At 51.5% G+C, this 230,686-nt stretch carries 199 protein-coding genes, 4 tRNA genes and 6 pseudogenes (2 of these 209 only partly in view); 128 read left to right on the top strand and 81 right to left on the bottom strand.

Annotation, left to right across the window (positions count from 1 at the left end; genetic code table 11):
* The 3 genes in view from dinF to QEN31_RS21635 are tightly spaced (at most 21 nt apart) and all read left to right on the top strand, a layout consistent with a single transcriptional unit that may run on beyond the window.
* Nucleotides 1–631 carry the 3' end of an MATE family efflux transporter DinF gene (gene dinF / locus QEN31_RS21645; RefSeq protein WP_001128103.1) on the top strand. The gene continues 695 nt to the left of window position 1, outside the view, so only the last 631 of its 1,326 coding nucleotides appear in the window; the start codon falls outside the window, past its left edge; it ends in the stop codon at nucleotides 629–631.
* The gene (locus QEN31_RS21640; RefSeq protein ID WP_001575282.1) at nucleotides 628–741 is read left to right on the top strand and encodes a hypothetical protein; all 114 of its coding nucleotides are present in this window, start codon (nucleotides 628–630) and stop codon (nucleotides 739–741) included. Before dinF ends, QEN31_RS21640 begins: the two co-directional genes overlap by 4 nt.
* 21 nt (nucleotides 742–762) lie before the next feature.
* Complete coding sequence (locus QEN31_RS21635) at nucleotides 763–972, top strand: CsbD family protein (protein WP_001030592.1); 210 nt, start codon at nucleotides 763–765, stop codon at nucleotides 970–972.
* A gap of 99 nt (nucleotides 973–1,071) precedes the next feature.
* Here the strand turns inward: QEN31_RS21635 and zur are convergent.
* Nucleotides 1,072–1,587: pseudogene (gene zur, locus QEN31_RS21630) on the bottom strand (zinc uptake transcriptional repressor Zur).
* A 246-nt stretch (nucleotides 1,588–1,833) separates the two neighbouring features.
* On the opposite strand from zur, the gene QEN31_RS21625 reads away from it, so the two are divergent.
* The 3 genes from QEN31_RS21625 (at nucleotide 1,834) to pspG (ending at nucleotide 4,640) form a co-directional block, all read left to right on the top strand.
* Nucleotides 1,834–3,144, top strand: a complete 1,311-nt coding sequence (locus QEN31_RS21625) for a conjugal transfer protein TraF (RefSeq protein ID WP_064239909.1) — start codon at nucleotides 1,834–1,836, stop codon at nucleotides 3,142–3,144.
* Nucleotides 3,145–3,231: 87 nt separating this feature from the next.
* On the top strand, nucleotides 3,232–4,230 hold the full coding sequence (gene dusA / locus QEN31_RS21620) for a tRNA dihydrouridine(20/20a) synthase DusA (RefSeq protein ID WP_001661742.1): 999 nt from the start codon (nucleotides 3,232–3,234) through the stop codon (nucleotides 4,228–4,230).
* 167 nt (nucleotides 4,231–4,397) lie between these two features.
* Complete coding sequence (gene pspG / locus QEN31_RS21615) at nucleotides 4,398–4,640, top strand: envelope stress response protein PspG (protein WP_000891414.1); 243 nt, start codon at nucleotides 4,398–4,400, stop codon at nucleotides 4,638–4,640.
* A gap of 174 nt (nucleotides 4,641–4,814) precedes the next feature.
* Here the strand turns inward: pspG and QEN31_RS21610 are convergent, their stop codons facing one another.
* The gene (locus tag QEN31_RS21610) at nucleotides 4,815–5,798 is read right to left on the bottom strand and encodes a quinone oxidoreductase (RefSeq protein ID WP_000235555.1); all 984 of its coding nucleotides are present in this window, start codon (nucleotides 5,796–5,798) and stop codon (nucleotides 4,815–4,817) included.
* Nucleotides 5,799–5,862: 64 nt separating this feature from the next.
* Between QEN31_RS21610 and dnaB the strand changes: the two genes are divergently transcribed.
* From dnaB to QEN31_RS21580, 6 genes are all read left to right on the top strand, one after another.
* On the top strand, nucleotides 5,863–7,278 hold the full coding sequence (gene dnaB, locus QEN31_RS21605; RefSeq protein WP_000918353.1) for a replicative DNA helicase: 1,416 nt from the start codon (nucleotides 5,863–5,865) through the stop codon (nucleotides 7,276–7,278).
* 31 nt (nucleotides 7,279–7,309) lie between these two features.
* Complete coding sequence (gene alr / locus QEN31_RS21600) at nucleotides 7,310–8,389, top strand: alanine racemase (RefSeq protein ID WP_023261560.1); 1,080 nt, start codon at nucleotides 7,310–7,312, stop codon at nucleotides 8,387–8,389.
* 185 nt (nucleotides 8,390–8,574) lie between these two features.
* Nucleotides 8,575–9,768, top strand: a complete 1,194-nt coding sequence (tyrB, locus tag QEN31_RS21595; protein ID WP_000486908.1) for an aromatic amino acid transaminase — start codon at nucleotides 8,575–8,577, stop codon at nucleotides 9,766–9,768.
* A gap of 186 nt (nucleotides 9,769–9,954) precedes the next feature.
* The gene (gene aphA, locus QEN31_RS21590) at nucleotides 9,955–10,668 is read left to right on the top strand and encodes an acid phosphatase AphA (protein ID WP_000724435.1); all 714 of its coding nucleotides are present in this window, start codon (nucleotides 9,955–9,957) and stop codon (nucleotides 10,666–10,668) included.
* Nucleotides 10,669–10,796: 128 nt separating this feature from the next.
* The gene (locus tag QEN31_RS21585) at nucleotides 10,797–11,213 is read left to right on the top strand and encodes a secondary thiamine-phosphate synthase enzyme YjbQ (protein WP_000270392.1); all 417 of its coding nucleotides are present in this window, start codon (nucleotides 10,797–10,799) and stop codon (nucleotides 11,211–11,213) included.
* A 2-nt stretch (nucleotides 11,214–11,215) separates the two neighbouring features.
* Nucleotides 11,216–11,572 carry an MmcQ/YjbR family DNA-binding protein gene (locus QEN31_RS21580; protein ID WP_000155665.1) on the top strand — a complete coding sequence of 119 codons (357 nt, stop codon included), beginning with the start codon at nucleotides 11,216–11,218 and terminating at the stop codon, nucleotides 11,570–11,572.
* Here the strand turns inward: QEN31_RS21580 and QEN31_RS21575 are convergent, their stop codons facing one another.
* The 3 genes from QEN31_RS21575 to uvrA form a co-directional block, all read right to left on the bottom strand.
* Nucleotides 11,573–11,911, bottom strand: coding sequence for a hypothetical protein (locus QEN31_RS21575; protein WP_000146590.1), 339 nt, complete (start codon nucleotides 11,909–11,911; stop codon nucleotides 11,573–11,575).
* Complete coding sequence (locus tag QEN31_RS21570; protein WP_000432212.1) at nucleotides 11,898–12,353, bottom strand: hypothetical protein; 456 nt, start codon at nucleotides 12,351–12,353, stop codon at nucleotides 11,898–11,900. Before QEN31_RS21570 ends, QEN31_RS21575 begins: the two co-directional genes overlap by 14 nt.
* A 131-nt stretch (nucleotides 12,354–12,484) precedes the next feature.
* Entirely contained in the window at nucleotides 12,485–15,310 is a 2,826-nt protein-coding gene (gene uvrA / locus QEN31_RS21565) for an excinuclease ABC subunit UvrA (protein WP_000357724.1), read from the bottom strand.
* 247 nt (nucleotides 15,311–15,557) lie between these two features.
* On the opposite strand from uvrA, the gene ssb1 reads away from it, so the two are divergent.
* The 7 genes from ssb1 (at nucleotide 15,558) to siiF (ending at nucleotide 40,531) form a co-directional block, all read left to right on the top strand.
* Nucleotides 15,558–16,088, top strand: coding sequence for a single-stranded DNA-binding protein SSB1 (ssb1, locus tag QEN31_RS21560; RefSeq protein WP_000168322.1), 531 nt, complete (start codon nucleotides 15,558–15,560; stop codon nucleotides 16,086–16,088).
* A gap of 1,040 nt (nucleotides 16,089–17,128) precedes the next feature.
* Nucleotides 17,129–17,761, top strand: a complete 633-nt coding sequence (gene siiA / locus QEN31_RS21555) for an SPI-4 type I secretion system auxiliary protein SiiA (RefSeq protein ID WP_000389229.1) — start codon at nucleotides 17,129–17,131, stop codon at nucleotides 17,759–17,761.
* On the top strand, nucleotides 17,758–19,146 hold the full coding sequence (locus QEN31_RS21550) for a MotA/TolQ/ExbB proton channel family protein (protein WP_001661760.1): 1,389 nt from the start codon (nucleotides 17,758–17,760) through the stop codon (nucleotides 19,144–19,146). Before siiA ends, QEN31_RS21550 begins: the two co-directional genes overlap by 4 nt.
* Nucleotides 19,136–20,455 (top strand): SPI-4 type I secretion system protein SiiC, encoded by a 1,320-nt coding sequence (siiC, locus tag QEN31_RS21545; protein ID WP_001670706.1) that lies wholly within the window; start codon nucleotides 19,136–19,138, stop codon nucleotides 20,453–20,455. The genes QEN31_RS21550 and siiC overlap by 11 nt, the downstream gene beginning before the upstream one ends.
* Entirely contained in the window at nucleotides 20,452–21,729 is a 1,278-nt protein-coding gene (siiD, locus tag QEN31_RS21540) for an SPI-4 type I secretion system protein SiiD (protein WP_001081935.1), read from the top strand. The genes siiC and siiD overlap by 4 nt, the downstream gene beginning before the upstream one ends.
* A 16-nt stretch (nucleotides 21,730–21,745) precedes the next feature.
* On the top strand, nucleotides 21,746–38,425 hold the full coding sequence (gene siiE, locus QEN31_RS21535; protein ID WP_099949732.1) for a non-fimbrial adhesin SiiE: 16,680 nt from the start codon (nucleotides 21,746–21,748) through the stop codon (nucleotides 38,423–38,425).
* 39 nt (nucleotides 38,426–38,464) lie between these two features.
* Nucleotides 38,465–40,531, top strand: coding sequence for an SPI-4 type I secretion system protein SiiF (gene siiF / locus QEN31_RS21530; RefSeq protein ID WP_000358566.1), 2,067 nt, complete (start codon nucleotides 38,465–38,467; stop codon nucleotides 40,529–40,531).
* 277 nt (nucleotides 40,532–40,808) lie between these two features.
* Here siiF and QEN31_RS21525 read toward each other — a convergent pair whose 3' ends face one another.
* The gene (locus QEN31_RS21525) at nucleotides 40,809–41,090 is read right to left on the bottom strand and encodes a YjcB family protein (RefSeq protein ID WP_000719058.1); all 282 of its coding nucleotides are present in this window, start codon (nucleotides 41,088–41,090) and stop codon (nucleotides 40,809–40,811) included.
* A gap of 562 nt (nucleotides 41,091–41,652) precedes the next feature.
* On the opposite strand from QEN31_RS21525, the gene QEN31_RS21520 reads away from it, so the two are divergent.
* Nucleotides 41,653–43,254 (top strand): EAL domain-containing protein, encoded by a 1,602-nt coding sequence (locus tag QEN31_RS21520; RefSeq protein WP_000083640.1) that lies wholly within the window; start codon nucleotides 41,653–41,655, stop codon nucleotides 43,252–43,254.
* Here the strand turns inward: QEN31_RS21520 and soxS are convergent.
* A complete protein-coding gene (gene soxS, locus QEN31_RS21515; RefSeq protein ID WP_000019483.1) occupies nucleotides 43,242–43,565 on the bottom strand; it encodes a superoxide response transcriptional regulator SoxS in 324 nt (107 codons plus the stop codon). The two genes, QEN31_RS21520 and soxS, sit on opposite strands and share 13 nt — an antisense overlap.
* 86 nt (nucleotides 43,566–43,651) lie before the next feature.
* Between soxS and soxR the strand changes: the two genes are divergently transcribed.
* The 4 genes from soxR to QEN31_RS21495 all read left to right on the top strand — a co-directional run bounded on the left by soxR (nucleotide 43,652) and on the right by QEN31_RS21495 (nucleotide 48,563).
* Nucleotides 43,652–44,110, top strand: coding sequence for a redox-sensitive transcriptional activator SoxR (gene soxR, locus QEN31_RS21510; RefSeq protein WP_000412686.1), 459 nt, complete (start codon nucleotides 43,652–43,654; stop codon nucleotides 44,108–44,110).
* 292 nt (nucleotides 44,111–44,402) lie between these two features.
* Nucleotides 44,403–45,071, top strand: coding sequence for a glutathione S-transferase family protein (locus QEN31_RS21505; RefSeq protein ID WP_000958575.1), 669 nt, complete (start codon nucleotides 44,403–44,405; stop codon nucleotides 45,069–45,071).
* Nucleotides 45,072–45,417: 346 nt separating this feature from the next.
* The gene (gene ghxP / locus QEN31_RS21500; protein WP_000106907.1) at nucleotides 45,418–46,767 is read left to right on the top strand and encodes a guanine/hypoxanthine transporter GhxP; all 1,350 of its coding nucleotides are present in this window, start codon (nucleotides 45,418–45,420) and stop codon (nucleotides 46,765–46,767) included.
* Nucleotides 46,768–46,916: 149 nt separating this feature from the next.
* The gene (locus QEN31_RS21495) at nucleotides 46,917–48,563 is read left to right on the top strand and encodes a Na+/H+ antiporter (RefSeq protein ID WP_001536604.1); all 1,647 of its coding nucleotides are present in this window, start codon (nucleotides 46,917–46,919) and stop codon (nucleotides 48,561–48,563) included.
* Nucleotides 48,564–48,657: 94 nt separating this feature from the next.
* On the opposite strand, the gene QEN31_RS21490 is transcribed toward QEN31_RS21495, so the two are convergent.
* Nucleotides 48,658–49,545 carry a LysR family transcriptional regulator gene (locus QEN31_RS21490; protein WP_000354963.1) on the bottom strand — a complete coding sequence of 296 codons (888 nt, stop codon included), beginning with the start codon at nucleotides 49,543–49,545 and terminating at the stop codon, nucleotides 48,658–48,660.
* 103 nt (nucleotides 49,546–49,648) lie between these two features.
* Between QEN31_RS21490 and QEN31_RS21485 the strand changes: the two genes are divergently transcribed.
* Complete coding sequence (locus QEN31_RS21485) at nucleotides 49,649–50,059, top strand: CidA/LrgA family protein (protein WP_000257347.1); 411 nt, start codon at nucleotides 49,649–49,651, stop codon at nucleotides 50,057–50,059.
* Complete coding sequence (locus tag QEN31_RS21480; protein WP_001067096.1) at nucleotides 50,052–50,741, top strand: LrgB family protein; 690 nt, start codon at nucleotides 50,052–50,054, stop codon at nucleotides 50,739–50,741. Before QEN31_RS21485 ends, QEN31_RS21480 begins: the two co-directional genes overlap by 8 nt.
* Before the next feature lie 38 nt (nucleotides 50,742–50,779).
* Here the strand turns inward: QEN31_RS21480 and actP are convergent, their stop codons facing one another.
* The 3 genes from actP to acs form a co-directional block, all read right to left on the bottom strand.
* Entirely contained in the window at nucleotides 50,780–52,429 is a 1,650-nt protein-coding gene (actP, locus tag QEN31_RS21475) for a cation/acetate symporter ActP (RefSeq protein WP_000832536.1), read from the bottom strand.
* Entirely contained in the window at nucleotides 52,426–52,740 is a 315-nt protein-coding gene (locus QEN31_RS21470; RefSeq protein WP_000999621.1) for a DUF485 domain-containing protein, read from the bottom strand. Before QEN31_RS21470 ends, actP begins: the two co-directional genes overlap by 4 nt.
* A 245-nt stretch (nucleotides 52,741–52,985) precedes the next feature.
* Nucleotides 52,986–54,944: an acetate--CoA ligase gene (acs, locus tag QEN31_RS21465; RefSeq protein WP_000083882.1), complete on the bottom strand. Its 1,959-nt coding sequence runs from the start codon at nucleotides 54,942–54,944 to the stop codon at nucleotides 52,986–52,988.
* 431 nt (nucleotides 54,945–55,375) lie between these two features.
* Between acs and nrfA the strand changes: the two genes are divergently transcribed.
* The 7 genes from nrfA (at nucleotide 55,376) to gltP (ending at nucleotide 63,598) form a co-directional block, all read left to right on the top strand.
* On the top strand, nucleotides 55,376–56,812 hold the full coding sequence (gene nrfA / locus QEN31_RS21460) for an ammonia-forming nitrite reductase cytochrome c552 subunit (protein ID WP_000101771.1): 1,437 nt from the start codon (nucleotides 55,376–55,378) through the stop codon (nucleotides 56,810–56,812).
* A 111-nt stretch (nucleotides 56,813–56,923) separates the two neighbouring features.
* Nucleotides 56,924–57,490: a cytochrome c nitrite reductase pentaheme subunit gene (gene nrfB, locus QEN31_RS21455; RefSeq protein ID WP_000115065.1), complete on the top strand. Its 567-nt coding sequence runs from the start codon at nucleotides 56,924–56,926 to the stop codon at nucleotides 57,488–57,490.
* Nucleotides 57,487–58,158, top strand: coding sequence for a cytochrome c nitrite reductase Fe-S protein (nrfC, locus tag QEN31_RS21450; protein WP_001278030.1), 672 nt, complete (start codon nucleotides 57,487–57,489; stop codon nucleotides 58,156–58,158). The genes nrfB and nrfC overlap by 4 nt, the downstream gene beginning before the upstream one ends.
* Nucleotides 58,155–59,111, top strand: coding sequence for a cytochrome c nitrite reductase subunit NrfD (gene nrfD, locus QEN31_RS21445; protein ID WP_000199637.1), 957 nt, complete (start codon nucleotides 58,155–58,157; stop codon nucleotides 59,109–59,111). The genes nrfC and nrfD overlap by 4 nt, the downstream gene beginning before the upstream one ends.
* Nucleotides 59,104–61,326, top strand: a complete 2,223-nt coding sequence (gene nrfEF / locus QEN31_RS21440) for a heme lyase NrfEFG subunit NrfEF (RefSeq protein WP_000551709.1) — start codon at nucleotides 59,104–59,106, stop codon at nucleotides 61,324–61,326. The genes nrfD and nrfEF overlap by 8 nt, the downstream gene beginning before the upstream one ends.
* The gene (gene nrfG / locus QEN31_RS21435; RefSeq protein WP_000083243.1) at nucleotides 61,323–61,943 is read left to right on the top strand and encodes a heme lyase NrfEFG subunit NrfG; all 621 of its coding nucleotides are present in this window, start codon (nucleotides 61,323–61,325) and stop codon (nucleotides 61,941–61,943) included. The genes nrfEF and nrfG overlap by 4 nt, the downstream gene beginning before the upstream one ends.
* 344 nt (nucleotides 61,944–62,287) lie before the next feature.
* Nucleotides 62,288–63,598, top strand: coding sequence for a glutamate/aspartate:proton symporter GltP (gltP, locus tag QEN31_RS21430; RefSeq protein ID WP_000793278.1), 1,311 nt, complete (start codon nucleotides 62,288–62,290; stop codon nucleotides 63,596–63,598).
* A 157-nt stretch (nucleotides 63,599–63,755) separates the two neighbouring features.
* Here the strand turns inward: gltP and yjcO are convergent, their stop codons facing one another.
* The 6 genes from yjcO to QEN31_RS21400 all read right to left on the bottom strand — a co-directional run bounded on the left by yjcO (nucleotide 63,756) and on the right by QEN31_RS21400 (nucleotide 69,785).
* Nucleotides 63,756–64,445, bottom strand: coding sequence for a Sel1 family TPR-like repeat protein YjcO (gene yjcO, locus QEN31_RS21425; protein WP_000771451.1), 690 nt, complete (start codon nucleotides 64,443–64,445; stop codon nucleotides 63,756–63,758).
* 176 nt (nucleotides 64,446–64,621) lie between these two features.
* Complete coding sequence (locus QEN31_RS21420) at nucleotides 64,622–66,769, bottom strand: formate dehydrogenase H subunit alpha, selenocysteine-containing (RefSeq protein ID WP_011233236.1); 2,148 nt, start codon at nucleotides 66,767–66,769, stop codon at nucleotides 64,622–64,624.
* 365 nt (nucleotides 66,770–67,134) lie between these two features.
* Nucleotides 67,135–68,043 (bottom strand): lipid A hydroxylase LpxO, encoded by a 909-nt coding sequence (lpxO, locus tag QEN31_RS21415; RefSeq protein ID WP_000457029.1) that lies wholly within the window; start codon nucleotides 68,041–68,043, stop codon nucleotides 67,135–67,137.
* A gap of 257 nt (nucleotides 68,044–68,300) precedes the next feature.
* Nucleotides 68,301–68,735: an aminoalkylphosphonate N-acetyltransferase gene (gene phnO / locus QEN31_RS21410; RefSeq protein WP_001673662.1), complete on the bottom strand. Its 435-nt coding sequence runs from the start codon at nucleotides 68,733–68,735 to the stop codon at nucleotides 68,301–68,303.
* A gap of 151 nt (nucleotides 68,736–68,886) precedes the next feature.
* A complete protein-coding gene (gene yjdN, locus QEN31_RS21405) occupies nucleotides 68,887–69,330 on the bottom strand; it encodes a VOC family metalloprotein YjdN (RefSeq protein WP_001131303.1) in 444 nt (147 codons plus the stop codon).
* 119 nt (nucleotides 69,331–69,449) lie between these two features.
* Nucleotides 69,450–69,785, bottom strand: coding sequence for a zinc ribbon domain-containing protein YjdM (locus QEN31_RS21400; protein WP_000056482.1), 336 nt, complete (start codon nucleotides 69,783–69,785; stop codon nucleotides 69,450–69,452).
* Nucleotides 69,786–70,252: 467 nt separating this feature from the next.
* On the opposite strand from QEN31_RS21400, the gene proP reads away from it, so the two are divergent.
* Together proP and pmrR are read left to right on the top strand one after the other, a co-directional pair.
* Nucleotides 70,253–71,755 (top strand): glycine betaine/L-proline transporter ProP, encoded by a 1,503-nt coding sequence (gene proP, locus QEN31_RS21395; protein WP_000919710.1) that lies wholly within the window; start codon nucleotides 70,253–70,255, stop codon nucleotides 71,753–71,755.
* A gap of 69 nt (nucleotides 71,756–71,824) precedes the next feature.
* Nucleotides 71,825–71,914, top strand: a complete 90-nt coding sequence (gene pmrR, locus QEN31_RS21390) for an LpxT activity modulator PmrR (RefSeq protein WP_000844399.1) — start codon at nucleotides 71,825–71,827, stop codon at nucleotides 71,912–71,914.
* A gap of 7 nt (nucleotides 71,915–71,921) precedes the next feature.
* On the opposite strand, the gene pmrB is transcribed toward pmrR, so the two are convergent.
* The 7 genes from pmrB to melR all read right to left on the bottom strand — a co-directional run bounded on the left by pmrB (nucleotide 71,922) and on the right by melR (nucleotide 81,412).
* A complete protein-coding gene (gene pmrB / locus QEN31_RS21385) occupies nucleotides 71,922–72,992 on the bottom strand; it encodes a two-component system sensor histidine kinase PmrB (RefSeq protein ID WP_001212189.1) in 1,071 nt (356 codons plus the stop codon).
* Nucleotides 72,993–73,001: 9 nt separating this feature from the next.
* A complete protein-coding gene (gene pmrA / locus QEN31_RS21380) occupies nucleotides 73,002–73,670 on the bottom strand; it encodes a two-component system response regulator PmrA (protein ID WP_000697899.1) in 669 nt (222 codons plus the stop codon).
* Nucleotides 73,667–75,310, bottom strand: a complete 1,644-nt coding sequence (gene eptA, locus QEN31_RS21375) for a phosphoethanolamine transferase EptA (RefSeq protein ID WP_000919290.1) — start codon at nucleotides 75,308–75,310, stop codon at nucleotides 73,667–73,669. The genes pmrA and eptA overlap by 4 nt, the downstream gene beginning before the upstream one ends.
* Before the next feature lie 133 nt (nucleotides 75,311–75,443).
* Nucleotides 75,444–76,781 carry an arginine/agmatine antiporter gene (gene adiC, locus QEN31_RS21370; protein ID WP_000093130.1) on the bottom strand — a complete coding sequence of 446 codons (1,338 nt, stop codon included), beginning with the start codon at nucleotides 76,779–76,781 and terminating at the stop codon, nucleotides 75,444–75,446.
* A 139-nt stretch (nucleotides 76,782–76,920) separates the two neighbouring features.
* Nucleotides 76,921–77,682 carry an AraC family transcriptional regulator gene (locus QEN31_RS21365; protein WP_001217075.1) on the bottom strand — a complete coding sequence of 254 codons (762 nt, stop codon included), beginning with the start codon at nucleotides 77,680–77,682 and terminating at the stop codon, nucleotides 76,921–76,923.
* A gap of 297 nt (nucleotides 77,683–77,979) precedes the next feature.
* Nucleotides 77,980–80,247, bottom strand: a complete 2,268-nt coding sequence (gene adiA, locus QEN31_RS21360; protein WP_089082062.1) for an arginine decarboxylase — start codon at nucleotides 80,245–80,247, stop codon at nucleotides 77,980–77,982.
* Between the two features lie 232 nt (nucleotides 80,248–80,479).
* Nucleotides 80,480–81,412: a transcriptional regulator MelR gene (gene melR / locus QEN31_RS21355; RefSeq protein ID WP_000106992.1), complete on the bottom strand. Its 933-nt coding sequence runs from the start codon at nucleotides 81,410–81,412 to the stop codon at nucleotides 80,480–80,482.
* 268 nt (nucleotides 81,413–81,680) lie between these two features.
* Here melR and QEN31_RS21350 point away from each other — a divergent pair, with 268 nt between their 5' ends.
* Together QEN31_RS21350 and melB are read left to right on the top strand one after the other, a co-directional pair.
* On the top strand, nucleotides 81,681–83,036 hold the full coding sequence (locus QEN31_RS21350; protein WP_001533320.1) for an alpha-glucosidase/alpha-galactosidase: 1,356 nt from the start codon (nucleotides 81,681–81,683) through the stop codon (nucleotides 83,034–83,036).
* Nucleotides 83,037–83,119: 83 nt separating this feature from the next.
* Entirely contained in the window at nucleotides 83,120–84,550 is a 1,431-nt protein-coding gene (melB, locus tag QEN31_RS21345) for a melibiose:sodium transporter MelB (RefSeq protein ID WP_023227453.1), read from the top strand.
* Nucleotides 84,551–84,647: 97 nt separating this feature from the next.
* Here melB and fumA read toward each other — a convergent pair whose 3' ends face one another.
* The 5 genes from fumA to QEN31_RS21320 all read right to left on the bottom strand — a co-directional run bounded on the left by fumA (nucleotide 84,648) and on the right by QEN31_RS21320 (nucleotide 90,807).
* Nucleotides 84,648–86,294, bottom strand: a complete 1,647-nt coding sequence (gene fumA, locus QEN31_RS21340; protein ID WP_064239867.1) for a class I fumarate hydratase FumA — start codon at nucleotides 86,292–86,294, stop codon at nucleotides 84,648–84,650.
* Nucleotides 86,295–86,389: 95 nt separating this feature from the next.
* On the bottom strand, nucleotides 86,390–87,730 hold the full coding sequence (gene dcuB, locus QEN31_RS21335) for an anaerobic C4-dicarboxylate transporter DcuB (RefSeq protein WP_000899149.1): 1,341 nt from the start codon (nucleotides 87,728–87,730) through the stop codon (nucleotides 86,390–86,392).
* Between the two features lie 146 nt (nucleotides 87,731–87,876).
* The gene (locus QEN31_RS21330; protein WP_024137308.1) at nucleotides 87,877–88,143 is read right to left on the bottom strand and encodes a hypothetical protein; all 267 of its coding nucleotides are present in this window, start codon (nucleotides 88,141–88,143) and stop codon (nucleotides 87,877–87,879) included.
* Between the two features lie 316 nt (nucleotides 88,144–88,459).
* The gene (dcuR, locus tag QEN31_RS21325) at nucleotides 88,460–89,179 is read right to left on the bottom strand and encodes a two-component system response regulator DcuR (protein ID WP_000611307.1); all 720 of its coding nucleotides are present in this window, start codon (nucleotides 89,177–89,179) and stop codon (nucleotides 88,460–88,462) included.
* Nucleotides 89,176–90,807, bottom strand: a complete 1,632-nt coding sequence (locus QEN31_RS21320) for a sensor histidine kinase (RefSeq protein WP_048591426.1) — start codon at nucleotides 90,805–90,807, stop codon at nucleotides 89,176–89,178. The genes dcuR and QEN31_RS21320 overlap by 4 nt, the downstream gene beginning before the upstream one ends.
* 374 nt (nucleotides 90,808–91,181) lie before the next feature.
* Between QEN31_RS21320 and QEN31_RS21315 the strand changes: the two genes are divergently transcribed.
* The 4 genes from QEN31_RS21315 to QEN31_RS21300 all read left to right on the top strand — a co-directional run bounded on the left by QEN31_RS21315 (nucleotide 91,182) and on the right by QEN31_RS21300 (nucleotide 95,685).
* Complete coding sequence (locus QEN31_RS21315; RefSeq protein ID WP_064239868.1) at nucleotides 91,182–93,611, top strand: DMSO/selenate family reductase complex A subunit; 2,430 nt, start codon at nucleotides 91,182–91,184, stop codon at nucleotides 93,609–93,611.
* 13 nt (nucleotides 93,612–93,624) lie between these two features.
* The gene (locus QEN31_RS21310; protein WP_000816143.1) at nucleotides 93,625–94,251 is read left to right on the top strand and encodes a DMSO/selenate family reductase complex B subunit; all 627 of its coding nucleotides are present in this window, start codon (nucleotides 93,625–93,627) and stop codon (nucleotides 94,249–94,251) included.
* Nucleotides 94,244–95,017: a dimethyl sulfoxide reductase anchor subunit family protein gene (locus QEN31_RS21305; RefSeq protein ID WP_017441232.1), complete on the top strand. Its 774-nt coding sequence runs from the start codon at nucleotides 94,244–94,246 to the stop codon at nucleotides 95,015–95,017. The genes QEN31_RS21310 and QEN31_RS21305 overlap by 8 nt, the downstream gene beginning before the upstream one ends.
* Before the next feature lie 74 nt (nucleotides 95,018–95,091).
* Complete coding sequence (locus QEN31_RS21300; protein ID WP_001533293.1) at nucleotides 95,092–95,685, top strand: TorD/DmsD family molecular chaperone; 594 nt, start codon at nucleotides 95,092–95,094, stop codon at nucleotides 95,683–95,685.
* An 83-nt stretch (nucleotides 95,686–95,768) separates the two neighbouring features.
* Here QEN31_RS21300 and QEN31_RS21295 read toward each other — a convergent pair whose 3' ends face one another.
* Nucleotides 95,769–97,169 carry a CBM96 family carbohydrate-binding protein gene (locus tag QEN31_RS21295; protein ID WP_000773784.1) on the bottom strand — a complete coding sequence of 467 codons (1,401 nt, stop codon included), beginning with the start codon at nucleotides 97,167–97,169 and terminating at the stop codon, nucleotides 95,769–95,771.
* A gap of 303 nt (nucleotides 97,170–97,472) precedes the next feature.
* Between QEN31_RS21295 and QEN31_RS21290 the strand changes: the two genes are divergently transcribed.
* Entirely contained in the window at nucleotides 97,473–98,378 is a 906-nt protein-coding gene (locus tag QEN31_RS21290; protein ID WP_001268200.1) for an SdiA-regulated domain-containing protein, read from the top strand.
* Nucleotides 98,379–98,672: 294 nt separating this feature from the next.
* Here the strand turns inward: QEN31_RS21290 and QEN31_RS21285 are convergent.
* Nucleotides 98,673–98,924: pseudogene (locus QEN31_RS21285) on the bottom strand (hypothetical protein).
* Nucleotides 98,922–99,021: pseudogene (locus tag QEN31_RS21280) on the bottom strand (hypothetical protein); the annotation flags it as partial. The pseudogenes QEN31_RS21280 and QEN31_RS21285, both read right to left, overlap by 3 nt.
* A 19-nt stretch (nucleotides 99,022–99,040) precedes the next feature.
* On the opposite strand from QEN31_RS21280, the gene QEN31_RS21275 reads away from it, so the two are divergent.
* The gene (locus tag QEN31_RS21275; RefSeq protein WP_001527266.1) at nucleotides 99,041–99,223 is read left to right on the top strand and encodes an ATP-binding cassette domain-containing protein; all 183 of its coding nucleotides are present in this window, start codon (nucleotides 99,041–99,043) and stop codon (nucleotides 99,221–99,223) included.
* On the opposite strand, the gene rtsB is transcribed toward QEN31_RS21275, so the two are convergent.
* From rtsB to QEN31_RS21260, 3 genes are all read right to left on the bottom strand, one after another.
* Nucleotides 99,216–99,503 carry a transcriptional regulator RtsB gene (rtsB, locus tag QEN31_RS21270; RefSeq protein ID WP_001269916.1) on the bottom strand — a complete coding sequence of 96 codons (288 nt, stop codon included), beginning with the start codon at nucleotides 99,501–99,503 and terminating at the stop codon, nucleotides 99,216–99,218. The two genes, QEN31_RS21275 and rtsB, sit on opposite strands and share 8 nt — an antisense overlap.
* On the bottom strand, nucleotides 99,500–100,375 hold the full coding sequence (locus tag QEN31_RS21265) for an AraC family transcriptional regulator (RefSeq protein WP_000921674.1): 876 nt from the start codon (nucleotides 100,373–100,375) through the stop codon (nucleotides 99,500–99,502). Before QEN31_RS21265 ends, rtsB begins: the two co-directional genes overlap by 4 nt.
* A gap of 264 nt (nucleotides 100,376–100,639) precedes the next feature.
* On the bottom strand, nucleotides 100,640–100,861 hold the full coding sequence (locus tag QEN31_RS21260) for a hypothetical protein (RefSeq protein ID WP_001576552.1): 222 nt from the start codon (nucleotides 100,859–100,861) through the stop codon (nucleotides 100,640–100,642).
* A 116-nt stretch (nucleotides 100,862–100,977) separates the two neighbouring features.
* Between QEN31_RS21260 and QEN31_RS21255 the strand changes: the two are divergent.
* Both QEN31_RS21255 and QEN31_RS21250 read left to right on the top strand, forming a co-directional pair.
* Nucleotides 100,978–101,858: pseudogene (locus QEN31_RS21255) on the top strand (IS3 family transposase).
* Nucleotides 101,859–102,195: 337 nt separating this feature from the next.
* Nucleotides 102,196–103,197: a DUF1202 family protein gene (locus QEN31_RS21250; protein WP_080111597.1), complete on the top strand. Its 1,002-nt coding sequence runs from the start codon at nucleotides 102,196–102,198 to the stop codon at nucleotides 103,195–103,197.
* Between the two features lie 88 nt (nucleotides 103,198–103,285).
* Here the strand turns inward: QEN31_RS21250 and QEN31_RS21245 are convergent.
* Nucleotides 103,286–104,331: pseudogene (locus tag QEN31_RS21245) on the bottom strand (IS256 family transposase).
* Between the two features lie 142 nt (nucleotides 104,332–104,473).
* Nucleotides 104,474–105,226, bottom strand: coding sequence for a non-specific acid phosphatase (locus QEN31_RS21240; protein ID WP_000842430.1), 753 nt, complete (start codon nucleotides 105,224–105,226; stop codon nucleotides 104,474–104,476).
* A gap of 553 nt (nucleotides 105,227–105,779) precedes the next feature.
* On the opposite strand from QEN31_RS21240, the pseudogene QEN31_RS25490 reads away from it, so the two are divergent.
* Nucleotides 105,780–105,857: pseudogene (locus tag QEN31_RS25490) on the top strand (helix-turn-helix domain-containing protein); the annotation flags it as partial.
* Between the two features lie 79 nt (nucleotides 105,858–105,936).
* Here the strand turns inward: QEN31_RS25490 and QEN31_RS21230 are convergent.
* The 6 genes from QEN31_RS21230 to aspA form a co-directional block, all read right to left on the bottom strand.
* Nucleotides 105,937–106,012: transfer RNA gene (locus QEN31_RS21230), tRNA-Phe, on the bottom strand.
* A gap of 115 nt (nucleotides 106,013–106,127) precedes the next feature.
* Nucleotides 106,128–106,703, bottom strand: coding sequence for a transcriptional regulator (locus QEN31_RS21225; RefSeq protein ID WP_064239815.1), 576 nt, complete (start codon nucleotides 106,701–106,703; stop codon nucleotides 106,128–106,130).
* Between the two features lie 36 nt (nucleotides 106,704–106,739).
* Nucleotides 106,740–108,443 (bottom strand): protein-disulfide reductase DsbD, encoded by a 1,704-nt coding sequence (locus QEN31_RS21220; protein WP_064239816.1) that lies wholly within the window; start codon nucleotides 108,441–108,443, stop codon nucleotides 106,740–106,742.
* Nucleotides 108,419–108,766 (bottom strand): divalent cation tolerance protein CutA, encoded by a 348-nt coding sequence (gene cutA / locus QEN31_RS21215; protein ID WP_000887832.1) that lies wholly within the window; start codon nucleotides 108,764–108,766, stop codon nucleotides 108,419–108,421. Before cutA ends, QEN31_RS21220 begins: the two co-directional genes overlap by 25 nt.
* Before the next feature lie 120 nt (nucleotides 108,767–108,886).
* Nucleotides 108,887–110,188, bottom strand: coding sequence for an anaerobic C4-dicarboxylate transporter DcuA (gene dcuA / locus QEN31_RS21210; RefSeq protein WP_000637595.1), 1,302 nt, complete (start codon nucleotides 110,186–110,188; stop codon nucleotides 108,887–108,889).
* A gap of 114 nt (nucleotides 110,189–110,302) precedes the next feature.
* Complete coding sequence (gene aspA / locus QEN31_RS21205; RefSeq protein ID WP_000069440.1) at nucleotides 110,303–111,739, bottom strand: aspartate ammonia-lyase; 1,437 nt, start codon at nucleotides 111,737–111,739, stop codon at nucleotides 110,303–110,305.
* 340 nt (nucleotides 111,740–112,079) lie between these two features.
* Here aspA and QEN31_RS21200 point away from each other — a divergent pair, with 340 nt between their 5' ends.
* Nucleotides 112,080–112,556 (top strand): FxsA family protein, encoded by a 477-nt coding sequence (locus tag QEN31_RS21200; protein ID WP_001267291.1) that lies wholly within the window; start codon nucleotides 112,080–112,082, stop codon nucleotides 112,554–112,556.
* A 58-nt stretch (nucleotides 112,557–112,614) separates the two neighbouring features.
* On the opposite strand, the gene yjeH is transcribed toward QEN31_RS21200, so the two are convergent.
* Nucleotides 112,615–113,856, bottom strand: a complete 1,242-nt coding sequence (gene yjeH, locus QEN31_RS21195) for an L-methionine/branched-chain amino acid transporter (RefSeq protein WP_001670701.1) — start codon at nucleotides 113,854–113,856, stop codon at nucleotides 112,615–112,617.
* Nucleotides 113,857–114,131: 275 nt separating this feature from the next.
* Between yjeH and QEN31_RS21190 the strand changes: the two genes are divergently transcribed.
* The 3 genes from QEN31_RS21190 to QEN31_RS21180 all read left to right on the top strand — a co-directional run bounded on the left by QEN31_RS21190 (nucleotide 114,132) and on the right by QEN31_RS21180 (nucleotide 116,703).
* A complete protein-coding gene (locus QEN31_RS21190) occupies nucleotides 114,132–114,425 on the top strand; it encodes a co-chaperone GroES (protein ID WP_000027827.1) in 294 nt (97 codons plus the stop codon).
* A gap of 43 nt (nucleotides 114,426–114,468) precedes the next feature.
* Nucleotides 114,469–116,115: a chaperonin GroEL gene (gene groL, locus QEN31_RS21185; RefSeq protein WP_000729126.1), complete on the top strand. Its 1,647-nt coding sequence runs from the start codon at nucleotides 114,469–114,471 to the stop codon at nucleotides 116,113–116,115.
* 234 nt (nucleotides 116,116–116,349) lie between these two features.
* Nucleotides 116,350–116,703 (top strand): DUF4156 domain-containing protein, encoded by a 354-nt coding sequence (locus QEN31_RS21180; protein ID WP_064239817.1) that lies wholly within the window; start codon nucleotides 116,350–116,352, stop codon nucleotides 116,701–116,703.
* 47 nt (nucleotides 116,704–116,750) lie between these two features.
* Here the strand turns inward: QEN31_RS21180 and QEN31_RS21175 are convergent, their stop codons facing one another.
* Nucleotides 116,751–117,608, bottom strand: coding sequence for a YjeJ family protein (locus QEN31_RS21175; RefSeq protein WP_001229227.1), 858 nt, complete (start codon nucleotides 117,606–117,608; stop codon nucleotides 116,751–116,753).
* Nucleotides 117,609–117,889: 281 nt separating this feature from the next.
* A complete protein-coding gene (gene epmB, locus QEN31_RS21170; protein ID WP_000940482.1) occupies nucleotides 117,890–118,918 on the bottom strand; it encodes an EF-P beta-lysylation protein EpmB in 1,029 nt (342 codons plus the stop codon).
* 40 nt (nucleotides 118,919–118,958) lie between these two features.
* On the opposite strand from epmB, the gene efp reads away from it, so the two are divergent.
* The 3 genes from efp to ecnB all read left to right on the top strand — a co-directional run bounded on the left by efp (nucleotide 118,959) and on the right by ecnB (nucleotide 119,974).
* Entirely contained in the window at nucleotides 118,959–119,525 is a 567-nt protein-coding gene (gene efp / locus QEN31_RS21165; protein ID WP_000257282.1) for an elongation factor P, read from the top strand.
* A 60-nt stretch (nucleotides 119,526–119,585) separates the two neighbouring features.
* The gene (locus tag QEN31_RS21160) at nucleotides 119,586–119,720 is read left to right on the top strand and encodes an entericidin A/B family lipoprotein (RefSeq protein ID WP_001595192.1); all 135 of its coding nucleotides are present in this window, start codon (nucleotides 119,586–119,588) and stop codon (nucleotides 119,718–119,720) included.
* Nucleotides 119,721–119,827: 107 nt separating this feature from the next.
* Complete coding sequence (gene ecnB, locus QEN31_RS21155; RefSeq protein WP_000239598.1) at nucleotides 119,828–119,974, top strand: lipoprotein toxin entericidin B; 147 nt, start codon at nucleotides 119,828–119,830, stop codon at nucleotides 119,972–119,974.
* A gap of 30 nt (nucleotides 119,975–120,004) precedes the next feature.
* Here the strand turns inward: ecnB and QEN31_RS21150 are convergent, their stop codons facing one another.
* A complete protein-coding gene (locus tag QEN31_RS21150; RefSeq protein ID WP_000912959.1) occupies nucleotides 120,005–120,592 on the bottom strand; it encodes a helix-turn-helix transcriptional regulator in 588 nt (195 codons plus the stop codon).
* Between the two features lie 256 nt (nucleotides 120,593–120,848).
* Here QEN31_RS21150 and sugE point away from each other — a divergent pair, with 256 nt between their 5' ends.
* On the top strand, nucleotides 120,849–121,166 hold the full coding sequence (sugE, locus tag QEN31_RS21145; protein WP_000118469.1) for a quaternary ammonium compound efflux SMR transporter SugE: 318 nt from the start codon (nucleotides 120,849–120,851) through the stop codon (nucleotides 121,164–121,166).
* 16 nt (nucleotides 121,167–121,182) lie between these two features.
* On the opposite strand, the gene QEN31_RS21140 is transcribed toward sugE, so the two are convergent.
* From QEN31_RS21140 to frdA, 5 genes are all read right to left on the bottom strand, one after another.
* Complete coding sequence (locus tag QEN31_RS21140) at nucleotides 121,183–121,716, bottom strand: lipocalin family protein (protein ID WP_001238396.1); 534 nt, start codon at nucleotides 121,714–121,716, stop codon at nucleotides 121,183–121,185.
* A 111-nt stretch (nucleotides 121,717–121,827) separates the two neighbouring features.
* Nucleotides 121,828–122,187 (bottom strand): fumarate reductase subunit FrdD, encoded by a 360-nt coding sequence (gene frdD, locus QEN31_RS21135; RefSeq protein ID WP_000609650.1) that lies wholly within the window; start codon nucleotides 122,185–122,187, stop codon nucleotides 121,828–121,830.
* A gap of 10 nt (nucleotides 122,188–122,197) precedes the next feature.
* Nucleotides 122,198–122,593 (bottom strand): fumarate reductase subunit FrdC, encoded by a 396-nt coding sequence (gene frdC, locus QEN31_RS21130; protein WP_000208749.1) that lies wholly within the window; start codon nucleotides 122,591–122,593, stop codon nucleotides 122,198–122,200.
* 10 nt (nucleotides 122,594–122,603) lie between these two features.
* The gene (frdB, locus tag QEN31_RS21125) at nucleotides 122,604–123,338 is read right to left on the bottom strand and encodes a fumarate reductase iron-sulfur protein (protein WP_000829509.1); all 735 of its coding nucleotides are present in this window, start codon (nucleotides 123,336–123,338) and stop codon (nucleotides 122,604–122,606) included.
* Complete coding sequence (gene frdA, locus QEN31_RS21120) at nucleotides 123,331–125,121, bottom strand: fumarate reductase (quinol) flavoprotein subunit (RefSeq protein ID WP_001192954.1); 1,791 nt, start codon at nucleotides 125,119–125,121, stop codon at nucleotides 123,331–123,333. The genes frdB and frdA overlap by 8 nt, the downstream gene beginning before the upstream one ends.
* Before the next feature lie 322 nt (nucleotides 125,122–125,443).
* Between frdA and epmA the strand changes: the two genes are divergently transcribed.
* The 3 genes from epmA (at nucleotide 125,444) to QEN31_RS21105 (ending at nucleotide 128,534) form a co-directional block, all read left to right on the top strand.
* Nucleotides 125,444–126,421 carry an elongation factor P--(R)-beta-lysine ligase gene (gene epmA, locus QEN31_RS21115; protein WP_000004794.1) on the top strand — a complete coding sequence of 326 codons (978 nt, stop codon included), beginning with the start codon at nucleotides 125,444–125,446 and terminating at the stop codon, nucleotides 126,419–126,421.
* Between the two features lie 225 nt (nucleotides 126,422–126,646).
* Nucleotides 126,647–128,149, top strand: a complete 1,503-nt coding sequence (yjeM, locus tag QEN31_RS21110; protein WP_000149871.1) for a glutamate/gamma-aminobutyrate family transporter YjeM — start codon at nucleotides 126,647–126,649, stop codon at nucleotides 128,147–128,149.
* Nucleotides 128,150–128,213: 64 nt separating this feature from the next.
* Nucleotides 128,214–128,534 (top strand): hypothetical protein, encoded by a 321-nt coding sequence (locus tag QEN31_RS21105; protein WP_001737341.1) that lies wholly within the window; start codon nucleotides 128,214–128,216, stop codon nucleotides 128,532–128,534.
* Between the two features lie 136 nt (nucleotides 128,535–128,670).
* On the opposite strand, the gene mscM is transcribed toward QEN31_RS21105, so the two are convergent.
* From mscM to rsgA, 3 genes are all read right to left on the bottom strand, one after another.
* The gene (gene mscM, locus QEN31_RS21100) at nucleotides 128,671–131,997 is read right to left on the bottom strand and encodes a miniconductance mechanosensitive channel MscM (RefSeq protein ID WP_001236763.1); all 3,327 of its coding nucleotides are present in this window, start codon (nucleotides 131,995–131,997) and stop codon (nucleotides 128,671–128,673) included.
* A gap of 18 nt (nucleotides 131,998–132,015) precedes the next feature.
* Nucleotides 132,016–132,984, bottom strand: coding sequence for an archaetidylserine decarboxylase (gene asd, locus QEN31_RS21095; RefSeq protein ID WP_000934949.1), 969 nt, complete (start codon nucleotides 132,982–132,984; stop codon nucleotides 132,016–132,018).
* A gap of 91 nt (nucleotides 132,985–133,075) precedes the next feature.
* The gene (gene rsgA / locus QEN31_RS21090; protein ID WP_000041945.1) at nucleotides 133,076–134,128 is read right to left on the bottom strand and encodes a small ribosomal subunit biogenesis GTPase RsgA; all 1,053 of its coding nucleotides are present in this window, start codon (nucleotides 134,126–134,128) and stop codon (nucleotides 133,076–133,078) included.
* A gap of 106 nt (nucleotides 134,129–134,234) precedes the next feature.
* On the opposite strand from rsgA, the gene orn reads away from it, so the two are divergent.
* On the top strand, nucleotides 134,235–134,780 hold the full coding sequence (orn, locus tag QEN31_RS21085) for an oligoribonuclease (protein WP_001271546.1): 546 nt from the start codon (nucleotides 134,235–134,237) through the stop codon (nucleotides 134,778–134,780).
* A gap of 61 nt (nucleotides 134,781–134,841) precedes the next feature.
* On the opposite strand, the gene QEN31_RS21080 is transcribed toward orn, so the two are convergent.
* Nucleotides 134,842–135,582, bottom strand: coding sequence for an arginine ABC transporter substrate-binding protein (locus QEN31_RS21080; RefSeq protein ID WP_000727897.1), 741 nt, complete (start codon nucleotides 135,580–135,582; stop codon nucleotides 134,842–134,844).
* A 275-nt stretch (nucleotides 135,583–135,857) separates the two neighbouring features.
* Here QEN31_RS21080 and QEN31_RS21075 point away from each other — a divergent pair.
* The 3 genes from QEN31_RS21075 (at nucleotide 135,858) to QEN31_RS21065 (ending at nucleotide 136,397) form a co-directional block, all read left to right on the top strand.
* Nucleotides 135,858–135,933: transfer RNA gene (locus QEN31_RS21075), tRNA-Gly, on the top strand.
* Nucleotides 135,934–136,089: 156 nt separating this feature from the next.
* Nucleotides 136,090–136,165, top strand: a tRNA-Gly gene (locus QEN31_RS21070).
* Nucleotides 136,166–136,321: 156 nt separating this feature from the next.
* Nucleotides 136,322–136,397, top strand: a tRNA-Gly gene (locus QEN31_RS21065).
* Nucleotides 136,398–136,666: 269 nt separating this feature from the next.
* On the opposite strand, the gene queG is transcribed toward QEN31_RS21065, so the two are convergent.
* Nucleotides 136,667–137,806 (bottom strand): tRNA epoxyqueuosine(34) reductase QueG, encoded by a 1,140-nt coding sequence (gene queG / locus QEN31_RS21060; protein ID WP_023137590.1) that lies wholly within the window; start codon nucleotides 137,804–137,806, stop codon nucleotides 136,667–136,669.
* Between queG and nnr the strand changes: the two genes are divergently transcribed.
* From nnr to QEN31_RS20950, 22 genes are all read left to right on the top strand, one after another.
* Nucleotides 137,805–139,352, top strand: a complete 1,548-nt coding sequence (nnr, locus tag QEN31_RS21055) for a bifunctional ADP-dependent NAD(P)H-hydrate dehydratase/NAD(P)H-hydrate epimerase (RefSeq protein ID WP_000968675.1) — start codon at nucleotides 137,805–137,807, stop codon at nucleotides 139,350–139,352. The two genes, queG and nnr, sit on opposite strands and share 2 nt — an antisense overlap.
* The gene (gene tsaE, locus QEN31_RS21050) at nucleotides 139,324–139,785 is read left to right on the top strand and encodes a tRNA (adenosine(37)-N6)-threonylcarbamoyltransferase complex ATPase subunit type 1 TsaE (RefSeq protein ID WP_000981983.1); all 462 of its coding nucleotides are present in this window, start codon (nucleotides 139,324–139,326) and stop codon (nucleotides 139,783–139,785) included. The genes nnr and tsaE overlap by 29 nt, the downstream gene beginning before the upstream one ends.
* A 16-nt stretch (nucleotides 139,786–139,801) precedes the next feature.
* The gene (amiB, locus tag QEN31_RS21045) at nucleotides 139,802–141,121 is read left to right on the top strand and encodes an N-acetylmuramoyl-L-alanine amidase AmiB (protein WP_000640362.1); all 1,320 of its coding nucleotides are present in this window, start codon (nucleotides 139,802–139,804) and stop codon (nucleotides 141,119–141,121) included.
* 9 nt (nucleotides 141,122–141,130) lie between these two features.
* Nucleotides 141,131–142,987 carry a DNA mismatch repair endonuclease MutL gene (gene mutL, locus QEN31_RS21040; RefSeq protein ID WP_001122537.1) on the top strand — a complete coding sequence of 619 codons (1,857 nt, stop codon included), beginning with the start codon at nucleotides 141,131–141,133 and terminating at the stop codon, nucleotides 142,985–142,987.
* Complete coding sequence (gene miaA / locus QEN31_RS21035) at nucleotides 142,980–143,930, top strand: tRNA (adenosine(37)-N6)-dimethylallyltransferase MiaA (protein ID WP_001000734.1); 951 nt, start codon at nucleotides 142,980–142,982, stop codon at nucleotides 143,928–143,930. Before mutL ends, miaA begins: the two co-directional genes overlap by 8 nt.
* A gap of 82 nt (nucleotides 143,931–144,012) precedes the next feature.
* Nucleotides 144,013–144,321: an RNA chaperone Hfq gene (hfq, locus tag QEN31_RS21030; protein WP_001051875.1), complete on the top strand. Its 309-nt coding sequence runs from the start codon at nucleotides 144,013–144,015 to the stop codon at nucleotides 144,319–144,321.
* 71 nt (nucleotides 144,322–144,392) lie between these two features.
* On the top strand, nucleotides 144,393–145,673 hold the full coding sequence (gene hflX, locus QEN31_RS21025) for a ribosome rescue GTPase HflX (protein ID WP_000460338.1): 1,281 nt from the start codon (nucleotides 144,393–144,395) through the stop codon (nucleotides 145,671–145,673).
* Nucleotides 145,674–145,887: 214 nt separating this feature from the next.
* Nucleotides 145,888–147,147, top strand: coding sequence for an FtsH protease activity modulator HflK (hflK, locus tag QEN31_RS21020; RefSeq protein ID WP_000312505.1), 1,260 nt, complete (start codon nucleotides 145,888–145,890; stop codon nucleotides 147,145–147,147).
* 2 nt (nucleotides 147,148–147,149) lie between these two features.
* Complete coding sequence (hflC, locus tag QEN31_RS21015) at nucleotides 147,150–148,154, top strand: protease modulator HflC (protein WP_001232417.1); 1,005 nt, start codon at nucleotides 147,150–147,152, stop codon at nucleotides 148,152–148,154.
* 78 nt (nucleotides 148,155–148,232) lie between these two features.
* Nucleotides 148,233–148,430: a DUF2065 domain-containing protein gene (locus QEN31_RS21010; RefSeq protein ID WP_001089290.1), complete on the top strand. Its 198-nt coding sequence runs from the start codon at nucleotides 148,233–148,235 to the stop codon at nucleotides 148,428–148,430.
* Nucleotides 148,431–148,532: 102 nt separating this feature from the next.
* Complete coding sequence (purA, locus tag QEN31_RS21005) at nucleotides 148,533–149,831, top strand: adenylosuccinate synthase (RefSeq protein WP_000527972.1); 1,299 nt, start codon at nucleotides 148,533–148,535, stop codon at nucleotides 149,829–149,831.
* Nucleotides 149,832–150,037: 206 nt separating this feature from the next.
* On the top strand, nucleotides 150,038–150,463 hold the full coding sequence (gene nsrR, locus QEN31_RS21000; protein WP_001177632.1) for a nitric oxide-sensing transcriptional repressor NsrR: 426 nt from the start codon (nucleotides 150,038–150,040) through the stop codon (nucleotides 150,461–150,463).
* Nucleotides 150,464–150,500: 37 nt separating this feature from the next.
* Nucleotides 150,501–152,939, top strand: coding sequence for a ribonuclease R (rnr, locus tag QEN31_RS20995; protein WP_000076357.1), 2,439 nt, complete (start codon nucleotides 150,501–150,503; stop codon nucleotides 152,937–152,939).
* A gap of 90 nt (nucleotides 152,940–153,029) precedes the next feature.
* Entirely contained in the window at nucleotides 153,030–153,761 is a 732-nt protein-coding gene (gene rlmB / locus QEN31_RS20990) for a 23S rRNA (guanosine(2251)-2'-O)-methyltransferase RlmB (RefSeq protein WP_001293274.1), read from the top strand.
* Between the two features lie 131 nt (nucleotides 153,762–153,892).
* On the top strand, nucleotides 153,893–154,297 hold the full coding sequence (locus QEN31_RS20985) for a YjfI family protein (RefSeq protein WP_000312604.1): 405 nt from the start codon (nucleotides 153,893–153,895) through the stop codon (nucleotides 154,295–154,297).
* Between the two features lie 14 nt (nucleotides 154,298–154,311).
* Nucleotides 154,312–155,010 (top strand): PspA/IM30 family protein, encoded by a 699-nt coding sequence (locus QEN31_RS20980; RefSeq protein WP_000511982.1) that lies wholly within the window; start codon nucleotides 154,312–154,314, stop codon nucleotides 155,008–155,010.
* Nucleotides 155,010–156,080, top strand: coding sequence for a potassium channel family protein (locus QEN31_RS20975; RefSeq protein WP_000899675.1), 1,071 nt, complete (start codon nucleotides 155,010–155,012; stop codon nucleotides 156,078–156,080). Before QEN31_RS20980 ends, QEN31_RS20975 begins: the two co-directional genes overlap by 1 nt.
* Nucleotides 156,053–156,736: a YjfK family protein gene (locus QEN31_RS20970; protein WP_000090290.1), complete on the top strand. Its 684-nt coding sequence runs from the start codon at nucleotides 156,053–156,055 to the stop codon at nucleotides 156,734–156,736. Before QEN31_RS20975 ends, QEN31_RS20970 begins: the two co-directional genes overlap by 28 nt.
* A 17-nt stretch (nucleotides 156,737–156,753) precedes the next feature.
* Complete coding sequence (locus tag QEN31_RS20965; RefSeq protein ID WP_000547737.1) at nucleotides 156,754–157,152, top strand: DUF350 domain-containing protein; 399 nt, start codon at nucleotides 156,754–156,756, stop codon at nucleotides 157,150–157,152.
* A gap of 9 nt (nucleotides 157,153–157,161) precedes the next feature.
* Nucleotides 157,162–157,800, top strand: coding sequence for a DUF1190 domain-containing protein (locus tag QEN31_RS20960; protein ID WP_001085592.1), 639 nt, complete (start codon nucleotides 157,162–157,164; stop codon nucleotides 157,798–157,800).
* A 2-nt stretch (nucleotides 157,801–157,802) separates the two neighbouring features.
* Nucleotides 157,803–158,966: a glutathionylspermidine synthase family protein gene (locus tag QEN31_RS20955; protein WP_000943932.1), complete on the top strand. Its 1,164-nt coding sequence runs from the start codon at nucleotides 157,803–157,805 to the stop codon at nucleotides 158,964–158,966.
* A gap of 84 nt (nucleotides 158,967–159,050) precedes the next feature.
* The gene (locus QEN31_RS20950; protein ID WP_000118960.1) at nucleotides 159,051–160,673 is read left to right on the top strand and encodes an isovaleryl-CoA dehydrogenase; all 1,623 of its coding nucleotides are present in this window, start codon (nucleotides 159,051–159,053) and stop codon (nucleotides 160,671–160,673) included.
* Nucleotides 160,674–160,717: 44 nt separating this feature from the next.
* Here the strand turns inward: QEN31_RS20950 and yjfN are convergent, their stop codons facing one another.
* Both yjfN and bsmA read right to left on the bottom strand, forming a co-directional pair.
* Nucleotides 160,718–160,993 (bottom strand): DUF1471 family protease activator YjfN, encoded by a 276-nt coding sequence (gene yjfN / locus QEN31_RS20945; protein ID WP_001518964.1) that lies wholly within the window; start codon nucleotides 160,991–160,993, stop codon nucleotides 160,718–160,720.
* 130 nt (nucleotides 160,994–161,123) lie between these two features.
* Nucleotides 161,124–161,453 carry a biofilm peroxide resistance protein BsmA gene (bsmA, locus tag QEN31_RS20940; RefSeq protein WP_000586836.1) on the bottom strand — a complete coding sequence of 110 codons (330 nt, stop codon included), beginning with the start codon at nucleotides 161,451–161,453 and terminating at the stop codon, nucleotides 161,124–161,126.
* Nucleotides 161,454–161,636: 183 nt separating this feature from the next.
* Here bsmA and yjfP point away from each other — a divergent pair, with 183 nt between their 5' ends.
* Nucleotides 161,637–162,386 carry an esterase gene (gene yjfP, locus QEN31_RS20935; protein ID WP_000560303.1) on the top strand — a complete coding sequence of 250 codons (750 nt, stop codon included), beginning with the start codon at nucleotides 161,637–161,639 and terminating at the stop codon, nucleotides 162,384–162,386.
* Here the strand turns inward: yjfP and ulaR are convergent.
* Both ulaR and ulaG read right to left on the bottom strand, forming a co-directional pair.
* The gene (ulaR, locus tag QEN31_RS20930; protein WP_000133618.1) at nucleotides 162,383–163,138 is read right to left on the bottom strand and encodes an HTH-type transcriptional regulator UlaR; all 756 of its coding nucleotides are present in this window, start codon (nucleotides 163,136–163,138) and stop codon (nucleotides 162,383–162,385) included. The genes yjfP and ulaR overlap by 4 nt on opposite strands.
* Before the next feature lie 104 nt (nucleotides 163,139–163,242).
* Nucleotides 163,243–164,307 (bottom strand): L-ascorbate 6-phosphate lactonase, encoded by a 1,065-nt coding sequence (gene ulaG, locus QEN31_RS20925; RefSeq protein ID WP_000049161.1) that lies wholly within the window; start codon nucleotides 164,305–164,307, stop codon nucleotides 163,243–163,245.
* Between the two features lie 362 nt (nucleotides 164,308–164,669).
* Here ulaG and ulaA point away from each other — a divergent pair, with 362 nt between their 5' ends.
* From ulaA to QEN31_RS20895, 6 genes are read left to right on the top strand one after another with little or no spacing between them, the layout of a single operon-like run.
* Complete coding sequence (gene ulaA, locus QEN31_RS20920) at nucleotides 164,670–166,067, top strand: PTS ascorbate transporter subunit IIC (protein ID WP_000404873.1); 1,398 nt, start codon at nucleotides 164,670–164,672, stop codon at nucleotides 166,065–166,067.
* Between the two features lie 15 nt (nucleotides 166,068–166,082).
* Nucleotides 166,083–166,388, top strand: a complete 306-nt coding sequence (gene ulaB / locus QEN31_RS20915; RefSeq protein WP_000218358.1) for a PTS ascorbate transporter subunit IIB — start codon at nucleotides 166,083–166,085, stop codon at nucleotides 166,386–166,388.
* A 9-nt stretch (nucleotides 166,389–166,397) separates the two neighbouring features.
* Entirely contained in the window at nucleotides 166,398–166,862 is a 465-nt protein-coding gene (gene ulaC, locus QEN31_RS20910; protein ID WP_000776531.1) for a PTS ascorbate transporter subunit IIA, read from the top strand.
* 13 nt (nucleotides 166,863–166,875) lie between these two features.
* Nucleotides 166,876–167,526 (top strand): 3-keto-L-gulonate-6-phosphate decarboxylase UlaD, encoded by a 651-nt coding sequence (gene ulaD / locus QEN31_RS20905; RefSeq protein ID WP_000056761.1) that lies wholly within the window; start codon nucleotides 166,876–166,878, stop codon nucleotides 167,524–167,526.
* A gap of 9 nt (nucleotides 167,527–167,535) precedes the next feature.
* Nucleotides 167,536–168,390 carry an L-ribulose-5-phosphate 3-epimerase UlaE gene (ulaE, locus tag QEN31_RS20900; RefSeq protein WP_000949525.1) on the top strand — a complete coding sequence of 285 codons (855 nt, stop codon included), beginning with the start codon at nucleotides 167,536–167,538 and terminating at the stop codon, nucleotides 168,388–168,390.
* Complete coding sequence (locus tag QEN31_RS20895) at nucleotides 168,390–169,076, top strand: L-ribulose-5-phosphate 4-epimerase (RefSeq protein WP_001170771.1); 687 nt, start codon at nucleotides 168,390–168,392, stop codon at nucleotides 169,074–169,076. The genes ulaE and QEN31_RS20895 overlap by 1 nt, the downstream gene beginning before the upstream one ends.
* A gap of 128 nt (nucleotides 169,077–169,204) precedes the next feature.
* Here the strand turns inward: QEN31_RS20895 and yjfY are convergent, their stop codons facing one another.
* Nucleotides 169,205–169,480 carry a DUF1471 family protein YjfY gene (gene yjfY, locus QEN31_RS20890; protein WP_001521305.1) on the bottom strand — a complete coding sequence of 92 codons (276 nt, stop codon included), beginning with the start codon at nucleotides 169,478–169,480 and terminating at the stop codon, nucleotides 169,205–169,207.
* A 193-nt stretch (nucleotides 169,481–169,673) separates the two neighbouring features.
* On the opposite strand from yjfY, the gene QEN31_RS20885 reads away from it, so the two are divergent.
* The 6 genes from QEN31_RS20885 (at nucleotide 169,674) to QEN31_RS20860 (ending at nucleotide 172,464) form a co-directional block, all read left to right on the top strand.
* On the top strand, nucleotides 169,674–169,880 hold the full coding sequence (locus QEN31_RS20885; protein WP_001541376.1) for a hypothetical protein: 207 nt from the start codon (nucleotides 169,674–169,676) through the stop codon (nucleotides 169,878–169,880).
* Nucleotides 169,881–169,950: 70 nt separating this feature from the next.
* Nucleotides 169,951–170,346: a 30S ribosomal protein S6 gene (gene rpsF, locus QEN31_RS20880; protein WP_001216673.1), complete on the top strand. Its 396-nt coding sequence runs from the start codon at nucleotides 169,951–169,953 to the stop codon at nucleotides 170,344–170,346.
* Between the two features lie 6 nt (nucleotides 170,347–170,352).
* Nucleotides 170,353–170,667, top strand: a complete 315-nt coding sequence (gene priB, locus QEN31_RS20875; protein WP_001519453.1) for a primosomal replication protein N — start codon at nucleotides 170,353–170,355, stop codon at nucleotides 170,665–170,667.
* A gap of 4 nt (nucleotides 170,668–170,671) precedes the next feature.
* Nucleotides 170,672–170,899, top strand: coding sequence for a 30S ribosomal protein S18 (gene rpsR / locus QEN31_RS20870; protein WP_000135199.1), 228 nt, complete (start codon nucleotides 170,672–170,674; stop codon nucleotides 170,897–170,899).
* A gap of 41 nt (nucleotides 170,900–170,940) precedes the next feature.
* Nucleotides 170,941–171,390, top strand: a complete 450-nt coding sequence (rplI, locus tag QEN31_RS20865; protein WP_001196059.1) for a 50S ribosomal protein L9 — start codon at nucleotides 170,941–170,943, stop codon at nucleotides 171,388–171,390.
* Nucleotides 171,391–171,537: 147 nt separating this feature from the next.
* Nucleotides 171,538–172,464, top strand: a complete 927-nt coding sequence (locus QEN31_RS20860; RefSeq protein ID WP_099949730.1) for a DMT family transporter — start codon at nucleotides 171,538–171,540, stop codon at nucleotides 172,462–172,464.
* Between the two features lie 49 nt (nucleotides 172,465–172,513).
* Here QEN31_RS20860 and QEN31_RS20855 read toward each other — a convergent pair whose 3' ends face one another.
* Nucleotides 172,514–173,149: an OapA family protein gene (locus QEN31_RS20855; RefSeq protein ID WP_001119448.1), complete on the bottom strand. Its 636-nt coding sequence runs from the start codon at nucleotides 173,147–173,149 to the stop codon at nucleotides 172,514–172,516.
* A 219-nt stretch (nucleotides 173,150–173,368) separates the two neighbouring features.
* On the opposite strand from QEN31_RS20855, the gene fklB reads away from it, so the two are divergent.
* Nucleotides 173,369–173,989, top strand: a complete 621-nt coding sequence (gene fklB, locus QEN31_RS20850) for an FKBP-type peptidyl-prolyl cis-trans isomerase (protein ID WP_000235161.1) — start codon at nucleotides 173,369–173,371, stop codon at nucleotides 173,987–173,989.
* A 295-nt stretch (nucleotides 173,990–174,284) separates the two neighbouring features.
* On the top strand, nucleotides 174,285–175,694 hold the full coding sequence (cycA, locus tag QEN31_RS20845; RefSeq protein WP_000228322.1) for a D-serine/D-alanine/glycine transporter: 1,410 nt from the start codon (nucleotides 174,285–174,287) through the stop codon (nucleotides 175,692–175,694).
* Between the two features lie 111 nt (nucleotides 175,695–175,805).
* Here the strand turns inward: cycA and ytfE are convergent, their stop codons facing one another.
* The 3 genes from ytfE to QEN31_RS20830 form a co-directional block, all read right to left on the bottom strand.
* Nucleotides 175,806–176,468: an iron-sulfur cluster repair protein YtfE gene (gene ytfE, locus QEN31_RS20840; protein WP_000331468.1), complete on the bottom strand. Its 663-nt coding sequence runs from the start codon at nucleotides 176,466–176,468 to the stop codon at nucleotides 175,806–175,808.
* Between the two features lie 102 nt (nucleotides 176,469–176,570).
* A complete protein-coding gene (locus QEN31_RS20835) occupies nucleotides 176,571–177,536 on the bottom strand; it encodes a DMT family transporter (RefSeq protein WP_000623290.1) in 966 nt (321 codons plus the stop codon).
* A gap of 80 nt (nucleotides 177,537–177,616) precedes the next feature.
* Entirely contained in the window at nucleotides 177,617–178,465 is an 849-nt protein-coding gene (locus QEN31_RS20830) for an SDR family oxidoreductase (protein ID WP_000560616.1), read from the bottom strand.
* Between the two features lie 87 nt (nucleotides 178,466–178,552).
* On the opposite strand from QEN31_RS20830, the gene QEN31_RS20825 reads away from it, so the two are divergent.
* Nucleotides 178,553–178,939 carry a winged helix-turn-helix transcriptional regulator gene (locus QEN31_RS20825; RefSeq protein WP_001201297.1) on the top strand — a complete coding sequence of 129 codons (387 nt, stop codon included), beginning with the start codon at nucleotides 178,553–178,555 and terminating at the stop codon, nucleotides 178,937–178,939.
* Nucleotides 178,940–178,996: 57 nt separating this feature from the next.
* Here the strand turns inward: QEN31_RS20825 and QEN31_RS20820 are convergent, their stop codons facing one another.
* The gene (locus QEN31_RS20820; protein ID WP_000589395.1) at nucleotides 178,997–180,940 is read right to left on the bottom strand and encodes a bifunctional 2',3'-cyclic-nucleotide 2'-phosphodiesterase/3'-nucleotidase; all 1,944 of its coding nucleotides are present in this window, start codon (nucleotides 180,938–180,940) and stop codon (nucleotides 178,997–178,999) included.
* A 267-nt stretch (nucleotides 180,941–181,207) separates the two neighbouring features.
* Here QEN31_RS20820 and cysQ point away from each other — a divergent pair, with 267 nt between their 5' ends.
* On the top strand, nucleotides 181,208–181,948 hold the full coding sequence (gene cysQ / locus QEN31_RS20815; protein WP_000893398.1) for a 3'(2'),5'-bisphosphate nucleotidase CysQ: 741 nt from the start codon (nucleotides 181,208–181,210) through the stop codon (nucleotides 181,946–181,948).
* Here the strand turns inward: cysQ and QEN31_RS20810 are convergent.
* Nucleotides 181,938–182,495: a YtfJ family protein gene (locus tag QEN31_RS20810; RefSeq protein WP_000175305.1), complete on the bottom strand. Its 558-nt coding sequence runs from the start codon at nucleotides 182,493–182,495 to the stop codon at nucleotides 181,938–181,940. The two genes, cysQ and QEN31_RS20810, sit on opposite strands and share 11 nt — an antisense overlap.
* A gap of 326 nt (nucleotides 182,496–182,821) precedes the next feature.
* Here QEN31_RS20810 and QEN31_RS20805 point away from each other — a divergent pair, with 326 nt between their 5' ends.
* Entirely contained in the window at nucleotides 182,822–183,028 is a 207-nt protein-coding gene (locus tag QEN31_RS20805; RefSeq protein WP_000689229.1) for a DUF1107 domain-containing protein, read from the top strand.
* Between the two features lie 84 nt (nucleotides 183,029–183,112).
* Here the strand turns inward: QEN31_RS20805 and QEN31_RS20800 are convergent, their stop codons facing one another.
* Entirely contained in the window at nucleotides 183,113–184,456 is a 1,344-nt protein-coding gene (locus QEN31_RS20800) for a hemolysin family protein (RefSeq protein WP_000934974.1), read from the bottom strand.
* 182 nt (nucleotides 184,457–184,638) lie between these two features.
* Entirely contained in the window at nucleotides 184,639–185,277 is a 639-nt protein-coding gene (gene msrA, locus QEN31_RS20795) for a peptide-methionine (S)-S-oxide reductase MsrA (RefSeq protein ID WP_000051472.1), read from the bottom strand.
* A gap of 212 nt (nucleotides 185,278–185,489) precedes the next feature.
* Here msrA and tamA point away from each other — a divergent pair, with 212 nt between their 5' ends.
* Genes tamA through QEN31_RS20780 form a run of 3 tightly spaced genes read left to right on the top strand, consistent with a single transcriptional unit; the run spans nucleotide 185,490 to nucleotide 191,346 of the window.
* Complete coding sequence (gene tamA / locus QEN31_RS20790) at nucleotides 185,490–187,223, top strand: autotransporter assembly complex protein TamA (RefSeq protein WP_001120231.1); 1,734 nt, start codon at nucleotides 185,490–185,492, stop codon at nucleotides 187,221–187,223.
* Nucleotides 187,220–190,999, top strand: a complete 3,780-nt coding sequence (tamB, locus tag QEN31_RS20785; RefSeq protein WP_000060815.1) for an autotransporter assembly complex protein TamB — start codon at nucleotides 187,220–187,222, stop codon at nucleotides 190,997–190,999. Before tamA ends, tamB begins: the two co-directional genes overlap by 4 nt.
* Nucleotides 191,000–191,001: 2 nt before the next feature.
* Nucleotides 191,002–191,346, top strand: a complete 345-nt coding sequence (locus QEN31_RS20780; protein WP_001219167.1) for a gamma-glutamylcyclotransferase family protein — start codon at nucleotides 191,002–191,004, stop codon at nucleotides 191,344–191,346.
* Between the two features lie 53 nt (nucleotides 191,347–191,399).
* On the opposite strand, the gene QEN31_RS20775 is transcribed toward QEN31_RS20780, so the two are convergent.
* The 4 genes from QEN31_RS20775 to fbp all read right to left on the bottom strand — a co-directional run bounded on the left by QEN31_RS20775 (nucleotide 191,400) and on the right by fbp (nucleotide 195,933).
* Nucleotides 191,400–192,608: an MFS transporter gene (locus QEN31_RS20775; RefSeq protein ID WP_000203131.1), complete on the bottom strand. Its 1,209-nt coding sequence runs from the start codon at nucleotides 192,606–192,608 to the stop codon at nucleotides 191,400–191,402.
* On the bottom strand, nucleotides 192,605–193,768 hold the full coding sequence (locus tag QEN31_RS20770; RefSeq protein WP_099949729.1) for a metallo-dependent hydrolase: 1,164 nt from the start codon (nucleotides 193,766–193,768) through the stop codon (nucleotides 192,605–192,607). The genes QEN31_RS20775 and QEN31_RS20770 overlap by 4 nt, the downstream gene beginning before the upstream one ends.
* Nucleotides 193,769–194,177: 409 nt before the next feature.
* Nucleotides 194,178–194,708 (bottom strand): inorganic diphosphatase, encoded by a 531-nt coding sequence (gene ppa, locus QEN31_RS20765; protein WP_000055079.1) that lies wholly within the window; start codon nucleotides 194,706–194,708, stop codon nucleotides 194,178–194,180.
* 226 nt (nucleotides 194,709–194,934) lie between these two features.
* Nucleotides 194,935–195,933, bottom strand: a complete 999-nt coding sequence (gene fbp, locus QEN31_RS20760; protein WP_000853764.1) for a class 1 fructose-bisphosphatase — start codon at nucleotides 195,931–195,933, stop codon at nucleotides 194,935–194,937.
* A 174-nt stretch (nucleotides 195,934–196,107) separates the two neighbouring features.
* Between fbp and mpl the strand changes: the two genes are divergently transcribed.
* Together mpl and iolR are read left to right on the top strand one after the other, a co-directional pair.
* Entirely contained in the window at nucleotides 196,108–197,487 is a 1,380-nt protein-coding gene (gene mpl, locus QEN31_RS20755) for a UDP-N-acetylmuramate:L-alanyl-gamma-D-glutamyl-meso-diaminopimelate ligase (protein ID WP_001219833.1), read from the top strand.
* A gap of 490 nt (nucleotides 197,488–197,977) precedes the next feature.
* Nucleotides 197,978–198,811, top strand: coding sequence for a myo-inositol utilization transcriptional regulator IolR (gene iolR, locus QEN31_RS20750; RefSeq protein ID WP_000033840.1), 834 nt, complete (start codon nucleotides 197,978–197,980; stop codon nucleotides 198,809–198,811).
* Nucleotides 198,812–198,861: 50 nt separating this feature from the next.
* Here iolR and iolT1 read toward each other — a convergent pair whose 3' ends face one another.
* Entirely contained in the window at nucleotides 198,862–200,295 is a 1,434-nt protein-coding gene (gene iolT1, locus QEN31_RS20745) for a myo-inositol import MFS transporter IolT1 (RefSeq protein WP_000107709.1), read from the bottom strand.
* 458 nt (nucleotides 200,296–200,753) lie between these two features.
* On the opposite strand from iolT1, the gene iolT2 reads away from it, so the two are divergent.
* Nucleotides 200,754–202,190: a myo-inositol import MFS transporter IolT2 gene (gene iolT2 / locus QEN31_RS20740; RefSeq protein WP_000083110.1), complete on the top strand. Its 1,437-nt coding sequence runs from the start codon at nucleotides 200,754–200,756 to the stop codon at nucleotides 202,188–202,190.
* 352 nt (nucleotides 202,191–202,542) lie between these two features.
* Here iolT2 and iolB read toward each other — a convergent pair whose 3' ends face one another.
* Genes iolB through QEN31_RS20725 form a run of 3 tightly spaced genes read right to left on the bottom strand, consistent with a single transcriptional unit; the run spans nucleotide 202,543 to nucleotide 205,200 of the window.
* Complete coding sequence (gene iolB / locus QEN31_RS20735; RefSeq protein WP_000002010.1) at nucleotides 202,543–203,352, bottom strand: 5-deoxy-glucuronate isomerase; 810 nt, start codon at nucleotides 203,350–203,352, stop codon at nucleotides 202,543–202,545.
* Between the two features lie 24 nt (nucleotides 203,353–203,376).
* Nucleotides 203,377–204,882, bottom strand: coding sequence for a malonate-semialdehyde dehydrogenase IolA (iolA, locus tag QEN31_RS20730; protein WP_000450729.1), 1,506 nt, complete (start codon nucleotides 204,880–204,882; stop codon nucleotides 203,377–203,379).
* Between the two features lie 15 nt (nucleotides 204,883–204,897).
* Complete coding sequence (locus QEN31_RS20725) at nucleotides 204,898–205,200, bottom strand: hypothetical protein (protein WP_014343939.1); 303 nt, start codon at nucleotides 205,198–205,200, stop codon at nucleotides 204,898–204,900.
* A gap of 122 nt (nucleotides 205,201–205,322) precedes the next feature.
* Here QEN31_RS20725 and reiD point away from each other — a divergent pair, with 122 nt between their 5' ends.
* The 5 genes from reiD to iolI1 all read left to right on the top strand — a co-directional run bounded on the left by reiD (nucleotide 205,323) and on the right by iolI1 (nucleotide 210,630).
* Complete coding sequence (reiD, locus tag QEN31_RS20720; protein ID WP_000332219.1) at nucleotides 205,323–206,147, top strand: myo-inositol utilization transcriptional regulator ReiD; 825 nt, start codon at nucleotides 205,323–205,325, stop codon at nucleotides 206,145–206,147.
* Between the two features lie 259 nt (nucleotides 206,148–206,406).
* Nucleotides 206,407–207,327, top strand: coding sequence for a myo-inosose-2 dehydratase (iolE, locus tag QEN31_RS20715; RefSeq protein ID WP_012601329.1), 921 nt, complete (start codon nucleotides 206,407–206,409; stop codon nucleotides 207,325–207,327).
* An 18-nt stretch (nucleotides 207,328–207,345) separates the two neighbouring features.
* Nucleotides 207,346–208,356, top strand: a complete 1,011-nt coding sequence (gene iolG1 / locus QEN31_RS20710; protein ID WP_000172704.1) for an inositol 2-dehydrogenase IolG1 — start codon at nucleotides 207,346–207,348, stop codon at nucleotides 208,354–208,356.
* Nucleotides 208,357–208,452: 96 nt separating this feature from the next.
* A complete protein-coding gene (gene srfJ, locus QEN31_RS20705) occupies nucleotides 208,453–209,796 on the top strand; it encodes a lysosomal glucosyl ceramidase-like type III secretion effector SrfJ (RefSeq protein WP_000678386.1) in 1,344 nt (447 codons plus the stop codon).
* Complete coding sequence (gene iolI1, locus QEN31_RS20700; RefSeq protein ID WP_000976924.1) at nucleotides 209,797–210,630, top strand: 2-keto-myo-inositol isomerase IolI1; 834 nt, start codon at nucleotides 209,797–209,799, stop codon at nucleotides 210,628–210,630.
* Here the strand turns inward: iolI1 and QEN31_RS20695 are convergent.
* Both QEN31_RS20695 and QEN31_RS20690 read right to left on the bottom strand, forming a co-directional pair.
* Nucleotides 210,627–211,793 carry an MFS transporter gene (locus QEN31_RS20695; protein WP_001111174.1) on the bottom strand — a complete coding sequence of 389 codons (1,167 nt, stop codon included), beginning with the start codon at nucleotides 211,791–211,793 and terminating at the stop codon, nucleotides 210,627–210,629. The genes iolI1 and QEN31_RS20695 overlap by 4 nt on opposite strands.
* Nucleotides 211,794–211,853: 60 nt before the next feature.
* A complete protein-coding gene (locus QEN31_RS20690; RefSeq protein WP_014343940.1) occupies nucleotides 211,854–213,791 on the bottom strand; it encodes a bifunctional 5-dehydro-2-deoxygluconokinase/5-dehydro-2-deoxyphosphogluconate aldolase in 1,938 nt (645 codons plus the stop codon).
* 416 nt (nucleotides 213,792–214,207) lie between these two features.
* On the opposite strand from QEN31_RS20690, the gene iolD reads away from it, so the two are divergent.
* The 5 genes from iolD (at nucleotide 214,208) to iolH (ending at nucleotide 220,563) form a co-directional block, all read left to right on the top strand.
* Nucleotides 214,208–216,148, top strand: a complete 1,941-nt coding sequence (gene iolD, locus QEN31_RS20685) for a 3D-(3,5/4)-trihydroxycyclohexane-1,2-dione acylhydrolase (decyclizing) (RefSeq protein WP_000849477.1) — start codon at nucleotides 214,208–214,210, stop codon at nucleotides 216,146–216,148.
* Nucleotides 216,149–216,328: 180 nt separating this feature from the next.
* Nucleotides 216,329–217,351 carry a D-chiro-inositol-2-dehydrogenase IolG2 gene (gene iolG2, locus QEN31_RS20680; protein ID WP_000736098.1) on the top strand — a complete coding sequence of 341 codons (1,023 nt, stop codon included), beginning with the start codon at nucleotides 216,329–216,331 and terminating at the stop codon, nucleotides 217,349–217,351.
* A gap of 72 nt (nucleotides 217,352–217,423) precedes the next feature.
* Nucleotides 217,424–218,650, top strand: coding sequence for an MFS transporter (locus QEN31_RS20675; protein ID WP_000661783.1), 1,227 nt, complete (start codon nucleotides 217,424–217,426; stop codon nucleotides 218,648–218,650).
* 160 nt (nucleotides 218,651–218,810) lie between these two features.
* The gene (iolI2, locus tag QEN31_RS20670; protein WP_001019386.1) at nucleotides 218,811–219,626 is read left to right on the top strand and encodes a 2-keto-myo-inositol isomerase IolI2; all 816 of its coding nucleotides are present in this window, start codon (nucleotides 218,811–218,813) and stop codon (nucleotides 219,624–219,626) included.
* Nucleotides 219,627–219,678: 52 nt separating this feature from the next.
* Nucleotides 219,679–220,563: a sugar phosphate isomerase/epimerase IolH gene (iolH, locus tag QEN31_RS20665; RefSeq protein ID WP_000683955.1), complete on the top strand. Its 885-nt coding sequence runs from the start codon at nucleotides 219,679–219,681 to the stop codon at nucleotides 220,561–220,563.
* Nucleotides 220,564–220,618: 55 nt separating this feature from the next.
* On the opposite strand, the gene yjgA is transcribed toward iolH, so the two are convergent.
* Nucleotides 220,619–221,170 carry a ribosome biogenesis factor YjgA gene (gene yjgA / locus QEN31_RS20660; RefSeq protein WP_000166287.1) on the bottom strand — a complete coding sequence of 184 codons (552 nt, stop codon included), beginning with the start codon at nucleotides 221,168–221,170 and terminating at the stop codon, nucleotides 220,619–220,621.
* 95 nt (nucleotides 221,171–221,265) lie between these two features.
* Here yjgA and pmbA point away from each other — a divergent pair, with 95 nt between their 5' ends.
* The 11 genes from pmbA to QEN31_RS20605 all read left to right on the top strand — a co-directional run.
* The gene (pmbA, locus tag QEN31_RS20655) at nucleotides 221,266–222,618 is read left to right on the top strand and encodes a metalloprotease PmbA (RefSeq protein ID WP_000852994.1); all 1,353 of its coding nucleotides are present in this window, start codon (nucleotides 221,266–221,268) and stop codon (nucleotides 222,616–222,618) included.
* Between the two features lie 98 nt (nucleotides 222,619–222,716).
* Nucleotides 222,717–223,103 carry a cytochrome b562 gene (gene cybC, locus QEN31_RS20650; RefSeq protein WP_001232231.1) on the top strand — a complete coding sequence of 129 codons (387 nt, stop codon included), beginning with the start codon at nucleotides 222,717–222,719 and terminating at the stop codon, nucleotides 223,101–223,103.
* 277 nt (nucleotides 223,104–223,380) lie between these two features.
* Entirely contained in the window at nucleotides 223,381–223,719 is a 339-nt protein-coding gene (locus tag QEN31_RS20645; RefSeq protein WP_001255103.1) for a glycine dehydrogenase, read from the top strand.
* Between the two features lie 10 nt (nucleotides 223,720–223,729).
* Nucleotides 223,730–224,092 carry an SFCGS family glycine-rich protein gene (locus QEN31_RS20640; RefSeq protein ID WP_000435389.1) on the top strand — a complete coding sequence of 121 codons (363 nt, stop codon included), beginning with the start codon at nucleotides 223,730–223,732 and terminating at the stop codon, nucleotides 224,090–224,092.
* Complete coding sequence (locus tag QEN31_RS20635) at nucleotides 224,092–224,394, top strand: DUF4312 family protein (protein WP_000975187.1); 303 nt, start codon at nucleotides 224,092–224,094, stop codon at nucleotides 224,392–224,394. The genes QEN31_RS20640 and QEN31_RS20635 overlap by 1 nt, the downstream gene beginning before the upstream one ends.
* A 22-nt stretch (nucleotides 224,395–224,416) precedes the next feature.
* A complete protein-coding gene (locus QEN31_RS20630) occupies nucleotides 224,417–225,193 on the top strand; it encodes a DUF4311 domain-containing protein (protein ID WP_000478578.1) in 777 nt (258 codons plus the stop codon).
* An 11-nt stretch (nucleotides 225,194–225,204) separates the two neighbouring features.
* Nucleotides 225,205–225,849, top strand: a complete 645-nt coding sequence (locus QEN31_RS20625) for a DUF4310 family protein (RefSeq protein ID WP_000392128.1) — start codon at nucleotides 225,205–225,207, stop codon at nucleotides 225,847–225,849.
* Nucleotides 225,850–225,907: 58 nt separating this feature from the next.
* Nucleotides 225,908–227,041, top strand: coding sequence for an amidohydrolase/deacetylase family metallohydrolase (locus tag QEN31_RS20620; RefSeq protein ID WP_000459930.1), 1,134 nt, complete (start codon nucleotides 225,908–225,910; stop codon nucleotides 227,039–227,041).
* A complete protein-coding gene (locus QEN31_RS20615; protein ID WP_001139182.1) occupies nucleotides 227,025–228,143 on the top strand; it encodes a DgaE family pyridoxal phosphate-dependent ammonia lyase in 1,119 nt (372 codons plus the stop codon). The genes QEN31_RS20620 and QEN31_RS20615 overlap by 17 nt, the downstream gene beginning before the upstream one ends.
* Nucleotides 228,140–228,880, top strand: a complete 741-nt coding sequence (gene dagF / locus QEN31_RS20610; RefSeq protein ID WP_000779263.1) for a 2-dehydro-3-deoxy-phosphogluconate aldolase — start codon at nucleotides 228,140–228,142, stop codon at nucleotides 228,878–228,880. The genes QEN31_RS20615 and dagF overlap by 4 nt, the downstream gene beginning before the upstream one ends.
* A gap of 16 nt (nucleotides 228,881–228,896) precedes the next feature.
* Nucleotides 228,897–230,686: the 5' portion of a BglG family transcription antiterminator gene (locus QEN31_RS20605; protein WP_001212137.1), read on the top strand. 124 nt of this gene lie beyond the right edge of the window; only the first 1,790 of its 1,914 coding nucleotides appear in the window; the start codon lies at nucleotides 228,897–228,899; its stop codon lies beyond the right edge, outside the window.

Genomic DNA, 230,686 nt, shown 5'->3' with positions numbered 1-230,686 from the left:
CCGCCTTTTGGCGCTCAATCGCGATATCATGCTGCGCTCATTGCTCCTTCAGCTTTGTTTTGGCGCAATCACGGTGTCAGGCGCGCGGCTGGGCAGCGATATTATCGCGGTAAATGCAGTCCTGATGACCTTACTCACCTTTACGGCCTATGCGCTGGACGGTTTTGCTTATGCGGTGGAGGCGCACTCCGGTCAGGCTTACGGCGCGCGTGACGGTAGCAAGCTACTGGACGTCTGGCGAGCGGCGTGTCGTCAGTCAGGAATTGTGGCCTTGTTGTTTTCCACAGTCTATGCCCTGGCAGGCGAACATATTGTCGCGTTACTGACCTCATTGCCGCAAATACAGCTACTGGCGGATCGGTATCTTATCTGGCAGGTGGTATTACCGCTGGTGGGCGTATGGTGCTATCTGCTCGATGGTATGTTTATTGGCGCGACGCGCGCTGCCGAAATGCGCAATAGCATGGCAGTCGCCGCGGGAGGATTCGCGCTGACGCTCTTCGCCCTGCCGGTATTAGGAAATCATGGTTTATGGCTGGCATTAACCGTGTTCCTGGCGCTTCGCGGTCTGTCGTTGAGCCTTATCTGGCGTCGTCACTGGCGCGAGGGTACATGGTTTGCCAGATCGTGACGGTTAAAAATTCTGAATATAAAACCGAAGGCCGAATTCCTGCCTACAATTATTATCACGTCCAGCAGAAATTGCAGTGCATTTGGGCGAATAACACCTGCTATTCCTAACCGAATGATGAGGACAAGATGATGAATAAAGACGAAGCCGGCGGTAACTGGAAACAGTTTAAAGGTAAAATGAAAGAACAATGGGGCAAACTGACCGATGACGATATGACCGTTATCGAAGGTAAACGCGACCAACTGGTAGGTAAAATCCAGGAGCGTTACGGTTACCAGAAAGATCAGGCGGAAAAAGAGGTTGTTGACTGGGAAACCCGTAACAACTATCGCTGGTAATATGTTTTCCCCTACCAGGAGTACATGGATGTGCTTCCCACTGTTTGCCTGTGAATGCGGGCGTGCCCCTCTCTCATTGCCGCCCGTTTTCCGTTCAGGCTAACGCGGTTTTTTCTTCACCAGCACCGAGTGATCGTGACCACAGTCGCCCGGATGGCGACACGCTTCCACTTCTACGCACGCAGGGCACAGACCGTGCGCCTCAATAACGTTATGTCGTAGCGCAAAGCCCATTTTAGCCGCCAGCGTATGCATGATGTCTTCCACGCCCTCGGCACACTCTTCCTTCACCACGCCGCAACGATCGCAGATAAACATGGCCGAGCTGTGCGTCGGCTGGTCGAACAGGTGGCAAACCACATAACTATTGGTGGATTCCACTTTATGGACAAAACCCTGTTCGAGCAAAAAATCCAGCGCGCGGTAGATGGTGGGCGGTTTGGCCTATGGTTCCGTTTCGCGCAGCAAATCGAGCAAATCGTATGCGCTGATGGCACCCTGTTGCAGACTCATCAGGCGCAGCACTTCGAGGCGCTGAGGCGTCAGGCGCACGTTGCGCTGCGCGCAGAGTTTTTCAGCTTGCGCCAGTAACTCTTGCGTTGTGGTCTTTTCCATGTAGCACCTCGAATGGCATGAAAGTCTAATCCGTTACTTTACCACGAGCTGCTTAAAACTCTGAAATTACCCCGCGACAATATATCGCCTGCTAAGCTTTTCCGCGCCAGTATTCTCATCTATACATAATGAGGGTCGATATTATAACAACAGGATTTAACATCACTATTTCACAGCAATAGTTCGCCTCTGTCCGGTAAAGCGTGGCGGAGGGATTACTTCACCTGATAATAAGATGGGCTAACTGTGAACAAAAACGTCAAACTTTCACTGATTGCTATCGCGGTCTCGCTTTTTATGGCAAAGCAGGCGAGCGCCGCCAATACCTGGACGGAAGCGCGTAATGACGCAATGGGCGGGACGGGCGTCGCGTCCGCGAATTATGGCAGCGGAGTACTATTAAATCCGGCGTTACTGGCAAAAGCCAAACCGGAAGACAATATCACTGTTGTCCTTCCTGCGGTCGGCGTCCAGATTACGGATAAAGACAATCTCCAGGATGAAATTGACGATATCAGCGATAAAGTGGATTACTACGATGAGGTCGTCGATAACCTTACGCTGGGGCAAATTCTGCTCAATCCGCGAGGCGTGCTGAATCAATTTCAGGGCGCCGCGCGCGACCTGGCCGATGAGCTGGAATATCTCAACGGAAAAACCGCCCGCGCCAATGCCGGCGCCGGGTTGGCGGTAAGTATTCCAGGGCAAACGCTTTCCGTGGCGTTTATCGCCAAAGGTTATGCGCATGGGCGCGTGAGTTCGTCCATTGATCAGAACGATATTCAGTATCTGCGCGATATCCAGCATGATGAACGTGTCGCGCTTCGTGAAGCAGGACGCGCTGCTTTGCTGGGGTCTGACGAAATTACAAAGCATTTAAACTCTACCGCGTCGGGGCGGGTAGCGATTGTATCTGACTACGGTATTGCGCTGGCGAAGCAGTTTGTGGTGGGCGAGGTGCCTGTTTCCATTGGTGTTACGCCAAAACTGCAAAAAACCTGGCTCTATAACTACACCACCTCAATTTATAACTACGACAGTAGCGACTGGAATAGCAGCCGTTATCGCAATGATGATACGGGTTTTAACATTGATGCGGGGCTTGCTGCCGATATCGGTGAAAACTGGACGCTGGGGCTGAGCGGGCAAAATCTGGTATCTCGCGATATCGATACGAAAGATATTTACATCACTAATGGTATGACGGGAGAAACCACCAACTACAAAGATACATACCAAATCCGCCCCCTGGTTACCGCGGGCATCGCATGGCATAACGATTTGCTGATCGTCAGTGCCGATGGCGATCTGACGGAAACGAAAGGCTTTAAGAGCGAAGACAATTCACAGTACGTGGGTGTCGGCGCTGAAGTTCGACCGTTGTCATGGCTGGCGGTGCGCGCAGGGTATCGTGCGGATGTGAAAAATAACGATAGCAATGTGGTTACCGGCGGTCTTGGCTTTGCGCCCTTTAACCGTGTGCATCTCGACTTAATGGGACTGTACGGCGAAGATGAAACCTGGGGGGCAGGCGCGCAGCTTACAATGACATTCTGAGGTGCTTTCACCGGAGGCGCTACGCCTCCGGTTTAGCGTTATGCTATAGTAACGCCCCTTTTTTAACCGGATGCTTATTTATTCGCCATGCAGCCTGAAACCCAGTCCTCCGCTTTTCCTGCTTATCGCTTCTCCATCGCGCCTATGCTCGACTGGACGGACAGACATTGCCGCTATTTCCTGCGTTTGCTGTCTCGCCAGACGCTGCTCTACACCGAAATGGTGACCACGGGCGCAATTATTCACGGTAAGGGTGACTATCTGGCTTACAGCGAAGAAGAGCATCCGGTCGCTCTACAGCTTGGTGGAAGCGATCCGGCTCAGCTTGCGCATTGTGCAAAGCTGGCGGAAGCGCGTGGCTACGATGAAATTAACCTCAACGTGGGGTGCCCTTCCGATCGCGTGCAAAATGGTATGTTTGGCGCCTGTTTGATGGGCAATGCGCAACTGGTCGCCGATTGTGTTAAAGCCATGCGTGATGTCGTCTCGATTCCGGTGACGGTAAAAACCCGCATTGGTATTGACGATCAGGACAGTTATGCGTTCCTGTGTGATTTCATTAATACGGTTTCCGGTCAGGGCGAATGCGAGATGTTTATTATCCATGCGCGCAAAGCCTGGCTTTCTGGCTTAAGCCCGAAAGAAAATCGTGAGATCCCGCCGCTGGATTACCCGCGCGTCTATCAGCTAAAGCGGGATTTTCCGCACCTGACCATGTCCATTAACGGCGGCATCAAATCGCTGGAAGAGGCGAAGGAGCACCTGCGCCATATGGATGGCGTCATGGTTGGCCGCGAAGCTTATCAGAATCCGGGTATACTGGCCGCGGTGGATCGGGAGATCTTTGGCGCCGATACCACCGATGCCGACCCGGTTGTGGTGGTTCGCGCGATGTATCCCTATATTGAGCGTGAATTGAGCCAGGGAGCGTATCTGGGGCATATCACTCGCCATATGCTGGGGTTGTTCCAGGGCATCCCCGGCGCGCGGCAGTGGCGTCGCTATCTGAGCGAAAACGCCCATAAAGCTGGCGCGGATGTTGCTGTACTGGAGCAGGCGCTAAAACTGGTGGCAGACAAGCGTTAAAAGTTCGCCAAAAATTAGTCAATCTCACCACGCACTGTGCAGTCTTGCAGGGCGTTTTCTTTATATATCAAAAACATAAATATTGGCATGATTTTTGTAATAGCTTACCTGACCAAACCCGGTAAGCGCCGTGCCGCCGGGCAATGCCATTTTTATGGGGAGCGACTATGCTGGAACTACTTTTTGTGCTTGGCTTTTTTCTGATGTTAATGGTGACGGGCGTCTCCTTGCTGGGCATTCTGGCCGCGCTGGTTGTAGCGACTGCCGTCATGTTCCTGGGCGGAATGTTCGCCCTGATGATCAAGCTGTTACCGTGGCTACTGCTGGCGGTGGCTGTGGTGTGGGTGATCAAAGCAGTAAAAACGCCAAAAATCCCTCAGTATCAGCGCAATAACCGTCGGTTTTACTAAGGTATTGAGCGGTTCGTCACAACCTGGAACTTTGCCCTCACAGGCAAATAGGAATCGATTATTAAATCTGTCATGATTGCGCAGGTAACGAATTCATCGCGCTGTACCCTACATACAGCCGAACAAAAAAAGAAAGGGCTTCCCGGGTGGAAGCCCAATTTCTTTGCAGAGCTATTACGGAATCAGCAGGCTTGAGCCCTGTGTGGCCCGGCTTTCCAGCACCTCATGTGCGCGACGGGCATCTTTTAACGCATAGCGTTGATTTTCAGCCACATCAACTTTAATCACGCCGCTGGCGATCAATGAGAACAATTCATTGCTGGCTTCGGTCAGTTCTTCACGTGTCGTAATATACCCCTGTAGTGAAGGTCGCGTGGCATACAGGGAACCTTTCTGATTCAGAATACCTAAATTCACGCCAGTGACGGGGCCGGACGCATTGCCGAAACTGACCATCAGTCCCCGACGTTGCAGGCAGTCCAGTGAGGCTTCCCAGGTATCTTTCCCCACGGAGTCATAGACCACGCGGACTTTTTTGCCGCCGGTGATCTCTTTTACCCGTTCGACAATGCTCTCCTCACGGTAATTAATTACCTGCCAGGCACCGGCGTCCAGCGCCCGCTGCGCTTTTTGCGCGCTACCGACGGTACCGATAAGCTTCGCGCCCAGCGCTTTTGCCCATTGGCAGGCGATCAGACCGACGCCGCCCGCAGCGGCATGAAACAGGAAGGGTTCGTCGGGTTTCACTTCATAGGTTTTGCGCAACAGGTAAAAAACGGTCAACCCCTTGAGAAAAGAGGCTGCCGCCTGTTCGAAGGAAATGGCGTCAGGTAAAATCGCGGCTTTATCTGCGGGGACGTTATGGACGGAACTGTAAGCGCCGAGCGTTGACTGCGCGTAGACGACGCGATCGCCCACGCGAATGTGCTCCACGCCGTTGCCGACTTTACTGACCACACCCGCAGCTTCGGTTCCCAGGCCCGCAGGCAACGACGGGGGCGGATAGAGTCCGCTACGGATATAGGTGTCGATGAAGTTGATACCAATGGCTTTGTTCTCAACCTGGATTTCGTGTTCCGCCGGTTCCGTTGGCGTAAACTCCACGGTCTGAAGCACTTCCGGACCACCATGCTTGTGAAATTCAATACGCGTTGCCATGCTTCCTCCAAAAGAAATGTGGTAATCTTTCGACCCAATCACTATCTCGGTAACTCCATTCACTATGGCAGGAAATAAACCCTTCAACAAACCACAGACTGATGCCCGCGACCGCGATCCGCAGGTTGCCGGGATAAAAGTGCCGCCGCACTCGATTGAAGCGGAACAGTCGGTGTTGGGCGGTTTAATGCTGGATAACGAGCGCTGGGACGATGTGGCCGAGCGCGTGGTGGCGGAAGATTTCTATACCCGCCCGCATCGCCATATCTTTACGGAGATGGGGCGCTTGCAGGAAAGCGGCAGTCCTATCGACCTGATTACGCTCGCGGAATCGCTGGAGCGGCAGGGCCAACTGGACAGCGTCGGCGGTTTCGCCTATCTGGCGGAGCTGTCTAAAAACACGCCAAGCGCGGCGAATATCAGTGCTTATGCGGACATTGTGCGCGAACGCGCCGTGGTCCGCGATATGATCGCGGTGGCGCATGAAATTGCGGACGCCGGTTACGATCCACAGGGGCGCAATAGCGACGAACTGCTGGATCTGGCGGAGTCGCGCGTCTTCCAGATCGCGGAAAACCGGGCCAACAAAGACGAAGGTCCGAAAAGCATCGACCAGATTCTCGACGCCACCGTGGCGCGTATTGAGCAGCTGTTCCAGCAACCGCACGATGGCGTTACAGGCGTGGATACCGGCTATCAGGACCTCAATAAAAAGACGGCAGGGTTACAGCGTTCGGATTTGATTATCGTCGCGGCGCGCCCCTCCATGGGTAAAACCACTTTTGCGATGAACCTCTGCGAAAATGCGGCGATGTTGCAGGATAAACCGGTACTGATCTTTAGTCTGGAGATGCCCGGCGAACAGATCATGATGCGTATGCTGGCCTCGCTGTCCCGCGTCGATCAGACACGTATTCGTACCGGTCAACTCGATGATGAAGACTGGGCGCGAATCTCCGGCACGATGGGCATTCTGCTGGAGAAACGCAATATGTATATTGACGACTCCTCAGGTCTTACGCCGACAGAAGTCCGTTCGCGCGCGCGGCGTATTTTCCGCGAACATGGCGGGTTAAGTCTGATTATGATCGACTACCTGCAATTGATGCGCGTGCCGTCGCTTTCTGATAACCGTACTCTGGAAATCGCCGAAATTTCTCGCTCGTTGAAAGCGCTGGCGAAGGAACTTCAGGTGCCGGTCGTGGCGCTATCGCAGCTTAACCGCTCCCTGGAACAACGCGCGGATAAACGTCCGGTGAACTCCGACCTGCGTGAATCCGGCTCTATTGAACAGGATGCCGACTTAATTATGTTTATCTACCGTGATGAGGTTTATCACGAGAACAGCGACTTAAAAGGCATTGCTGAAATTATTATTGGTAAGCAACGTAACGGTCCTATCGGTACGGTTCGTCTGACGTTCAATGGTCAGTGGTCGCGCTTCGATAACTATGCGGGACCGCAATACGATGATGAGTAACTCTCCGTCATTCTTTTAACAAGGAATTCAAATGCAAGCGGCAACAGTCGTCATTAACCGCCGCGCTCTGCGACACAACCTGCAACGTCTGCGTGAACTGGCGCCTGCCAGTAAGCTGGTTGCGGTGGTGAAAGCGAACGCTTATGGACACGGTCTTCTGGAGACCGCGCGAACGCTCCCTGATGCTGACGCTTTTGGCGTGGCGCGTCTTGAAGAGGCTCTACGTCTGCGAGCGGGCGGGATCACGCAGCCTATCCTGCTGCTGGAGGGTTTTTTCGACGCCGCCGATCTGCCGACCATTTCCGCGCAATGTCTGCATACCGCCGTACATAATCAAGAGCAGCTTGCCGCCCTGGAGGCGGTGGAGCTGGCGGAGCCGGTAACGGTCTGGATGAAACTGGATACCGGTATGCATCGTCTCGGCGTGCGTCCCGAAGAGGCGGAGGCGTTCTACCAGCGTCTGACGCACTGTAAAAATGTACGCCAGCCGGTGAATATCGTCAGCCATTTTGCCCGTGCGGATGAGCCGGAATGCGGCGCTACCGAACATCAGCTCGACATTTTTAATGCCTTCTGTCAGGGTAAAACCGGGCAGCGCTCTATTGCCGCGTCTGGCGGTATTCTGCTGTGGCCGCAGTCTCACTTTGACTGGGCGCGTCCGGGCATCATTTTGTATGGCGTATCGCCGCTGGAGCACAAACCCTGGGGGCCGGATTTTGGTTTTCAGCCGGTGATGTCCTTAACCTCCAGTTTGATCGCGGTGCGTGACCACAAAGCGGGCGAACCGGTGGGCTACGGCGGGACATGGGTAAGTGAGCGCGACACGCGCCTGGGCGTGGTGGCGATGGGGTATGGCGATGGCTACCCACGAGCGGCGCCTTCCGGTACGCCAGTACTGGTCAATGGTCGTGAAGTCCCGATTGTCGGGCGGGTGGCGATGGATATGATTTGCGTGGATTTGGGGCCAAACGCGCAGGATAACGCGGGCGATCCGGTGGTTTTATGGGGTGAAGGTCTGCCGGTTGAACGTATCGCTGAAATAACAAAAGTAAGTGCTTACGAACTTATCACGCGCCTGACCTCAAGGGTGGCGATGAAGTATATTGATTAAATACGCGGCGGGCCGGGTGGCGCTTGCGCTTATCCGGCTTGTATCGCGCATTGGCTGTAGGCCGGATAAGACGTTCACGCCGCTATCCGGTAATATGCGCATCCACCACAACATCCTCTCGATCTTCTCGTCCTTCCGGTTTATTGTGTTATTTCCTGCCCTCTGTAAACCTGGAGAACCATCGCGTGTTTCAAAAAGTTGACGCCTATGCCGGCGATCCGATTCTTTCACTGATGGAGCGTTTTAAAGACGACTCCCGTCACGACAAAGTAAATCTGAGCATTGGCCTGTATTACAACGAAGACGGGATTATCCCACAGCTTAAAACGGTGGCCGAAGCCGAAGCCCGGCTTAACGCGCAGCCGCATGGCGCTTCGCTGTACCTGCCGATGGAGGGACTCAATACTTATCGCCATACTATCGCGCCTTTGCTCTTTGGCGCCGATCACCCGGTTCTTCAGCAACAGCGCGTGGCTACTATCCAGACATTAGGCGGTTCCGGCGCGCTGAAAGTGGGCGCGGATTTCCTGAAGCGTTATTTCCCCGACGCAGGCGTATGGGTGAGCGACCCTACCTGGGAAAACCATATTGCGATATTTGCCGGGGCAGGATTCGAAGTGAGTACTTACCCCTGGTATGACGACGCGACTAACGGCATCCGTTTTAACGATCTGCTGGCCACGCTGAATACGTTACCTGCGCGCAGTATCGTGCTGCTGCACCCCTGTTGTCACAACCCGACCGGGGCGGATTTAACGCCTTCGCAATGGGATGCGGTGATTGAGATAGTGAAAGCGCGCGATCTGATTCCGTTCCTTGATATTGCCTATCAGGGGTTTGGCGCAGGCATGGACGAGGATGCTTACGCTATTCGCGCCATTGCCAGCGCTGGGTTACCTGCGTTAGTCAGTAATTCTTTTTCGAAGATTTTCTCGCTGTACGGCGAGCGCGTCGGCGGCCTGTCGGTGGTGTGTGAAGATGCTGAAATTGCCGCGCGGGTTCTGGGACAGCTAAAAGCGACGGTGCGCCGAATTTACTCCAGTCCGCCGTGTTTCGGCGCTCAGGTGGTCGCTACGGTCCTGGGCGATGAGGCGTTAAAAGCGGGCTGGCTGGCGGAAGTCGACGCGATGCGTAACCGCATTATATCGATGCGCCAGACGCTGGTGAAGGAGCTGAAGGCGGAGATGCCTGACCGCAACTTTGATTACTTGTTACAGCAGCGCGGTATGTTCAGCTATACCGGGTTAAGCGCGGAGCAGGTCGAGCGGTTGCGCGATGAGTTTGGCGTTTACCTGATTGCCAGTGGCCGCATGTGTGTCGCCGGGCTTAATGCTTCAAATGTACACCGCGTGGCGAAGGCATTTGCCGCTGTCATGTAATATTCAGGCCGGACGGCGATAACAGTGCCCTCCGGCCTGACAATAGCTGTTGTGATCATCCTCTTTTTTCGTAACAAAACCGCAGATAATCCTTCCTTTTGACCGTTACTGGCGTTATGGTCAGATAGTTTTTTGAGCAAAGACTCATCTTAATAATTATAATATTTTGAATTTTAAGGGAAAAGCATGAAAAAAATAACCCTGGCGCTGAGCGCCGTCTGTTTATTGTTTACGCTAAACCATTCCGCGAATGCGTTAGTATCTTCCCCTTCGACACTCAATCCGGGCACTAATGTTGCAAAACTCGCGGAACAAGCGCCTGTCCATTGGGTCTCTGTCGCCCAGATTGAAAACAGCCTCACCGGACGCCCGCCGATGGCGGTCGGCTTTGATATTGACGACACCGTGTTATTTTCCAGCCCCGGATTCTGGCGCGGAAAGAAAACCTACTCCCCGGACAGCGACGATTATCTGAAAAATCCGGCCTTTTGGGAAAAAATGAACAACGGCTGGGATGAGTTCAGTATTCCAAAAGAAGTGGCCCGACAGCTCATTGATATGCATGTTCGTCGTGGCGACAGTATTTACTTTGTCACTGGTCGTAGTCAGACGAAAACGGAAACCGTGTCGAAAACGCTGGCGGATAACTTCCATATTCCGGCGGCGAATATGAATCCGGTGATTTTCGCCGGCGATAAACCGGAACAAAATACGAAAGTACAATGGCTGCAGGAGAAGAACATGCGTATCTTCTACGGCGATTCGGATAACGATATTACCGCGGCTCGTGATTGTGGTATCCGCGGTATTCGCATCCTGCGCGCGGCTAACTCCACCTACAAACCGCTGCCGCAGGCAGGAGCGTTTGGCGAGGAAGTCATTGTCAACTCGGAGTACTAAAAATCAGGAGAGCGTCAGGCTCTCCTTTTTTGCATGATTTTTGCACAAACTTGCCCCGCTGGCTTTTACCTTTTCCAGACTTGCTGCACACTATTCAGGAGACGTTTGTTTTTAGGAAGGAGCAGCCTATGTGGTATCAGCGCACCATTACACTGAGCGAGAAGCCGCGCGGGTTTCATCTGATAACAGATGAAATTATCGATAAATTGTCTGGCTTACCGCCTGTCGAAACGGGTTTGCTGCATCTGTTGTTGCTACATACCTCGGCCTCGCTGACGCTAAACGAAAACTGCGATCCCACCGTGCGCGCTGATATGGAGCGCCATTTCCTGAAAACCGTTCCCGATAATGCGGCGTATGAACATGATTACGAAGGGGCGGATGACATGCCTTCGCATATTAAGTCGTCAGTATTGGGCGTCTCGTTGCTGCTGCCTGTACGCCAGGGGCGTTTACAGTTAGGAACATGGCAAGGTATCTGGTTGGGAGAGCACCGTATTCACGGCGGTCCACGTAAAATCATCGCGACACTACAAGGGGAATGATAATGACCATTTCGGAATTACTGCAATACTGCATGGCAAAACCTGGCGCAGAGCAGAGCGTCCACAGCGACTGGAAAGCGACGCAAATTAAAGTGGAAGATGTACTTTTCGCGATGGTAAAAGAAGTTGAAGGACGCCCGGCAGCCTCTCTCAAAACCAGCCCGGAACTGGCAGAGTTGTTACGCCAGCAGCACAGCGATGTACGACCGAGTCGGCACCTTAATAAAGCGCACTGGAGCACGGTCTATCTGGACGGATCGCTGCCGGATTCACAACTCTATTATCTGGTCGATGCCTCTTATCAACAGGCGGTAAATGCGCTGCCGGAAGATAAACGCAAGCAGTTGCCGCAGTCCTGATTATAGCGCGCCGACCAACAACGCCAGGGCGATATCAATGAGGCGGATGACCGTAGACCGGATACGGCTGCCGAGGGCGATTTGCGCATTATTGGCGCGTAGCCTGGCGAGGTCCCGCTGTCCTTCCAGCAGAATAATCATATCGTCGTCGTCCAGCCAGCCGCGAGCATGTTCCTGAAGCGCGCGGGCGATAAACGCGGCGGACTCGCGGATACCGTCGTCGCTGTCTTCTCTTGCCTGCTTATACGTCTGGATAAACTCGGCAATCGCCGAAGAGACTACAGGGTGTTCGGCTCGGGCGGTGGTCATCAGGTTATGTATTTCGTTAATAGACGCCATTTTCTTCTCCCTGAGTGCAGCGGGCGCCCCAATGCAGACACTCACCCTGTATGGCTAATTTCCAGACCTGATTATTTTGCTGTTGGTATCTCTCAGCCTGGATGTAAGTGAGTGGTTGCTTACGTTGCATAACCCGCGCATAAAGACGCAAATAGTGATTTTTCAGCAGCGCCAGATTTTCGAGTCGGTGTTTATCCCCACCCTGACAGGCGACCCGCTCAGCCTGAAAAAATGTCTGACGGATATCGCGGTCATCCTTGAGCAGTGTCTCTTTTTGCCACGGTATTCGCGCCGCGTCCTGCAGGAAGCGGGTTGAGCGCGCTTGTAATAGCGTCAGTTGTTGAAAAGCCACGGCGCTAAAGCGGTCAGGCAGCGTACAGGCGGATAAAAACAGGCACAGCAGTAGTGTGATTGCGTAGGGCAACTTCATGGTGTTTTCCATAACAGACCGTTTGCGCTATCACATGTCAGAGCGAGGCGGCACGCAAATCACAAATGCTCAACACGGATACAATGAGGTGGGATGAGGAAAAATGATGCCGCTTCCCGGCGAATCGGAAAGCGGCGTGAAGGTTATTTGAGCATAGGTTTAAGGAAGCGGGCAGTATGCGACGCCTCGCACTCCGCCACGGTTTCCGGCGTACCGGCGACGAGAATTTCGCCGCCGCCGCTGCCGCCTTCCGGGCCGAGGTCGACAATCCAGTCCGCCGTTTTAATGACGTCCAGGTTGTGTTCGATCACCACGATGGTGTTGCCCTGATCGCGTAACTGATGCAGAACGTCAAGCAACTGCTGAATATCGGCAAAGTGCAGGCCGGTGGTCGGCTCGTCGAGAATATACAGCGTCTGCCCGGTGCCGCGCTTCGACAGTTCGCGCGCCAGCTTCACGCGCTGGGCCTCGCCGCCGGAAAGCGTTGTCGCCGACTGACCAAGACGGATATAGGTCAGCCCCACGTCCATCAGCGTCTGCAGCTTACGCGCCAGCGCCGGAACCGCATCAAAGAACTCACGCGCTTCTTCAATGGTCATATCCAGTACTTCGTGGATGGTCTTGCCTTTGTACTTAATCTCCAGCGTTTCCCGGTTATAGCGCTTGCCTTTGCACTGGTCGCACGGCACGTAAATATCCGGCAGAAAGTGCATTTCGACTTTAATGACGCCATCGCCCTGGCACGCTTCGCAGCGACCGCCGCGCACGTTGAAGCTGAATCGCCCTGGCGTGTAGCCGCGCGAGCGAGACTCCGGCACGCCAGCAAAAAGCTCGCGAACCGGGGTAAAGACGCCCGTATAGGTCGCCGGGTTGGAACGCGGGGTGCGCCCGATTGGGCTCTGGTCGATATCGATCACTTTATCGAAATGTTCCAGCCCCTGAATATCCCGATACGGCGCCGGTTCGGCGATAGTCGCCCCGTTTAACTGACGCTGGGCGATGGGGAACAGCGTGTCGTTAATCAGCGTCGATTTACCGGAACCCGAGACGCCGGTGATACAGGTAAACAGCCCTACCGGTAGCGTAAGGGTCACATCTTTCAGGTTGTTGCCGCGCGCTCCGGTGAGTTTGAGCACTTTTTCTGGATTTGCCGGCACGCGTTGTTTCGGCACTTCAATTTTGCGTTTACCGCTCATGTACTGGCCGGTCAGCGATTCCGGTACCGCCATAATGGCTTCCAGCGGGCCTTCCGCCACCACCTCGCCGCCGTGAACGCCCGCGCCGGGGCCAATATCGATCACATGGTCGGCGGCGCGAATGGCGTCTTCATCGTGTTCCACCACAATCACGGTATTGCCAAGATTGCGCAGATGAATCAGCGTACCCAGTAGCCGTTCGTTATCGCGCTGGTGCAGACCGATGGACGGCTCATCCAGCACATACATCACGCCGACTAACCCGGCGCCTATCTGGCTCGCCAGACGAATACGCTGGGCTTCGCCGCCGGAAAGCGTCTCTGCCGAGCGGGAGAGCGTGAGATAGTTCAGGCCGACGTTCACCAGAAACTTGAGGCGATCGCCGATCTCTTTTAGCACTTTTTCGGCGATTTTCGCTCGTTGCCCGGAAAGCTTGAGATTAGTGAAAAAATCCATCGCATGGCCAATGCTCATATCGGAAATAGCAGGCAGCGGCGTATTTTCCACAAATACATGGCGCGCTTCGCGATTCAGTCGCGTTCCTTCACAGCTGGCGCAGGGGCGATTACTGATGAACTTCGCCAGCTCTTCGCGCACCGCGCTGGATTCCGTCTCTTTATAACGGCGCTCCATATTATGCAGCACGCCTTCGAACGGATGGCGGCGCACGGAAGTATCGCCGCGATCGTTCATATATTTAAATTCAATGTTCTCTTTGCCGGAACCGTACAGCACGACTTTATGTACGTTGGCGCTGAGGCTTGCCCACGGCGCATCCACGTCGAACTTATAGTGTTCCGCCAGCGACTTGAGCATTTGAAAGTAATAAAAATTGCGACGATCCCAACCACGAATCGCGCCGCCTGCCAGCGACAGGTCGGGATTCTGGATCACGCGGTCCGGATCGAAATATTGCTGAACGCCGAGCCCGTCACAGGTCGGGCAGGCGCCTGCCGGGTTGTTGAACGAGAACAGACGCGGTTCCAGTTCGCGCATACTGTAGCCGCAAATCGGACAGGCAAAATTGGCGGAGAACAGAAGCTCCTCCGCTTTCTCATCGTCCATATCGGCAACAACCGCCGTGCCGCCGGATAATTCCAGCGCCGTTTCGAACGACTCCGCCAGGCGTTGGGAAAGATCGTTGCGAACTTTGAAGCGATCGATCACCACCTCAATGGTATGTTTCTTTTGTAGCTCCAGCTTCGGCGGATCGGAGAGATCGCAGACTTCGCCGTCAATACGGGCGCGAATGTAACCCTGGCTTGCCAGATTTTCCAGCGTTTTGGTGTGTTCGCCTTTACGCTCTTTAATAATCGGCGCCAGCAGCATCAGACGTTTGCCTTCCGGCTGTGACAGCACGTTATCGACCATCTGACTAACGGTTTGCGCCGCCAGCGGCACGTCATGATCCGGACAACGCGGCTCGCCCACGCGGGCAAACAGCAGGCGCAGGTAGTCGTGGATCTCGGTAATGGTACCCACCGTAGAGCGCGGGTTGTGAGATGTCGATTTCTGTTCAATTGAGATCGCGGGCGATAGCCCCTCAATATGGTCGACATCCGGTTTTTCCATGAGCGACAAAAACTGCCGCGCGTAAGCGGAGAGCGATTCAACGTAACGACGCTGCCCTTCGGCATACAGAGTGTCGAAAGCCAGTGAGGATTTGCCTGAACCCGAAAGCCCGGTCACGACAATCAGTTTGTCGCGGGGGATGACGAGGTTAATATTTTTGAGATTATGGGTGCGGGCGCCCCGAACTTCGATCTTATCCATTCACCTTTCCCGGTAGAGACTCGGATGCCTGGTTTGTTTGAAGGACAAACGGCAGAAACGGCTAATTATGACACAATTTAACCTGTTTGAATATACAGTATTGGAATGCATCTTCAGCTAAAGTATGCAACAATATGAGGTTCGCGCGAGTGACCTGGAACCTGCATCGCAGCTATTAAAATGCTACGTGGAAATGGTACACTCACGCGTTTACACTATTTATGAAACGTATTCAGGAGACTCAATTATGGCCAGCAGAGGCGTAAACAAGGTGATTCTCGTTGGTAATCTGGGCCAGGACCCGGAAGTACGCTATATGCCGAGTGGCGGCGCTGTCGCCAACTTAACGCTGGCTACTTCTGAATCCTGGCGCGATAAGCAGACCGGCGAAATGAAAGAGCAGACTGAATGGCACCGGGTGGTGATGTTCGGCAAACTGGCGGAAGTGGCCGGCGAATATCTGCGTAAAGGTTCTCAGGTGTATATCGAAGGTCAATTGCGTACCCGCAAGTGGACCGATCAGAGTGGCCAGGAACGCTATACGACTGAAATTAACGTTCCGCAGATCGGCGGCGTGATGCAGATGCTGGGTGGTCGCCAGGGCGGCGGCGCACCGGCAGGCGGTCAGCAGCAGGGGGGTTGGGGTCAACCGCAACAACCTCAGCAGCCGCAGGGCGGCAACCAGTTCAGCGGCGGCGCGCAGTCGCGTCCACAGCAATCCGCGCCAGCGCCGTCTAACGAACCGCCAATGGATTTTGACGACGACATTCCGTTCTGATTTTTGGTAAAAAACTCAAAGCGTTATTTGCATTTTCGCTATAGTTCTCGTCTGCTGAAATGCCTGGTGTAAACCAGGCATTTTCTTACCTGGTATTATTGTCTTTGTATCCCTTTCAAAAAAGAGAAGCGCATATCTTACGGAAAAATGTCGCTTATCGCCTCTGGCCGACTCGCCTCGGCACATCATTATCCAGCCGAAGTTCATAAATGTACTGCAATAACCCGGATTGTCTTAAATATGAAAGAGAAATCTCATCTGCAAAATATATAATTTATAGCCATTTTTTGACAACAAAAAGATATTATAAAATAACGGTAGAGAAGGGGCGGTATTATCAATAGTTAATTAAATGTTTGCTTTAGCTTGTGATGAGCTCAAATATGATATGTGTATCTTGCTTTATTTTTAATTGCTGAAGATAAAATTGTTACTTATAGCTGGCTTTATATAAAAAATGGTTTTATTTGTGTGTTTTTTTACGCAATTCTGATTTTTTACTCCCCACTTATTATATTTTCAATGATTTAAGTTATATTGAAGTCCCTATGACCCTATGTTTTAATTGTGAAAATTCATTTTATCCTCTGGAGGCAAATTTATTAAATACGTATGGTTATAACGCGTATTAAAAAGAAATATGTCCTTAAAATGATTTAGAGTTTCAATGATTAGCTAACAAATCTATTTATCGGCGGGTGGTTTTAATTTGCTGATGACTATTTTTTATTTATGAGCTGAGAGCTTATGCGATACCTATTATTGGGGAAGATATAGTTAGTGCAATAATTGATGTCTACCTAATTAAAAAAATGAAGAGTGTTTTTAATTAAAGCACTCATCTTTGTTGTGGGCGCATAAAAATGGCGTCGTTGTTTTTATTTTTCTGATTACGAGATGTAAGAAAACTGAACTCTATAAAGCGTATTGGTAGCAGGAAGCCAAGGGCGGTAGCGTTCACTTTCTGAATAAGTTGAGCATCCTTTATCCTTTCTAATCTACAAAAACATTTTATTCACAATGTAATATCAGGAGACAACATGGAAGACGAAAGTAATCCGTGGCCTAGTTTTGTTGATACATTCTCTACGGTATTGTGCATTTTTATATTTCTTATGTTGGTGTTTGCACTTAATAATATGATTATTATGTATGACAACTCAATTAAAGTTTATAAAGCAAATATAGAGAATAAGACTAAATCTACTGCTCAAAATAACGGAGCCAATGACAATTCAAATGCTAATGAAATAGTTAATAAGGAAGTGAATACCCAAGATGTGTCGGACGGAATGACTACAATGTCAGGTAAGGAGGTTGGAGTATACGATATCGCCGATGGTCAGAAAACTGATATAACGTCTACAAAAAATGAGCTTGTTATTACGTATCATGGCAGGCTGAGAAGCTTTTCAGAAGAGGATACTCATAAAATAGAGGCTTGGTTAGAAGACAAAACTAATAGTAATTTATTGATAGAAATGGTTATTCCTCAGGCAGACATCTCTTTCTCTGACTCTTTACGACTGGGATATGAACGGGGAATTATTTTAATGAAAGAGATTAAGAAGATATATCCTGATGTAGTTATTGACATGAGTGTTAACTCCGCAGCATCAAGTACAACGAGTAAAGCTATTATCACGACTATTAATAAAAAGGTGTCAGAGTGAAATATATAAATCATTACCGCTATTTGTTTGTCTGTTTTTTCCTTGCCATACTCCCTTTTTTCGCTTTATCTTTTCCCGGTATAAGAGAGTATGTTTTTGATAACTTTATGGTTTCTGCAATTTACAATGGAGTCATTATTGCCATTTATATTACAGGTTCTTTGTGTGCATTATTCACTATTCTTAAAAATATTTCAGCAAAAGATATATTAATAGCTCAGGACGCCAGTAGAAAAAATAGCATTCTTTCTAACCTCAATCAGGTTTTGTTTGCCGGGGAACCCAAACAGTGTGATTTCAATTTGCTGATGGAATTAGATGACAATGTGTCTACCGCCCGTAATCAACGATTGTCATTTATTATGAGCTGTAGCAATGTGTCGACGCTTGTTGGCCTGTTGGGGACGTTTGCGGGTCTGTCTATTACGATTGGTTCAATCGGGAACTTATTGAGCTCGCCATCAGATGTTGGCGGTGATAATGCAAGTAATACACTCAATATGATCGTGACAATGGTAGCGTCGCTTTCTGAACCATTGAAAGGGATGAATACCGCATTTGTATCTTCTATCTATGGTGTTGTTTGCGCCATACTCCTGACCTCACAAAGTGTTTTTGTTCGCAGCTCCTATTCCCTTGTTTCTACGGAAATCAAAAAATTAAAAATCATAAGCAACAGATCCAATAATAAACAACGAAGCCTGCGGGTTGAATCAGAGACGCTTGTAGAATTTAAAGAGTTGTTTAAAGCGTTTTTTGATAACTATCTGTCAGTTGAAAATTTACGGACGCAGGATGAAGAAAAGAAACGAGAGATGCTATCAGATAGCTTTGTCACTTTGCAAAACCGACTATTGGATAACTCAGCAAAACTAGAGCAACTTTCTACGCTGATTGATGGTTATCTGGTAAGCAATAACGAAAATACCCAAAAATTAGTTGACGGTGTAATAACAATTACCTCTCGTTTATCTGAAGGTAATACCCTGCTTGCTGATAATAATGCACGACTGGAGGCAATGAGTACAATACAAAATATTATAGACAAAAAGAATGATTCAATAATGGCATCAGTTGATAAATGCTATCAGGAATCTCTTTCACATGGTAAGACCATAAACGATATTGCCGCTGGCAGTGCCGATATTTCTCATACTCTCGATGGGCTGAGAAAAGAAATGGATGAGGATATGAATAATGTTCATTTAGCGCTATCCGATCTATCGGCTACTGATAAAAAGATTATTGCCAATACTAAAGAGATTAGTGCTGAAATGGTTAGCTACCGTGATACCTATATGCCATTAATGGAAAAAATAACATCTATGCATCAGGAAATAGTAAAGCAACGTTTGTTAAACAAGGAGGAAAAAAATGAAGATTAAGATGTTTTTTCTGACGACTGCTTTTATTACACAAAGCACATACGCCAGCGAGCTTCCGGTCATTCCTCTAAGAGATTTAGTTAATGCCGCATTAACGCATCAGCCCTCTGTTGCTGTTTCATATTATGAGACTGAAAAGAAAAACAGTGACTTAGATCTTTCACGGGCAGCACTTTATCCTACCCTGGATCTAACATCTGGCCTTAATAATAACAGGAAAGAGTCATCAGGTACCGAGAGGAACGTTGAAAATAAGGTGTCTTTATCATACCGAATAACGGATTTTGGAGTGAGGGGGGCTAATATCAGGAAATCTGAATATGAAAGAGATAATAGTAAAACTGACTATGAAAAAACAAAGAATATAGTGTCTCAGGAGGTTGTGACAACCTATTACAACATCAGTAAATATCGTGAAATGATTGATGGCGTAAATCTGGAGAAAGAGTTTTATAAAAAGATGCTGGAAACTTTTTCGTTGCTGGTATCTTCCGGTGTAGCGATGCAATCTGATATGCGTAAAGTACAAGTATCTATCGATGCATTAAATACCAGAAGCATTATGTATCAGTCGATGTTGGATGATGAAATGTATAAAATGCAGAATATGACTGGTCTGAATTTATCACCAGATCAGATTCAAAGCGATGAAAAATTCAACCTCTTCAAAAAATATATCTTTGTCGAAAGCCCTGAAAAACTTATGGACATGGTGATGAAATACAACGATGACTATAAGATGCTTGTCAATACCCGAAAAGCCGCGACCGAAGATATTAATGCCGCAAAATCATCCTATTTTCCGACTGTAGATCTTGTTTCCAGCTATGTACAGAATAACCCGAGCGGTAGTGCCAAAAAAAGTGATTATGAAGATGAATTTAAAACGGGTATCAATGTCAGTTTCAACATTTTTAATGGGTTCAGAAATTCAGCCCAGGAAAGAAAAATGGTGGCAAGTTACTCGCAGGCTAAGCTGCAAATTGACGATTTTTTGATTAAAACGCGTTATAACATTGATTCACAACTTTCAAGATACGCCGCTGCAAAAGAGACTTACTCAGTGGCGGAACGTTCACATACAAACGCGTTACAGCTTACTGAATTATATGAGCAGGAGTTTCAGTTAGGGCAAAAAAGTTTGCTTGATTTAATTTCAAGCCGTAATGAAGCATTTCAGGCATATGTAAGCATGATCGACAGCAAATATAGCCTGTATATTTTAAAGCTACAGCAACTCTCATTGATTTTTCATTTAATGGATTATTTAAAAGGAAATACTGAAAGTGAGTTAAATGTAATGAAATGAATAGAAGACAAAGCGATCATCTCATGATGATAATTATTTCTTTGACGATCTTAATTATTATCCTTACCTACTTTATAGAAATTAATTCAGTGGTTCATGGTCAGGGCGTTATCACTACTAAAGATAATGCTCAGTTAATATCTCTTTCTAAAGGAGGGACGATACAAGATATTTATGTAGCCGAGGGTGATACTGTAAAAAAAGGAGAACTCCTTGCAAAGGTCGTTAACCTTGATCTGCAAAAAGAATATCAAAGGTATAGAACTCAAAAAGGGTATCTGGATAAAGATGTTAACGAAATATCTTTCATTCTTGATAAAGAAAATGAGAGTGGGTTGATTACCCTGGATGGCACCCGTTCTTTAAGCAATAAAGAGGTAAAAGCGAATATTGAATTAGTGCATAGTCAGATAAGAGCTAAAGAGTTAAAAAAAACCTCTCTTGATTCTGAGATTAGCGGATTACAAGAGAAGCTGAGTTCGAAAGAAAAAGAACTCGCATTGCTTGCCGAAGAAATAAATATTCTTTCCCCACTGGTAAAAAAAGGAATTAGCCCATATACCAATTTTCTTAACAAGAAACAGGCGTATATAAAAGTTAAGTCTGAAATTAATGATATTGAAAGTAGCATCACTTTAAAAAAAGATGATATTGAGTTGGTTGTTAATGATATTGAGGCGCTTAATAATGAATTGCGCTTATCTTTATCTAAAATAATATCTAAAAATCTTCAGGAGCTTGAGGTTGTTAACTCTACATTAAAAGTAATAGAGAAGCAGATAAATGAGGAGGATATCTATTCACCGGTTGACGGTGTAATTTATAAAATCAATAAAAGTGCCACTACTCATGGTGGTGTGATTCAGGCGGCGGACTTACTTTTTGAAATAAAACCAAAAGTAAGGACTATGCTGGCCGATGTGAAAATATTACCCAAATACCGTGACCAAATATATGTAGATGAAGCCGTTAAACTGGATGTGCAGTCAATTATCCAACCAAAGATAAAATCGTATAATGCGACTATCGATAATATTAGCCCTGATTCCTATGAGGAAAATACCGGAGGAACAATTCAGCGTTATTATAAAGTAATTATTGCATTCGATGTTAATGAAGATGATTTACGGTGGTTAAAACCAGGTATGACTGTTGACGCCAGTGTAATTACCGGAAAACACAGTATTATGGAATACCTGTTATCTCCCTTGATGAAAGGCGTGGACAAAGCCTTTTCAGAACCAGTTAATACTAAACGATTAGATACACCTTGAGAGTGAATATAATATTATGGGAAATAAAAGCATACAAAAGTTTTTTGCCGATCAAAATTCTGTAATTGATTTATCTTCTTTGGGTAATGCCAAAGGCGCAAAAGTTTCTCTTTCCGGGCCAGACATGAACATTACCACGCCGCGTGGTTCAGTGATCATTGTCAATGGCGCTCTTTATTCAAGTATCAAAGGCAATAACCTCGCTGTTAAATTTAAAGATAAGACTATTACCGGCGCTAAAATTCTGGGCAGCGTAGATTTAAAAGATATTCAACTGGAGAGAATTGACAGCTCATTGGTTGATTCTGCTCAGGTAGAAAAGAAAGGTAATGGCAAACGACGAAATAAGAAGGAAGAAGAGGAATTAAAAAAGCAGCTTGACGATGCTGAAAACGCAAAGAAAGAAGCTGATAAGGCGAAGGAAGAAGCAGAGAAAGCTAAGGAGGCAGCAGAAAAAGCGCTCAATGAAGCGTTTGAAGTACAGAACTCGTCAAAGCAAATTGAAGAAATGCTGCAGAACTTTTTGGCTGACAATGTAGCAAAAGACAATTTGGCTCAGCAAAGCGATGCTTCCCAGCAAAATACACAGGCTAAAGCAACGCAGGCTTCTAAACAGAACGATGCTGAAAAAGTTCTTCCTCAACCTATTAATAAAAATACCAGTACTGGCAAAAGTAATAGCAGTAAAAATGAGGAAAATAAGCTCGATGCCGAGTCTGTTAAAGAGCCGCTTAAAGTCACATTAGCGCTTGCGGCCGAGAGTAACAGCGGTAGCAAAGATGATAGTATAACTAATTTTACCAAACCTCAGTTTGTAGGTAGCACTGCTCCCAATGCCACGGTTATTATTAAAATTAATGGTATTGCTGTCGGTCAGGCTGTAGCGGATAGTTTGGGTAACTTCACCTTCACAGCGCCTGAAACATTGACTGATGGAACATACAATCTGGAGGCAGAGGCCAAGACTGCTGATGGAAGCGGTAGCGCCAAACTTGTCATTACTATCGATTCCGTTACCGATAAGCCAACATTTGAACTTTCGCCTGAAAGTAGTGTGTCTGGTCATAAGGGCTTAACGCCGACCTTGACGCCTTCAATTGTTGGTACGGCGGAAGAGAATGCTAAGGTTGACATTTATGTAGATAATAAACTGGTTGCCAGCGTTGATGTCGATAAAGATGGAAACTGGAGTTATGAATTTAAAGATAATGAATTATCTGAGGGCGAAAATAGTATAAAAGTCGTTGCCGTGGATAAAGCAGGTAATAAAAACGAAACGACGGATAGTATCATAACCGACACCATTCCTCCGGAAAAGCCGACGATTGAGCTGGATGATAGTAGTGATTCCGGCATTAAAAATGACAACATTACAAATAGCACCCTGCCAACATTTATTGGTGTGGCGGAACCCGGTTCTACAGTCTCTATTTATCTTGGACTTAAACATCTTGGTGAGGTCATTGTTGCTAAAGATGGGACATGGAGCTATACGCTTACTACGCCGCTCAAGGATGGCGAATACAATATAACAGCAACAGCTACTGATATTGCCGGACATACCTCAGCGACGGCAAATCTGCCTTTTACTATTGATACACGTATCAGCTATTTCAGCGCTGAGATTGAAACGACGAATGATAGCGGTATTGTCGGAGATAACGTTACTAACAATACTCGCCCAACCTTTACAGGTAAAACTGAGCCAAATGCTATTATCAGTGTCATAAATAGTGAGACTGGCGAAGAGGTTATTTTTAAAGCGAATGACAAGGGCGAATGGACGTTCAATTTCACTTCCGACTCAGTGGAAGGGATTAACAATCTTACGTTCACTGTTGAAGATGTCGCTGGCAACAAAAAGGATTTTTCCTTTAGTTACGTTATTGATACTATTGCCCCTGTACCTCCGACGGTTTCTTTGGAGGATTATGTTGTTTTGCCGAATGGTATAATTTTATCAGGGAATGATTTACCGGCTTTAGTCGGTACGGCAGAGCCAAAGTCTACCATCTTATTGATGCGAGATGGTAAATTATATGACAGCATTGAGGTTGACTCAAACGGGACCTGGAATTATCAGTTTAGTAATAAATTTCTTCAGGGCGCCTATGATATTGAAATCATCTCTCAGGATGCCGCCGGTAATAAATCCTCTACTGTTAAATATTCTTTTACTATTCAAACTGAAGTTGTACCTCCAAAAGCGGAACTCGATGCCAGTGATGATTCCGGTGCAAAAGGCGACTGGATTACCAATAAACATAATGCTCTGACATTACTGGGAACAGCGGATAGGTTTGCTACCGTAAATATCCTTATTGATGGTAAAACGATAGGCGTGACGACTGCGGATGCAGACGGTAACTGGAATTTTGATATTTCCCGAAATCTGTCTGACAATGTTTATAAGATTACGGTTGAATCCATCGATCCTTTAGGAAGAACGTCATCTGTAGATTATCAGCTTACCATTGATAGCTTTACGCCGATCCCTACTGTTATGTTGCATGATAGCGCTGACTCTGGCGTTAAAGGCGATATGATTACTAAAATTAATACGCCGTTGTTTACCGGGATGGCTGAAGCTAATGCTAAGGTTTCCATCTATGTTGACGGTGTGTTAAGTGGTGAGGCTATTGCTGGCGATGATGGTGTATGGAATTTTCAATTTACCACAGCGTTATCCGATGGCTCGCATGACGTAACGGTAAAAGTAGAAGATATTGCCGGTAATACTGCCTCCTCATCAGCGTATAATTTCCAAATCGTAACGCAAACGCAAAAACCAACAATAGAGTTGGTCAACGATACGGGGGTTGATAATACAGACCATATTATTAATGAAAAGAATCCTGCACTGACAGGAACCGCTGCACCCTATTCAACGGTTAAACTCTATATTGATGGTGCACTGATCGCTGAGGTCAGAACAAATAAAGATGGCAGATGGGAGTATACCCTGAAAGCCGATCAAGGTTTGGTTGATGGCGATCATAGAATAACCGCTTCAGTTGAAGATATCGCTGGCAACATTGCTCATTCGGATCCTTTCTTAATTAGCGTCGATACTGCTATTTCAATACCGATAGTTTCATTGAGCCCGGATTCAGATTCGGGAATTGCAGATGATAATTTAACGAATATCGTTAAACCTACCTTGCACCTAAAAGATATTGATCCGGACATTATCAGTGTTCAGGTATGGGATGCCGCGTCTGATACGCAGATCGGTGTTGCCACGCAACAACCTGATGGTTCATGGGCCTATACCTTTACTTCAGATTTAACGGAAGGCTTGCATCAGGTTTATGTCAAGGTTGAGGACATTGCGGGTAATAAAGCGAACAGCGCGGTATTCGATTTTACTATCGATACCACAGTATCAACGCCGGTGATTTCCCTGCTTTCTAAGGATGATACGGGGGTTACAGGCGATAACCTGACCAATATCAATAAGCCAGGTTTTGCTATTTCCGGTGTTGATGCTGATGCGCATCGGGTCGTCGTACAGGTGATGCACAATGGCGTGAGCGAAGAGATCGAACTTTCCCACCTCAATGGTAGTTGGTTATTTATACCAGGGAATACGTGGGCGGATGGCAGCTACACGTTAACGGTGAAAGTAGAAGATAAGGCAGGAAATACCAACTACTCAGCGCCGCTGACGGTCGTTATCGATACCCAAATCGCCATTGATGGGGTGGAACTGGTCAACGATAGCGGCGTGAAAGGCGATAATATGACCAACGACGACCGTCCCCACTTTCGTGTGACGGTACCTACGGATGTCAATGAAGTCCGTCTGAGCATTGACGGTGGTAATTCGTGGGTTCAGGCAACTCCGGGCGTGGCAGGAAGCTGGGAGTATATCTGGCCGACAGACCTGGCAGATGGTCAATACACGCTAACGGTGGAAGCGACTGATAAAGCAGGCAATACAGTGACGAAGACCATCGATTTCGCGGTGGATACCACGCTGTCAGTGCCGGTCATCGTACTGGATAGCGCGGACGACACCGGCATCCAGGGCGATAACATGACGAATAGCACCCAGCCGACATTTGCCCTGCAGCATATTGATGATGATGCCGTTCGCGTTACGGTCAGCGTAGAGCATGGCGGCGTCACCACCACATTTGACGCCACGAAAGGCACAGGCGGATGGAGCTTTACGCCGACAGGGGCGTGGGCGGATGGTGATTATACCCTGAGTGTGTCAGTCGAAGATAAAGCGGGGAACACCAGCCATTCTGCATCGCTGACGGTGACGGTGGACACGCAAATCGCCATTAATAACATTGAACTGGTCAATGACAGCGGTATTCCCGACGATAATCTGACTAATAACGTGCGTCCGCACTTCCAGGTGACGGTACCGACGGATGTCAACGTGGTGCGCCTGAGCATTGACGGCGGCAAGACGTGGTTCAACGCTACCCAGAGCGCGACGCCGGGCGCCTGGGATTATATCTGGCCGGATGATGTGGCCGACGGAGGCTATACCCTGACGGTAGAGGCGACCGACAAGGCGGGAAACAAGACGACGCAGGAACTTGATTTCACCATCGATACCACTCTGTCTGTGCCGACCCTCTCGCTGGACAGCGCAGATGACAGCGGCATCGCGGGCGATAATATCACCAATGTTAAAACGCCGGGCTTTACCCTCAACAATATTGATACCGATGTCAGCCGGGTGATAGTGGAGGTAATGCACAATGGCATTAAACAGGAGGTGCCACTGGTTCAGACCGGCGGACAGTGGCGCTTTGCGCCGACCAGCGACTGGGCGGACGGCGACTATATCCTGACGGTGAAGGTAGAAGATAGGGCTGGAAATGTGAAGCAGTCCGCGCCGTTGACGGTGACAGTAGACACGCATATCGCCATTGACCGTATTGAACTGGTTAACGACAGCGGTATCCCCGACGATAATCTGACCAATGAAGCGCGCCCGCACTTTCAGGTGACAGTACCGGCGGATGTTAACGGTGTAAGACTGAGCATTGATGGCGGCAAAACGTGGTTTGACGCCACGCAGAGCGCGACGTCGGGCGTCTGGGATTATACCTGGCTGACGAATGTGGCTAACGGCCCTCACACCCTGATGGTGGAAGCAACCGACAAGGCGGGAAACAAAACGACGCAGAAACTGGACTTCACCATCGATACCATTCTGTCAGAACCGACGATTACCCTGGACAGCGCGGATGATAGCGCCGCTGGCGATAACATCACCAACGTTAAGATGCCAGGCTTTACCCTCGGTAATATCGACGCCGACGTGACCAAAGTGGTGGTGACGGTGGCGCATGATGGTAAGAACCAACAGATAGAGTTGATTAAGAACGGCGGTGTGTGGCGCTTTACGCCGGGCGCAGCCTGGACCGATGGCAACTATACGCTGACGGTAAAGGTAGAAGATAAGGCGGGTAATACAAATTATTCTGCGCCGCTGACGGTGACTATCGATACGCAAACGTCTATTGATCGCATTGAACTTCTTAATGACACGGGTATTGTCGGGGATAACCTGACCAATGAAGCACGTCCACAGTTTCATATTACGGTACCGACGGACGTGAACTCTGTGCAACTGAGTCTTGATGGCGGCATCAACTGGGTTAACGCAACGCTGACGTCTGACGGCGTTTGGGAGTATATATGGCCGACAGATCTGGTCGAAAATACGTATACCCTGACAGTGAAAGCAACCGATGTTGCAGGCAACACGGCGACGGAAACGCTCAATTTTATCATTGATACCACATTGTCGACACCGACCATCACGCTGGATAGCGCAGATGATAGCGGCACCGCCAACGATAATAAGACTAACGTTAAAACGCCGGGTTTTATTATCGGCGGTATTGATTCTGACGTGACTCAGGTCGTCGTGCAGGTGATGCGCGATGGTCACAGCGAGGAGGTGGAGCTGACGCAGACTAACGGGCAGTGGCGTTTTGTACCCGGCAGCGCGTGGACTGATGGCGACTATACGCTGACGGTAACGGTGAAAGATGAGGCGGGTAATATTCGCCACTCAGCGCCGTTGACGGTCACCATCGATACGCAAATCGCCATTGACCATATTGAACTGGTCAATGACAGCGGTATTCCCGACGATAATCTGACTAATAACGTGCGTCCGCACTTCCAGGTGACGGTACCGACTGATGTCAACGTGGTGCGCCTGAGCATTGACGGCGGCAAGACGTGGTTCAACGCGACCCAGAGCGCGACGCCGGGTGTCTGGGATTATACCTGGCTGGCTGATGTGGGAGAGGGGAAGCATACCCTGACAGTGGAGGCGACCGACAAGGCGGGAAACAAAACGACGCAGCAACTGGACTTCATCATCGATACTCTACTGTCAGAACCGACTATCGTGCTGGACAACACGGACGACAGCGGAACAAAAGGCGATAACCTGACCAACGTAAATAAGCCGACGTTTTTACTGGGCAATATTGACGCAGACGCGCGGTATGTCACGGTTGAGGTGCAGCATGGCGGCACGAAAGAAGTGCTGACGGCTACCAAAGACGCGACCGGCAACTGGAGCGTAACACCGACCGGTACATGGGCAGATGGCGACTATACGCTGACAGTGAGGGTGGAAGATGAGGCGGGGAACGAAAAACACTCAGCGTCGCTGACGGTCACTGTTGATACCCAAATCACCATTGATGCTATTGAACTGGTTAATGATAACGGTATTCCCGGCGACAATATGACTAACGACGCCCATCCGCAGTTCCGCGTGACGGTACCGGGGGACGTTAACGAAGTTAGTCTGAGCATTGACGGTGGCGTGACCTGGGTTAAGGCGACACAGAGCGCGACGCCGGGCGTCTGGAATTATACCTGGCCGGGCACCGTGCCGGATGGCGACTATACGCTGAATGTGAAAGCGACTGACAATGCGGGTAATACGGTGACGGAGACACTCCACTTCACTATTGATACCACGCTGTCAGTGCCGGTCATCGTACTGAATAGCGCGGACGATACCGGTGTCCAGGGCGATAACATGACCAATAGCACCCAGCCGACATTTGCCCTGCAGCATATTGATGATGATGCCGTTCGCGTTACGGTCAGCGTGGAGCATGGCGGCGTCACCACCACATTTGACGCCACGAAAGGCGTAGGCGGATGGAGCTTTACGCCGACAGGGGCGTGGGCGGATGGTGATTATACCCTGAGTGTGTCAGTCGAAGATAAAGCGGGGAACACCAGCCATTCTGCATCGCTGACGGTGACGGTGGACACGCAAATCGCCATTAATAACATTGAACTGGTCAATGACAGCGGTATTCCCGACGATAATCTGACTAATAACGTGCGTCCGCACTTCCAGGTGAAGGTACCGACGGATGTTAACGAGGTACGCCTGAGCATTGACGGCGGCAAGACGTGGTTCAACGCTACCCAGAGCGCGACGCCGGGCGTCTGGGATTATACCTGGCTGGCTGATGTGGGAGAGGGGAAGCATACCCTGACAGTGGAGGCGACCGACAAGGCGGGAAACCAGACGACGCAGAAACTGGACTTCATCATCGATACCATGCTGTCAGAACCGACTATCGTGCTGGACAGCACGGACGACAGCGGAACAAAAGGCGATAACCTGACCAACGCGAATAAGCCGACGTTTATACTGGGCAATATTGACGCAGACGCGCGGTATGTCACGGTTGAGGTGCAGTATGGCGGCACGAAAGAAGTGCTGACGGCCACCAAAGGCGCGACCGGCATCTGGAGCGTGACACCGACCGGCACATGGGCAGATGGCGACTATATGCTGACGGTGAGGGTGGAGGATGATGCGGGGAACGTAAAATACTCAGCGCCGCTGACGGTCACGGTTGATACCCAAATCACCATTGATGTTATTGAACTGGTTAATGATAACGGTATTCCCGGCGACAACCTGACCAATGACGTTCGTCCACACTTCCGCGTCACGGTGCCAGGGGATGTCAACGAGGTACGTCTGAGTATCGACGGCGGTAATACGTGGGTTCGTGCAACACAGGGCACGGCAGGGATCTGGGATTACACCTGGCCGAAAGATGTGACCGACGGGCTACATACCCTGACGGTAGAAGCGACCGATAAGGCGGGAAATAAGACGACGCAGACGCTCGATTTTACCATTGATACCCGGCTGTCAACGCCTACCATCACTATGGATAGCAGGGACGATACAGGTGCCATTGGCGATCATATTACGAGCGTCAAAAGACCGGGCTTTACCATTGGCAATATTGACTCCGATGCGCAATCGGTCATTTTGCGGATCACACAGGGCGGCAATAGCCAGGAAGTGACACTAACCCAGGTTGGAGGACAGTGGCGCTTTACGCCAGATGCTGACTGGGCGGACGGTAGCTATACACTGACGGTAGAGGTAACGGATAACGCAGGAAACGTTCGTCAGTCCACGCCGCTGATAGTGACGGTAGATACGCAAACCAGCATTACTGATATTACATTGGTCAATGATCATGGCGTGCCTGATGACAATCTAACTAACAGCACCCGTCCGCAGTTTGAGATCACGGTGCCGGCGGATGTGAATTCTGTGCAACTGAGCATTGATGGGGGCGCAAACTGGGTGAGCGCGGCGCAGGGTATTGAAGGCGTCTGGGGCTATACCTGGCCAACGGATATGGGCGATGGAAAACACACCCTAACCGTCATGGTCACCGACAGAGCGGGCAATACGGCGACGCAAACGCTTGAATTTTTCATCGACACCCGGTTGTCGACGCCGACTATTGCGCTGGATAGCACGGATGATACCGGTACGCCTGGCGATGATATGACCAATCGCACCCGACCGACCTTTATTCTGCAGAATATCGATTCGGATGTTATCAACGTTACAGTCAGCGTCACGCATAATGGAACGACAACCTCGTTTACCGCGACACAGGGGGCTGGAGGCTGGAGCTTTACACCGCCAGCGCCGTGGGGCGACGGTGATTATACGCTGACGGTGACAGTGGAGGATCGGGCGGGAAATACGCGTCCGTCTACGCCGCTGACGGTGACAGTGGATACGCAAATAGCCATTGATCATATTGAATTAGTCAACGATAGCGGCGTCCCTGGCGATAATGTGACAAAACATGTGCGTCCGCAGTTCCAGATCTCGGTACCGGATGATGTGGAAAAGGTTCTTCTGAGTATCGACGGCGGCACGACCTGGGTTACCGCAATCAAGAGTTCGACGGCTGGCATTTGGGATTACACCTGGCCGACGGATATGCCAGAGGGACAGCATACCCTGACCGTGGAAGTGACTGACGGTGCGGGTAATAAGATGACGGAGACGCTCAATTTCACTATCGACATCACGTTGATGACGCCAACCATTGAGCTGGCGCCCGATCAGGATACCGGACAGAATAAGAACGATAATCTGACCAGCGTCACTCAGCCAGTATTTGTGTTGGGGAGTATCGATAAAGATGTTCGACACGTGGAATTGAGTATTGAGCATAACGGCACGTTTAAAACGGTGGTACTCACCGAATCAGCCGACGGCTGGCGCTATCGACCGGATTCTGCTTTGGCGGACGGTAGCTACACATTCACCGTGACGGTAACAGATGTGGCAGGCAACCAGCAAACATCCGCGCCTTTAAAGGTGACGATAGACGGTACGTTGACTACGCCGGTGATTGAACTGGCAGCTGGCGAAGATAGCGGTACTGTTGGCGATCGCCTCACCAATCACGATCGGCCTGTGTTCGACATACGCCAGGTTGATTCTGACGTTACGCGCGTGATGGTCAAAGTAACTTACAACGGTAAAACGCACGAGGAAGCGGCGGTATTCACCAATGGTCAATGGCGCTTTACGCCTTCTGCGAGCTGGGCTGATGGCTCATATCAGTTAGCCGTTGTGGTGGAAGATCTGGCGGGGAATGTAAAAGAGTCTGCGCCGTTTGAGGTGCGTATTGACACCACGACAACCATTAACAATATCGTATTGCTTAATGATACTGGCGTGCAGAATGATCAATTAACGAATGTTGCCAAACCGTCATTCAGAATTGACGTTCCCGGTGATGTCGTCCAGGTACGCGTAACCCTGGATGGTGGCGCTAACTGGAATGTGATACGCAAAAATGCCGACGGACAGTGGATTTTTGACAGCCCGAATACTCTGGTTGACGGCACATATACCCTTCGCGTAGAGGCCACGGATGAGGCAGGTAATATTGCGAATAAAGATTTAGTATTTAATATCGATACTAATATACAGGTTCCGACTATTGCTTTAGACGCAGGACAAGATACCGGAGCGAATACAGCCGATAATATCACTAATATTTCACGACCCACCTTTACGATTGGTAATGTTGACCCCGATGTTATCAAAGTCGTGGTGACGATTGATGGTCATGATTATAACGCGACTAAGGTTGGGGCTGGTTGGCAATTTACGCCAGGCAATGCCATTCCGGATGGTTCTTATAATATTACCGTTACGGTTGAAGATAAGGCCGGAAATACCGCGACATCGAAACCATTACCTGTTGTGATAGATACGACGGCTGAAATTGAAAGCGTCACGTTGGTTACAGATAGCGGTGATAGCGATGTAGATAACATTACCAAAGTCGACAAGCCGCAGTTTAGTATTGTTACCGCTGATGATATTACTCATGTGCGCGTTAAAATCGATAACGCCGCTAATTGGATTGAACTCACAAAAGGAGGGGATGGCCGCTGGATATTTAATGTCGGTTCGGCATTACCTGATGGGCAACACACTCTCTTGGTTGATGTGACTGATATCGCCGGCAACGTTGCGCAAGAAACGCTGCAGTTTACGATTGATACGACTCTGCGAGAGCCGACAATTGTACTCGATCCCACCCATGATACTGGTGATGATACTAATGATAATCTTACCAGGATTAACAAACCGGTGTTTATTATCGGTAATGTCGATAATGATGTATCACACATTGTGGTTCATATTGATGGTCGGGATTACACCATTGAAAACACAGGGGGGAATTTAACCTTTACGCCGGATCAACCGCTGTCTGACGGTCAGCATACGATCTCTGTTACCGTAACGGATATTGCTGGTAATACCAAAACATCGGCCGAACTGAAGATTGAAATCGACACGCAGGTTCAGATTGACAGTGTTACGTTAACAACAGATAGCGGCGTCAACGATCACGATAATGTCACCAATGCTACCCGTCCCTCTTTTGAAATTGCAACGCCTGATGATGTGACATCGGTGCTGGTTTCTTTCGATGGCGTAAACTGGACGCCCATCAGTAAAAATGCGGCCGGGCAGTGGGAATTTACTGCAGGTAGCGCATTGCCTGATGGTCATTATACTCTCCATGTCCAGGCGACGGATCGGGCAGGGAATACGGCAAATTCCACGCTGGGCTTCACCGTGGATACGCAGATTGACGGCCTGAGCGTCGTGATGCTGGACGACGCCGGAAAGGATTCTACGGATGGTATTACGAATATTACCTCTCCACGTTTTGAAATTTCAGCCAGAGAACCGCTGCAGAGCGTGACGGTAATTTTAAACGGGAAATCCAGCACACTGACTCAGGGGGCAGGTAATAAATGGCTGTTTACCCCTGATACACCGTTAGTGGATGGAACTTACAAAATAGAAATAGTGGCTGAAGATATCGCAGGTAATAAAATTAGCAAAGAGGTATCATTCACAATAGACACTATTGTTTCTGATCCCAGTATTGATTTGCTGGATGCGGATGATACTGGCGAAAGCGCTGTTGATAATATTACGAGTGTCACTAAACCACGTTTCGTTATTGGCAATGTACCCGCCGATATTGATACTGTTGTAATCAGAATTAACGGCGTTTCTTATCCGGTTACGGCAAATGGCAATAACCTCTGGGAATTCCAGGTTCCCGTTGCGTTAAACGATGGCGTATATGAAGCCGTTGTTGTCTTCAGAGATATTGCCGGAAATACTTCTGAAACTAAGCTGCCCTTTACCATTGATACCACGACAAGCGTCAGTGTCAGAATGGAGCCAGCGTCTGATACCGGAAATTCCAATAGCGATAACCTTACGAATAAGCAAAATCCCAAATTCGAAGGTACTGCAGAGCCCAATGCGAAACTGGTGATTACCATTGTTGACGATAAGTCAGGTCGGGAGGTTTTAAAACAAACGATTACGGTTGGCGCTGATGGCAACTGGAGTGTGACGCCGAATATACTGCCGGATGGCATGTATACCATCAACGTCGTCGCAACAGATGTCGCGGGAAATACTGCGCAAACGCAGGAAAGATTCACTATCGATACGGTTACGATCGATCCCACCATTCGCCTTTCGGATCCATCTATTGATGATCAGCATGAAGCAACCAGCCTGCGTCCTGAGTTCAAAGGGTTTGCCGAAGCGTTCTCGACGATTATGATTCAGTGGGATGGGAAAGTGGTCGGCTCCGCAAACGCCAATGCGAATGGCGAATGGAGTTGGACGCCGCCATCAGTATTAGCGCCAGGCTCCTATGTTGTGAGCATTGTTGCCAAAGATAAAGCGGGTAATGAATCGTCGCAGGTCGACTTTCCTGTCGTAATACCTGTTATTGATGTCACGCCTCCAACCATAAAGCTCAGCGAGGAGAGCGATAGTGGTGCCTTAGGAGACTTTACCACGAATAATAAAACGCCGACCCTGGTTGGGAACACGTTACCTAATGCGATTGTGAGTATTTATGTGGATGGCGTGAAGGTCGGCGAGGCGACAGCGGATACAGCGGGTCGATATACTTTCCAGTTATCGGAAATGAAAGATGGCCATTATGTCGTCCAGGTGGGTATCGTCAACCCTCGCGATAATAGCGAACTGCGTTCCACCGCCGTTGATGTCACTATCGATACCGAGGTTGCTGAACTGGTATGGAATATATCTGGAATGCATGAGGGCGGATATATCAATACGGTGACGCCGGAGATTGGCGGCACCAGTGAGCCAAACAGCAAAATCACTATCTTTGTGAATGGCGTTGAAAAAGCGATTGCTTATACGACAGGCGCAGGACACTGGGGCGTAGTATTACCTGCTTTGGGTAATGACGGTAATTATGTATTAACGTTTAAAGTTGAAGATGTTGCCGGCAATATCAGAGAGTTTGGTCCGCAGAATGTGATACTGGATACGGTAATTTCGCCGTTAACCGTGGTATTACGCGAAGCTGATGACAGTGGCAAAGTTGGCGACTGGATCACCAATAAATCTCATGTCACCATCGATGGTACTGCCGAAGCCGGAAGTACTTTAACCATCAGGAGTCCGCAGGGGGTGGTTATTGCTACCCTGGTGGTAGGCAATGATGGTCGATGGAGCGCAGAATTAGATCTGCGTGAAGGTAGTAATGCCTTTGTCGTGGTATCGGAAGATAAAGCGGGCAACAGCCAACAAAAAGATATCCTGATAGAACATGATACGCAGATTGAAATCAGCGATATTTCATTAAGTCGGGATACTAATAGCGGTGATAAATATGATCTGATTACCAATAATAAGTCTCCGGTACTGGTTGCCATGACCGATCCCGGCGCGACGGTACAGGTTTATATTAATGGTGTGTTACAAGGCACAGTAGAGGCGAGTTCGTCAGGTAATATTAGCTATACCATGCCGGCAAATAGCGCCGACGGCGAGTATCAGGTGCAATTTGTTGCTACGGATACTGCTGGTAACCGGGTTGAGTCTGCGATTACAACCGTGACAATCGATTCTCAAATTGCTGTCTTTGACATTGATGAAGATTCATTACCGGCCCTCTCTAATAACCGGGCGTTGTCAGTCTCAGGTGTCGGGGAGGCTGGTTCTCAGGTCAGCATCTTTGTCGATGGTAAATTAGTCAACGTTGTTATGGTTGAGGCTGATGGCACATGGCGCGCGCCGATACTGCTGCAAGATGATGGTACGTTTAATATTCATTTCAGCATTACTGACGTTGCTGGCAACACTGAAGTGAGCAAGGATTATAGCGTGGATGTCGATTCATCAACCGACTTCCCAACGCTCAACCTTGAAGATGCAAGCAACTCTGGTTCACTTGACGATCTGATTACTAATCACAACAAGCCTGTGTTAGTTGGCACCGCAGAAGCGGGAGCCACAATCCATATTTATGTGGATGAAAAGATCGTGGCAAATGTGCTTGTGCTTGAAGATGGAACCTGGTCCTACCAGTTTGATAATGCGTTAAAAGATGGTGAATATTCTATCCGTGTGGTTGCCGAAGACCCGGCAGGTAATACGGCAGAATCGCCTCGCTTACTCGTCACGATAGATACCAGTACGTTTATCGATAATCCTGCTATGGTGGCAGGTTCTGATAACGGTATTTTCAGTAATGATAGTATAACGAGTCAGACCCGGCCTACGTTTAGTATTTCTGGAGAAATGAACCAGAGTGTTCAGATTTTCATTGATGGGGTGTTAGTCGATACGATCACGGTGACGGACAGAAATCAAGTTTATCGACCTGAGTCACCGTTGGGCGATGGTTCCCATAGCATTTATTATGTTATCACCGATAAAGCAGGCAACACGGCTACCTCGAAAACGCTAAACTTTACTATCGATACCTTTAATACGACGCCTGTCGCCATTGATTCTATCGGTGGACAAACGTTAGCAGAGATGACCGGTAGTGATGGCAAAATATATATAACGGACACGACGCGTAACTTATTGTTTAGTGGCAGTGCCGAGCCCAATAGCAAAATAGAAATCATCATTAATGGCTTAAATGTGGGGGAAGTTTGGGTTAATGAAAAAGGCCACTGGCAGATGCCGGTGAACCCGCTTTATTTCACAGAAGGCCAACTGGATATCACTGTTAAATCTACGGACCGTGCTGGTAACGTAAATCAGGAAAAGTATTCCATTTGGGTCGATACGCATATCCAGGTATTTACCAGCGAGCTTGATGACAATAAATCATCATCGAAAACGGACTGGTGGAGTAATAGCTCCACTATTACCATGAGAGGTATGGGGGAAATTGGCGCTACGGTATCATTAATCGTGGCAGGGGTCACGCTGGCAACCGCTGTCGTTGCGGCTAATGGGCAGTGGGAGTTATCGACCGATCAGCTTCCGGAAGGGAAATACGATATCACGTTGAGTATTGAGGATAACGCAGGCAACCGTAAGGAAGAGGTACATGAAATATTTATTGATCGAACGCCGCCAAACGCTCCGGTCGTAACTTATTCAGATATTGTCAACGATCTAATTATTATGCAGGGGACGGCGGAAGCCAAATCTCAGCTAATAATAACCGATAGTAATGGGAATACTTATACGTTAACCGTTCCTGATAATGGTAAATGGAGTATGGCGATCCCGTATCCATCGGAAGGGAAGTTTACCATTACGAGTGTGGATGCGATTGGTAACCGGAGTGATGATGTCCCTCTCGATATCATGAAAGAGGTTCCCGTTATTTCATTATCTCCAGACTCAGACAGTGGTACGGTGGGCGATAATATTACGCGAGATAAGCAACCTACCTTTATTATCGGGAATCTGGAAAGCGATGTTGTGGTCGTTCAGGTCGATATCAATGGGACCGTATATAATGCTGAAAAAAATGCCGATGGCGTTTGGTTCTTTACGCCAGGTACACCGTTAGCTGATGGTTCCTATACGATATCGGTAATCGCAAGCGATGCCGCGGGTAATCAGAAAAACTCGTTACCCATTACCGTTACGATCGACAGTACGCTGACCGTGCCGGAGATTGCGCTGGCAGCAGGTGAAGACAATGGCGCTTCAGACAGCGATAACGTGACGAATCACACCCAGCCTAAGTTCACGCTGCAGCATATTGATGCTGATGTGACCGGGGTGACCGTAAACGTGACGCATAATGGCGTGACAGACATCTATCAGGCGACGCAAGGCGCGGATGGCTGGACCTTCACGCCGCCAGCCGCCTGGAATGACGGTACCTACACGCTGAGCGTGACGGTGGTGGATCGCGCGGGGAATTCACAGCAATCTGCTTCGCTAGCGGTGACGGTTGACTCAACGGTGACGGTAACAGCGGATAGCCAGCATGACGATGCGAGCGATGACGCCACGGCAACAGCGGTTACTCCACCGGAGTCTGAAACAGTGAATGCCGAAAGCGCTACGCATCTTCGAACTGTGCCGTCTGCGGCGGAAGAAAGCGTGGTGAAGGAGACAGCCTATAGTATTACATTGTTAAACGCTGACTCTGGGGATGAAATAGATCGTTCAATTAGTCAGACACCTTCTTTTGAAATATCAGTACCTGAGAATATTGTTAATGTCAGTGTTATGTTTGAAGGAGAAGAGTTTACTCTGCCGATAACTAACCAGAAAGCAATATTCGAAGTTCCGCTATCTTTGGAAGATGGTGAATATACTATGGACGTGAAATTCATTGATAAGGACGATGATTTCCTGATTAAGGAGAAAACATTCTCAGTCGATCACTCCTCGGCGGATATTGTGAACGCAATGAATGCAAGAGGAAAGACCGAGGATGATATTAATGATTCCCCTTCAACGAGTTCTGTAGGGCACAACAATAACGGCGCTATTGATGTTTTCGCCGTTAATGAAGTTACGCTACCTGTAGATAATCAAGAAGAACACGCATAATAACGGAGGCCCCTCACCTTTGGGTGAGGGGGTTTACTTATGGATAAAAAACTAGAACCTTATTATTTAAGTGCGGAAACGGCATTATCTATAGTGTCTAAAAAATTCAACATAAAAATTGACATCAAAGAGGATGATATAAATTTAAGATTTAAAAAGTACGACAGAAATAACACTGACGACTCTATACAAATGAAGAATTTCTTTTTGTCGTTAGGGCTTTCTCTACAGGATATATTATTTAATAATGGTGAAGATTTACTAAATGAGCCTATGCCGATTTTACTATTAACGCCAGAAATGAAGTGGATGGTGTGTGTGAGCGGCGGGCAAAAAATAAAGTTGGTAAACGCGCGCGGTGAACTCTGTTATGTTGAAATTGAAGATGAATATTTAAAAGAGTTATCTGCATTTAGTATACTACCTTTAAATAAAGTTGTTGATAGTATAAGAGTAAAAAATATCATAAAAAACTCTTTATCGATGAACAAGATTTTTTATACTAAATACTTTTTTTCATCTCTTTTTATGGCAATTTTTGCGTTAACTATCCCAGTATTTAGTAATCTGTTCTATGATAAGCTTGTTCCAAGCGCTTCGGTTTCATCTTTATTTGGCGTGGCTATAATTGTTGCTGTATTTATTGTTTTTGAGTTTATCCTTCGTACTTCGAAAGATATTTATCAGTCTATCACAGCAAGGCAGGATGACGTCGATATTGATATCGCATTTCTTGAAGCGGTACTTTATAGTAAAAAGAAAAATGGCAGATCCATGTCATCAGCATTTGTGCTATGGAATGAGTTTCAGAAAATTAAACCCGTTTTATTAAACTCGATCTTTCAACGTATAGCCGATATTCCAATATTTATTATATTTCTCATTGTTATATATGTAAATTTAGGTCTGGTTGTTATTGTACCTATTACCATGTTTATCGTCTCTATTATTATTTCCCTCGTTAACCACCATTATACTAATGAGTTAATGAACAAACAAAAAGAAGGACAGAAGAACAGGAATATTTTTATCTCAGAAGTTTTCTTATCTATTAAAATGATCCATACCTTAAATAATCAAGGTTTACTTTTTGATTGGGTTAATACATCAAATGAACAGTCGTATCTTAACCTGAAGATAAGGAAATTAAATCTTATCTATCAATCTATATTGGGGAGTATGTCATCTATTACCCAAATAACTATTATGGTAATAGCCTTTTTTATGGTAATCAAGGGTGATGTTACTACTGGCGCAATTGTTTCATCTGTCATTGTCTCTGGCCGTATTTCCGGGATCATTTCGAATTTTTCTTCTACATTAATCTCTATTTTATCAGCAGAAAAAACCGGTAAGGATCTGCTTTCTTTTTTTGATGAAGATCAGGCAGAAAAAACACCGGCATTACAGTCAATATCAAAGTGCAATGGCGATATCTCTATCCGGGGCGTGAGTTATCAGTATGATGCTCAATCTCCGATGATTATTAACCGACTGTCTATAGACATACCTGCGGGGCAACGTGTCGCGGTGGTAGGCGAATGCGGAGCAGGAAAAAGCTCATTACTGGGAATGCTATCTGGCTACCTTTCGCCAACAGACGGTGCCATTTTATATGATGGATATAACTTAGGACATTTATCGCAGAACTTTTTTTCTCAGCATTTAAGCGTGGTGACGACACATGATGTTTTATTCACCGGAACCATTGAAAGTAATTTCGCGTTAAAACCGCAAAACGACAGGGGCCGGGTACTCAAGGCGCTTCAGCTGGCGAACTGTGGTTTTATCTTGCAACATCCTATGGGGCTGAAGTTTCCGGTGAATTTTATGGCTAAAAACCTGTCATCCGGACAGCAGCAGCAGTTATTATTAGCACGTAGTCTGAGTAGTGACGCCAGCGTCTTTTTATGGGATGAACCAACATCAAATCTGGATGAGAATACCGAGAAGCAAATTTTTGATAACTTAGATGAGTTTATTCATGGGAAAACGTTGATCATGGTGACGCATCGTCGATATCTGATAAAGTATTTTGACCGGGTCCTGGTAATGAAAGGTGGAAAAATAATCCGTGATTGTTCTCCGGATAAATTATTAATGTAAAATAAGCAGCGCTTGTCGCTGTTATCAGGTGGTACTGCTTAATAAAAAAGACCCGTTGCACAAACGGGTCTTTTTTGTCATTTAACGAGTCGGCAACGTCTTCAATAAGTTTAGCTCGATTCTGTTAGGGCTATTCCACTTGCCATTTTGGGATAACCACACCTGGCGGCCCTCATCAACGGCAATGCGAGGGACGTGATGGTGCGCAAGGCTACCCCTGGCGCGCGATTCCGCGTTGAGATAACCGGTGGGCGACTTCAGCGGCAGCGATAGCCTATCAGGTCAGCACCATCGGCCATTCTGGTGGGGTCTGGCTCATCGTTTCGACCATTACGGCTTCAATGTTATGCCAGATCGCAGCGAGATCCATCATGGTAATACCGAGTAAACCGGTGGCAAACCAGCAGGCGGATACTACGCCCAGACCGCTACTGATCACCGCCAGACCAATATAATCTGATTTACGGAAACGGATATTGAGCGTGCTGGCTAAAAACATGAGCACGGCGCTCAGCAGTTGCCAGCGGAGAAGAACGACACCAGTGGTTATGGCAGCCATGAAACATTTCCTCTGAATAGACCTTTGTCCAGGACAGCACGGCGTTGTTCCCGGGAAACGTGGGACATTCTGGCTATCAACGGACATCACATCAACATCGAATGAAACATTGTTTCTATTTCATTGTTTTTGTGAACTATATCACAAAAACCAGCTTGTTCGCCAGATCGGCAATGTATTTTTTGTGCGTTTTATAACCGTATTTTTTGTGTGACTTCTACGCGTCCGTAGAGAAACTGCCGGAAAGCAAAGATGTATTATTACTACTCTTTTATTTTTTTTCGTGAAATTCAGACCTGATAAAAATATCAAGTTATTTATCAAAAGAAAGGAGTAAAGATGTATACCCCATCGTTTACTTGAGTATAAATCTGATATTATCAAAAATATTTAGTGTCCTGCCTGGTATGCGAAAGAGATTGCGCGTATTTATTAATGGTAAATGTTGATCGGTAAAAGTCTGTTGCTAATATTGATAAATTCATGCACCGTAAACCTCCATTTGGTTCACGTCTTATTTTGCCAACAATAGTCACAAATAATGCAGGGAAATAGGCTGAAAATGAGTCAAAGCACACGACGCAAGGTGTTGAGATTTCTCGGAACGATCATTGTGGTGTTACTTCCTATATTGCTGGCGATCTGGTTTGCTCATATCCGGGCAGTCTCTGAAACCAGAAATCAGTTACATTCATTTGCGCAGTTGGTATTAGATAAAACGGAGCGGGTTATCCTGCAAGCAGATTTAGCCCGCGATGCCGCTGAACAATATCAGGGGCAAGCCTGTACGCCAGCCCATCAACAGCGAATGCTGAATATTATCCGCGGTCGTTTGTACATTAATGAGTTGATTTATGCTAAGGGCCAGCGTTTTCTATGCTCTACGGTTATGACGCCAACAAGTCCTTATTTTATTCCCCGCGCTGACTATAAACGAAAGCCTGACATCGCTATTTATTACTATCGTGATACGCCTTTTTTCAACGGTTATAAAATGACATATATGCAGCGGGGAAACTATGTCGCGGTTATCAATCCCTTATCTTATAGCGAGGTGATGTCAGACGATCCGGCGTTGGCCTGGGGAATGTATGATACGGTGACCAACACCTTTTTCTCCCTGAGTGAACAGGCGCAGGCTGATCAGCTATTACCTTTGGTACGACGGAGTGAACCTGTGTTCCAACAGGGTGAGCGTTTTTATACTCTGGTTAAATCAGCAAAACGACCGGTTGCCGCGATTGTGTCAACCTCAAAGCAACGCTTTTACCAGAACCTCTTTCATCAGCTTACGTTAACGCTACCGTTAGGGATCATCTGTAGCATTATCATCTTATTTATGTGGTCACGATCCCGGCAGGCATATTACTCACCGCGTCGATTGCTGCAACGGGCCATTACCAGGCACCAGCTTTGCCTTCATTATCAGCCGATCATTGATATCCGAAACGGGACATGTGTAGGTGCCGAAGCGCTATTGCGTTGGCCGGGCTATCACGGTCCGGTGATGAGCCCGTGCGAATTTATTCCGCTGGCGGAAAAAGAGGGGATGATTGAGCAGATCACCGATTATGTCGTCGAAGAGGTATTTAATGATTTAGGTGGTTTTCTGGCCGCGCACCCGCATCTTTATGTCTCTATCAATCTCGCTGCCGCCGATTTTCTCTCTTCCCGACTAATTGTGATGATTCATGAAAAAACGCGTCAGCATTCAGTGCTTGCGCAACAGATAAAGGTTGAAGTGACTGAGCGCGGATTTATTGATGTGCCTAAAATGACGCCGATTATTCAGGCGTTTCGCCAGGCGGGATACGAGGTGGCAATTGATGACTTTGGTACCGGCTATTCGAACTTGCATAACCTGTACTCATTAAATATCGACCTTTTAAAAATTGATAAATCTTTTGTCGACACGCTAACCACTAATAGCGCCAGCCATTTGATTGTGGAACATATTATTGAAATGGCGCAAAGTTTGCGGCTAAAAATCATTGCTGAGGGGGTTGAAACGGCTGAACAGGTTAGCTGGTTGCTAAAACGCGGCGTTCAGTATTGTCAGGGATGGCACTTTGCGAAGGCGTTACCACCGCAGGAATTCATCGCCTGGCTACAACAAACGCCCGCGCCTCTGACGATACGCGGGCAGACGCCCTACAGGCGGTGACGGTAATCGCTGGGAGTGCGATCGAACTCGCGGCGGAATACACGCGAGAAGGTTTGCTGCGATACATAGCCCAGGTCCATCGCGATATCAAAAATCGGGCGCTCGGTCGTTCGTAGCTCAACGGCCGCCAACAGGAGACGGCGCTGGCGAATATACTCGCCTAATGTTTGATGCGTTACCGTACGAAACATCCGCTGCAAATACCACTTGGAGTAGCCCGATTTTTTTGCCACCACATCAATGTTTAGCGGTTGGTCGATATGTTCATCAATCCATTCGATAAGGGTCTGAATTATCTGCTGATGCGACATATTGTTGCCTCTTAAACAGTATTCGATTCGTCGTTTTGTCTGCGGGCGAGTATAATTCCTCAAGTTAACTTGAGGTAAAGCGATTTATGGAAAAAAAATCTCCCCGTTTAAAAGCCTTACTGACGCCGGGGGAAGTTGCGAAACGTAGCGGTGTTGCTGTGTCCGCCCTGCACTTCTATGAAAGCAAAGGGCTAATTACCAGTATCCGTAATAGCGGTAACCAACGGCGATACAAGCGTGACGTGTTGCGTTATGTCGCGATTATCAAGATCGCCCAGCGTATCGGCATCCCGCTGGCAACTATCGGCGACGCGTTTGGTATCTTGCCGGAAGGACATACGTTAAGCGCGAAAGAGTGGAAGCAGCTCTCATCGCAGTGGCGCGAAGAGTTAGACCGACGTATTCATACGCTGGTGGCGTTGCGCGATGAGCTGGACGGTTGTATCGGCTGCGGCTGTTTATCGCGTAGCGACTGTCCGCTGCGAAATCCAGGCGACAGGCTTGGCGAACACGGGACGGGCGCCCGGCTGCTTGAAGATGATTAACATGCACTCGGCCATCGGGCTGAGCTCACCTAAAACTAAAGCGCCGCTAAGGGCGCTTTAGTTTGTTTCCGGTCTTTGTCTTTCGCTCTATCCCGCTGATTACAGGAGGGTTTCCCCCGACGTCAACACCCCTCATATCGAGCACGTGGTGGAGGTTCCGGTTTGTGTTGATACTGTAAGTGTAAGCGACGACGCCCTGTTCGCCAGCGAAATGCTGATTTTTTAGCCGAAATTTTTACGGCAACTGCCATAATTTTCTATAGTTAGTTGGCATACCTTACAGGAGACAGCCATGCTGACGGTGCACCATTTAAATCAGTCTCGTTCGCAGCGCATCTTGTGGGCGCTGGAAGAGCTGGCGTTGCCTTACCAGATTGTGCGTTACCAGCGTGAAAAGACCATGCTGGCGCCGCCGGCATTGAAAAAAGTGCATCCGCTGGGCAAGTCTCCGGTTATCGAAGATCACGGTATGGTTATTGCGGAATCGGGCGCCATCCTGGAATATTTGCAGGACACTTACGACAGTATCGGACGCTTTAAACCTGCGGATGCGCAGGGGAAACAACACTATCGCTTCTGGCTACATTACGCTGAAGGTTCTCTCATGCCCTTGCTATTGATGAGACTGCTCTTTACCTCTCTGGGTAAACCGCCGGTACCATTGGGCCTGCGAACGTTGGGCGGCGTTATCGGTAAGGGCGCGCAAAAAGCGTACCTCAATCCGCAACTGGAAACCCATGCGCGCTTTATTGACGGGCATCTGGCAAATCACCCCTGGTTTGCCGGAGAGCAGTTAAGTATGGCGGATATCCAGATGAGCTTCCCGCTATTTGCGCTGCTTGCCCGAGGCGGAATCGCTCATCTCGACCATATCAACGCATGGAAAGCGCGGGTAGAAATGCGTCCAGCCTGGCAGCGAGCGATTCAGCAGGGCGGTCCGTTTACCATTCCCGGCGGATAATGGCGTTTTTGTGAGCAGATTGCGCAACGTATTTGCTAACAGCGATGCGAAAAATTGTTGCTGGATTGCGCAGGGACGATAACGTTTGCGCATCGTCTGGCGATTTATTGAGCATACTAAGCAGAAAAGCATAAAAAGCGGCAAAGTTCAGTTGAAAAAGCGTTGATGATCGCTGGATAATCGTTTGCTTTTTTTTGCCACCCGTTTTGTATACGTGGAGCTAAACGTTTGCTTTTTTGCGGCGCCCCGGTTGTCGTAAATGTAGCACAAGGAGATAACGTTGCGCTGTTAGTGGATTACCTCCCACGTATACCGACGAATAATAAATTCTCAGGGGATGTTTTCTATGTCTACGCCTTCAGCGCGTACCGGCGGTTCACTCGACGCCTGGTTTAAAATTTCACAACGCGGGAGCACCGTTCGCCAGGAAGTCGTTGCTGGCTTAACCACGTTTCTCGCGATGGTTTACTCCGTCATCGTGGTGCCAGGGATGCTGGGTAAAGCCGGGTTCCCGCCTGCTGCCGTCTTTGTAGCGACCTGCCTGGTCGCAGGCGTCGGCTCTATTGTTATGGGGCTTTGGGCGAATCTGCCGCTGGCTATCGGTTGCGCTATCTCGTTGACGGCGTTTACCGCGTTTAGCTTGGTCCTGGGGCAGCATATTAGCGTCCCGGTCGCGCTTGGCGCCGTATTCCTGATGGGCGTACTGTTTACCGTTATCTCCGCCACCGGCATTCGTAGCTGGATTTTGCGTAACTTGCCGCAGGGCGTGGCCCACGGAACCGGTATCGGTATTGGCCTGTTTTTGTTGCTGATTGCCGCCAACGGCGTCGGCCTGGTCATTAAAAACCCGCTGGATGGCCTGCCGGTCGCGCTGGGCGATTTCGATACCTTCCCGGTGATTATGTCGCTTGTGGGTCTGGCTGTTATTCTCGGTCTGGAAAAGCTGAAAGTCCCCGGCGGCATTCTGTTGACCATTATTGGCATTTCTATTGTGGGTTTGCTCTTCGATCCTAACGTCCATTTTTCCGGCATTTTCGCCATGCCTTCGTTGAGCGATGAAAACGGCAACTCGCTGATCGGCAGCCTGGATATTATGGGCGCGTTAAACCCTGTCGTTCTGCCAAGCGTACTGGCGCTGGTGATGACGGCGGTGTTTGATGCGACCGGCACGATTCGTGCGGTCGCAGGGCAGGCTAATCTGCTGGACAAAGACGGACAAATTATCGATGGCGGCAAAGCGCTAACCACCGACTCACTGAGTAGCGTTTTCTCCGGCCTGGTCGGGGCGGCGCCAGCCGCGGTGTATATCGAGTCTGCGGCCGGTACGGCGGCGGGCGGTAAAACGGGCCTGACGGCGATTACCGTGGGCGTGCTGTTTTTGCTGATCCTGTTTCTTTCGCCGCTCTCTTATCTCGTTCCCGTCTATGCAACTGCCCCGGCGCTCATGTATGTCGGTCTGCTGATGCTGAGTAACGTGGCGAAAATCGATTTTGCTGATTTCGTCGATGCGATGGCGGGGCTGGTAACGGCCGTATTTATTGTACTGACCTGTAACATCGTCACCGGGATTATGATCGGCTTTGCCACGCTGGTCGTCGGGCGTCTGGTTTCCGGCGAATGGCGTAAACTGAATATCGGGACTGTCGTCATTGCGGTCGCGCTGGTCGCTTTTTATGCCGGCGGCTGGGCTATCTAGCTCTGCCTTCATTCTGAAAAACGGGCGGCGTTGGCCGCCCGTTTTCATTTTCAGGACACATCACGTTACCTTTTGCGTTAATCTGAAGAAGGTGAAACCGAGGCATGATGCCTCTCTCCATCATAAAAAACATCGCAAACAGGGAACGCATGGAAATTTTCTTCACAATACTCATCATGACCCTTGTGGTCTCGCTGTCGGGGGTATTTACGCGTGTATTACCCTTCCAGCTTCCTTTACCCCTTATGCAGATCGCCGTTGGCGCGCTGTTGGCGTGGCCGACGTTTGGTTTGCATGTGGAATTCGACCCGGAACTCTTCCTGGTGCTGTTTATTCCGCCGCTGCTGTTTGCGGATGGCTGGAAAACGCCGACCCGTGAATTTCTTGAGCATGGACGAGAGATTTTCGGGCTGGCGCTGGCGCTGGTCCTGGTAACGGTCGTTGGAATCGGCTTCCTGATTTATTGGCTGGTGCCCGGCATTCCGCTGATCCCCGCCTTTGCACTGGCCGCCGTGCTGTCGCCGACCGATGCGGTAGCGCTCTCCGGAATTGTGGGCGAGGGGCGTATCCCGAAAAAAATCATGGGCATTCTGCAGGGAGAGGCGTTAATGAACGACGCCTCCGGTCTGGTATCGCTGAAATTCGCCGTCGCGGTGGCGATGGGGACGATGGTCTTTACCGTCGGCGGCGCGACGCTGGAATTTTTTAAGGTCGCTATCGGCGGTATTCTGGCGGGTTTTGTAGTCAGTTGGCTGTATGGCCGCTCGCTGCGTTTTTTGAGCCGCTGGGGTGGCGATGAACCCGCGACTCAAATCGTCCTGCTGTTTCTGCTGCCCTTCGCGTCTTACCTGATTGCCGAACATATTGGCGTCTCAGGCATCCTGGCCGCGGTTGCCGCCGGGATGACCATCACCCGTTCTGGCGTAATGCGCCGCGCGCCGCTGGCAATGCGTTTGCGCGCGAACAGTACCTGGGCGATGCTGGAATTTGTCTTTAACGGTATGGTCTTTCTGCTGTTGGGACTGCAATTGCCAGGGATTCTGGAATCTTCGCTGGCGGCGGCGGAAGCTGACCCGAATGTCGAAACCTGGATGCTCTTTACCGATATCGTGCTGATTTATGCGGCATTGATGCTGGTTCGCTTCGGCTGGCTGTGGACCATGAAAAAGTTCAGCCTGCGCTTTTTGAAGAAGAAACCGATGGAGTTCGCCAGCTGGACGTCGCGTGAAATTCTGATTGCTTCCTTCGCTGGCGTTCGTGGGGCGATCACCCTGGCTGGTGTGCTCTCTATACCGTTACTTTTGCCGGATGGCAGCGGATTTCCGGCGCGTTATGAACTGGTATTCCTGGCGGCTGGCGTCATTCTGTTCTCGTTATTTGTCGGCGTGATCATGCTGCCGCTGCTGTTGCAACATCTGGAAGTCGCCGATCATGCGCAACAGTTGAAAGAGGAGCGTATCGCCCGCGCGGCGACGGCGGAAGTGGCGATTGTCGCCATTCAGAAAATGGAAGAGCGTCTGGCGGCGGATACCGAAGAAAACATCGATAATCAGTTGCTTACTGAAGTAAGCTCACGTGTCATTGGTAACTTGCGTCGCCGTGCCGATGGGCGAAACGATGTCGAAAGCTCCATACAGGAAGAAAACCTGGAGCGACGTTTCCGTCTGGCGGCGCTGCGTTCCGAGCGCGCCGAGTTGTATCATCTGCGCGCCACGCGAGAAATCAGCAATGAAACATTGCAAAAGCTGCTGCACGACCTGGATTTGATGGAAGCGCTACTGATAGAAAATCAGTAGTCCTTGTGGCCCGGTGGCGCCATGCTTTCCGGGCCTACAAGTAGGCCGGATAAGGTGCTTGCGCCGCCATCCGGCAAGGGTCTTAACCCATGGCTTACGGTTGTTTCAGCCAAAACCCTTCGCAACAGGTTAACCATGCCCGGGCGCTGTGCGACAGATACACGCCCTCTCGCCAAATCATGCCCAACTGCCAGCGGAGATCGCTTTCCAGCGGTAGCCAGCGCAGCGTGGCCTTATCCAGACGCTGACAAATCGGCTCCGGCAAAATGGCGATGCCGACGCCCGCTTGCACCATGGCGGCGAGAAAATCCCATTGCCCGCTGCGCACGGCAATCCGTGGTTTTACGTCATGCTGGCTAAATAAGGTCATCAACTGGCGGCTCAGGGCAAAGTCTTCGTTATAGATAAGAAGAGGATGCTCCGCCAGAGCTTCAGGCGCGATGGAGTCGCCGGTTGTCCACTGACCGGAACGGGGAACCAGCACGCACAGCGGATGGCTGAACAGCGATAACGTCGTCAGCCCGCTCGCTTCTTCCACCGGGAGCGCGGTCATCGCAACATCCAGCTCGCCATTCATTACCGCCTGCTGTACCGTCAGGCCGCCAAACTCCGAAATTTTGAGTTCAACGCCAGGGTAGCGTTGTCGAAACAAACTGATTGGCCCGGCCATCAACATGCCGACCATCGGGGGAATACCCAGCCGCAGCACGCCCTTATTGAGATGGTTAATATCGCTCAACTCGGCCTCTAACTGGCGAAACTCAGCGAGGATCGCCAGACCGCGTTCAAACACCACGCGTCCGGTATCGGTCAGCAATAACTTACGTCCGTCGCGGATCAGTAGCGTACAGTTAAGCTCATCTTCAAGATTTTTCAGCATTTTGCTAATGGTGGGCTGGGTGACAAATAACTTCTCCGCTGCGCGGGTGAAACTTTGCTGGCGCACCACCTCGACAAAATAACGCAGCGTTCTGATATCCATGATTATTCCTTCCGACTATGCCTGCAATGATTTTAATTCATTTCTGCCCGTGACGGAGGTTCTCTATACTGGCGCTCCGTATTATTTTTCAGGACATTCCCTCATGGCTGTGGCGATAAGCCGCGTTACGCCTGCCGTTGTGCAACGACTCCAGGTACCGGTTCAGGTACTGCTCTATGCAGGTTTATTCATTTTTTCCCAATATCTTGTCTCCTGGCTGCACCTGCCGTTGCCCGCGAATCTGGTCGGCATGGTGCTTATGTTGGCGCTGATCGTTTGCCGGATTATTCCGCTTAGCTGGGTACGCGCAGGCGCACGCTGGCTGCTGGCGGAGATGCTGTTATTCTTTGTTCCCGCCGTCGTGGCGGTAGTGAACTATGCCCATCTGTTACTGGTGGACGGCTGGCGCATTTTCTCGGTGATAGCGATCAGTACCTTAATGGTACTCGGCGCGACGGCGTGGGTGGTGGATAAAGTGTATCGCTATGAGATGAGCAGGCTAAACCGTGAATAACGTTCAGTTAAGCGTACTGTGCCTGGTGATTACGCTGGGAATTTATTTCGCCAATAAGCGCCTGTATCGCCGTTTTCGCAAATTGCCGTTGATGCCATTAGTGCTGACGCCGGCACTGCTGGTGTTAATGCTGGTGTTCGGTCATATCTCCTGGCAAAACTACATTGGTGAATCGCACTGGCTATTGTGGCTGCTCGGCCCGGCGACCATTGCCTTTGCGGTGCCGGTGTACGATAACCTCGCGATTATCAAACGTCACTGGATGTCGCTCACCGCGGGCGTAGTGACGGCGACGGTGGTGGCAGTCACCAGTTCCGTTTGGCTGGCGCGTCTGTTCACGTTATCGGATGAGATTCAGCGTAGTCTGGCGGTACGTTCCGTTACCACGCCGTTTGCGCTGGCGGCGGCAGAACCCCTGGGCGGGCAGCCAGATCTGGTGGCGCTGTTCGTGGTCGTCACTGGCGTGTTTGGCATGGCGGTCGGCGACGCGCTATTTTTGCGTCTCTCTATCCGGGAAGGCATGGCAAAAGGGGCAGGATTCGGCGCGGCGTCACATGGGGCGGGCACGGCGCGTTCCTATGAACTTGGTCAGCAGGAGGGCGTCGTCGCCAGTCTGGTAATGATGCTGTCCGGCGTGGTGATGGTGCTGGCAGCCCCGCTGGTGGCGAGGGTGATGTTCTGATTTTCCTCCGACCCACAGGGCCGGAGGAAACGGTAAGATTAATGCGCACGCCCTTGTTGTACGCCGAATCCCGTTTGGGAGCGGATAAACTGAGCGCGGAACTGCTCACGTTCACGGTTGCCTTCTGCCGAGTTATCGGTGGCCGAGAAGAACCAGATCCCCAGGAACGCCACGCTGATAGAGAACAGCGCCGGATACTCATACGGGAAGATCGCTTTTTCGTGGCCGAGGATCTGCACCCAAATGGTAGGGCCAAGAATCATCAGCACCACCGCTGTCAGTAAACCTAACCAGCCGCCCAGCATAGCGCCGCGCGTGGTCAGTTTTGACCAGTACATGGAAAGCAGAATGATGGGGAAGTTGCAGCTCGCGGCGATAGCAAATGCCAGGCCCACCATAAAGGCGATGTTCTGATTTTCAAACAGGACGCCGAGGATAATGGCGATCACGCCCAGCACCAGGACGGTGATTTTCGACACCTTCAGCTCTTCACGTTCGGTTGCGCCTTTGCGGAACACGTTGGCGTACAAGTCATGCGACACCGCCGATGCGCCCGCCAGCGTCAGACCTGCGACCACCGCCAGAATGGTGGCAAACGCCACTGCCGAAATAAAGCCGAGGAACAGGTTGCCGCCTACCGCGTTGGCCAGATGCACCGCCGCCATGTTATTGCCGCCAATCAGCGCGCCTGCGGCATCTTTATAGGCGGGATTCGCCCCCACCAGCATGATAGCGCCGAAGCCGATAATAAAGGTCAGAATGTAGAAATAGCCCATAAAACCGGTGGCGTAGAACACGCTCTTGCGCGCTTCGCGGGCATCGCTGACCGTAAAGAAACGCATCAGAATATGCGGCAAGCCGGCGGTGCCGAACATCAGTCCCAGACCCAACGACAATGCCGAAATCGGATCTTGCACCAATCCTCCTGGGCTCATAATCGCCGTGCCTTTCGGGTGTACCGCCATGGCTTCGGTAAACAGATTATTGAAGCTAAAGCCGACGTGTTTCATCACCATAAAGGCCATAAAACTGGCGCCAAACAGCAACAGGACGGCTTTGATAATTTGCACCCACGTTGTCGCCAGCATCCCGCCGAACAGCACGTACATCATCATCAGCACGCCGACCAGCACCACAGCGATGTGATAGTTGAGGCCGAACAGCAGTTCAATCAGTTTACCGGCGCCGACCATTTGGGCGATGAGATAAAGCGCCACCACTACCAGGGAGCCACAGGCCGAAAGAATACGGATTGGCCCCTGTTTCAGGCGATAAGAGGCAACGTCAGCAAAAGTATAACGTCCCAGATTACGCAGGCGCTCGGCAATCAAAAACAGGATGATTGGCCAGCCGACAAGGAAGCCCAGCGAATAGATCAGCCCGTCATAACCGGAGGTAAACACCAGCGCGGAAATGCCGAGAAATGACGCGGCAGACATATAGTCGCCGGCAATCGCCAGGCCGTTCTGGAACCCGGTGATATTGCCGCCAGCGGTGTAGTAGTCGCTACGGGAACGTACGCGTTTAGAGGCCCAGTAGGTAATACCGAGCGTAAACACGACGAAAATCAAAAACATGATAATCGCCTGCCAGTTGGTGGGCTGGCGTTCAACCGCGCCGCTAATGGCATCCGCCGCATGAGCGGCGAAGGGGAGTGCGGCGGCAAGCGCCGTCAGAACTCTCTTCATAATACTTTCACCTCATGCAGTACGGCGTTATTAAGACGATCGAATTCGCCGTTCGCCCGCCAGATATAAATTCCGGTCAACACAAAAGAAATCACAATCACCCCGACGCCAATGGGAATTCCTCGGGTGACGCTGGTTCCCGCATGTAGAGGCGTGCCCAGCCAGCCAGGCGCGAAGGCGATCAGTAAAATAAAGCTGATATAAACCGCCAGCATGATAACCGACAGAATCGTGGCAAACCGTTGCCGTTTTTCAACTAATTCCCTGAAACGCGCACTGTCTTCTATCCGCTGATAAATTTGGTCATTCATCACAGAGCTCTCCAGAGGTCCCCCTGCGTCTTTCGCGCTACAGGCGCGTTGGCCGCACTCGCGCGCCCCAGCCACATAGTGAACTTGAACTATGCTGCTGAGGGTGTGCTCGCTTGCCGCCTTCCTGTAACACGAAATCCTTTGGGGGAGGGTTTTTTATATTTCCCTCTCCCGGTTTGAGAGAGGGCAGGGGTAGGGTCGTAGGCCGGATAAAACGCGTTCGCGTTGCCATCCGGCATTTATGGTTATGACGGCATCGCGATGGCCTGCTTCTCTTCGAGCAGTTTCTCCACCACGCCAGGATCGGCGAGAGTCGAGGTATCGCCCAGATTGCTGGTATCGCCCGCCGCGATTTTGCGCAAAATGCGGCGCATAATTTTGCCGGAACGGGTTTTTGGCAGTGAGTCGGTCCAGTGCAGCACGTCCGGCGTCGCCAGTGGGCCAATCTCTTTACGTACCCAGTTGCGCACCTCCGCGTACAGTTCTGGCGACGGCTCCTCGCCGTGGTTGAGCGTCACATAAGCGTAAATCGCCTGGCCTTTGATAGCGTGTGGAATACCCACCACCGCCGCTTCGGCGATCTTCGGATGCGCCACCAGCGCTGACTCGATTTCCGCCGTACCCAGACGGTGGCCGGAGACGTTTAACACGTCGTCCACGCGACCGGTGATCCAGTAATAGCCGTCCTCATCGCGACGCGCGCCGTCGCCGCTGAAATACATATTCTTAAAGGTAGAGAAATAGGTCTGCTCAAAACGTTCATGATCGCCGAACAGAGTGCGCGCCTGGCCCGGCCAGGAATCGGTGATGACCAGATTGCCTTCCGTCGCGCCTTCTTGCGGATGGCCTTCGTTATCCACCAGCGCAGGCTGTACGCCAAAGAAAGGACGGGTGGCGGAACCGGCTTTCAGTTCGATAGCGCCTGGTAGCGGCGTGATCATAAAACCGCCTGTTTCAGTCTGCCACCAGGTGTCGACGACCGGACATTTTTCCTTGCCGATCTTCTTCCAGTACCATTCCCACGCTTCGGGATTGATCGGCTCGCCGACGGAACCCAGAATGCGCAGTGAAGAACGGTCGGTGCCTTCAATGGCTTTATCGCCTTCCGCCATCAGCGCGCGGATGGCCGTCGGGGCGGTATAGAGAATGTTGACCTGGTGTTTGTCGACCACCTGGCACATGCGAGCGGGCGTTGGCCAATTCGGCACGCCTTCAAACATTAAGGTGGTCGCGCCGCAGGCCAGCGGGCCATACAACAGATAGCTGTGCCCCGTCACCCAACCCACATCGGCGGTACACCAGTAAATATCGCCAGGGTGATAATCAAAGACATACTTAAAGGTGGTCGCGGCGTAGACCAGATAGCCGCCGGTGGTGTGCAGCACGCCTTTCGGCTTGCCGGTGGAGCCGGAGGTATAAAGGATAAACAGCGGATCTTCGGCATTCATCGCTTCAGGCTGGTGCTCAGGGCTGGCTTTTTCAATCAAATCGCGCCACCACAGGTCGCGGCCTTCTTGCCAGTCAATGTCGCTGCCGGTGCGCTTCAGGACGATCACATGCTCAACGCTAGTGACATTCGGGTTTTTCAGCGCGTCATCGACATTCTTTTTCAGCGGGATACTGCGTCCGGCACGTACACCTTCGTCAGCGGTGATCACCAGCCGCGAGCTGGAGTCGATAATGCGTCCGGCGACGGCTTCCGGCGAGAAGCCCCCGAAGATCACCGAATGCACCGCACCGATGCGGGCGCAGGCCAACATTGCCACCGCCGCTTCCGGCACCATCGGCATATAAATCGCTACCACATCGCCTTTTTTAATGCCCAGATCCAGCAGCGTATTCGCGAAACGGCAGACATCGCGATGCAGTTCGCGATAAGAGATATGTTTACTCTGCGACGTGTCATCGCCTTCCCAGATAATGGCGGTGCGATCGCCATTTTCCTGCAAATGGCGGTCAAGACAGTTCGCCGCCAGATTCAGCGTGCCGTCCTCGTACCATTTAATCGACACATTGCCTGGCGCAAAGGAGGTGTTTTTCACTTTTTGGTACGGCGTGATCCAATCGAGAATTTTTCCCTGTTCGCCCCAAAACGTATCGGGGTCGTTAATAGACTGTTTATATTTAGTCTCATACTGCTCTGGATTTATCAGGCAACGATCCGCAATGTTGGCGGGAATGGCGTGTTTATGTGTTTGGCTCATGCTGTTGTTCTCCTTGTGGGATGTTAATAATATGTCGCATAAACGTTAAATGTAGGGTCTTAATAAGTTTTGTTTAGTATTTGGGCGACAGATCACGCAAAAAGGGAACTGTGCAAATAAGCAGCAATCTATTTTTTGATTGTGTCCCGCAAAATTAGATAAATTTTCGGGATAACATGACGTTATATGAAATTTTTTAAAAAAGTGATCCGTGTCCGGAAATCAGAAAAGAGAGGGAGTTTTGTCCAGGTTACTAACTCTAAAGTGGTATTTTACATACACTTACAATTGATTAAAGACAACATTTTAAGTGTGGTTATTTGTTACACATAGAGGAGATCAATGTAATAACAGTATTTGTGCGGTTGCTGTTATGGAAAACGATAAAAAATCGCCATTAAAGATAATGGCGCAATCTGGATGAGACCTCTATGGCAAGGAAAACACTACGCGCACGCCGTTTCTTCAGCCTTATATTTCCTTTTTTCTTCATTACCTCTGTTTACGCTGAGCAAACGCCTGAATCCGCAAAAACCGTTACTGTTGAAGCGAAAAATGAAATGTTCGCGCCTCAACACCCCGACCAATATCAGTCATGGAAAGCGACGTCAGAACAGTCTGCCCGTGAAGATGCGCTGGCGGAAGACCCTCGTCTGGTGATCCTGTGGGCGGGCTATCCCTTCTCCCGTGATTACAACAAACCACGCGGCCACGCGTATGCGGTAACTGACGTGCGCGAAACGCTGCGTACCGGCGCGCCAAAAACGGCGGAAGACGGCCCGCTGCCGATGGCCTGCTGGAGTTGTAAAAGCCCCGATGTCGCGCGCCTTATCCAACAAGAAGGCGAAGACGGCTACTTCCATGGCAAATGGGCGCGCGGCGGCCCGGAAATTGTCAACGATTTGGGCTGTGCCGACTGTCATAACACCGCGTCGGACGATTTCGCCCAGGGGAAGCCAGCGTTAACGTTGTCGCGCCCCTATGCCGAACGGGCGATGGAGGCTATCGGCAAACCGTTTGATAAAGCGGGACGATTTGATCAGCAATCGATGGTCTGCGGTCAGTGCCACGTGGAGTACTACTTTGACGGTAAAAACAAAGCCGTTAAGTTCCCGTGGGATGAGGGCATGAAGGTCGAAAATATGGAGCAATACTACGACACTATCGCCTTCTCTGACTGGACTAACTCTCTGTCGAAAACCCCGATGCTCAAAGCGCAGCACCCGGAATATGAAACCTGGAGCGCGGGCATTCACGGTAAGAACAACGTGACCTGTATCGACTGCCACATGCCGAAAGTACAGAACGCCGAAGGCAAGCTCTACACCGACCATAAAATCGGCAACCCGTTCGACAATTTCGCGCAAACCTGCGCCAACTGCCACACCCAGGACAAAGCGTCCCTGCAAAAAGTGGTCGCCGAGCGTAAACAGGCGATTCATGACCTGAAAATCAAGGTTGAAGATCAGCTGGTACATGCGCACTTCGAAGCGAAAGCCGCATGGGATGCGGGGGCGACAGACGCGGAAATGAAACCGATTCTGAACGATATTCGCCACGCGCAGTGGCGTTGGGATCTGGCGATTGCGTCACACGGTATTCATATGCATGCCCCGGAAGAAGGTCTACGGATGTTAGGCAGTGCGATGGATAAAGCCGCGGATGCCCGTACTAAACTGGCGCGACTGCTGGCGACCAAAGGCATTACCCATGAAATTCCGCTGCCGGATATTTCGACGAAAGAGAAGGCGCAGAAAGCGATTGGTTTGAATATGCAACAAATCAACGCGGAGAAGCAGGACTTCCTGAAAACGGTCGTACCGCAGTGGGAAGATCAGGCGCGTAAAAACGGTCTGTTAAGCCAATAACCTCACATGTGACAAATTTGCCGGATGACAGCGCAAGCGCTTTATCCGGCCTACAGAAGTCTTGTAGGCCTTAAAGCTGCGCGCCATCAGGCATTATGTAATGGAGTGAATATGAGCGTATTACGTTCGTTATTAACTGCTGGGGTGCTGGCGTCAGGCCTGTTCTGGAGCCTGAGTGGAATTACTGCCACGCCAACGCCGCAGGAGTCGGATCAACGCTGGACGGTCACCCAGCAGCGTAATCCGGATGCTGCCTGTCTGGACTGTCACAAGCCGGACACCGAAGGTATGCACGGTAAACATACGGGCGCTATCAACCCGAACAATAAATTGCCGATAACCTGTACCAACTGCCACGGTCAACCGTCGCTTCACCACCGTGAAGGGGTGAAAGATGTGATGCGTTTTAACGACCCGATGTATACGGTAGAGCAGCAGAACAGCGTCTGTATGTCCTGCCACTTGCCTGAACAACTGCAAAAAGCGTTCTGGCCGCACGATGTTCATGTTACTAAAGTGACCTGCGCCAGTTGCCATTCCCTGCATCCGCAGCAAGACACGATGCAGACGCTAAGCGAGAAAGGGCGGATCAAAATATGCGTGGATTGCCACAGCGATCAGCGTACTAACCCGCACTTTAATCCGGCGTCCGTTCCGTTGCTTAAGGAGCAGCCATGAGTTGCACCCGACGTCAATTTATTACCCGCGTCGGCGCGCTGGCGGCGGTCAGTGGGATGGCAGGACGCGTTGTAGCGAACACGTTGAATATTAATGGCGTGCGTTATGGCATGGTACACGATGAGTCATTATGCATCGGCTGCACGGCCTGCATGGATGCCTGTCGGGAAGTCAACACCGTGCCGGAAGGCGTATCGCGCCTGACGATTATTCGCAGCGAGCCGCAGGGGACGTTTCCTGATGTGAAGTATCGCTTCTTCCGCCACTCGTGCCAGCATTGCGACCATGCCCCCTGCGTTGACGTCTGCCCGACGGGGGCATCATTCCGCGATGCCGCCAGCGGTATTGTCGACGTGAATCCGGACCTTTGCGTCGGCTGCCAGTACTGCATTGCCGCGTGTCCCTACCGCGTGCGCTTTATCCATCCGGTCAGTAAGACGGCGGATAAATGCGATTTCTGCCGGAAAACCAACCTGAAAGCGGGCAAACAGCCCGCCTGCGTTGAGTCATGCCCGACGAAGGCGCTGACGTTTGGTAATCTGGACGATCCCAACAGCGATATTTCCCGTTTGTTGCGGCAGAAAACCACCTATCGTTACAAGCTGGCGCTGGGCACAAAACCGAAGGTCTACCGCGTTCCCTTTAACTATGGGGAGGTGAGCCAATGACATCCGCTTCTGCATTTCATTTTGCATCACTGGTGTGGGACTGGCCCATCGCCATCTATCTGTTTCTGATTGGCATCTCCGCCGGACTGGTTACGTTGGCGATTCTGCTGCGCCGCTTCCATCCGGAGGCGGGCGGTTCGGACAGTACGCTGCTGCGCACTACGCTGGTGTTAGGGCCGGGGGCGATTATTCTTGGTCTGCTGATTCTGGTCTTTCACCTGACGCGCCCGTGGACCTTCTGGAAGCTGATGTTCCACTACAGCTTTACCTCGGTGATGTCGATGGGGGTGATGCTGTTCCAGTTGTACATGGTAGTGCTGGTGCTGTGGCTGGCGAAAATCTTTGAAAAAGAGGTGATTGCCCTGCAACAGCGTTGGCTGCCGCGGTCAGGGATCGTGCAGAAAGTGCTGACGCTGATCGCGCCGTTTCATCGCGCGCTGGAGACGTTAATGCTGGTACTGGCGGTTCTGCTCGGGGCGTACACCGGCTTTCTGCTGTCGGCGCTGAAATCCTATCCGTTCCTGAATAACCCGATCCTGCCGGCGCTGTTTCTGTTCTCCGGCATCTCCTCCGGCGCGGCGGTGGCGCTGATCGCTATGGCGTTACGCCATCGTAGCAACCCGCACAGCACCGAGGCGCGCTTTGTACATCGCATTGAAACCCCAGTGGTATGGCTGGAGATCTTCCTGCTGGCGGCCTTTTTTATCGGGCTGGCGCTGGGCGATGACGGCAAAATGCGCGCGCTGGCGGCGGCGCTGGGCGGCGGATTCTGGAGCTGGTGGTTCTGGCTTGGCGTCGTAGGGCTGGGATTGATTATCCCGCTGCTGCTGAAGCCCTGGGCAAACCGTAGCGTCACGTTTCACGGCGTGCTGGCCGTTTGCGGCGCCAGTTTGACCGGCGTGCTGCTGCTGCGCTTTTTCATTCTTTATGCGGGACAGCTAACGGTTGCATAATCTGGACATCTTCCTTCCTGAAGCCGGATTTCTGGCGCTGTTGTTGAGTCTCGGGGTCAACGTGCTGACCCCGCTGGCGACGTGGTGCGGGATGGGGCAGCACTGGCGCGGCGTCATGCGCCTGACGACCTGCGGCGCGTGGACGGCGTTCACGCTGCTGCTACTGGCGTTTGCGATTCTGGTTAGCTGTTTTCTGACCAGCGATTTTTCGGTCGTTTATGTTGCGCAGCATAGCCATAGTCAGTTGTCATGGGGACTGAAACTGGCGGCGGTATGGGGCGGTCATGAAGGTTCGCTCCTGCTGTGGGCGCTGCTTCTTTCGGGGTGGACGGCGCTATTCGCCTGGCGCTCCCGGCATGAATCTGACGCGCTTTTTCCGCTGACCCTGAGCATCTTGTCCTTCATTATGGCCTCGCTGCTGCTATTTATTGTGCTGTGGTCCGATCCGTTCCTGCGTATTTTCCCTCCCGCCATGGAAGGGCGCGACCTTAATCCCATGCTGCAACATCTGGGGCTGATCTTACATCCGCCGCTGCTCTATCTGGGTTATGGCGGCCTGATGACCGCGGCGAGCGTAGCGCTGGCTTCGCTACTGTGCGGCGGCTTTAACGCCACAACCGCCTGGGTTTGCTGGCGCTGGGCGTTACCGGGTTGGTGCGCTCTGACGCTGGGGATCATTCTCGGATCGTGGTGGGCATATTGCGAACTGGGCTGGGGCGGCTGGTGGTTCTGGGACCCGGTGGAAAATGCCTCGTTGTTGCCGTGGCTTGCCGCCAGCGCGTTGCTGCACAGTCTGTATGTCAGCCGCCAGCGCGGGAGCTTCCGCCACTGGTCGTTGCTGCTGGCGATACTGACGCTGATCCTCTCGTTGCTGGGAACGCTGATTGTGCGTTCCGGCATTCTGCTCTCCGTCCATGCTTTTGCGCTGGATAACGTGCGCGCGGTGCCGCTGTTTATCCTTTTTGCCGCGTTAAGTCTGGCATCGCTTGCTCTGTACGGCTGGCGGGCACGGGAGCCGTATCCGGCGACGCGTTTGGGCGGCGGAAAGTGCGAAACGCTCATTCTGACGACGCTGCTGCTCTTTAGCGCCGTCTTGTTGATCGTGCTGGTCGGGACGCTCTACCCCATGATTTATGGTTTGATGGGCTGGGGAAGGCTTTCGGTGGGCGCGCCCTATTTTAATCGCGTCACGCTGCCGTTTGGCCTGCTGATGCTGGTAGTTATCGTGCTGGCGACAATCAGAAGCCGCAAAGTCTCTGTGCGTTGTCAGCTTCCGGCATTGCTGGCGCATACGGGCGTATTTATCTTCGCCGCCGGGATCATGGTTTCCAGCGGCAGTCGGCATGAAATCAGCCTTAACCTCAGCCCCGGTCAGCAGGTGGTACTGGCGGGCTATACCTTTCGTTTCGAGCGTCTGGATCTGGAAGCCAAAGGCAACTACACCAGTGAAAAAGCGCGGATCACGTTGTGGCGGAATGAAAAACGCATTGGCAGCCTGCAGCCTGAAAGGCGCTTCTATGCCGCGCGTCGTCAACAGATGATGGAGCCGGGGATTCACTGGAACCTGCTACATGACTGGTACGCGGTGATGGGCGAAAAAACCGGACCGGATCGTTACGCCATGCGCTTATACGTGCAGACCGGCGTGCGCTGGATCTGGGGTGGGGGATTGTTGATGGTGTGTGGAGCGCTGCTGAGCGGATGGCGGGGGAGGAAGCATCCTGAGTTATTGCCTGATGGCGCTGCGCTTATCAGGCCTACGAGTGAAAAGCATGGTAGGCCGGATAAGGCGTTCACGCCGCCATCCGGCAAAACGATGTTACTTTTGGCTTTACTGATTTTTCTGCCTTTTGCCACCCATGCCCAGGTGGTGGACACATGGACGTTTGCCAACCCGCAGCAGCAGGAGAAAGCGCTGTCTATTGCCAGTCAACTGCGCTGTCCGCAGTGTCAGAACCAGAATTTGCTGGAATCCAATGCGCCCGTGGCGGTCAGTATGCGCCATCAGGTTTACAGCATGGTGGCCGAAGGTAAAAGCGAAGCGGAAATCACCGCCTGGATGACCGACCGTTATGGTGATTTCGTACGCTACAACCCGCCGTTGAATGAGCAAACGCTGCTGTTGTGGGCGCTGCCGTACCTGCTGTTATTGCTGGTGGGCGTGGTGGCCTGGCGGGTGAGAAAGCGTCAGCACGCAGGAGAGGGGGAACAATGAGCCAGTCTGAACACTCCACTGTGCCGTTACGTCCCATGCCCGTAAAGCGTCTGGCGGCTGCGGCGGTGTTGATGGTGGCTGCCTGTGTCGGCGGCTATCTGTTGACGCCGAAATGGCAGGCTGTGCGTAGCGAGCAACAGCGTCTGGCCGATCCGCTACGTGACTTTACGAACCCGCAAACGCCAGAGGCGCAGCTTTCCAGGCTGCAAGAAAAAATCCGCGCCAATCCGCAGGATAGCGAGCAATGGGCGCGGCTGGGCGAGTATTATCTCTATCGCAATGCGTATGACAATGCGCTGCTGGCATATCGTCAGGCGTTGCGTCTGCGAGGCGATAACGCGCAGCTTTTCGCCGCGCTGGCAACGGTGCTGTATTACCAGGCCGGGCAACATATGACGCCTGCGACGCGTGAAATGATTAATAAAGCGTTAGCGCTGGATGCGACAGAAGTGACCGCGCAGATGCTGCTGGCGGCGGATGCGTTTATGCAGGCGGATTATGCGCAAGCCGTGTCGCTGTGGCAAACCTTACTGGATGCCAACTCGCCGCGAGTGAACCGCGCGCAGCTGGTAGAGGCCATTAATTTGGCTAAATTGTTACAAAATCGGCAGAAATAATTTTTTCTTTTTTGTGACTTTTGTCATGTGTGCTGTTTAAAAAAACGGCGAATGAGACACAAGTAAAAATTAATTACCTCAGTGTATTATTCGTTTTTGACGAAGTAAAAAACTTTCCATAACAAATAGTTATTCATCATTAACGCCATAAACTCGCGTTATTATGCATAAAAACAGCCAAAAGCCCTGTTATGAAAGGGTTGCGCAAGACGCTATGCAAATGATACTGATTATGCGCGTTAAAAAACTCTACAAACCAACGCAACACAAATCATACCCTTTCAGTATGTATTGCTCTCATGCTTTCGGCGGAGAGCAACGCTTCATCGAGGAAGTCTGTTGTTATGAAAAATTTGAAAGTCAGCCTGGCCTGGCAAATTTTGCTGGCTATGGTGCTGGGCATTCTGTTGGGCAGCTATCTGCATTATCACAGTGACAGTCGTGAATGGCTGATTGCCAACCTGCTGTCGCCTGCTGGCGATATCTTTATCCATCTGATTAAAATGATCGTCGTGCCGATCGTGATCTCGACTCTGATTGTCGGCATCGCCGGCGTTGGCGATGCAAAACAGCTAGGCCGTATCGGCGCCAAAACCATTCTCTATTTTGAACTGATCACTACGGTGGCGATTATCCTCGGCATTACGCTGGCGAATGTCTTTCAGCCAGGCTCAGGCATTGATATGTCGCAACTGGCGACCGTCGATATTTCGAAATACCAGAACACCACGGCGGAAGTACAAAGTCATGCGCATGGGCTGATGGGGACGATACTGTCGCTGGTGCCGACCAATATCATCGCATCGATGGCCAAAGGGGATATGCTGCCAATTATCTTTTTCTCGGTCCTGTTTGGGCTGGGGTTGTCATCCCTGCCGGCAACGCACCGCGAACCGCTGGTGACGGTATTTCGTTCCATCTCTGAGACCATGTTTAAAGTCACCCATATGGTGATGCGCTATGCGCCAGTGGGCGTTTTTGCGCTGATCGCCGTCACGGTGGCGAATTTTGGTTTCGCGTCGCTGTGGCCGCTGGCGAAACTGGTGCTGCTGGTACACTTTGCCATTATCTTCTTTGCGCTGGTGGTGCTGGGCATTGTGGCGCGCCTGTGCGGGTTAAGTATCTGGATTCTGATTCGCATTCTGAAAGATGAATTGATTCTGGCGTACTCGACCGCCAGCTCCGAGAGCGTGCTGCCGCGCATTATCGAGAAGATGGAAGCTTACGGCGCGCCAGCCTCTATCACCAGTTTCGTGGTACCGACCGGTTACTCATTTAACCTCGACGGCTCCACGTTATACCAGAGCATCGCCGCCATTTTTATCGCGCAGCTATACGGTATCGACCTGTCGCTGTGGCAGGAAATTGTACTGGTGCTGACGCTGATGGTGACGTCGAAAGGGATTGCCGGCGTGCCTGGCGTTTCCTTCGTGGTGTTACTGGCGACGCTGGGCAGCGTGGGCATTCCGCTGGAAGGGCTGGCGTTTATCGCCGGTGTCGACCGTATCCTCGACATGGCGCGTACTGCGCTAAATGTGGTGGGGAATGCGCTGGCGGTGCTGGTGATCGCCAAGTGGGAACACAAGTTTGACCGCAAAAAAGCGCTGGCCTACGAGCGCGACGTGCTGGGCAAATTTGATAAGACCGCCCAATAACGGATTGCCGGATGGCGCTTTGCTTATCCGGCCTACAGCGAAAGAGAATGTAGGCCGGATAAGGCGTTCACGCTGCCATCCGACAACCTGCTCCGGGTTGCCTGATGGCGCTACGCTTATCAGGCCTACAACGACTACGTTCATCCGGCAATAAACATCAGCCATTTGTTAGCGTTTCGAACTCTTCGCAACCGGTATCAAACCCTTCCAGACAGCTTAGATTCAACCAGTGCAACGCCTTCTGCTTGTTCTTTTCAATAAAGCCCGGTTCTCCGTTTAAAAACATCATTCCCGCCCAGTATTCTGAATAGCCGGTACGGGAAATGGCGGAACTGCGTTTGAAATACCAGGCGGCTTTTTCATCATCGGCGGCAATGCCCACGCCGTTGGCGTAAATCAGGCCAAGCAACATTTGCGCATCCACCGCGGAGTCGTTATCCAGATCTTCAGAGGCCTTTTGCAGCAGCGAGATGGCTTTTGGGTAGTCCGGACGCCCGGCCTGGGTGTTGATCAGGATCCGCGCCAGCGTAATTTCGCCCGCTTTACTGCCCGCGTTAGCCGCCTTTTCAGCCAGCTTTTTCGCGTCGGGATAATCCAGGCTTACCGGATTAGTGATTTTGATTTGCGCCAGTAGCGCGCAGGCGTCGGCGTCGCCACTGTCGGCGGCTTTTTGCGCCCAGTATTCAGCTTTGTTCAAATCGCCATAGCTCAACCAACTGTCGGCCAGAAAATATTGTGCGCGTCTGTCACCTGCCTCTGCTGCCTGCAAATACTGGCTACCCGGCTCAGGATCTGCGGCATGGGCAAAGAATGTCATAAACAACATCAATGCAAGAAGTAGTTTCATTTTGAATTTTATTTAGGGTACGGAAAAGACAGTATAAAGAGATCGTATGGATAAAAAAACAGCCTCCGGGCGGAGGCTGTTATAGGAAAAATGCCTGATGGCGATGCTAATGCATCTTATCAGGCCTACAGTAGACGCAGGCCGAATAAAGCATTCTGATGCCGCCATCCGGCAGATCAACCCATTGCGCTTTCGCGCAGGCGGGTTTTCAGCTTGTTGTACTCATCAATCACATACTGCTCGGCGGCTCGCTGATCGGCGATCGGCTCAACGCGTACGGCGCAGTATTTGTACTCCGGCGTTTTGGTAATCGGGCTGAGGTTTTCAGTCACCAGCTCGTTACAGGCGCCGATCCACCACTGGTAGGTCATGTAAATCGCCCCTTTGTTCGGGCGATCGCTGACCTGCGCGCGGGTGATGATTTTGCCTTTGCGCGAATGAACCCACACCAGCGCTTCATCTTCAATGCCCAGACGCGCGGCGTCGGCGGTATTGATTTGCGCATAGCCCGGTTCATCGGCCAGCGCGGCCAGCGCCGCACAGTTACCGGTCATTGAGCGGCAGGAGTAGTGGCCGACTTCGCGCACCGTCGACAGTACCATCGGGTACTCTTCGGTGAGTTTATCGATAGGCGCTACCCAGTCGCAGGTGAAGAACTGCGCCAGACCGTTGGGGGTATCGAACTTCTCTTTAAAGAGGTACGAGGTTCCCTGATCGGCATCCGACGTGTCGCGGCACGGCCACTGGATATAGCCCAGCTCGCCCATTTTCTCGTAAGTGGCGCCGTAGAAATCCGGGCACAGATGACGCAACTCATCCCAGATCTCCTGGGTGTTGTTGTAGTGCATCGGATAGCCCATCCGGGTGGCGATTTCACTGATAATCTGCCAGTCGGTTTTCAGGTCCCACTTCGGCTCAACGGCTTTAAAGAAGCGCTGGAAGCCACGGTCAGCCGCAGAGAAGACGCCTTCATGCTCGCCCCAGGAGGTGGAGGGTAAAATCACATCCGCCGCCGACGCGGTTTTGGTCATGAAGATATCCTGCACGATGACCAGTTCCAGATCCTCAAACGCTTTACGTACTGCAGAGAGTTCCGCATCGGTTTGCAGCGGATCTTCACCCATAATGTACGCCGCGCGCACTTCGCCATGCGCCGCACGGTGCGGCAGCTCGCTGATGCGATAGCCGGTATGCGCAGGCAGACTTTCTACGCCCCAGGCTTTAGCGAACTTCTCGCGGTTTTCCGGGAACTTAACGTACTGGTAGCCCGGATAAGTATCCGGGAGCGCGCCCATATCGCACGCGCCCTGAACGTTGTTCTGGCCGCGAACCGGGTTAACGCCCGCGCTTGGCTTGCCGAGGTTGCCGGTCAGCATCGCGAGGCTGGTCAGTGAACGCACGGTTTCCACACCCTGATAGAACTGGGTGACGCCCATACCCCACAAGATCGCTGCGCTTTTCGCGCTGGCATACATCCGCGCCGCCTGACGAATTTCCTGTGCGCTCACGCCAGTGATCTCTTCGACGGACTCCGGCGTATAGCCTTCGACAATCTTACTGTATTCTTCAAAACCTTCGGTACGGCTGGCGACAAACGCTTTGTCGTACAGGTTTTCTTCAATAATGACATGCCCCATGGCGTTGAGCAGCGCGATATTCGAGCCGTTTTTCAACGCGATATGCATGTCAGCAATGCGCGCGGTTTCAATTTTGCGCGGATCGCAGACGATAATTTTCGCCCCGTTGCGTTTAGCGTTAATCACATGATTCGCCACGATAGGGTGGGAATCCGCCGGGTTATACCCGAAGACGAACACTAAATCAGTGTTATCAATTTCATTGATAGCATTACTCATTGCGCCGTTACCGACCGATTGGTGCAGACCTGCAACCGATGGGCCGTGTCAGACGCGAGCGCAGCAGTCAACGTTATTGGTACCAATAACGGCGCGTGCGAATTTTTGCATTACATAGTTGGTTTCATTTCCGGTACCGCGAGAGGAGCCGGTTGTCTGGATTGCATCCGGACCGTACTTCGCTTTGATGGCGCTCAAACGTTCAGCGACGTAATTGAGCGCTTCATCCCAGGAAACAGATTCCAGTTTGCCGCCACGCTGGCGACGGATCATTGGGGTTTTCAGGCGCGGGGTCAGGATCTGGGTATCATTAATAAAATCCCAGCCGTAGTAGCCCTTCAGACACAGGGTACCCTGGTTGGTTTTCCCCTGCGCCGCCTCAGCCCGGACGATTTTGCCGTTATCGACCACCAGATTGATTTTGCAACCTGATGCGCAATACGGGCAAACCGTGACGACTTTTTTCATCGGTTTCGCTCCAGTTAATCAAATCGCGCATACGCGCTGTCGCCCTCAGTATGCATGTTTTATGCCACTTTTTTAGTATGGGCTTTCCCTGATATTACGGGCGAATTTTGCTCAAAACCCTGACGAAAAACAGGCTATCGTCAGTTTTGACGTGTCGAAAGAAAATACCGCATGACATTTATTATGGGGAGAAACGCGGAGCGCAGGCCAGATAGGGCGGAGCCGCCATCCGGCAATCGACTCTGCCTGAAGTGGGGGTTTTTAATAAATTATCCGGATGGATGGACTCAAGGCCAGGGAACGCGTTGAGACTAACGCCAGGATAGAACAGGCCGCGGCAGGCAGTTTCATACCGCGGCCCGGCTTCAGAGGAGGCTGAAAAGGATTATCGCGGCAAAAATAGCGGCAATAACGAGATATTTCAGCGCGTAATAGAGAGTGCGGTTTTTCTTTTTCAGCCGTTGCCCGGCATCGCGTGCTGCATGAACGTATTTAAAGATGCGATTAATCGCACCGGTGCGATCGTTCTCGTCGTTTGGCGAACTAGCGGCGGACATCAACGATGCGCCGACCCAGTGGTTTACGCTCTGCGCCCAGCGCCATTTCATTGGACGCTCAATATCGCAAAAGAGGATAATACGCGTCTGCTCAGTTTTATTTTCCGCCCAATGAACGTAGGTTTCGTCGAAGATGACGGCTTCGCCGTCGCGCCAGCTATGGCGCTGTCGATCAACTTCAATAAAACAGCGGTCGTCATTCGGTGTGCTTAATCCAAGATGGTAACGTACTGAACCGGCATAGGGGTCGCGATGTTTTCCCAGATAGGCTCCGGGAGGCAACTCGGCGAACATCGCCGCTTTGATAGAGGGGATGCTGTTGACCAGCTTTGTCGTTATCGGGCATAACGTTTCCGCCGACGGGTGGGCATCGGAATACCATTTAAGGTAAAACCGTTTCCAGCCGCGCTTGAAAAAGGTATTGAATCCGGCGTCGTTATTGGCCTGCGCGGCTTTTATGTGATGCTGAAGCCGTAGTGCCTCTTCACGAATCACCTGCCAGTTTTCCGTCAGCTTCTGCAGCTCTGGAAATGCCGTGGTATCAAAGTACGGCTGCTTTGCCGGTAACGTTGAGAAGCGAGTCATGAACATATTGATCGGCGCCATAAACGTCGAGTGGTCAAAGAGCTGACGGGAAAGTTTTTGTTTTTCCACCCCGCGTGAATGCGCATAAATGACGCTGATAATAAAAATACCGATAATGATTGCTGCGAACATAACGTCACTGTCCTTCTAAGAAAACCTCATCCCGGGATTTTCAGGCAACCCTCCCGGTGATGCCAAAGAGAAAAGTGTAGTTCGTTGACAATAAATTTACATTTCTACAACTTAAAAGGGCCATTTTTGCTAAAGAAGCGAGTCAGCCCGTTTAACCTTTATCCAGGCTTGCCGACAGTAGAATTGAGATGACTCCGCTACTTCACCCGGTGACGGTTGATTACGTTATGCCTCATCTCCTGATGACGGCTGCCAGATCACAATGCTTTCGTAAACCGAAAATGACTTTGCTTGTAACCTTCGCGAAGATAAAAACGGTGTGCATCGCGGCGTTTAATATTTGTGGAAAGCTCCGTTAGCTCCGCCCCCGCCTGACGTGCTTCTTCTTCTGCCCAGGCCAGAAGCTGACTGCCAATTTTTTGTCCCCGCATCGGCGGTAATACCACCAGCTCCTGAATTTCGCCAATCCAGTTGGCATGATGGAGATGAAACTGCATATGCAGGCTGATCATGCCGACTACCTCTCCGTTGCGTAGCGCTAAACGATAATGAAGGTTGGGGTCCAGTAAATTAGCGGCGAACCCATCCCTGAAAGCCTGATAATCAAGCTCATTTTTAAGTAACTCACAGATAAGCGCGTAAACAGAATCGGTATCCTCTGTTGTCGCGTGGCGTAATTCACAGACTGGCATAATGTCCTCCCGACGCTTCATCAGGATCAACCATCTTTCGCCAGACTGTAGCAAACTACCGTCATTATTTATTCTATGGCAGCTAAACGGCGGATAACGTGCAGCCAAAGATCAATCTGATGGCAAGGGGGAGGGCGAGCCTCCCGGGGAGTTAGGTGGCAGGCTGATGTTTAACCACGTTAATCATCCACGGCACCCCGAAACGATCGCTGACCTTGCCGAAACCCTGCGCCCAGAAAGTCTCCTGCCAGTCCATTTCGATTTGCCCTTGTGCGGCAAGGTTATCAAACCAGCGCTTCCCTTCTGCTACATCCTGGGTATCAAGCACCAGCGTAAAGCCGGAATAATGCGCCCTTCCCGACGGGCTGGCATCACTCATCATGATATCGCTGCCAGCAATGCGCATGTTGGCGTGGGCGATAGCAGTATCGGGAAAGCGCATTCCTGACGGGCAGCCCTCTTCGTTATCCGCCGCCGAGGGGGGCATTTCACCGAAGCTGAGTTTATAAAGCAGTTCTGCGCCTAACGTTTGTTGATAATACGCGATGGCGTCGGCACAGTTGCCGGCAAAAGAGAGATAGGGACTTAACGGCATGATGGTTACCTCAGGTAAGAGATGCTCGTTAAGTGTAGTTCGAAATTGGCACAATATTGTCGGTGGCAGGGCCGCTCAGGCCCGGTAAGCAAGGCGCTACCGGGCAATGACACGGTAAATCAGTTCTTTTTCACGAACTCGGATTTCAGTTTCATCGGGCCAAAACCATCGATTTTGCAGTCGATGTTATGGTCGCCTTCAACCAGACGAATGTTCTTCACTTTGGTGCCGATTTTCAGCATGGAAGAGCTGCCTTTTACTTTCAGATCTTTCACGATGGTGACGCTATCGCCGTCTGCCAGCAGGTTGCCGTTGGCGTCTTTGACAATCAGCTCATCGCTCTCCTGAGCGGGTTCCGCATCGTTCCATTCGTGAGCGCATTCCGGGCAGATGAACATGCCGTTATCTTCGTAGGTATATTCGGAGTTACATTGCGGGCAGTGGGGTAATGACATGTTGGTATCCTCAAAAAGTCAGCGGGGGCAAACGCGCCCAAAAATGGCAGATCGCCGAAAAAGGCCGCAATTATACACAAAATCCTTAGCGTTGTCGGGACTATTGCCGCTTTTATAAAAGGGTCTGCGCCACGCCAGTCAGCAATGGTTTACACTCGAATAACCGCTTTTTTACTGTCACCACAGCGCATTAGGGCGTCCTTATTTACACCTTTTGACCGAATTGACATATATGTGTGAAGTTGATCACATATTTAAACCCTGTTAGGGTAAAAAGGTCATTAACTGCCCATTCAGGCGTCAACAGGTTCGGTTGTACAGTCCGTAACCGGACAGTGTAAGTAAACCTGCTACGCTTGTATGAGGGATAGCGTTCGCGCCCCTCCCTCCGCTCGACGGCGACGCTGGCGCGGTATGCCAGTGCCCGCCGTATATAGCGCTACAGGGCTTAGCCTATGAGGACAGCTATGCTGAAAAGGAAAAAAATAAAACCGATTACACTGGGCGATGTGACCATCATTGATGATGGTAAACTTCGCAAAGCGATTACCGCCGCCTCGCTGGGCAACGCGATGGAGTGGTTTGATTTTGGTGTTTATGGATTTGTTGCCTACGCGTTGGGTAAAGTCTTTTTCCCCGGCGCCGATCCCAGCGTCCAGATGATTGCCGCGCTGGCCACGTTTTCCGTTCCCTTCCTGATTCGTCCGCTCGGCGGGTTATTCTTTGGTATGCTCGGCGATAAATACGGGCGCCAGAAGATCCTGGCGATCACGATTGTGATTATGTCGATCAGTACCTTCTGTATCGGGTTAATCCCCTCTTACGCGACGATCGGTATCTGGGCGCCAATACTGTTGTTGCTGTGTAAAATGGCGCAGGGCTTCTCGGTTGGCGGGGAATATACCGGCGCGTCGATCTTTGTCGCGGAATATTCGCCGGATCGTAAACGCGGATTTATGGGAAGCTGGCTGGATTTTGGTTCTATCGCCGGATTCGTGCTGGGCGCGGGCGTGGTGGTCTTGATCTCGACGATTGTCGGCGAGGAGAATTTCCTTGAGTGGGGCTGGCGTATTCCGTTCTTTATCGCCCTGCCATTGGGGATTATTGGTCTCTACTTACGCCATGCGCTGGAGGAGACGCCAGCGTTTCAGCAGCACGTGGATAAACTGGAGCAGGGCGACCGCGAAGGGTTGCAGGATGGGCCGAAAGTCTCCTTTAAAGAGATTGCCACCAAACACTGGCGTAGCCTGTTGTCATGTATCGGTCTGGTGATTGCCACCAACGTGACCTACTACATGCTGCTCACCTACATGCCGAGCTACCTGTCGCATAACCTGCACTATTCTGAAGATCACGGCGTGTTGATTATCATCGCCATTATGATCGGGATGCTGTTTGTGCAGCCGGTGATGGGGCTGCTGAGCGACCGTTTCGGTCGACGTCCATTTGTGATTATGGGCAGCATTGCGCTGTTCGCGCTGGCGATCCCGGCCTTCATCCTGATTAACAGTAACGTTATTGGCCTGATTTTTGCAGGTTTGTTGATGCTGGCGGTGATTCTGAACTGCTTTACCGGGGTGATGGCCTCGACATTGCCGGCGATGTTTCCGACGCATATTCGTTATAGCGCGCTGGCGGCGGCTTTTAATATCTCTGTATTGATTGCCGGTCTGACGCCAACGCTGGCGGCCTGGCTGGTGGAAAGCTCGCAGGATCTGATGATGCCGGCGTATTATTTGATGGTCATCGCGGTGATAGGCTTGATTACCGGTATTTCCATGAAAGAAACGGCCAATCGTCCGTTAAAAGGCGCAACGCCAGCGGCGTCGGACATCCAGGAAGCGAAGGAAATTCTGGGCGAGCATTACGATAATATTGAGCAGAAAATCGACGACATCGATCAGGAAATTGCGGAGCTGCAGGTCAAACGTTCGCGTCTGGTACAGCAACATCCGCGTATCGATGAATAAATTTCGCGCTTAAGGTTCGCTTAATCTCTCGCGGGCATACTCTCCTCCATACCTTTGGAGGAGAGCGTCATGAAAAGCTATATTTATAAAAGTTTGACGACCCTGTGTAGTGTGCTGATTGTCAGCAGTTTTATCTATGTGTGGGTCACGACGTATTAAACGCCTGTTATGCCTTTTTCAACAGCACCCAGGCACGGGTGCCTGTTCTTTCCGTACGGTTTTGCAGGAAAAACTGTCCCTGATGTAGCTGGGTGATGCGGCTGACGATACTCAGCCCCAGGCCAATTCCGCCATAACGGCTGTCCATCCGCACGAACGCTTCGCTTAGCTTCCCGCATTTGCTTTCATCAATACCCGGCCCCTCGTCTTCGACCGCCATAATAGCGTCGGGGTCGGCGCTAATGTGGATAGTGATATGGGTTCCTTCAGGGCTATAGCGATGCGCGTTTTCCACCAGATTTCGCAACAGCATACGCAGTAACGTCGCATCACCGCGCACCACCACGTCCGCCGCGCTTTCCGGCAGCAACAGAGTTTGCTGGCGCGTTTCCAGCATGGTGTTCAGCTCATCGTAGGAGGGGAGGATCACATCTTCCAGCAGTTTTACTTCCTGATAATTCCCGGAAGAGAATGACTGGCCTACGCGCGCCAGTTGCAGAAGCTGGGAGACGCTATCCATCATCTGGTCAAGACGGGCGATAAGCGGCGCGACATCAACATTGTGGGTTTTTGACAATAATTCCAGATGCAAACGCACCCCCGACAGCGGCGTGCGTAGCTCATGGGCCACATCGGCGGTAAAAAGGCGTTCATTGTCGAGCGTGGTGGTCAAACGCGTAACCAGTTGATTGATCGCCGAGACGACGGACTCAATCTCAAGCGTGGAGCTGTGAATGGCGATCGGCGCCAGATTATCCGCCGTCCGCGCTTCCAGCTCTTTTTGCAGTTCGGCGAGCGGACGGGTAATACGCCGTACCGCCTGGTAACAAATTAGCAGCGTCAGGCTAACCATAAATACGCCGGGGACGATCAGGCTGGCGACCGCCTCGCGAATTTCGTGCATGATATGGCGATCGTTGTTGCGATTATCCCGCAGCGCCTGCTCGAACAATTGGATTTGCTCAGTGCTTTCATGCCATAACCAGAAGGTACTGATTAACTGGAACACCAGCAGAATAAGACCAATTGTCAGCATTAAACGCTGGCGAAGGGTCATCGCTCTTCGCTGAAAACGCATCAGGCTCACTTAGCTTTCCTCAGTGGCAACCAGCATGTAGCCAAACCCGCGAACCGTGCGAATGCGCGACTTGCCGACTTTGTCGCGCAAATTATGTATATGCACTTCCAGAGTGTTGGTCGAGGGTTCGTTATCCCAGTTGTAGATATCGTTATAAAGAATTTCCCGGTGCACCGGACTGCCTGCCTTGAGCATCAACCGTGAGAGCAACGCGTACTCCTTAGGCGTCAGGGTCAGTTCCTGTCCATCCCTCCATGCCTGATGGCGGCCTATATTGAGCGTCAGATTGCCAACCGTCAGTTCACTTTCACCCTGATTATTATGGCGGCGCAGCAGCGCGCGGATGCGGGCGTGCAACTCCTCCAGGGCGAAGGGTTTAACCAGATAATCATCTGCGCCGACATCCAGCCCGGTAATGCGATCGTTGAGCGTATCGCGGGCGGTCAGAATGAGTACCGGCAGGGTGTATTTTTTCTGTCGGATTCGCGTCAGGAAATGCAGGCCATCCTCATCGGGTAGCCCTAAATCCAGCACCATCAGACTGTAATGACCAGACTCCAGACTATGCTCGGCGGCACGCGCTGTCGAAACGCCATCACACGCATAGCCTTCGGTTTGCGCGGCGAGTATTAACCCCTGTAATAATAGCGTGTCGTCTTCAACAATCAGTATCTTCATTCGCTTAGTCTCCTGCACGGTTGCAGAATATCATCTGCGGCCTGGTAATACGTCGTTTGTACGCCGGTTAATCCCAGCATGGTTGAGAAAAGATTGTCCTGTGAATAATCCAGCGTGCTCGCCCGTTTTTGCAGGCAGGCCTGATCCACCTGATAACGCTGTTGATAATCTTTAGAAAGCCAAATGAGCATCGGGACATGTTTTTGCGTATCCGGCGCAATGGAATACGGCAGACCGTGTAAATAAACGCCATTTTCACCCAATGATTCGCCGTGATCGGAAAGATAGACCAGGCTGGTGGTGAATTTATCCTGATGAGATTTCAGCAGGTTAATGGCTTTATCTACAATATAGTCCACGTACAGCACGGTATTATCATAGGTGTTGATCAACTGCTGTTGGGAACAGTTCTGAATTTCGTTCGTGTCACAGGTTGGGGTAAATTTTTTAAACTGCGGTGGATAACGGTTGTAATAGGTTGGGCCGTGGCTGCCGATGGTATGTAATACAATAACGCCATCGCCTTTCAAATGGTCGATATAGTCTTCCAGACCGTGAAATAACACTTCATCGTAGCACTCGCCGTCGATACATTGTCCGGGCAGGTTTAGCTCGGTGACATTTTGATGCGGAACGCGATCGCATGCGCCTTTACAGCCGCCGTCATTATCATTCCACAGTACGTTAATCCCCGCGCGCTGGATAATATCCAGTAGCCCTTCCTGGTGATGCGCCAGCTCTTCGTCATAATGTTTGCGCGGCATATCAGAAAACATGCAGGGAACGGAGATCGCGGTCGCCGTACCGCAAGAGGTGGTATGCGGGAAATAGATCACATCGTCTTTCGCCAGCCGCGGATTGGTGTCGCGCGGATAGCCGCCAAGAGAGAAATCATCGCCGCGCGAGGTTTCGCCAACGATGAGAATCGTCAGGTTTTTGCGATCGCCTTTCAGCATTAATGGATTGCGATGGGCATCCTCGCCAATGCGTACCAGCGGCAAATTCGCCAGCCGTTGATGCGAATACCATGACCAACTGGCGACAATACTGTTCGATGGGCTTAACGCTTTGATCAACTGTTTATTATTTCGAAATAACGAGGCGTAATCTTTATAGAAAAAGGCGGCGACCAGAATAACTAATAAAATAGAGATCAGGACGCTGGCCAGGCGGTAAAGCCCGCTACGTAAGCGCGGCGTCGCCGGACGGATTTTGACCCAGAAGGCAATCACGGCTGCCAGAACGCCGCTTAATCCCAGCGTCAGCACCATTTGCGGCGTCATCAGCGCAAAGGTTTCCGCGGGCGTGGTATCCATCATATTGGCGATCATGGAGCGATCGATGATGATGCCGTAAGTCAAAATAAAATACTGCGCGGCAGCGCCGACCAGAATAAAAACGCAGGCCAGCAGTCGGTTTAGCCAAATAAATGAGGCCAGCGTCAGCACACTATTGACCACGCTAAACGCGACGACCGGCATGGAAATAAACACCAGTACATTGCGCAGCGAGTTTAACGGTAGGTCTTGTAGTACCTGCTTGTAGAACGCAATGTTCAGGCAGACGGCAATATAAAAGGAAAAAAGCAGAAGCCAGGCGATTTGCCCAAGAACAGGTCTTTTAAGAAAGCGCTTTAACATGTTGATGCGTCCATCGATTCGGTGACGCTAATCGTGACAAAGTAAAATTAAGTGAACCTTAAGAACTTAATGTTGGTGGCGGCCGGATAACCTGCGCTATCCGGCCTGTTGCGATAACATTAACTACACGTGGTCAATCCTGTTTAACCGGCGCATCCAGCGGATACGGGTTTTTGTGAATGCGGTTGTAGTTCAACGCATACAGCGCGGTGATCACCATCAACGTGACGAACGACCACATCACTTCTTTGGCGCCGGAACCGATGACCGCCCAGATGCAATACACAAACGCGACGAAGGTAATCAGCAGATACAGCGGGCGCGCTTTACCAAAGTGACCGTGGCCCAACAGTAACAGCGCGGCACAGGTGTAAAGATAAGGCACCAGGGTGAAGATAACCGACACGGAGGAGACCAGACCAAACTCTTTCGCGGCGTTCGGCGACATACTGCTGAACTGGAAGATAGTCATCAGCACGCCGACGATAAGCAACCCAGCCACTGGCGTACCGGCTTTATTAACCCGCGCGAAGATCGGCGGGAAGAGACCATCGTCCGCCGCCGCTTTTGCGGTTTGACCGGCAAGCAGCGTCCAGCCGCCGAGAGAGCCCAGGCAACCCGCTGCCGCACAGAAGGAAACAATAGCCCCTGCGGTATCGCCCAGCGCCATACGCGCCGCGTCACCGAAAGGCGATGCCGACACGCGCAGCGCCGCGTTGGGGATCATCCCCATAATCGCCGTTGTGGAGAGCACATAGCAGACGGCGGCGATCAGTACCCCGCCGATGGTGGCGATAGGCACATTGCGTTTCGGGTTTTTGACCACACCGGCCGCAACGGAGGCACTTTCTACCCCGATGAATGACCACAGCGTAACGTTCAACGTGCTTTGAATCGCGCCGAAGGTATTCATGCCGCTCACGTTCCAGGCCGCCATATAGGTTTCGCCTTTAAACCAGAACCAGCCGAAGACCGCAATCCCTACGATAGGCACCAGCGCCAGTACGGTGGCGACGGCCTGTACGCGGGTAATCATTTTCGGCCCGACGATGTTCAGCAGAACAAAAATCCACAGCACCGCGACGCAGGTAAGCGTTAATACCAGCGGATCTTTCAGAATCGGGAAGAAATAGCTCAGATAGCCGACGCCGATAACGACCATCGCGATATTACCGATCCAGCATGCCAGCCAGTACAGCACGTTCGTTTGATAGCCCAAAAACGGCCCGAAGCAGCGGCGTGCGTAGGCATAAGAACCGCCGGGACTGGGATCTAAGGACGACATTTTGGCATAAACCATCGACAGCGCCAGGGCGCCGATGATAGTGACCAGCCATCCGTAGATTGCAATCCCGCCAGTGGCCGCCAGGTTGGCAGGGAGTAAGAATACCCCTGAACCCATAATATTCCCCGATACCATTAAGGTGACGGGGATTAGGCCCACTTTGTGAGCATCAGCATCCGAAGACATAATTTGGACTCCTGAAAAGGTGACTTCGTTACGATAAATTACGTCGTATCATACCCCCTCAGAATGCCGCTGAATTATGTCGGAGACGGGTTATCGCCAATGCTGCTATTATCGTGTCTTATCGTTGAGTGTAGAAAAATTAGGCAGCCGATCGTTCCCGATGTTGGCTAACATAATGCAGGGGGGTCATACCATAAAACTCTTTAAACACGGAAATAAAGTATGATGTGCTGTTATACCCACACAGCTGTGAGACTTGAGAGATATTCTTCCCGTCCATTAATAATTGGTTTACGGCATAACGCATTCGGCAGGTCGTGATTATTTGGCTATAACTGGTATTCTCGTTTTTGAGCTTTTTCTTTAACAAGCTTGGACTCAGGCACAGGCAGCTGGCAACGGCGCTCAGATTCCAGTCTTTATGAATATCGCTCTGAATGATGTGGTAAACGCTGTCACTGATGCGGCTGCGTAGCATGTGCATTAACAAAGAAATAAATTTTTTGTGGTCAAGAAAGCGGGATAAAACGGTGAAAAGGAGCGCACGGGTACGTTCACTAACAATTTCATCCGGTGTTTCCATCGCGCTGTAGCGGGCGGCGACCCTGAAGATATCCGGCGTCAGACAGTTGGCGGTCAATAAGGGATCGGCGTTGCGTTGCCAGACGGGAAGGTGTGAGAGATCTTTATTCAGGAATTGTAAATAGTCTTTAATATTATTGCGACTCACTTGTATTACTAGCACGCTATTTAATGATGAAATGTCAATAACGTTATTTTCACAAGCCAGAATGGCCATATGATTCGCTTTTAAGCTGATTGGCTCCTTACCATTTACTCGTAACCATGTATCTTTTTCGGTTAATAACACTATGCAAGGTTCGTTGCTGCAAATCCTCATACCCGAACTCCTGGAATATGAACATAAAATACCGGATCTCGCCAAACGGGAGAGATAACGGGGACTGAGTCAATTGTGTGATGAATTGAAACTGCACTAAAATAACTTTCCTGAATAATATTACAATATTTGTACGATGAATTAGGGTGTACAAAAAGTTGTACGCGAGTGGAAACTTGTCATTTTTGTATAAAAAAAGCGCGGGATGGGGCCCGCGCAAAAAGGTATGACAGTATTATTGTTTTGCAGCAATACTCAGGGAATACATGCCATCCTCAAAAAAAAGACTCTTTGTGATTAGGCTTTCACGCACATAACGTGATATACGCCATCAATAATTTCCGTGCCTTCGGTTTCATGCTCAAAGCCAGGGAAGTGATGATCCCAGGATTGCAGTGAGCGTAAGTAACCCACCTGCGGACTGTTTTCATCGCCAAAGTTTTCGCCGGAGAGCAGCATCGGGATGCCTGGCGGGTAAGGAATAACGGAGTTCGCCGCAATGCGACCCGGTAGATTTTCAATCGCCACCATTTCAATATTGTTGTTCACAATCGCGTTGTAGGCGTCGCGCGGGGTAATCTCCGCAACCGGCAGGGTGGAATAGGCGGCGTTGAGACGGGCGCCCGGGTTATTTTCACGTAGCCAGGCAAACATTTTATCGCCCAGGTCATGAATACCCATGTTCGCGTAAGTGTCAGGATAATCCTGCACCAGTTCCGGCATCACCTGCGCCAGCGGCGTATTCGCGTCGTAATGATGTTTGAAGGAGCACAGCGTGTTGATCAGCGTTCCCCATTTCCCGCGAGTTACCCCCATAGAGAACAGGAACATAATCTGAAAGTCGGTGGTGCGGGTCGGCACGATACCGTGGCGGCCAAGCCATGCTGTGACCAGCGCAGCAGGTACGCCGGATGCTTCCAGTTCGCCATCGTCGCCCATACCCGGCGCCAGGATACTGACTTTAATCGGGTCCAGCATACTCCAGTTATCCGGCAGGTCTTTAAAGCCGTGCCAGGTTTCTCCGGGGCGCATGACCCAGCAGTTCTGGTCAGTGGTCAGCAGTTTTGCCGGCGCGTCGGCGAAGTCATACGTTTTACCGGTTTGTGGATCGGTGACGACGTCTTTATTCCACGGTTTAAAGAACCAGTCGCCTTCATCGGTAAACTCTTTATAAAGACGCGCCATCGCCTGACGGAAATCAACCGCTTCGTCAATCACCTCTTGAGTCAGGGACAGACCGCTGTTACCGTCCATCATCGATACCGCCACATCGTTGGATGCGCAGATGGCATATAACGGAGAGGTGGTGGCATGCATCATATATGCCTGGTTGAAGCGGGAGAAATTCACCGCGCCACGGCCTTCACGGACGTGAATGTAGGAAGCTTGTGAAAGCGCATTCAGTAGTTTGTGCGTGGAGTGGGTGGCAAACACGGTCGGACCGTTATGGTCGCCTGGCTCGCCGCGCATCGCGTAGTGATCGCAATAAATCGGGTTGAAGCGCGCATAGCCGTACCATGCTTCGTCGAAGTGAATGCGATCGCTGGTTTTTGCCAGCAGATCCTGCGCCTCTTTGGCGTTATAGCATACGCCGTCATAGGTACAGTTGGTCACCACGCTGTAAGACGGTTTCTGTCCGACTTTGGTTTTGGTCAGCGGGCTGGCGCTGATTTTTTTCTGCAAGGTTTCAGGCTGCATTTCCTGCGGGTAGATTGGCCCGATAATGCCGTAACGGTTACGGCTTGGCACCATATATACCGGTTTGGCCCCGGTGAGGATCAGCCCCTGCTCGATGGATTTATGGCAGTTACGATCCAGTACAACGACATCATTATCCGTCATACAGGCCTGCATAATAGTACGGTTAGAACCGGAGGTCCCGACAACCACGGACCAGGAGCGGTCAGCACCGAATACGCGGGCGGCGTTTTTCTCGCTTTCGCCAAACGCGCCGGTATGGTCGAGGAGTGAACCGAGCGTGGTACGCTCAATCCCCATATCGCTGCGGAACAGGTTTTCGCCATAATAATCGTGATAAAAGCGACCGGCAGGCGTTTTAGTGAAACCGACGCCGCCCTGGTGTCCCGGCGCCGCCCATGAATATTCATGAATGTCGCTGTATTTCATCAACGCGTTAAACAGCGGCGGTAACAGTTGCTGGCGATACCGGGTCATGGCGGCAACGGCGCGTCCGGCGATAAAGTCAGCGGTGTCTTCCAGAATCCAGGCGAATTCATCGACAAGCTCCAGCAGGTCGCGGTCCAGCGATGCCGTCGCTTTTTCCCTGTCGCCTAACAGGAAAACGGGCACGTTTTGCTGACGCTCGTGAAGCTTACCGATCAATTGCCTGACGCTCAGGTGCTCATCCGGTTGTTCCATTTGGTAGCTAAACATCAGACAGTCAATGGCTTCGTTCGCGGACAAGATGGCATAGCCGTCATCGAAGGATGTCGATTTAATGACGGTAACATTTTGTTGGCTCAAGGCATCTGCCAGACGCTCAACCGCGTTGCCAACCCAGGTGTCCTGATGCAGAAACTCACTTTCAACAATTAATACTTTCATCATCTTTTACCCGGTTGTGGAGGCCGTGCAATTTACGCCTTGCCGACCCGCCGTATGAATGTGACGTGGGCAAGTATTACCCCGTCAAATAGGGGGTGTAAAGTGATGGAATAATGGTCAGTTATTAGTATTATTGTTTAATAAACAAAGGGTTAATTATTGATAGCGAGCGATTTCACCCGCCGTTTATCGACAGGTGAATTATTTTTTTGGCTGATAGTGGTATCCGGCTTTAGCCGGGCATCGTCTGGCGTCGTTGCTGGCTTAGCTTGCGGTATTGTTGCGGCGACATACCGACAAATTTGCTAAAAGTACTGTAAAAACGGCTGCTGGATCGGAACCCGGCAGTCAGAGCGACATCGAGGATCGTTTTGTCAGTATCGCTCAATAAGGCACGTACGTGATTGATGCGCATCGCCGTGATGTACTGCTTCATCGTCAATTGCATAACCCGCTGGAATATCCCCATCGCGTAGTTAGCATTGAGTTTGACATGCTCCGCGACGTCGTTAATGGTGAGCGCCTGATCGTAGTTATCGGCAATAAATCCCAGCATCTGGCTTACGTAAAACTGCGCATGGCGTGAGACGCTATTCTTGTGGGTGCGTGATGTTTTATTGAGCAAAATGGGTTGCCAGCCGGAAAGGCTAAAGCGTTTAAGCATCAGGCCGATTTCATCGATCGCCAACTGGCGAATTTGCTCATTCGGGCTGCTTGTTTCCTGCTGCCAGCGCAACACTTCAAAGGTGCTAAGCTGCTGGGTCGCCAGTGATTTAACCACCATCCCGTGCGTGACATGGTTGATAAGATCGCGATCCAGCGGCCAGGAGAGAAACAGGTGCATCGGCAAACTGAAAATCGCCATCTGGCGGCAGTTGCCGGGGCGGGTAAGCTGGTGTGGCGTACAGGCCCAAAACAGGGTGATATGCCCCTGCTTTATCTGCACGACTTCATTGTTGATTAAATACTCCACATCGCCGTCAAACGGAACATTCACTTCTACTTGCCCATGCCAGTGACTGCTGGCCATTCTGTGCGGCGGCCTCAGTTCAACGTCCAGTCGTTGATATTCGGAATAGAGCGACAGCGGGCTACGGGTTTGCTTTTCATCGCCGTTGCACATGTGCGGGTCGGGCGGGAGGAGGGATATTGCTTGCGTACTCATCGTCACTCCATTTCCTGAATTATCAGAATTATGCCCCTTTAGCCGGGAGGAAACCGGGAATCCGGACACAGAATCCGTCGATATTGTAGAGCGTAGCCTGACTATCAGGCCGAATACTCTGCTTTTTACGCCATTTTGTCCCAAAAACTCAGATCTTCCGCGCGTCAGCATACGATCTGAGTTTTCGGGAATGCTCATCGGGGAAGACGGAGGTTTTCACCGGGAACGCGTGCCACCATGAAGGTGTTCACTACTGTTCTGGAGAGTCATGATGACGGCACCCAAAATTACCTTTATCGGCGCAGGTTCTACGATTTTCGTCAAAAATATCCTCGGCGATGTGTTTCACCGCGAGGCGCTAAAATCAGCGCATGTCGCCCTGATGGATATTGACGAAACCCGGCTGGAAGAGTCGCACATTGTGGTACGGAAACTGATGGACTCTGCGAGCGCTTCTGGCCGGATTACCTGCCATACCAACCAGAAAGCGGCGCTACAGGATGCGGATTTCGTGGTGGTCGCCTTTCAGATTGGCGGCTATGAACCCTGCACCGTGACCGATTTTGAGGTTTGTAAGCGTCATGGCCTGGAACAGACGATCGCCGATACGCTGGGGCCGGGCGGCATTATGCGCGCGCTGCGGACTATCCCGCATCTGTGGCGGATTTGCGAAGACATGATGGAAGTCTGTCCGAAGGCCACCATGCTCAATTACGTCAACCCGATGGCGATGAATACCTGGGCGATGTATGCCCGTTATCCGCATATCAAACAGGTCGGCCTGTGCCATTCGGTACAGGGAACGGCGGAAGAACTGGCGCGCGACCTGAATATCGATCCCGCCTCGCTGCGCTACCGCTGCGCCGGCATTAACCACATGGCGTTTTACCTCGAACTGGAGCGCAAAACGGCTGACGGGACTTATGTCGATCTCTATCCTGAATTGCTGGCGGCCTATGACGCCGGACAGGCGCCGAAGCCCAATATTCACGGCAATGAACGCTGCCAGAACATCGTGCGCTACGAGATGTTCAAAAAGTTGGGTTACTTCGTCACTGAGTCATCGGAGCATTTTGCCGAGTACACGCCGTGGTTTATTAAACCGGGACGCGAGGATCTGATTGCGCGCTACAAGGTGCCGCTGGATGAATATCCGAAACGCTGCGTAGAACAACTGGCGAACTGGCATAAAGAGCTGGAGGAGTATAAAACCGCCGAGCGTATCGACATCAAACCGTCCCGCGAGTACGCCAGCACCATTATGAACGCTCTGTGGACCGGCGAGCCGAGCGTGATTTACGGCAATGTGCGTAATGAGGGGCTGATTGATAACCTGCCGCAGGGAAGCTGCGTGGAAGTGGCTTGTCTGGTGGATGCCAACGGCATTCAACCGACGAAGGTGGGGACGATCCCTTCTCATCTGGCGGCGATGATGCAGACCAACATCAACGTGCAAACGCTGTTGACCGAAGCCATCCTCACGGAAAACCGCGATCGCGTGTATCACGCGGCGATGATGGACCCTCATACCGCAGCGGTGCTGGGTATCGAAGAAATCTATGCGTTGGTTGACGATCTGATCGCCGCGCATGGCGACTGGCTTCCGGCCTGGTTACGCCGTTAATCTCCAGCCGCGCTGGACGGCAGATCCGGCGTTTAACCTCTACTAACAGAAGGCGGGCGCTGGTAACAGCGACCCGGTACCCTATGAGCATCTCTCTGACAACAAAGCTGAGTTACGGGTTCGGTGCGTTTGGTAAGGATTTCGCCATCGGCATTGTGTATATGTACCTGATGTATTACTACACCGATGTGGTGGGACTTTCGGTCGGCCTCGTCGGCACCCTCTTTCTGGTCGCGCGAATCTGGGATGCGATAAACGATCCCATCATGGGCTGGATTGTCAACGCCACGCGTTCGCGGTGGGGGAAATTTAAGCCGTGGATATTGATCGGCACCTTAACCAATTCGCTGGTGCTTTTCCTGCTGTTCAGCGCCCATCTTTTTGAGGGAACCGCGCAGGTTGTATTTGTCTGCGTAACCTACATCCTGTGGGGCATGACGTATACCATTATGGATATCCCATTTTGGTCGCTGGTGCCGACCATTACGCTTGATAAGCGAGAACGCGAACAACTGGTGCCGTTCCCGCGTTTCTTCGCCAGTCTGGCTGGCTTCGTCACTGCCGGTATAACGCTGCCGTTTGTGAACTACGTTGGCGGAGCGGATCGTGGGTTCGGCTTTCAGATGTTTACGCTGGTACTGATTGCGTTTTTTATCGCCTCGACTATCGTGACATTACGCAACGTACATGAGGTGTACTCCTCCGACAACGGTGTAACGGCGGGCCGCCCACATCTGACGTTAAAAACGATCGTTGGATTGATATACAAAAACGATCAGCTCTCTTGCCTGTTGGGAATGGCGCTGGCGTATAACATTGCCTCCAATATTATCAATGGCTTTGCGATCTACTACTTCACCTATGTGATTGGCGATGCCGATCTTTTTCCCTATTACCTTTCTTACGCCGGCGCGGCGAATCTGCTGACGCTGATTGTCTTCCCCCGGCTGGTGAAAATGTTATCGCGACGGATATTGTGGGCGGGCGCCTCCGTGATGCCCGTTCTGAGTTGCGCAGGGCTCTTCGCGATGGCGTTGGCGGATGTCCATAATGCCGCTTTAATCGTGGCGGCGGGTATTTTCCTGAATATCGGGACCGCGCTCTTTTGGGTGCTTCAGGTAATCATGGTGGCGGATACGGTCGATTATGGGGAATTTAAGCTCAATATTCGCTGCGAGAGTATCGCTTATTCCGTACAGACGATGGTTGTGAAGGGCGGCTCGGCGTTTGCGGCGTTCTTTATCGCTCTGGTGCTGGGGCTGATTGGCTACACGCCGAACGTGGCGCAGTCTGCGCAAACCCTGCAGGGGATGCAGTTTATTATGATTGTCCTGCCGGTACTGTTTTTCATGATGACGTTGGTTCTCTACTTCCGCTACTACCGTTTGAATGGCGACATGCTGCGCAAGATTCAGATCCACCTGCTGGATAAATACCGGAAAACGCCGCCATTCGTCGAACAGCCGGATAGCCCGGCGATTTCTGTGGTAGCGACCAGCGATGTAAAAGTGTGAGCATGGTCTCTCGTGCAGGCCGGATAAGCCGGATAAGCGTAGCGCCATCCGGCAATTAACCGATAACGCGGCCCGGGAGAACGCCGGGCCTGCCAGGTTATTTCGCGCAGTTAGCGCACTGTTTGCTGACAATCTGCTGGAAGAAATCGTTGCCTTTGTCATCCACCAGGATAAAGGCCGGGAAATCTTCTACTTCAATTTTCCAGATAGCTTCCATGCCGAGTTCCGGATACTCGACGCACTCCAGATGCTTAATGCTCTGCTGTGCCAGTACCGCCGCCGGGCCGCCGATACTGCCCAAATAAAAGCCGCCATGTTTTTTACAGGCATCCGTGACCTGCTGACTACGGTTGCCTTTCGCCAGCATGATCATACTGCCGCCGTGGGATTGCAGTAGATCGACATAAGAGTCCATTCGGCCTGCGGTGGTGGGGCCTAATGAGCCAGATGGATAACCTGCCGGAGTTTTTGCCGGACCTGCGTAATAGATGGGGTGGTCTTTAATATACTGCGGCAGGTCTTCGCCGGATTCAATACGCTCTTTTAGCTTCGCGTGGGCGATATCGCGACCTACGATAATGGTGCCCGTCAGCGACAGGCGAGTCGAGACCGGGTACTGCGATAGCTGGGCGAGGATCTCTTTCATCGGACGGTTGAGATCGACTTTTACCGCGTCGCCTTCGCCCGCCTGACGCAGCGCTGGCGGAATATACTGGCCCGGATTGTGTTCCAGTTTTTCGATCCAGATGCCTTCGCGGTTGATTTTCGCTTTGATGTTACGGTCTGCCGAGCAGGAGACGCCCATCCCCACCGGACAGGAAGCGCCGTGACGCGGCAGGCGAATTACGCGAATATCGTGGGCGAAATATTTCCCGCCGAACTGGGCGCCGAGGCCAAGTTTATGCGCTTCTTTCAGCAGTTCCTGTTCCAGGTGGAGATCGCGGAATGCCTGGCCGTGCTCGTTACCTTCCGTCGGCAGCGCGTCGTAATAGTGGGTGCTGGCGAGCTTAACGGTTTTCAGCGTGCTTTCCGCCGAGGTGCCGCCAATGACAAAGGCGATATGGTATGGCGGACAGGCCGCGGTGCCCAGCGTGCGCATTTTCTCAACGAGGAAGTTTTTCAGCTTGCCTGGGGTGAGCAGCGCTTTGGTCTCCTGATAGAGATACGTTTTGTTTGCTGAACCGCCGCCTTTCGCCACGCAAAGGAACTTGTACTCGTCGCCGTCGACGGCATAGAGATCGATTTGCGCTGGCAGGTTGCTGCCGGTATTGACCTCTTTGTACATATCCAGCGGCGCGTTCTGCGAGTAGCGCAGGTTATCTTCGATATAGGTATTAAACACGCCTTTGGAGAGCGCGGCTTCATCGCCGCCGCCCGTCCAGACGCGTTGGCCTTTTTTACCCATGATAATCGCCGTGCCGGTATCCTGGCAGGTCGGCAGAATGCCTTTGGCGGCGATTTCGGAGTTTCTCAGGAATTGCAACGCCACATATTTGTCGTTTTCGCTGGCTTCGGGGTCATGGAGAATGGCGGCGACTTGCTGCTGGTGTTCAGGACGGAGCATAAAAGACGCATCATGGAAGGCCTGCTGAGCCAGCAACGTTAACGCCTGCGGCTCAACGTTGAGGATAGATTCTCCGTTGAATTCACTGACGCTGACATAATCGGAGGTGAGCAGATAATACTCTGTTTTGTCCTCTCCCATCGGGAAAGGCGCCTGATAGATAAACTCTTTTTTCGACATGTGCTTCCAGCCTAATAGTAAGAAAATGTATTAAGAACCTCATGGGCCAGGCTCTAAGTCGCGCGCCGCGCATAACCGGGCGGCGCGCGCGGCCATTACAGGAATCCGTACATTGCGGCAAAGATCCAGCCAAAGACGCAGGAGACGCTCACGCCAATCAAACCCGGCAGAATGAAGCTGTGGTTAATGACGAAGCGGCCAATACGGGTTGTGCCGGAACGGTCAAACTGAATCGCCGCCAGATCGCTTGGGTAGGTCGGCAGGATATAGTAGCCATAACATGCCGGCGCAGAGGCCACGATATACGCCGGATCGACACCGATAGCCAGCGCGACGGGAACAATCGCCGCCAGCGCCGCTGCCTGGGAGTTAACAAACTTGGAGACCAGCAGCAGAACGATGGCGTAGGCCCACGGATACTCTTTGACCATTTCGCCCAGCACGCCCTGAATTTCCGACATATGCGCGCCGAACATGGTTTCCGCCATCCAGGCGATCCCGTATACCGCGACAATCGCAATCATACCGGAACGAAAAACTTCGTTTTTTGAGATAGACGCAGGATTGGTTTTGGTCAGGATGATAATGAGCGCCCCGGTCAGCAGCATAAACATCTGAATGACCAGCACCATCGACAACGGTTTGCCGCCGAAGGTTGGACGTAAGTCGGAGTCCGCGCCCAGGAGAGCGACCACGGCAATCGCCGCCAGGAAGATCCACATCGCCAGCCAGTTGCTTTTCGGCAGTTTTTTATCCAGCAGCGTCGCGGTATCGCCGTACACGTACTGACGGTTTTCCGGTACGGAAATAAATTTCTGAAACGCTTCGTCTTTATCCAGATCTTTACCGCGGAACCAACTAAAAATACCGATTGCCAGGATACCGAGCAGGGTAGACGGGATGGTGATCGACAGCAGATCGAGGAACTCCAGATGTTTTCCGTCAAATGTCACGTTGCCCAGCATCGCTACCAGAGAAACCACGGCGACGGAAACCGGACTGGCGATGATACCCATTTGCGCGCCGATAGAACTGGCCGCCATTGGACGTTCCGGACGGATATTATTCTTGATCGCCACGTCATAGATAATCGGCAAAATGGTGTAGACCACGTGGCCTGTCCCACACAGAATCGTCAGGGTACAGGTGACGAACGGCGCCACAATAGAGACGTATTTGGGGTTGCGACGCAGCAGCTTTTCGGCAATCTGCAGCATCACATCCAGCCCGCCTGATGCCTGCAACGTCGCCGACGCGGCGACTACCGCGATAATGACCAGCATTACGTCAACGGGCGGTTTACCTGGCTGGAGATGGAAAACAAACACCAGAATGACCAAACCGATACCGCCCAACAACCCGAGCGCGATCCCGCCCTTTCGGGCACCATAAAACAGACATATTAATATTATGAGAAGCTGTATACTAAATAACATTTTTATTTATCCTCGCGATAAACCCAGTCAATTTTGATAAATGGATCACAGCCATCTTCTGATTTGTGTGAATGAGCATCAGGAAATGGCGAATATTCAATGCGCCAGTGGCGACGATTAACGATTAAGCTTTTTACAGAGTTGCTTTAAGTAATTATTTTCTTGCGATGGTGATGTTCAGAGGGAAGCACCCTCTGGCGATGGGCAGGTGGAGTCAGCGAGATCAGTAAATTATGATTTGTCTGTTTTAAAAACAGGCGTTTATTATTTAATTTTTGTGTCTCGCCATCAGGTAAATCACGAGATAAAGCGAACAGAATGTGACTTATGTGATCATTGTCACGCCATTTTTTTAAATTATTAGTATGGCGTGTGGAGACGCGTATCTGCTCACCAATATACGTATTGTCCATAGGCGTAGCACAAGCTCCATTGCTACAAACATAATTTTATTTAAGTGTCAGGAAAATTCCGGACAAATCCCTTTTTTAATAAAAATACACACTCTCGGCATGGGATAATACTTAATTAACTTTTGTTAGCGTTTTGAAATTAAAAACAGCGCAGAGCGCTGTAATAATAGAAAATAACGTTAACAGGCCTGGGTTGAGTATATTTGATCTGACACAATTTCCCAGATTTGTTATTAATGTGATAGCGTTTTTATTGGCATTGTTATAATAAATGTTACCAGGATATAACGCTTCGCGTCGGCTTTATGCGGTATCCTTACTGACAATATTGTTTCAGTAAAGAGTAATGTTCCGGCTGAACGCGGTAGCGGTAAACCGGCCTGCCGGTCACGCCGTAATGAATACTGGTAAACAAGATATGGCAATTCACCAGCCAGATGAGATATTTACGGCAGGAGACGCGCGAGATATTCACTTCGTTGGCCAACTCGTCGGTAGAAAATTCCTGCTCCTGATGCGCATCAATCCACTGACATAAGGTGCGTAGCGTTTGCTGCGTCAGCCCTTTTGGTAGCCGACGAGGCTCCTGCTCGCTGGATGAATTACCGTGAATGAGCAGGTCAAGCTCAGACTGTTCGTAATACTGGCGTTTTTCCATCGCCGTTTTCTTACGTAGCCAGCCGGTCAGCGCTTCTTCAAAGCGCGTGGCCTGAAAAGGCTTGATCAGATAATCCACCACGCCGTAGTGAAGCGAATCTTTAATGGTGGCGGCGTCAGCGGCAGAAGAAATGACAATAACGTCGCTTTTGCAGCCTGCGCTGTGCAGGACAGGCAACAGATCCAATCCGTTTTCCTGCTGCATGTAGATATCCAGCAGGATTAGGTCAATGTGATTTTCACTGTTGAAGATAAACTCTTTCGCTTTTTCCAGCGTCGAAGCGGTTCCACAACAATGAAAACCGGAGATTTGCGCGACATAGCGGCGATTTAACTCCGCGACCATCGCATCGTCATCGACAATTAATACATTGATCATAGGCTGGTCCTTTTTCCATCCCAGGGTAACTGTACAAAAAATTGTGTGAAGATCCCAGGCTCGGACTCCACGGAAATTACGCCGCCAAGCGCTTCAACCTGCTGTTTAACCAGCGCTAAACCGACGCCGCGTTCGGCGCCTTTCGACGAGACGCCTTTTTCAAAAATCGCCTCGATGCGCTCAGGTTCGATACCCGGACCGTCATCGCTCACTTCGCAATGCAGCCAGCCATGACGGTAGTGTAACGAGACGCTGATTTCGCCGCCGGATTCCTGGCTCAATGCTTCCAGCGCGTTTTCAATCAAATTACCCAGCGCCGTAATCAGCACCGTAACCTGATCTTCATTGTTATTATCCGGTAACTGGCTGTCGCTGCTTATCACCAGGCTGTGCCCGAAATCAGAGGCGCGAGTAATCTTACTGAGCAAAAAGCCAGCGATAATCGGCGACTTTATTTTACCCAGCAGCAAACCGATCTCTTCCTGATAGTTATTGGCCGTCTTGATAATATACGCTTCAAGCTGCTTATAACTCTTCAGGTGCAATAATCCCAGAATCACATGTAATTTGTTCATGAATTCGTGGGATCGTTCACGGAGCGCATCCGCGTAGTTCACCATCCCGTCCAACCGCTGCATCAGTTGGCGAACTTCTGTTTTATCCCTGAAGGTGGATATCGCGCCGATAATTTCGCCGTTGCTGCGCACCGGAACGGTATTCACCAGCAGCAGGCGGCCTTTGACGATGATCTCTTCATCGCGGCGCGGCGTACCGTCACGCAACACTTCGCTAATGTCCACCACCTGCGACCAGGCATGACTCAGGGTGGATAATCTGGCGTCATCCTGCGTTTTTCGGTAATCGAGCAGCGCCTGCGCCGCATGGTTAATCAACGTGACTTCGCCGCTACCATCCACGGCGATAACGCCCTCTTTGATTGACTGCAGCATCGCCTGGCGTTGTTCAAACAGGGTTGAGATCTCATAGGGTTCGAGGCCAAACAGGATACGTTTTAGCACCTTGACCAGCGCATACGTGCCTAATAACCCCACCAGAGCGCCGAACAGAATGGACCAGATAATACTGCCGCGGCTATTGTTGATCTGCTGCGTAACGTGACTGAGTTCCAGGCCAATCGCTACCACGCCGATCTGCCGGTGGCGTTCATCATAAACCGGTGTGAAAACGCGCAGCGCTTTGGCAAGAAAGCCGCGATTAATGGCAACGTTTTCCTTTCCCTGCAGCGCGAGCAGAATATCATCGCCTTTGAACGGTTGGCCGATTCGCTGCGTTTCTGGGTGCGAATAACGGATGCCCTGCATATTGGTCACCACAATAAACAAAAAGCCATTATGCTGGCTCACCGCTTCGGCGAGCGGCTGAATGCCGCTTTCCGCAGGCGGTTTTTTCAGCCCCTCGCGAATTGCCGGAGAGTCCGCCAGCGAGCGAGCCACCGCCAGCGCTTTATCTGCCAGCGCGTCGCGCGTCATGCTGCTGATTTGCGAAAAATAGATCAGATGGACCACAACGAGCACCGAAAACAAAACGGCGCTGACCATCAGAATGACGGTAGTGCCGAGTTTCATGGGGCGTTTGCGTAACGCCCGGCATGGCAGGGAGTGTTTCATAGTGGACCTGAGCGGACGAATCGTAAGGTTATTATCCCTGATGAGGCGTCTAATTCAAAGGCATAGGCGATGTTGCTCCAGTGTTGAAAAGCCCGTCTTGCCTTGCAGGGGGCGCTACCTGCTCATGTCGACTGGCAAACGTCATGTCGTTAATTAATATCGCCGGATACCGTGATGGGTAATTTATTTTCATCAGAATTACATAAAATAATTTTTCATTAATTTTTATAATAACGTATGCGGTATCACATTTTATTTTTACTGACGTTCAGAATGCGTTTGATCACAATCAATCAGCACAAATATTTAATCTATTATGATTAGTTTTCATTACATATTATTAATAATTATGGAAGCAATGTGAGAAATAAAAAATGGAAATAAAAAAATGGCTGAACACAACCATAACCCGACGTGATGCTATTGTCGCTACCGCAAAAGTAGGGGCGGCGGTGACGCTAAGCCAGGCGATTACGCTGCCTTTTGCTACCACTGCCCAGGCGCAGGATACCCCGACACCGAAGGATGCCAACGGCGAAACCGTCAGGCACAGCGCCTGTCTGGTCAACTGTGGCAGCCGATGCCCGCTTAAGGTTATCGTGAAAAATGATCGCATTGTGCGTATTGAACCGGAAGACGCGAAAGATGACGCGGTATTCGGCGAGCATCAGATTCGTCCCTGCCTGCGCGGGCGTTCCAGTCGCTGGCGGGTCTATAGCCCGGATCGCATTAAGTATCCGATGAAAAGAGTGGGAAAACGCGGCGAAGGAAAATTTAAACGTATTTCATGGGATGAGGCCACGGCCTTTATTGCGGCGGAATTAACGCGCGTTAGCGAAAAATATGGCCGGGAAGCTATTTATTATAATTATCAATCCGGCGCGTATTATCACACGCAGGGTAGACCCGCCTGGATAAGATTACTAAATCTCACCGGCGGTTATTTAAATTACCATAATACCTACTCGACCGCGCAAATCGCGACGGCAACGCCCTATATGCATGGTACCTATGTCGGTAGCCATTTTACGCAGATCGCGCATTCCGATCTGGTGGTGCTATTTGGCCTGAATCTCTCAGAAACGCGGATGTCCGGCGGCGGTCAGGTTGAAGAGCTGCGCCGGGCGCTGGAAACCTCGAAAGCCCGAGTCATTATTATCGATCCGCGCTATACCGATTCGGTGATTACCGAACACGCCGAATGGCTACCGATTCGCCCAACCACGGACGCTGCGTTAGTCGCCGGCATCGCGCATACGCTGATTACCGAACAGCTTCTCGACGAGGCGCTGGTAAACCGCTATTGCGTCGGTTATGACCGTAGCACCTTGCCGGACACGGCTGCGCCTAACGCCAGCTATAAAGATTATGTTCTTGGCACGGGCGATGACGGTATCGCGAAAACCCCGGAATGGGCGGCGGATATCACCGGTATTCCGGCAACGCGTATTTGCCAACTGGCGCGCGAAATCGCCTCGGCGCGCGCCTGCTATATTTGCCAGGGCTGGGGGCCGCAGCGTCATGCCAACGGCGAACAAACCGTGCGTGCTATTCAGACGCTGCCAGCGTTAACAGGCCACTTCGGGCGGCCCGGCACCAACAATGGCAACTGGCCTTACGGTACGCCGTATGGCGTGCCATTGTTGCCTGTCGGTAAGAATCCGATCACAACCTCTATTCCTTGCTATCTGTGGACGGACGCCATTCAGCATCCGGAGAAAATGACCGCGACGACAATGGGGGTGAAAGGCGCGGACAGGCTAAAAACCGGGATTAAGCTGTTTTTCAACCAGGCCGGTAATACCTTGCTGAATCAGCACGGCGAAACGAACCGCACCCGACAAATTCTCGCGGATGAATCGCTGTGTGAAACCATTATCGTGATTGAAAACCATATGACGCCCAGCGCGATGTATGCGGACCTGCTGTTGCCGGAGACCAGCTATCTTGAGGCGGAAGACCTGGTGGACAGCTCCTATGCGGCGGGATCGCATAACTATATGATTGCGATTCAGAAAACCGTTAAACCGATGTGGGAAGTGCGCAGCACGTATGACATCTGCGCGGATATCGCCGGGCATCTTGGACTGCGCGAGCAATATACCGAGGGCCGAACTCAGGCGCAGTGGGCGGAGATGCACTATCAGCAGATCCGTGAAAAACGTCCATACCTGCCGGAGTGGAGCGTGGCGAAAGAGATGGGCGTGATTGACCAGCGTATCGCTACCGAGCAGCAGAGCCTTGCGTTTGCCGATTTCCGCGCCGACGCCGAGGCTAATCCACTCTCCACACCGTCGGGCAAAATTGAAATTTACTCCCAGGCGCTGGCGGATCTGGCGCAAGCGTGGACGTTGCCAGAAGGCGAGCGAATTCCCGCATTGCCGGAATTTTGTCCGGCGAAAGAGTCGCATCTTAACAAAGCGCTGACGGCGAAGTATCCGTTGCAGTTAAGCGGCTTCCATACCAAAGGGCATACCCACTCGACCTACAGCAATGTGCTGATGCTGCATGAGGCGGTGCCGGATGAAGTCTGGATTAACCCGATTGACGCCAGCGCTCGCCAATTGAAGTCCGGCGATCGGGTGCATGTATTCAATGACCGCGGCGTGGTGGAGCTTCCCTGTAAAGTGACCCAGCGCATTTTACCCGGCGTGGCGGCGATGCCGCAGGGCGCGTGGACGCGGCTTGACGGCAACGGCGTTGATGTCGGCGGCTGTATCAATACGCTGACCAGCCACCACCCTTCGCCGTTGGCGAAAGGCAATCCGCAGCATACCAATCTGGTTGAAATTAAACGCGCTTAAGGAGTGATGTACGATGAAACAGTATGGCTTTTATGTTGACTCCTCGCGCTGTTCAGGCTGTAAAACCTGCCAGGTAAGCTGCAAGGATAATAAAGATCTGGATGTCGGTCCGAAACTGCGCCGCGTCTATGAATATGGCGGCGGAAGCTGGGTGAAAGAGGGGGAAAGCTGGCATCACGACACCTTTACCTACTACCTCTCTATTGCTTGTAACCATTGCGATGAGCCGGTATGTGTCTCCGGCTGTCCGACCGGGGCGATGCATAAACGCAAAGAAGATGGTCTGGTCGTGGTGGATGACAGCGTATGCGTCGGCTGTCGCTATTGTGAAATGCGCTGCCCCTACGGCGCGCCGCAGTTTGATACGCAAGCAAACGTGATGCGTAAATGCGACGGTTGTCTTGACCGACTGGAGAACAATCTGCGCCCTATTTGTGTGGATTCTTGCCCGCAGCGAGCGCTGGATTTCGGCCCTGTCGATGAATTACGGGCAAAATATGGCACGGAGAATCAAATCGCGCCGCTGCCTTCAGCGTCGTTCACCCATCCTAACCTCATTATTAAACCGCATCCGAAAGCGAGACCCACGGGCGATACGGAAGGCGCAATCATGAACATTCGGGAGGTGCGCCATGCATGAGTTACCGCTGGTCTTTTTTACGGTCTTTACCCAGAGCGCGGTCGGCGCATTTATTCTGCTGCTGATTGGCGGCGCAATGGGGCTGGTCGCGCCGCGGCGTAAGGCTATCGGTCTGTTCTCGGTGATGTGCCTGTTTGGGCTGGGCGTCATTGTCGGCACCTTCCACGTCGGGCAACCGCTGCGTGCGCTGAATATGCTGCTGCGCGTCGGACATTCGCCGATGAGTAACGAGATTGTCCTGTCGGCGGCTTTTGCGGCGCTCGGCGGGCTGGGGGCGCTCGGTTTGTTGCTGAACCGGGCGACGCCGCTGTGTAACGCGTTGGTCTGGTTGGCGGCGATAGTCGGAGTAGTCTTCTTATACGCCGTTCCGCAGATTTACCAACTGCCGACGGTGGCGACCTGGCGTTCATCTTACACCACGGCAATGATGATATTGACGCCGTTGATTGGCGGCGGCGCGTTGGCGGCATTGTTTGGCGTGCGCCGTCTGGGGCTACTGGTCAGCGTGTTGGCGATTTTGGTGAGCTTTTGTCTGCGCCCGGGCTATATGGCGACGCTGATGAGCGCCGATAGCGCTCTGACCGCTGCGCAGCATAGCTGGTTTACCGCCCAGGCAGTATTGCTGGCGGCGGGCGTGGTCGGGGTGGTGGTCTGCGCGCGCCTGAAATCGAGCGCTGCGGTGCTGGCCATGACGGCTGTGGTGGTTATCGCGGCGGAGTTGGCGGGTAGGATTGCGTTTTACAATCTGTGGACGCTGCCAATGTAGTTTTTGCCCGGCTTGTGCCATGTAAGCCTGATAAGCGTAGCGTCATCAGGCGAAATATTTCAGGAGCTATTGCTATGCCTTCCCGTGCTGTTTTGCCGCGTATCCTCGGCGCACTATTTTACTACTCCCCTGAGAGGCCGGAGGTGAAAGCGTTGTTCGATTGTTTGCCAACGTTGCCTGAGCTTTACCCCTGGCGCGATCGTGGATCTATTGAATCACTGTGTGCGTCATGGTCGCTACCGGATGATGATGCGCTTACATGGCAATTTTCCGTATTGTTTGAAGGCCAGGGAAAGATGCCCGTCCCACCCTGGGGATCGGTCTATCTGGAAAAAGATAATTTGCTGATGGGGGAAACTACCGCCGATTATCGAGCTTTTTTACAGTCGCAGGGCATGGTATTCACTGACCGTGAACGCGAGCCGGAAGATCAGTTTGGCCTGATGCTATTGGCCTGTAGCGATCTGCTGGCACGAGGCGACAACGTGGCGGCCAACCGGTTACTGGAGGCGCATCTGCTGCCCTGGGGATTCCGCTATCTGGAATTGCTGCAACGCAATACCGTTAGCGCCTTCTATGCCCGGCTTGCCGTCGTAGCGACCTGTTATCTGCAGGATGTTCAGCAGCAACAGGGACTACAGCCTGAGAATAAGCGGTTGTTTTTCTGAGGTATTGGTCGGGTTTTGATGGCGTGCCGTAATACTTGTGCCGCCATCGTGCCCGCTGTTGCGTCAGCGGGCACAGTTTACTATTACAGCTCCGGCGTCTTTTTGAAACCGGTCAGCATCAGCACCAGGCTCTGTTTTGAGTCCGCTGGCGTGAAGTCGTAGTGATTTCCCTGACGGTCGCCGCCGATATACCAGGATATTTCCGTTTTCCCTTCCGCCAGCGCTTTGCGCACCGCTTTATCGACATCAACCATACGATACTCATGTGAATGGTCCAGATATAATACGGCATCGGAACGGTAGTTGATCGCCGGTTTATTGTTCCAGGACACGGTACTGACGTGCCAGTCACTGCTGGTCGGGTAAAAGAAAATTTGATCGGCGCCGTTCGCTTCCGTTTTGCCGCCAAAAAGGCGAATACGGTATTTGAATAGCGAAGCGTCCATATTGGCAGGCAGGGGCGGGATCTTAAATTTCACCAGCGTGAGCGTTTCCGGGTGCTGCGTGCGTCCGCCATTTGTCCAGTCATCCTGTACGTACAAGGTATCGACGCTGGCATGAGGCTTGTCGTCTTCGCTGCTTACCCAGGTATTTTCTTCCGCTTTACTGTAGGCGTAAGGAACCGTAGTGCCGCAATCCAGTCCCTGATTCATACACAGATCCGTCATAAACTGCGCGCCATCTTCCGTCCAGCCATTCATAAAATCGGCATGGGCAGTATAAAGACTTCCCCAGCGCTCTTCCCGGGTTTCGCCATGCATTACCGGGTCCATCGACAATTCCACTTTAGACGTATCCAGCGAGGAGATCTGCGGGAGTACCCAGGCGATGTTCATATTCACCGTTGGGATTTTTACCGGATAGTCTGCGGAACATTTCCCGTGGTCGGCATAGATAGCGTTATTGTGGCTATGGGTCGGTTTCAGGTTGACGCCATCCCAACAGTTGGGGAAAGCGATCCCGATATTAAACTGGACGGCATCGCCCGCTTTACGCAGGCCGCATATTTCGCCTACCTTGTTGGTGTAACCTTTGCCGTTGGCACATAAAAAGGTGATTGCGGAACTGGGGCCAGTACCGTGATGATCGCCTGCCAGTAACTCCAGCCCGGCCGGGAATGGATGGAGCGGATATTGCGCTACATTTGTGGATTGATAATAGGTCTTTTGGTAGGCCGGATTTACGATTTCACCATCGGGTAATTTCATGGACGGTGCCCAGTAAGCGGAGCTGTCGGCTTTATTATCACAGGTGGTATCGGGTTGCGCGCGCAACGTCTGGTAGGTAGAGACCGCGTCGGTGTGGGTGTTGCCAAAAAAGTCATGCCACATCGCCTGATTCGCTTTACCAAACATCATAATCGCGTCATCGCCCAGCGTGTGGTGATAGCCGCACACGACATGCGCCTGAGGACCGGCATGGGCCGGGAATGCGCCAGCGGCAACGAGCGTAGCCAGGCTGACGGTAATAAGGTTGAGTTTCATTTTTTTGCTGCCCGGTTGAATAGAAGTGGGAGCAGCAATAGCAGATCAGATTGCGGTGTTACATCTCATTAATTATCACTTTTTGTCATTTGCCCTGCATACAGGGGCGAATTTGCAGACGTACTATTTAAATAATTAGCCGAAACTACCCTCCTCTTGATTATGTCAATTTACAAAAAGGGTACGTTAGTGATTAAAATCGGGCTTTTTGTGATAACCCTCACTATTTCATTTTGCCTATGCTAATGGCGCTCGCCATAACCGAATAACGATTCTATCGGACATCGGCTTTATTTTTAAGAAATGCGTTACGACATCAGTCGTGACGCGATCTGCTATGGATTTTTTATGAGATTACTAAAACGCGTTATTGTGGTTGTACTCTTGGGCGTGATTTTATTTATGGTCAGGGACGATATACGCTATGTTTATCAACTGATCCTCAAATATGGTGATAAACCCTCGGCGCTAGCACTGAGTAGCTATAAAGCGGTTATTCAGCAAAAACCAGTCGCAGGAGTTAAGAGTAACCTTTCAGGTTTGACCTACTCCGCCGAAGACAGGATGCTTTTCGCCGTTATTAATAATCCCCCTGAACTGGTCTGGTTAACGACAGAAGGGCAGCTGGTAGGGCGGATGCCGCTGCAGGGCATCCACGACCCGGAGTCTATTGCATGGAGTGGGGGCAACCAGTTCCAGATAGGCAGTGAGAAAGATGGCGCGGTCTATAAAACACAGGTGGATATTCAGCGCGGCACCATGCAGATAATCTCCATGGTGAAGCTTGAGGGCTATGACAAAGCAAAAAATAAAGGGCTGGAAGGTACGGCATGGGATGCGAAAAATGAGAGATTATATGCCGCAAAAGAAAGAAAACCCATAATGATCAAAGAAGTAGAGATGAGCAAAAATGGTATCACCAGAGCGTTGCCTTCTGCCATCACTGCAAGTGTGAGCGATGTCTCCGGACTTGAATATCATGCCCCAACGGATTCGCTGCTGGTGTTGTCGGACGAGTCAAAAATGATTCTGGAAGTCAGTTCCGAGTGGCGGGTGCGCGATCGATTGTTCCTGACGGCGGAGTGGTCAGGGCTCAGAGACGATATACCCCAACCAGAAGGGATTGCCATGGATAATGAAAATAATTTGTATATTGTGAGTGAACCAAATCTGTTTTATAAATTTTCGTGTGATATACAGAATGACTAAAATCTATTTTTACTGTCACAGTATGCTAAAACAGAACAAGGTTGTTAATACCATGATTTGACGATTGCTTGATTCGTTGATTCATTGTTGGGGATATTTATGTTTTACTTACCTCAGTAACGGATTACTTTGTGGTGTAGCGTAACGGTAATTGTCCTCCTCATATTTGCGGCAGCGTAGTCTGCCGCTTTTTTTTTATAAATTAACTCTCTCTGTAATAATTAACAGACAATAAATATTATTCTGTTTTTTCAGCAGGCCTCCGAAGAGACCTCGCATGGTGATGTTTAGTTATCAGGCATAATATTCTTCATCAACACTTACCGAATGCCATGTCGCCTCGCTAAGCGAAATCATTTCATCTACGCCGGAACTCTTGTTAACCGGGTTTTACGTCGGCGATGTGCCTGTAAATGTTCCATTGGCGGTGGCGCTATTCCCGGCGGGATCGGTGGCCGTAATGATGTACTGATTCTCCCCCCCCCCCCGACAGAATAGCGGATTGCGGAACAGAAACATGCCAGTTACCGGTATCGTTATCAACACTGGCGGAGTAGAGTCGATCGTCAGCCAGCCGATAGACAGCGAAGAATTACCCCATAGCGTTTGCGGAACGAACACTGATTGAACAGCTTTCATTCACTGCTGTTCCCGGAGATTTTATGGGTATTATCGGTACATCAGGTTCAGGTAAATCTTCTTTAATCAAAGCACTATCAAATTCCAGTCATTGTTATACGGGAACAGTTAAATTAAACAACGTAGATATCACACCGATCTCTGAAGATGATATCCAGAATTGCCTTGCCTACCACTTTGGCAACATTTTAGAAAAAATTACGTAATATCGACTGATATGTAAAACTCATTCAGCATCAAATGGATTAATTCAACATCAGTAGTAATATCCATTTTTTTATAGGCTGATCTCTTTTGTGTTGAAATCGTTTTTATATTTCGATCTAATAAATTTGAGCAACTTTTAACAGATAATCCTGCTGCCACGTAATAAATAACTTTTTTTTCGCTCAATGTTAGGTCGAATTTTTTAGCGAGCAACAGAATCCCATCTCTTATATTAATATGTTTTGCTTTGTTCTTATACTGCATTGTCAGATATCTCAATTAACATATTGATGACGAGAGGAAGATAAAAACGCTAAAAATTCCGATGGTGTAGTTTTGAAATGTTTTTTAAAAACGCATGTAAAATAAGAAGCACTATCATAACCACACATATAAGCCACTCGAGTAATATTATATTCACTATTGCGTAGAAGTTTTGTCGCTTTATTCATTCGCGCATTAAGGTAAACTTCGCTGAATGAGGTGTGCTCTTGTTTCAATTTCCTTTTTAATGTGGAACAACTCATATAGAGTGAGTCAGAAATATCCTTGAGCGCCCATTTTCGACTTATGTCGCTTATAATAATATTATAGATGTTTTCGGCTAATGTATTTTGCGATAGTTCTCTGAAGAGAGCAAATGCTTCAGGTTCATAGATGAACTCTGAAAGCAGAAATCTTATTAAATATTCCTTTTTATCTTGGGATAATTTCTGGCTTTTATTTGAAGAGTGTAAGAGGTTGAATACTCTTGCTACGCCTGTTTCTATTGGCGCTAACAGATGTTTTGTCGTCGGTTTTGTTAATGGGGCCGAAAAGTCTGCATGTTCATACAGAAAAAAATTATAAGCATTTTTTATTGACGCTGAATCTAATTCAATTAAATTATAATTTAACTGTTCATGAGTCTCTTCCATAGTGATATGAATGGTTTGATCTTTAGCTAAAAATATTAACATTGGCCCTGATGCCGTAATATACTCCCCGGACGATGTCGTAATTGAAATTTTACCCGTGGTGAGCTTGATGAGTACGGACTGCAGTAAATTTAATCCCTGAAGTGATAAGGATTTCCTCTGCCAGTTTTGCGCTGATTGTAAACATTCAATGCTCCCCACCTGGACAGGTGAGGGATTAAATACTTTTAGCATGATAATTTCCTTTTATTAAATGTGCGTGTAAATCAAAATTATTCTGAAAAATATTTCAAAAGAAAACTAATATATAGCTATATAATTATTTGCGAACTTAAGGTATCAGGTGGCGATCTTTTCATTTTCTATGGAAAATGCTATTTTATATTGCATTTCTACATATTATAGTATCGTTAAAAAACTATGTCGCGTATAAAAAAAAGATGGAAATTTACAAGAATTGGCTCATGTTATTATCAATTTATCTCTTTAAAATTTGAATTAAGTAATAATTGCCTTTAATCTTTTAGAGAATAGCTCTTTAATTTCATGGAGGTAGTTAGCATGAGGTATAAGATCTGATGTTAATTTGTGATAAGGTTTATCCTGGATGTAAATATTAACGCTCTCGGCCAGGAAAGGCATACAACGCGGTAAATATATACTGCGGCGGGTAGACGGTGTAGCGATATCCGGAAGTTTGAGGGGAGGGGAAGCATTCAATCGTATGGTTGGCTTTATGAAAAACGGTGTAACACGTTAGTGAGGTTCTTTGATCTTACCCAGCAATAGTGGTCACGTGACTAAGTGAGTAAACTCTCAAGCAAGAGGTGACTCATATGAAAAAACCAGCATCAACCACCAAAAAGCCACGCAAGCAGCACACGCCTGAATTTCGCAGGAAGCCCTGAAACTGGCTGAACGCATTGGGGGCCGCTGCCGCCCGCGAGCTTAACCTGTATGAATCACAGCTCTACAACTGGCGAAGCAAACAGCAAAATCAGCTCTCTTCTTCTGACCGCGAACAGGCGATGCCCGCAGAGATCGCCCATCTGAAGCGTCCGCTGGCAGAAGGGGATGAGGAACTGGCCATTCTCCAGAAGGCCGCGGCATACTTCGCGAGGCGCCTGAAATGAAGTATGTCTTCATCGAAAAACATCAGGCTGAATTCAGTACCAAAGCCATGTGCCGTGTACTTCAGGTTGCCCGTAGTGGCTGGTACGTCTGGCATCAGCGTCGTCATCAGATAAACCAGCGTCAGCAGTTCCGCCTTATCTGTGATAACGTCGCCCGGGAGGCATTCAGTGACGCAAACAGCGCTATGGTGCGCCACGCCTGACGGATGTATAACATAAAAACCGTGGCGGCCAGCTTGCGATGCGTTACAGATGGTGCAATGGCGGCGTAAACGACTGGGAAAGTCAGCGTGCATACAGACAGAGGTGGTCAGTACTATTCAACGGATTAGCAGAGCTTACTGAAACGACATAATCTGCGGGGGAGTATGAGCACCAGAGGCTGTTGTTATGACAATGCCTGTGCAGAAAGCTTCTTTCACACGCTGAAGGTGGAATGTATCCACGGAGAGGGCTTTGCCAGCCGGGAAATAATGCAGACAGCAGTGTTTAATGATATCGAGTGTGATTACAATCAACGGCGTCGTCACAGTGCCTGTGGCAGTCTCAGTCCGGAACAATTTGAAAACCAGAACCTTGCTTAGGGTTGTGTCCATATTACGCGGGTAGGATCAGTCCATTTCTGTAGTCTGCCTGTTGTTCTTCATCGTCAGTTGAAGTAACAGCTTTACCTCCGGCTACAGTAAGGATGATTGAAAAAATCATTTTAATGGCTTCAGCCAGCCCATTAAAAAATTACTTTCCAACTATCTGATTTATTAGAGGTATTGTCTTTCATTAAGATAGCGAGTCCTGGTGGTTTAAAAATAAAGACACAGTATTATAATGAAAATAACACATCATTAAATATTGAATTTGCTAACTCGTTGTGTGATGCTGAAATGATTTTATTGCATATTATTAATTTCTGGGATGAATGTTATGAAAGGAAAATTTTTGTGTGGTTTATTGGTTTCGCTATTAATTAGCGGATGCGGTGACGATAACACCCCTACAGAGAAAGTCTTGAAAGAACAATTTAGTAATCAATTTCATGGGCGTCTTATCCTTGATTCAATTGATATCAAGGAAACATCGGTTGATGGAAATAAGAGAACATATGCTGCTGATGGCTTACTTTCTACTGGCTACGATCTGTATACGCCAGTTGCCTCGTTAACTGATTATATTGTTGTTCAAAAATCGTGGGATAAAGGCAAAGATATTAAATTCTCAGCAACTTTGAACAGTCTTGGTAATAAAGATACTGGATGGAAAACAATATTTTCTTCATTACAAATGTCAGAAACACCAAAAGGCAATCCAATTCCTAATGTTGAAACTGACGGTAAATATATCATCATGGATGGAGCAGGTTTTGATGATAAAATAAATGCAATTAAAGATGAATATGCCAGGAAGAAATCAAAACTAAACGAATTAAATAATGATATCGCAAAAGTTAAAACTAATATATTAGTTATTAATAAAGAAATCGATGAGTATTGGGGGAAAGGGGAAGATGGAAAAACACAAAGCCGTTATTTTGTTCAGCGTGATTTGAATAAAGAGCTGGAACTCTTTAATAAAGAAAATGCTCCTTATTATTTTGAGAAGAAGTACAATGCTGAAGTTTTCGACCCAGCAATGAAGGCTCGCCGGGAAAAATTAAAGAATTACAGGTTGAGTGATTTTGATGACATAAGGGCGGAGAAACGTGCTGTATTAGAAAAACATAAAGAAGAATACTCCGTAAAATATAATGAAATTAATGAGAAGATAAAAGCGAAAATGAAGGCGCTCGATGATAGTTTACAAGAGTTGATAGCAAAGAAACGTGGTCTCATACAGCAGCAATCAACCATCTCAGACGAGATTCGCAATCTTGATTATCAATATAAAAATTGGGTAAATTTTATGGAAGAGCTAAATAAAAGAAAATAACTGACTATTATTATGAGTGATAAAAAAGAGACTGAAATCTGGTCTCTTTTTTTGAGCCTGTCAGTAATTCTATGTAACTGCTAATATATTAAAGGTGATTGCTCAGGCGGTCACCGAACTCGATAATAAAGCGACTCATCGCCAGTCGCCAGTTCTGGATCGGCATACTCCATTTTTTTGATGCATCCTTGATTGCCAGATAAATAACTTTTCGTACCGAGTCATCCGTCGGGAACACTTTGCGTTTCTTAATCGCGGCGCGGATCACGCTGTTCAGGGATTCGACTGCGTTTGTAGTGTAGATGGTAGATGGTCTTGCGGATATCCGGCGGATAACTGAAGAGCGTATTGAGGTTTTCCCAGTGCGCACGCCAGCTTTTGCTGATTTGCGGATATTTCGGGAAGACGCTGTTTATCGCATCCGGGAAGGCCTTCAGACCGTCCACACAGGCAATCAGGATGTCCTGAAGGCCCCGCTTTTTCAGCTCCGCCAGCACGCTTAGCCAGAACTTTGTGCCTTCATTTCCGGACAGCCACATGCCGGCAACGCTTTCTGGCCTTCGGTATTGATCCCCAGCGCAGGGAAAACTGCTTTGTTTATCACACTGCCATTCTGATGAACTTTGACAACATACAGTCCATATAAACAAAGGGATACAGCGTATCCATTTGTCGGTTTTGCCACTCAGTGACCTGCTCTTTTACGGCGTCGGTGACTTTAGATATCAGCGTTGGCGACACATCGGAGTCGTACATTTCTTTGAATGTGGCAACGATTTCGCGGGTAGTCATGCCTTTGGCGCAGAGGGATAAAATCTGGCTGTCCATCTGCGTAATGCGCGTCTGGTGCTTCTTAATCAGCTGTGGTTCGAAGGTATTTTCACGGTCACGCGGCGTGTTCAGTTCGATCTCGCTGTTATTGCATAACACCGTTTTTGACGAGTAGCCATTGCGGGTGTTTGAGCCTGTTTTGGGCGCATTTTTCTCATACCCGGGGTGGTCAGCCAGCTCCGCATTGAGCGCTTTTTCGACGGTAAGCTTCGTCAACATGCGGGAAAAAGCATGGAGATCGGCTTCGGTTTTAAGGCCTTCAGCCACTTCAGCCGCAAGGGCTTTAAGTTTCTTTTCGTCCATAATTGCCTGTCTCTGTTACTGGAGTGAACATATCAAAAACAGTCACTTACACAATTTTAATTACAGTCTCACGCCCGGCCGCCCCTACGCAGTTGCACTTCCTTTCATTTGCTGTGGTCAGTTTGCGGGAAGACTTTCACCTTCAGTAATTAAGTTCGGGGTGATCTTCTTTACTCAATAAATTATTTTTGTCGTTCAGCTCCTCACGGACTTTTGCCAGTGACTTCTGAAATGCCGGGATTGTTTGCAGTCTTGCAAACTCTACTGCTCCCACATAACGACCAGCATCAACATCGCTTTGCCAGTGAGCACCGCATATCACTCTGCTTTGCCCGAACTCCCATCCTCGTCTGGCGAGCTCCTGCGCGCGTTCCGGTCTGGCCTCGGATAATACTAATGCCAGAAGTGTACCATAAGCAGTATGCCCGGAAGGGTAAGAGCCATCTTTTCGCAAAGTATTCTCATCTTCAGGACGGCAGGTGGAATGATTAAATAAGACAAAGGGGCGGGTACGCATATAATATTTTTTTGCCGAAGCAGTAGCGTAGTAGCCGCCCATTTTCAGAAGATTCTGTAACATATTCCAGGTTTCAGGCGTATCTTTGGGATTAATTTTAGCACCCACTACTGGCGAGAATATTCTGGCTATATTTTCCACGCTTACATCTGCATCCTCAGCAGCTTGTTTCCATCGTGGGGAACCCTTTATCGCATAGCCCTTGAAATAAGCCTCCTTATCATAGCGGAAAGCCGGATCATCATTACCTGGCGGTGGTGGTAAGTAGAACTGACTGTTCACTGATTCTTCAGGAGAATGAAAGGGTTGCACTGTTTCTGCTGATGTATATTTAGCTACGATCAGTGGTAGAAAAAATACTAAATAACGACTTTTCATAAAGACTCACTCCGGATCAGGCAATAATAAACAGATGTAATCCTATAATGATTTATTGCAATGGTTATTCAACATACAGGTAAAAAAGCAGGACGCTGTACTGGCATTATCGTCTGTCCATACCGGACTGACTGCAGCGGACAACAGAACAATACCGGTACTTCCGGCTAACAGCATTTTGTTTAAATTTTCTCCCCGGTTGTTTTTTATCTGCGTGCCTGACTGACACGCATTAGGTTAAAATCTTTCCGTAATAACAAACTATGAATAAGTATTTTAAACTATGTGCTCTGTTACCCCGGTAACTACCATCAGTCATGATGTGCTGAGTATTAATTTATGATTATGAACAAGAGTCGGAAACAGTATTTAAGAATAAAGAAGCCGACAAAGAAAAAATGCCAAAACTGGCGAAGGGATTATTGTTTTCAGTGATGAAAAAGTTCATGGCGGAGATATTGGACTCACTTGTCGGGGTTAGCGAACCGTCAGATGAAGTGATAGGCGTTATTACTGGTAATAATCTCCCTGTAGCTAAGTAAGCTTTTGACCCTGGCCCAAAGGTGAGCGGCTGATCGACGAAGCGCTGGGCGTTGCGCCAGAGAAAATCTGGCCTTCTCGTTATAGCTAGTCAGGCCAGAGATGGGGGCTACGGATTTCCATTCCCAGAAAAGCAAAAACCCAGCCATAGGCTGGGTTTTCTGAATAAGTGGTGCCCGGACTCGGAATCGAACCAAGGACACGGGGATTTTCAATCCCCTGCTCTACCGACTGAGCTATCCGGGCAACGGGGCGCATTAAACCGTAAAGGGGCGCGGTCGTCAACGGCTTTACACGAAAAAAGTGATAAAAGCGCGCTGACTGCCTGCTTTTCAGGCAAAATGCATAAAATCAGTACCCGTCAGGTGAGCGCGCCACCCTGACGGCACTGTGCAAAACGCAGAATATCTTCCGCCAACCGCTGAGCGGTATCTACATCAGCCTGACTGCGGTTGACCAGCATTCGGCTGAGACAACCTTCCAGCACCAGCTCCATCTGCCTTGCAACCATCGCCGGATCGTCAATTTCCAGCGTGGTCAGTAGCTCATGGGTAAAATCATGTGCCGCGCGTTTTTGTTGATTAGCCAGTTGGTGAATAGGATGGGTTGGGTCGGGATAAAACGTACAGGCGGCAATGAACAAGCAACCAGGATAACGGTTATTACTGGCACATTCCGAAAGCGCGCTGTAGCGTGCCAGTAGCTTTTGTTCAGCAGAAAGCGTCTCATCAAGAAGAAGCTGGCGTCGCCAGATATCTACCTGCTGACTCAGATAACGTAGCGCGTCATATAAAATGGCTTCTTTATCTGGCCAGAAACGCTGTAATGTGTCGAGTGGGCGATTTACGCGCTCCGCCACCATTTCCAGCGTAGTATCGGCTATCCCTTGCGTCTCCAGTAATTTCAGGGCTTCTCCCAGAATATCTTCACGTTGCACGGTATTCTCCTCCGTCTTTGCTTTTGCAAGTGTCGCTCACGGTTGGCGATCGTGCAAATGCGCGCTAAAGGTGGCGGCGTCCATAAAGCCGGTGACTCGCGCTTGCGGCTGTTCCTGGCCTTGGGCATCAAAGAACAGAATGGTGGGCAGCCCGAGAACTTGCAGATGCTTTAACAGCGCGACGTCCTGCGCATTGTTAGCGGTGACGTTAGCCTGTAAGAGCACCGTGTCGCCGAGCGCCTGCTGGACCCGCGGATCGCTGAAGGTATACTTTTCAAACTCTTTACAGGCCACGCACCAGTCGGCGTAGAAATCCAGCATAACGGGTTTGCCTTTGGCCTGCGCCAGCGCCTGATTGAGTTCGTCCACGGTAGAAATAGCCGTGAAATTGAGGTGCGCTGGAGCTTGCGCGGATGGAGATCCGAACGCCCAATCCTGTAGAGGCCGCACGCTAATGAGCGCTGCCGCCAGCAGGATAATCTGTACGATACGCATCCACGCTCGTCTGGCCTGAAGGCTGGTGATAAAGGCCCAACCAAAGAAAGCGACGCCCAGCAGCGACCACAGACGTAAACCCCAAGCCTCGCCAATAATCCGCTCCAGTAAAAAGACCGGTAACGCGAGGATCACGAAACCAAAAGCGGTTTTAACATGCGCCATCCACGGGCCGCTTTTCGGTAACAGGCGGTTGCCAAACACGGTGACCAGCATTAGCGGCAGACCCATACCTAATGCATACAAATACAGCGTGCCGCCGCCCAGCCACATGTTGCCGCTCTGAGCGATATAAAGCAGAATCGCGCTTAACGGCGCTGTGGTACAGGGCGAGCAAATTAATCCGGCAATCGCCCCCATAACAAAAACACCGCCGGGCGAGCCGCCTTGCTGACGATTACTCATTAATGTCAGCCGGGTTTGCAGTGAGGAGGGGAGCTGTAGTGTGAACAGGCCAAACATCGACAACGCAAGCAGGGTGAACACGATGGCAAGGCCGATTAACACATAAGGGTGCTGCAGCGCCGCCTGAAACTGTAATCCCGCTGCGGCGACGACCAGACCCAGTGCGGTATAGGTCAGCGCCATCCCTTGTACATAGATAAAGGCCAGCAGCAGTGCGCGCCCCGTCGACAAACGTTGCCTTCCCCCCAGGACAATACCGGAAATCAGCGGATACATGGGTAAAACGCAGGGCGTAAAGGCGATGCCTATGCCGATCAGCAGTGCCCAGAGCGCGGAAAAAGGTAGCTGGGCGGCGGGTTTTGACGTCTCACTCGTCTGGGTGACAGCAGGCGTCGGCGTGGCGTCTATTGCCGCGGCGACTTCACTTAGCGGCACCGTTTTCGTTTCCGGCGGATAACAGAATCCCGCATCGGCGCACCCCTGGTACGTTATCGTTAATGTCGCGCCAGCCGCCGCCTGGTTAACCGTTACCGGAACGTTTAGCCGCTTACGGTAGATTTCGCTTTTTCCGTAGAACTCATCTTCATGCCAGACGCCTGTCGGGAGTTGGACTGCGGCGATATCCGCTTTCGTCGGCGTGATACTGATTTGTTTACGGTAAAGGTAGTAACCCTCTTTTACCTGCCAGGAGAGGGTAAGATCGTGTTGATTTTGCTGAAAATCAAAAACAAACGCCCGGTCGGCAGGGACGAACTGCGAGCGACCCGGCGCGTCGAATAATCCGGCGAAGGCGGATGTGCTGCACAGCAGCAGGATCAGCGTAAAGATGCGTTGAGCCATGAGAGGTAATCAGTATCTCCGTGAGTAACAGGTAAAACCAGAAGTTCAGGCGTTTGATACGGGTGATGAGACTTCAGGCAGTCGATAAGCGCTTGCTGATGTGAAACGGTGGTTTTTAAGATCATTTGAACTTCATACTCCTGCTCCAGTTTGCCTTCCCAGTAGTACAGCGATGTCGCGCCGGGGAGGAGGGTGGCGCAGGCGGCCAGTTTTTCCGCCAGCACTTTGGCGGCCAGATCCTGGGCGGTAGCTTCATCCGGGGCGGTACAAAGCACCACAACGGCCTCGGGGATGGAAATATCCTGACTCTTAACATCAAGCATAAACACCTCGAAAGAACAAAAAGACCCGCAAGTGAACGGTCACTATACAACGGACGAGGGCAGGATGTTAGTCAAAGGGCGGGAGAATGCGGGGCGTGATACGCCCCGCGGGTGAAACACTTACAGCATAAAGCTGCCCAGCAGGAAGCCGAAGCAGACAGCCAGAACGACGCCCAGGGTGCCTGGGATGAAGAACGGGTGGTTAAAGACGAATTTACCGATACGGGTTGTACCGGTGTCATCCATCTGTACCGCCGCAACCAGAGTCGGGTAGGTCGGCAAAATGAACAGGCCGGAAACGGCGGCGAAGGAAGCGACTGCCGTCAGCGGAGAGACGTTCAGCGCCAGCGCCATCGGCATCAGCGCTTTCGCCGTTGCCGCCTGAGAGTAGAGCAGCGCGGAAGCAAAGAAGAAGATGACGGCCAGCAGCCACGGATGACCCTGGATGACGCTACCCGCAGTGTCTTTGATCCAGTCGATGTTAGCGGATACGAAAGTATCGCCCAGCCACGCCACGCCCAGAATACAGATACAGGCGCTCATCCCTGCTTTAAAGGTACTGGAGTTGAGGATGGCGTCAGTTTCCACTTTACACAGGATGGTGGTCAGCGTTGCGACGCTCAACATGATGATCAAAATAGCGTTGGTGGTGTTCATCAGCGGTTTCTCAACCAGGCCGAGGCTCGGACTGTTAACAATCGCATAAACAACCACGCAGATAACGCCCAGCAGGAACAGCCAGACGGAATTTTTTGCCATCGGTTTGATTTCAATCTGCTTTTCACCACGCAGTTCAATCAGCCCTTCTTCCAGACGTTTGCGGTAAATTGGGTCGTCCGACAGTTTGGAGTTGAACAGCATCGTGACCAGGAAGGACATCACCAGCACCGCCAGCAGCGTAGAGGGGATAACCACGGACAGCAGGTGAATGTAGCTAATGCCATGACCTTCCATAACAGAAGACATATACACCACGGCCGCAGAAATCGGCGAGGCGGTAATCGCAATCTGCGCGGATACCACGGCGGTCGAGAGCGGACGGCAAGGTTTGATTCCCTGCTCCTTCGCGACTTCAGCAATAACCGGCAGCGTTGCCAGGGAAATGTTCCCGGTACCAGCAAAAATAGTCAGGAAATAGGTCACAATCGGTGCGAGGATAGTGATGTATTTCGGGTTCTTACGCAGCAGTTTTTCCGTCTGGTTTACCAAATAATCCAGACCGCCCGCGACCTGCATAGCAGAGATCGCGGCGATAACCGCCATGATGATGGAAATGACATCGAATGGAATTGTCCCTGGCTTCACGCCGATGGCGGCAAGTACCAGAACACCCAGCCCACCTGCGAATCCAATACCGATGCCCCCAAGTCTGGCGCCCAAAAAGATTGCCAGCAAAACAATGATAAGTTCGACAACTATCATATTAGCCTTCCTTGTTGTTTAACAAGTTGATATTAAATTGTTGTTATTTGGTAACTTCTTGTAAGAAAAAAGGCACGTCATCGTGACGTGCCTCTTTGGTACTACCCTGTACGATTACTGTTCGCTTTCATCAGTATAACGTTTAGCTTTATAAGCCGGGTGCATCAAGTTCTGTACGGAGAAAATATCGTCCAGCTCGGCTTCCGTTAACAGGCCGCGCTCCAGCACAACTTCACGTACGCTCTTACCGGTTTCAGCACAGATTTTACCGACGATGTCGCCGTTGTGGTGGCCGATGAACGGGTTGAGGTAAGTGACGATACCGATGGAGTTATAAACGTACCCTTCGCACACTTCTTTATTCGCGGTAATGCCGTTAACGCATTTTTCCAGCAGGTTGTAGCACGCGTTGCTCAGAATGTGGATGGATTCGAACATCGCCTGACCGATAACCGGCTCCATAACGTTCAACTGCAACTGACCGGCTTCCGCCGCCATCGTAACGGTGGTGTCGTTACCGATGACTTTAAAGCATACCTGGTTTACGACTTCCGGTACAACCGGGTTCACTTTGGCTGGCATGATGGAAGAGCCCGCCTGCAGTTCCGGCAGGTTGATCTCGTTCAGGCCGGCACGAGGACCAGAAGAGAGCAAGCGCAGGTCGTTACAGATTTTGGACATCTTCACTGCCAGACGTTTCAGCGCGCTGTGAACCATAACATACGCGCCACAGTCAGACGTCGCCTCAATCAGATCTTCAGCCGGAACACAGGCGAAACCAGTGACTTCAGCCAGTTTTTTCACCGCCAGCGGAGAGTATTCTTTCGGCGTGTTCAGACCAGTACCGATTGCCGTTGCGCCAAGGTTGACTTCCAGCAGCAGCTCAGCAGTACGCTCGATGCTTTTCACTTCTTCTTTCAGCAGGATGCTGAACGCACGGAATTCTTGACCAAGCGTCATTGGTACGGCGTCCTGCAACTGGGTACGACCCATTTTCAGGATGTCCTGGAATTCAACCGCTTTACGTTCGAAACCTTCACGCAACTGGTTGATGGCATCGATCAGTTTGACGATAGAGGCGTAAACCGCTACACGGAAGCCTGTCGGATAGGCGTCGTTAGTGGATTGACATTTATTCACGTGGTCGTTCGGGTTCAGGTACTGATATTCACCTTTCTGATGACCCATCAGTTCCAGCCCGATGTTGGCCAGCACTTCGTTGGTATTCATGTTGACGGAAGTGCCCGCGCCGCCCTGATAGACATCTACCGGGAACTGGTCCATGCACTTACCGTTGTTAAGGACTTCATCACATGCGGCAATGATGGCATTCGCCACACTCTTAGGAATGGTTTGCAGCTCTTTGTTGGCCAGCGCCGCCGCTTTTTTTACCATAACCATGCCACGCACAAATTCAGGGATGTCGCTGATTTTGTTATTGCTAATGTAGAAGTTTTCAATCGCTCTCAGAGTGTGAACACCATAGTAGGCTTCAGCTGGAACTTCCCTGGTACCCAACAGATCTTCTTCGATACGAATGTTGTTTGACATGTGAACCTTCTTTTTCAAGCTGCCAATGATTTTTACTTTAAAACACACAGGATATATGTGATTTCGAATGTTTTCTGACCGACGATTATCCCCTCCATCGGCCTGATAAACGAGATCATATGCTGGTTCAGAATTCCTACCGTAATCTGGATCACTTAAAGTGTGGGAATTTACCCCTTATTTATTATTTTGTGAAATAGGTCACCGCTTTAGTATTACTACCTAAAATAGGTGTACAAACCACTTGAAATTTTGCTACGCACCACCATATCGAATCGATGCGAATCGCAACCCCATTCAAATGGTCGTCGCAGACGGCCATGACTTACAGGAGAGTCCTTTGCGCTGGATACCCTTTTTAGCTGTCTTTCTCTATGTTTACATTGAGATTTCTATCTTTATCCAGGTCGCCCATGTGCTTGGCGTCCTGATGACGTTAATCCTGGTGATTTTTACGTCTGTTATCGGTATGTCGCTGGTACGTAACCAGGGTTTTAAAAACTTTTTGCTGATGCAACAAAAAATGGCGGCCGGTGAGAGCCCGGCGGCAGAAATGATTAAGAGTGTATCGCTGATCATCGCTGGCTTACTGCTCCTGTTGCCGGGATTTTTCACCGATTTTCTCGGCCTTCTCCTTTTGTTACCGCCAGTGCAAAAACATTTGACGCTGAAGTTGCTGCCGCATTTACGTTTTTCCCGGATGCCGGGCGGCGGGTTTAGCGCGGGTACTGGCGGTGGCGAAACATTTGACGGCGAGTATCAGCGTAAAGATGACGATCGCGATCGTATTGAACATAAAGACGATCGTCGGGATTAAAGGTAGAGATGCTGGCCGGATAAGTCGCGTGAGGCGTTATCCGGCCAACAGATACGTCTTACGCCATGCGTTTTCGCTTCGGTAAAAACAGCCATAATGCTGCCAGCATGATAATGGCATATAAGCTTTTCCACCCCAGCATTACCAGCAATAACAGGCACAGTAGACAACCCGTCACCGCCAGTGCATAGCAGCGCCCTTTCAATAGTCGACAGCCCGCCAGCATACAAAGCAGATAGAGCATAATAAAAATACCGTTAGCATAGACGATCAGCGCATTGAGGTTAATCTTCAGGGCGTAGACGACCAGGGAACTCACGCAACAACAGGCCAGAATAACGTTTAACGCGTGCAAGGGAAGGCGCCCGGGAGAGAGTTGAGCCAGATAGTGATCGGGCTGATATTGCATTTGCGTCCATATCAGACGCGCAAAACTCTGAGCATACACATTCAGGCTGGCAAAGCAGGTGAGATAACCAATAATGCAGGCTATCCACAACGCCTGGATACCGAAGAGATGAACAATAATAAGCGGTAGCGATGCTGTTGCCGCTATCTTGTCGCTATAGACGCCAAAATGCAGCACCACGGCGGTACAGGTCCAATAAATGGAGCCGGCCAGCATCAGGCCAATGATCAATGCGCGCGGAAAATCACGTTCAGGATTTTTAAATTCAGACGACAAATGCGTAAAAGCCTCAATTCCCACAAATCCCCAGAACATGATCGCCAGGGCGGTACACAGCCGGGAAAAGGTGATTTCGTTTGCGGCTGGGAAGGTGATATCTGCAGGTTTAATCGCGCCTTTCCACAGAATGGCGGCAATAAGCGCGATAATTAATCCAGCGATAATGGCTTGCAGGTTGGCGCTGGAGCTGGCGCCGCGCGATCCCATAAACCATAGTAAACCTAGAGTACCCAGCTCCCCAAATAAGAGCTGTTCGCTTTGCCAGCCAAACAGCGCCTGGCCGAAACCCACCGCAATATGCAAGGCTGCGGGAAAACTAACAGGAATGACTGATAAAAACAGCCAACTGATCACTCGTTGCAGACGCGGGCCAAATGCCATCCCGACAAAATGCGCTACGCCGCCAGCGTGTGGAAAGTGACGCCCCAGCACAGCAAAGACAATCGCAATAGGGAAAATCAAAATAATGAGCAGCGGCCATGCCCAAAGGCTGATGTCGCCTGCCGCCAGCGCAGCCAGCTCCGGAAGCGCAAAAACGCCAGTCCCTAATAATGATGTGGTTAACAAGATAACGCCCTGAACCAACCCAAGCTCTTTTTTTAGTTCATTCATCAGCTCATTATCCGGCGGCATTGTAACGTCAGGTGACGACAGACATTTTTAAGCGTATCACACACGCCTTTTCTTATAGCAGGATGTTCTAAACCTTGGGTAAACGTGAGATAAGTAGCGTTTTTACCGCTTTTTTCGCTCAGAAGAATTTTTTTTCATCTCCCCCCTTGAAGGGGCAAAACCCCATCCCCATCTCTCTGGTCACCAGCCGGGAAACCGTTTACGGGCCGGCGTCACCCATAACTGATAATGACTTTCTCAAAGGAGAGCTATCAATGAGTATTCGTCCGTTACATGATCGTGTGATCGTCAAACGTAAAGAAGTTGAGTCCAAATCTGCTGGCGGCATCGTACTGACCGGTTCCGCAGCGGGTAAATCAACTCGTGGCGAAATCATCGCTGTCGGTAAGGGTCGCATCCTGGACAACGGTACTGTACAGCCGCTGGACGTGAAAGTTGGCGACATCGTTATTTTTAACGATGGCTACGGTGTGAAATCTGAAAAGATCGACAATGAAGAAGTGTTGATCATGTCTGAAAGCGACATTCTGGCAATTGTTGAAGCGTAATCCGCGAACGACACTGAACATACGAATTTAAGGGAAAGAGAAAATGGCAGCTAAAGACGTAAAATTCGGTAACGACGCTCGTGTGAAAATGCTGCGCGGCGTAAACGTACTGGCAGATGCAGTGAAAGTAACCCTCGGTCCGAAAGGCCGTAACGTGGTTCTGGATAAATCTTTCGGTGCGCCGACTATCACTAAAGATGGTGTTTCCGTAGCGCGTGAAATCGAACTGGAAGACAAGTTTGAAAACATGGGCGCGCAGATGGTGAAAGAAGTTGCCTCTAAAGCGAACGACGCTGCAGGCGACGGTACCACCACCGCGACCGTACTGGCGCAGTCCATCATTACCGAAGGCCTGAAAGCCGTTGCTGCGGGCATGAACCCGATGGACCTGAAACGTGGTATCGACAAAGCGGTTGCTGCTGCGGTTGAAGAGCTGAAGGCGCTGTCCGTACCGTGCTCCGACTCTAAAGCGATTGCTCAGGTAGGTACTATCTCCGCTAACTCCGACGAAACCGTAGGTAAACTGATCGCGGAAGCGATGGATAAAGTCGGTAAAGAAGGCGTCATCACCGTTGAAGACGGTACCGGTCTGCAGGACGAACTGGACGTGGTTGAAGGTATGCAGTTTGACCGCGGCTACCTGTCTCCTTACTTCATCAACAAGCCGGAAACTGGCGCAGTAGAGCTGGAAAGCCCGTTCATCCTGCTGGCTGATAAGAAAATCTCCAACATCCGCGAAATGCTGCCGGTTCTGGAAGCCGTTGCAAAAGCAGGCAAACCGCTGCTGATCATCGCTGAAGATGTTGAAGGCGAAGCGCTGGCTACCCTGGTAGTGAACACCATGCGTGGCATCGTGAAAGTGGCTGCTGTTAAGGCACCGGGCTTCGGCGATCGTCGTAAGGCGATGCTGCAGGATATCGCTACCCTGACCGGCGGTACCGTAATCTCTGAAGAGATCGGTATGGAGCTGGAAAAAGCAACCCTGGAAGACCTGGGTCAGGCGAAACGTGTTGTGATCAACAAAGACACCACCACCATCATCGATGGCGTGGGTGAAGAAGCTGCCATCCAGGGCCGTGTTGCTCAGATTCGTCAGCAGATTGAAGAAGCGACCTCCGACTACGATCGTGAAAAACTGCAGGAGCGCGTAGCGAAACTGGCAGGCGGCGTTGCGGTTATCAAAGTTGGTGCTGCGACCGAAGTTGAAATGAAAGAGAAGAAAGCCCGCGTTGAAGATGCCCTGCACGCGACCCGTGCTGCGGTAGAAGAAGGCGTGGTTGCTGGTGGTGGCGTTGCGCTGATCCGCGTTGCTTCTAAAATTGCTGACCTGAAAGGCCAGAACGAAGACCAGAACGTGGGTATCAAAGTTGCGCTGCGCGCAATGGAAGCTCCGCTGCGTCAGATCGTACTGAACTGCGGCGAAGAACCGTCTGTTGTCGCTAACACCGTTAAGGGCGGCGACGGCAACTACGGTTACAACGCAGCAACCGAAGAATACGGCAACATGATCGACATGGGTATCCTGGATCCAACCAAAGTTACCCGTTCTGCGCTGCAGTACGCAGCTTCTGTGGCTGGTCTGATGATCACTACCGAGTGCATGGTGACCGACCTGCCGAAAAGCGATGCTCCTGATTTAGGCGCTGCTGGCGGCATGGGTGGTATGGGTGGTATGGGCGGCATGATGTAATTGCCCATACCCTGCATCCTTCAGGCTGCAGATGCGTTGGCTAACCCCAGTCACTTCCTTGAGTAAGTGACTGGGGATTACCGCCTTCCTGCAACCAGAATGATTTGGGTGCTTATCTCCCAGAATTGAGAAACCCCCGGGCAGAAATGACCGGGGGTTTTTCTTTTAGTCATCTTTTTAGTATAAGATTCAGATACGGACAAAACGTCCAGCTCATTGATTATGGGGAATAACATGCACGTGAAATATTTAGCAGGGATCGTTGGCGTCGCGCTGCTGATGGCGGGTTGTAGCTCCAGCAACGAACTCACCGCTGCCGGCCAAAATGTACGCTTTGTCGAAGATAAGCCAGGCGCGGAATGCCAGCTAATTGGTACGGCAACCGGTAAACAGAGTAACTGGTTTTCAGGCCAGCACGGCGAAGAGGGTGGCTCAATGCGTGGCGCAGCGAACGATCTGCGTAATCAGGCAGCCGCGATGGGTGGAAACGTGCTGTATGGCGTAAGTAGTCCGTCGCAGGGCATGTTGTCCAGTTTTGTCCCGACGGCCAGCGAGATGAACGGCCAGGTTTATAAATGTCCGAATTGATATGTCTGAATCGTAACGCCCTCTGAAAGATTCAGAGGGCGATATGGTTAGCGTTTTTCCTGCGATGATGCCATGCGTAGATTATGCAACGCGCGCATGCATTGATCTTGCGTCAGACGCGCTGCTTTACCGGTTCCAAGCGTTCTGACAAAAACCTTACACGGTTTTCCTTCCAGCTTTTTAAGACGCGGGCTGAAATTCAGCAAGCGGCGTGATATCGCTTCAGCTTCTTTAGAGCCTGACTGACTACGGGTCTTAATGATGGTGCCGCAATCATGCGATTGTCCTGCCTCATCCGTATAACGATAAACGAGCGCTAAATAATGGTTATACAGATTATGTTTCCAGTCAGGCTGGTTATAGGTATCGAATTCGATATTACCGTTTTCCAGGCAGTCAGCATCGTATAATGGTAAAAAGTCCAGCATTGAAGAAATACGCAATGCGAGCTCACGCATTTCGGCATTATTAATGGCGTGAATAATAGCCATCACCAGAACTTCAACCTGCCACTCACCGACCTGTAAATCAAGATGGCTACCATTGTGCAGCTTTAACGTAAAGGTTAATACTTTTTCTGTATTATCGCTCAACGCTAAAGATTCAACACGCTGATTAACATCGGCGTTTTCCAGCTCTTCACGGAGTATTGCCGGAATATTCTCATGCATTTTAAGCACATGACTGCTTTTGGCTTTCTGGCGTTTTTCCTGCTCTTGTTCCGGCAGCGAGTGTTGTAAATAAAGCCGGTGTTCAAGGCCGATCAACAAGTCTCGCAGCGCGAGCACAGGAAAGAAAAGCAGTGTTTCTTTATTTCTCAGTGACTTCACCTTAAGCGCCAGCGCGATAAACTTATCATTGTGACGAATAACGCCGGTATTTAGTCCCTTAATCGTTAAGGCCATGTCAATTCTCCACAAATATAAAATAATTAAATGTTTTACTGCAATGTATTTGATATATAAATTGTTTATGCCGTCCTATAAAAAGGAGAACCAGTATAATTCGAAAATGCAGTACACGCTAAGCGAGTCCTAAAACGGACTTTATTGAAAAGAGAGGACCGGAAAGGTGTATTTAACGAAGGTTAGTTTATCCTCGCCAAAGGGTGAGGAGAATCGCGGGGGAGTCTCCTCGTAATATTGCGCGGTAATATTTTTCGTCGTCCCTGACGCGCCCGCGAGGATTAGCACTGCCGAAGCTGTAAATCCAGCGGTGTTTTGCTCGGTTCGCCGCCGATTTCACGCGCCAGTCTTGGCACCATATAGCCGGATACCAGCGTGAGCAGTTCGCGCATGATTTGCCGGGCTTCGTCATCGGTGACCATAAAATGCGCGGCGCCCTGCACTTTATCCAGCACATGCAGGTAATAGGGCATCACGCCGGCGTCAAATAGCGCGTTGCTCAGATTCGCCAGCGTTCGCGCGTTATCATTCACGCCACGCAGCAGGACGCTCTGGTTGAGAAGCGTGACGCCCACGTGGCGCAGTTTCTTCATCGCCAGGCAGAATGCCTCGTCCACTTCATTAGCGTGGTTGATATGGTTCACCAACAAAATTTGCAGACGTGACTGGTCAAAGCGGGCGACCAGTTCGTCAGTAATGCGTGCCGGGATGACGATAGGCAACCGACTGTGGATGCGTAGCCGCTTGACGTGCTTAATGGCTTCCAGTTGCGTGAGCAGCCAGTCCAGCTCATGATCTTTCGCCATCAGCGGATCGCCGCCGGAAAAGATGATCTCATCCAGTTCCGGGTGTGCGGCGATATACTCCAGCGCGACTGTCCAGTTGCGCTTATTGCCTTGATTCTCCGCATACGGGAAGTGACGACGGAAACAGTAGCGGCAATTTACCGCACATCCGCCTTTTACCAGCAATAGCGCCCGGTTTTGGTATTTATGCAATAATCCTGGCACCACGCTGTGTTGCTCTTCCAGCGGGTCCGTGGAGAAACCGGGGGCGACAATAAATTCATCCCGGGACGTCAGCACTTGACGTAAAAGAGGATCGTCAGGGTTGCCCTTCTCCATGCGCGCAATAAAAGCGCGCGGCACGCGGAGGGCAAACAAGCGCCTGGCGTCCTGTCCTGCCCGGAGGTTTTCATCAGCTTCAATCTGTAAAAGATGCAGCAGTTCGTCGGGATTGGTCACAACATCGGCAAGTTGCGCTAACCAATCTTCTCGCAATGGGGTATTTAGGGTTACAATATGCGCCATTTTGTGGCTTAGCTACCAGTTAACAATTTCAGAGGGCCTTATGGCGACTTACTATAGCAACGATTTTCGTTCCGGTCTTAAAATCATGTTGGATGGCGAACCTTATGCGGTTGAATCCAGTGAATTCGTGAAACCGGGTAAAGGCCAGGCGTTTGCCCGCGTTAAGCTGCGCCGTCTGCTGACCGGCACGCGCGTTGAGAAAACCTTCAAATCGACCGATTCCGCTGAAGGCGCGGATGTAGTCGATATGAACCTGACTTACCTGTACAACGACGGTGAGTTCTGGCATTTCATGAACAACGAAACCTTCGAGCAGCTGTCTGCAGATGCCAAGGCTATCGGCGACAACGCAAAATGGCTGTTGGATCAGGCGGAATGCATCGTGACCCTGTGGAACGGTCAGCCTATCTCTGTCACTCCGCCGAACTTTGTTGAACTGGAAATTGTTGATACCGACCCAGGTCTGAAGGGCGATACCGCAGGTACTGGCGGCAAACCAGCCACGCTGTCTACTGGCGCAGTGGTTAAAGTTCCGCTGTTCGTGCAGATTGGCGAAGTGATCAAAGTCGATACCCGTTCCGGCGAATACGTATCCCGCGTAAAATAATTTACGTTATCGGGAAAAATGGTGCAGCGTATGCTGCGCCATCCTATTTTTCGCACCTCAATGATGAAACGCTTTATCAGCCTTGTCGCGCTGGTTCTTCTTACCAGCACATTATTAACGGCATGTAATACCGCCCGCGGCTTCGGCGAAGATATTCAGCATCTTGGCCACGCCATCTCCCGCGCAGCCAGCTAATCGCTTCTCGTCTTCCTAAAATTAGTCGATCGCCCGTCATTTTCTGGGATGTTGTCTATTATTAAGTTGCTATACACAAACAACATTGGCTAGAAAAGGAAGACATTATGGTTAAAAAGACAATTGCAGCGATCTTTTCTGTTTTGGTACTTTCCACTGTATTAACTGCTTGTAATACCACGCGCGGCGTGGGCGAGGACATCTCGGACGGTGGTAGTGCGATCTCTGGCGCTGCAACCAGAGCTCAGCAGTAATCATCAACGGTACGGCATGGCGTCGTACCGTTAATCGATTTTCTCCGGAAGCATAAGAAAGGGAGAATACCGATTATCCATATGAAGTTTCATACGGATATTACGCTTATAGGTGTAAACCGTTTTCCCGTGAATGCCAAGCGCATACGCAATCTCTTTATTGCTGGTGCCTTCCGTCCACATCGCGAGCACTTTTTCCTCCTGCGGAGAGAGCAATGGCGTGGCGCTTTCCGGCGCTTCCTGCAGTGGATGAGTATATAGCGCTCCTTTAATTCGTTGTGCAAGCTCATGTAAAGGCGTGTGTTTAGATAACACCGCATGACTGGCATATTGCGGTCTGTACGGCATATTCCCTGACTGTAATAATACCAACGGCGTCATCCTGCAGGCGGCAAAAAATGCATTGATAGGCTGTTCGGGTAAGGCATCGTTGAGAAAACCATATAAATCAGCGATAACCAGATGGGGCTTCCATTGCAGAATATGTTCTTTCGCCAGTATAAGGTTATTCATCCCGGATACCAGCAGTGAAGAACTGAGCACATCAGTGTGATTAAGCCAGGCCTCCATGCCCGTACGGGTAAAGTGGCATCGGTCTATCACTAAAATTTTCAACATAGTTTTTTGCACCCGGAAGTAGATAAAGCACTTTCTTTCCCAGAAGGCGTTCCATCATAGAGAACTCCTGTGGACGCTAAATGCGAAAACTACGCGGCTTAAAAGGGCCAATTCCCGCCTTTAGACGGAAAAAAATAAAAAGGTTGAAATTCATTTTCTCTCAGGCAAGAATGGCTTTTCATCCGTATACGTTACAGGACGACCTGTAAACGCTATTCTCACCGGGGACGGCCCCATTAATTATCTGGAGCCTGCTATGTCCTGGATCATTCTATTAATCGCTGGTTTACTTGAAGTAGTATGGGCTGTCGGCCTGAAGTATACCCACGGTTTTTCTCGTCTGACCCCCAGTATCATCACCATTACGGCCATGGTTATCAGTATGGCGTTACTTTCCTGGGCAATGAAAACGCTGCCCGTTGGAACGGCGTACGCCATCTGGACCGGCATCGGCGCCGTTGGGGCGGCAATCACTGGTATCCTTCTGCTGGGCGAGTCTGCCTCACCGGCGCGTTTGCTCAGTCTTGGCTTGATCGTCGCGGGTATCATTGGGCTAAAACTCAGTGCGCATTAATTCGTCGCTGATATTGCTACGAACCTGATTGTTTTACCCAAATTAATTTATTGACGTCAAACCCCTCCCGGGTCGCGACGGCCAGCATTTGCTGTTTTATTTCCTCAGAAAGCGTTGGCGTGCGAGAGAGTATCCACAGATAGTCGCGATCCGGGCCGCACACCAGCGCATGACGGTATTCCCGGTCAAGCGCAATCACGTTATAGCCGCCGTAGAACGGGCCGAAAAAAGAGACCTTGAGCGCGGCGCGGTTTGGACTACCGGTAAAATACGCTTTGCCTTCTGTTTTTTGCCACATTTCCCGATCCGGGTTATAGCCTTTATTGATGACATTAATCCCGCCATCGTCACGCAGACTATAGGTGGCCGTGACTTGTTCCAGTCCACGTTCAAATCGATGATCGAGGCGTGCGATCTCATACCAGGTGCCGAGGTAACGTTTGGCATCAAAGTTATTTACCACGGTAACGCCTTTAGGCGGGGTAGGCGAACTACAGGCGACAACCAAAAATGCCGCAGTAACCGCAGCAACGACGGGCAGCAAGCGCATAGCGTTTTTCCTTCCAGTGTTTTTTCTAAGTGTAGAACCTGGCGGGAAAATGAGAGGCAGGAAAAGAAAAAATGCCCTCTTATCGGGTAGATAAGAGGGCGTCGTGGCAACTTAGAGAGTGATAACGCCAATCGCCGTCACAACGGTCAGGATTGCCGCCAGACCGTAGAAGACCCATTTGCCCGCGGGCACGTGGATTTTCAGGTCATGCATCGCGTGGTGCATACGGTGTAGGCCACACCATAGCGGCAGCACGATCATCAGGAACAGAAAAACGCGACCAATGAAGCTTTGGGCGAACGTCAGTACGCGCTCAAAACTCAGGGCATCGCCCGGAAATAGCCCCAGCGGCAGCATGATGCCAACCAGTAGCACGATCACCGGCGCGATGATCGCGCCCCACATACCGCCTGCGCCAAACAGTCCCCAGAATACGGGTTCATCAGAACGTTTTGGGTTTGGATTAATCATCCGGGACTCCTTACCAGAACAGGGCAACATACAGAATGACTACGGTGACTACCGCAGTGACCACCCAAAGCCCTTTGATGATTGGCTCTGGCCCCATTTTTTCGTCTTTTACAATGATATTAGCCGCCTTCGGCGCCAGTTCAAACCAGGTTTTGGTGTGCAGCAGCGCGGCCGCCAGGGTGATCAGGTTTAAGATCACCACCACCGGGTTTTGTAAAAAGCCGACGAATCCCATCCAGGATTCCGCGCCGTGTTTGAGCGCAAACAGACCGAAAATCAGTTCAATACTGAACCAGACTGCCGGCACCGCTGTGCCTTCGCGCAGCATATAAAAGCGATAAAACGGCAGTTTTTTCCACCAGGTGGACGTCATCGGCCGCACATAGGGTTTGCGTTTAGTCGTCATGTTGCACTCCTTAGCGTGGTTTCAGGGTGGCGATAAGAAAGTCTTTCGAGCTTTCCACTTTACCCTGCTGAATGGCCGCAGCCGGATCGACATGTTTTGGACAGACTTCGGAGCAGTAGCCCACGAAAGTACAGGTCCATACGCCGTTCGGACTGTTCAACTGCGCCATACGCTCCTTCTTACCGTGATCGCGGCTATCTTCGTTATAGCGATGCGCCAGCGTAATCGCAGCCGGTCCGATAAATTCAGGATTCAGACCGAACTGCGGGCACGCGGCGTAGCACAGACCACAGTTGATGCAACCGGAGAACTGGTGATACTTCGCCATTTGCGCCGGGGTCTGGACATTCGGCCCCTGATCTGGCGTGCGAGAGTTGCCAATAATGTACGGTTTGATCGCTTCCAGGCTTTCGATAAAGTGCGTCATATCGACAACCAGATCGCGTTCAATCGGGAAGTTCGCCAGCGCTTCCACCTTCATACCGTTGGTGTAATCGCGCAGGAAGGTTTTACACGCCAGTTTAGGGACGTTGTTGACCATCATGCCGCAGGAGCCGCAGATCGCCATACGGCAGGACCAGCGGTAGCTCAGGTCTGGCGACAGGTTATCTTTGATGTAGCCCAACGCGTCCAGTAGCGATGTTGTTTCATCATAAGGAACTTCATAGAAAGCACTGTGCGGCGCGGTATCGGTTTCCGGGTTATAGCGCACCACCTCAACTTTCAGGTTTTTCATCTCAGCCATTCGCCTTCTCCTTCTTATCGGCTGCTTCCGCTTCACCGCCGTAAACACGTTTGGCTGGCGGCAGGGTGGTGATTTTCACGTCGCTGTATTCCAGACGGGTCGTGCCATCAGCATCGCGGAAGGCGAGGGTGTGCTTGAGGAAGTTCACATCGTCGCGCTCGGTACAGCCTTCATCCAGACGCTGATGCGCGCCGCGGGACTCTTTACGCGCCAGCGCAGAGTGCGCCATACATTCCGCCACGTTCAGACCATGACCCAGTTCGATGGTATACAGCAGGTCAGTGTTGAACACGCTGGAGGTATCGGAGATACGTACGCGTTTGAAACGTTCCTGAAGCTCGGCCAGTTTATCAACGGTTTTCTGCATCAGTTCCGGGGTACGGTAAATACCGCAACCTTCTTCCATAGACAGACCCATCTCATCGCGGATCTTCGACCAGTTTTCGTTGCCTTCCTGGTTCACCAGATTTTTCAGACGTTGTTCAATATCGGCAACCTGGGCGTCGAGCGCGGCGCTATTTGCGGCGCCTGCCGTAGCAGCGCGTTCCATTGCTTGTTCGCCAGCCAGACGACCAAACACCACCAGTTCCGCCAGCGAGTTGGAACCGAGGCGGTTCGCGCCATGCAGGCCAACAGAGGAGCATTCGCCAACGGCAAACAGCCCTTTGACACGGCTTTCACAGTTCTGGTCGGTTTCAATGCCGCCCATGGTGTAGTGCGCGGTCGGACGTACTGGAATCGGTTCTTTAACCGGATCGACGCCGACATAGGCTTTCGCCAGTTCGCAAATGAACGGCAGACGTTCATGCAGTTTCTTCTCGCCGAGATGACGCAGGTCGAGGTGAACCACATCGCCGCGCGGCGTGGAGATGGTGTTGCCTTTACGCCATTCGTGCCAGAAAGCCTGGGATACTTTGTCGCGCGGCCCCAGTTCCATATATTTGTTTTTCGGCTCGCCCAGCGGCGTTTCGGGGCCCATGCCGTAGTCTTGCAGGTAACGGTAGCCATTTTTATTGACCAGAATACCGCCTTCGCCGCGGCAACCTTCAGTCATCAGGATACCGGAACCTGGCAGGCCGGTCGGGTGATACTGAACGAATTCCATATCACGCAGCGGAACGCCGTGGCTCAGCGCCATGCCCATCCCGTCGCCGGTGACGATGCCGCCGTTGGTGTTATAGCGGTATACGCGGCCTGCGCCGCCTGTCGCCATTACCACGGCGTTGGCGCGGATTTGCACCAGCGTGCCTTCCATCATGTTCATTGCCACCAGGCCGCGCGCATGGTTGTCATCAACCAGAATATCCAGCACAAAATGTTCGTCAAAGCGCTGGATTTGCGGGAACTGCAGGGAAGTCTGGAACAGAGTATGCAGCATATGGAAGCCGGTTTTATCCGCGGCGAACCAGGTACGCTCGATTTTCATACCACCGAAGCGACGCACGTTAACGCTACCGTCCGGACGGCGGCTCCACGGGCAGCCCCATTGCTCCAGCTGCGTCATCTCAGTGGGACAATGGTGGACAAAGTAATCCACGACATCCTGCTCACACAGCCAGTCTCCGCCTGCTACCGTATCGTGAAAATGGTAGTCAAAGCTGTCATGATCCTGGGCGACAGCGGCTGAACCCCCTTCGGCAGCGACGGTGTGGCTGCGCATCGGGTACACTTTTGAGATCAGTGCGATTTTAGCATTGGGATTCGCCTGTGCGGCAGCAATTGCAGCACGTAATCCCGCGCCACCGGCGCCTATAATGGCAAGATCGGCTTGAAAGGTTTGCACGACATTCCTCCAGATTATTGTAATTTCACCCTCGCGCAGCCAGATAAAGCCTCTGGGTTCTGCGAAGTATGAATGCGTTTCCACTGCTCCTTTATGGGTACAACAGTATAGTCTCAGGGATGTGAGGGAAATTTGACGTGTTCGATTTTTTTAGCGTATCAGAGGGATGAATTATCATTGATTTTGATTAATTTAATTACTAAACCATCTGAAATCACTTTTTTTACCCTCCAGAAGGCGCCCGATACGCCTGCGCAAAATTTGTTTCGCCCGCGCGTTGCGAGTAGACTTCGTGACCTTGTCTTAAACTGGAGAAAGAATCATGAGCGAAACGGCAACCTGGCAGCCGAGCGCGTCCATCCCCAATTTATTAAAACGTGCGGCGATTATGGCGGAAATCCGTCGTTTCTTTGCCGATCGTGGAGTGCTTGAGGTTGAGACGCCCTGCATGAGTCAGGCGACGGTCACAGACATTCATCTGTTCCCGTTCGAAACGCGTTTCGTCGGACCTGGCCATTCCCAGGGGATCAACCTCTATTTAATGACCAGTCCGGAATACCATATGAAACGCCTGCTGGCGGCAGGGTGCGGTCCGGTTTTCCAGCTATGCCGCAGTTTCCGTAATGAAGAGATGGGACGACATCATAATCCGGAATTCACCATGCTGGAGTGGTATCGCCCGCATTACGATATGTACCGCCTGATGAATGAAGTGGATGATTTGCTTCAGCAAGTGCTGGATTGTCAACCTGCGGAAAGTCTCTCCTATCAACAGGCGTTTCAGCGCCATCTGGAGATTGACCCGTTATCAGCAGATAAAACGCAACTGCGTGAGGCGGCGGCAAAGCTTGATTTAAGCAATATCGCCGATACGGAAGAAGACCGTGATACGTTGCTGCAACTGCTGTTCACGATGGGGGTTGAGCCGCATATAGGTAAAGAAAAGCCGACCTTTATTTATCACTTTCCGGCAAGTCAGGCATCGCTGGCACAAATCAGTACCGAGGATCATCGCGTCGCCGAGCGCTTTGAGGTGTACTACAAAGGTATTGAGCTGGCGAATGGTTTCCACGAACTGACGGACGCACGTGAGCAACAACAGCGCTTTGAACAGGACAATCGTAAGCGCGCCGCTCGCGGTCTGCCGCAGCAGCCGATTGACCAAAATCTGCTGGATGCTCTGGCCGCCGGTCTACCGGATTGTTCCGGCGTGGCGCTGGGTGTTGATCGTCTGGTGATGCTGGCGCTGGGAGCAGAAAGCCTGGCGGACGTGATTGCTTTTACGGTCGATCGGGCGTAAATCTGAAATTCACTCTTTCGCGAGATAAAATGGCGCAATAAGCGCCATTTTGTAGCATATTTTTTCAATTATCCTCTGTTTGCCACAACATAAGGCTGGAACTTTGATGCCATTTAGGTATCAATCCTGTGTTGATTTTTTTATCGCTGACCTTCGTAAAAAAGAAGGCGGCGTCAATCGGTGAGCGGCGTCTGGCAAACGCGCTCGAGCGTAAGGGATGGTTGAATGACCCACACGATAAAAAAGATGAGCCTTATTGGGCTTATCCTGATGATTTTTACTTCTGTTTTTGGTTTTGCGAATAGCCCGTCGGCGTTTTATTTAATGGGGTATAGCGCAATCCCGTGGTATATATTTTCTGCCTTGCTGTTTTTTATTCCATTCGCCTTAATGATGGCTGAAATGGGTTCCGCTTATCGCAAAGAAGAGGGCGGGATCTATTCGTGGATGAATAATAGCGTGGGGCCACGTTACGCGTTTATTGGCACGTTTATGTGGTTTTCATCGTATGTCATATGGATGGTAAGTACGGCGGCAAAAATTTGGGTACCGTTTTCTACTTTTGTTTTTGGCGCCGATATGACGCAGCACTGGCGTATTGCAGGGCTTGAGCCTACGCAGGTTGTCGGGCTGCTCGCCGTCGGCTGGATGATTCTGGTGACGTGTGTCGCCGCCAGAGGGATCAATAAAATTGCGCGAATTACGGCGGTCGGAGGTATTGCCGTAATGTGTCTTAATTTAGTTTTATTGTTAGTGAGTGTCGCTATTTTGTTATTAAATGGTGGGCATTTTGCACAAGAAATTAATTTTACCTCGTCACCGAATCCGGGTTATCACTCCGGCCTGGCAATGTTGTCATTTGTGGTATTTGCTATTTTTGCTTACGGCGGTATTGAGGCTGTCGGCGGACTGGTGGATAAAACCGAGAAACCGGAAAAGAATTTTGCGAAAGGTATTGTTTTCGCGGCTATTGTGATTTCAATTGGTTATTCTTTGGCGATCTTTTTATGGGGCGTCAGCACTAACTGGCAACAGATATTAAGTAATAGCGCCGTTAACTTAGGGAATATCACCTACATTCTGATGTCGAGTTTAGGCACGACATTAGGTAACGCGTTAAACCTTTCTCCGGACGCAGCGATGACGGTGGGCGTCTGGTTTGCGCGTATCACCGGCCTTTCTATGTTTCTGGCTTATACCGGCGCGTTTTTTACGTTGAGCTATTCACCGCTGAAAGCCATTATTCAGGGGACGCCAAAAGCGTTGTGGCCCGCGCCGATGACGACACTGAACGCTAACGGTATGCCGGCGACCGCTATGTGGCTACAGTGCGTACTGGTGAGTCTGTTTATTTTGCTGGTCTCTTTTGGTGGTGACACTGCATCGGCGTTTTATAACAAACTCACGCTGATGGCGAACGTCTCAATGACCTTGCCATACCTGTTCCTTGCGCTGGCATTTCCCTTCTTTAAAGCGCGTCAGGATCTGGAGCGGCCATTTGTTCTCTTTAAAACCAAAGCCTCTACCCTGGTCGCGACGGGTGTTGTGGTGCTGGTGGTGACGTTTGCCAACGTCTTTACCATCATCCAGCCGGTGATTGAAGCTGGGGACTGGGACAGCGCCTTGTGGATGATCGGCGGCCCGATCTTCTTCTCGCTGCTGGCGATGGCGATTTATCAGAATTACAGCCGCCGCATGAGCGCTGATCCGGAGTGGGCGGCGGAGTAAAGACCGTATGCCGGATAAGACCCCAAGGGTCGCATCCGGCGTTTATTGCCCGATGGAGAACATTATGAATGATAGTTCGAGAGACCCGATTATCACGGAAGATGAGGTTAGGGCACTCAATTTTACTCCGGAAGATATCCTTGAAATAGAAAAGGTTATTCTTTCTTCCGTTCATGTTGCACGTCGAAAGGTTGCGATGGTAGTAGGAATGACTATTGGCACGTTAAGGGATCGCGATGAGGATAAGTGGAAACATGTGTCGGATATTTATTGCGCGTATGTTATAAGATGCCTCGTATTTCGCGGAGAACTGGTGGGTTACGGCGATTTATTCCGAATGCGCTATAGCGAAATTAACCTGCCTGCTGCCGATCTGGACGCATAATAAGTCCGAAAATGTCTGTGAGCTGCGATGAAATGCCCGATGGCGCAAGCTTATCGGGCCTACAGATTAATTGCCGGCCCGTAGGCCGGATAAGACCCGACGGGTCGCATCCGGCATTTCTTGCCTGGATCATGCGCTACAAACTCCCCGCCGGGCGGCTGGTTTTACCCGCTGACGTTAACGTTCTCCCCGTTTGTTTACCGCCGAGGCTCTCCAGACGCATCTGGAACGGCGGGAACGGCATATCAATACCGTGCTCGCGGAAGCCCGCCAGAATCAATTGGTGGATCTCATGGCGTAATGGCATACGGTGTCCCATTTCCGCGGCATAGATACGCAGTTCGAAAATTTGAATACCCTGCTGGAGATCCACCAGAAAGATTTCAGGCGGCGGGTTGTCCAGTACCAAAGAACAGCGCTGCGCCGCCGTCAGCAGAATTTGCGTCACCTCTTCGCTATTGGCATCCGCTGGCGCCGGGATGGTTAACACCACGCGCGTAACGGAGTCAGACAGCGACCAGTTGATAAACTGTTCGGTGATAAAGGCTTTATTCGGCACGATAATCTCTTTACGATCCCAGTCACTGATGGTGGTGGCGCGGGTATTGATTTTGGTCACGCTGCCGGTGAGATCGCGAATGGTCACCGTATCGCCGATACGAATCGGCTTTTCAAACAAAATAATCAGGCCGGAGATAAAGTTAGCGAAAATTTCTTGCAGGCCAAAACCAAGCCCAACGCCGAGCGCGGCCACCAGCCATTGTAGCTTCGACCACTCAATGCCGATCATCGAGAAACCGACCAGCCCGCCAATCAGCATTAACAGATATTTGGTGATGGTCGTGATGGCGTAACCGGTACCAGGCGTTAAATCGAGATGCTGTAATAACGCCAGTTCCAGCAGCGCAGGCAGATTACGCACCAACTGCGTGGTGATGATAAAGACCAGAATCGCAATGAGCACCGCCCCCAGAGTAATCGGCTCCAGGCTTTCCACGCCTTGCACCGTAGAGGTGACATCCCACAGCGAAATATTCTCCAGGAAGCCGAATGCCGAGTGGATTTCCGACCACAGTACAATTACCGATAGCAGGGCGATAAGCATCAGAATTGAGCGGACCAGACGCAGCGACTGAGCGCTAATAGCGTCAAGATCGATTTCACTTTCATCGATGTCGACCGCGCCTTCCAGGCTGGAGGAGTGCGCCGGTTCTTCTTCGCCGCGCGCGCGCTGCGCCAGCATTTCCGCCCGACGATGTTTGGCGCGGTCAAAAGCCAGTCGGCGTCGTTGGATCAGCATCCAGCGGCGAATGACGTGATAAATGACCAGCAACAGGAACCAGATGGCGACCGAGGTTTCCAGTCTCGCCAGTAGCGCCTGCGCCGTGGCCAGATAACCCACCGCCGCCGCCAGAATCGCGATAAGCGGCGCGCCCATCAGCATATTCCACAGCAGGCTGTTGACCATGTTGTCGCCGTTGCCTTCTTTATCAAGATAGAGCGGGATGCCCGCTTTTTTCAGACTCAGCGTGACCAGCGCCAGCGCGCCGCATATCAGGATGAAGCAAAGGCGGCCCAACGAGCCGGAAAACTCCCGATCGTTAAGATTATCAAACATGATCACTGCCATGATGAGCGGCACGATCAGCCCAATGCTCATCAGGTAGTAGCGCATCGCTTTCGCTACCCGGTTTCGCGGCCAGCCGAAATGCGCCACAAACAGACCATTAGGGCGGGCAAAAGCGGCGCAAATCATGACTACCCACAACAGCGGTACTGTCGCCGTCACGCCATCGCCGATGGCGACGGCCAGCGGATACGGCCAGGCTTCCTGTAGACCATAGCCGAGCGTCGCCCACAAGACGGGCAGCGGTGAGGCGACCAGAATCGACCAGAACACCGTTCGCAGCGTCAGCGAGAAGTGATCCTGGGTGACTTTCCCGACGCGCGAGGCCGAGCGCTCAAGGAACCGGTTGAAGTGTTGGCGTGAATAGAGGCTAAACCCGACCAGCGCCAGCGCGCCGAATAACGGCAGTAGCGTCTCTTTGCTGGTCAGCATCATGATGCTGGCTTTACCTAACTGATTAAACGTATCTAATGAGATAAGCCGACGTAAATCCTGAACCAAATCAACAGGCCAGGAGAGCGATAGCGGGCTAACGTCAGCGGTCCAGAACAGATAACGGTGGGTCGCTTCATTAACCTCTTTAAGCGCATCCTCCAGTTGGCTGTTGGAGACTTTCAGTTTGGTCAGCTCCAGGATCAGCGTGTCGCCGCCCTGTAACAACGAGTTGAGCAGCTCGCGCTGAGTGCGAAGCTGGGCGTCAAGAATCTGGTTTTGCTCGGCGGTCAGCGGCTGTCCATTGGCCTGACGTATTTGCCGTAGCTGCGGTTGCTTATTGAGTAATTCTTCATAGCGCATACGGTGAACGCGTAGCTGCGCCATTTCCGTATCAAGCTGCTGCGGCTTAGGCATCTCTGGCAGACGGGCGACCTGCGCGCGCAGCGCTTCGCCAAGCATGTTGGACACGCCAAGCCATTGCGACTGCTCCCGCAGCGTATTGAGCGCCTGGCGCACCTGTAACGTTTGGCTGGTGGCCTGTCGCTGCTGCGAGGCGACCAGATCCATCCGCTGCGCTTGTTGATTGAGCGCCTGTGACAGCTCGCGGTTGACTTTAAATTGTTCGACGATGCCTTCCGGCAAACCGGCGCTGTTTTCCGCCAGCAGCTCAGTACTTTCCAGCGCGCGTTCCGCTTCACGTTGGCGCAGGCTGTTGAGCTGATTGCGCAGCGCCTGAAGATACGCATCCAATTGTTGACTCTGTTTTTCCGCCAGCTCGGAACGCAGACGAGCCAGTTCCTGCCGGTTGTTGGCGGACAGTTGCGCCAACTCCAGTTCGTCGACTAACGCTTTTAGTTTGGCGGACTCCGCCTGCATACTGAGACTTTGCGCCTGGCTAAGCGCGGCATTTCCGCCTGCGGCGCCGAGCCGTCGCTCAATCTCATTAAGCTGGCGGCGGGCGTCGTTTTGCTGTTGGGGAAGCTGGCTGAGCGAGTCGGCGATCTCCCTGACGCGCTCCTGCTCCTGTTGCGCCTCGCGGGTTTTATCCAGTAGCTGGCTGCTAACCTGCAAGATCTCCTGATTTAACGCTTCGGTGGACATCTCTGGCGGTACGCTGCGAGGTTCATCGCGCAGATTATTCAACTGGGCGCGCAAGGTGGCGGATAGCTTAGGGAAGTTATCAATAACGTGTTGATATTGTTTCGCGCGCTCAAGCGAGCCTTTTCGCTCTTCAAGCGCGTTTAACGCAGTCTGGAGCGCCTCAACGGCTTCCGGCTGAGTGGGCTTCGCCGCTTTTGCCTGCTCCAGTTCCTGCGTGATTTGTTTGGCGTCGGGGGCCGTTGCGGCGAACGCCCCCGTGCTGAGGCACCAGGCCATCAGAAAAGCGATAATCAGGCGCACGTCAGCATTCTCTCTTGATTAGGTGTCGTCTTTTTTATTGTCAACCAGCGGGCTGGCGTCGTGTTCAGCTTTAATTTCTTCTGCCGGCAGCGGAGCAGGTTCCACCTCCGGCGCGACGAATGTTTCGGTCGACGTAGCCAGCGGTTGGCCAATTTTGGTAACGGACAGGCTTGCCAGCGACGCGATCAGATTCACTTTCCCCGGCGCAAATAAGTTGATGACCGTGGAACCCAGTTTAAAGCGCCCCATCTCCTGGCCTTTCAACAAGGCGACAGACCCTTCATGTTCGCCTTCTGGCCAGGTCCAGCGCTTGATGATGCCTTCGCGCGGCGGGGTAATGGTCCCCGCCCAGACGGTTTCGATACTGCCGACAATTGTTGCGCCGACCAGAATCTGCGCCATAGGGCCGAACTCGGTATCAAACAGACAGATAACGCGCTCGTTGCGGGCAAACAGGTTGGGGACGTTTTGCGCGGTCAGATGGTTAACGGAGAACAGATCGCCCGGTACGTAGATCATTTCACGCAGGATGCCGTTGCATGGCATATGCACGCGATGGTAGTCGCGAGGGGAGAGGTAAGTGGTCACAAACGTGCCGTTGCGGAACTTATCCGCCATCAGGTAGTTACCCGCCAGCAACGCTTCAAGGCTGTAATTATGGCCTTTGGCCTGCAAAATTTTATCTTCTTCGATACGACCCAACTGGCTTATCACGCCGTCAGCAGGCATCACCAGGATGTTAGGATCGGTATTGAGCGGACGCACGTCATCACGCAGCGGACGAACAAAGAAATCATTGAACGTACGATAGCTGGCGGTATCGGGTTTTTGCGCCTCGGTCATATCGACTTTGTAATACTTTACGAAGAGATCGATAACCAGTTTTGTCAGCCATCCTGCTCGTTTGCTTGCGCCCCAGCCCGCCAGGCGAGTGAGCCATAGTTTCGGCAGAATGTATTGTAGCGAAAGTTTAAATGAGTTTAACAAGGTAGCCTCCAGGCCATTGTTGTTCCTGAACCGGCAGTTATACCGGTATCCTGAAAAAAGGGGACGATTCTAACGACGCCTAGCGTATCTGTCAGTCGTCCGTATCAGAAAAGTTTTTACGCGTTTTTACCTGCGCCATACTTTCAAGAATTCGGTGATAATTTTCGAAACGGGTTTCCGCGATAGCGCCGTTCTCTACCGCTTCGCGAATGGCGCAGCCTGGATCGGCGTCATGCTTGCAGTCCCGGTATTTGCAATGTCCCAAATAGTCATGAAATTCGACAAAGCCCTGGGTGATTTGTTCCGGCTCCAGATGCCATAAGCCGAACTCGCGCACGCCGGGGGAATCAATGACATCGCCGCCATGCGGGAAATGATACAGACGAGCAGCGGTAGTGGTATGTTGACCCAGACCGGAGACATTCGACACATCGTTCGTCAGAATCTCGTTCTGTAAGCCGAGCAGAGCGTTTAGCAGACTGGATTTTCCGACGCCGGACTGCCCGGCAAAAATACTGATGCGACCGGTTAACGCCTCTTCCAGCGGTTTCAGACCATCCTGCGTATGGCTGGAGACCATCAGCACGCGATAGCCGATATTGCGGTAGATATCCATCTGCTCATTAACGAAGTCCATACCTTCGTCGTCCAGCAGATCAATTTTATTGAGTACGATAAGCGGCTCAACCTGTAGGGTTTCACAGCCGACCAGATAGCGATCGATGATATTCAGCGACAGCTCCGGCAAAATCGCGGAGACGATAACGATTTGGTCAATGTTGGCGGCAATAGGCTTCACGCCGTCGTAGAAGTCCGGGCGCGTCAATACCGAGGTGCGCTCATGCACCGCTTCAACGATGCCTTTTACGTTGACGCCCTCTGCGGCGGCTTTGCCCGGACGCCAGACGACGCGATCGCCCGTCACCAGCGAACGGATAGTGCGGCGGATATTGCAACGGTGAACCTCGCCGTCAGCAGACTCCACATCGGCATGCATACCAAAACGGCTAATGACGATACCTTCTGCAGGCTCGCCAAACAGGTTGTCATCGTAGTCGGCTTTCTCCGCGGACGTTTTTAAACGACGCTGGTGATTGGCGTTCACACGGCGCTGCTGGCCTTTGGAGAGTTTATTTTTGCTCAATCGTACTGGCTCCTGGTCGCCCATAGTGGGCAAAACATCTATGATACACGCAATTGTAGATGAATATAGTCACAGTGAATGTGACCTCTGAAGGGTGGAAAATAGCATGAGTGCCGATGAAAACAACCTGATTTGGATCGATCTGGAGATGACAGGTCTGGACCCCGAGCGCGATCGCATTATTGAGATAGCCACGCTGGTGACGGATGCCAGCCTGAACATTCTGGCGGAAGGGCCGACGATTGCGGTACATCAATCCGATGCGCAACTGGCGTTAATGGATGACTGGAACGTGCGCACCCATACCGGTAGCGGCCTGGTAGATCGCGTTAAGGCAAGTACGATGGGCGAACGAGACGCTGAACTGGCGACGATTGAATTTCTGAAAACGTGGGTGCCTGCGGGTAAGTCGCCGATTTGCGGTAACAGCATCGGTCAGGATCGTCGTTTTCTGTTTAAATATATGCCGGAACTGGAGGCCTACTTCCACTATCGCTATCTGGATGTCAGTACGCTCAAGGAACTGGCGCGCCGCTGGAAGCCGGAGATTCTGGCCGGCTTTACCAAGCAGGGCACGCACCAGGCGATGGATGATATTCGCGAGTCGGTGGCGGAGCTGGCTTACTACCGCGAGCATTTCATTAAGCTGTGAGGCGTAACATGCCGGATGGCAACGCCACAGCGTCTCATCCGGCAGCTCTCCCGCCACTGAATTACTGCGTAAACCATTTCTCTTGCATTTGCGCATATTCCGGCGACGCTTTCACCTTGTCGAGCGCGGCATTAATTTCTTGCAATAGCGCGTCGTTGCCTTTGCGTACCGCAATGCCTAACCCTTTTCCGTAGTAGTCAGGATCGCTGGCGCGTTCATCCATGATGGCGTAATCCGGATTGTTTTTTAGCCACTTACCAATCGCGGCGACATCGCCAAACACGCCCTCAAGACGGTTGTTTTTCAGATCGGTAAAGGCGTTTAGATAGCTGTCATAGGCGACAGGTGTGATAGCTTGTTGTTTATCCTGCAAATAGCGCTGATGCGTTGTACCGTTTTCCAGACCGACTTTTTTGCCTTTCAGATCGGCAAAAGTGTGATAAGCCCCTTTACGCGTGACGACTACCGCCGATAAACCTTCGTAATAGGGTTGGCTAAAGGAGACCTGCTGCTCACGTTTGGGCGTCATATCCATACCGGCGATCACCGCATCAAACTTTTTGAAGCGTAGGCTGGGGATCAGACTATCAAAGCTCTGGTTAGTAAATGAGCACTCCGCTTGCATCTCTTTGCAGACCGCGTTGGCGACATCAATATCGAAACCAACAATTTTATTATCGGCATCGACAAACTCATAGGGCGCATAGGTGGCGGAGGTGCCAAAATGTAATGTTCTGGCGGAAACGGAAGCGGCGTGAACGGAGAGGCTGGCTAACAGCATGACAATAAGTTTTTTTTTCATCTTGATCCCTGATATCAATTGGATGTTGTGGTCACCGTGCTATTCTTTTTTTGGCGCAGGGTGCTATTCTGATTCTGTGCCTTTAGGCGTGGCGTGAAAAGTTTTTTGTTGCATAGCGCACGCTTTGCTCGTTTTTTGTCTTGTTTGGTGATTTAATCAGCATTCAAACAAAAATCGCGAAAAAATGCGTTCAGGGGCTTGCAGCTAAATGGATTTCTCGTATAATGCGCCTCCCGTAACGACGCAGAAATGCGAATTACGACAGCAACAAATTTGCGGGAATAGCTCAGTTGGTAGAGCACGACCTTGCCAAGGTCGGGGTCGCGAGTTCGAGTCTCGTTTCCCGCTCCAAAATTTGAAAGTACTTGTTAAGTACAGACCACCAATCGCAGGATTTCGAATTGCGACAAGGCGGCAACTGAATGAGTCCTCAGGAGCTTACTGAAGTAAGTGACTGAGGCGAGTGAAGGCAGCCAACGCAGTAGCGGTTCGAAAGACGAAGATTATGCGGGAATAGCTCAGTTGGTAGAGCACGACCTTGCCAAGGTCGGGGTCGCGAGTTCGAGTCTCGTTTCCCGCTCCAAAATTTGAAAGTGCTTGTTAAGCACAGACCACCAATCGCAGGATTTCGAATTGCGACAAGGCGGCAACTGAATGAGTCCTCAGGAGCTTACTGAAGTAAGTGACTCAGGCGAGTGAAGGCAGCCAACGCAGTAACGGTTCGAAAGACGAAGATTATGCGGGAATAGCTCAGTTGGTAGAGCACGACCTTGCCAAGGTCGGGGTCGCGAGTTCGAGTCTCGTTTCCCGCTCCAATTCTTATCTACAGTAAAATTATCCACAACGAATATCGCGTTGGGGCACGTTTTGTTCCGCTTTCGTCAGATCCTTGTAAACAGACTTATCCACAGGGCGGCCCATTACTCCTGGAATGCAAAAAATTATACCTGACGCGTAGAATTTCTATAATTTACTGAAAAATATAGAAAAAATAAGATTTCAAAACGTTAGCGTTATTGTCTGTTCCTTTTTTCCCTCTTGAATCGCAATGTGTTTTTATTTTTATACACAGCCTGTGAATAATTCAGGCATCGCGCACCAGCCCTTTTTCAATCACCCTGACCAGACGCTGTTTTTTCGGTAGCTGCACTTCAATGATGCAGGCGTTGCGCTTTTCAATTTGTTGCGCAATCGCCCATTCGATATGCTCATCAAGAAGTGGATGCTCACCCTTGCGGCTTTCCAGCGCCGTAATGACGGCATTACTACACGGCGCATTCCCCAGCGCGACGGCAACATTGCGCAGCCAGCGTAAATGACCAATGCGCCGAATCGCAGAACCTTCAGTGACTTTCAGAAACTGCGCTTCGCTCCAGCTAAACAACTCAACCAAATCTGGGTTATGCAGCGCCTTGCGTGGGCTAAAATCTGCTTCGTCGGTCAACTGAGAGTAACGATTCCACGGACAGATAAGCTGGCAGTCATCGCAGCCGTAAATACGGTTGCCTATCAGTGGGCGAAATGCTTCCGGAATAGCGCCTTCCAGCTCAATGGTGAGATAAGAAATACAGCGCCGCGCGTCCACCGTATACGGTTCGACAATCGCCCCGGTCGGGCAAATGGTCATACAGGCGACGCATTTGCCGCAACCTTCCTCGACCGGCTGGTCGACCGGCAGCGGTAAATCAATCAGCAATTCCCCCAGGAAAAAGAATGAGCCCGCCTCCCGATTAAGGATAAGTGAGTGCTTACCCGTCCAGCCAAGTCCGGCTTTTTCCGCTAATGGGCGTTCAAGAATAGGCGCAGAGTCGACAAACGGTCTAAAATTCAGCGAACCGCAGTACTGCTGGATCTGCTCGCCCAGTTTTTTAAGGCGGCTGCGTAACAGCTTGTGATAATCACGCCCCAGCGCATATCGGCTAACGTAGCCCAGCGTGGGATCCTTCAACGTACTGGCAAACGCGGCGTTGGCGGGCAGATAGTTCATGCGCACGCTGATGACACGTAGCGTACCGGGTAAGAGTTCATGAGGCCGGGCGCGCATCATACCGTGGCGTGCCATCCATGCCATCTCGCCGTGGTATTGTTTGTCCAGCCACGCCTGCAGCGCAGGTTCGGATGCGCGCAGATCGGTATCAGTAATACCGACCTGCTGAAAGCCCAGCTCCAGCCCCCACTGCTTAATATTTTGCGCTAACTGATTGAGATCGAGGGGCTTTGACATGATGGACCATAACATGAAGAAAAACCCTGTAAGTATACCACACTCCATTTGGCCCGCCGATGACATCAAACGGCTGGAACGCGATGCGGCGGATGCCTTCGGACTCACACTCTATGAATTGATGCTGCGCGCTGGCGACGCGGCATTTCGGGTAGCCCGTGACAGTTATCCTGACACCCGACACTGGCTGGTGTTGTGTGGTCATGGCAACAACGGCGGCGATGGTTACGTCGTGGCGCGACTAGCGCAAGCGGCGGGCATTAGCGTAACGTTGCTGGCGCAGGAGAGCGACAAACCGTTGCCTGAAGAAGCGGCGCAGGCGCGCGATGCCTGGCTGAATGCCGGCGGCATCATCCATGCTGCCGATATTATCTGGCCGGAAGCGACGGATCTGATTATCGACGCGCTGCTTGGCACCGGCATAGCCCAGGCACCGCGCGACCCGGTAGCCGGTCTGATTGAACAGGCGAACGCCCATCCTGCGCCGGTTGTCGCCGTCGATATCCCGTCAGGTCTGCTGGCGCAAACGGGCGCCACGCCTGGCGCGGTGATAAGCGCCGCGCATACGGTCACGTTTATCGCCCTGAAACCAGGCCTGCTGACCGGCAAAGCGCGTGACGTTACCGGCATATTGCATTATGACGCGTTGGGACTGGAAGGCTGGCTGGCGAGCCAGACGCCGCCGCTCCGGCGTTTTGACGCGACGCAGTTGGGGCAATGGCTAACGCCGCGTCGACCGACCTCGCATAAGGGCGATCATGGTCGTCTGGCGATTATTGGCGGCGACCAGGGAACAGCGGGCGCAATTCGGATGGCTGGCGAGGCGGCGCTGCGTACGGGGGCTGGGTTGGTCAGAGTACTGACTCGCGGTGAAAACATCGCGCCGTTGCTGACGGCCCGCCCGGAACTGATGGTACATGAACTCACGCCTCAGTCGCTGGAAGAGAGCCTGACCTGGGCTGACGTTGTGGTGATCGGCCCGGGGCTTGGACAGCAGGAATGGGGCAAAAAAGCCTTACAGAAAGTAGAAAACGTCCGTAAACCTATGCTGTGGGATGCGGATGCGTTGAACCTACTGGCAATCAATCCTGATAAACGTCACAATCGCGTGATTACGCCGCATCCGGGAGAGGCGGCCCGCCTGTTAGGATGTTCTGTGGCAGAAATTGAAAGTGATCGCTTACTTTCAGCACAGCGTCTGGTAAAACGGTATGGAGGCGTGGTCGTGTTAAAAGGCGCAGGAACGATTATCGCCGCTGAACACCACCCTCTGGCTATCATTGACGCTGGTAATGCGGGGATGGCGAGCGGCGGGATGGGCGATGTCCTGTCCGGCATCATCGGTGCATTGCTCGGACAGAAGTTTACCCCGTATGATGCGGCATGTGTGGGATGTGTGGCTCACGGCGCGGCGGCGGACTTACTGGCAGCGCGTTATGGCGCTCGCGGCATGTTGGCGACCGATCTTTTTACTACGCTGCGGCGTATTGTTAACCCTGATGTGATTGACGTAAACCATGATGAATCGAGTAATTCCGCTACCTGACGAACAGGCGACGCTAGACCTGGGGCAACGGGTAGCCAACGCCTGCGATGGCGCGACCGTTATTTATCTGTATGGCGATTTAGGTGCCGGTAAAACGACGTTTAGCCGGGGATTTTTACAGGCGTTAGGCCATAACGGTAATGTAAAAAGCCCCACCTATACGCTGGTAGAGCCTTATGCGATTGATAACATGATGGTATATCACTTCGACTTATACCGTCTTGCGGACCCGGAGGAGCTGGAGTTTATGGGCATTCGCGATTATTTCGCCAACGACGCCATTTGTCTGGTTGAGTGGCCGCAACAAGGTAAAGGCGTTCTCCCCGACCCGGACGTCGAAATCCATATTGATTACCAGGCGCAGGGGCGTGAGGCTCGCGTAAGCGCGGTATCCTCATCGGGTCATTCGTTACTGGCGCGTTTAGCCGATTAGCTATAAAGGTGGCGGGATGATTTATCGCATCAAAAATGCCGTAATAGCAGCCTTAATCCTGCTGTGCGCGCAGGCGGGCGCCGCCAGTCTCTCTGATATTCAGGTGTCCAACGGCGAGCAGCAGGCGCGCATTACGCTGAGTTTTATCGGCGAGCCGGAATATGCTTACTCACAGGACGGTAAACGGACTGTGGCGCTGGATATCAGGCAGACCGGCGTGATTCAGGGGCTGCCGCTTCAGTTTAGCGGTAACAATCTGGTAAAAACGATCCGTGCTGGAACGCCGAAAGATGCGCAATCTTTACGGTTGCTTGTCGATCTGACGGAAAATGGTAAAACCGAGGCGGTGAAGCGGCAAAACGGCGGCAACTATACGGTCATTTTCACCATTAATGCCGATGTTCCGCCGCCACCGCCGCCTGTCGTCGCGAAACGGGTTGAAAGCGCGCCTCGCCCGACGGAGCCGGCCCGTAATCCGTTTAAATCTTCTGATGATCGCCTGACCGGCGTAACCAGCAGCAATACCGTTACGCGGCCTGCGGCGCGCGCGTCGGCAGGCGCTGGCGATAAAGTGGTGATTGCTATTGATGCCGGACATGGAGGCCAGGACCCCGGCGCGATAGGCCCGGGCGGTACGCGCGAGAAAAATGTCACCATCGCCATCGCGCGTAAGTTACGCACATTACTGAATAACGATCCGATGTTTAAAGGCGTGCTGACGCGTGACGGCGACTATTTTATTTCGGTGATGGGGCGGTCTGATGTGGCGCGTAAGCAAAACGCCAACTTTCTTGTCTCTATTCATGCGGATGCCGCGCCAAATCGCGACGCCACCGGCGCCTCCGTCTGGGTATTGTCCAATCGTCGCGCGAACAGCGAAATGGCAAACTGGCTTGAGCAGCATGAGAAGCAATCCGAACTGTTAGGCGGCGCTGGCGATGTGCTGGCGAACAGTCAGTCAGACCCTTACCTGAGCCAGGCGGTACTGGATTTGCAATTCGGTCATTCGCAGCGGGTAGGGTATGATGTGGCGACGAACGTACTAAGCCAACTCGACGGCGTGGGGTCGCTGCATAAACGCCGCCCGGAACACGCTAGCCTGGGCGTGTTGCGTTCGCCGGATATCCCGTCCATTTTGGTGGAGACGGGCTTTATCAGTAATCACGGCGAAGAGCGATTGCTGGCGAGCGACCGCTATCAGCAGCAGATTGCTGACGCTATATACCGGGGGTTGCGTAAGTACTTTGCAGCGCATCCGATCCAGTCTGCGCCGCAGGGCGGCCCAGGCCAGACGGCCAGTACCAACCAGCCTGGCGCCATAACCGCCGCGAATTAAGGAGATTTCATGCCGATTCAGGTTCTGCCGCCGCAGCTTGCGAACCAAATCGCCGCTGGCGAAGTGGTGGAACGCCCTGCGTCGGTTGTTAAAGAGCTGGTAGAGAATAGTCTGGATGCAGGCGCCACCCGCGTTGATATCGACATCGAGCGTGGCGGCGCGAAGCTTATTCGTATTCGCGACAATGGCTGCGGCATTAAAAAAGAGGAGCTGGCGCTGGCGCTGGCCCGTCATGCCACCAGTAAAATCGCCTCGCTTGACGATCTGGAAGCGATTATCAGTCTGGGATTTCGCGGCGAAGCGCTGGCCAGTATCAGTTCGGTCTCGCGTTTGACGCTAACGTCGCGCACGGCGGAGCAGGCGGAAGCCTGGCAGGCGTATGCGGAAGGGCGCGATATGGACGTGACGGTAAAACCCGCCGCGCACCCGGTCGGCACCACCCTGGAAGTTCTGGATCTCTTTTACAATACGCCCGCCCGGCGCAAATTCATGCGTACCGAAAAAACGGAATTTAATCACATCGATGAGATCATCCGTCGTATTGCATTGGCCCGTTTTGACGTCACGCTTAACCTGTCGCACAACGGCAAATTGGTACGGCAGTATCGCGCTGTCGCAAAGGACGGGCAAAAAGAGCGCCGGTTAGGCGCCATCTGCGGCACGCCGTTTCTCGAACAGGCACTGGCGATCGAGTGGCAGCATGGCGATCTGACCCTGCGCGGCTGGGTCGCCGATCCGAATCACACCACCACGGCGTTAACGGAGATCCAGTACTGTTATGTGAATGGCCGCATGATGCGCGACCGCTTGATCAACCATGCCATTCGCCAGGCCTGTGAAGATAAACTGGGCGCGGACCAACAGCCTGCGTTTGTGCTGTATCTGGAGATTGACCCGCATCAGGTGGATGTCAATGTTCATCCCGCCAAGCACGAAGTGCGTTTTCATCAATCCCGGCTGGTGCACGACTTCATCTATCAAGGGGTGCTGAGCGTTCTGCAACAGCAGACGGAAACGGCGCTGCCGCTGGAGGAGATTGCGCCAGCGCCGCGGCATGTCCCGGAAAACCGTATCGCCGCCGGGCGCAACCATTTTGCTGTACCCGCCGAGCCAACTGCGGCGCGCGAGCCCGCGACACCGCGTTATTCCGGCGGCGCATCGGGCGGTAACGGCGGGCGTCAGTCCGCAGGTGGTTGGCCGCACGCGCAGCCAGGTTATCAGAAGCAGCAGGGCGAGGTTTATCGCACGCTTTTACAGACGCCGACGGCGAGCCCCGCGCCGGAGTCGGTTACGCCTGCGCTTGACGGACATAGCCAGAGTTTCGGTCGCGTACTGACAATAGTCGGCGGTGACTGCGCGTTGCTGGAACACGCGGGGACTATCCAGCTCTTGTCGCTACCGGTTGCGGAGCGTTGGCTGCGTCAGGCGCAGCTTACACCGGGTCAAAGTCCGGTTTGCGCGCAGCCGTTGCTGATTCCGCTGCGTTTAAAAGTGAGCGCCGATGAAAAAGCCGCGCTGCAAAAAGCCCAATCTTTGTTGGGAGAATTGGGTATTGAATTTCAGTCAGATGCGCAGCATGTGACCATTCGGGCGGTGCCTTTACCCTTACGACAACAAAATTTACAAATCTTGATTCCTGAACTGATAGGCTACCTGGCGCAACAGACCACATTTGCAACGGTCAATATTGCACAATGGATAGCGCGTAATGTGCAGAGCGAACATCCGCAGTGGTCGATGGCGCAGGCCATATCGCTGCTGGCGGATGTTGAGCGGCTATGTCCGCAGCTGGTAAAAGCGCCGCCGGGTGGCCTGTTACAACCTGTTGATTTACATTCGGCGATGAACGCCCTGAAGCATGAATGATGTAAGCAAGGCGAGCCTGCCTAAGGCGATATTTTTGATGGGGCCGACGGCCTCCGGCAAAACGGCGCTGGCGATAGAACTGCGTAAAGTTTTGCCAGTAGAGTTGATAAGCGTTGATTCCGCCCTCATTTATCGGGGAATGGATATTGGCACGGCTAAGCCGAATGCCGATGAGCTGAAAGCGGCGCCGCATCGACTGTTGGATATACGCGACCCGTCGCAGGCGTATTCGGCGGCGGATTTTCGCCGCGACGCGTTAGCGCAAATGGCGGAGATCACCGCTGCGGGGCGTATCCCGCTGTTAGTGGGCGGTACCATGCTGTATTTTAAGGCATTGCTGGAAGGGTTATCGCCGCTGCCTTCAGCAGATCCGGAAGTCAGATCCCGGATAGAGCAGCAAGCAGCGGAGCTTGGATGGGAGGCGTTGCATCAGCAACTTCAGGAGATAGATCCGGTTGCCGCCGCGCGAATTCATCCAAATGATCCGCAAAGACTTTCCCGGGCACTGGAAGTTTTTTTCATTTCGGGTAAAACTTTAACGGAGCTAACGCAAACGTCAGGAGACGCGCTACCGTACCAGGTGCATCAGTTCGCTATCGCCCCGGCGAGCCGTGAACTGCTCCATCAGCGCATTGAACTGCGTTTTCATCAGATGTTGGCTTCAGGTTTTGAAGCAGAAGTCCGGGCGCTTTTTGCCCGAGGAGATTTGCATACGGACTTGCCTTCCATCCGTTGTGTGGGATACCGCCAGATGTGGTCATACATTGAGGGCGAAATCTCATATGATGAAATGGTTTATAGAGGTGTTTGCGCCACGAGACAGTTGGCGAAGCGCCAGATGACCTGGTTGCGCGGTTGGGAAGGGGTGCGCTGGCTTGACAGTGAGAATCCCGATCGGGCGCGAAAAGAAGTATTACAGGTTGTTGGTGCTATCGCAGACTGAATGTGTACAATTGAGACGTATCGTGCGCAATTTTTCAGAATCGAAAGGTTCAAAGTACAAATAAGCATATAAGGAAAAGAGAATGGCTAAGGGGCAATCTTTACAAGATCCGTTCCTGAACGCATTGCGTCGGGAACGTGTTCCAGTTTCTATTTATTTGGTGAATGGTATTAAGCTGCAAGGTCAAATCGAGTCCTTTGATCAGTTCGTGATCCTGTTGAAGAACACGGTCAGCCAGATGGTTTATAAGCACGCGATTTCTACTGTTGTCCCGTCTCGCCCGGTTTCCCATCACAGCAACAATGCCGGTGGCGGCGCCAGCAATAACTACCATCACGGTAGCAACGCGCAGGGGTCTACTGCGCAACAGGACAGCGAAGAGACTGAATAAGTTCACGCGCTGTTTATCCATGTCGGGGGCGTCGGATAATCGCCCCCGCTGGTTATTAAGAGGGTTTACGCTTGTTTGACCGTTATGATGCCGGTGAGCAGGCGGTACTGGTACACATCTATTTTTCGCAAGACAAAGATATGGAAGACCTCCAGGAGTTTGAATCTCTGGTCTCTTCCGCCGGTGTCGAAGCAATGCAGGTGATTACCGGTAGCCGTAAAGCACCGCACCCGAAGTACTTTGTAGGTGAAGGTAAGGCAGTTGAAATTGCGGAAGCCGTGAAAGCGACTGGCGCAGCGGTCGTATTGTTTGATCATGCATTGAGTCCAGCCCAGGAGCGAAACCTGGAGCGTTTGTGCGAGTGCCGGGTTATCGATCGCACCGGTCTTATCTTAGATATTTTTGCCCAACGTGCGCGTACCCATGAAGGTAAGTTGCAGGTTGAGCTGGCGCAGCTACGCCATCTGGCTACGCGTCTGGTGCGTGGCTGGACCCACCTTGAACGTCAGAAAGGCGGGATTGGTTTGCGCGGTCCGGGTGAAACCCAGCTCGAAACCGACCGTCGTTTACTGCGTAATCGCATTGTGCAGATTCAGTCGCGCCTGGAGAAAGTTGAGAAGCAACGTGAGCAGGGGCGGCAGTCGCGCATCAAGGCCGACGTTCCGACGGTATCGCTGGTGGGCTATACCAACGCCGGAAAATCCACCCTTTTTAATCAGATCACTGAAGCGCGGGTCTATGCGGCAGATCAGCTATTTGCGACGCTGGACCCCACATTACGTCGTATTGATGTAGCGGATGTCGGTGAAACCGTTCTGGCGGATACGGTAGGCTTTATCCGCCATTTACCGCACGATCTGGTGGCTGCCTTTAAAGCTACCCTGCAGGAGACGCGTCAGGCGACGCTGCTGCTGCATGTGGTCGATGCGGCGGATGTTCGTGTGCAGGAAAACATCGAGGCGGTAAACACCGTTCTTGAAGAGATTGACGCTCACGAAATCCCCACCTTAATGGTGATGAACAAAATCGATATGCTGGACGACTTTGAACCGCGTATCGACAGAGATGAAGAGAATAAACCCATCCGCGTTTGGCTTTCAGCGCAAAGCGGCGTGGGAATACCACAGCTTTTTCAGGCTTTGACGGAGCGTCTTTCCGGCGAGGTGGCGCAGCATACGCTGCGTTTGCCGCCGCAGGAAGGGCGTCTGAGAAGCCGGTTTTATCAGCTTCAGGCAATAGAAAAAGAGTGGATGGAGGAAGACGGTAGCGTCAGTCTGCAGGTACGAATGCCGATTGTCGACTGGCGTCGCCTCTGTAAACAAGAACCGGCGTTGATCGAATACGTGATCTAGACGCGAAGTCATTCAGGTCGTATTGAGGCGGTAGCTGAGAGAATCTCAGGAGCTCACAACGAAGTGACCTGGGGTAAAAAAGCCGCCACTCAAGACGCAGCCTGAAAGATGATGTCTGTAACGGCGGTTCGTCTGAAGCATGGAGTAATTTCGCCTTATCCTCTGAGGTCGAAAGACAACGGGGATCACCGCATAACAAATATGGAGCACAAACATGGCGTGGAATCAGCCCGGTAATAACGGACAGGACCGCGACCCGTGGGGAAGCAGCAAACCTGGCAGCAACTCTGGGGGAAATGGAAACAAAGGTGGCCGCGATCAGGGACCTCCCGATCTGGATGATATCTTCCGTAAGCTGAGTAAAAAACTCGGTGGTTTTGGGGGCGGTAAAGGCACCGGTTCCGGCGGCGGTAGCTCATCGCAAGGCCCACGTCCGCAACTGGGAGGCCGTATTGTCGCCATCGCCGCGGCGGCAGTAGTCATTATCTGGGCGGCCAGCGGTTTTTATACCATTAAAGAAGCCGAGCGCGGCGTTGTGACGCGTTTTGGTAAATTCAGCCATCTGGTAGAGCCAGGTCTGAACTGGAAGCCGACATTTATTGACGACGTCACGCCGGTGAACGTCGAAGCGGTGCGCGAACTGGCGGCGTCAGGCGTGATGCTGACGTCTGATGAAAACGTCGTGCGCGTTGAAATGAACGTGCAATACCGCGTCACCGATCCGCAGAAATATCTGTTTAGCGTGACCAGCCCGGACGATAGCCTGCGTCAGGCCACCGACAGCGCGCTGCGTGGCGTCATTGGTAAATACACGATGGATCGCATCCTGACCGAAGGTCGTACCGTTATTCGTAGCGATACCCAACGCGAGCTGGAAGAGACTATCAAACCGTACAACATGGGGATTACCCTGCTGGACGTGAACTTCCAGGCTGCGCGCCCGCCGGAAGAGGTGAAAGCCGCCTTTGACGACGCGATTGCCGCACGTGAAAACGAGCAGCAGTACATTCGTGAAGCGGAAGCGTATACCAACGAAGTTCAGCCGCGCGCCAACGGTCAGGCGCAGCGTATTCTGGAAGAGGCACGCGCCTATAAAACCCAGACTATCCTGGAAGCGCAGGGTGAAGTCGCCCGGTTTGCGAAGATTTTGCCGGAATATAAAGCCGCGCCGCAGATTACACGCGAGCGTCTGTATATTGAAACGATGGAAAAAGTGCTGAGCCATACCCGTAAAGTACTGGTTAACGACAAGAGCGGTAATTTAATGGTGCTGCCGTTAGATCAGATGCTGAAAGGCGGGAATGCGCCGGCGGCAAAGAGCGACAATAGCGCCAGCAACCTGCTGCGCCTGCCGCCGTCCACAAAGTCTAACGCCAGCGGAGCAAGCAACACGTCGTCCTCAAATCAGGGCGATATTATGGACCAACGCCGCGCGAATGCGCAGCGTAACGACTACCAGCGTCAGGGGGAATAACGATGCGTAAGTCAGTTATTGCGATTATCATCATCGTGCTGGTAGTGCTCTACATGTCCGTCTTTGTGGTCAAAGAGGGCGAGCGCGGCATTACGCTGCGTTTTGGTAAAGTTCTGCGTGACGATGAGAACAAACCGCTGGTTTACGCGCCGGGTCTGCACTTTAAGATCCCGTTTATTGAATCAGTGAAAATGCTTGATGCGCGTATCCAGACGATGGATAACCAGGCCGATCGCTTTGTGACTAAAGAGAAGAAAGACCTGATTGTCGACTCCTACATCAAATGGCGTATCAGCGACTTTAGCCGTTACTATCTGGCGACCGGCGGCGGCGATATTTCGCAAGCCGAAGTGCTGTTAAAACGTAAGTTCTCGGACCGTTTGCGTTCTGAGATTGGTCGCCTGGACGTAAAAGACATCGTGACCGATTCTCGTGGTCGTCTGACTCTGGAGGTGCGCGACGCGCTGAACTCCGGTTCAGCCGGTACCGATGATGAAGTAGCGACCCCGGCGGCGGATGACGCGATTGCCGAAGCGGCGGAACGCGTCACGGCGGAAACCAAAGGTAAAGTACCGGTCATCAACCCGAACAGTATGGCGGCGTTGGGTATCGAAGTGGTCGATGTGCGTATTAAGCAGATCAACCTGCCGACCGAGGTTTCTGAGGCGATTTACAACCGTATGCGCGCCGAGCGTGAAGCGGTCGCGCGTCGTCATCGCTCACAAGGTCAGGAAGAAGCGGAAAAACTGCGTGCGGCTGCTGACTATGAGGTGACGAAAACTCTGGCGGAAGCCGAGCGTCAGGGGCGTATCATGCGTGGTGAAGGTGATGCTGAAGCCGCGAAGCTGTTTGCCGACGCGTTCAGCCAGGACCCTGATTTCTACGCGTTCATTCGTAGTCTGCGCGCTTACGAGAAGAGCTTCGAAGGTAATCAGGACGTGATGGTACTGAGCCCGGACAGCGATTTCTTCCGCTACATGAAGACACCGAGTTCGACGACACGCTAAAATAGCGTCAGCGGTTTTAGACCAGCAAAACCACCGCATCCAAAGGATGCCGGTGGTTTTCTTTTATAAGGGCGATAAATGAATTCAACAATCTGGTTGGCGCTTGCTCTGGTATTAGTCCTCGAAGGGCTGGGACCGATGCTGTATCCCGGCGCATGGAAAAAAATGGTTTCGGCACTGGCGCAACTGCCGGAAAATGTTTTACGTCGTTTTGGCGGCGGACTTGTGGTCGCGGGAGTTGTGGTCTACTACATGTTGAGGAAAACGATTGGCTGAGCAAAAAGTGGTCGGATTTGCCGCAGATTGAGTGCAAAAAGTGCTGTATATCTGAAAAAGCGATGGTAGAATCCATTTTTAAGCAAACGGTGATTTTGAAAAATGGGTAACAACGTCGTCGTACTGGGCACCCAATGGGGTGACGAAGGTAAAGGAAAGATCGTCGATCTTCTGACTGAACGGGCTAAATATGTTGTACGCTACCAGGGCGGTCACAACGCAGGCCATACTCTCGTAATCAACGGTGAAAAAACCGTTCTCCATCTTATTCCATCAGGTATTCTTCGCGAGAATGTAACCAGCATCATCGGTAACGGTGTTGTGCTGTCTCCGAGCGCGCTGATGAAAGAGATGAAAGAACTGGAAGACCGTGGCATCCCCGTTCGTGAGCGTCTGCTGCTGTCTGAAGCCTGTCCGCTGATCCTTGATTATCACGTTGCGCTGGATAACGCGCGTGAGAAAGCGCGTGGCGCGAAAGCGATCGGCACCACCGGGCGTGGAATCGGGCCTGCTTATGAAGATAAAGTGGCACGTCGCGGTCTGCGTGTTGGTGACCTTTTCGACAAAGAAACCTTCGCTGAAAAACTGAAAGAAGTGATGGAATATCACAACTTCCAGTTGGTTAACTACTACAAAGCTGAAGCGGTTGATTACCAGAAAGTTCTGGATGATACGATGGCTGTTGCCGACATCCTGACTTCTATGGTTGTTGACGTTTCGGACCTGCTCGACCAGGCGCGTCAGCGTGGCGATTTCGTCATGTTTGAAGGTGCGCAGGGTACCCTGCTGGATATCGACCACGGTACTTATCCGTACGTAACTTCTTCTAACACCACTGCAGGTGGCGTGGCGACCGGTTCCGGCCTGGGCCCGCGTTATGTTGATTACGTTCTGGGTATCCTCAAAGCTTACTCCACTCGCGTAGGTGCGGGTCCGTTCCCGACCGAACTGTTTGATGAAACCGGCGAGTTCCTCTGCAAGCAGGGTAACGAATATGGCGCTACTACCGGCCGTCGTCGTCGTACCGGCTGGCTGGACACCGTTGCCGTTCGTCGTGCGGTACAGCTGAACTCCCTGTCTGGCTTCTGCCTGACCAAACTGGACGTGCTGGATGGCCTGAAAGAGGTGAAACTCTGCGTGGCTTACCGTATGCCGGATGGTCGCGAAGTGACTACCACTCCGCTGGCAGCTGACGACTGGAAAGGTGTAGAGCCGATTTACGAAACCATGCCGGGCTGGTCTGAATCCACCTTCGGCGTGAAAGATCGTAGCGGTCTGCCGCAGGCGGCGCTGAACTACATCAAGCGTATTGAAGAACTGACCGGCGTGCCGATTGATATTATTTCTACCGGCCCCGATCGTACTGAGACGATGATTCTGCGCGACCCGTTCGACGCGTAAATCTGGTACGCCTGGCAGATATTTTGCTTGCCGGGCTAACAGTGTGATACATTGCTGTGTCGGGTAAGCCATTACGCTATCCGACACAGTGTTAAATCCTCGCTTTTTTCCTTCCCCGAACTGAAATAAATTAGCGACACAGCTTGTGGCTGGTTTATCATCAATATAAATGTATTTTTCCCGTTTTCCCTTTTCCTGAGGTTGATGTGCAGTTAACGAGTTTCACCGATTACGGCTTACGTGCGCTAATCTATATGGCGTCGTTACCAGATGGACGAATGACCAGCATTTCTGAGGTGACAGAAGTCTACGGCGTGTCCCGTAATCATATGGTCAAAATTATCAATCAGCTTAGCCGGGCGGGCTTTGTCACCGCCGTTCGGGGAAAAAATGGCGGTATCCGCCTGGGTAAACCGGCTAATACTATTTGTATTGGCGATGTGGTGCGTGAGCTGGAACCCTTATCACTGGTCAACTGTAGCAGCGAATTTTGCCACATCACCCCTGCCTGTCGTCTGAAACAGGCGCTTTCTAAGGCCGTGCAGAGTTTTCTCAAGGAGCTGGATAACTACACGCTTGCCGATTTGGTTGAAGAGAATCAACCGCTTTATAAATTATTACTGGTGGAGTGAAGTAAACTTCATTAGAGATGACAATGGAGGAACCTCAATGTCACAAGATCCTTTCCAGGAACGCGAAGCAGAAAAATACGCGAATCCTATCCCGAGCCGGGAATTTATCCTCGAACATTTAACGAAACGTGAAAAACCGGCCAGTCGCGAAGAACTGGCCGTAGAACTGAATATTGAAGGCGAAGAGCAGCTTGAAGCCTTGCGTCGCCGCCTGCGCGCGATGGAGCGCGACGGACAACTGGTCTTTACCCGCCGCCAGTGCTATGCGCTGCCGGAACGCCTCGACCTGCTGAAAGGCACCGTGATCGGTCATCGTGATGGTTACGGTTTCTTACGTGTCGAAGGCCGCAAAGACGATCTGTATCTTTCCAGCGAGCAAATGAAAACCTGTATTCATGGCGATCAGGTGCTGGCGCAGCCGCTGGGCGCCGATCGTAAAGGTCGCCGCGAAGCGCGTATCGTCCGTGTACTGGTACCGAAAACCAGTCAGATAGTCGGGCGTTATTTCACCGATGCGGGCGTCGGCTTTGTGGTGCCGGACGACAGCCGCCTAAGCTTCGACATTCTTATCCCGCCAGAAGACGTCATGGGCGCGCGGATGGGGTTCGTGGTCGTGGTTGAACTGACCCAACGTCCAACTCGCCGTACTAAAGCGGTAGGGAAAATCGTCGAAGTGCTGGGCGACAATATGGGCACCGGTATGGCGGTTGATATGGCGCTGCGTACCCATGAAATACCTTACATCTGGCCGCAGGCGGTAGAGCAGCAGGTCGCCGGGCTGAAAGAAGAGGTGCCGGAAGAGGCGAAAGTCGGTCGTGTCGATCTGCGCGATTTGCCGCTGGTCACTATTGATGGCGAAGATGCCCGTGACTTTGACGACGCGGTTTACTGTGAGAAAAAACGCGGCGGCGGCTGGCGTTTGTGGGTCGCTATTGCTGACGTGAGCTATTATGTACGGCCGCCAACGCCGCTGGATCGCGAGGCGCGCAATCGCGGCACGTCGGTTTACTTCCCGTCACAGGTTGTCCCAATGTTGCCGGAGGTGCTCTCCAACGGTCTGTGTTCGCTAAACCCGCAGGTTGACAGGCTGTGTATGGTCTGTGAAATGACCATCTCGGCGAAAGGTCGGCTGACCGGCTACAAATTCTATGAAGCGGTGATGAGCTCCCATGCGCGTCTGACCTATACCAAAGTCTGGCATATGCTGCAGGGCGATCAGGATCTGCGTGAACAATATGCGCCGCTGGTGAAGCATATTGAAGAGCTGCACAACCTCTACAAAGTGCTGGATAAAGCGCGTGAAGAGCGCGGGGGGATCTCGTTTGAGAGCGAAGAGGCGAAGTTTATCTTTAACGCCGAACGTCGCATTGAGCGTATCGAACAGACCCAGCGTAATGACGCGCATAAGCTTATCGAAGAGTGCATGATCATGGCGAATATCTCGGCGGCGCGCTTTGTCGAAAAAGCTAAAGAGCCGGCGTTATTCCGTATTCATGATAAGCCCACCACCGAAGCGATCACCTCATTCCGCTCCGTACTGGCGGAGCTGGGGTTGGAGCTGCCGGGCGGAAACAAACCGGAACCGCGCGATTATGCCGAACTGCTTGAATCGATTGCCGACCGGCCGGACGCCGAAATGCTGCAAACTATGCTGCTGCGTTCAATGAAGCAGGCGATTTACGATCCGGAAAACCGCGGGCACTTTGGCCTGGCGTTGCAGTCTTATGCGCACTTTACCTCGCCGATTCGCCGCTATCCGGATCTTTCTTTGCACCGCGCCATTAAGTACCTGCTGGCGAAAGAGCAAGGGAACAAGGGCAACACCACAGAAACGGGCGGTTATCACTACTCGATGGAAGAGATGTTGCAGCTCGGTCAGCACTGTTCGATGGCGGAACGCCGCGCTGATGAAGCGACGCGTGATGTCTCCGACTGGCTGAAATGTGACTTTATGCTGGATCAGGTAGGCAACGTCTTTAAGGGCGTGATTGCCAGCGTCACCGGTTTCGGCTTCTTTGTCCGTCTTGATGAACTGTTTATCGATGGGCTGGTACACGTTTCCTCACTGGATAACGATTACTATCGCTTCGATCAGGTAGGGCAACGTCTGATTGGCGAGTCCGGCGGGCAGACATATCGCCTGGGCGACCGGGTCGAGGTACGCGTCGAAGCGGTGAATATGGACGAACGGAAAATTGACTTTAGCCTGATCTCCAGCGAGCGCGCACCGCGTAACGTCGGCAAAACGGCGCGTGAAAAAGCGAAAAAAGGTGAAAGTAAAAACGCCGGTAAACGTCGTCAGGTAGGTAAAAAAGTTAACTTCGAGCCTGATAGCGCCTTCCGCGGCGAGAAAAAAGCGAAGCCGAAAGCAGCGAAGAAAGACGCGAGAAAAGCAAAAAAGCCATCGGCTAAAACGCAGAAAATAGCCGCAGCGACCAAAGCGAAGCGTGCGGCGAAGAAAAAAGCGGCAGAGTGAGCAATACCCTCTTCAAACAGAAGAGGGTCAATTATCTGTAGGCCGGGCAAGCGTAGCGCCCCCGGCAAAACGTAAACAACGAGTACATTAATGAGCGAAATGATTTACGGCATCCACGCAGTGCAGGCCCTGCTGGAGCGCGCCCCTGAACGTTTTCAGGAAGTCTTTATTTTAAAAGGCCGTGAAGATAAACGTCTGTTGCCGCTGATCCACGCCCTTGAGTCCCAGGGCGTGGTTATCCAGCTGGCAAACCGCCAATATCTCGACGAGAAAAGCGACGGTGCCGTGCATCAGGGTATTATCGCTCGCGTGAAACCAGGCCGGCAGTATCAGGAAAACGATCTGCCGGATCTGATCGCATTACACGATCGCCCTTTTTTGTTGATCCTCGATGGCGTCACCGATCCGCATAATCTTGGCGCCTGTCTGCGCAGCGCCGATGCTGCAGGCGTACATGCGGTAATCGTGCCGAAAGACCGCTCCGCGCAACTTAACGCGACGGCGAAGAAAGTCGCCTGCGGCGCAGCGGAAAGCGTGCCGTTGATCCGCGTCACCAACCTGGCGCGCACGATGCGCATGTTGCAGGAAGAGAATATCTGGATTGTCGGAACGGCGGGCGAGGCTGACCATACGCTGTATCAGAGCAAAATGCCTGGCCGCATGGCGCTGGTCATGGGCGCAGAAGGTGAAGGTATGCGTCGTCTGACCCGTGAGCACTGCGATGAGCTGATCAGCATTCCTATGGCCGGTAGCGTGTCGTCGCTGAATGTCTCTGTGGCGACCGGGATTTGTCTGTTTGAAGCCGTTCGCCAGCGCACCTGATGCTGATAGTATTTTTTAAGAAAAAACCATCCATAATCGGATGGTTTTTTTTTATCTTTGACTGGTAATATAAAAAACAAAACCTACCCTGTAATTTCTTTTATTTATAAAAATGAGATAGAGATAAAAATATGGCATGGACTCCACGGACGCTGGCGGATGCATTAAACAACATCGCCGAATTAGATATTGATATAGAAAATAATGAATCTTCATTAATAATAAAAATGAATGATTATGGCGATTTACCACTGGCGGTTTTATTTACCTCGCAACAAATAGTTATCGAGACTTATATCTGTCCGGTAAATACGATTAGAGATACCGCGGAATTTAATCTTTTCTTGCTGAGAAATCAGAAGGTTTTACCGCTGTCTTCGGTCGGTATTACCCAGGTAAAACAGGAGGAATATTATGTCGCTTTTGGCGCGCTGTCGTTAAATTCGTCGCTTGCCGACGTGATGCTGGAAATCACCACGCTTGTAGAAAATGCGTTGGATATCGCTGAAATAACACAAGTCTATTCACAGGAATAATACAGGCGGCTTACATGGGAATTTTAAAAAGTTTGTTCACGTTAGGTAAATCATTCGTTGCTCAGGCAGAGGAAGCCATTGATGAAGCACAGGGTGTACGTATGCTGGAGCAGCATATTCGCGACGCAAAAGCCGAGCTGGATAAAGCGGGTAAATCCAGAGTGGATTTATTGGCGCGGGTGAAGCTAAGCCATGACAAGCTGAATGATTTACGTGAGCGTAAAGCCAGCCTTGAAACACGGGCGTTGGCGGCAATGAGTAAGAATGTCGACGCCGCTTTACTCAACGAAGTGGCGGAAGAAATAGCCCGTCTGGAAAATGCCATTCTTGCCGAAGAACAGGTGCTGACTAATCTGGAAGCCTCTCGCGATGCGGTGGAGAAGGCCGTAACGGCGACAGGCCAGCGGATTGCGCAGTTTGAGCAGCAACTTGAAGTGGTTAAGGCGACAGAAGCCATGCAGCGCGCGCAGCAGGCGGTGACGACCTCGACCGTCGGAGCCGCGTCGAATGTGTCTACGGCGGCGGAGTCGCTTAAACGTTTACAAACGCGTCAGGCTGAACGCCAGGCCCGGCTGGATGCCGCCGCGCAGCTGGAAAAAGTCGCCGATGGACGCGACCTGGATGAAAAACTGGCGCAGGCCGGTATTGGCGCAACCAATAAAAGCAATGCTCAGGGTGTGTTGGCGCGTTTACAGCGTCAACAAGGCGAATAATGCTCTTTACGTGGATTGTCAAAACCTGCCAGCGTCATTTGTCCAGACTGACCTGGCCCGCTTTGCTGGGCCTGTTTATCGGGCAGTATCTGCTTTGTTATCTGGTGCTGCGCCTGTTGCGCGAAAGCGCGTTGGTGAGCCAGTTAAGCGATTTTATCTATTACTGCTCGGTGGTGGGTTCCACATTAGGTTTTGGCGATCTTAGCCCGCAGACGGCGCCAGGACGTCTGTTCACCGCGCTGTGGCAAATTCCGGTTAGCGTCGGGTTGTTCGGCGCGTTAATGGGAAAAGTGATTGCGCAGGTACAGGGAATGTTAGCGAAAGGAATAACGGGCATGGGCGATTATCGCCATTTACACCATCATATGCTGGTGATTGGCTGGCGGGGTCATCAAACCGAAAAGATGATCTCATTGCTGCTATATGACAAGCGGCGTGCCTTTGAACGGGTTCTGCTGTGCGAACTGGAAGATATTCAGCATCCGCTGCCGGGTAATAACTGGGTGGATTTTATCCGCATCAGCAACTTTAACGATCCGCAGGAACACCAGCGCATGGGGCTGGAGCAGTGCCAGAGCGTGATTATTTTCGCTCGTACCGATGAGCAGACCTTCACGGCGGCGCTCTCGCTGGCAGACTATGTACCCGCGCAGTGCCATATTGTGGTTTATCTGGAAGACGAGCGTTATGCCGGATTACTGGAAACCCACTGCCCGCGCATGGAGATAGTCCGTAACCTTTCCGCTGAACAACTTTCCCGTTCCATTCAGGACCCAGGATCATCGCAATCTGTCGCTTCCATTATGAATCCGATGCTGGGCGATACCGGATTCGCGCTGCCTGTCCCGGCTTCTGTCGCGCCTATGCGATACGGCGCGCTAATGCGTTATATGAAGCTTCATCATGACGCGACGGTGCTGGGGATCAGTCACTGCAAGAATGGTCGTGGTATGGAATTGAATCCGGTGATTTCAACTGAAGTCAGAGGCGGTATGTGGCTACATCTGGTCGGTAATAATCGCATTCTGGCTGAAGAGGTCGCATGGCAAGAGATAGAGGTTCCCCTATGATGCAATTTTTTCAGCGTTTGCTCGGTAAAACAAGCGCGCCAGCGCCGATTCGCGGACCATTAGGATTACATCTTAACGCCGGTTTCACGCTGGATACGCTGGCATTTCGGCTACTGGAGTCGTCGTTGCTGGTGGCGCTACCGGGTGAAAAATACACTGTCGCGGCAGCGAGTCGCATAGATTTAGGCGGCGGCAGTCAGATTTTTCGCTACTACACCTCTGGCGATGAGTTTCTACAAATTAACACCACTGGCGGCACGGATGTTGACGACATTGATGACATCAAACTTTTTGTATATGAGGAAAGTTTCGGTATTAACGAGGAACGTCACTGGCGTTCAGCCATTGCGCCAGCGGCAATAGGGCCGATGACGCTCAACTGGCAAGAACGGCGCTGGCAGCGCTTTTTTAACCATGAAGAGCCGGGCAATATTGAACCTGTCTACATGCTGGAAAAGGTTGAAAATCAGCAGGCAGAGAAATGGGACGTTCACAATTTTACGATGGGCTTCCAGCGCCAGGTGACGGATGACGCCTGGGAGTATCTTCTATTGAACGGGGAAGAATCATTTAATGAGCGCGGTGAGCCTGAATGGGTGTTTTCACGCGCCCTCGGCGTGGATATCCCGCTCACTTCACTGACGGTTATTGGTTAAGCACATACAGGGAAATTATGCATATACTGGACGCATTACTGGCTTTCTGCGCCTATTTTTTTATTGGCGCGGCAATGGTCATTGTATTTCTTTTTATTTACTCAAAGATAACGCCGCATAATGAATGGCAGTTGATAAAAAATAACAATACTGCGGCATCGCTGGCCTTTAGCGGTACGTTGCTGGGCTATGTCATCCCCTTATCCAGCGCGGCGATAAACTCGGTCAGTATCCCGGACTATTTTGCCTGGGGCGGCATTGCGCTGGTGATTCAACTGCTGATTTATGGTTGCGTAAGGTTATACATGCCTACGCTGAGCGAAAAAATTATTCATCACAACGTGGCGGCGGGGCTATTTATGGGAACCGCAGCGCTGGCTGGCGGTATTTTTAACGCTGCCTGTATGACATGGTAACGGAAGATCATGGCAAAAAAACGAAAATCCAGAAGCACATCCGGCGTAGGCCATTCGGCAATAAGACGAATAGCCGAACCGGTCAATCCCTTTGAGCGGCAACGAAATCGCTACACGCCAAAATGCCTGACGCTGGCGATTATGGGTGGAGCGGCCTTTTTTCTCCTGAAAGGGTGCGGTGATGGCGGCAATAGTGACAACGACGGCGATGGGACGTTTTACGCCACGGTGAACGACTGTATTGACGATGGCAATAGCGCCAGCGTTTGCGCTGACGGCTGGAATAATGCGAAAACAGAATTTTACGCTAATGTGCCTAAGCAATTGACGCAGGAGCGCTGTCAGACGCAGTTTGGCGATTGCTACTTTGATATTACCGAGCGGAGCTGGGTTCCGGTATTAAGCGGCTTTTTACTCAGCCGCGCGATTCGTCAGAACCGTGATGAACAATACATCTATAGCAGCGGCGGTTCATCTTATGTCTCCCGTCCCGTCTGGCGCACCACATCCGGCGACTATGCGTGGCGCAGCGGCACAGGGAAAAGCGATACCGCGACCAGCCCTGGTTATATCACACGGAAAGCGTCCACCGTCTCCCGCGGCGGCTATGGCCGTTCTTCCAGCGCCCGCGGGCACTGGGGAGGCTAACCATGCTACGACACAACGTACCGATACGTCGGGATCTGGATAAGATCGCCTGCGATCACGGTTTTGACTTTCATGTTATCGATAACGAAATTTACTGGGATGAAAGCCGGGCCTACCGTTTTACATTACGGCAAATTGAAGAACAGATCGAAAAACCGACCGCAGAGCTTCATCAGATGTGTCTGGAGATTGTCGAGCGGGCCGTCCGGGATGAGCAGAGCATGCAGCAGCTGGCGATCCCGCCATTGTACTGGGATGTCATCGCCGAAAGTTGGCGCAGCCGCGATCCTTCGCTTTACGGGCGGATGGATTTCGTCTGGTGCGGCAAAGATCCGGTTAAATTGCTGGAATACAATGCGGATACGCCGACGTCGCTCTATGAGTCCTCCTACTTTCAATGGCTATGGCTGGAGGATGCCCGTCGTAGCGGCGCCATCCCGCGTGATGCCGATCAATACAACGCGATACAGGAGCGGCTGATCGCCCGCTTCAGCGAGCTGTACAGTCGGGAACCGCTCTACTTTTGCTGTTGTGAAGATACCGACGAAGATCGCACGACGGTGCTGTACCTTCAGGATTGCGCGCAGCAGGCGGGGCAGGAAACGCGATTTATCTATATTGAAGAACTGGGGCTTGGCGTAGGCGGCGTGCTGACCGATCTGGACGATAACGTGATTCGCCGCGCCTTTAAGCTCTACCCGCTGGAATGGATGATGCGCGATGACAACGGCCCGCTGTTGCGAAAACGTCGTGAGCAATGGATTGAGCCATTGTGGAAAAGTATTCTGAGTAACAAAGGGCTGTTGCCGTTATTGTGGCGCTTTTTCCCTGGCCATCCGAATCTTCTGCCGGCCTGGTTTGAGGGCGAAAAATCGCTCGCAGCGCCAGGCGAAAGCAGCGTACGGAAGCCGATTTATTCACGTGAAGGCGGCAACGTCACGATTTTCGACGAGCGGCAAAATGTTATCGATCATGCCGACGGCGACTACGCTGACGAGCCGATGATTTACCAGGCGTTTCAGCCTTTGCCGCGCTTTGGCGATAGCTATACGCTGATTGGCAGTTGGATCATTGACGATGAAGCCTCCGGGATGGGGATTCGCGAGGACAATACGCTAATTACCAAAGACACTTCCCGTTTCGTCCCACATTATATTGCCGGTTAATCATACTTTTGTGATCTTGCTCCGGCGTCAATGGCGCAGTCATGACCATACTTGACTTCAGCGCCATTGAAGGAGGGAGACACCATGTCCTGGCAAACACATACCGTCTTTAATCAACCTGCTCCGCTCAATAACAGTAACTTATTCCTGTCTGATGGCGCGCTGTGTGAAGCGGTTTCCCGGGAAGGCGCGGGATGGGATAGCGATCTTCTCGCCAGCATTGGCCAACAACTGGGAACGGCAGAATCACTGGAACTGGGGCGTCTGGCGAACGCGCATCCTCCTGAGTTGCTGCGTTACGATCCCCAGGGACAGCGTTTGGATGACGTTCGCTTTCATCCCGCCTGGCACCTGTTGATGCAGGGGCTTTGCGCTAATCGGGTACATAACCTGGCCTGGGAGGAGGAGGCAAGGGCGGGAAGTTTTGTCGCCCGGGCGGCGCGTTTTGTATTACATGCTCAGGTAGAAGCGGGAACACTCTGTCCTGTCACGATGACCTTTGCCGCGACACCGTTGCTATTGCAGATGCTTCCCGCCACTTTCCATGACTGGCTGGCGCCGCTGCGCAGCGATCGCTACGATTCGCATTTGCTGCCGGGCGGGCAAAAGCGGGGTCTGCTCATCGGCATGGGAATGACGGAAAAGCAGGGCGGATCGGACGTACTCAGTAATACGACCCACGCGGAGCGGCTGGCGGATGATTCATATCGGCTGGTGGGACATAAATGGTTTTTCTCTGTGCCGCAAAGTGATGCGCACCTCGTGTTGGCGCAGGCAAAAGGAGGACTATCCTGTTTCTTTGTGCCGCGTTTCCTGCCAGATGGGCAACGGAACTCTGTTCGTCTTGAACGCCTGAAAGATAAACTCGGTAATCGATCTAATGCCAGCGCCGAAGTCGAGTTTCAGGATGCTATCGGCTGGCGGCTGGGAGAAGAGGGCGAAGGGATTCGGCATATCTTAAAGATGGGCGGTATGACGCGTCTTGACTGCGCGCTCGGGAGTCATGGCTTAATGCGGCGCGCATTTTCAGTCGCCATTTACCATGCTCATCAGCGTCAGGCTTTTGGTAAGCCGCTGATCGATCAACCGTTGATGCGACAAACCTTAAGTCGTATGGCGCTATGCCTGGAGGGGCAGACGGCGCTTTTGTTTCGGCTGGCGCGCGCCTGGGAGCAACGTCGCGAGGCGAAAGAGGCATTATGGGCGCGATTATTCACGCCAGCGGCGAAATTCGCCATCTGTAAGCTGGGAATCCCTTTTGTGGCTGAGGCGATGGAGGTTCTCGGCGGGATGGGGTATTGCGAAGAGAGCGAACTCCCGCGCCTGTACCGTGAAATGCCGGTGAACAGTATCTGGGAAGGTTCCGGCAATATCATGTGTCTGGATGTACTGCGGGTGCTGACAAAACAACACGGCGTCTATGACGTATTGAGTGAAGCTTTTGCGGAAGTCAAAGGTCAGGATCGCCATTACGACCGCGCGGTACGTCAGCTACAGCAACGTTTACGCAAACCGGACGAAGCAATGGGCAGAGAGATTACGCAGCAGCTTTTCTTGCTGGGGTGCGGAGCGGAAATGCTGCGTCATGCCTCGCCGCCGCTGGCGCAAGCGTGGTGTCAGATGATGCTGGATACACGCGGCGAAATGCCGCTGCCTGCCCAGGTGCAAAATGATTTACTGTTAAGGGCGACCGGGGGACTGCGGTAACGTTTGACCTGTAGTACATGCCATCCGGCGCGAGCCACGCGGCATCAGGCATAGAGTATCGCCTGTACGCGCCAGTTATCCGACTGTTGTTCTTCATACATTTGAATAATTCTGTACCAGGACGCACCCTGTTCATCGGCTTTCAGGGCGATAATCCGCTCTACATCCTGTGGGTTTCCTGCAACATTACTGACCGAGATCAGGCCGATTTCATTCAGACCCGTTACGCAGTCAGCACTGGCGAATTCGGCAGACTGTGCCGTCGTACTCACCAGTCCGGCAGAAAGCAGCAGTGAGGATAAGGCAAGTTCTTGTTTCATCGTCAGCTCCTTATTACATACCCCGCATTTAACAGGACGCTCCATCACGGTAAACCTGTTTGTTTATTGTGCACAGGTAAACGCATAAGGGCGCAAAGCAATGTAAAACTGACTAAAAATCAATCTACTGTTATTGACGATACAAAATGGCTTGTGAATACCACTGGCCGGTTACAACCGTTTCATCAACCATTAAGATAACGTAATAATCGGCTTTCGCAGCGACGGCTTTCGCTCTGATTTCATCTATTGCATCATCCGGGGAGCCCCGAACCAGCGCGCTTACGGTCCCCATCCGCTGTAGTCCTTGCGTTTGATCGCGACGGATTTCCTGCGGGTGATCGGCGACAGGCGGCGCAGGTTGCGGCGTACCCTGCAGCACGCTACACGCGCTTAATAACAGCGCTGCTATCAATGAAGCAAACCGACGCATAACTCTATCTCGTTTCCTGATAATCATAGTGTAATGCCTTATTGATTTCCCTTTAGGGGGAATGTTCCCGAAGTGTTACCTGTCACGCGATTTTCGAATGAAAACGTTGCGAAAGCGTAACCCAGTTCTCAAACATTATGAATTATTGCGCTATCCATAAACTTGCGTTAAGTATTTCTCCGTGGCATACCGGATAAAAAGGAGAGAATAATGATAGCGATTGAAACACGACAATTAGCCGGAGGCGTCGTACTACATGCCTTCCCGGAAGGGAAACGCGCCGTGCCGCTTCCCTGTGTGGTGTTCTATCATGGCTTCACCTCCTCCAGCCTGGTTTATAGTTATTTTGCCGTTGCCCTGGCACAGGCAGGATTCCGGGTAGTCATGCCGGATGCGCCGGAGCATGGCGCTCGCTTCGGCGGCGACTCACAGGGACGAATACACCGATTCTGGCAGATTCTGCACCAAAACATGCAGGAATTTACGACGTTACGTGCGGCGATTCAGGCGGAAAACTGGCTACTTGACGGGCGGTTGGCGGTGGGCGGCGCATCCATGGGCGGTATGACGGCGCTGGGCATTATGACGCGTCACCGAGAGGTAAAATGCGGGGCCAGTTTAATGGGGTCGGGCTATTTTACCGGGCTCGCCCGGACGCTTTTCCCGCCGTTATCCCCGCAGAACCCGGCACAGCAGGCGGAATTCGACAATATCATCGCGCCGCTACGTGAATGGGAAGTCACACACCAGTTAGAGCGACTGGCCGACAGGCCGCTTCTGTTGTGGCATGGTCAGGAGGATGACGTGGTGCCTGCTATCGAAACCTTCCGGCTCCAGCAGGCACTCGCCGCGGCGAAGCTGGATAAGCATGTGACCTGTTTATGGGCCGCAGGCGTGCGGCATCGCATTACGCCAGAAGCGTTGTCGGCGACGGTAGCGTTTTTCCGACAGCATCTTTAAACGCGGAGTATGCTTACACCCTGGGCTTCAAGCTGTTGCAAAACCTGCGGATTGGCATTTTTGCCGGTAATCAGCATAGCGATCTGATCGGCGCGGCTGAACAGCATCCCCGCGCGCTCGCCAATTTTACTGCTATCGACCAGCGCGACCAGTTTCCCGACGACGCTGAGCATTTTTTGTTCCGCCATGGCGGTTAGCATATCGGTCTTGTACAGGCCATCTGCGGTTAAGCCCTTTCCGCTGGTAAACATCCAGTGGCCAGCATAGAGACTGTTTTCACTTCCCTGCGGGCTCAGGGTAATCGACTGGCTTTTATTATACTGACCACCCATGATAATCACGCTGTCATGCTCTTGATCGATCAGATAATTCGCCAGCGGCAGATAGTTGGTAATGATCTGTACCGGCTTCCCGCACATTTCACGCCCCAGCAGGAAAGCGGTGGAGCCGCAGTTAATCACTACGCTTTCACCCGGGTTTACCAGCTGCGACGCCGCTTTCGCGATGCGTACTTTTTCATCGTGGTTTTGCGCCTGGTGCAGATTCATCGGCGTCCAGCGGGGCCGCTGTTGGGTAATGGCCTCTGCGCCGTTGCGCACTTTTTTAAGTTTCCCGCTTTCGTCGAGCTTGTTGATGTCGCGGCGCGCTGTCGCCGGGGAGATCCCCAGACGCTCAATCACGTTTTCGACGGTAACAAAGCCCAACTGTGCCAGCATATCCAGCAGTATTTGATGTCTTTGTGCTTCAGTCATGAGCTATTCCGATACAAATTGATTTGAAAAGATGATATTTGAAATAGCCTGGAAATACTAAAGTAAATGGAAAAAATGCCGGGTAATCCCGGCATGATATCGACTCACAGGAAGGATTTGAACGGTAGATCGGGTTCAATGGTAAAGCAATCGTCAAACCCACGCGGATAGTGGTATTCGAAATTGTCTTTATCCAGCGGCCAGGTAAACTTGCCGCCAACCTGCCAGATAAACGGTTTAAAACCATACTTCAGGCGATCTTTCTTCATTTCCCATAGCACGCGGATCTCTTGCGGATCGGCCTGGAAGTTCGACCAGATATCGTGATGGAACGGGATCACCACTTTGGTATTCAGCGATTCCGCCATGCGTAAAATATCCGCGCTGGTCATTTTGTCCGTAATACCGCGCGGGTTTTCACCGTAAGAACCGAGCGCGACATCAATTTGATGTTCGTTGCCGTGTTTCGCGTAGTAGTTGGAATAGTGAGAATCGCCGCTGTGATAGAGATTGCCGCCCGGCGTTTTAAACAGATAGTTAACCGCGCGTACATCCATGCCGTCCGGCAGTACGCCAGCGGCTTTCTGATCGGCGGGCAGGGTGATTAATGCGGTGCGGTCAAAGGCATCAAGCGCATGAATTTCAATATCTTTCACTTTCACGACATCGCCCGGTTTTACCACGATGCAGCGTTCTTTCGGCACGCCCCAGCCAACCCATAAATCCACGCAGGTCTGCGGGCCGATAAACGGAACATCATCGGCGCAATTCTGCATTACGGCAGCCGCGACATTGACGTCAATGTGATCGTTATGGTCGTGGGTCGCCAGGACGGCGTCAATCTGACGGATAGCGAAAGGATCGAGAACAAACGGCGTGGTGCGCAGGTTAGGCTGTAATTTTTTGACGCCAGCCATACGCTGCATCTGGTGGCCGGTTTTCATCAACGGATTACCGTGGCTCTGTTTACCGGTACCGCACCAGAAATCGACGCATACGTTAGTGCCGCCTTCAGATTTTAGCCAGATCCCGGTACAGCCCAGCCACCACATAGCGAACGTACCCGGCGCGACCTGCTCTTGTTCAATCTCTTCGTTCAGCCAGCTTCCCCACTCCGGAAACGTGCTCAGAATCCATGATTCACGCGTGATGCTTTGTACTTTACTCATCGCATTTACCTTCATGTTTGTTCAAAATGGTTCAAAACGTGATTTGTTTTGATTAATCCTGACACTATTTTCTCAAGAAGGCAATGGGCTATTTTTTGACTTTTTGGAAGGAGAGAACGCAGTCAGGAGAAGATTTAATCTTGTCTGGCGTCATGTGAATGTTTGCATCTTTATGATTTTACTTATTTTAATGAAAAAATGAGTTACCTATAAGTAAACCATGTATTAAGTGTGCTAATTATTTGCGCGCTACGTCACAGTTAATCAAATTTAATCTTGTTGTGATTACTTTTGAAAATTAAAGTGAAGGGACTTTATCCTGAGCGCCTGTGACTCAGCAACCTCGTCTACCGGAGATCGTTATGGAGATCCTCTACAACATCTTTACCATTTTCTTTAATCAGGTAATGACCAATGCCCCGCTATTACTGGGTATTGTGACCTGCCTGGGCTATATCCTGCTGCGCAAAAGCGTCAGCGTGATCATCAAAGGGACGATCAAAACCATCATTGGCTTCATGCTGCTACAGGCCGGGTCCGGCATTCTGACCAGCACCTTTAAACCGGTGGTGGCGAAAATGTCTGAGGTCTACGGCATCAACGGCGCGATTTCCGATACCTATGCTTCGATGATGGCAACGATCGAACGGATGGGTGATGCGTATAGTTGGGTAGGCTACGCGGTGTTGCTCGCGCTGGCGCTGAATATTTGTTACGTCTTGTTGCGACGCATTACCGGTATTCGCACCATCATGTTGACCGGGCACATCATGTTCCAGCAGGCGGGGCTGATTGCGGTCTCTTTCTATATCTTCGGCTATTCCATGTGGACCACCATTATCTGCACGGCGATACTGGTTTCCCTGTACTGGGGTATTACCTCCAACATGATGTACAAGCCGACTCAGGAAGTGACGGACGGCTGCGGTTTCTCCATTGGTCACCAGCAGCAGTTTGCTTCCTGGATTGCCTATAAAGTCGCGCCGTTCCTGGGCAAAAAAGAGGAAAGCGTTGAAGACCTCAAACTGCCGGGCTGGCTGAACATTTTCCATGACAACATCGTCTCCACGGCGATTGTAATGACCATCTTCTTTGGTGCCATTCTGCTCTCTTTTGGTATCGATACCGTACAGGCGATGGCGGGTAAAACCCACTGGACAATCTATATCCTGCAAACCGGTTTCTCCTTTGCGGTGGCGATCTTCATCATCACCCAAGGCGTGCGTATGTTTGTCGCCGAGCTCTCTGAGGCCTTTAACGGTATCTCCCAGCGTCTGATTCCGGGCGCAGTACTGGCGATTGACTGCGCCGCTATTTATAGCTTCGCGCCTAACGCGGTGGTCTGGGGCTTTATGTGGGGCACCATCGGCCAGCTGATTGCGGTTGGCATCCTGGTTGCCTGCGGCTCCTCGATCCTGATTATTCCTGGCTTTATCCCGATGTTCTTCTCTAACGCCACTATCGGCGTGTTCGCTAACCACTTCGGCGGCTGGCGTGCGGCGCTGAAAATTTGTCTGGTGATGGGGATGATTGAAATCTTTGGTTGCGTCTGGGCGGTGAAACTCACCGGTATGAGTGCCTGGATGGGTATGGCGGACTGGTCGATTCTGGCACCGCCGATGATGCAGGGCTTCTTCTCCCTCGGTATCGCCTTTATGGCCGTCATCATTGTAATTGCACTGGCTTATATGTTCTTCGCTGGCCGCGCACTGCGCGCAGAAGAAGATGCAGAAAAACAACTGGCAGAACAGTCTGCTTAATAAGGAGTTTTGATTATGACCGTACGTATTCTGGCTGTGTGTGGCAACGGACAGGGCAGTTCCATGATCATGAAAATGAAAGTGGACCAGTTTTTAACCCAATCAAACATTGACCACACGGTAAACAGCTGCGCGGTTGGCGAGTACAAAAGCGAGTTGAGCGGCGCGGATATCATCATCGCTTCTACCCATATTGCAGGCGAAATCAGCGTGACCGGCAACAAATATGTGGTTGGCGTGCGCAACATGCTGTCGCCTGCGGATTTTGGCCCGAAACTGCTGGAAGTGATCAAAGAACATTTCCCGCAAGACGTGAAGTAAGGATGCAACATGAAATTACGTGATTCACTGGCGGAGAATAATTCTATCCGCCTGCAGGCTGAAGCGAATACCTGGCAGGAAGCCGTCAAGATCGGCGTCGATTTACTGGTGGCTGCAGACGTGGTAGAGCCGCGCTATTACCAGGCGATTCTGGATGGCGTTGAGCAGTTTGGCCCCTATTTTGTGATTGCCCCCGGCCTGGCGATGCCGCATGGCCGCCCGGAAGAAGGGGTGAAGAAAACCGGTTTTTCGCTGGTGACCCTGAAAAAGCCGCTGGAGTTCAACCACGAAGATAACGACCCGGTCGATATTCTGATCACCATGGCGGCGGTTGATGCCAACACTCACCAGGAAGTGGGCATCATGCAGATCGTCAACCTGTTTGAAGACGAAGCTAATTTTGACCGTTTACGCGCCTGCCGTACCGCGCAGGAAGTCCTGGATCTCATTGACCGCACCAACGCGGCAGCTTAAGAAGGAATTGAAAATGTCATTACCAATGTTGCAGGTCGCGCTGGACAACCAGACTATGGATAGCGCCTATGAAACCACTCGCCTGATTGCCGAAGAAGTCGACATTATCGAAGTGGGCACCATTCTGTGCGTGGGCGAAGGCGTGCGTGCGGTTCGCGACCTGAAAGCGCTTTACCCGCACAAAATCGTGCTGGCGGACGCCAAAATTGCCGATGCCGGTAAAATCCTCTCCCGTATGTGTTTCGAAGCCAACGCGGACTGGGTGACCGTGATTTGCTGTGCGGATATCAACACCGCAAAAGGCGCGCTGGATGTGGCGAAAGAGTTCAACGGCGACGTGCAGATCGAACTGACCGGTTACTGGACCTGGGAACAGGCGCAGCAGTGGCGTGATGCGGGTATTCAGCAAGTGGTTTATCACCGCAGCCGTGACGCGCAGGCGGCAGGCGTGGCGTGGGGCGAGGCGGATATTACCGCGATTAAGCGGCTGTCCGATATGGGCTTTAAAGTGACCGTGACCGGCGGACTGGCGCTGGAAGACCTGCCGCTGTTCAAAGGCATTCCGATCCATGTCTTTATCGCGGGGCGCAGCATTCGCGATGCCGAATCGCCGGTAGAAGCCGCACGGCAGTTCAAACGCTCCATTGCCCAACTGTGGGGCTAAGGAGCGGCTATGCTGTCGAAACAAATTCCGCTCGGCATCTATGAAAAAGCGCTCCCTGCCGGGGAGTGCTGGCTGGAGCGCCTGCGGCTGGCGAAAACGCTGGGTTTTGACTTCGTTGAAATGTCGGTGGACGAGACCGACGCCCGACTGGCGCGGCTCGACTGGAGTCGCGAGCAGCGCCTGGCGCTGGTGAGCGCGGTTGCTGAAACCGGCGTGCGTGTGCCGTCCATGTGTCTGAGCGCGCATCGTCGTTTTCCGCTCGGTAGCGAAGATGACGCGATACGGGCGCAGGGGCTGGAGATTATGCGTAAAGCGATTCAGTTTGCGCAGGACGTCGGGATTCGCGTCATTCAACTGGCGGGGTACGACGTTTACTATCAGCAGGCCAACGACGAAACGCGTTGCCGCTTCCGCGATGGGTTAAAAGAGAGCGTTGATATGGCCAGCCGCGCCCAGGTGACACTGGCGATGGAGATCATGGACTACCCGCTGATGAATTCCATCAGTAAAGCGCTGGGCTATGCTCACTACCTCAATAACCCGTGGTTCCAGCTCTATCCAGATATCGGCAATCTGTCTGCCTGGGATAACGACGTACAGATGGAGCTACAGGCGGGAATCGGGCATATCGTCGCGGTACACGTCAAAGATACTAAACCCGGCGTGTTCAAAAATGTGCCGTTTGGCGAAGGCGTTGTCGATTTCGAACGCTGCTTCGAAACGCTCAAACAGAGTGGCTATTGCGGGCCCTATCTGATTGAGATGTGGAGCGAAACAGCAGAGAACCCGGCGGCAGAGGTAGCGAAAGCGCGTGACTGGGTGAAAGCGCGCATGGCCAGCGCCGGTCTGGTGGAGGCAGCCTAATGCAAAAGCTCAAGCAGCAGGTATTTGACGCTAACATGGATTTGCCCCGTTATGGGCTGGTGACCTTTACCTGGGGCAACGTCAGCGCTATCGATCGCGAACGCGGGCTGGTGGTGATTAAGCCAAGCGGTGTCGCCTATGAAACCATGAAGGTAGATGACATGGTGGTGGTGGATATGGATGGCAAAGTGGTGGAGGGACGTTATCGTCCTTCTTCCGATACCGCTACCCATCTGGCGCTGTATCAACGCTATCCGTCGCTTGGCGGCGTCGTTCATACCCACTCCACCCACGCCACGGCATGGGCGCAGGCGGGGATGGCTATTCCAGCGCTCGGCACCACGCACGCGGACTATTTCTTTGGCGATATTCCTTGTACCAGAGCGTTAAGCGAAGAAGAAGTGCAGGGCGAGTACGAGCTGAACACCGGCAAGGTGATCATCGAAACGCTGGGCGAGGTGGAACCGCTGCATACGCCAGGTATTGTCGTGTATCAACACGGGCCGTTCGCCTGGGGGAAAGATGCGCACGATGCGGTACATAACGCGGTCGTCATGGAGGAAGTGGCGCGAATGGCGTGGATTGCGCGCGGTATTAACCCGGCGCTGAATCCCATCGACGATTATCTGATGAATAAACACTTCATGCGTAAGCATGGCCCGAATGCGTATTACGGGCAGAAGTGAAGTATGAGCTCCGGAATGTGAATATTATCGGGATGTCACAGGTCTAATTCCGGAGCCATCTTTCCGCGAAAAAAGCCCCCTGCTCAGGGGGCAAATCAACTATGGCTTTTTCGTTGGTTTTCCTGATGCTAGCGATAAATATTCGCGCTGGCGTGTATATTGCCGTTGCTACCCGGTTCCCGGATAAGTATGACGTGATAATACATTGCGTTTCGCACGTCGGCCTCTTCATTCAGCGCCAGATTGGCTTCACTTTCCGTGGCGAAGTTATGGTTGATGTAGATTACGCCTAAGCTGCGCACATCATCCATATTTCTGGCCTGATGATTATTTAACTCGACGGCTGCCGTTGCCGTTATGCCAGGCAAAAGCGCAGCCAGAAATAACATTATCCGGGCTCGCATAGAGTACCTCCTCAGCAGCGCGGTCTGGTTGGCGATATCCCCCTTTAGTGAATCGCTTCTGGTTTAATTTTAACCATAACCCGCCGCAGAGATGGCGACCTTTTCTGATGCTGTTGTTCAAAAAATTATCGCATTGTCGCTTTTTACCTGATTAACAACCCATTGATGTATGCCGCCATGTTTAAGAAATCCTGTGTGGCAAAAAAGTGCGCTGACCACAGTGTCAATTTCTCTGCCGCAACAGGCCGTTTATAGTGGCATGCGATATGAAGTTAATATCTCAGCAGCAAAATGTGACGGGACAGGCGTTACGTTCGGCACGATAAATAATTGTACAATCACCTTGAGTTTGCCCGCAGGCGCCAGTATTATAACGCGTCATTTTTCAGCCGACCTTTAACACGTTCCTTGCCTCCATGGGCCGCGGCTGACCCAGACAGGAGGCTGAATAATCCGTAAGGAGCAATTCGATGCGTCATTACGAAATCGTTTTTATGGTCCATCCTGACCAGAGCGAACAGGTTCCGGGTATGATCGAGCGTTACTCTGCCGCCATCACTGGCGCAGAAGGCAAGATCCACCGTCTGGAAGACTGGGGCCGCCGTCAGCTGGCTTACCCGATCAACAAACTGCACAAAGCGCACTACGTTCTGATGAACGTTGAAGCGCCGCAGGAAGTGATCGATGAGCTGGAAACTACCTTCCGCTTCAACGATGCCGTTATCCGCAGCATGGTTATGCGTACTAAGCACGCTGTTACCGAAGCTTCTCCGATGGTTAAAGCGAAAGACGAGCGCCGTGAGCGTCGCGATGATTTCGCTAACGAAACCGCAGATGATGCTGAAGCTGGGGATTCTGAAGAGTAATTTCTGATGACCAACCGTCTGGCGTTGTCCGGCACCGTGTGCAGGGCCCCCCTTCGAAAGGTCAGTCCATCAGGAATTCCGCATTGCCAGTTCGTGCTTGAGCATCGTTCTGTGCAAGAGGAAGCCGGCTTTCACCGGCAGGCGTGGTGCCAAATGCCCGTTATTGTTAGCGGACACGAAAACCAGGCCATTACTCACAGTATAACGGTCGGCAGCCGCATAACCGTTCAGGGGTTTATTTCTTGCCACAAGGCAAAGAACGGTCTGAGCAAAATGGTTCTGCATGCCGAGCAGATTGAATTGATAGATTCTGGAGACTAGCCATATGGCACGTTATTTCCGTCGTCGCAAGTTCTGCCGTTTCACCGCGGAAGGCGTTCAAGAGATCGACTATAAAGATATCGCTACGCTGAAAAACTACATCACCGAAAGCGGTAAGATTGTCCCAAGCCGTATCACCGGTACCCGTGCAAAATACCAGCGTCAGCTGGCTCGCGCTATCAAACGCGCTCGCTACCTGTCTCTGCTGCCGTACACTGATCGCCATCAGTAATCGGTCACGGTCCATTAATACGACTTTGAGAGGATAAGGTAATGCAAGTTATTCTGCTTGATAAAGTAGCAAACCTGGGTAGCCTGGGTGATCAGGTTAACGTTAAAGCGGGCTATGCTCGTAACTTCCTGGTACCAAAGGGTAAAGCTGTTCCGGCTACCAAGAAAAACGTTGAATACTTCGAAGCACGTCGCGCTGAACTGGAAGCTAAACTGGCTGACGTTCTGGCTGCTGCAAATGCACGCGCAGAGAAAATCAACGCCCTGGAAACCGTTACTATCGCGTCTAAAGCAGGCGACGAAGGTAAACTGTTCGGTTCCATCGGTACTCGCGACATCGCTGACGCTGTGACTGCGGCTGGCGTTGACGTGGCTAAGAGCGAAGTTCGTCTGCCGAACGGCGTTCTGCGTACCACTGGCGAACACGAAGTGAACTTCCAGGTTCACAGCGAAGTATTCGCAAAAGTTATCATCAACGTGGTTGCTGAGTAATCAGGCATTCTCGTTTTTGCTAGCAACGAAACGTCGGCCCAGCGCCGACGTTTTGCTTTTTTAACCCCATCGCTTTTCGACTGGCTATCTCCCCCTCTTTTCGCGATAATCAAAAATAAAACATTATTTTAATTTCTTGGTGAAAGAATGGATACCCAACGCCAGGCCTCCCCGTGTGCCCGCAAAAACGTCGTTTATGTGTGTGCCGCATTTTGTTGCTTGCTATGGGGCAGCGCTTATCCAGCCATCAAAAGCGGTTATGACCTCTTTCAGATAGCCACCGATGATATCCCTTCTAAAATTGTTTTTGCTGGTTATCGTTTTTTGTTTGCGGGTGGGTTGCTACTACTGTTCGCGCTGCTTCAGCGTAAACCGATTGGTCGGTTTCGTCCGCGCCAGTTTGCTCAGTTGACGTTACTGGGGCTGACTCAGACGTCGCTGCAATATCTCTTTTTCTATATCGGCCTTGCGTTCACCTCCGGCGTGAAAGGCTCAATCATGAACGCGACAGGCACATTCTTCAGCGTATTGCTGGCGCACTTTATTTATCAGAACGACCGATTGAGCTACAACAAAACGCTCGGCTGTATTCTGGGCTTTGCGGGCGTCATGGTGGTGAACGTCAGCAACGGCCTGGATTTCAGCTTTAATCTGCCGGGAGAAGGCTCCGTGGTGCTGGCGGCGTTTATTCTTTCTGCGGCCACGTTGTATGGCAAACGTCTCTCGCAGACGGTCGATCCGATGGTCATGACTGGCTATCAATTGGGGATTGGCGGTCTGGTACTGGTCATTGGCGGTTACGTTTTTGGCGGTACGCTGACGATACATGGCTTCTCGTCGGTGGCGATTTTAGTCTACCTGACGCTGCTCTCGTCGGTCGCTTTTGCGCTATGGAGCATTTTACTCAAATATAATCGCGTGGGGATGATTGCGCCGTTTAACTTTCTGATCCCGGTTTCTGGCGCGGCTCTTTCGGCTATTTTTCTCGGCGAGAATATATTGGAGTGGAAATACATGATTGCGCTGGTGCTGGTGTGTTCGGGGATTTGGTGGGTGAATAAGGTGAAGCGGTAATGCTTCACCTGAACGAATAGGGTATAGACGGGGTAAGGCGCAGCCGGCGTTACTGTGCGCGAATAAAACTGCCGTCAGGCTGACGCGTAAACAGCACCTGTTGACCGTTATCGCCATCTATCGTTAAACCTGTCACCACCCCGCTGGCATTCTGGCGAATTTTAATCATTTGACCATTTTTGAGATTACTCAGCGGCTTGCCAGCGCCTTCTACCTGCGCCATTGCATAAACGTCTGTCGGGGGCAGCCCGTGGTCACGGAACAGTTGCGCCAGAGTTTTACCAGACTCTACCCGGTACGAGCGCCACTGTTGACCGATGCCGCTATCCTGCTGGAAAGGCTGCGTCTGCGGCTGGTTTTGTTCTTCCGGCTGGCCTTCCTGGATAGGTTCCGGCGCAACGGGCGCCACCTGATCCGGATCGTTTTGCGGCGCGACCAGCTGCGCCTGAAGCTGGGCCTCCGTCGGCGGCTGTGATTGCGATTGCAGATCCAATTGCGCTTCCCGCGTGACGACAGGTGAGTCGCTGGTCTCGCTGGCGGGCAGCAGGAAACCGATCACCAGCACGATAGCGGCAATGATAATGCCACGACGATGCATAGGCGGCAGCGGTTCCATGATGCGAAAATTATCCGGCGCGTGCCAGATTTTCGCCAGGGTTGGTTTTAATTCAAAGCGCCCGGGCATGGTTTACCTCCTGCTCCGCATCTCGTTCCTTAATCATAGAGTATAGATGGCTAACGCTATGATACTGGTAGTGCTATCCGCTTTCGTGACATCAATACGGATAATCTATTGTTTCTTTTTCCCTGCGATTTGTCATCCTCCCTGAGACAAAGTTTTACCAGAAGAAGCGTGGCTGTTATGCTGCCCGCTACTTTTTTGATATCCGATGAAGGAAAAATAATGGCCACCCCGACTTTTGACACTATTGAAGCGCAAGCGAGCTACGGCATTGGTTTGCAGGTAGGGCAGCAGCTCAGCGAATCCGGTCTTGAAGGGCTGTTGCCTGAAGCGCTGGTTGCAGGCATTGCTGATGCGCTGGAAGGTAAACACCCGGCGGTTCCTGTTGATGTGGTGCATCGTGCGCTGCGTGAAATTCATGAGCGTGCGGACGCGGTGCGTCGTGAGCGTTTCAAAGCGATGGCGGCCGAAGGCGTGAAATACCTGGAAGAAAACCGCGAAAAAGACGGTGTGAACAGTACTGAGTCTGGTTTACAGTTCCGCGTTCTGACGCAGGGCGAAGGCGCGATTCCGGCGCGTACCGACCGCGTACGCGTGCATTACACCGGTAAGCTTATTGATGGCACCGTATTTGACAGCTCCGTCGCGCGCGGCGAACCGGCTGAATTCCCGGTAAATGGCGTGATCGCCGGCTGGATTGAAGCGCTGACTCTGATGCCGGTAGGTTCCAAATGGGAACTGACTATCCCACAGGAGCTGGCCTATGGCGAGCGTGGGGCCGGGGCATCTATTCCGCCATTCAGCACCCTGGTGTTTGAAGTGGAACTGCTGGAAATTCTGTAAGCGCCCCGGGTTTGCCGGATGATGGCGTAAACGCCTTATCCGGCAACCCTGGCTTCAGCAGATGCCAATATTTTATTTTGCAAATGGCGTCGTTACGTGTATTTTTGTGAGCTAATTCGCATTATCAAAGTGATATAACACTCATTTTAAACATAAAATTAACATTGTATTTGAATCTTAGTATTCATCCCGCCGATTCTTACCTAATATCGATGAGTCCTGATAACAGGATCGTCGTATCATAGACCAAAGGCCGTAGAGCCCGCACAACACAGACAGGTACAGGAAGAAAAACATGGTAGATCAGGTAAAAGTCGCAGCCGACGAACAGGCTCCGGCTGAACAGTCGCTACGGCGCAATCTTACAAACCGTCATATACAGCTTATCGCTATTGGCGGCGCTATTGGTACCGGTCTGTTTATGGGATCGGGTAAAACGATCAGTCTCGCCGGACCGTCGATCATTTTTGTGTATATGATCATCGGTTTTATGCTTTTTTTCGTGATGCGCGCCATGGGGGAATTGCTGCTCTCGAATCTGGAATATAAATCGTTTAGCGATTTTGCTTCCGACCTGCTTGGCCCCTGGGCGGGATATTTCACCGGCTGGACGTACTGGTTTTGCTGGGTAGTGACCGGTATGGCTGACGTGGTGGCGATTACCGCCTACGCGCAGTTCTGGTTTCCCGGCCTTTCCGATTGGGTCGCCTCGCTGGCGGTAGTGATCCTGCTGCTAAGCCTCAACCTCGCCACCGTTAAAATGTTTGGTGAAATGGAATTTTGGTTTGCTATGGTCAAAATCGTCGCCATTGTGGCGTTGATTGTGGTCGGGCTGGTGATGATTGCGATGCACTTTAAATCGCCGACAGGCGTTGAAGCGTCTTTCGCGCATCTGTGGAATGACGGCGGCTGGTTCCCGAAAGGTATTAGCGGGTTCTTTGCCGGTTTCCAGATTGCAGTGTTCGCTTTCGTGGGCATTGAGCTGGTTGGTACTACCGCCGCAGAAACTAAAGATCCGGAAAAATCGCTGCCGCGCGCGATTAACTCAATACCGATCCGTATCATCATGTTCTACGTCTTTGCGCTGATTGTCATTATGTCGGTGACGCCGTGGAGTTCCGTGGTGCCGGATAAGAGCCCGTTTGTTGAGCTGTTTGTACTGGTGGGTCTGCCTGCCGCTGCGAGCGTGATCAACTTTGTCGTGCTGACCTCGGCGGCGTCTTCCGCCAACAGCGGCGTCTTCTCGACCAGCCGTATGCTGTTTGGCTTGGCGCAAGAAGGCGTGGCGCCAAAAGCGTTCGCTAAGCTATCGAAACGCGCGGTACCGGCGAAAGGCCTGACCTTCTCCTGTATCTGCCTGCTGGGCGGCGTGGTTATGCTGATGGTCAACCCGAGCGTGATTGGCGCATTCACCATGATCACTACGGTTTCGGCCATCCTGTTTATGTTTGTCTGGACCATCATTCTGTGTTCATACCTGGTGTACCGCAAAAAGCGTCCCCACCTGCATGAAAAATCCATCTATAAGATGCCGCTCGGTAAGCTGATGTGCTGGGTCTGCATGGCGTTCTTTGCATTCGTGCTGGTATTACTGACGCTGGAAGACGATACGCGCCAGGCGCTAATCGTGACGCCGCTGTGGTTTATCGCGTTGGGTCTGGGCTGGCTGTTGATAGGTAAGAAACGGATGGCGGGAATGCGTTAATTGTTTTGCCCGGTGGCGCTGGCGCTTACCGGGCTTACAGCGTAACGTTGATTTGGAGGCCGGATAAGGCGCCGTTTACAGCCGCCATCCGGCAAAATGCCCGGCTGGCGATTATTCCCCGGCCAGCGCGCGTGGGAACAGCACGTTATTCTCCAGGCTGATGTGCTCCATCAGATCATCAATCATCTCATTAATGCCGTTATACATCGCTTTCCAGGTGGTGCAGGCTTCTGGCGGCGGCGTTACATTTTTGGTGACGTGTTTGATGACGTCTACCAGCTCTCCCGCCTCGTCATGCTCGCTTTCCATTACGCTTATCGGGCCCGTTGCCTGGCGACCCATACCCTGTTTGATCATGGGGAACAGGATCTGTTCTTCTTTCATCATATGGCTGGAAAGCTCTTCATGCAGCGCGGTGAGATATTTTGTCAGGCCGCGTGGGACGTTTGGCTTATCCGCGTGGACGCGTTCCACTTTGGTTGCCTGCAGAATAAGCTCCGGCAGTTGTTCGCGATGTCGGTCATGATAGCGAACAACGATATGGTCAATAATGTCCGCCAGCGGAACGGCGCGCCAGTCTTTTTCGATGGGCTGTTCAGCCAACTGCGCCAGTTGCGCTTCTATGATGTCAATATCGACGTCGTGACGCGCGGCGGCGCGCGCCAGCGTCTGTTTTCCGCCGCAGCAGTAATCCATATCGTACTGGCGAAACAGCGCCGATGCGCGGGGAATAGAGAGCGCCAGTTCGCCTAAAGGTTGATCGCGATAAGCCATAGCCGTTACCTCATTTGCAATAATATAAGTTGTATTTTAAATGCATCTTTAAGGCGAAGCTATAACTCTTTCGGGGTGCGTATAATTTAAGCGAGTATGAAATTAGCGTTCCGTGACCGGAACGACGGTCGCTTTTTCCGGTTTCGCTCTCACGGCAATGACCACGCCCGCCACCAGGAGCGCAATGCCGCTTAACGTCAGGAATGGCGGGATTTCCTGGCGCAGAATGAAGGTATAGAGCAGTCCCGCCAACGTCTCAAAAACAATCAGCGGCCCTAAAATAACGGTTGGCAATTTTTGGCTGGCGATATTCCAGCACAGCGCGCCCACCCAGGAACACAGCACCGCGATGGCGATCATCAGACCGATAAACAGCGCGGGATGCGGGCCAAAGGGCAGGGTAAACAGCGGTTTCTGGATACTCAGCCACAGACAGACCGCCGCATAGCCGATTAACGAGACCGGCAGCGTAACCAGCGCCTGCGCCGTTGCCCACATCATGGGATGTTTGTCGGGATTTTCCCGCAGCCAGCGGGCGTTGCGCAGCGCATACCATGCCCAGCACGCTACGGAAATCAGCGCCAGCACAATGCCTGAACCATAGCGCCAGCCGCTAACATCGGACAATCCCTGGCTAAGTTCAGCAATATTGACGCACAGCAGGCCAAAACCGATAAGCGCCAGCGCGGGCGCTAAACGCCGCCAGGATAATCTGCCGTCTCGTTGGCTATAGAGAACGTTAGCGAAAAGCGGAATGACGACCGGCAATGTCCCGATGATCATCGTCGACACCGGCGCGCCGGTTCGCTGAATGGCGCTGGCGAGGCAGGCGTAATAGATTACATTGCCCATCAGGGTCAGCGACAGGGCGGTGGACCAGTCTTTGCGCGTTAACTGGCGTAACCGCGTGCGGCCTAACCAGGCAATCGGCAGGGCAATCAGCCCCAGCGCCAGATAGCGTCCCATTGACTGTAAGAGGGCCGGGTAATCCGGCACGATTAACGGGCCGACGAAAATCAATCCCCACATTAGCCCTGCCAGCAGGGCGTATAGCACGCCGCTAATCATCAGATTCTCCTCATAAACCGTTCCGTCATTATCAGAGAAGGTCTATGAGGATGCCACATAAATTAACTAAATTTTAACATTTACAGTACGGAGCGAAGGCTTTCTGTGAGCGTCGTCGTCGGGCGACCGATGAGTTTACGCAGCGTATGGCTGTCATCAAACAGGCCGCCTTTCGCCGCGCCAGCGTCAGAATTGGCCAACATATCCGCCAGTCCGTCAGGCAGGCCTGCGCCTTTCAGCGCGGCGGCAAAATCGACTTCGCTCAGGTTCTGGTAGACGATTTTTTTTCCGCTTTGATGAGTAAGTTCATCCGCCAACTGGCTTAATGTCCAGGCGTCATCACCCGCCAGTTCGTAGACATTCCCGGCGTGACCCTCTTCACGGATGACGCGCGCGGCGGCGGCGGCATAGTCAGCGCGCATTGCGGAGGCGATTTTCCCTTCTCCCGCCGCGCCAATAAAGACGCCATGCTTCAGCGCGGCAGGGACGCTCGCCAGGTAGTTTTCCGTATACCAGCCGTTACGTAATAGCGTGTGAGGAATACCTGACTCAGCCAGCATCTTTTCCGTTTCAATATGTTCATCGGCGAGCGCCAGCGGCGATTTATCCGCATGTAGCAGGCTGGTATAGGCGATGAATTTCACCTTCGCGGCAATGGCGGCCTGAATAACGTTGCGGTGCTGCGCGGTGCGTTGTCCCACTTCGCTGGATGATATAAGCAGCAGTTTATCAACGCCCTGTAAGGCGGTGGTCAGCGCGGCTTCGTTAGCGTAATCCGCCTGGCGAACGGCAATCCCGCGCTGACTGAGCGGGGCGGCTTTTTTCGGGTTACGGACGATCGCGACGAGGTGGCTGGCGGGCGTCGTTTTTAGCAGGTTTTCAATAACGTGTTGGCCCAGTTGGCCCGTTGCGCCAGTGATAGCAATCATGGTGAACTCCTCAGTGTTGGTCTTGTGTTTTATTACGCTACCACCTAAACTTACTTTTAGTAAGTACGTACAAAAAGGTAAGTATCAATGCGCGCTCATACTCTTTCCCGGCAGTTGCGTGAAGGCAATCTCTTTGCTGAACAGTGCCCGTCCCGTGAGGTGTTAAAACATGTCACCAGTCGCTGGGGCGTACTGATTCTGGTGGCGTTACGCGACGGTACACACCGTTTTAGCGACCTGCGCCGCAAGATGGGAGGCGTGAGTGAAAAGATGCTGGCGCAGTCGTTACAGGCGCTTGAACAGGACGGATTTCTTAACCGGGTGTCATATCCAGTTGTTCCGCCGCATGTGGAGTACAGCCTGACGCCGCTTGGCGAGCAGGTGAGTGATAAAGTCGCCGCGCTGGCGGACTGGATAGAACTGAATTTGCCGCAGGTATTGGCGCAGCGGGAACGTTTATCAGATGGCGGCTAGCGCTTTATTCGGCCTGCCAGTCAGGCCGAATAAACGCAGCGCCATACGGGACACACGTTACTTGCTTAAATCCACCTGATAAATGGCAAAACCGATATCATCGACGGCAACCTTCTTCATCGGATACTGCCCTTTCGCTTTAATGAAGGCAGCGGCTTTATCGCCTGGCGATGTTTCAAAGCGGATATCCAGCGCCGTATCGCTGTGGATTGGCGCCAGACGCCAGTTATTATCCGCCGCCGGATGGATTTCGCCCGCGCGTTTTGACTCTGCGCCAATCCATGCCGCCAGCACGGCGCGATTTTCATCCGGAGACGCAAAGGCGATATGGCTGTCGCCCGTGCCGGCAAACTTGCCGCCGTAAGCGCGATAGTTATTCGTGGCGACCAGGAACGTAGCGTTCGGGTCGACAGGCTTACCGTTAAAGGTCAGGTTTTTAATACGTTCCGCCTGCGGATTCACCATCTGGCATTCGCCATCATAGCGGGCGGGCTGTGACACATCGATTTGATAATTCACGCCGTCAATGACATCGAAATTATAGGTGCGAAAGCCATCCCAATTGATCAACGATTGCGGTTTGTTGCTGTGAATATCAATCTGATTAAATTGTCCGGCAGAACATTCCAGCCACTCTTTTACCTCCTTGCCGCTGGCTTTCACCACCACCAGCGTATTCGGATAGAGATAAAGATCGGCGGCGTTACGGAAGGTCAACTGGCCTTTTTCCACCTCGACAAAGCTGGCAGGATCGTTCTTACGCCCGCCAACTTTAAACGGCGCGGCGGCGGACAGCACCGGCAGTTTCGCCAGATCCGGATCGCCCTGAATAAAGTGTTCCACATACGCTTTTTGCGCGTTATTCACCACCTGTACGGTAGGATCGTCCTGCACCAGAGCAAGATAACTGTACATATTATCGGCGGATTTACCGATGGGCTTGCTGACAAACTCGCGGGTGGCATCGTGATCGGCTTTCAGAATACCGACCAGCTTACTGTCTTCCGCCGCCAGCGACTTTTTAGCGGCGGCGTCATAGATAGGCCGCGCTTCCGCTTTCGCCTGCGTAACCTGCCATTTGCCGCTGTCGTTATTGAGCACCAGATCGACCACTCCCAGATGGTCGCCCCACATGCCAGGCATTACCGCAGGAATGCCGTTAAGCGTACCTTTGGCGATATCCGCGCCTTTGATGTCGGCAAAATCTTTACCGGGGAAGACGGCGTGAGCGTGGCCAAACATAATCGCGTCGACGCCAGGAACTTCGCTGAGGTAATAAACCGAGTTTTCCGCCATGCTGTGGTACGGATCGGCAGAAAGACCTGAATGAGCAATGACTACCACGATATCAGCGCCTTTCTCGCGCATTTCGGGCACATATTTCCGGGCGGTTTCCGTAATGTCATTGACGGTAACTTTGCCGCTCAGGTTCGCTTTATCCCAAATCATGATTTGCGGCGGAACAAAGCCGATATAGCCGATTTTCAGAGTTTGCGGGTTGCCGTCTTTATCAATAACGCTCGTCTCTTTAATCAGATAAGGCGTAAAGAGCGGCTTTTGGGTTTTAACGTCGATAATATTGGCGTTAACATAAGGGAATTTCGCGCCAGCCAGCGCGTTATGCAGATAGTCCAGACCATAATTAAACTCATGGTTGCCGAGGTTTCCAACCGCGTAATCCAGAGTGTTGAGCGCTTTATAGACCGGGTGAACGTCACCGTCTTTGAGCCCTTTTGCCGCCATATAATCGCCCAGAGGGCTCCCCTGAATCAGGTCGCCGTTATCCACCAGCACGCTGTTTTTGACTTCATTTCGGGCGGCATGAATCAAACTTGCGGTACGTACCAATCCGAATTTTTCGGTTGCGGTATCCTTGTAATAATCGAAATCCATCATGTTGCTATGTAAATCAGTAGTTTCCATGATACGGAGATCGACGGTGGCCGCATTCACGCTGGCGGCGATCAGCGTAGCCAGAAGCGTTGCACTAAACTTAATCATCAGAGGCACCTTTTAAGAACGCAATAGAAAAGCCGGATAGTGAAAAATAGCGATGACAAACAGTGAAACCCGATATCGTTCCAACCGTCGCCAGAAGAAGGCGAAACCGCCCCATCCGGCCGATTTTTTGCGAGTGTTCACAGAAAGGTGAATCATGCCATGAAAGCTATTATCAAAACCGCTGACGGTATCACAGTTGGCGGAACCCTTAACGATCGGGTATAAGTAAAACAACGAGTTAACGCCCCCGTCATAAAGAGGTGGAGAATGTTAGAACAAGTATGCCAGCTTGCACGGAACGCGGGCGATGCCATTATGCAGGTTTATGATGGAGCCAAACCGATGGAGTACGCCCGCAAGCAGGACGATTCTCCAGTCACTGCGGCGGATATCGCCGCACATACCGTGATTCTCGAAGGGTTACGCACGCTCACGCCGGATATTCCGGTGCTTTCAGAAGAGGATCCGCCCGCCTGGGAAGTGCGCCAGCACTGGCAGCGTTACTGGCTGGTCGATCCGCTCGACGGCACCAAGGAGTTCATCAAGCGCAATGGCGAATTCACGGTCAATATCGCGCTGATTGAGCAGGGCAAGCCGGTGTTGGGCGTGGTCTATGCGCCGGTGCTGAAAGTGATGTACTACGCGGCGGAAGGTAAGGCCTGGAAAGAGGAGTGCGGGGTGCGTAAGCAGATTCAGGTCCGGGATGCCCGCCCGCCGCTGGTGGTGATTAGCCGTTCGCATACGGATGATGAACTCACCGAATATCTCCAACAGCTTGGCGAACATCAGACAACCTCTATTGGTTCCTCGCTGAAATTCTGCCTTGTGGCGGAAGGCCAGGCGCAGCTTTACCCCAGATTTGGGCCGACCAGCGTCTGGGACACTGCCGCAGGTCATGCCATTGCCGTTGCAGCCGGGGCGCACGTTCACGACTGGCAGGGAAAAACGCTGGACTATACCCCTCGTGAATCGTTCCTTAACCCCGGCTTCCGGGTGACTATTTACTGAGGAGCTTATGCAGCAGGTCGACCACCTGCTGTACCTCTTGCTGGGTTAACGCGCCATCTTTCACCCATTGAACCCGACCGTCTTTGTCAAGCACGATGACGGCGGACCCCTCTTCTTTTAATTGCCAGGCGTTACGCGCCACGCCATTGCTGTCGACAATAAATTGCGACCACGGGTAGAGCTTTTTATTACTTTCTATACTGCTACGCACGAACATACCGGAGCCTGGGATCGCATCATCGGTGTTCACAATTGTGGTCGTCTGGTATCTGTCATGCGGGAGCTTGGCTGATTTAATCGCTTCAATCAGCGTGGCGTTTTTTTCCTTCGCTGACGTTCGACCCGCAATGTGCAGCAGGACGCGCACTTTTCCCGCCAGCTGCGCGCTATTCCAGTTTTTATAACTAAACTCATCTTTATTCAACGTCAGTTCGCCACGGTCGGCAATGCCTACCGGCGGCACCCGTTGGTTAACTTCAAGGTTATGCGCACAAGCCATTATGGGGAGTAGCAGACACGACATCGCCAGAATTTTACGTAAGGTCATGGTCATTCCTTCTTTATTTTTTTGCAGGTGATCCGACCACTTTGGGCCGATAGTTAATCATATGTGCGATTGATGCTTTTTCCCGCAAAGGGGATGCCAGTTTGCGGGCGGGCGCACACTTCCTGTGAAAAATGAAGGCATATACTGAGAAAAATGAGCTGATGTTTAGATAATTCTGAATAACTGTAATCAAAAGGTAAATATACTTATGCACACTGGAAACGACGTAGATATGGTCTATAGTCATATGGCATTAAAATTTGCGCCTTAAAACTGTTGGGCCGATTGTGGCATCGCAAGGGCGTAATACTCTGCAGGAGACAACAATGAAAATTTTCCAACGCTACAACCCGCTACAGGTGGCGAAGTACGTGAAGATCCTGTTCCGTGGACGGTTATATATCAAGGATGTTGGCGCTTTTGAGTTCGATAAGGGTAAGATTCTTATCCCAAAAGTGAGAGACAAGCAGCACTTGTCTGTGATGTCTGAAGTTAACCGTCAGGTTATGCGTCTGCAAACTGAGATGGCGTAACCAAAAGTGCTATGCAGTAGGTTAAAAAAGTAAAAAAAAACGGCTCCTGAATCAGGAGCCGTTGATGTTTCTGGCAAACGGATTTCAGGCCGCGCTGTCTTCTTTACCTTGCGCATCGGGCAGTTTCGGCGCCGGTACGTTGCTTTTATTGTCGAGACGCGTCACCAGCAACTGATCGATACGGTAGTTGTCGATATCCACCACTTCAAATTTGTAGCCGGAAAACTTCACCGAATCAGTACGTTTTGGGATCTTGCGCAGCATAAACATCATAAAGCCGCCAATGGTTTCATAGTTGCCGGATTGCGGAAACTCATCGATATCCAGCACGCGCATGACGTCGTCAATCGGCGTGCCGCCGTCAACCAGCCAGGAATTTTCATCGCGCGCCACAATTTGCTCTTCCAGTCCCTGGCCGACCAGGTCACCCATTAGCGTGGTCATCACATCGTTCAGCGTAATGATACCGACGACCAGAGCGTATTCATTCATAATGACCGCGAAATCTTCGCCCGCCGTTTTGAAACTTTCCAGCGCCTCAGAAAGGGTCAGCGTATCCGGCACAATCAAGGTATTGCGAATTTGCACGCCGCTATTCAGCGCCATACTTTGGTTAGCCAGCACGCGATTCAGCAGATCTTTGGAGTCTACATAGCCGATGATGTGGTCGATATCTTCATTACACACCAAAAATTTTGAGTGCGGATGTTCGGCGACCTTTTTCTTCAGGCTTTGTTCGTCTTCGTGCAGATCAAACCAGATGATACTTTCGCGCGACGTCATAGAAGACGGTACGGTGCGAGATTCAAGTTCAAACACATTTTCAATTAGTTCGTGCTCTTGCTTGCGCAAGACGCCCGCCAGCGCGCCGGCTTCCACCACTGCGTAAATATCATCAGAAGTAATGTCGTCTTTCCGCACCATTGGAATTTTGAACAGGCGGAAGATGTTGTTTGCCATGCCGTTAAACAGCCACACCAGCGGGCGAAAAACGAACAGGCAGAAGCGCATCGGGTTGATGATACGCAAAGCCACAGCTTCTGGCGCAATCATACCGATGCGTTTCGGGGTTAAATCCGCGAACAGGATAAACAGCCCCGTCACCAGCGAGAAAGAGAGAATAAAGCTCAGCTGCTCGGAGAGTTCTGGCGACATATAGTGCGAGAAGAGGGCGGAAAAGGCGGGCGAAAATGCCGCATCGCCGACGATACCGCCAAGAATAGCGACGGCGTTCAGGCCAATTTGCACAACGGTGAAAAACATGCCGGGATTTTCCTGCATTTTCAATACGCGTTGTGCGTTGATACTGCCTTCATCAGCTAATAACTTAAGTTTAATCTTACGTGATGCGGCAAGCGAGATCTCGGAGATGGAGAAGAACGCACTTACAGCGATCAGGCAGAATATAATGAATATACTGTTTAACATATCTTATCCGGCGAAACGCCAGATCCTCGGAAGGGAAGTTTATAAATCCGTGTGGTAACGTTTAATGAAAACCGGCTCGTAGCAGTGAGCCGATAAGTTCAGGGCTAGTATAGCGTAAGCTACTGTAAAGTCGCCAGAGGGTTCATTTTCAACTCCGACAAGTTCCCCCTACGCCAGCGTCGTCACGCGTCAGGCGGCAGGCAAACGCCGATCCCGCCAATCCCGCAGTAACCATATGGATTTTTGTGCAGATACTGTTGGTGTTCATCTTCGGCGTAGTAAAACGGCGTCGCATGGGCGATTTCCGTGGTAATAGGGCGATGGTCTCCGGCGGCGGTCATTGCCGACTGAAAGCGCTCGCGACTGGCGTGAGCGGCGGCATTCTGTTCCGGCGTTAAGGGATAAATCGCAGAACGGTATTGCGTACCGTGATCGTTACCTTGTTGCATCCCCTGCGTCGGATCGTGATTTTCCCAGAAGGTCTGTAAAAGCTGCTCATAACTGATAACGGCAGGATCGTACACTATCCGTACCGCTTCGGCATGACCGGTCTGCCCGGAGCAGACTTCCCGGTAGGTTGGATTAGGCGTGTAACCGCCTGCATACCCTGCCGCGGTGCTATATACGCCGGGCAATTGCCAGAATAAACGTTCTACGCCCCAGAAACAGCCCATAGCGAAGTAGGCGATCTCCATCCCGGCAGGGACATTGGTCATAGAGTGTTCATTTACCGCATGCAGAGTGGCGATCGGCATCGGGGTGTTGCGTCCTGGTAACGCATCTGCTTGAGTAACCAGATGTTTTTTATCAAATAAACTCATGAGCTATTCTCCCGAAAGCGTTAATTGGCGTTAAGGTTGTAACGAGACGCATCTTTGCACACAATAACAACATTAATGTATCTGGATTTAACCATAAGAAATATTTGGGCAGTCGTCTGCTTTTCAATCGAAATTGTTGATTTTATGTTAAGCCGCGGAGCGGTAGTGTGATTTTTTCCAGGGGTGGGAATAGGGGATATTCAGGAGAAAATGTGCCACATATCCGTCAGTTATGTTGGGTTAGCTTACTGTGCCTGAGCAGTTCTGCGGTAGCCGCAAATGTTCGTCTGAAAGTCGAAGGGCTATCCGGAGAGCTGGAAAAAAACGTTCGCGCACAGCTCTCTACGATTCAGAGCGATGAGGTGACGCCGGATCGGCGCTTTCGCGCCCGAGTTGATGATGCGATTCGCGAAGGGCTTAAAGCGTTAGGCTATTACGAACCCACTATCAAATTCGACTTGCTTCCACCGCCTGCGAAAGGACGGCAGGTATTAATCGCCAGGGTTACGCCCGGCCAGCCGGTGTTGATTGGCGGTACAGAAGTCATTTTACGCGGCGGCGCGCGCACGGACAAAGATTATCTGGCCTTACTGAAAACGCGTCCGGCAATCGGCACGGTGCTGAACCAGGGAGACTATGACAATTTTAAAAAGTCGTTAACCAGCGTGTCGCTACGTAAAGGCTATTTCGACAGCGAATTCATTAAAAGTCAGTTGGGAATTGCTCTGGGCCGCCATCAGGCGTTTTGGGATATTGATTATGATAGCGGTGAGCGCTATCGCTTCGGACCTGTCACCTTCGAAGGTTCGCAGATTCGTGATGAATATTTACAAAATCTGTTGCCGTTTAAAGAGGGTGATGAGTACGAATCGAAAGATTTGGCGGAACTAAACCGCCGACTTTCCGCTACCGGATGGTTTAATTCTGTCGTGGTGGCGCCGGAATTTGAGAAATCGCGTAAAACAAAAATTCTGCCGTTAAAAGGCGTGGTATCGCCGCGAACCGAAAACACGATTGAAACCGGGGTGGGGTACTCCACCGACGTCGGGCCGCGCGTGAAAGCGTCGTGGAAAAAACCGTGGATGAACTCTTACGGTCATAGCCTGACCACCAGCACCAGTATTTCTGCGCCGGAACAGGTGCTGGATTTTAGTTATAAAATGCCGCTGCTGAAAAACCCGCTGGAGCAATACTATCTGGTACAGGGCGGTTTTAAACGTACCGATTTGAATGATACGGAGCAGGACTCGACCACGCTTGCCGTGTCGCGTTACTGGGACCTTTCCAGTGGTTGGCAGCGGGCGATTAATCTGCGCTGGAGTTTCGACCACTTTACCCAGGGGAACGTCACCAATACCACCATGCTGTTCTACCCGGGCGTGATGATCAGCCGAACCCGCTCGCGAGGGGGACTGATGCCAACCTGGGGCGATTCGCAGCGCTATTCAGTAGACTATTCGAATACGGCCTGGGGCTCCGACGTGGATTTCTCCGTGCTGCAGGCGCAAAACGTCTGGATTCGGACTTTGTACGATCGCCACCGTTTTGTGATGCGCGCCAATTTGGGCTGGATAGAAACCGGTGATTTCGACAAAGTTCCGCCGGATTTACGTTTCTTCGCCGGGGGCGACCGCAGTATTCGCGGCTATAAATACAAATCTATTTCGCCTAAAGATAGCGACGGCAATCTTAAAGGCGCCTCAAAACTGGCAACCGGATCGCTGGAGTACCAGTATAACGTCACCGGTAAATGGTGGGGGGCAGTGTTTGTCGATAGCGGCGAGGCGGTGAGTGATATTCGCCGTAGCGATTTCAAAACCGGGACCGGGGTCGGCGTGCGCTGGGCGTCGCCGGTTGGGCCTGTCAAACTCGATTTTGCCGTACCGGTCGGCGACAAAGACGAACACGGTTTACAGTTTTATATCGGTCTGGGGCCTGAATTATGAGTTTATGGAAGAAAATAAGCCTCGGCGTGTTGATTTTCATTGTGGTGTTACTGGCGAGCGTTGCGTTTCTGGTCGGGACGACGACGGGGCTGCATCTGGTATTCAGTGCGGCGAACCGCTGGGTGCCGGGGCTGGAGATTGGGCAGGTCACCGGCGGCTGGCGGGACTTATCGTTAAAAAATATCCGCTATGAGCAGCCGGGCGTTGCGGTGAATGCGGGCGAAATTCATCTGGCCATCGGGCTTGATTGCCTGTGGCGCAGTAGCCTGTGCGTCAATGATCTGGCGCTAAAAGATATTAATGTCGCTATCGACAGCAAAAAAATGCCGCCCTCCGAACCGGCGCAAGAAGAGGAAGAAAGCGGGCCGCTGAACCTCTCCACGCCCTGGCCCATCACGCTGTCGCGCGTGGCGTTGAATAACATCAATATCAAGATTGATGACACTACCGTTTCGGTGTTGGATTTTACCTCCGGGCTGGCATGGCAGGAGAAAAACCTGACCCTGAAACCGACGCGGCTTCAGGGACTGCTGATCGCGCTGCCGAAGGTCGCTGACGTGGCGCAGGAAGAGGTGGTTGAACCCAAAATCGAGAAACCTCAACCGGATGAAAAGCCGCTTGGCGAAACGCTAAAAGATCTGTTTGCAAAACCGGTAATGCCGGAGATGACCGATGTTCACCTGCCGCTCAATCTGAATATCGAGTCATTTCGCGGCGAGCAGCTACGCATCACCGGCGATACCGATCTGACGGTGCGCACGATGCTGCTTAAAGTCAGCAGTATCGACGGTAATATGAAGCTGGATACTCTGGATATCGACGCCAACCAGGGCACGGTGAAAGCCTCCGGTACGGCGCAGCTCGCCAATAACTGGCCGGTTGATATTACGCTCAACAGTACGCTGAATATCGATCCGCTAAAGGGTGAAAAGATAAAACTCAAGGTCGGCGGCGCGTTACGCGAACAACTGGAGGTCGGGGTGAACCTTTCCGGGCCGATGGATGTCGCGCTTCGCGCCCAGACGCGGCTGGCGGAGGCCGGTTTACCGCTCAATCTTGAAGTCGTCAGCCAACGCATTGCCTGGCCATTGACGGGTGATACCCAGTTTCAGGCTGACGATCTGAAGCTCAAACTGAGCGGTAAGATGACCGACTATACGTTGTCGATGCGAACCGCCGTGAAAGGACAAGATATTCCGCCGGCGACCATCACGCTGGATGCCAAAGGGAATGAGCGGCAGATTAATCTCGATAAACTCACCGTCGCCGCTCTGGAGGGAAAAACCGAACTGAAAGCGCTGGTGGACTGGCAGCAGGCGATTAGCTGGCGTGGCGAACTGACGCTGAATGGCATCAATACCGCTAAAGAGATTCCGGACTGGCCCGCGAAGCTTAACGGCGTCATGAAAACCAAAGGCAGCCTCTACGGCGGCACCTGGCAGATGGATGTCCCGGAGCTCAAGCTGACCGGCAATGTGAAGCAGAACAGCGTTAACGTTAACGGGACGCTAAAGGGCAACAGCTACATGCAGTGGACGATCCCGGGGCTGCACTTTGCGCTGGGCCCAAACAGCGCCGATATAAAAGGCGAGCTTGGCGTTAAGGAGCTGAATCTTGACGCCGCCATCGATGCGCCAGGGCTGGATAATGCGCTGCCAGGACTGGGCGGCATGGCAAAAGGAATCGTTAAAGTCCGCGGTACGGTAGAAGCGCCGCAGCTGTTGGCGGATATCACCGCCCGCGGCTTGCGCTGGCAGGAGCTGTCTGTCGCCCAGGCGCGCATTGAGGGCGATATTAAATCCACCGATCAGATAGCGGGCCATCTCAACGTTCGCGTAGAGCGGATTTCGCAGCCCGACGTTAACATCAATCTGGTGACGCTTGACGCCAAAGGCAGCGAGAAGCAGCATCAGCTACAGCTCCGTGTTCAGGGAGAACCGGTATCCGGTCAACTCTCCCTGACAGGCAGCTTCGATCGCGAGGCGGCGCGCTGGAAAGGGACGTTAAGCGACACCCGTTTCCAGACGCCAGTGGGGCCATGGTCGTTGACCCGCGCGATTGCGCTGGACTACCGTAATAAAGAACAGAAAATCAGTATCGGGCCGCATTGTTGGCTGAACCCGAACGCCGAGCTGTGCATCCCGCAAACCATTGATGCGGGCGCCGCAGGACGGGCGGTGGTCAATCTCAACCGCTTTGATCTGGCGATGCTGAAGCCATTTATGCCTGATACCACTCAGGCCAGTGGGATCTTTAGCGGGAAAGCGGATGTGTCGTGGGACACCACCCAGGAGGGATTGCCGCAGGGGAAGGTCACGCTTTCCGGTCGTAATGTGAAGGTCACGCAGACCGTCAATGACGCGCCGTTACCGGTCGCGTTTGAGACGCTGAACCTCAGCGCCGATCTGCACAATAATCGCGCCGAGCTGGGATGGCTGATTCGCCTGACGAACAATGGTCAATTCGATGGCCAGGTGCAGGTAACCGATCCTCAGGGGCGGCGCAATCTCGGCGGTAACGTCAACATGCGCAATCTCAATCTGGCGATGGTCAACCCTGTCTTTTCGCGCGGCGAAAAAGCGGCGGGAATGTTAAACGCCAGGCTACGTCTGGGCGGCGATGTGCAAAGCCCGCAGTTGTTTGGTCAGTTGCAGCTTAGCGCGCTGGATATTGACGGTAACTTTATGCCGTTTGAGATGCAGCCGAGCCAGCTCACCATGAACTTTAGCGGTACGCGTTCGACGCTCGCCGGTATCGTGCGAACACAACAAGGGCAAATTAACCTGAACGGCAACGCCGACTGGAGTCAGATTGACAACTGGCGCGCGCGGGTGACGGCGAAAGGCAGCCGGGTGCGGATTACCGTTCCGCCGATGGTGCGCCTAGATGTCTCGCCGGATGTGGTCTTTGACGCGACGCCTTCGCTGTTCACGTTGGATGGGCGTGTGGACGTTCCGTGGGCGCGAATTGTGGTGCACGACCTGCCGGAGAGCGCGGTCGGCGTCTCCAGCGATGTGGTTATGCTCAACAATGACCTGCAACCAGAAACGCCGCAGACAGCGTCTATTCCCATCAACAGTAATCTGACGGTCCACGTCGGCAACAACGTGCGCATCGACGCCTTCGGGCTTAAAGCGCGTTTGACCGGCGATTTGAAAGTCGCGCAGGATAAGCAGGGGCTGGGGCTAAATGGTCAAATCAATATTCCTGACGGCCGATTCCGCGCCTACGGCCAGGACCTGCTTGTCCGTAAAGGCGAGCTGCTGTTCTCCGGCCCGCCGGATCAGCCGCTGCTCAATATCGAAGCGATCCGTAACCCTGACGCCACCGAAGACGATGTTATTGCGGGCGTGCGCGTCACAGGCACAGCTGATGAACCCAAAGCGGAAATCTTCTCCGATCCGGCGATGCCGCAGGCTGAAGCGCTTTCTTATCTGCTGCGTGGGCAGGGGTTGGACAGCAATCAGAGTGATAGCGCAGCGATGACCTCCATGCTTATTGGCCTGGGGGTTGCGCAAAGTGGTCAGGTTGTGGGTAAAATCGGAGAGACATTCGGTGTAAGTAATCTGGCGCTGGACACGCAAGGGGTGGGCGATTCGTCCCAGGTTGTGGTCAGCGGCTATGTACTGCCGGGTCTACAGGTGAAGTATGGTGTAGGGATATTTGACTCTCTGGCGACGCTCACGTTACGTTATCGCCTGATGCCTAAGCTATATCTGGAAGCAGTGTCTGGCGTAGATCAGGCACTTGATTTGCTCTATCAGTTTGAGTTTTAGCAATGCGAATATTTGTCTATGGCAGTTTACGACAGAAACAAGGCAACAGTCACTGGATGACCAATGCCCAATTGCTTGGCGATTACCGTATCGATAACTACCAGTTGTATAGTCTGGGCCACTATCCAGGCGCAGTTCCGGGAAACGGAGCGGTATACGGTGAAGTTTATCGAATTGATAACGCCACGCTGGCCGAACTTGATGCTTTGCGCACCAGGGGCGGTGAATACGCACGCCAGTTAATCCAGACGCCTTACGGCAGCGCATGGATGTATGTATATCAACGTCCTGTTGATGGGTTAACTCTGATTGAAAGCGGTGACTGGTTAGACAGAAACCAGCCCTGAACTGAACACGCCACCCTCGGGTGGCGTTGTTTTTTACATTCTGGCTGATGGCGCTAGCGCCGGGCATGGTGAGCTCTTATTCTGCCGTAGATCAATAATGACGCGCCGCCCAGGATAACAATGCATCCGAGAACCATAAATCCCTGCATGTAGCTGCCGGTTGTCCGGTAAAAATAGCCGACCATAAGGCCTGCCAACGTACCGCCGCCGCCGGCGCCGATGCCATTAATAATACCGGAGGCTGGGCCAATCGCATGGGGTTTAACGTTCGACTGGATAATCGACCAGATATTGGGGGTAAAGCTGGCGGCATAATAACCCATCGCCAGGGTAATGAGCGTGATTTTAAAGCCCGGCGCATCGACAAATGGCAGGAGAAATAACATCACGCCGGGGATTAGTAGGCCCAGTGAAGCAATAAGTACACGTTTTTGTGTCTTATCACTGATCCATGAGATAGGGATTGCCAGTATAACCGCAGTCAGATAAGGCAGAGAACTGACCAATGCTTTACTGAATCCGGTATAGCCGAGAGAATTGACAACCATGGGTATCCATAACGTAATTCCCCAGAACAACATCCCTTGAGTGATGTAGGTAAAAATAAGGAGTAGGAAGGGGGTTCCGCCCAGCGATTCCAGGGTAAGTTTAGTTTTCTCTGTTGGCGCCGGCGCACGATAATAAGGCGCTTCTTCCTGTTTTTTCAGCATTGTTATATAAAGTGGAACCACAACAACAATGCCGATCACACCAGTGATAATAAAAACATTTCGCCAACCGAAGGCAGCATCCAGCGGGGACAAAATCATAAATCCCAGGCCTAATGCCAGGAACTGTCCATAATACTGGATAATGCTGTTCGCCTGCGTCCGTTCTTTGTCTGAAAACCAGTCGCTGGCGAAGCGGGACTGCTGCGGCCAATAAATGCCTTCGGTAATGCCAAGCACCAGCCGACAAATCAAAATAACGTACACTGACGAGGTAAATCCGACAAAAACGGTCGCAATCGACCAGATTAGCACCATCAGAATGACTATTTTTTTCGGATCGTATCGCTGGGTAAATACGCCGCCAAAAATATTTGAAAAGGCATAGCCAATAAGAAATATGGTTAATACAATGCTGGCCGTTGCGCCATCAATATTCAGGTCGTGTGTAATCGTAGGTAACGTAACGGAAAGATTAGAACGGTCAAGATAAGCAACAAAAAGGCCGAACATTAATGTCGCGCCGATCCGTAGCCATTTTTGCATTGAGGTCATTTTTCAACTCCGTTTGGCCGCGCGCCAAAATCAATTTGACGAAATAATATCTCACCGGATTTTATGGTCATTTGTGGTACCAGCACATGCGTCCCCGTGAGCGTTTCACCATGAATATCGGCAAATTCAACATGCCTGTTTTTTAATTTAAAGATGGCGATATCGGCAAATGCCCCAGGGGCCAGCGTATCAATTTCTGCTGCCATACCCATTAAAACTGCTGGGGTATGGGTACAGGCGTTAATGACATCGGTAAGCGCGACGCCGAGTGCTAAATATTTCGATAAAATCCATGGTAAGGCGTAAACAGGCCAGGCGAGTTTAGTGATGGTTGAGAGATCGCTACTGATGATATCCGGAAGAAAGCCATTGGCGATGGCCCGGCGTGCCGTGTTCATTGAAAAATGGCTGCGACCATTGGCGGCATCAAATATAACGCCTCTTTCCCTTGCCTGACGGACTTCGGCTAAGACCACGCCTTCATCAGTAAGAATGGTGCTACCTTTGCCGTGAAACGCATGAGCGATAATATCGCCTCGGCGTAGCAAGGAGACAAGTTCTTTCATGGGAACGACGGGATGAGTCGAGTGTATTGCCACGGGACACTTTAAATCGTTGGCAATACGAAGGGATTCAGTCAGCGGTTTTAAGCCATATTCAGCAATGTCCTCAGTCTGAACCTTGAGTTTTAATCCCTGAAGAACGTTGCGATACTGACGAAACAGCGCGTGGATCTTATTTTCATCAATATTGTCAGGATCATAATTTTCTTGTGACCAGGTTTGGCCCGGCGGCGACACGGTCAAAAACGCTTTGATTCGAACTTTGCTGGCGCAAATCACCGTTCGGTAGAAGGCATCAAAGTTTGCCGTACCGGCAGAACCTGCATCCACGACGGTGGTGACGCCATTCGGCGGCATGTACATATCAGGCCTGACGCCGCCTTCCGTCGCGTCATAAAAAACATGCGCGTGATAATCGATAAGACCGGGAGTAACGATCATGCCGTCGGCATGGATAATCCGGGTCTCCGAAGTTACAGGATATTTATCGGCATCAACGATAATATCGTTAATGATGCGTAAATTGTTAATCTCATTAATATTACGAGCGGGATCGATGATATGTCCACCGGTAATTAATATATCATTTTTCATCATAATCTCTTAAAATAGTAAATAATTATGGCAGCCCTTAAAAATATATTAAAAAGTGTGTTTTGAGCGGATGTTATGTTGGATTAAAAATACGGTTATTGGTAGGGAGAGCTTAGGATACCTTATTAAAAAGGTAATCGGGCTTATGCACTAAATAAGACTTTAGCGCTTGCTAATATTTAGGGCGTAAGTCCATGGGAGTCTGGGAGCATTCACAAAACAATTATTATCTTAAGCTTTTTAGAGAAACCGTGAGCGTATTCAACCCTTTTTAATAAAAAATCAGGTAAAGTATTATTCATTCCGTGAATGTTAAATTAATAATGATAAAAACTGTGTTCTATTCATTAGCCAATAAAAAGGCCCTCATTACTATGAGAGCCTTTATCTTGACGCTTATGTAAAAGCGAACTTATTTCTTCGCTGCGCGCTCGAAGGAGGCAACGATTTCCGCTTTAGCCGCTTCGGCGTTGTCCCAACCGTCAACTTTCACCCATTTGCCTTTTTCGAGATCTTTATAATGCTCGAAGAAATGAGTGATCTGCGCTTTCAGCAGTTCCGGCAGATCGTTCACATCTTTAATGTGATCGTACTCTTTGCTCAGTTTGGTGTGCGGTACGGCAACCAGTTTCGCATCTTCACCGGATTCGTCGGTCATTTTCAGTACGCCAACCGGACGGCAACGGATGACGGCGCCTGGCTGCAGCGGGTACGGCGTCGGGACCAGAACGTCTACCGGGTCGCCGTCCAGAGACAGGGTATGGTTGATGTAACCGTAGTTGCACGGATAGAACATCGCTGTGGACATGAAGCGGTCAACGAACAGCGCGCCGCTCTCTTTGTCAACTTCGTATTTGATCGGATCTGCGTTAGCCGGGATCTCGATAACGACGTAGATATCTTCCGGCAGTTCTTTACCCGCCGGGACGTTGAGTAAGCTCATGTCTGTTTCCTTTGAATTTATGACAAACAAGTGGCGAGTATTATAGCCAACTCACGCCGAAAGTCTTCGCTTGTTTTCGTTTCCGCCTCATCTGGCGCGTCGTTGCGGAGCATAAACGACAAAGGTTAAGAACCGGAAAAATCACGGGCCTGATAAGGCAACGCCGCCATCGGACATGTTATTGCCCAATGGCGGCTTCATGCGTTATTCCGCATGGTGGTAAAAATTACGCGTCCGGGTATTCGCGGATAAAGCGTTCCACATCGTCAACCATATGGCGGTTGCCGACGAAGAACGAGCGGCGCTGGTGCAGGCTTTCCGGAATGATATCCAGAATACGTTCTTTACCATCGCTTGCTTTGCCGCCGGCCTGTTCCGCGAGGAACGCCATCGGGTTGCATTCATACAGCAGACGCAGTTTCCCCTGCGGATGGCTGGCGGTGCTGGGGTAGAGATAGATGCCGCCTTTCAGCAGGTTGCGGTGGAAATCGGCCACCAGAGAGCCAATGTAACGTGAGGTATAAGGGCGACTTGTTGAACTATCCTCTTCCTGGCAGAATTTGATGTACTTCTTCACGCCATTCGGGAATTTAATGTAGTTACCTTCGTTAATGGAGTAGGTTTTACCCTTTTCCGGGAAACGCATACGTTCCTGGCACAGACAGAACACGCCCAACGACGGATCGTAGGTGAAAGCGTGTACGCCGCAGCCGGTGGTGTAAACCAGCATGGTGGACGAGCCATACACGACATATCCCGCAGCGACCTGTTTGTTGCCGGGTTGCAGGAAATCTTCTTCGGTGACCGGCGTGCCGACGGGCGTCACGCGGCGATAAATCGAGAAAATCGTACCGACAGAGACGTTAACGTCGATGTTAGAAGAGCCATCCAGAGGGTCCATCAGCACCACATATTTCGCGTGTTCGCAGCCTTCAAAGACGACAATTTCGTCCTCTTCTTCCGATGCGATGCCCGCTACAATATCGCGCGCTTTTAGTGCAGCTTTCAGTTTCTCGTTCGCGAACAGATCGAGTTTCTGCTGAACCTCGCCCTGTACGTTCTCAGCACCGCTGGCACCCAGGATATCGACCAGACCGGCCTTATTGATATCGCGGTGGATGATCTTGGCGCCCAATTTTATTGCCGACAGCAAAGCAGTGAGCTCACCGGTAGCCTGAGAGAACTCGTGCTGCTTTTCGACAATAAATTCACCTAACGTTTTCATAACACTTTCCCTGCAATTGATTGGAGTAAAGCGACCGTAACAATCTTAACAAACATTTCAGATGATGCGCTCAGGTGAATCGCGCCAGCAAAGTACAGATTTACCTGAAATGCGTTTCTCACTTGCCAGACATGTGCGTAAAATGGCTCGCAGATAAAAAAAGGATAGTGACGTATGCGCATTCATATTTTGGGAATTTGTGGCACTTTCATGGGGGGGCTGGCGATGCTGGCTCGCTCGCTTGGTCATGAAGTAACGGGTTCGGACGCCAATGTGTATCCGCCGATGAGTACCTTACTTGAGAAGCAAGGCATTGATCTGATCCAGGGTTATGACGCCAGCCAGCTCGATCCGCAGCCGGATCTGGTGATTATCGGCAATGCGATGACGCGCGGGAATCCGTGCGTGGAAGCGGTGCTGGAAAAAAACATTCCCTTTATGTCTGGTCCACAGTGGCTGCACGACTTTGTGTTGCGCGACCGCTGGGTACTGGCGGTCGCCGGTACCCACGGCAAAACCACGACCGCAGGCATGGCGACCTGGATACTGGAAGCGTGCGGGTACAAACCGGGCTTTGTGATTGGCGGCGTACCGGGCAACTTTGAGGTTTCCGCGCGCCTGGGAGAGAGCCCGTTCTTTGTTATCGAAGCGGATGAGTACGACTGCGCGTTCTTTGATAAACGTTCTAAATTTGTGCATTACTGCCCGCGGACGCTGATCCTCAACAACCTTGAGTTTGATCATGCCGACATCTTCGACGATCTGAAAGCGATCCAGAAGCAGTTCCACCATCTGGTGCGCATCGTGCCGGGGCAGGGGCGCATCATCTGGCCGGAAAACGACATCAACCTGAAACAGACCATGGCGCTGGGCTGCTGGAGCGAGCAGGAGCTGGTGGGCGAGCAGGGACACTGGCAGGCGAAGAAGCTGACTACGGATGCTTCCGAGTGGGAAGTGTGGCTGGACGGCGAAAAAGTCGGCGATGTGAAATGGGGCCTGGTCGGCGAACATAACATGCACAACGGTCTGATGGCGATTGCCGCCGCGCGCCACGTGGGCGTCGCGCCCGCAGAAGCGGCCAGCGCGCTGGGGTCATTTATTAACGCCCGCCGCCGTCTGGAGCTACGCGGCGAAGCGAACGGCGTGACGGTGTATGACGATTTTGCTCACCACCCGACGGCAATTCTGGCCACGCTGGCGGCGCTGCGCGGTAAAGTGGGCGGCACCGCGCGCATTATCGCAGTGCTGGAGCCGCGTTCTAACACGATGAAGATGGGGTTATGCAAGGATGACCTGGCGCCGTCGTTAGGGCGTGCGGATGAAGTGTTCCTGCTGCAGCCGCCGCATATTCCGTGGCAAGTGGCGGAAGTCGCTGAAGCCTGCGTACAGCCTGCTCACTGGAGTGGCGATGTCGATACGCTGGCGGAAATGGTGGTGAAAACCGCACAGCCTGGCGATCACATCCTGGTGATGAGCAACGGCGGTTTCGGCGGCATCCATCAGAAATTGCTGGATGGGCTGGCGAAAAAAGCTCAGAACGTAACAGCGTATTAAATGACTATGCGGTCAGCCAGCCTTGTGGCTGGCTGTTTTATATGGGGCATCTTGCCATCGAAAGCGCATTCCGCTCGCCGGGAGACGTTAAAGCAATACTGAAAAATCATTTGCCGCTCAGTATTGAAAAAGAGTAGACGCATATCCTTAAAGTAATCAGTGTAATACACTAAGAGTGTTCCGCCGGTTGCCGTATGCGGGACGAAAAGAGCCAGTTCGCAATAACAGATGAAGGTTTCGTGATTTATAAACGTCATCTTCTGCCTTTCAACGTTTGCGATGCCGCCTGGCTGCGGGCATCGTCCAGTCATAACAATGCTGATCCTGTCGCATTTATGCGGTCAGATTCAGATTGCTCAGAACCCAGCCCGCCAGCAAATTCTGTACTGAAGGTAACCACAGCGCAATTTGAATGTTGTTAACTGTATGTTCAGTTCATTTGTGCTAATATGGTTATTTACGAAATTTTCGTTCTATTAGAGTATCATGCATGTCTAAACATCAAACTCAACTTTCCTTACTGCAGGATGATATCCGCAGTCGCTATGACAGCCTTAGCAAACGTCTTAAACAAGTTGCTCAGTATATTCTGGATAACAGTAATAGCGTTGCTTTTGACACGGTAGCTTCCATCGCGCAACATGCCGATGTTCCCCCTTCGACACTGATTCGTTTTGCTAATGCGTTTGGTTTTAGCGGATTTAATGAAATGAAACAGGTATTTCGCCAGCACCTGATGGAGGAAACAGTAAGCTATACCGAGCGGGCGCGTCTGTTCAGACAGAAAAATGCGGATGAAGGGGAACCTACCCCGGAAAAGCCGGGTGAAATTCTGAAGCTATTTTCAATGGTGAATGCACAGGTATTACAACAATTACCGGTGCAGATTAAAAATGAGCAGTTGGATGCGGCGGTAAATCTGTTAGCGAAAGCCGACAATATTTATGTGATTGGATTACGTCGTTCGTTTAGCGTGGCCAGTTATTTAACCTACGCATTGCGTCATCTGGAGAGACGGGCATTTTTAATTGACGGTATTGGCGGAATGTTCTCTGAACAGCTAAGTATGGTCAGCCCCGACGATGTCGTTATTGCCATCAGCTACTCGCCTTACGCGCAGGAAGTGGTGGAATTAGTCGAGCTTGGCGCGAAACGCGGTGCGCACCATATTGCGATAACCGATAGCCAGGTCAGCCCGCTGGCAGCGTTCAGTGAAGTCTGTTTTGTGGTACGTGAAGCGCAGGTCGATGGTTTCCGTTCTCAGGTCGCGTCCATGTGTCTGGCGCAAACGTTAGCGGTTTCACTGGCGCTGGCGACGGAGTAAAAAAACAAGCCGATGATCGTATTTAGCGATCATCGGCATTGTGGTGAAACTTAATCAGAATAACGTTCGGTTTGAATTGGCTGCAGTTTTTTTCTGCGTTTTGCTAACACTACGCTCTCCATTTTCTCCAGCGAAATGCCTTTTGTTTCCGGCAGGTAACGGCAGATAAAGAAGTAACTGAAGATGCAGCAGATGGCAAATATCCACATTGGAAATGCGCCGTGGAAATGCGAAAGTAAATACGGGTTTTCATTAATCATCGGGAAGAATTGCGAAACTAAAAAGTTTGCCATCCACATAAATCCGACCGAAATACTCATTCCCTGCGACCTCATCCGGTTAGGGAATATTTCAGAAATAAGCACCCATGCGCCCACGCCCCAGGAAAGCGCGTAGAAAATCATAAAGAACAGCATACCGAATAGCGCGAAATAACCGGTTGCCTGGCTGTACAGCGCCCATGAGGTGAGCAACAAGCCGATGATGCTGCCGATAGTGCCTTTACGCATCAGCGACAAACGCCCCATCTTATCCATAATCATTGCGCCAATAATGGAACCGATAAGCTGAATCACGCCGATCCAGATTGTCTGGAACAGGGCCTCCTGGGCGCTACCGGTCACATCCTTAAGGACGATTGGCGCGTAATACATCATGACGTTAACCCCTGTTACCTGTTGCAGCATAGCGATCATGCAGCCCAGGATCAGGATGAAACGCACGTTCCCGTCGCGGTAATTGAGTTTTTGATGGGCGTTTAGTTGGTCATTTTGCAGTGAGGTTTTTATATCGGCAAGAAGATGTCTGGCATGTTCTTCGTTGGATATTTTGGTCAGTATTTTTAGCGTCTCCTCCTCGCGACCAATCATCATCATCCAGCGGGGAGATTCCGGGATTAAAAAGACTAAAATACAGAACAAAATGCAGGGAATAATACCCGCAGCAAACATATAGCGCCAGCCAAGTTCAATGAGCCAGGTATCCGCTGCAATCGATGCTATTTTGTAGTTAACGTAGAAGATCAGAATCTGACCGAAAACGATAGCGAACTGCTGCATACTTAATGCTCTGCCGCGCATGTTTTTCGGTGAGACTTCAGACATATACATCGGTGATACTGTTGCCGCCAGGCCGACTGCCAGTCCACCGATAATGCGATAAATCACAAAATGGGTGAACGTGTAGGAGAGGGAGGTGCCCACTGCGGAAATAGTGAATAACAGCGCTGAAACCATCAATGATTTCTTGCGTCCAAAACGTTTGGATAAATATCCGGCGCTAAACGAACCAATAACGCACCCCACCACAACGCAGGAAACCGCCCAGCCGGTCTCAGCAGGAGATAGATGAAAGTAGCTGGTCAGTGAACCAATCGCACCTGAAATAACAGCAGTATCGTAGCCAAATAATATTCCGCCCAGTGCGGCAATCGCGCAGATGCGTAATATGTAACCCGTATTATAACAACTATCTGATGTGGACATAGGTAGATTATCTCCAGAATAAACTTCATCTATCTGTTTGAATTTAGTGAACAAATAGACAAATTCATCTTATGTCGGTCATTGCCGTAGCGCTGCCGACGATCTTATAGCTATTGAGAACTCTCGTTTCACAACCTATGTTTTAATTTCAAAACGATCAATAATGAAACTTATGTTTTGTTATGGGTATCACATTTCGAATTTCATAATCCTGGCGTTTTTTATCGTTAAGATGCTGCGTTTTACGCAGTGCTCTCCTCTATCTTGATGAAGTTACTTGATTTTATTGATTTCGCGACAGTACCTGAACTCAATTTGTCAGGGGCCGTACTTTTTGTTCTTTCCTGGAACATCTCCATTTCGTGATCTTTTGCATGGAATTTTTCTTCTAATGAATGCAAAAATAAAATGAAAAATTTCATTGGTGTGTTGTTTCCTCAACAGGCAAGGGAGGGATTATGTCTCAGAGAAGTAAGTACAATTCGGCCTATGTGTACGTCCTGTGTTGTATTGCGGCGCTGGCTGGATTGATGTTTGGTTATTCAACGGCGGTGATTACCGGAGTGGTATTGCCTTTACAGCAGTATTACCAACTGACGCCAACCGAGACCGGATGGGCCGTTTCCAGTATCGTGATTGGTTGTATCATCGGCGCGCTGGTCGGTGGAAAAATTGCCGATAAACTGGGGCGTAAACCTGCGCTTCTGATCATTGCGATCATTTTTATCGCTTCTTCCTTAGGGGCGGCGATGAGTGAATCGTTCATGATCTTCTCCCTTTCCCGCATTGTGTGTGGTTTTGCGGTTGGGATGGCCGGAACGGCATCCACCATGTATATGTCTGAACTGGCGCCTGCTGAAATTCGCGGCAAAGCGCTGGGCATTTACAATATCTCCGTGGTATCTGGCCAGGTTATCGTGTTTATAGTCAACTATCTGATAGCAAAAGGAATGCCTGCTGATGTGCTGGTTTCCCAGGGCTGGAAGACTATGCTTTTTGCCCAAGTGGTACCCTCCATTGCGATGTTAGCGATTACGCTTTTCCTACCCGAATCACCGGCATGGTGCGCCCGTAACAACCGCAGCGAAGCTCGTTCGATAAAGGTGCTTACCCGGATCTACAGTGGATTAACGGCCACAGATGTGGCCGCTATTTTTGACAGCATGAAAGAAACCGTACGTTCACAGGACAACGTCGCCGGGGGAGAACGCACCAACCTGAAAAGCTCGCCGGTGCTCCGCTATATTCTGTTGGTTGGATGCTGTATCGCCGTTTTGCAACAGTTCACAGGCGTTAACGTAATGAACTATTATGCGCCGCTGGTGTTGCAGAACAGCAGTACCGAAGTGGTTATGTTCCAGACCATTTTTATCGCGGTATGTAATGTGGTGGGCAGTTTTATCGGCATGATCCTGTTCGACCGCTATGGCCGTATACCGATTATGAAAATTGGTACCATCGGCTCAATTGTCGGCCTGTTGATCGCGTCATACGGTTTGTACACCCACGATACAGGCTACATTACCATCTTTGGCATCCTGTTTTTTATGCTGCTGTTTGCCGTCAGCTGGAGCGTTGGCGCATGGGTACTGATTTCTGAGGTTTTCCCTGAAAAGATAAAAGGTTTTGGGATGGGGCTGGCGGTGAGTCTGATGTGGATAGCCAACTTCCTCATCTCACTGTTGTTCCCGGTCATAAATGATAACGCCTGGCTGCAGGAGACCTTCGGCGGCGCTTTCTCGATGTGGATTTTTGTCGTCTTTAATTTGGTCTGCTATGTCTTTATTTCTCGTTATGTGCCGGAAACAAAAGGGGTGCCGCTAACAGAAATTGAACGGCTGGCCGAGAACAAGCTGCGTGAAATTCAGGGGAAACGTCGCGATGTAATAGCCTGATACCTCTCCAATATTAGCGGAGAATATCCAGAGATATTCTCCGCTGGTTACACAACCTTTACTCCCTCCAGCGAGTGCGCACAGGATATACCCTGTTGAAACCTCCCCAGTGTTTACCACCTCTACGTAACTAATTGATCCATAATAATATCGGCAAATAGGGTAAGTCTTCTTCTGCATCATTATTTTATTGCGTATTCCTGGTGGGGGCCGTGCCGTAAATACGCTATATACAAAACAGGGAAATAATTTAAGAGAAGGCGGATAGCGATCTTATGAGCGTGTGTGGCGCAGAGTTGAATAAAAAAGCCAGCCGCAGAGGACGGCTGGCAAAGTACCACTCAACGAAGTGTTATCGCGGGTAGTCTGGTGAGTTAATCCACGCGTGGTTCTCTTCCCAGGTGAAACGCCATTTTCGTAGCGGGCCGGCCATCACGTTCAGATAGTAGTTATCGTAACCCGCGATGGTGGCAACCGGGTGGTAGCCCTTAGGTACTTTCACTACATCCCGGTTATAGACCGCCATACATTCATCCAGGCTGCGATCGTCGGTGTAGACGCGCTGTAAGCAGAATCCCTGAGGTGGATTGAAACGGTGATAGTACGTCTCTTCCAGATAGGTCTCCTGGCCTTCAACTGCCGTATCGTGCTTGTGCGCGGGCCAGGAGCTGGTATCGCCTTCATTAGTGTACACTTCAACGACTAGCAGGCTGTCGGCGAGCTGGCTATCAGGAAGGATGTTATGCACCAGGCGCTGATTGCGCCCTTTTCCCCGATGCTCTACCCCGACCTCTTGTGGCGAGATCAGACGTACCGGAAGCTCTCCGAATCCCGGCGCGCTGCATACGGCCAGCTCAAGGTCGGTTTCGGCTGTCACTTTCGCCTCCGTATGATGGGGGAGGTAAACCGAATAAGCCGGAATGCGTTCAAACGGACTCATGCGCTGACCAATCCGATAGAAAAAACTGTCGGCGGCCTTAACGCTGGCCAGCCCGGCAACCAGCACCAGACAGCGTTCACGCTCATCGGACGGCAGGGTTATCGACTCTCCAGCCTTCAACTGCCAGACATCAAAACCGACATACTCCCAGCCTGCATTTTGAGGGGAAATGTGTTGGATATTTCCCGACTCAGAGGTACAGGTACTCAGCAAGTTGGCCATAATCTTCTCCTTCCTGAAAGCGTATTAACCGAGAGTCGGCATACTGAACTCCGATACGATCTGCTGTCCGTTCGGCCAACGCGAGGTAACGGTTTTCATCCGGGTATAGAAGCGCACGCCATCCGGCCCATGGACGTTCAGGGCGCCAAACACCGAGCGCTTCCAGCCGCCAAAAGAGTGAAATGCCATCGGAACCGGAACTGGAATATTAATACCGACCATCCCGGCTTCAACCGACTGGGCGAATTCGCGCGCATAGTGACCGTTGGTGGTGAAAATCACGCTGCCGTTGCCGAATTCATGGGAGTTTACCGTGCTAATGGCGGTGGCATAATCCGGGACGCGCACAATTCCGAGAACCGGGCCAAAAATTTCTTCACGCCAGATGGTCATCTCAGGCGTGACGTTATCAAACAGAGTGCCGCCGACATAAAAGCCTTCAGGATATCCCGCCACGCTATAGTTGCGGCCATCCATGACCAGAGTTGCTCCCTCGCTCACCCCTTTGTCGATGTAACCCAACACTTTCTGTTGATGAGCACGTGAAACAACCGGGCCCATTTCATTTTCATCTTTGCCGCGCAGCTCTCCCGGGCCGATACGTAGCGCCGCAATCAGCGGTTTCAGGCGTTCGATCAGACGGTCCGCCGTTTCATCGCCCACCGCGACCACTACCGGCAGCGCCATACAGCGTTCGCCCGCGGAACCAAATGCTCCGCCCATAATGGCGTTGACGGTGGCGTCCAGATCTGCATCCGGCATGACGATTGCGTGATTTTTGGCGGCCCCGAAGGCCTGTACGCGTTTGCCATGGGCGCTGGCGGTTGTATAGATATGTTCCGCGACGGCGGAGGAACCGACAAAGCTGACGGCCTGTACGCGAGGGTCGCTGGTCAACAGGCTAGCCGCCTCATTGCCACAGTGAACAACGTTAAACACGCCGTCCGGCAGGCCAGCCTCCTGCAGAAGCTGCGCCATACGTAACGATGCGGACGGCACCAGTGCGGGCGGTTTCAGGACGAAGGTATTGCCGCAAGCCAGAGCAACCGGGAACATCCACATAGGCACCATTGCCGGGAAGTTAAACGGTGTGATGCCTGCCACAACCCCAAGCGGCTGCATTAATGAAAAGCTGTCAACGCCTGAGCCGACGTTAAAGGAGTACTCTCCTTTGCTGAGGTGCGGGATCCCGCAGGCAAATTCGACAACCTCTATGCCGCGCGTCAGCTCGCCAAGCGCATCTGACCAGACCTTGCCATGCTCGCTGACGATCAGCGCCGCCAGTTCGTCCCGATGCTTTTCCAGTAATACTTTGAATTCAAAAAGGATACGTGCCCGGCGTAGCGGAGTCATTTTACTCCATGCCGGAAAAGCCTCATGTGCGCTTTGAATTGCCGCCAGCATCTCCTCTCGGGTGCTCTGGGTGACCTGACGAATTACTTTACCGGTGGCCGGATTAGTCACCGGTAGCGTCTCGCCGCTGCTGCTCAGTGTCGTTTTACCATGAATAAAATTGCCGACTGTTTCCATCTCTTTTTTATCCTCTTAAACCGATGTTGACGACGTTCTGACTGAGCGGTCACAGGAAAGCCTGGTTATCTTCAGCCTAAAACGCATACCGTATTCAATGTAAATTTTAGGATTAAAAATTTCAAATTTATTTTTATGAAATTTTATTTTGAAAGTTTGACGGCTGATTTTTATACGAGGGTATGTGCAGCAAGAAATCAAAAATATAATTAACTTATTGATTTTTATCGTTTTTATTTGGTGTGTCATCAATGGTTGTCTGTTGTGACGAGGAAAGATTTGGAAAAAATTATGATCTATATAGCATTTTTGTTTCATTTGGTGTGGTATAAAAATTCAAATTTCAGGGGGGTTTCGGCACCACAGTTTCGGATATTGGAGGGTAAATCATGCGCTTGTGCTTCTGTCCTTCAGAACGAGAGAATAAGGCTCAGCCCCAGTTGGCGTATGTGAGTCAGGTCAGTGAGAGCAATGGTCCGTTTGTCCGGTTCATGCATATGCACCCACAGACCGTTGAACTGATTCTTATCACCGAAGGAGACGGGGAGTATTTCATTGGCGATCGCATCTACCCAGTTCGTAAAGGCGACCTGGTCATTTATAACAGCCAGGTGGTGCATGATGAGTATCTGGAAAGCGGGCGGCCAATTGGCACTATTTGTTGTGGGATTAACAATATTTCGTGTCCGGGTCTACGTGAGAATGCGCTAATACCGGATGATATTGTGCCGGTTATTCCACTGTATCACCATTATGCGACGGTGGAAAAACTGATGAGCTCCGTGTTTACCGTTATTAATCAGCATGCGGTAGAAGGGCCAGCAATGGCGCAGCTATTGACCCAGGTAGTACTCAAATACATTGAGGGAAATGTCTTATTGCGCACAGGTAACGATGCCATACAGCGCCATGAAAATTTACTTGATTCAATAAAATCCTATATTGATCGCAATTTCTATGAGCCAATTCGGCTGGATACGCTGGCGACGAAATTTAATGTCAGTCCTTATTATGTTTCCCATGAATTTAAACGCCGCTATGGTTATTCACCGATGGATTACCTGATAAAACGTAGGCTGGGGGAGGCGCAATCGTTACTAACCACGGATGAAGGCGGGCGCGAAAAGATCACCTCTATTGCTTATCGTGTTGGCTTTAGCAACCTTAGTCATTTTCAGAATTACTTCAAAAATAAAGTAGGGAAAACGCCCGGTCAATATCGCAAGGACTATCGTAAAGCTAATTATTTATTATTTGAATATTAATGCTTGCTAAAATTTAATCGTCATGAGAATGGTCGCAATACTGCGGCCATTTTTTATTTGTCGGTATATTTTATGCGTTTATCTATAGCGCGAAAAGTCTGGCAATATCATTAAAGAGTGATGATTTTTTTGTGATACCTGACGCATTTATCCCACTTCTTCAACCAGGATAGATAAAGTTTTTCAGGCTACAAAAAGTAATATGTTGTCCATCAAAGGTTAATTTGCATCGCGGTATGCAGTAAAAGCGTTTCATTAAGTGGGAGCCAGCAATATGTACAATGTAAAAAAGAGCATTAAGTTGGGGATTGCGCCTATCGGTTGGCGCAATGATGATATTCCTGAGATTGGTAAAGAAAATACATATAAACAAATACTTAGTGATGCCGCGCTCACCGGTTTTTCCGGGACGGAAGTTGGCGGTTGTTATCCGCAGGATCCTGCTGAGTTAAATAAAGAGTTAATGCTTCGCGGACTGGAAATACCAGGCCAGTGGTTTTCTTCCTTTATTATTCGCGATGGTATTGCATCTGCGATGAATGCTTTTGAACAGCATTGTGCTTATTTGCAGGCAATACATGCATATGTCGCCGTTGTTTCTGAACAAACTTATAGTATTCAAGGCATTATCGATAAGTGCGTTTATACAGAGAAGCCTAACTTCAGCGACAGCGAATGGCAGCTTTTATGCGAAGGACTTAATGCGCTTGGGAAGATTGCCAATGCGCACGGGCTGAAGCTCGCTTTCCATCATCATATGGGCACCGGTGTGCAGACTCTGCCAGAAGTGGATCGACTCATGGAGAATACCGATCCGCAATTTGTACATCTGCTGTTTGATACCGGGCATATATATGTTTCTGACGGCGATGTCATGCCGCTACTGAGTAAACATTTTGATCGTATTAAACACGTTCATTTTAAAGATGTGCGTAATGAAAAACTCAAAGCATGTCGCCTCGCGAAGAAATCATTCCTCAATTCTTTCCTTGATGGTGTGTTTACCGTCCCCGGCGATGGAAATATTGATTTTAAATCCGTATTAGCTTATCTGGTCGGGCATCAATATTCTGGCTGGATTGTTGTTGAGGCCGAGCAGGATCCTAAGAAATATAACCCATTGGAATATGCGCAAAAAGGTAAAAAGCATATTGATGAGTTACTGAAAAATTATCTTTAATTGAAAAGGAAACAGAAAATGACTTTAAAAGCAGGTATTGTAGGTATCGGCATGATCGGCTCCGATCACTTAAGACGTCTGGCCAACACCGTGTCGGGTGTAGAGGTTGTTGCCGTATGTGATATCGTCGCGGGTAGGGCGCAGGCGGCGCTGGATAAGTATGCGATCGAAGCCAAAGATTATAATGACTATCACGATCTGATTAATGATAAAGACGTTGAAGTGGTCATCATTACCGCATCAAATGAGGCGCACGCCGATGTAGCCGTTGCCGCGCTAAATGCTAACAAATATGTTTTCTGTGAAAAACCGCTAGCGGTGACGGCTGCGGATTGTCAGCGTGTGATTGAAGCAGAGCAGAAAAATGGTAAGCGCATGGTGCAGATTGGTTTTATGCGCCGCTACGACAAAGGTTACGTTCAGCTGAAAAATATTATCGACAGCGGCGAAATCGGTCAGCCATTAATGGTTCATGGACGTCATTACAATGCCAGCACGGTGCCAGAATACAAAACGCCACAGGCTATCTATGAAACATTGATTCATGAAATTGACGTTATGCACTGGCTGCTTAACGAAGATTATAAAACCGTTAAGGTTTACTTCCCGCGCCAGTCCAGCCTGGTGACCACTCTGCGTGATCCGCAGCTGGTTGTAATGGAAACCACCTCCGGCATCAATATTGTGGTTGAAGTATTTGTGAACTGCCAGTATGGCTACGACATTCACTGCGATGTTACCGGCGAGAAAGGAATGGCGGAGCTGCCAACCGTCGCCAGCGCCGCGGTACGGAAAGCGGCGAAGTATAGCACCGACATCCTGGTTGACTGGAAACAGCGCTTTATTGATGCCTACGACATTGAGTTCCAGGATTTCTTCGATCGTCTGAACGCAGGATTGCCGCCGGCAGGCCCAACGTCATGGGATGGTTATCTGGCTGCGGTTACCGCTGATGCCTGCGTGAAGTCTCAGGAAACAGGGAATACCGAGATTGTTGAATTACCCTCAAAACCTGATTTCTACAAATAAACCTTCCGCGTATTAAAACTCCTGCCGGATAGCGATGCTTAAGCGTCCTATCCGGCATATCACAATTTATTATCTTCTTTTATCCGGAACTTCCCTATGAAAGGCAGACTCATCTCTTCCGATCCGTATCGTCAGCAATTCCTTGTTGAGCGTGCGGTCTCTTTTTCGCATCGTCAGCGTGATTGCAGTGAATTAATCAGCGTCTTACCGCGCCACGCGTTACAGCAGATTGACGGATTCGGCGGCAGCTTTACCGAAGGTGCGGGCGTGGTATTCAACAGCATGAGCGAAAAGACGAAGGCGCAATTTCTTTCCCTTTATTTTTCTGCTCAGGAACATAATTACACTCTGGCGCGGATGCCAATTCAGAGCTGTGATTTTTCCCTGGGCAATTACGCGTATGTCGATTCCAGCGCTGACCTGCAGCAGGGACGGCTCTCCTTTTCCCGCGATGAAGCGCATTTAATACCGCTGATTTCCGGGGCGTTGCGGTTAAATCCACACATGAAGCTGATGGCTTCGCCGTGGAGTCCGCCGGCGTTTATGAAAACTAATAACGATATGAACGGTGGCGGCAAGCTGCGGCGCGAATGCTACGCCGACTGGGCCGATATCATTATCAACTACCTGCTGGAATACCGCCGCCACGGCATTAATGTGCAGGCGCTCTCCGTGCAGAATGAGCCGGTGGCGGTAAAAACCTGGGACTCCTGTCTGTATAGCGTGGAAGAGGAGACAGCCTTTGCCGTGCAGTATCTGCGTCCGCGCCTCGCCCGGCAGGGTATGGATGAGATGGAGATCTATATCTGGGATCACGATAAAGATGGCCTGGTGGACTGGGCTGAACTCGCCTTTGCTGACGAAGCTAATTATAAGGGAATTAACGGGCTGGCATTCCACTGGTATACCGGCGACCATTTTTCGCAAATACAGTATCTGGCCCAGTGCCTGCCGGATAAAAAACTCCTGTTTTCCGAAGGCTGTGTGCCAATGGAGAGCGATGCCGGTAGCCAGATTCGCCACTGGCATACCTATCTCCATGACATGATTGGTAATTTCAAATCGGGTTGTAGCGGGTTTATCGACTGGAATCTGCTGCTGAACAGTGAGGGCGGGCCGAATCATCAGGGTAATCTGTGTGAAGCGCCCATTCAATACGATGCGCAAAACGACGTGCTGCGGCGTAACCACTCCTGGTATGGTATTGGCCACTTCTGCCGCTATGTGCGTCCGGGGGCGAGGGTCATGCTTTCTTCAAGTTACGATAATCTTCTGGAAGAGGTGGGATTTGTGAATCCCGACGGCGAGCGTGTGCTGGTGGTGTATAACCGCGATGTCCAGGAAAGGCGTTGCCGGGTGCTGGATGGCGATAAAGAGATCGCGTTAACGCTGCCGCCGTCAGGCGCCAGTACGTTGCTATGGCGGCAGGAGTCGATCTGAATGATGAAGCTGGGATTTAATGAAGCGACCTGTATGCGAAACTCCACGCTGGCACAGGATGTTGTGTTGGCGGAACGTTTTGGCTATGACTACATCGAAATCCGTCTGGATATGTTGCAGGAGTGGTTGCAGAAACATACGTTAAGCGAGCTGGCAGACATTTTCGCCGTCGGCCACCTTAAGCCCTGGGGCTACAATTCGCTGGAAGACATTACGTTTTGTGATAGCGAAAGCTGGGCGGAGAAACTGCGGCAGTTGGCTTTCGCCTGCCATGCTGGCTCAGTGGTGGGGGGTGATTGTCTGGTTGTGGTGCCCACCATTCGTCAGGGGGGAAATTTTCCGCCAGGGGAAACGGTGAAAGATTCAGTGAAGCGTCTGCGCGAGATGGCGGCAGTGGCGGAAGAAAGCCGGATGCGGCTGGCCTTTGAGCCGATCGGTTCCGCAGGATGCTGTGTGCGCAGTCTTGCCATGGCGATGGAGATCGTAGATGCGGTCGATCGCAGTAATGTCGGGCTGGTCGTCGATGCCTTTAATCTTTACCTGCACGATCAATGGCGGGATCTGACCACGCTTCGCCAGATCCCTGTGGAAAAGATCTTCGTTTACCATATTGATGACGCCGATAATCTGCCGCTGGCAACGCTGGAGCATTGCCATCGTCTGTTTCCTGGCAACGGCGTGATCCCACTGCATGAGATCACGCATGAGCTAGTGCAGAAGGGCTATGAGGGGATCTGTTCGCTGGAACTGTTTAACCCTGGCTACTGGCAGATGGCGGCCAGCGAAGTCTTTGCGATAGGGGCGGAAAAGACTCGCCCCTTCTTAACAGCTTAATGTTGCCGCAGCAAGAGATGGACAACCGCCGCGCCCAGCAGCGCGCAGGCCGCGGCCAGAAGAAAGACCTGCTGATAGCCGATAAACGGCGTCAGCAGGCCCGCTATTGGTCCGGTAAATCCGTAGGCCAGATCCTGAAACGCTGACCAGACGCCGAGGGCCGTACCACGAATCTCCGGTGGCACTCTGCGCACAACCTCTACGCCCAGCGATGGGAACATCAGCGAACAGCCGCAGCCGGTAATCGCCGCGCCAATCAGCGCAGCGCCTGCTGACGGAGCGGCCCACATTACCGCCAGTCCGGTCCCCTCTACCAGTAGTGAAAAGGTTGCGACCGTGGCGCCGCCGTAACGGTCGGGAAATTTGGCGCAGAAAAAGCGGACAGCGATAAACGCAATGCCAAACAGCGTCATCGCAAAACCGGTGTTATCCCAGTGACGCTCGTTGAACCAGAGGGCGGTAAACGCGCTTAGGGTGGCAAAACCAATGCCCTGGAGCACAAGCCCTGTTCCGGGCCGCCACACCAGGCCGACTACCCGTAGCACTGGCACGCGGGGACGGGCTGTTGGGATATTCCCCGGAATGCCATAGATGACTCCGCTGGCGATGATCGGCAACAGCACGACGAGGAGCGCCGGAAGCGCCAGGCCGGCCCTGGCGTAAAGCGACAGCCCCAGCGGCGCGCCGATAGCCAGCGCACCGTAGGTCGCCATGCCGTTCCAGGAAATAACCTGACCCGCGTGGGTCGAGCCCGCCAGCCACATCCCCCAGGTTAAATTACCGGTCAAAATGAAACTTTCACCGATGCCCAGCAGCACACGACCAACAATCAGTATGGCCCATGCGAGCAGCGGAACCGGGTGAGCGATTAGACTGACCAGCATCAGCAGACCTGATGCGGCGCAGTAGAACTGACCGGTGATAACCGTCCGACGTCCGCCTGACGTGTCGGCTTTTCGACCCGCGGCGCCCCGGGTAAGCAAGGTGGCGATAAACTGGCTGCCTACCGCGATACCGATCAACAGATCGCTCAGATGCAACTGCTGCTGAACGTACAGCGGCAGCATGACTAACGGGATGCCAATAGTCAGATAGTTGAGAAACATCGCGGCGCTGATGCGAAACAGCGTGATCGATGTGGAATGTTGTGTGAGAGCTGGCATGGAATCGTCCTTGAACACGCCCCTTGTCCGATGCAGACACGGGGCGTGATGAGGCAGGCATTAACGTGCCGGGCGGTATTCGCGCCAGTAGTCGATAAGCATGCGGTATTTTTGTTTCACCGTTGCGATGAGCTGTTCATCGTTAAGCTGGCCGCCTAACCACTGGCGTGACGGTTCGCCAAAGATGGTCCGGCCGACGGCGAAACCTTTCACCCAGGGCATATCCGCTGCTGCGGCGAATCCTGACTTCAACTCGCTTTCCGGTGCGTCCAGGCCAAGTATCAATATACCGCGACATTCAGGGTCATAATGCTCAATATGCTGGCTGATTTCTCGCCAACGATCTGGGCTTAACGGCGGCAGTTTCCACCAGTCCGGCAGGATCCCCAGTTGATAAAAACGTTCCACAATCTGAGGATAGTATTGCTCATTTTGGTCTGCCGCATCGCGCGGCAAGATGACTTCCAGCAGCAGATCGTGACCAGACTGGCAGCAGGCGCGGTAAACCTCGTCAATGAGCGCCTCTTGTTCAAGACGTACCGACTCTGCATCGAGTGGATGATAGAAGACCAGACATTTCACGACGTGCTCTTGCGGCCAGCTGACAAGCTGAGAGCCAATATCGCCATGTTCCAGCTTCAGCGGATACGAACCGGGCATCTCAACCGGTCGGCCAATCCACCATCCCTGGCCGGTCACGTCGTTAAGCGCCTGCTGACCAAAGGTGGTATCGGCAAGGATGCCGCTATTATTCTGTAAACCGGCCTCAAGCGCCGCCTGACGTGCCCCTTCTAGCAGTAGCATCTTCAGGGGGGGGATCGCGGATTCACTGGCGCCGACTTCATTTGCGATATCCACCAGTTGCTTGCGATGGTCAAAGGCGAATACGCACAGCTCCGGCCAGTGCTGTTTACGGGTTGTGACCCGATGAAGGTGATTCAGCCGCGGGTCTTTGTCTGGCCGGGTGATGGATTGTTCACGCGCGAGGTAGTCGTCCAGCTCTTTTTTGGTTGGCATGGCGGGGGCACAACCGTGGCGCGATACCACTAACGCGCCGCAGGCGTTTGCATAACGGCAGGCTTGCTCCCAGCTTTCATCGTTCAGGTATCCCCGCAGCAGTCCTGACATAAAGGCATCGCCCGCGCCCAGAACGTTCAGAACGTCTACGCGAACGCCGCTATGTATCTTCACCTGCGACCAGTCATCGGCGATGTTGCCTTCAAAGACTGAGCAGCCCAGCGCGCCGCGTTTGCACACCAGTACGGCCTGGGTCAACTGACGGACGCGCCGCAGGGCGGTCAGCGTGTCGGTACTGCCGCCGGCGATATGGAATTCTTCTTCGGTCCCAACGATCAGATCGAAATGGCGCAATACCTGCTGGAGCTGTTCGGTAACCTGTGATGAGGCGATGAAACGCGTTTCACCGTCTCCTAGCGACGTCAGGCCCCACAGTACGGGGCGGTAGTCGATATCCAGTGCCCGCCGCAGCCCGTGTTTTTGCGCATACTCCAGCGCTTTAAGAACGGCGGCGCGCGTATTGGGGTGAGAAAGATGGGTACCGGTGACGGCTAATGCGCGTGAAGAAGCGATGTAATCTTCGCGGATATCCTCAGGTGTTAGCGCCATGTCCGCGCAGTTATCGCGGTAGAAGATCAGAGGAAAGGTGTCCTGATCTTTAATGCCGAGGATCACCAGCGCGGTCAGACGATCGCGATCCGACAGCAGGCACTGCGTATCCACACCAACGCGGTTTAATTCTTCACGAACGAAACGTCCCATATGCTCATCGCCGACGCGGGCCAGCATAGCGGAACGTAATCCCTGAATGGCCGTGCCGTAGGCAACATTGCCTGACGATCCCCCTAAATATTTAGCGAAAGTCGTCATATCCTCCAGCCGTGACCCGATTTGTTGACCATACAAATCAACGGCGACTCGTCCCAGACAGATAACGTCCAGCGGCTTTTGCTCACTACTGACTGCTTTATTCATTGACATATCCCCTAACAGAAGACGGTGTTATTTTTGCTCATACTAAGGTTTGGTGATTTCATTTTCAATAAAAATGGAAATAATGTTTTCATTTATTGTTTGAACAAGATCACAGAAATGGCATTTCCGGGCAACGGGCATGATCGTTTTTTGTTGTGTTTTTTGTTTTAATTGATTGATTATAAATGTGTTATTTATTTTAAAATCGCATGGAAGATAAATTTCATTTTCATGAAAAATACGCCTGAATGTCGAAATTTTTTAACCGTTTTTTGATCTCCTTCCCATAAATGAAATATAAATTCCATATAATTGTGAGAACGGAAATTTTGATCCTATGATAAGTCTCTGTGTTTTTGGGGCTGAAGCGATGCATAAGCAGGCAACGACAGCCGAACGGTTGATAAAAGCAGGTGGGGTACATGAAAACAATCAGGTTGACCATGGCGCAGGCTTTGGTGCGCTTTCTTGATAATCAGTACATCGACGTAGACGGCAGCGAAATCAAATTTGTAAAAGGGATTTTCGCCATTTTTGGCCACGGGAACGTCGTCGGATTGGGGCAAGCGCTGGAAGAGGACTGTGGCCAACTTAGCGTTCATCAAGGGCGTAACGAACAGGGAATGGCGCATATCGCGACGGGATTTGCCCGCCAGATGCGTCGCCATCAGATTTATGCCTGCACCTCCTCAGTGGGGCCAGGGGCCGCCAATATGATCACCGCAGCGGCGACCGCGACGGCTAACCGTATTCCACTGCTTTTGCTGCCGGGCGATGTGTACGCATCGCGTCAACCCGACCCGGTTTTGCAACAGGTTGAACAAGAACACGATTTGACGCTGAGCACCAATGACGCTTTCCGTGCAGTTAGCCGCTACTGGGATCGCATTACGCGTCCGGAACAGCTAATGAGCGCCTGTATCAGCGCGATGCGGGTGTTAACCGATCCGGCGGATACGGGGGCCGTGACGCTTTGCCTGCCACAGGATGTGCAGGGTGAAGCCTGGGATTATCCGGATTATTTTTTCGCTCGCCGGGTCTATCGTCTTGAGCGTCACGCGCCGACGGAGCCGATGCTGAACGAGGCGGTTGCGCTGATTCGCCGCCACCAGCGGCCGCTGATCGTTTGCGGCGGGGGCGTGAAGTACTCGCAGGCTGAAGAGGCGCTGCTGAGATTTGCCGAACGCTGTCATCTGCCGATTGCTGAAACCCAGGCTGGCAAGGGAGCGCTCAGTTCTGCACACCCGCTGAACGTCGGCGGGATTGGCGAAACCGGTTCACTGGCGGCGAATCTGCTGGCGCAGGAGGCCGATCTGATTATCGGTGTAGGGACGCGCTATACCGATTTCACCACCTCCTCAAAGTGGATCTTCCAGAATCCCGACGTGCGCTACTTAAATATCAACGTTAGCCGCTTTGATGTCTTCAAGCTGGATGGCGTACAGATGCAGGGTGACGCTCGCGTCGCCCTGACGCAGCTTAGCGAACGGCTGGCCCAGGAGCATTATGCTTCGCAATGGGGTGAGACTATTCACCGCGTCCGCTCGCAATATATGGCGGAAGTTGAGCGCGTCTATGCTGTGGAATATAGCGGAGAGGGCTTCAAACCTGAAATTGAGGATCATATGGATACTCAAAAGGTGTTTGAAGAGTTTAATGAGATTACGCGGTCGTGGCTGACCCAGACGCGCGTGTTGGGTGTGCTTAACCGGATGTTGCCGGAAAACGCGCTGGTGGTGGCGGCGGCGGGCAGCCTGCCGGGCGACCTCCAGCGTGTCTGGCAAAGCCGCGGCGAGAATGATTACCACGTCGAGTACGGCTACTCCTGTATGGGCTACGAAGTCAATGCCGCATTGGGGGCCAAACTGGCGCAGCCGGAGCGCGAGGTGTACAGCTTCGTGGGCGACGGTTCGTTCATGATGCTGCACTCTGAGTTGGTCACTTCCGTCCAGATGGGGAAAAAGATTACCGTCATTTTGCTCGATAACATGACCAACGGCTGTATCAATAATCTGCAAATGGAACACGGTATGGACAGTTACTTCACCGAGTTTCGTTTCCATCAGCAGGAGAGCGGTCGTCAGGAAGGCGGGTTTATCCCGGTCGATTTCGCTCGCATCGCTGAAGGATATGGTTGTAAAAGCTATCGCGTCACCACCATTGAACAACTGCATGAAGCGTTGGAAGATGCTCGTAAACAGACCGTGAGCACGCTGATAGACATAAAAGTGCTTCCCAAAACGATGGTGCATAAGTACCTGAGCTGGTGGCGCGTTGGTGGGGCGCAGGTATCCCGTAGCGAACGTATCCAGGCGGTAGCGCGTATGCTTGAAGAACATATCGGACAGGCCCGGCAGTACTGATTAATTTGCCGTCGTTCAGGTTGCAGAAGTGTGGTTATTGTTCTGCAACCTGAACGATACAGCGTCAACGCATTGTTTGCTTTTCAGAACGGCAAAATAAAACGATCCGTTTTTCGCAGAACTACGGATGCTTTTCTTTTGCGGTTTTAAATTTACTATTCATGAGATTAAGAGGTACGAATGAAAAAGCTTCGATGTGGTGTTATTGGCCTCGGTCGGGTAGGTAAAATGCATGTTGAGAATATGTATTTACTGCCTCAATTAGATATTATCTGCGCCGCCGATTATTTTATTGAGGAGATGAGCGATTGGCTTTATTCGGTAAATATAACTTCAGGGTATAAAAATTATCAGGAACTTTTACAGCGTGATGATATAGAGGCAGTTTTTATTTTCACCTCAACGGATATGCACGAAGAGATCGTCACGGCGGCAGCGCAGGCGGGGAAGCACATTTTTTGTGAAAAACCGCTCAGCATGAATGAGGATGAGCAGGCCTCAATGGCGGTGCTGAGAAAAGTGAAAGAGAAGGGGGTGACGCTGCAGGTTGCCTTTAATCGCCGTTTTGATCCTCAGTTTCACGAGGTCTTTGAGCTGGTGCGCAGCGGCAAGATTGGTCGGCCCCAGATGATAAAAATCACCTCCCGCGATCCGGACCTGCTACCCCATGATCTGATCAAACGTATTGGCGGTCTGATTTTTGACTTCACCATGCATGACTTTGATATGGCTCGTTTTATGATGCAGGATGAAGTCAGCGAAGTCTATGTTAAGGGCAATACGCTGATTGATCCCAGCCTGAAAAATATTGATGATGTTGATACGCTTGCGGTGATGCTGACTTTCAGAAACGGCGGCTACGCGCTCATTGATAACAGCCGTCGGGCGGTATATGGCTATGACCAACGGGTGGAGGTTTTTGGCTCAGAAGGGATGGCGTATGCGGATAACGTTAGTGAGTCGACGGTGAAAGTTTTCAACAGCCAGCACTGCATAATGAAAAATCCCCTTCCTGATTTCACGGTCCGTTATCGCGAAGCTTACCGAACGGAAATATTACACTTTATTGATTCAGTCCTGCATCATACGCCGGTTGTCTGTACCGGCGAAGACGCATTATTGGCCCAGCGTATCGCTATTGCCGCGCAGCAATCATTAAAAAGCGGGCTGCCGGTGAAAATAACAAGCGATATTTATCTTTAACTGCATCTATTAATAATGAAGAAACTCTCGCACTGAAAAGTGTGAGAGCTTTTCTATACCGAGGATAATAAAATGAAAGAAATGCAGGCAACGCTGCCCCAGACATTTTATATAAAACCAGGTAAGTTTATCTGGAGCTACCTGGGAACATTTTTATTTATGTTGGGCGGCTGTATTGAGAACAGCTGGTTATCTGCCTGGTTAAATACGCAGGGGTTTGATCAGGCGCATATCGGGCAGATTTTTGCCGGGTATGGGATTGTGGTCGCGATTACCTCCTGGCTATCCGGCGTCTGTGTGGACGTTTTTGGTCCTAAAAAGGTGATGGTTACCGGTTTTATCGTCTATCTTCTGGCTTCCGTCGCGTTTCTGAACTTTGCGCTACCCAGCCATGATTTTGGCGCAATTCTTGTTACCTATATGCTGCGTGGCGTGGGGTATCCGCTGGTCTGTTACTCCTTCCTGGTACGCCTGACCATCCAGTTGGATAATCACCAGCAAGGGATCGGCACCTCGCTATTTTGGGTGGTCTATAACCTTGGTTTTACCATCATTGGGCCGGTGGTGGCGGCGTCGTTAATTCCTGAGTTGGGGCATATCAACGTGATGTGGGCCGGGATGGGCGTTGCGCTGCTGGGGGTTCTCTTCATGCTGGTGCTGGAACGCAATGAATTCATTCTGAAACCGCGAACGACGCCGGTCTTCAAAGAGTTATCTGCGGGTATCTCCATTATGTATGAACGGCCACGGATCGGTCTGGCGGTGATTGTCAAAACTATTAACGGTCTTGGCACCTATGGTTTTGTTGTCGTATTACCTCTGTTTCTGCTGGATAAGCACTTTACGCTTGAGGAATGGGCGAGTATTTGGGGGATTACCTTTATCTCTAACCAGGTCTTCAACATTATCTTTGGCTGGATGGGCGATAAAATTGGTTTTCGCCGAACCATCCAGATTTTTGGCAGCATCCTGACCGGTGTCGCTACGCTGATTGTTTACTGGGTGCCGATGATATGGGGGCATAACTATGTCGCCTTTATGCTGGCGATGTGTTTGTGGGGAGCCGGGCTGGCTGGCTTTGTGCCAATGACGCCGCTGGTGCCGATGATGGCGCCGGATAAGAAGGGGGCGGCGAACTCGGCCGTGAACTTTGGCTCCGGCCTGGGGAATTTCGTTGGGCCAGCGCTGGTCTCCGTTCTGGCAGGGTTCGGCACCGGCGTGGTGATGTATACTATGGCGGGGCTCTATTTATTCAGCGGCATCCTGGTGCAGTTTCTTAAAGTGCCTGGCGAGAAATAGCTTCAAATATTCTTCAAAAATCCCTTATAGCCTGTGATGTTCATCACTAAATTAAACCGGTTTTTATCAAGATTGATAAAGCCGGTTTTTTCACCCTACGTTAAATTGTACTAACGGATTACGGTTATTTACCCACTCATATACGTTCAGGGAGAAAATAATGAATATCGAAAAAACACGGTTTTGTATTAACCGGAAAATTGCACCGGGTCTAAGTATAGAAGCATTCTTTCGACTGGTTAAACGTCTTGAGTTTAATAAAGTGGAATTGCGTAATGATATGCCAAGCGGCAGCGTTACTGATGACTTGAATTATAATCAGGTGCGTAACCTGGCAGAAAAGTATGGACTTGAAATTGTCACAATTAATGCGGTCTATCCCTTTAACCAACTGACCGAGGAGGTAGTAAAAAAAACGGAAGGATTATTACGAGACGCACAGGGAGTCGGCGCGCGGGCATTAGTTCTTTGTCCGCTGAATGATGGAACGATTGTGCCGCCGGAGGTTACGGTTGAGGCAATAAAACGACTGAGCGATCTCTTTGCCCGGTATGATATTCAGGGGCTGGTTGAACCTTTGGGATTCCGCGTAAGTTCGCTGCGTTCTGCCGTCTGGGCTCAGCAACTGATCCGGGAAGCAGGTTCCCCCTTTAAGGTTTTGCTGGATACCTTCCATCATCATCTGTACGAAGAGGCCGAAAAGGAGTTTGCGTCGCGCATTGATATTTCTGCTATCGGGCTGGTGCATTTGTCCGGTGTGGAAGACACCCGACCAACGGAAGCATTGGCTGATGAGCAGCGTATTATGCTAAGTGAAAAGGATGTAATGCAGAATTACCAGCAGGTGCAGCGTCTGGAAAATATGGGATATCGCGGTATTTACGCTTTTGAACCTTTTTCTTCCCAGTTGGCTTCCTGGAGTGAGGCGGAAATAGAGGAACAAATTAATCGCAGCGTGTCATTGCTGCTGCAATGATACAGCTAATTTCCAGGTGACCGTTTTCAGTTTCCGCAGCGTGGTATTTACAATGAAAATTGCTTTTGATGTCGATGTTATTAAACATTTACCCATTACCCAAATGGTACGGCAGGTTTCCGAGTGGGGGTATAAATATATTGAGCAGTCGCCGCACCCGCGTATTAATCCGTTTTATAAACACCCTAAAGCTGGTCGCGATACCATGCAGGAATATAAACGCGCCTTGCAGAACTACGGTGTGGAAATCTCGTCATTTATTGTGGTTTATCGTTGGTCCGGCCCCGATGAAGAGCGTCGGCGCGCCGCGGTAACCAACTGGAAGCGGATGATTGAGATTGCCGTTGATATGGGCGTACAGGTGATTAATACCGAGCTTTCCGGGACGCCGGATGAGCCGGAGATTTGTGAAGAGATGTGGTATCGCTCCATGGAGGAATTGCTGCCGATCGTGGAACGAGAGGGAATTCGAATCGAAATTCAGTCTCACCCCTGGGATTTCTGCGAACTGAACGATGAGACGGTCGACATGGTGCAGTCTTTGCGTAGTGATAACGTGACCTATCTGTACAGCGCACCGCATGGCTTCTTTTACGATAAAGGGCAGGGCGACGTCGCAAGGATGCTGAACTATGCCGGGGCCGATCTTTCGCATGTTCTGCTGGCCGATACGCACAACCACACGCTTCCCTGCCGCTATATCATGAACCCGCCTGGCGTGAATGCGACGATTCATCAGCACATCGGGCTGGGAGAAGGTGAGGTCGATTTTGACGCGCTATTCCAGGCACTGCGTGAAATGGATTTTGCAAACCGCACGTTTAAGGTGGGCGGTGAGGCAATTATCACCACGTCGCTGTTTGGTTATCCTGAGAAAATGAGTGTTCAGGCGGTGGAAACGCGCGAGCGGATCGAGCGGGAGCTACTCGGACGTTAAAAACGGGTGGATTTGCCTGTACCGCGCCACAGGCTGGCGCGGTCATTTGCGGCAATTACCCTTCGTTTTCCGCCAGCTCGCGCAGATACTGGAAGATCTGACGCGCTGATTTCGGCGGTTTGTTGCCTTCTTTCTCTTTCTTCGCATTGCGGATCAATGAACGAAGCTGTTGACGATCGGCGTGCGGCCACAGGGTCAGTACTTCGGCTACCGCGTCATCGCCTTCGACGATCAGACGATCGCGCAGATGCTCAAGTTTGTGAAACAGCACCACCTGCTGATTATGGCGGTTCTTCAGCTTGTCCAGCGCCTGGCGAATAGGTTCAACGTCGCGTTGGCGCAGCATTTTTCCGATAAGCTGCAACTGGCGGCGGCGTCCTTCCATTTTGATACGCTGGGCCAGTTCAATGGCGTCGCGCAGATCGGCGTCCAGCGGGATCTTATCCAGCGCGTTTTTCCCCAGATCCACCAGTTCCGCGCCCAGGCGTTTTAATTCCTCGGCATCGCGTTTAATTTCACTTTTACTGACCCAGATAATTTCATCGTCTTCGTCTTCGATGTCATCACCGGGAACGTCGTCGAGCCAGTCTTCGGGCTGCTTTGTCATGTCAGGCTCCTTAAAAAAAGAGGCTAATGTTACCAGTTAAGATGCGCACTGAAAAACGGTTCTCTGTTAGACTTCAGAGAAACTCTCTCTACATTATGGCATTTGCAATGAAAGTAATCTCACAAGTTGAAGCGCAGCGTAAGATTCTGGAAGAAGCAGTTTCGACAGCGCTGGAGTTAGCCTCAGGCAAATCGGATGGGGCGGAAGTCGCCGTCAGCAAGACCACCGGCATTAGCGTCAGCACCCGTTATGGTGAAGTAGAGAATGTCGAATTTAATAGCGACGGCGCGCTGGGTATTACGGTGTATCACCAGAACCGCAAAGGCAGCGCCTCTTCGACAGATTTAAGCCCGCAGGCGATTGCCCGTACCGTGCAGGCCGCGCTGGATATCGCGCGTTACACGTCGCCGGACCCGTGCGCAGGCGTGGCGGACAAAGAACTGCTGGCGTTTGACGCGCCGGATCTGGACTTGTTCCACCCGGCAGAGGTTACGCCAGACGAAGCCATTGAACTGGCCGCTCGTGCGGAACAGGCTTCTCTAAAGGCGGATAAACGCATCACCAATACCGAAGGCGGTAGTTTTAACAGCCATTACGGCATTAAAGTGTTCGGCAACAGCCACGGTATGTTGCAGGGATATTGCTCCACGCGCCATTCGCTCTCAAGCTGCGTCATCGCCGAAGAGAACGGCGATATGGAGCGTGATTACGCTTACACCATCGGCCGGGCAATGGCGGATCTGCAAGCGCCGGAATGGGTCGGGGCCGAGTGCGCGCGCCGTACCTTATCCCGCCTGTCGCCGCGCAAGCTCTCCACTATGAAAGCGCCGGTCATTTTCGCCAATGAAGTGGCGACAGGGCTATTTGGTCATCTGGTCGGGGCGATTGCCGGCGGCGCGGTATACCGTAAATCCACTTTTCTGCTCGACTCGCTGGGCAAACAAATTCTGCCTGAATGGTTAACCATCGAAGAACACCCGCATCTGCTAAAAGGGCTGGCGTCTTCACCGTTCGACAGCGAAGGCGTGCGTACGGAGCGCCGGGACATTGTGAAGGATGGCGTACTGACGCAATGGTTGCTGACCAACTATTCCGCCCGCAAACTGGGGCTGAAAAGTACCGGTCATGCCGGCGGCATTCATAACTGGCGTATCGCCGGGCAGGGGCTGAACTTTGAGCAGTTGCTAAAAGAGATGGGCACCGGCCTGGTGGTGACGGAACTGATGGGCCAGGGCGTCAGCGGTATTACCGGCGACTACTCCCGCGGCGCTGCGGGATTCTGGGTTGAAAATGGTGAAATCCAGTACCCGGTAAGTGAAATTACCATTGCCGGTAATTTAAAAGAGATGTGGCGTAATATTGTCACCGTAGGTGATGATATTGAAACGCGTAGTAATATACAGTGTGGTTCGGTATTGTTACCGGAGATGAAAATCGCCGGACAATAATACCCGTCATACTTCAGGCTGCAGGCGCGTTGGCTGCCTGCAACCCGAATTATTCAGGGTATTACACTTATCGTTAATAATAAAAAAGGAAGTGAGCAATGCGTAAAAGCCTGTTAGCTATTCTTGCTGTGTCATCGCTGGTATTCGGTTCGGCTGTTTTTGCTGCCGATCTTGAAGATAATATGGATATTCTCAATGATAACCTGAAAGTTGTTGAGAAAACGGATAGTGCCCCTGAACTGAAAGCGGCATTAACCAAAATGCGCGCGGCCGCGCTGGATGCTCAAAAAGCTACGCCGCCAAAGCTGGAAGATAAAGCGCCGGATAGCCCGGAAATGAAGGATTTTCGTCACGGTTTTGACATTCTGGTCGGCCAAATTGATGGCGCGCTGAAGCTGGCGAACGAAGGTAACGTTAAAGAAGCGAAAGCGGCGGCGGAAGCGCTAAAAACCACCCGCAATACATATCATAAGAAGTATCGTTAATTTTTGTGGGATGGCGGCTTCGCTTTATCCGCAGGTCGCCATCCGGCAAACTGTAATACCCATCACACTTTCTCACTTTATACGACAACGTCATTGTTTTGCCATTTCCTCTTTATGCCGCGATAGATCTCACACTTTCCCGGCGATAATTCATTAATGCCGCCTTTTCTGTGGCGCAGATCACCTATCCCACTCGCGTTTCCACTTCGAGGTGGAAAATAACTCGCTACAAACTTTTAACCCTTACCGCTAGTTTTATCTCATTGCCATTAACGGGGTGAGACGCGTGGATAACGGAGCAGTAAAACACGATGCCGGTGAGCGAATTAACGAACTGGCTGAACAGGTGTTAACGCAGGTGGATGGCCTGCTGGGGCGGCATCACATTGTCCCCAATGCGGTACAGACGCAAATGCTGACCTCGCACGTTCGCGCGATGGCGCACCGGTCAATTACCGGCGAGCCTTTACCGGAAGTCGATGCCAGCTTGTTTGATGAAATCTCAGCCGAATCAATGGCGCTCGCCCGCGAAATCGTGGCGGCGTTTGGCAACCTTCCTGACGAAGAAGCCTGGCTATTATCGGTACATTTTGAAGTCGCGAAAGACAACCTCTAAGGAGCAAAAAATGGAACAGATTACCGTCGTGATTGGCGATCGCCTGGGTAAAGGCCAGAAAGTGGCGGCAGGCGTGGAAAAAGCGGGCGGTCGCGCGGTCGTCGTGCCGGGCGTCGCGGCAGACATGAAGCTGGGCGATGTGATGAAAGCGGAAAACGCCACCTTCGGCATTTCATTTTGCGGCAGCGGCGGCGCGGGCGCTATCACCGCGCAAAACAAGCATGGCTACAAAGCCAAATATGGGATGCGGTCAGTAGATGAAGGCGTCACCGCTATCAATGAGGGCTGCAACGTGTTGGGTTTCGGCTTTATGGATAAAGAAGAGCTCGGCGAGCGCCTGGTGCAGGCGTGGCAAAAGAAATACGGCGCCTGATGATGAAAGAGCAATTCACCACCACGGTGAGAGTAAAAGGCAAGGGCGACGCCAAAGCACGCGCCTTTGCCGATGCGCTGAACCATGTTCAGTCGGCGGTGATGAGAGAGTCGCCGTATATCTTACTGCGTATTGAGCCACAGGATGTGCGGATTGTTCAGGCGCATGAGTCGGTGCGTAAAGAGGCCTTTCTGTTTTTCTTTTTGCGCCGGGAACGACGCACTTACAGCGTGGAGCTGGATGTGACCGTCAACGTGACCGCCATCAATCTCGACAGGGTGGATTTCGTCGCGAAACGCTGATTTTTATTAAAAAGGCATAGTTATGTTCCTGATAATACTAATTAAATCGCTCATTATCGGCGCGCTGGTCGGCGTAGGGGTGGGCGCTGGGGCTGCACGCATGTTTCACGCGCCAACCACGCAGGGGATGGGCGCGTTCCGTACGTTGGGCGAACTCAACTCTTGTGAAGGCGACCCGGCATCTCACTTCTCCTTTGGGCTGGGTTTCTTCTTTAACGCCTGGGCCTCGTCTGTGGCGGCCGGATCGTTCACCCAGGATGTCGATCACCGCATCATCCCTAACTGGGGCGCGGCGGCGCTAATGATCAAAAACCGTAACGTCGGCGAGACGCTGCACGACCCGAAAAAAATGGCGATCGCCTGCGCCGTCATCGGCATGATAGTCGTGACGTTCCTTAACCTGACCGCCTCATCCGTGCCAGAAGCGCTACAGGTGACGGCGGTTAAGGTGCTGGTACCGGCGGCAAACCTGCTGGTCAACATCGTCATGCCTGTGATCTTCTGGTTAGCAGCGATCGACGCCGGTAAAAAATCGGGCTTCTGGGCCACCGTTTTCGGCGGCGCGGCGCAGCTCATCATGGGGAACGCCGTACCGGGGCTGGTACTGGGTATTTTGATCGGTAAAGGCGTAGAAGAGAGCGGCTGGAACCATGTTACCAAAGTGATGATGGTCGCCATCGTTTTGCTGTTTGTGTTGAGCGGCTTCTTCCGCGGCTTCGACATGAAAATGATCGAGTCTTTCAACATGACGGTACCGAACTGGCTTGAACTGATCCACAACTCGCTCAGCGGCAAATAACGGAGGCCACAATGGAAGAGAATAAAGGTTTTTGGTATGCCGACTGGTCGTTCCCGATCTTTGTTGGCCTGCTCTCCTCCGGCGTTTTCGCCGGGACGCATATGTACTATCTGTACGGCATCGGCGCATTTAACGAAGTCGCTTTTGTGGCGATGTTGAAAGCGGGGATGGATACCGGCGTCTACGGCGCGGTCGCCGCTTTCGGCGCCAGCTTTTTATTTGCCCGCATTATCGAAGGTTCGCTGGTCGGAATTCTGGATATCGGCGGGGCAATTCAGACCGGCGTGGGCTTAGGGGTTCCGGCGTTACTGCTGGGGGCTGGCTTTGTCTTCCCGGTGGCGAACTTTATCGCTTCGCTGATAACCGGTCTGGTGATTGGTCTGGCGATTGGCTACATCATTATTCTGGCGCGTAAGTTCACCATTAATCAGAGCGACTCCACGTACGGGGCGGACGTCATGATGGGGGCCGGTAACACTTCAGGCCGTTTTCTGGGGCCGTTGATTATCCTCAGCGCCATGACGGCATCGATTCCTATTGGTCTGGGCTCTCTGGTGGGCGCGCTGCTGTTTTATATCTGGCAGAAGCCGATTACTGGCGGCGCGATTTTAGGCGCGATGATCCTCGGTTCCATCTTCCCGGTTGCGATTAGCTAACTGTTGATTTGTAGGCCGGATAAGGCGGTTGCGCCGCCATCCGGCAAAGGAGAGAACGATGTTTGATTTACTCCTGCGCCATGCGCGTCTGGTCGATGACACGTTGACTAATATTGCCCTGCAAGATGGCAAAATCGCGGCGTTGGGTGACGTTGATGGTCCGGCGTTGAAAACCATTGACCTGCGCGGTGAGTGTTTTGTCAGCGCGGGTTGGATTGATTCTCACGTTCACTGCTACCCGACATCGCCGATTTACCACGACGAACCGGACAGCGTGGGTATTGCCACTGGCGTTACCACAGTGGTGGATGCAGGCAGCACTGGCGCAGATGATATTGACGATTTTTACACCCTGACCCGTGACGCGACCACCGACGTTTATGCGCTGCTGAATGTTTCACGCGTCGGACTTATTGCCCAAAACGAGCTGGCTAACATGGCCAATATTGACGCTGATGCGGTTCGGCAGGCGGTAAAACGCCATCCGGATTTTATCGTCGGCCTCAAGGCGCGGATGAGCAGCAGCGTGGTAGGCGTTAACGGCATCACGCCGCTGGAACGCGCTAAAGCCATGCAGCAAGAAAACGGCAACCTGCCGCTGATGGTACATATTGGCAATAACCCGCCGGATCTGGACGAAATCGCGGAGCGTCTGACGGCGGGCGATATCATTACCCACTGTTACAACGGTAAGCCGAACCGTATTCTTCGGCCTGACGGCGAGCTGCGCGCCTCGGTGACACGAGCGCTGGCGCGCGGCGTGCGTCTGGATGTCGGGCATGGTACCGCCAGCCTGAGCTTTGCGGTGGCTAAACGCGCTATTAGCCTGGGGATTTTACCGCATACCATCAGTTCCGATATCTACTGCCGTAACCGCATCAACGGCCCGGTACATTCGCTGGCTAATGTGATGTCGAAATTCCTCGCCATCGGCATGTCGCTGCCGCAGGTCATTGCGTGCGTGACGGCCAATGCCGCCGATAGCCTGAATCTGAAAACCAAAGGTCGTCTTCAGCCTGGTCTGGATGCCGACCTGACCCTCTTTACGCTTAAACGCCAGCCCACCGTGTTGGTAGACGCGGAAAACGACAGCTTACAGGCTGAAGAATTGCTGACGCCGCTTGCCGCGATACGCGCAGGCAAGGGCTATATGACCGAACAAGGGAGCGCGGAACATGCCTTCGATTTTTGAGAAGTATCAATTAAAACAGGTGATTAACGCCTCCGGACGTATGACGGCGCTCGGCGTCTCTACGCCGCGCCCGGAAGTGATAGACGCGGCGATGGCCGGAATGAATCAGTATTTCGAGATGAAAGATCTGGTGAATAAAACCGGTGAGTACATTGCGAAATTGCTGGAGGTGGAAGGGGCGACGGTAGTCTCCTGCGCCAGTGCGGGCCTTGCCCAGTCGGTTGCCGCGGTACTGGTTCAGGACAGCGACTGGCTGCTGGAAAATCTGCACGTTACACCGATTGAAAATAACGAAATCGTCCTGCCAAAGGGCCACAACGTCAACTTTGGCGCGCCGGTGGGAACGATGGTGGCGCTGGGCGGCGGCAAACTGGTGGAAGCCGGTTACGCCAACGAATGTTCCGCCGCGCAGTTGGCGGCGGCCATTACGCCGCGCACGGCGGCTATTCTCTATATCAAATCTCACCACTGCGTACAGAAAAGTATGCTCAGCGTGGAGCAGGCTGCGGTGGTGGCGCGCACGCATAATCTCCCGCTGATTGTGGACGCGGCGGCGGAGGAAGATTTGCAGTGCTACTACCGCGTGGGCGCAGATCTCGTTATCTATAGCGGCGCGAAAGCGATTGAAGGGCCGACCAGCGGGCTGGTGATTGGCAAAACGCAGTATGTTGAGTGGGTAAAACGTCAGTCAGCGGGCATTGGCCGGGCGATGAAGGTCGGCAAAGAAGGAATTGTTGGCCTGACCTGCGCCATTGAATTGTACCTGCGGGCGCAAAAAGAGAGCGGCGCGGAGATGGTAGAAAAAATGGCGCCCTTTATCGACACGTTGAACACGTTTAACGGCGTCAGCGCCCGCGTAGTGTGGGACAGCGCCGGACGCGATATCGCGCGCACGGAAATTAAGTTTGATGAAGCCGTTACCGGCATCGCCACAGGCGAACTGGTCGACGCGCTGAAGCAAGGGGAATACGCGATTTACTTTCGCGGATACAAAGCCAACGAAGGGATTATTGAAGCGGATGTCCGCAGTGTCGATCGCGCGCAGTTAGCGATTGTGGCGCGTCGTATTGGCGAGGTGATTAATCAGGAGAAACAAGCATGAAACTGACCCCTAACTTTTACCGCGATCGCGTTTGCCTGAACGTACTGGCCGGTTCGAAAGATAACGCCCGGGAAATCTACGCGGCGGCGGAAGGTCATGTGCTGGTTGGCGTGCTCTCCAAAAACTATCCGGATGTGGCAAGCGCAGTCGCGGATATGCGTGAATATGCGGCGCTTATCGATAATGCGCTCTCCGTCGGACTGGGGGCAGGCGATCCTAACCAGTCGGCGATGGTGAGCGAAATCTCGCGTCAGGTACAGCCGCAGCATGTCAACCAGGTGTTTACCGGCGTAGGAACCAGCCGGGCGCTGCTGGGGCAAAATGAGACGGTGGTGAACGGTCTTGTCTCGCCGACCGGCACGCCGGGGCTGGTGAAAATTTCCACCGGCCCGCTAAGCAGCCGCGCGCCGGACGGCATCGTACCCATAGAAACGGCGATTGCGCTACTCAAAGACATGGGCGGCAGCTCTGTTAAATACTTTCCGATGGGAGGACTCACCTGTCGCGACGAGTATAAAGCGGTAGCTGAGGCCTGCGCCCGCCATGATTTCTGGCTGGAACCGACGGGCGGTATCGATCTGGAAAACTTCGCCGAGATTCTGCACATCGCCCTTGATGCAGGTGTAAGCAAAATCATTCCTCACATTTATAGTTCGATTATTGATAAGGTGAGCGGCAACACCCGTGCGGACGATGTGCGTCAGTTACTCGCTATCGTCCGGTCGCGTGTCGGCTAATCATGAGGAGAGAGACGTGCGATTCCCCAACCAACGTTTAGCGCAGCTATTTGCGATGCTGCAAAACGAGACGCTGCCGCAGGACGAGCTGGCGCAGCGGTTGTCGGTCTCCACGCGTACCGTTCGGGCGGATATCGCCGCGCTGAACATGTTGCTGACGCCGCATGGCGCGCAATTTACTCTCAGCCGCGGCAACGGGTATCAGCTCAAAATTGATGATCCGGCACGTTATCAATCCCTGCAAACGCAGCAATCTCCCGCCCTGGCGCGCGGTCCGCGCACCAGCCAGGAGCGGATACACTATTTGCTGGCGCGTTTTTTAACCTCCGCCTTCTCGCTGAAGCTGGAGGATTTAGCAGATGAATGGTTTGTCAGCCGTGCGACGTTGCAGAACGACATGGCGGACGTGCGCGAGCATTTGCTGCGTTATCATCTGACGCTGGAAACGCGTCCGCGTCATGGCATGAAATTGTTTGGCGGAGAGATGGCGATTCGCGCCTGTCTGACCGACCTTTTATGGACGCTGGCGCAGCAGGAGCCCTCTCATCCGTTAATTGTTAGTACCACGCTGAACACCGAGGTGTCTCAACGGCTGCGGTCTCTTTTGCCGGATATTTTCTCTCATTGTCAAATCCGCCTGACCGATGAGGGCGAGCTGTTTCTGCGTTTATACTGCGCGGTGGCGGTACGGCGTATTCGCGAGGGGTATCCGTTATCGGAATGCGTGGCAGAGGAGGTCGATGAAAAGGTGCGCCATGCGGCGCATGAGATTGCGGAGCTACTACAACAGCTGGCTGACAAGCCGCTGTCGGAGCCGGAAGTAAGCTGGCTGAAGGTGCATATTGCCGCCCGCCAGGTACAGGAGATTGCCCCCAGCGCCATTAATGCCGATGATGAAGAGGCGCTGGTGCACTATATCCTCAATTTTATTAATACCCAGTACAACTATAACCTGTTGAATGATAAACAGCTTCACGCGGACTTGCTGACCCACATCAAAACGATGATCACCCGCGTGCGCTACCAGATCATGATCCCCAACCCACTACTGGAAAATATTAAGCAGCACTATCCGATGGCGTGGGATATGACGTTGGCGGCGATATCGAGTTGGGGAAAATACACGCCGTATACCATTAGCGAAAACGAAATCGGTTTTCTGGTGCTGCATATTGGCGTTGGGCTGGAACGTAGTTACAACATTGGCTACCAGCGGCAGCCGCAGGTACTGCTGGTGTGCGATGCTGGTAATGCGATGGTGCGGATGATTGAAGCGGTACTGGCGCGGAAATACCCGCAGATTGAGATTGCCCTCACTCTGACACTACGCGACTATGAGGCGCGGGACAGTATTGTGGAGGATTTTGTGATTTCCACGGCGCGGATCGGCGAAAAAGATAAGCCGGTCATCATGATCGCCCCCTTTCCTACCGACTATCAATTGGAGCAGATCGGTAAGCTGGTGCTGGTGGACAGAACCCGTCCGTGGATGCTGGATAAATATTTCGATGCCTCGCATTTTCGCATCGTGGAGGGGGAAATAGATCAACAGACGCTGTTTAAAACGCTGTGCGATCAGTTGCACGAGGAAGGCTTTGTTGATGCGGCGTTTCTCGATTCGGTTATTGAACGTGAAGCTATCGTCAGTACGTTATTAGGCGACGGGATTGCCTTGCCGCACGCGCTGGGGCTGCTGGCGAAGAAAACGGTGGTTTATACGGTGCTCGCGCCGCAGGGGATTGCCTGGGGTGACGAAACGGCGCACGTTATTTTTTTACTCGCCATCAGCAAAAGTGAGTATGAAGA

This window comes from Salmonella sp. SA15303 (assembly GCF_029962125.1).
GTDB classification, from domain to species: Bacteria; Pseudomonadota; Gammaproteobacteria; order Enterobacterales; family Enterobacteriaceae; genus Salmonella; species Salmonella enterica.
This window is presented reverse-complemented; position numbering and strand designations above follow the sequence as displayed.

Excerpts from the sequence above, each read along its gene's own strand:
- QEN31_RS21635 (WP_001030592.1), top strand. The coding sequence starts at position 763 with ATGAATAAAGACGAAGCCGGCGGTAACTGGAAACAGTTTAAAGGTAAA.
- dusA (WP_001661742.1), top strand. The coding sequence starts at position 3,232 with ATGCAGCCTGAAACCCAGTCCTCCGCTTTTCCTGCTTATCGCTTCTCC.
- pspG (WP_000891414.1), top strand. The coding sequence starts at position 4,398 with ATGCTGGAACTACTTTTTGTGCTTGGCTTTTTTCTGATGTTAATGGTG.
- QEN31_RS21610 (WP_000235555.1), bottom strand. The coding sequence starts at position 5,798 with ATGGCAACGCGTATTGAATTTCACAAGCATGGTGGTCCGGAAGTGCTT.
- dnaB (WP_000918353.1), top strand. The coding sequence starts at position 5,863 with ATGGCAGGAAATAAACCCTTCAACAAACCACAGACTGATGCCCGCGAC.
- alr (WP_023261560.1), top strand. The coding sequence starts at position 7,310 with ATGCAAGCGGCAACAGTCGTCATTAACCGCCGCGCTCTGCGACACAAC.
- aphA (WP_000724435.1), top strand. The coding sequence starts at position 9,955 with ATGAAAAAAATAACCCTGGCGCTGAGCGCCGTCTGTTTATTGTTTACG.
- QEN31_RS21585 (WP_000270392.1), top strand. The coding sequence starts at position 10,797 with ATGTGGTATCAGCGCACCATTACACTGAGCGAGAAGCCGCGCGGGTTT.
- QEN31_RS21580 (WP_000155665.1), top strand. The coding sequence starts at position 11,216 with ATGACCATTTCGGAATTACTGCAATACTGCATGGCAAAACCTGGCGCA.
- QEN31_RS21575 (WP_000146590.1), bottom strand. The coding sequence starts at position 11,911 with ATGGCGTCTATTAACGAAATACATAACCTGATGACCACCGCCCGAGCC.
- QEN31_RS21570 (WP_000432212.1), bottom strand. The coding sequence starts at position 12,353 with ATGGAAAACACCATGAAGTTGCCCTACGCAATCACACTACTGCTGTGC.
- uvrA (WP_000357724.1), bottom strand. The coding sequence starts at position 15,310 with ATGGATAAGATCGAAGTTCGGGGCGCCCGCACCCATAATCTCAAAAAT.
- ssb1 (WP_000168322.1), top strand. The coding sequence starts at position 15,558 with ATGGCCAGCAGAGGCGTAAACAAGGTGATTCTCGTTGGTAATCTGGGC.
- siiA (WP_000389229.1), top strand. The coding sequence starts at position 17,129 with ATGGAAGACGAAAGTAATCCGTGGCCTAGTTTTGTTGATACATTCTCT.
- siiC (WP_001670706.1), top strand. The coding sequence starts at position 19,136 with ATGAAGATTAAGATGTTTTTTCTGACGACTGCTTTTATTACACAAAGC.
- siiD (WP_001081935.1), top strand. The coding sequence starts at position 20,452 with ATGAATAGAAGACAAAGCGATCATCTCATGATGATAATTATTTCTTTG.
- siiE (WP_099949732.1), top strand. The coding sequence starts at position 21,746 with ATGGGAAATAAAAGCATACAAAAGTTTTTTGCCGATCAAAATTCTGTA.
- siiF (WP_000358566.1), top strand. The coding sequence starts at position 38,465 with ATGGATAAAAAACTAGAACCTTATTATTTAAGTGCGGAAACGGCATTA.
- QEN31_RS21525 (WP_000719058.1), bottom strand. The coding sequence starts at position 41,090 with ATGGCTGCCATAACCACTGGTGTCGTTCTTCTCCGCTGGCAACTGCTG.
- QEN31_RS21520 (WP_000083640.1), top strand. The coding sequence starts at position 41,653 with ATGAGTCAAAGCACACGACGCAAGGTGTTGAGATTTCTCGGAACGATC.
- soxS (WP_000019483.1), bottom strand. The coding sequence starts at position 43,565 with ATGTCGCATCAGCAGATAATTCAGACCCTTATCGAATGGATTGATGAA.
- soxR (WP_000412686.1), top strand. The coding sequence starts at position 43,652 with ATGGAAAAAAAATCTCCCCGTTTAAAAGCCTTACTGACGCCGGGGGAA.
- QEN31_RS21505 (WP_000958575.1), top strand. The coding sequence starts at position 44,403 with ATGCTGACGGTGCACCATTTAAATCAGTCTCGTTCGCAGCGCATCTTG.
- ghxP (WP_000106907.1), top strand. The coding sequence starts at position 45,418 with ATGTCTACGCCTTCAGCGCGTACCGGCGGTTCACTCGACGCCTGGTTT.
- QEN31_RS21495 (WP_001536604.1), top strand. The coding sequence starts at position 46,917 with ATGGAAATTTTCTTCACAATACTCATCATGACCCTTGTGGTCTCGCTG.
- QEN31_RS21490 (WP_000354963.1), bottom strand. The coding sequence starts at position 49,545 with ATGGATATCAGAACGCTGCGTTATTTTGTCGAGGTGGTGCGCCAGCAA.
- QEN31_RS21485 (WP_000257347.1), top strand. The coding sequence starts at position 49,649 with ATGGCTGTGGCGATAAGCCGCGTTACGCCTGCCGTTGTGCAACGACTC.
- actP (WP_000832536.1), bottom strand. The coding sequence starts at position 52,429 with ATGAAGAGAGTTCTGACGGCGCTTGCCGCCGCACTCCCCTTCGCCGCT.
- QEN31_RS21470 (WP_000999621.1), bottom strand. The coding sequence starts at position 52,740 with ATGAATGACCAAATTTATCAGCGGATAGAAGACAGTGCGCGTTTCAGG.
- acs (WP_000083882.1), bottom strand. The coding sequence starts at position 54,944 with ATGAGCCAAACACATAAACACGCCATTCCCGCCAACATTGCGGATCGT.
- nrfA (WP_000101771.1), top strand. The coding sequence starts at position 55,376 with ATGGCAAGGAAAACACTACGCGCACGCCGTTTCTTCAGCCTTATATTT.
- nrfB (WP_000115065.1), top strand. The coding sequence starts at position 56,924 with ATGAGCGTATTACGTTCGTTATTAACTGCTGGGGTGCTGGCGTCAGGC.
- nrfC (WP_001278030.1), top strand. The coding sequence starts at position 57,487 with ATGAGTTGCACCCGACGTCAATTTATTACCCGCGTCGGCGCGCTGGCG.
- nrfD (WP_000199637.1), top strand. The coding sequence starts at position 58,155 with ATGACATCCGCTTCTGCATTTCATTTTGCATCACTGGTGTGGGACTGG.
- nrfG (WP_000083243.1), top strand. The coding sequence starts at position 61,323 with ATGAGCCAGTCTGAACACTCCACTGTGCCGTTACGTCCCATGCCCGTA.
- gltP (WP_000793278.1), top strand. The coding sequence starts at position 62,288 with ATGAAAAATTTGAAAGTCAGCCTGGCCTGGCAAATTTTGCTGGCTATG.
- yjcO (WP_000771451.1), bottom strand. The coding sequence starts at position 64,445 with ATGAAACTACTTCTTGCATTGATGTTGTTTATGACATTCTTTGCCCAT.
- lpxO (WP_000457029.1), bottom strand. The coding sequence starts at position 68,043 with ATGTTCGCAGCAATCATTATCGGTATTTTTATTATCAGCGTCATTTAT.
- phnO (WP_001673662.1), bottom strand. The coding sequence starts at position 68,735 with ATGCCAGTCTGTGAATTACGCCACGCGACAACAGAGGATACCGATTCT.
- yjdN (WP_001131303.1), bottom strand. The coding sequence starts at position 69,330 with ATGCCGTTAAGTCCCTATCTCTCTTTTGCCGGCAACTGTGCCGACGCC.
- QEN31_RS21400 (WP_000056482.1), bottom strand. The coding sequence starts at position 69,785 with ATGTCATTACCCCACTGCCCGCAATGTAACTCCGAATATACCTACGAA.
- proP (WP_000919710.1), top strand. The coding sequence starts at position 70,253 with ATGCTGAAAAGGAAAAAAATAAAACCGATTACACTGGGCGATGTGACC.
- pmrR (WP_000844399.1), top strand. The coding sequence starts at position 71,825 with ATGAAAAGCTATATTTATAAAAGTTTGACGACCCTGTGTAGTGTGCTG.
- pmrB (WP_001212189.1), bottom strand. The coding sequence starts at position 72,992 with ATGCGTTTTCAGCGAAGAGCGATGACCCTTCGCCAGCGTTTAATGCTG.
- pmrA (WP_000697899.1), bottom strand. The coding sequence starts at position 73,670 with ATGAAGATACTGATTGTTGAAGACGACACGCTATTATTACAGGGGTTA.
- eptA (WP_000919290.1), bottom strand. The coding sequence starts at position 75,310 with ATGTTAAAGCGCTTTCTTAAAAGACCTGTTCTTGGGCAAATCGCCTGG.
- adiC (WP_000093130.1), bottom strand. The coding sequence starts at position 76,781 with ATGTCTTCGGATGCTGATGCTCACAAAGTGGGCCTAATCCCCGTCACC.
- QEN31_RS21365 (WP_001217075.1), bottom strand. The coding sequence starts at position 77,682 with ATGAGGATTTGCAGCAACGAACCTTGCATAGTGTTATTAACCGAAAAA.
- adiA (WP_089082062.1), bottom strand. The coding sequence starts at position 80,247 with ATGAAAGTATTAATTGTTGAAAGTGAGTTTCTGCATCAGGACACCTGG.
- melR (WP_000106992.1), bottom strand. The coding sequence starts at position 81,412 with ATGAGTACGCAAGCAATATCCCTCCTCCCGCCCGACCCGCACATGTGC.
- QEN31_RS21350 (WP_001533320.1), top strand. The coding sequence starts at position 81,681 with ATGATGACGGCACCCAAAATTACCTTTATCGGCGCAGGTTCTACGATT.
- melB (WP_023227453.1), top strand. The coding sequence starts at position 83,120 with ATGAGCATCTCTCTGACAACAAAGCTGAGTTACGGGTTCGGTGCGTTT.
- fumA (WP_064239867.1), bottom strand. The coding sequence starts at position 86,294 with ATGTCGAAAAAAGAGTTTATCTATCAGGCGCCTTTCCCGATGGGAGAG.
- dcuB (WP_000899149.1), bottom strand. The coding sequence starts at position 87,730 with ATGTTATTTAGTATACAGCTTCTCATAATATTAATATGTCTGTTTTAT.
- QEN31_RS21330 (WP_024137308.1), bottom strand. The coding sequence starts at position 88,143 with ATGGACAATACGTATATTGGTGAGCAGATACGCGTCTCCACACGCCAT.
- dcuR (WP_000611307.1), bottom strand. The coding sequence starts at position 89,179 with ATGATCAATGTATTAATTGTCGATGACGATGCGATGGTCGCGGAGTTA.
- QEN31_RS21320 (WP_048591426.1), bottom strand. The coding sequence starts at position 90,807 with ATGAAACACTCCCTGCCATGCCGGGCGTTACGCAAACGCCCCATGAAA.
- QEN31_RS21315 (WP_064239868.1), top strand. The coding sequence starts at position 91,182 with ATGGAAATAAAAAAATGGCTGAACACAACCATAACCCGACGTGATGCT.
- QEN31_RS21310 (WP_000816143.1), top strand. The coding sequence starts at position 93,625 with ATGAAACAGTATGGCTTTTATGTTGACTCCTCGCGCTGTTCAGGCTGT.
- QEN31_RS21305 (WP_017441232.1), top strand. The coding sequence starts at position 94,244 with ATGCATGAGTTACCGCTGGTCTTTTTTACGGTCTTTACCCAGAGCGCG.
- QEN31_RS21300 (WP_001533293.1), top strand. The coding sequence starts at position 95,092 with ATGCCTTCCCGTGCTGTTTTGCCGCGTATCCTCGGCGCACTATTTTAC.
- QEN31_RS21295 (WP_000773784.1), bottom strand. The coding sequence starts at position 97,169 with ATGAAACTCAACCTTATTACCGTCAGCCTGGCTACGCTCGTTGCCGCT.
- QEN31_RS21290 (WP_001268200.1), top strand. The coding sequence starts at position 97,473 with ATGCGTTACGACATCAGTCGTGACGCGATCTGCTATGGATTTTTTATG.
- QEN31_RS21275 (WP_001527266.1), top strand. The coding sequence starts at position 99,041 with ATGGGTATTATCGGTACATCAGGTTCAGGTAAATCTTCTTTAATCAAA.
- QEN31_RS21265 (WP_000921674.1), bottom strand. The coding sequence starts at position 100,375 with ATGCTAAAAGTATTTAATCCCTCACCTGTCCAGGTGGGGAGCATTGAA.
- QEN31_RS21250 (WP_080111597.1), top strand. The coding sequence starts at position 102,196 with ATGAAAGGAAAATTTTTGTGTGGTTTATTGGTTTCGCTATTAATTAGC.
- QEN31_RS21240 (WP_000842430.1), bottom strand. The coding sequence starts at position 105,226 with ATGAAAAGTCGTTATTTAGTATTTTTTCTACCACTGATCGTAGCTAAA.
- QEN31_RS21220 (WP_064239816.1), bottom strand. The coding sequence starts at position 108,443 with ATGGCTCAACGCATCTTTACGCTGATCCTGCTGCTGTGCAGCACATCC.
- cutA (WP_000887832.1), bottom strand. The coding sequence starts at position 108,766 with ATGCTTGATGTTAAGAGTCAGGATATTTCCATCCCCGAGGCCGTTGTG.
- dcuA (WP_000637595.1), bottom strand. The coding sequence starts at position 110,188 with ATGATAGTTGTCGAACTTATCATTGTTTTGCTGGCAATCTTTTTGGGC.
- aspA (WP_000069440.1), bottom strand. The coding sequence starts at position 111,739 with ATGTCAAACAACATTCGTATCGAAGAAGATCTGTTGGGTACCAGGGAA.
- yjeH (WP_001670701.1), bottom strand. The coding sequence starts at position 113,856 with ATGAATGAACTAAAAAAAGAGCTTGGGTTGGTTCAGGGCGTTATCTTG.
- QEN31_RS21190 (WP_000027827.1), top strand. The coding sequence starts at position 114,132 with ATGAGTATTCGTCCGTTACATGATCGTGTGATCGTCAAACGTAAAGAA.
- groL (WP_000729126.1), top strand. The coding sequence starts at position 114,469 with ATGGCAGCTAAAGACGTAAAATTCGGTAACGACGCTCGTGTGAAAATG.
- QEN31_RS21180 (WP_064239817.1), top strand. The coding sequence starts at position 116,350 with ATGCACGTGAAATATTTAGCAGGGATCGTTGGCGTCGCGCTGCTGATG.
- QEN31_RS21175 (WP_001229227.1), bottom strand. The coding sequence starts at position 117,608 with ATGGCCTTAACGATTAAGGGACTAAATACCGGCGTTATTCGTCACAAT.
- epmB (WP_000940482.1), bottom strand. The coding sequence starts at position 118,918 with ATGGCGCATATTGTAACCCTAAATACCCCATTGCGAGAAGATTGGTTA.
- efp (WP_000257282.1), top strand. The coding sequence starts at position 118,959 with ATGGCGACTTACTATAGCAACGATTTTCGTTCCGGTCTTAAAATCATG.
- QEN31_RS21160 (WP_001595192.1), top strand. The coding sequence starts at position 119,586 with ATGATGAAACGCTTTATCAGCCTTGTCGCGCTGGTTCTTCTTACCAGC.
- ecnB (WP_000239598.1), top strand. The coding sequence starts at position 119,828 with ATGGTTAAAAAGACAATTGCAGCGATCTTTTCTGTTTTGGTACTTTCC.
- QEN31_RS21150 (WP_000912959.1), bottom strand. The coding sequence starts at position 120,592 with ATGTTGAAAATTTTAGTGATAGACCGATGCCACTTTACCCGTACGGGC.
- sugE (WP_000118469.1), top strand. The coding sequence starts at position 120,849 with ATGTCCTGGATCATTCTATTAATCGCTGGTTTACTTGAAGTAGTATGG.
- QEN31_RS21140 (WP_001238396.1), bottom strand. The coding sequence starts at position 121,716 with ATGCGCTTGCTGCCCGTCGTTGCTGCGGTTACTGCGGCATTTTTGGTT.
- frdD (WP_000609650.1), bottom strand. The coding sequence starts at position 122,187 with ATGATTAATCCAAACCCAAAACGTTCTGATGAACCCGTATTCTGGGGA.
- frdC (WP_000208749.1), bottom strand. The coding sequence starts at position 122,593 with ATGACGACTAAACGCAAACCCTATGTGCGGCCGATGACGTCCACCTGG.
- frdB (WP_000829509.1), bottom strand. The coding sequence starts at position 123,338 with ATGGCTGAGATGAAAAACCTGAAAGTTGAGGTGGTGCGCTATAACCCG.
- epmA (WP_000004794.1), top strand. The coding sequence starts at position 125,444 with ATGAGCGAAACGGCAACCTGGCAGCCGAGCGCGTCCATCCCCAATTTA.
- yjeM (WP_000149871.1), top strand. The coding sequence starts at position 126,647 with ATGACCCACACGATAAAAAAGATGAGCCTTATTGGGCTTATCCTGATG.
- QEN31_RS21105 (WP_001737341.1), top strand. The coding sequence starts at position 128,214 with ATGAATGATAGTTCGAGAGACCCGATTATCACGGAAGATGAGGTTAGG.
- orn (WP_001271546.1), top strand. The coding sequence starts at position 134,235 with ATGAGTGCCGATGAAAACAACCTGATTTGGATCGATCTGGAGATGACA.
- QEN31_RS21080 (WP_000727897.1), bottom strand. The coding sequence starts at position 135,582 with ATGAAAAAAAAACTTATTGTCATGCTGTTAGCCAGCCTCTCCGTTCAC.
- nnr (WP_000968675.1), top strand. The coding sequence starts at position 137,805 with ATGATGGACCATAACATGAAGAAAAACCCTGTAAGTATACCACACTCC.
- queG (WP_023137590.1), bottom strand. The coding sequence starts at position 137,806 with ATGTCAAAGCCCCTCGATCTCAATCAGTTAGCGCAAAATATTAAGCAG.
- tsaE (WP_000981983.1), top strand. The coding sequence starts at position 139,324 with ATGATGAATCGAGTAATTCCGCTACCTGACGAACAGGCGACGCTAGAC.
- amiB (WP_000640362.1), top strand. The coding sequence starts at position 139,802 with ATGATTTATCGCATCAAAAATGCCGTAATAGCAGCCTTAATCCTGCTG.
- mutL (WP_001122537.1), top strand. The coding sequence starts at position 141,131 with ATGCCGATTCAGGTTCTGCCGCCGCAGCTTGCGAACCAAATCGCCGCT.
- miaA (WP_001000734.1), top strand. The coding sequence starts at position 142,980 with ATGAATGATGTAAGCAAGGCGAGCCTGCCTAAGGCGATATTTTTGATG.
- hfq (WP_001051875.1), top strand. The coding sequence starts at position 144,013 with ATGGCTAAGGGGCAATCTTTACAAGATCCGTTCCTGAACGCATTGCGT.
- hflK (WP_000312505.1), top strand. The coding sequence starts at position 145,888 with ATGGCGTGGAATCAGCCCGGTAATAACGGACAGGACCGCGACCCGTGG.
- hflC (WP_001232417.1), top strand. The coding sequence starts at position 147,150 with ATGCGTAAGTCAGTTATTGCGATTATCATCATCGTGCTGGTAGTGCTC.
- QEN31_RS21010 (WP_001089290.1), top strand. The coding sequence starts at position 148,233 with ATGAATTCAACAATCTGGTTGGCGCTTGCTCTGGTATTAGTCCTCGAA.
- purA (WP_000527972.1), top strand. The coding sequence starts at position 148,533 with ATGGGTAACAACGTCGTCGTACTGGGCACCCAATGGGGTGACGAAGGT.
- rnr (WP_000076357.1), top strand. The coding sequence starts at position 150,501 with ATGTCACAAGATCCTTTCCAGGAACGCGAAGCAGAAAAATACGCGAAT.
- rlmB (WP_001293274.1), top strand. The coding sequence starts at position 153,030 with ATGAGCGAAATGATTTACGGCATCCACGCAGTGCAGGCCCTGCTGGAG.
- QEN31_RS20985 (WP_000312604.1), top strand. The coding sequence starts at position 153,893 with ATGGCATGGACTCCACGGACGCTGGCGGATGCATTAAACAACATCGCC.
- QEN31_RS20980 (WP_000511982.1), top strand. The coding sequence starts at position 154,312 with ATGGGAATTTTAAAAAGTTTGTTCACGTTAGGTAAATCATTCGTTGCT.
- QEN31_RS20975 (WP_000899675.1), top strand. The coding sequence starts at position 155,010 with ATGCTCTTTACGTGGATTGTCAAAACCTGCCAGCGTCATTTGTCCAGA.
- QEN31_RS20970 (WP_000090290.1), top strand. The coding sequence starts at position 156,053 with ATGGCAAGAGATAGAGGTTCCCCTATGATGCAATTTTTTCAGCGTTTG.
- QEN31_RS20965 (WP_000547737.1), top strand. The coding sequence starts at position 156,754 with ATGCATATACTGGACGCATTACTGGCTTTCTGCGCCTATTTTTTTATT.
- QEN31_RS20960 (WP_001085592.1), top strand. The coding sequence starts at position 157,162 with ATGGCAAAAAAACGAAAATCCAGAAGCACATCCGGCGTAGGCCATTCG.
- QEN31_RS20955 (WP_000943932.1), top strand. The coding sequence starts at position 157,803 with ATGCTACGACACAACGTACCGATACGTCGGGATCTGGATAAGATCGCC.
- QEN31_RS20950 (WP_000118960.1), top strand. The coding sequence starts at position 159,051 with ATGTCCTGGCAAACACATACCGTCTTTAATCAACCTGCTCCGCTCAAT.
- yjfN (WP_001518964.1), bottom strand. The coding sequence starts at position 160,993 with ATGAAACAAGAACTTGCCTTATCCTCACTGCTGCTTTCTGCCGGACTG.
- bsmA (WP_000586836.1), bottom strand. The coding sequence starts at position 161,453 with ATGATTATCAGGAAACGAGATAGAGTTATGCGTCGGTTTGCTTCATTG.
- yjfP (WP_000560303.1), top strand. The coding sequence starts at position 161,637 with ATGATAGCGATTGAAACACGACAATTAGCCGGAGGCGTCGTACTACAT.
- ulaR (WP_000133618.1), bottom strand. The coding sequence starts at position 163,138 with ATGACTGAAGCACAAAGACATCAAATACTGCTGGATATGCTGGCACAG.
- ulaG (WP_000049161.1), bottom strand. The coding sequence starts at position 164,307 with ATGAGTAAAGTACAAAGCATCACGCGTGAATCATGGATTCTGAGCACG.
- ulaA (WP_000404873.1), top strand. The coding sequence starts at position 164,670 with ATGGAGATCCTCTACAACATCTTTACCATTTTCTTTAATCAGGTAATG.
- ulaB (WP_000218358.1), top strand. The coding sequence starts at position 166,083 with ATGACCGTACGTATTCTGGCTGTGTGTGGCAACGGACAGGGCAGTTCC.
- ulaC (WP_000776531.1), top strand. The coding sequence starts at position 166,398 with ATGAAATTACGTGATTCACTGGCGGAGAATAATTCTATCCGCCTGCAG.
- ulaD (WP_000056761.1), top strand. The coding sequence starts at position 166,876 with ATGTCATTACCAATGTTGCAGGTCGCGCTGGACAACCAGACTATGGAT.
- ulaE (WP_000949525.1), top strand. The coding sequence starts at position 167,536 with ATGCTGTCGAAACAAATTCCGCTCGGCATCTATGAAAAAGCGCTCCCT.
- QEN31_RS20895 (WP_001170771.1), top strand. The coding sequence starts at position 168,390 with ATGCAAAAGCTCAAGCAGCAGGTATTTGACGCTAACATGGATTTGCCC.
- yjfY (WP_001521305.1), bottom strand. The coding sequence starts at position 169,480 with ATGCGAGCCCGGATAATGTTATTTCTGGCTGCGCTTTTGCCTGGCATA.
- rpsF (WP_001216673.1), top strand. The coding sequence starts at position 169,951 with ATGCGTCATTACGAAATCGTTTTTATGGTCCATCCTGACCAGAGCGAA.
- priB (WP_001519453.1), top strand. The coding sequence starts at position 170,353 with ATGACCAACCGTCTGGCGTTGTCCGGCACCGTGTGCAGGGCCCCCCTT.
- rpsR (WP_000135199.1), top strand. The coding sequence starts at position 170,672 with ATGGCACGTTATTTCCGTCGTCGCAAGTTCTGCCGTTTCACCGCGGAA.
- rplI (WP_001196059.1), top strand. The coding sequence starts at position 170,941 with ATGCAAGTTATTCTGCTTGATAAAGTAGCAAACCTGGGTAGCCTGGGT.
- QEN31_RS20860 (WP_099949730.1), top strand. The coding sequence starts at position 171,538 with ATGGATACCCAACGCCAGGCCTCCCCGTGTGCCCGCAAAAACGTCGTT.
- QEN31_RS20855 (WP_001119448.1), bottom strand. The coding sequence starts at position 173,149 with ATGCCCGGGCGCTTTGAATTAAAACCAACCCTGGCGAAAATCTGGCAC.
- fklB (WP_000235161.1), top strand. The coding sequence starts at position 173,369 with ATGGCCACCCCGACTTTTGACACTATTGAAGCGCAAGCGAGCTACGGC.
- cycA (WP_000228322.1), top strand. The coding sequence starts at position 174,285 with ATGGTAGATCAGGTAAAAGTCGCAGCCGACGAACAGGCTCCGGCTGAA.
- ytfE (WP_000331468.1), bottom strand. The coding sequence starts at position 176,468 with ATGGCTTATCGCGATCAACCTTTAGGCGAACTGGCGCTCTCTATTCCC.
- QEN31_RS20835 (WP_000623290.1), bottom strand. The coding sequence starts at position 177,536 with ATGATTAGCGGCGTGCTATACGCCCTGCTGGCAGGGCTAATGTGGGGA.
- QEN31_RS20830 (WP_000560616.1), bottom strand. The coding sequence starts at position 178,465 with ATGATTGCTATCACTGGCGCAACGGGCCAACTGGGCCAACACGTTATT.
- QEN31_RS20825 (WP_001201297.1), top strand. The coding sequence starts at position 178,553 with ATGCGCGCTCATACTCTTTCCCGGCAGTTGCGTGAAGGCAATCTCTTT.
- QEN31_RS20820 (WP_000589395.1), bottom strand. The coding sequence starts at position 180,940 with ATGATTAAGTTTAGTGCAACGCTTCTGGCTACGCTGATCGCCGCCAGC.
- cysQ (WP_000893398.1), top strand. The coding sequence starts at position 181,208 with ATGTTAGAACAAGTATGCCAGCTTGCACGGAACGCGGGCGATGCCATT.
- QEN31_RS20810 (WP_000175305.1), bottom strand. The coding sequence starts at position 182,495 with ATGACCTTACGTAAAATTCTGGCGATGTCGTGTCTGCTACTCCCCATA.
- QEN31_RS20805 (WP_000689229.1), top strand. The coding sequence starts at position 182,822 with ATGAAAATTTTCCAACGCTACAACCCGCTACAGGTGGCGAAGTACGTG.
- QEN31_RS20800 (WP_000934974.1), bottom strand. The coding sequence starts at position 184,456 with ATGTTAAACAGTATATTCATTATATTCTGCCTGATCGCTGTAAGTGCG.
- msrA (WP_000051472.1), bottom strand. The coding sequence starts at position 185,277 with ATGAGTTTATTTGATAAAAAACATCTGGTTACTCAAGCAGATGCGTTA.
- tamB (WP_000060815.1), top strand. The coding sequence starts at position 187,220 with ATGAGTTTATGGAAGAAAATAAGCCTCGGCGTGTTGATTTTCATTGTG.
- QEN31_RS20780 (WP_001219167.1), top strand. The coding sequence starts at position 191,002 with ATGCGAATATTTGTCTATGGCAGTTTACGACAGAAACAAGGCAACAGT.
- QEN31_RS20775 (WP_000203131.1), bottom strand. The coding sequence starts at position 192,608 with ATGACCTCAATGCAAAAATGGCTACGGATCGGCGCGACATTAATGTTC.
- QEN31_RS20770 (WP_099949729.1), bottom strand. The coding sequence starts at position 193,768 with ATGATGAAAAATGATATATTAATTACCGGTGGACATATCATCGATCCC.
- ppa (WP_000055079.1), bottom strand. The coding sequence starts at position 194,708 with ATGAGCTTACTCAACGTCCCGGCGGGTAAAGAACTGCCGGAAGATATC.
- fbp (WP_000853764.1), bottom strand. The coding sequence starts at position 195,933 with ATGAAAACGTTAGGTGAATTTATTGTCGAAAAGCAGCACGAGTTCTCT.
- mpl (WP_001219833.1), top strand. The coding sequence starts at position 196,108 with ATGCGCATTCATATTTTGGGAATTTGTGGCACTTTCATGGGGGGGCTG.
- iolR (WP_000033840.1), top strand. The coding sequence starts at position 197,978 with ATGTCTAAACATCAAACTCAACTTTCCTTACTGCAGGATGATATCCGC.
- iolT1 (WP_000107709.1), bottom strand. The coding sequence starts at position 200,295 with ATGTCCACATCAGATAGTTGTTATAATACGGGTTACATATTACGCATC.
- iolT2 (WP_000083110.1), top strand. The coding sequence starts at position 200,754 with ATGTCTCAGAGAAGTAAGTACAATTCGGCCTATGTGTACGTCCTGTGT.
- iolB (WP_000002010.1), bottom strand. The coding sequence starts at position 203,352 with ATGGCCAACTTGCTGAGTACCTGTACCTCTGAGTCGGGAAATATCCAA.
- iolA (WP_000450729.1), bottom strand. The coding sequence starts at position 204,882 with ATGGAAACAGTCGGCAATTTTATTCATGGTAAAACGACACTGAGCAGC.
- QEN31_RS20725 (WP_014343939.1), bottom strand. The coding sequence starts at position 205,200 with ATGAAACAAAAATGCTATATAGATCATAATTTTTTCCAAATCTTTCCT.
- iolG1 (WP_000172704.1), top strand. The coding sequence starts at position 207,346 with ATGACTTTAAAAGCAGGTATTGTAGGTATCGGCATGATCGGCTCCGAT.
- srfJ (WP_000678386.1), top strand. The coding sequence starts at position 208,453 with ATGAAAGGCAGACTCATCTCTTCCGATCCGTATCGTCAGCAATTCCTT.
- iolI1 (WP_000976924.1), top strand. The coding sequence starts at position 209,797 with ATGATGAAGCTGGGATTTAATGAAGCGACCTGTATGCGAAACTCCACG.
- QEN31_RS20695 (WP_001111174.1), bottom strand. The coding sequence starts at position 211,793 with ATGCCAGCTCTCACACAACATTCCACATCGATCACGCTGTTTCGCATC.
- QEN31_RS20690 (WP_014343940.1), bottom strand. The coding sequence starts at position 213,791 with ATGTCAATGAATAAAGCAGTCAGTAGTGAGCAAAAGCCGCTGGACGTT.
- iolD (WP_000849477.1), top strand. The coding sequence starts at position 214,208 with ATGAAAACAATCAGGTTGACCATGGCGCAGGCTTTGGTGCGCTTTCTT.
- iolG2 (WP_000736098.1), top strand. The coding sequence starts at position 216,329 with ATGAAAAAGCTTCGATGTGGTGTTATTGGCCTCGGTCGGGTAGGTAAA.
- QEN31_RS20675 (WP_000661783.1), top strand. The coding sequence starts at position 217,424 with ATGAAAGAAATGCAGGCAACGCTGCCCCAGACATTTTATATAAAACCA.
- iolI2 (WP_001019386.1), top strand. The coding sequence starts at position 218,811 with ATGAATATCGAAAAAACACGGTTTTGTATTAACCGGAAAATTGCACCG.
- iolH (WP_000683955.1), top strand. The coding sequence starts at position 219,679 with ATGAAAATTGCTTTTGATGTCGATGTTATTAAACATTTACCCATTACC.
- yjgA (WP_000166287.1), bottom strand. The coding sequence starts at position 221,170 with ATGACAAAGCAGCCCGAAGACTGGCTCGACGACGTTCCCGGTGATGAC.
- pmbA (WP_000852994.1), top strand. The coding sequence starts at position 221,266 with ATGGCATTTGCAATGAAAGTAATCTCACAAGTTGAAGCGCAGCGTAAG.
- cybC (WP_001232231.1), top strand. The coding sequence starts at position 222,717 with ATGCGTAAAAGCCTGTTAGCTATTCTTGCTGTGTCATCGCTGGTATTC.
- QEN31_RS20640 (WP_000435389.1), top strand. The coding sequence starts at position 223,730 with ATGGAACAGATTACCGTCGTGATTGGCGATCGCCTGGGTAAAGGCCAG.
- QEN31_RS20635 (WP_000975187.1), top strand. The coding sequence starts at position 224,092 with ATGATGAAAGAGCAATTCACCACCACGGTGAGAGTAAAAGGCAAGGGC.
- QEN31_RS20630 (WP_000478578.1), top strand. The coding sequence starts at position 224,417 with ATGTTCCTGATAATACTAATTAAATCGCTCATTATCGGCGCGCTGGTC.
- QEN31_RS20625 (WP_000392128.1), top strand. The coding sequence starts at position 225,205 with ATGGAAGAGAATAAAGGTTTTTGGTATGCCGACTGGTCGTTCCCGATC.
- QEN31_RS20620 (WP_000459930.1), top strand. The coding sequence starts at position 225,908 with ATGTTTGATTTACTCCTGCGCCATGCGCGTCTGGTCGATGACACGTTG.
- QEN31_RS20615 (WP_001139182.1), top strand. The coding sequence starts at position 227,025 with ATGCCTTCGATTTTTGAGAAGTATCAATTAAAACAGGTGATTAACGCC.
- dagF (WP_000779263.1), top strand. The coding sequence starts at position 228,140 with ATGAAACTGACCCCTAACTTTTACCGCGATCGCGTTTGCCTGAACGTA.